Source organism: Streptomyces violascens (assembly GCF_014649955.1).
GTDB lineage: Bacteria > Actinomycetota > Actinomycetes > Streptomycetales > Streptomycetaceae > Streptomyces > Streptomyces violascens.
Genome location: NZ_BMUA01000013.1, coordinates 1 through 230288 on the forward strand (window position 1 = coordinate 1; position 230288 = coordinate 230288).

Annotated in this window: 181 protein-coding genes, 2 pseudogenes and 1 riboswitch; of the genes and pseudogenes, 117 read left to right on the top strand and 66 right to left on the bottom strand. The window is 70.6% G+C overall.

All coding sequences use genetic code 11. The annotated features are described in order from the left end of the window. From IE206_RS24015 to IE206_RS24055, 9 genes are all read left to right on the top strand, one after another. Positions 1-836 (top strand): acyl-CoA carboxylase subunit beta (locus IE206_RS24015; RefSeq protein ID WP_308433945.1); only part of this gene is annotated, 836 nt, incomplete at its 5' end. 109 nt (positions 837-945) lie between these two features. Beyond that, entirely contained in the window at positions 946-1128 is a 183-nt protein-coding gene (locus IE206_RS24020) for an acyl-CoA carboxylase subunit epsilon (protein WP_189965680.1), read from the top strand. 132 nt (positions 1129-1260) lie between these two features. Beyond that, positions 1261-2874, top strand: a complete 1614-nt coding sequence (locus IE206_RS24025; RefSeq protein ID WP_189965376.1) for a DUF4192 domain-containing protein — start codon at positions 1261-1263, stop codon at positions 2872-2874. A gap of 241 nt (positions 2875-3115) precedes the next feature. Beyond that, on the top strand, positions 3116-5146 hold the full coding sequence (locus IE206_RS24030) for a glycogen debranching N-terminal domain-containing protein (RefSeq protein WP_189965378.1): 2031 nt from the start codon (positions 3116-3118) through the stop codon (positions 5144-5146). 95 nt (positions 5147-5241) lie between these two features. Then, complete coding sequence (locus tag IE206_RS24035) at positions 5242-6006, top strand: NUDIX hydrolase (RefSeq protein ID WP_189965380.1); 765 nt, start codon at positions 5242-5244, stop codon at positions 6004-6006. A gap of 286 nt (positions 6007-6292) precedes the next feature. Beyond that, complete coding sequence (locus IE206_RS24040) at positions 6293-8026, top strand: ATP-binding cassette domain-containing protein (RefSeq protein WP_189965382.1); 1734 nt, start codon at positions 6293-6295, stop codon at positions 8024-8026. Positions 8027-8186: 160 nt separating this feature from the next. Then, positions 8187-9071: a FadR/GntR family transcriptional regulator gene (locus IE206_RS24045; protein WP_189965384.1), complete on the top strand. Its 885-nt coding sequence runs from the start codon at positions 8187-8189 to the stop codon at positions 9069-9071. A 321-nt stretch (positions 9072-9392) separates the two neighbouring features. Next, positions 9393-10946 (top strand): RNA polymerase sigma factor, encoded by a 1554-nt coding sequence (locus IE206_RS24050; protein WP_189965386.1) that lies wholly within the window; start codon positions 9393-9395, stop codon positions 10944-10946. Between the two features lie 131 nt (positions 10947-11077). After that, positions 11078-11890: a serine protease gene (locus IE206_RS24055; RefSeq protein ID WP_189965389.1), complete on the top strand. Its 813-nt coding sequence runs from the start codon at positions 11078-11080 to the stop codon at positions 11888-11890. Positions 11891-12001: 111 nt separating this feature from the next. On the opposite strand, the gene IE206_RS24060 is transcribed toward IE206_RS24055, so the two are convergent. Continuing rightward, positions 12002-12232 carry a DUF7455 domain-containing protein gene (locus IE206_RS24060; RefSeq protein WP_053725523.1) on the bottom strand — a complete coding sequence of 77 codons (231 nt, stop codon included), beginning with the start codon at positions 12230-12232 and terminating at the stop codon, positions 12002-12004. Positions 12233-12666: 434 nt separating this feature from the next. Between IE206_RS24060 and IE206_RS24065 the strand changes: the two genes are divergently transcribed. The 6 genes from IE206_RS24065 (at position 12667) to IE206_RS24090 (ending at position 19681) form a co-directional block, all read left to right on the top strand. Beyond that, positions 12667-14787 carry a DNA gyrase/topoisomerase IV subunit B gene (locus IE206_RS24065; protein ID WP_189965391.1) on the top strand — a complete coding sequence of 707 codons (2121 nt, stop codon included), beginning with the start codon at positions 12667-12669 and terminating at the stop codon, positions 14785-14787. 194 nt (positions 14788-14981) lie between these two features. Continuing rightward, complete coding sequence (locus tag IE206_RS24070) at positions 14982-15500, top strand: DUF1453 domain-containing protein (RefSeq protein ID WP_189965393.1); 519 nt, start codon at positions 14982-14984, stop codon at positions 15498-15500. Further along, positions 15497-16693, top strand: coding sequence for a sensor histidine kinase (locus IE206_RS24075; RefSeq protein ID WP_189965395.1), 1197 nt, complete (start codon positions 15497-15499; stop codon positions 16691-16693). Before IE206_RS24070 ends, IE206_RS24075 begins: the two co-directional genes overlap by 4 nt. Next, a complete protein-coding gene (locus IE206_RS24080; RefSeq protein WP_189965397.1) occupies positions 16690-17379 on the top strand; it encodes a response regulator transcription factor in 690 nt (229 codons plus the stop codon). The genes IE206_RS24075 and IE206_RS24080 overlap by 4 nt, the downstream gene beginning before the upstream one ends. A gap of 143 nt (positions 17380-17522) precedes the next feature. Next, positions 17523-18086, top strand: a complete 564-nt coding sequence (locus IE206_RS24085; protein WP_189965398.1) for a DUF485 domain-containing protein — start codon at positions 17523-17525, stop codon at positions 18084-18086. Next, positions 18083-19681: a monocarboxylic acid transporter gene (locus IE206_RS24090; protein ID WP_226599788.1), complete on the top strand. Its 1599-nt coding sequence runs from the start codon at positions 18083-18085 to the stop codon at positions 19679-19681. The genes IE206_RS24085 and IE206_RS24090 overlap by 4 nt, the downstream gene beginning before the upstream one ends. Before the next feature lie 62 nt (positions 19682-19743). Here the strand turns inward: IE206_RS24090 and IE206_RS24095 are convergent, their stop codons facing one another. Continuing rightward, positions 19744-20427, bottom strand: coding sequence for a response regulator (locus IE206_RS24095; protein ID WP_189965400.1), 684 nt, complete (start codon positions 20425-20427; stop codon positions 19744-19746). Between the two features lie 145 nt (positions 20428-20572). Here IE206_RS24095 and IE206_RS24100 point away from each other — a divergent pair, with 145 nt between their 5' ends. The 3 genes from IE206_RS24100 (at position 20573) to IE206_RS24110 (ending at position 23478) form a co-directional block, all read left to right on the top strand. Further along, positions 20573-21388: an ABC transporter ATP-binding protein gene (locus IE206_RS24100; RefSeq protein ID WP_189965402.1), complete on the top strand. Its 816-nt coding sequence runs from the start codon at positions 20573-20575 to the stop codon at positions 21386-21388. Further along, complete coding sequence (locus IE206_RS24105) at positions 21378-22238, top strand: ABC transporter permease (RefSeq protein ID WP_189965404.1); 861 nt, start codon at positions 21378-21380, stop codon at positions 22236-22238. The genes IE206_RS24100 and IE206_RS24105 overlap by 11 nt, the downstream gene beginning before the upstream one ends. Before the next feature lie 247 nt (positions 22239-22485). After that, positions 22486-23478 carry an ABC transporter substrate-binding protein gene (locus IE206_RS24110; protein WP_189965684.1) on the top strand — a complete coding sequence of 331 codons (993 nt, stop codon included), beginning with the start codon at positions 22486-22488 and terminating at the stop codon, positions 23476-23478. A gap of 64 nt (positions 23479-23542) precedes the next feature. On the opposite strand, the gene IE206_RS24115 is transcribed toward IE206_RS24110, so the two are convergent. The 4 genes from IE206_RS24115 to IE206_RS24130 form a co-directional block, all read right to left on the bottom strand. Next, positions 23543-24220, bottom strand: a complete 678-nt coding sequence (locus IE206_RS24115) for a response regulator (RefSeq protein ID WP_189965406.1) — start codon at positions 24218-24220, stop codon at positions 23543-23545. Next, positions 24217-25896 (bottom strand): sensor histidine kinase, encoded by a 1680-nt coding sequence (locus tag IE206_RS24120; protein ID WP_189965408.1) that lies wholly within the window; start codon positions 25894-25896, stop codon positions 24217-24219. Before IE206_RS24120 ends, IE206_RS24115 begins: the two co-directional genes overlap by 4 nt. A 221-nt stretch (positions 25897-26117) precedes the next feature. Beyond that, positions 26118-26894, bottom strand: a complete 777-nt coding sequence (locus IE206_RS24125; protein WP_189965410.1) for an alpha/beta fold hydrolase — start codon at positions 26892-26894, stop codon at positions 26118-26120. Positions 26895-26971: 77 nt separating this feature from the next. Next, positions 26972-28204 (bottom strand): citrate synthase, encoded by a 1233-nt coding sequence (locus IE206_RS24130; protein ID WP_189965412.1) that lies wholly within the window; start codon positions 28202-28204, stop codon positions 26972-26974. A 97-nt stretch (positions 28205-28301) separates the two neighbouring features. Between IE206_RS24130 and IE206_RS24135 the strand changes: the two genes are divergently transcribed. After that, positions 28302-29459, top strand: a complete 1158-nt coding sequence (locus IE206_RS24135) for a citrate synthase/methylcitrate synthase (RefSeq protein ID WP_189965414.1) — start codon at positions 28302-28304, stop codon at positions 29457-29459. Positions 29460-29469: 10 nt separating this feature from the next. Further along, positions 29470-30591: a CobW family GTP-binding protein gene (locus tag IE206_RS24140; protein WP_189965416.1), complete on the top strand. Its 1122-nt coding sequence runs from the start codon at positions 29470-29472 to the stop codon at positions 30589-30591. A gap of 108 nt (positions 30592-30699) precedes the next feature. On the opposite strand, the gene IE206_RS24145 is transcribed toward IE206_RS24140, so the two are convergent. Next, positions 30700-33162 carry a DNA gyrase/topoisomerase IV subunit A gene (locus IE206_RS24145; RefSeq protein WP_189965418.1) on the bottom strand — a complete coding sequence of 821 codons (2463 nt, stop codon included), beginning with the start codon at positions 33160-33162 and terminating at the stop codon, positions 30700-30702. Positions 33163-33370: 208 nt separating this feature from the next. Here IE206_RS24145 and IE206_RS24150 point away from each other — a divergent pair, with 208 nt between their 5' ends. From IE206_RS24150 to IE206_RS24165, 4 genes are all read left to right on the top strand, one after another. After that, on the top strand, positions 33371-34708 hold the full coding sequence (locus IE206_RS24150; RefSeq protein ID WP_189965686.1) for a M16 family metallopeptidase: 1338 nt from the start codon (positions 33371-33373) through the stop codon (positions 34706-34708). A 17-nt stretch (positions 34709-34725) separates the two neighbouring features. Beyond that, positions 34726-36090, top strand: coding sequence for a M16 family metallopeptidase (locus IE206_RS24155; RefSeq protein WP_189965688.1), 1365 nt, complete (start codon positions 34726-34728; stop codon positions 36088-36090). 234 nt (positions 36091-36324) lie between these two features. Beyond that, positions 36325-36484, top strand: a riboswitch (cyclic di-AMP (ydaO/yuaA leader). A 13-nt stretch (positions 36485-36497) separates the two neighbouring features. Beyond that, on the top strand, positions 36498-37265 hold the full coding sequence (locus IE206_RS24160; protein ID WP_189965420.1) for a M23 family metallopeptidase: 768 nt from the start codon (positions 36498-36500) through the stop codon (positions 37263-37265). A 209-nt stretch (positions 37266-37474) separates the two neighbouring features. Then, positions 37475-38152 carry a GntR family transcriptional regulator gene (locus IE206_RS24165; protein ID WP_189965422.1) on the top strand — a complete coding sequence of 226 codons (678 nt, stop codon included), beginning with the start codon at positions 37475-37477 and terminating at the stop codon, positions 38150-38152. A gap of 195 nt (positions 38153-38347) precedes the next feature. On the opposite strand, the gene IE206_RS24170 is transcribed toward IE206_RS24165, so the two are convergent. Then, complete coding sequence (locus IE206_RS24170) at positions 38348-38629, bottom strand: HPr family phosphocarrier protein (RefSeq protein ID WP_189965424.1); 282 nt, start codon at positions 38627-38629, stop codon at positions 38348-38350. A 152-nt stretch (positions 38630-38781) separates the two neighbouring features. Here IE206_RS24170 and IE206_RS24175 point away from each other — a divergent pair, with 152 nt between their 5' ends. The 4 genes from IE206_RS24175 to IE206_RS24190 are packed head-to-tail and all read left to right on the top strand — an operon-like array spanning position 38782 to position 44273. Continuing rightward, on the top strand, positions 38782-41760 hold the full coding sequence (locus IE206_RS24175; protein ID WP_189965426.1) for a bifunctional acetate--CoA ligase family protein/GNAT family N-acetyltransferase: 2979 nt from the start codon (positions 38782-38784) through the stop codon (positions 41758-41760). A 48-nt stretch (positions 41761-41808) separates the two neighbouring features. Beyond that, positions 41809-42396, top strand: a complete 588-nt coding sequence (locus IE206_RS24180; protein ID WP_053725537.1) for a DUF5998 family protein — start codon at positions 41809-41811, stop codon at positions 42394-42396. Continuing rightward, a complete protein-coding gene (locus tag IE206_RS24185; protein WP_189965428.1) occupies positions 42396-43583 on the top strand; it encodes an alkaline phosphatase family protein in 1188 nt (395 codons plus the stop codon). Before IE206_RS24180 ends, IE206_RS24185 begins: the two co-directional genes overlap by 1 nt. A 39-nt stretch (positions 43584-43622) precedes the next feature. Then, a complete protein-coding gene (locus IE206_RS24190; RefSeq protein ID WP_189965430.1) occupies positions 43623-44273 on the top strand; it encodes a thymidine kinase in 651 nt (216 codons plus the stop codon). 557 nt (positions 44274-44830) lie between these two features. Here IE206_RS24190 and IE206_RS24195 read toward each other — a convergent pair. Genes IE206_RS24195 through IE206_RS24205 form a run of 3 tightly spaced genes read right to left on the bottom strand, consistent with a single transcriptional unit; the run spans position 44831 to position 47309 of the window. Then, on the bottom strand, positions 44831-45112 hold the full coding sequence (locus tag IE206_RS24195; protein ID WP_189965432.1) for a hypothetical protein: 282 nt from the start codon (positions 45110-45112) through the stop codon (positions 44831-44833). Further along, positions 45109-45744, bottom strand: coding sequence for a sigma-70 family RNA polymerase sigma factor (locus IE206_RS24200; protein WP_226599785.1), 636 nt, complete (start codon positions 45742-45744; stop codon positions 45109-45111). Before IE206_RS24200 ends, IE206_RS24195 begins: the two co-directional genes overlap by 4 nt. 14 nt (positions 45745-45758) lie before the next feature. After that, positions 45759-47309, bottom strand: a complete 1551-nt coding sequence (locus IE206_RS24205; protein ID WP_189965434.1) for a sodium:solute symporter family protein — start codon at positions 47307-47309, stop codon at positions 45759-45761. Between the two features lie 215 nt (positions 47310-47524). Between IE206_RS24205 and IE206_RS24210 the strand changes: the two genes are divergently transcribed. The 17 genes from IE206_RS24210 (at position 47525) to IE206_RS24290 (ending at position 72616) form a co-directional block, all read left to right on the top strand. Then, a complete protein-coding gene (locus tag IE206_RS24210; protein WP_189965436.1) occupies positions 47525-48265 on the top strand; it encodes an SDR family NAD(P)-dependent oxidoreductase in 741 nt (246 codons plus the stop codon). Positions 48266-48748: 483 nt separating this feature from the next. After that, positions 48749-48937 (top strand): DUF3311 domain-containing protein, encoded by a 189-nt coding sequence (locus IE206_RS24215; RefSeq protein ID WP_226599783.1) that lies wholly within the window; start codon positions 48749-48751, stop codon positions 48935-48937. Between the two features lie 78 nt (positions 48938-49015). Then, positions 49016-50842 (top strand): non-ribosomal peptide synthetase, encoded by a 1827-nt coding sequence (locus IE206_RS24220; protein ID WP_189965440.1) that lies wholly within the window; start codon positions 49016-49018, stop codon positions 50840-50842. Positions 50843-50888: 46 nt separating this feature from the next. After that, positions 50889-55850: a non-ribosomal peptide synthetase gene (locus IE206_RS24225; protein ID WP_189965442.1), complete on the top strand. Its 4962-nt coding sequence runs from the start codon at positions 50889-50891 to the stop codon at positions 55848-55850. Continuing rightward, positions 55847-59305, top strand: a complete 3459-nt coding sequence (locus tag IE206_RS24230; RefSeq protein ID WP_189965444.1) for a beta-ketoacyl synthase N-terminal-like domain-containing protein — start codon at positions 55847-55849, stop codon at positions 59303-59305. Before IE206_RS24225 ends, IE206_RS24230 begins: the two co-directional genes overlap by 4 nt. Then, positions 59298-60863: an amino acid adenylation domain-containing protein gene (locus IE206_RS24235; RefSeq protein WP_189965446.1), complete on the top strand. Its 1566-nt coding sequence runs from the start codon at positions 59298-59300 to the stop codon at positions 60861-60863. The genes IE206_RS24230 and IE206_RS24235 overlap by 8 nt, the downstream gene beginning before the upstream one ends. 51 nt (positions 60864-60914) lie before the next feature. Next, positions 60915-62165, top strand: a complete 1251-nt coding sequence (locus IE206_RS24240; protein ID WP_189965448.1) for an MFS transporter — start codon at positions 60915-60917, stop codon at positions 62163-62165. Between the two features lie 45 nt (positions 62166-62210). Next, entirely contained in the window at positions 62211-63263 is a 1053-nt protein-coding gene (locus IE206_RS24245; protein WP_189965450.1) for a MupA/Atu3671 family FMN-dependent luciferase-like monooxygenase, read from the top strand. Beyond that, a complete protein-coding gene (locus IE206_RS24250; protein ID WP_189965452.1) occupies positions 63260-63823 on the top strand; it encodes a flavin reductase family protein in 564 nt (187 codons plus the stop codon). Before IE206_RS24245 ends, IE206_RS24250 begins: the two co-directional genes overlap by 4 nt. 32 nt (positions 63824-63855) lie before the next feature. Further along, positions 63856-64710 carry an ACP S-malonyltransferase gene (locus IE206_RS24255; RefSeq protein WP_189965454.1) on the top strand — a complete coding sequence of 285 codons (855 nt, stop codon included), beginning with the start codon at positions 63856-63858 and terminating at the stop codon, positions 64708-64710. A 55-nt stretch (positions 64711-64765) separates the two neighbouring features. Then, positions 64766-65566 (top strand): thioesterase II family protein, encoded by an 801-nt coding sequence (locus tag IE206_RS24260; RefSeq protein WP_189965456.1) that lies wholly within the window; start codon positions 64766-64768, stop codon positions 65564-65566. 348 nt (positions 65567-65914) lie between these two features. Next, a complete protein-coding gene (locus IE206_RS24265) occupies positions 65915-66934 on the top strand; it encodes an AfsA-related hotdog domain-containing protein (protein ID WP_189965458.1) in 1020 nt (339 codons plus the stop codon). Next, positions 66931-68022: a beta-ketoacyl-ACP synthase III gene (locus tag IE206_RS24270; RefSeq protein ID WP_189965460.1), complete on the top strand. Its 1092-nt coding sequence runs from the start codon at positions 66931-66933 to the stop codon at positions 68020-68022. The genes IE206_RS24265 and IE206_RS24270 overlap by 4 nt, the downstream gene beginning before the upstream one ends. A 139-nt stretch (positions 68023-68161) precedes the next feature. Then, on the top strand, positions 68162-68416 hold the full coding sequence (locus IE206_RS24275; RefSeq protein ID WP_189965462.1) for an acyl carrier protein: 255 nt from the start codon (positions 68162-68164) through the stop codon (positions 68414-68416). Beyond that, entirely contained in the window at positions 68416-69657 is a 1242-nt protein-coding gene (locus IE206_RS24280) for a beta-ketoacyl-[acyl-carrier-protein] synthase family protein (protein ID WP_189965464.1), read from the top strand. The genes IE206_RS24275 and IE206_RS24280 overlap by 1 nt, the downstream gene beginning before the upstream one ends. 17 nt (positions 69658-69674) lie before the next feature. Beyond that, positions 69675-71372: a 3-hydroxyacyl-CoA dehydrogenase family protein gene (locus IE206_RS24285; RefSeq protein ID WP_189965465.1), complete on the top strand. Its 1698-nt coding sequence runs from the start codon at positions 69675-69677 to the stop codon at positions 71370-71372. A gap of 32 nt (positions 71373-71404) precedes the next feature. Continuing rightward, a complete protein-coding gene (locus tag IE206_RS24290) occupies positions 71405-72616 on the top strand; it encodes an MFS transporter (RefSeq protein ID WP_189965467.1) in 1212 nt (403 codons plus the stop codon). Between the two features lie 257 nt (positions 72617-72873). On the opposite strand, the gene IE206_RS42575 is transcribed toward IE206_RS24290, so the two are convergent. Together IE206_RS42575 and IE206_RS24300 are read right to left on the bottom strand one after the other, a co-directional pair. Further along, the gene (locus tag IE206_RS42575) at positions 72874-73785 is read right to left on the bottom strand and encodes a helix-turn-helix domain-containing protein (RefSeq protein ID WP_226599780.1); all 912 of its coding nucleotides are present in this window, start codon (positions 73783-73785) and stop codon (positions 72874-72876) included. A gap of 113 nt (positions 73786-73898) precedes the next feature. Further along, entirely contained in the window at positions 73899-74672 is a 774-nt protein-coding gene (locus tag IE206_RS24300; protein ID WP_189965469.1) for a VOC family protein, read from the bottom strand. Positions 74673-74883: 211 nt separating this feature from the next. On the opposite strand from IE206_RS24300, the gene IE206_RS24305 reads away from it, so the two are divergent. Further along, complete coding sequence (locus tag IE206_RS24305; RefSeq protein ID WP_189965471.1) at positions 74884-75732, top strand: sulfurtransferase; 849 nt, start codon at positions 74884-74886, stop codon at positions 75730-75732. 140 nt (positions 75733-75872) lie between these two features. Here IE206_RS24305 and sepH read toward each other — a convergent pair whose 3' ends face one another. Further along, complete coding sequence (gene sepH, locus IE206_RS24310) at positions 75873-76916, bottom strand: septation protein SepH (protein WP_189965473.1); 1044 nt, start codon at positions 76914-76916, stop codon at positions 75873-75875. 499 nt (positions 76917-77415) lie between these two features. Here sepH and IE206_RS24315 point away from each other — a divergent pair, with 499 nt between their 5' ends. Then, positions 77416-78378, top strand: a complete 963-nt coding sequence (locus IE206_RS24315; protein WP_189965475.1) for a hypothetical protein — start codon at positions 77416-77418, stop codon at positions 78376-78378. A 4-nt stretch (positions 78379-78382) separates the two neighbouring features. Here IE206_RS24315 and IE206_RS24320 read toward each other — a convergent pair whose 3' ends face one another. Both IE206_RS24320 and IE206_RS24325 read right to left on the bottom strand, forming a co-directional pair. Beyond that, complete coding sequence (locus IE206_RS24320; protein WP_189965476.1) at positions 78383-79696, bottom strand: D-arabinono-1,4-lactone oxidase; 1314 nt, start codon at positions 79694-79696, stop codon at positions 78383-78385. Further along, positions 79662-80903 carry an MFS transporter gene (locus tag IE206_RS24325; RefSeq protein WP_189965478.1) on the bottom strand — a complete coding sequence of 414 codons (1242 nt, stop codon included), beginning with the start codon at positions 80901-80903 and terminating at the stop codon, positions 79662-79664. Before IE206_RS24325 ends, IE206_RS24320 begins: the two co-directional genes overlap by 35 nt. A 196-nt stretch (positions 80904-81099) precedes the next feature. On the opposite strand from IE206_RS24325, the gene IE206_RS24330 reads away from it, so the two are divergent. Continuing rightward, on the top strand, positions 81100-82257 hold the full coding sequence (locus IE206_RS24330; protein ID WP_189965480.1) for a ferrochelatase: 1158 nt from the start codon (positions 81100-81102) through the stop codon (positions 82255-82257). Positions 82258-82266: 9 nt separating this feature from the next. Continuing rightward, positions 82267-83067 (top strand): inositol monophosphatase family protein, encoded by an 801-nt coding sequence (locus IE206_RS24335; protein WP_189965482.1) that lies wholly within the window; start codon positions 82267-82269, stop codon positions 83065-83067. 76 nt (positions 83068-83143) lie between these two features. Here the strand turns inward: IE206_RS24335 and IE206_RS24340 are convergent, their stop codons facing one another. Then, the gene (locus IE206_RS24340; protein ID WP_189965484.1) at positions 83144-83314 is read right to left on the bottom strand and encodes a hypothetical protein; all 171 of its coding nucleotides are present in this window, start codon (positions 83312-83314) and stop codon (positions 83144-83146) included. Positions 83315-83659: 345 nt separating this feature from the next. Between IE206_RS24340 and IE206_RS24345 the strand changes: the two genes are divergently transcribed. The 4 genes from IE206_RS24345 to IE206_RS24360 all read left to right on the top strand — a co-directional run bounded on the left by IE206_RS24345 (position 83660) and on the right by IE206_RS24360 (position 87269). Beyond that, positions 83660-84313: a response regulator transcription factor gene (locus IE206_RS24345; protein ID WP_053725484.1), complete on the top strand. Its 654-nt coding sequence runs from the start codon at positions 83660-83662 to the stop codon at positions 84311-84313. A 5-nt stretch (positions 84314-84318) separates the two neighbouring features. Further along, a complete protein-coding gene (locus tag IE206_RS24350; RefSeq protein WP_189965486.1) occupies positions 84319-85557 on the top strand; it encodes a sensor histidine kinase in 1239 nt (412 codons plus the stop codon). A gap of 393 nt (positions 85558-85950) precedes the next feature. Continuing rightward, complete coding sequence (locus IE206_RS24355; protein WP_053725482.1) at positions 85951-86247, top strand: DUF4193 domain-containing protein; 297 nt, start codon at positions 85951-85953, stop codon at positions 86245-86247. Positions 86248-86258: 11 nt separating this feature from the next. Beyond that, positions 86259-87269, top strand: a complete 1011-nt coding sequence (locus IE206_RS24360) for a hypothetical protein (protein ID WP_189965488.1) — start codon at positions 86259-86261, stop codon at positions 87267-87269. Between the two features lie 10 nt (positions 87270-87279). Here the strand turns inward: IE206_RS24360 and IE206_RS24365 are convergent, their stop codons facing one another. Next, the gene (locus IE206_RS24365; protein WP_189965490.1) at positions 87280-87738 is read right to left on the bottom strand and encodes a DUF3093 domain-containing protein; all 459 of its coding nucleotides are present in this window, start codon (positions 87736-87738) and stop codon (positions 87280-87282) included. A 57-nt stretch (positions 87739-87795) separates the two neighbouring features. Between IE206_RS24365 and IE206_RS24370 the strand changes: the two genes are divergently transcribed. The 8 genes from IE206_RS24370 to IE206_RS24405 all read left to right on the top strand — a co-directional run bounded on the left by IE206_RS24370 (position 87796) and on the right by IE206_RS24405 (position 95338). After that, positions 87796-88380 (top strand): PaaI family thioesterase, encoded by a 585-nt coding sequence (locus IE206_RS24370; protein WP_189965492.1) that lies wholly within the window; start codon positions 87796-87798, stop codon positions 88378-88380. Further along, positions 88377-88910 carry a dUTP diphosphatase gene (gene dut, locus IE206_RS24375; RefSeq protein ID WP_189965494.1) on the top strand — a complete coding sequence of 178 codons (534 nt, stop codon included), beginning with the start codon at positions 88377-88379 and terminating at the stop codon, positions 88908-88910. Before IE206_RS24370 ends, dut begins: the two co-directional genes overlap by 4 nt. Position 88911: 1 nt before the next feature. Next, positions 88912-89685, top strand: coding sequence for a DUF3710 domain-containing protein (locus IE206_RS24380; RefSeq protein ID WP_189965497.1), 774 nt, complete (start codon positions 88912-88914; stop codon positions 89683-89685). 279 nt (positions 89686-89964) lie between these two features. Continuing rightward, positions 89965-90720: an ABC transporter ATP-binding protein gene (locus IE206_RS24385; protein WP_189965499.1), complete on the top strand. Its 756-nt coding sequence runs from the start codon at positions 89965-89967 to the stop codon at positions 90718-90720. Between the two features lie 128 nt (positions 90721-90848). Next, on the top strand, positions 90849-93392 hold the full coding sequence (locus IE206_RS24390; RefSeq protein ID WP_189965501.1) for a DUF4118 domain-containing protein: 2544 nt from the start codon (positions 90849-90851) through the stop codon (positions 93390-93392). A 43-nt stretch (positions 93393-93435) separates the two neighbouring features. Next, complete coding sequence (locus IE206_RS24395) at positions 93436-94128, top strand: response regulator (protein ID WP_189965503.1); 693 nt, start codon at positions 93436-93438, stop codon at positions 94126-94128. Between the two features lie 76 nt (positions 94129-94204). Continuing rightward, positions 94205-94603 carry an OB-fold nucleic acid binding domain-containing protein gene (locus IE206_RS24400; protein WP_078966308.1) on the top strand — a complete coding sequence of 133 codons (399 nt, stop codon included), beginning with the start codon at positions 94205-94207 and terminating at the stop codon, positions 94601-94603. Between the two features lie 3 nt (positions 94604-94606). Continuing rightward, positions 94607-95338, top strand: coding sequence for a DUF3159 domain-containing protein (locus IE206_RS24405; protein ID WP_189965505.1), 732 nt, complete (start codon positions 94607-94609; stop codon positions 95336-95338). A gap of 73 nt (positions 95339-95411) precedes the next feature. Here IE206_RS24405 and IE206_RS24410 read toward each other — a convergent pair whose 3' ends face one another. Together IE206_RS24410 and IE206_RS24415 are read right to left on the bottom strand one after the other, a co-directional pair. Next, the gene (locus tag IE206_RS24410; protein ID WP_189965507.1) at positions 95412-96080 is read right to left on the bottom strand and encodes a potassium channel family protein; all 669 of its coding nucleotides are present in this window, start codon (positions 96078-96080) and stop codon (positions 95412-95414) included. Then, on the bottom strand, positions 96080-96748 hold the full coding sequence (locus IE206_RS24415; protein WP_189965509.1) for a potassium channel family protein: 669 nt from the start codon (positions 96746-96748) through the stop codon (positions 96080-96082). Before IE206_RS24415 ends, IE206_RS24410 begins: the two co-directional genes overlap by 1 nt. 228 nt (positions 96749-96976) lie before the next feature. On the opposite strand from IE206_RS24415, the gene IE206_RS24420 reads away from it, so the two are divergent. Together IE206_RS24420 and IE206_RS24425 are read left to right on the top strand one after the other, a co-directional pair. Further along, a complete protein-coding gene (locus IE206_RS24420; RefSeq protein ID WP_189965511.1) occupies positions 96977-99022 on the top strand; it encodes an APC family permease in 2046 nt (681 codons plus the stop codon). 144 nt (positions 99023-99166) lie between these two features. After that, a complete protein-coding gene (locus IE206_RS24425) occupies positions 99167-100507 on the top strand; it encodes a class I SAM-dependent RNA methyltransferase (RefSeq protein WP_189965513.1) in 1341 nt (446 codons plus the stop codon). Between the two features lie 307 nt (positions 100508-100814). On the opposite strand, the gene IE206_RS24430 is transcribed toward IE206_RS24425, so the two are convergent. Further along, entirely contained in the window at positions 100815-101030 is a 216-nt protein-coding gene (locus IE206_RS24430; RefSeq protein WP_226599778.1) for a hypothetical protein, read from the bottom strand. Positions 101031-101208: 178 nt separating this feature from the next. Between IE206_RS24430 and IE206_RS24435 the strand changes: the two genes are divergently transcribed. From IE206_RS24435 to IE206_RS43605, 5 genes are all read left to right on the top strand, one after another. Then, entirely contained in the window at positions 101209-101694 is a 486-nt protein-coding gene (locus tag IE206_RS24435) for a hypothetical protein (protein WP_189965515.1), read from the top strand. Positions 101695-102803: 1109 nt separating this feature from the next. Then, a complete protein-coding gene (locus tag IE206_RS24440; protein ID WP_189965517.1) occupies positions 102804-103661 on the top strand; it encodes a sigma-70 RNA polymerase sigma factor region 4 domain-containing protein in 858 nt (285 codons plus the stop codon). 114 nt (positions 103662-103775) lie between these two features. Beyond that, positions 103776-104465: a hypothetical protein gene (locus IE206_RS24445; protein WP_189965519.1), complete on the top strand. Its 690-nt coding sequence runs from the start codon at positions 103776-103778 to the stop codon at positions 104463-104465. A 1-nt stretch (position 104466) separates the two neighbouring features. Then, positions 104467-104781 (top strand): helix-turn-helix domain-containing protein, encoded by a 315-nt coding sequence (locus IE206_RS24450; RefSeq protein ID WP_308433946.1) that lies wholly within the window; start codon positions 104467-104469, stop codon positions 104779-104781. 588 nt (positions 104782-105369) lie between these two features. After that, positions 105370-105789, top strand: a complete 420-nt coding sequence (locus IE206_RS43605) for a DUF6907 domain-containing protein (protein WP_373300977.1) — start codon at positions 105370-105372, stop codon at positions 105787-105789. Here the strand turns inward: IE206_RS43605 and IE206_RS24460 are convergent. From IE206_RS24460 to pglW, 7 genes and pseudogenes are all read right to left on the bottom strand, one after another. Further along, positions 105757-107105 (bottom strand): annotated as a pseudogene (locus IE206_RS24460) (IS30 family transposase). The gene IE206_RS43605 and the pseudogene IE206_RS24460 sit on opposite strands and share 33 nt — an antisense overlap. Positions 107106-108290: 1185 nt before the next feature. Further along, positions 108291-110423: a DEAD/DEAH box helicase gene (locus IE206_RS24465; RefSeq protein ID WP_189965523.1), complete on the bottom strand. Its 2133-nt coding sequence runs from the start codon at positions 110421-110423 to the stop codon at positions 108291-108293. Continuing rightward, positions 110420-111748: a BREX system ATP-binding protein BrxD gene (gene brxD / locus IE206_RS24470; RefSeq protein WP_189965525.1), complete on the bottom strand. Its 1329-nt coding sequence runs from the start codon at positions 111746-111748 to the stop codon at positions 110420-110422. The genes IE206_RS24465 and brxD overlap by 4 nt, the downstream gene beginning before the upstream one ends. After that, positions 111745-114507 carry a BREX-2 system phosphatase PglZ gene (gene pglZ / locus IE206_RS24475; RefSeq protein ID WP_226599775.1) on the bottom strand — a complete coding sequence of 921 codons (2763 nt, stop codon included), beginning with the start codon at positions 114505-114507 and terminating at the stop codon, positions 111745-111747. The genes brxD and pglZ overlap by 4 nt, the downstream gene beginning before the upstream one ends. 11 nt (positions 114508-114518) lie before the next feature. Further along, entirely contained in the window at positions 114519-118418 is a 3900-nt protein-coding gene (locus IE206_RS24480) for a DUF6079 family protein (protein WP_189965530.1), read from the bottom strand. Further along, positions 118411-122131 (bottom strand): annotated as a pseudogene (gene pglX / locus IE206_RS24485) (BREX-2 system adenine-specific DNA-methyltransferase PglX). The gene IE206_RS24480 and the pseudogene pglX overlap by 8 nt, the downstream one beginning before the upstream one ends. Further along, positions 122128-126564: a BREX system serine/threonine kinase PglW gene (gene pglW, locus IE206_RS24490; RefSeq protein WP_189965532.1), complete on the bottom strand. Its 4437-nt coding sequence runs from the start codon at positions 126562-126564 to the stop codon at positions 122128-122130. The pseudogene pglX and the gene pglW overlap by 4 nt, the downstream one beginning before the upstream one ends. Positions 126565-126854: 290 nt before the next feature. On the opposite strand from pglW, the gene IE206_RS24495 reads away from it, so the two are divergent. Beyond that, positions 126855-127826 (top strand): hypothetical protein, encoded by a 972-nt coding sequence (locus tag IE206_RS24495; protein WP_189965534.1) that lies wholly within the window; start codon positions 126855-126857, stop codon positions 127824-127826. Positions 127827-127857: 31 nt separating this feature from the next. Further along, positions 127858-128400 (top strand): hypothetical protein, encoded by a 543-nt coding sequence (locus IE206_RS24500; RefSeq protein WP_226599773.1) that lies wholly within the window; start codon positions 127858-127860, stop codon positions 128398-128400. 127 nt (positions 128401-128527) lie between these two features. On the opposite strand, the gene IE206_RS42585 is transcribed toward IE206_RS24500, so the two are convergent. Next, entirely contained in the window at positions 128528-128656 is a 129-nt protein-coding gene (locus IE206_RS42585; RefSeq protein WP_226599771.1) for a DUF6408 family protein, read from the bottom strand. Positions 128657-129028: 372 nt separating this feature from the next. Between IE206_RS42585 and IE206_RS24505 the strand changes: the two genes are divergently transcribed. Beyond that, positions 129029-130957 (top strand): DNA/RNA helicase domain-containing protein, encoded by a 1929-nt coding sequence (locus IE206_RS24505; RefSeq protein ID WP_189965535.1) that lies wholly within the window; start codon positions 129029-129031, stop codon positions 130955-130957. 629 nt (positions 130958-131586) lie between these two features. Here IE206_RS24505 and IE206_RS24510 read toward each other — a convergent pair. Together IE206_RS24510 and IE206_RS24515 are read right to left on the bottom strand one after the other, a co-directional pair. After that, a complete protein-coding gene (locus tag IE206_RS24510) occupies positions 131587-131985 on the bottom strand; it encodes a type II toxin-antitoxin system VapC family toxin (protein ID WP_189965537.1) in 399 nt (132 codons plus the stop codon). Then, the gene (locus IE206_RS24515; RefSeq protein WP_189965540.1) at positions 131982-132269 is read right to left on the bottom strand and encodes a hypothetical protein; all 288 of its coding nucleotides are present in this window, start codon (positions 132267-132269) and stop codon (positions 131982-131984) included. Before IE206_RS24515 ends, IE206_RS24510 begins: the two co-directional genes overlap by 4 nt. A gap of 602 nt (positions 132270-132871) precedes the next feature. Between IE206_RS24515 and IE206_RS24520 the strand changes: the two genes are divergently transcribed. Together IE206_RS24520 and IE206_RS24525 are read left to right on the top strand one after the other, a co-directional pair. Then, positions 132872-133090, top strand: a complete 219-nt coding sequence (locus IE206_RS24520) for a DUF397 domain-containing protein (protein WP_189965542.1) — start codon at positions 132872-132874, stop codon at positions 133088-133090. A gap of 166 nt (positions 133091-133256) precedes the next feature. Further along, positions 133257-134132 (top strand): helix-turn-helix domain-containing protein, encoded by an 876-nt coding sequence (locus tag IE206_RS24525; protein WP_189965544.1) that lies wholly within the window; start codon positions 133257-133259, stop codon positions 134130-134132. A gap of 30 nt (positions 134133-134162) precedes the next feature. Here the strand turns inward: IE206_RS24525 and IE206_RS24530 are convergent, their stop codons facing one another. The 5 genes from IE206_RS24530 to IE206_RS24550 form a co-directional block, all read right to left on the bottom strand. After that, on the bottom strand, positions 134163-134969 hold the full coding sequence (locus tag IE206_RS24530; RefSeq protein WP_226599769.1) for an SAM-dependent methyltransferase: 807 nt from the start codon (positions 134967-134969) through the stop codon (positions 134163-134165). A 2074-nt stretch (positions 134970-137043) separates the two neighbouring features. Then, positions 137044-137943 carry a LysR family transcriptional regulator gene (locus IE206_RS24535; protein WP_189965546.1) on the bottom strand — a complete coding sequence of 300 codons (900 nt, stop codon included), beginning with the start codon at positions 137941-137943 and terminating at the stop codon, positions 137044-137046. 37 nt (positions 137944-137980) lie between these two features. Next, on the bottom strand, positions 137981-139210 hold the full coding sequence (locus tag IE206_RS24540) for an MFS transporter (protein WP_189965549.1): 1230 nt from the start codon (positions 139208-139210) through the stop codon (positions 137981-137983). A gap of 302 nt (positions 139211-139512) precedes the next feature. Then, complete coding sequence (locus tag IE206_RS24545) at positions 139513-140355, bottom strand: class I SAM-dependent methyltransferase (RefSeq protein ID WP_189965697.1); 843 nt, start codon at positions 140353-140355, stop codon at positions 139513-139515. Between the two features lie 129 nt (positions 140356-140484). Further along, positions 140485-141072: a helix-turn-helix domain-containing protein gene (locus IE206_RS24550; protein WP_189965551.1), complete on the bottom strand. Its 588-nt coding sequence runs from the start codon at positions 141070-141072 to the stop codon at positions 140485-140487. 235 nt (positions 141073-141307) lie between these two features. Between IE206_RS24550 and IE206_RS24555 the strand changes: the two genes are divergently transcribed. Further along, complete coding sequence (locus tag IE206_RS24555) at positions 141308-142726, top strand: M14 family zinc carboxypeptidase (protein ID WP_189965553.1); 1419 nt, start codon at positions 141308-141310, stop codon at positions 142724-142726. 51 nt (positions 142727-142777) lie between these two features. Here the strand turns inward: IE206_RS24555 and katG are convergent, their stop codons facing one another. Further along, a complete protein-coding gene (gene katG / locus IE206_RS24560; RefSeq protein ID WP_189965556.1) occupies positions 142778-145009 on the bottom strand; it encodes a catalase/peroxidase HPI in 2232 nt (743 codons plus the stop codon). 353 nt (positions 145010-145362) lie between these two features. On the opposite strand from katG, the gene IE206_RS24565 reads away from it, so the two are divergent. The 5 genes from IE206_RS24565 to IE206_RS24585 all read left to right on the top strand — a co-directional run bounded on the left by IE206_RS24565 (position 145363) and on the right by IE206_RS24585 (position 148630). Further along, complete coding sequence (locus tag IE206_RS24565; RefSeq protein ID WP_189965558.1) at positions 145363-145776, top strand: Fur family transcriptional regulator; 414 nt, start codon at positions 145363-145365, stop codon at positions 145774-145776. A gap of 179 nt (positions 145777-145955) precedes the next feature. Next, entirely contained in the window at positions 145956-146345 is a 390-nt protein-coding gene (locus tag IE206_RS24570) for a cell division protein SepF (protein ID WP_053730371.1), read from the top strand. A gap of 124 nt (positions 146346-146469) precedes the next feature. Then, the gene (locus IE206_RS24575) at positions 146470-147636 is read left to right on the top strand and encodes an AAA family ATPase (protein WP_189965560.1); all 1167 of its coding nucleotides are present in this window, start codon (positions 146470-146472) and stop codon (positions 147634-147636) included. Further along, on the top strand, positions 147633-148013 hold the full coding sequence (locus IE206_RS24580; protein WP_189965562.1) for a nucleotide pyrophosphohydrolase: 381 nt from the start codon (positions 147633-147635) through the stop codon (positions 148011-148013). Before IE206_RS24575 ends, IE206_RS24580 begins: the two co-directional genes overlap by 4 nt. Positions 148014-148138: 125 nt before the next feature. Beyond that, positions 148139-148630: a DUF6099 family protein gene (locus IE206_RS24585; protein ID WP_189965564.1), complete on the top strand. Its 492-nt coding sequence runs from the start codon at positions 148139-148141 to the stop codon at positions 148628-148630. A gap of 133 nt (positions 148631-148763) precedes the next feature. Here the strand turns inward: IE206_RS24585 and IE206_RS24590 are convergent, their stop codons facing one another. Then, positions 148764-149009 carry a hypothetical protein gene (locus tag IE206_RS24590; RefSeq protein WP_189965713.1) on the bottom strand — a complete coding sequence of 82 codons (246 nt, stop codon included), beginning with the start codon at positions 149007-149009 and terminating at the stop codon, positions 148764-148766. A 247-nt stretch (positions 149010-149256) separates the two neighbouring features. Here IE206_RS24590 and IE206_RS24595 point away from each other — a divergent pair, with 247 nt between their 5' ends. The 5 genes from IE206_RS24595 to IE206_RS24615 all read left to right on the top strand — a co-directional run bounded on the left by IE206_RS24595 (position 149257) and on the right by IE206_RS24615 (position 155319). Beyond that, a complete protein-coding gene (locus IE206_RS24595) occupies positions 149257-150186 on the top strand; it encodes an LLM class F420-dependent oxidoreductase (RefSeq protein ID WP_189965565.1) in 930 nt (309 codons plus the stop codon). A gap of 2 nt (positions 150187-150188) precedes the next feature. Further along, a complete protein-coding gene (mmuM, locus tag IE206_RS24600) occupies positions 150189-151160 on the top strand; it encodes a homocysteine S-methyltransferase (RefSeq protein WP_189965567.1) in 972 nt (323 codons plus the stop codon). A gap of 230 nt (positions 151161-151390) precedes the next feature. After that, positions 151391-152623 carry an arginine deiminase gene (locus IE206_RS24605; protein ID WP_189965569.1) on the top strand — a complete coding sequence of 411 codons (1233 nt, stop codon included), beginning with the start codon at positions 151391-151393 and terminating at the stop codon, positions 152621-152623. Between the two features lie 84 nt (positions 152624-152707). Then, a complete protein-coding gene (gene argF / locus IE206_RS24610) occupies positions 152708-153733 on the top strand; it encodes an ornithine carbamoyltransferase (RefSeq protein ID WP_189965571.1) in 1026 nt (341 codons plus the stop codon). Positions 153734-153876: 143 nt separating this feature from the next. Beyond that, positions 153877-155319, top strand: a complete 1443-nt coding sequence (locus IE206_RS24615) for an amino acid permease (protein ID WP_189965573.1) — start codon at positions 153877-153879, stop codon at positions 155317-155319. On the opposite strand, the gene IE206_RS24620 is transcribed toward IE206_RS24615, so the two are convergent. Continuing rightward, positions 155294-155734, bottom strand: coding sequence for an ATP-binding protein (locus IE206_RS24620; protein ID WP_189965575.1), 441 nt, complete (start codon positions 155732-155734; stop codon positions 155294-155296). The genes IE206_RS24615 and IE206_RS24620 overlap by 26 nt on opposite strands. A gap of 304 nt (positions 155735-156038) precedes the next feature. Between IE206_RS24620 and IE206_RS24625 the strand changes: the two genes are divergently transcribed. The 3 genes from IE206_RS24625 (at position 156039) to IE206_RS24635 (ending at position 159811) form a co-directional block, all read left to right on the top strand. Next, entirely contained in the window at positions 156039-156866 is an 828-nt protein-coding gene (locus IE206_RS24625) for an enoyl-CoA hydratase family protein (RefSeq protein ID WP_189965577.1), read from the top strand. Positions 156867-156868: 2 nt separating this feature from the next. Next, positions 156869-159166 carry a bifunctional salicylyl-CoA 5-hydroxylase/oxidoreductase gene (locus IE206_RS24630; RefSeq protein ID WP_189965699.1) on the top strand — a complete coding sequence of 766 codons (2298 nt, stop codon included), beginning with the start codon at positions 156869-156871 and terminating at the stop codon, positions 159164-159166. A 189-nt stretch (positions 159167-159355) separates the two neighbouring features. Then, positions 159356-159811: a tellurite resistance TerB family protein gene (locus IE206_RS24635; RefSeq protein ID WP_189965579.1), complete on the top strand. Its 456-nt coding sequence runs from the start codon at positions 159356-159358 to the stop codon at positions 159809-159811. Between the two features lie 110 nt (positions 159812-159921). Here IE206_RS24635 and IE206_RS24640 read toward each other — a convergent pair whose 3' ends face one another. Genes IE206_RS24640 through IE206_RS24655 form a run of 4 tightly spaced genes read right to left on the bottom strand, consistent with a single transcriptional unit; the run spans position 159922 to position 163759 of the window. Further along, on the bottom strand, positions 159922-160884 hold the full coding sequence (locus IE206_RS24640; protein WP_189965581.1) for a M56 family metallopeptidase: 963 nt from the start codon (positions 160882-160884) through the stop codon (positions 159922-159924). Positions 160885-160888: 4 nt separating this feature from the next. After that, entirely contained in the window at positions 160889-161248 is a 360-nt protein-coding gene (locus IE206_RS24645) for a BlaI/MecI/CopY family transcriptional regulator (RefSeq protein WP_373300978.1), read from the bottom strand. A gap of 8 nt (positions 161249-161256) precedes the next feature. Beyond that, a complete protein-coding gene (locus IE206_RS24650) occupies positions 161257-162138 on the bottom strand; it encodes a PaaX family transcriptional regulator (protein ID WP_189965586.1) in 882 nt (293 codons plus the stop codon). A 4-nt stretch (positions 162139-162142) separates the two neighbouring features. Continuing rightward, a complete protein-coding gene (locus IE206_RS24655; protein WP_189965588.1) occupies positions 162143-163759 on the bottom strand; it encodes an AMP-binding protein in 1617 nt (538 codons plus the stop codon). 132 nt (positions 163760-163891) lie between these two features. Between IE206_RS24655 and IE206_RS24660 the strand changes: the two genes are divergently transcribed. Together IE206_RS24660 and IE206_RS24665 are read left to right on the top strand one after the other, a co-directional pair. Continuing rightward, complete coding sequence (locus IE206_RS24660; RefSeq protein ID WP_189965590.1) at positions 163892-165001, top strand: acyl-CoA dehydrogenase family protein; 1110 nt, start codon at positions 163892-163894, stop codon at positions 164999-165001. Beyond that, the gene (locus IE206_RS24665) at positions 164998-165396 is read left to right on the top strand and encodes a RidA family protein (RefSeq protein WP_189965592.1); all 399 of its coding nucleotides are present in this window, start codon (positions 164998-165000) and stop codon (positions 165394-165396) included. The genes IE206_RS24660 and IE206_RS24665 overlap by 4 nt, the downstream gene beginning before the upstream one ends. 12 nt (positions 165397-165408) lie before the next feature. On the opposite strand, the gene IE206_RS24670 is transcribed toward IE206_RS24665, so the two are convergent. After that, positions 165409-166779, bottom strand: coding sequence for an aminopeptidase P family protein (locus IE206_RS24670; RefSeq protein WP_189965594.1), 1371 nt, complete (start codon positions 166777-166779; stop codon positions 165409-165411). Between the two features lie 264 nt (positions 166780-167043). Between IE206_RS24670 and IE206_RS24675 the strand changes: the two genes are divergently transcribed. The 4 genes from IE206_RS24675 to IE206_RS24690 are packed head-to-tail and all read left to right on the top strand — an operon-like array spanning position 167044 to position 170663. Beyond that, a complete protein-coding gene (locus IE206_RS24675; RefSeq protein WP_189965596.1) occupies positions 167044-167952 on the top strand; it encodes a dihydrodipicolinate synthase family protein in 909 nt (302 codons plus the stop codon). 20 nt (positions 167953-167972) lie between these two features. Further along, the gene (locus tag IE206_RS24680; RefSeq protein ID WP_189965598.1) at positions 167973-168974 is read left to right on the top strand and encodes a proline racemase family protein; all 1002 of its coding nucleotides are present in this window, start codon (positions 167973-167975) and stop codon (positions 168972-168974) included. Then, entirely contained in the window at positions 168971-169951 is a 981-nt protein-coding gene (locus IE206_RS24685) for an ornithine cyclodeaminase family protein (RefSeq protein WP_226599768.1), read from the top strand. Before IE206_RS24680 ends, IE206_RS24685 begins: the two co-directional genes overlap by 4 nt. A gap of 40 nt (positions 169952-169991) precedes the next feature. After that, complete coding sequence (locus tag IE206_RS24690) at positions 169992-170663, top strand: GntR family transcriptional regulator (RefSeq protein WP_189965600.1); 672 nt, start codon at positions 169992-169994, stop codon at positions 170661-170663. 54 nt (positions 170664-170717) lie between these two features. On the opposite strand, the gene IE206_RS24695 is transcribed toward IE206_RS24690, so the two are convergent. After that, the gene (locus tag IE206_RS24695) at positions 170718-172244 is read right to left on the bottom strand and encodes a helix-turn-helix domain-containing protein (RefSeq protein WP_189965602.1); all 1527 of its coding nucleotides are present in this window, start codon (positions 172242-172244) and stop codon (positions 170718-170720) included. Between the two features lie 437 nt (positions 172245-172681). On the opposite strand from IE206_RS24695, the gene acnA reads away from it, so the two are divergent. Beyond that, complete coding sequence (acnA, locus tag IE206_RS24700; RefSeq protein WP_308433947.1) at positions 172682-175396, top strand: aconitate hydratase AcnA; 2715 nt, start codon at positions 172682-172684, stop codon at positions 175394-175396. 76 nt (positions 175397-175472) lie between these two features. Here the strand turns inward: acnA and IE206_RS24705 are convergent, their stop codons facing one another. The 3 genes from IE206_RS24705 to IE206_RS24715 form a co-directional block, all read right to left on the bottom strand. After that, positions 175473-176420 carry an FG-GAP repeat domain-containing protein gene (locus tag IE206_RS24705; protein ID WP_189965606.1) on the bottom strand — a complete coding sequence of 316 codons (948 nt, stop codon included), beginning with the start codon at positions 176418-176420 and terminating at the stop codon, positions 175473-175475. 195 nt (positions 176421-176615) lie between these two features. After that, positions 176616-177563 (bottom strand): FG-GAP repeat domain-containing protein, encoded by a 948-nt coding sequence (locus tag IE206_RS24710; RefSeq protein ID WP_226599767.1) that lies wholly within the window; start codon positions 177561-177563, stop codon positions 176616-176618. Between the two features lie 93 nt (positions 177564-177656). Continuing rightward, on the bottom strand, positions 177657-181493 hold the full coding sequence (locus IE206_RS24715) for a GH92 family glycosyl hydrolase (RefSeq protein ID WP_189965610.1): 3837 nt from the start codon (positions 181491-181493) through the stop codon (positions 177657-177659). 485 nt (positions 181494-181978) lie between these two features. On the opposite strand from IE206_RS24715, the gene ngcE reads away from it, so the two are divergent. The 10 genes from ngcE (at position 181979) to IE206_RS24765 (ending at position 195581) form a co-directional block, all read left to right on the top strand. Beyond that, a complete protein-coding gene (gene ngcE, locus IE206_RS24720; protein ID WP_189965612.1) occupies positions 181979-183403 on the top strand; it encodes an N-acetylglucosamine/diacetylchitobiose ABC transporter substrate-binding protein in 1425 nt (474 codons plus the stop codon). A gap of 45 nt (positions 183404-183448) precedes the next feature. Beyond that, on the top strand, positions 183449-184375 hold the full coding sequence (locus tag IE206_RS24725) for a carbohydrate ABC transporter permease (protein WP_189965614.1): 927 nt from the start codon (positions 183449-183451) through the stop codon (positions 184373-184375). Positions 184376-184385: 10 nt separating this feature from the next. Further along, positions 184386-185297, top strand: a complete 912-nt coding sequence (locus tag IE206_RS24730) for a carbohydrate ABC transporter permease (protein WP_189965615.1) — start codon at positions 184386-184388, stop codon at positions 185295-185297. A 227-nt stretch (positions 185298-185524) separates the two neighbouring features. Next, positions 185525-186724 carry an ROK family transcriptional regulator gene (locus IE206_RS24735; protein WP_189965617.1) on the top strand — a complete coding sequence of 400 codons (1200 nt, stop codon included), beginning with the start codon at positions 185525-185527 and terminating at the stop codon, positions 186722-186724. Positions 186725-186857: 133 nt separating this feature from the next. Then, the gene (locus tag IE206_RS24740; protein WP_189965703.1) at positions 186858-187961 is read left to right on the top strand and encodes an ABC transporter substrate-binding protein; all 1104 of its coding nucleotides are present in this window, start codon (positions 186858-186860) and stop codon (positions 187959-187961) included. Between the two features lie 216 nt (positions 187962-188177). Then, entirely contained in the window at positions 188178-188966 is a 789-nt protein-coding gene (locus IE206_RS24745) for an ATP-binding cassette domain-containing protein (protein WP_189965619.1), read from the top strand. Further along, positions 188963-190267 (top strand): sugar ABC transporter permease, encoded by a 1305-nt coding sequence (locus IE206_RS24750; protein WP_189965621.1) that lies wholly within the window; start codon positions 188963-188965, stop codon positions 190265-190267. The genes IE206_RS24745 and IE206_RS24750 overlap by 4 nt, the downstream gene beginning before the upstream one ends. Before the next feature lie 177 nt (positions 190268-190444). Beyond that, entirely contained in the window at positions 190445-192370 is a 1926-nt protein-coding gene (dxs, locus tag IE206_RS24755; protein ID WP_189965623.1) for a 1-deoxy-D-xylulose-5-phosphate synthase, read from the top strand. 195 nt (positions 192371-192565) lie between these two features. After that, complete coding sequence (locus IE206_RS24760) at positions 192566-194014, top strand: amino acid permease (RefSeq protein ID WP_189965705.1); 1449 nt, start codon at positions 192566-192568, stop codon at positions 194012-194014. A gap of 415 nt (positions 194015-194429) precedes the next feature. Further along, on the top strand, positions 194430-195581 hold the full coding sequence (locus IE206_RS24765; protein ID WP_189965626.1) for a PLL family lectin: 1152 nt from the start codon (positions 194430-194432) through the stop codon (positions 195579-195581). A 155-nt stretch (positions 195582-195736) separates the two neighbouring features. Here IE206_RS24765 and IE206_RS24770 read toward each other — a convergent pair whose 3' ends face one another. From IE206_RS24770 to IE206_RS24795, 6 genes are all read right to left on the bottom strand, one after another. Next, the gene (locus IE206_RS24770; protein ID WP_189965627.1) at positions 195737-197869 is read right to left on the bottom strand and encodes a 3-hydroxyacyl-CoA dehydrogenase NAD-binding domain-containing protein; all 2133 of its coding nucleotides are present in this window, start codon (positions 197867-197869) and stop codon (positions 195737-195739) included. Further along, positions 197866-199092, bottom strand: coding sequence for a thiolase family protein (locus tag IE206_RS24775; RefSeq protein ID WP_189965629.1), 1227 nt, complete (start codon positions 199090-199092; stop codon positions 197866-197868). The genes IE206_RS24770 and IE206_RS24775 overlap by 4 nt, the downstream gene beginning before the upstream one ends. Positions 199093-199408: 316 nt before the next feature. Continuing rightward, the gene (locus IE206_RS24780) at positions 199409-203020 is read right to left on the bottom strand and encodes a beta-galactosidase (protein ID WP_189965631.1); all 3612 of its coding nucleotides are present in this window, start codon (positions 203018-203020) and stop codon (positions 199409-199411) included. Positions 203021-203168: 148 nt separating this feature from the next. Then, positions 203169-204452 carry an HRDC domain-containing protein gene (locus tag IE206_RS24785; RefSeq protein WP_189965633.1) on the bottom strand — a complete coding sequence of 428 codons (1284 nt, stop codon included), beginning with the start codon at positions 204450-204452 and terminating at the stop codon, positions 203169-203171. 78 nt (positions 204453-204530) lie between these two features. Further along, a complete protein-coding gene (locus IE206_RS24790; protein WP_053729434.1) occupies positions 204531-205193 on the bottom strand; it encodes a helix-turn-helix transcriptional regulator in 663 nt (220 codons plus the stop codon). A 281-nt stretch (positions 205194-205474) separates the two neighbouring features. Continuing rightward, the gene (locus IE206_RS24795; protein WP_189965635.1) at positions 205475-206128 is read right to left on the bottom strand and encodes a DUF3000 domain-containing protein; all 654 of its coding nucleotides are present in this window, start codon (positions 206126-206128) and stop codon (positions 205475-205477) included. Positions 206129-206219: 91 nt separating this feature from the next. On the opposite strand from IE206_RS24795, the gene hemE reads away from it, so the two are divergent. Further along, the gene (gene hemE, locus IE206_RS24800; protein WP_189965637.1) at positions 206220-207287 is read left to right on the top strand and encodes a uroporphyrinogen decarboxylase; all 1068 of its coding nucleotides are present in this window, start codon (positions 206220-206222) and stop codon (positions 207285-207287) included. Positions 207288-207290: 3 nt separating this feature from the next. On the opposite strand, the gene IE206_RS24805 is transcribed toward hemE, so the two are convergent. Beyond that, positions 207291-208667 carry an FAD-dependent oxidoreductase gene (locus IE206_RS24805; RefSeq protein ID WP_189965639.1) on the bottom strand — a complete coding sequence of 459 codons (1377 nt, stop codon included), beginning with the start codon at positions 208665-208667 and terminating at the stop codon, positions 207291-207293. 206 nt (positions 208668-208873) lie between these two features. On the opposite strand from IE206_RS24805, the gene hemG reads away from it, so the two are divergent. Together hemG and hemQ are read left to right on the top strand one after the other, a co-directional pair. After that, positions 208874-210277 carry a protoporphyrinogen oxidase gene (hemG, locus tag IE206_RS24810; RefSeq protein WP_189965641.1) on the top strand — a complete coding sequence of 468 codons (1404 nt, stop codon included), beginning with the start codon at positions 208874-208876 and terminating at the stop codon, positions 210275-210277. Between the two features lie 31 nt (positions 210278-210308). Continuing rightward, positions 210309-211025, top strand: a complete 717-nt coding sequence (gene hemQ / locus IE206_RS24815; RefSeq protein ID WP_189965643.1) for a hydrogen peroxide-dependent heme synthase — start codon at positions 210309-210311, stop codon at positions 211023-211025. A 63-nt stretch (positions 211026-211088) separates the two neighbouring features. On the opposite strand, the gene IE206_RS24820 is transcribed toward hemQ, so the two are convergent. From IE206_RS24820 to IE206_RS24840, 5 genes are all read right to left on the bottom strand, one after another. Further along, positions 211089-212687, bottom strand: coding sequence for an alpha/beta hydrolase (locus tag IE206_RS24820; RefSeq protein ID WP_189965645.1), 1599 nt, complete (start codon positions 212685-212687; stop codon positions 211089-211091). Between the two features lie 107 nt (positions 212688-212794). Next, positions 212795-213553 (bottom strand): TIGR04222 domain-containing membrane protein, encoded by a 759-nt coding sequence (locus IE206_RS24825; RefSeq protein ID WP_189965647.1) that lies wholly within the window; start codon positions 213551-213553, stop codon positions 212795-212797. 81 nt (positions 213554-213634) lie between these two features. Continuing rightward, entirely contained in the window at positions 213635-214414 is a 780-nt protein-coding gene (locus IE206_RS24830) for a DUF4142 domain-containing protein (RefSeq protein WP_189965649.1), read from the bottom strand. Between the two features lie 163 nt (positions 214415-214577). Next, positions 214578-215858 carry an MbnB/TglH/ChrH family RiPP precursor modification enzyme gene (locus tag IE206_RS24835; protein WP_189965651.1) on the bottom strand — a complete coding sequence of 427 codons (1281 nt, stop codon included), beginning with the start codon at positions 215856-215858 and terminating at the stop codon, positions 214578-214580. An 84-nt stretch (positions 215859-215942) separates the two neighbouring features. Continuing rightward, positions 215943-216548, bottom strand: a complete 606-nt coding sequence (locus tag IE206_RS24840) for a DUF4142 domain-containing protein (protein ID WP_189965707.1) — start codon at positions 216546-216548, stop codon at positions 215943-215945. A gap of 357 nt (positions 216549-216905) precedes the next feature. Between IE206_RS24840 and IE206_RS24845 the strand changes: the two genes are divergently transcribed. After that, a complete protein-coding gene (locus IE206_RS24845) occupies positions 216906-218138 on the top strand; it encodes a lipase (protein WP_229853217.1) in 1233 nt (410 codons plus the stop codon). A gap of 18 nt (positions 218139-218156) precedes the next feature. Here the strand turns inward: IE206_RS24845 and IE206_RS24850 are convergent, their stop codons facing one another. Continuing rightward, positions 218157-218885 (bottom strand): peptidyl-tRNA hydrolase, encoded by a 729-nt coding sequence (locus IE206_RS24850; protein WP_226599765.1) that lies wholly within the window; start codon positions 218883-218885, stop codon positions 218157-218159. A gap of 70 nt (positions 218886-218955) precedes the next feature. Here IE206_RS24850 and IE206_RS24855 point away from each other — a divergent pair, with 70 nt between their 5' ends. Genes IE206_RS24855 through IE206_RS24870 form a run of 4 tightly spaced genes read left to right on the top strand, consistent with a single transcriptional unit; the run spans position 218956 to position 221487 of the window. After that, a complete protein-coding gene (locus tag IE206_RS24855) occupies positions 218956-219633 on the top strand; it encodes an AIM24 family protein (RefSeq protein WP_189965655.1) in 678 nt (225 codons plus the stop codon). 23 nt (positions 219634-219656) lie between these two features. Beyond that, entirely contained in the window at positions 219657-220589 is a 933-nt protein-coding gene (locus tag IE206_RS24860; protein ID WP_189965656.1) for an ATP-binding cassette domain-containing protein, read from the top strand. Further along, positions 220586-221254, top strand: a complete 669-nt coding sequence (locus IE206_RS24865; protein ID WP_189965658.1) for an ABC transporter — start codon at positions 220586-220588, stop codon at positions 221252-221254. The genes IE206_RS24860 and IE206_RS24865 overlap by 4 nt, the downstream gene beginning before the upstream one ends. 32 nt (positions 221255-221286) lie before the next feature. After that, on the top strand, positions 221287-221487 hold the full coding sequence (locus IE206_RS24870) for a hypothetical protein (RefSeq protein ID WP_189965659.1): 201 nt from the start codon (positions 221287-221289) through the stop codon (positions 221485-221487). A 14-nt stretch (positions 221488-221501) separates the two neighbouring features. Here the strand turns inward: IE206_RS24870 and IE206_RS24875 are convergent, their stop codons facing one another. Further along, positions 221502-222353: a polysaccharide deacetylase family protein gene (locus IE206_RS24875; RefSeq protein ID WP_226599764.1), complete on the bottom strand. Its 852-nt coding sequence runs from the start codon at positions 222351-222353 to the stop codon at positions 221502-221504. A 245-nt stretch (positions 222354-222598) separates the two neighbouring features. Between IE206_RS24875 and IE206_RS24880 the strand changes: the two genes are divergently transcribed. After that, positions 222599-223351, top strand: a complete 753-nt coding sequence (locus IE206_RS24880; RefSeq protein WP_189965664.1) for a hypothetical protein — start codon at positions 222599-222601, stop codon at positions 223349-223351. Positions 223352-223492: 141 nt separating this feature from the next. Here the strand turns inward: IE206_RS24880 and IE206_RS24885 are convergent, their stop codons facing one another. Together IE206_RS24885 and zapE are read right to left on the bottom strand one after the other, a co-directional pair. Continuing rightward, positions 223493-223918, bottom strand: a complete 426-nt coding sequence (locus IE206_RS24885; protein ID WP_189965666.1) for an OsmC family protein — start codon at positions 223916-223918, stop codon at positions 223493-223495. 66 nt (positions 223919-223984) lie between these two features. Next, positions 223985-225091: a cell division protein ZapE gene (gene zapE, locus IE206_RS24890; protein ID WP_189965668.1), complete on the bottom strand. Its 1107-nt coding sequence runs from the start codon at positions 225089-225091 to the stop codon at positions 223985-223987. On the opposite strand from zapE, the gene IE206_RS24895 reads away from it, so the two are divergent. The 4 genes from IE206_RS24895 to msrB all read left to right on the top strand — a co-directional run bounded on the left by IE206_RS24895 (position 225090) and on the right by msrB (position 228399). Further along, positions 225090-225863, top strand: a complete 774-nt coding sequence (locus tag IE206_RS24895; RefSeq protein WP_189965670.1) for a pyrimidine reductase family protein — start codon at positions 225090-225092, stop codon at positions 225861-225863. The two genes, zapE and IE206_RS24895, sit on opposite strands and share 2 nt — an antisense overlap. A gap of 153 nt (positions 225864-226016) precedes the next feature. After that, on the top strand, positions 226017-226484 hold the full coding sequence (locus IE206_RS24900) for an indole-3-glycerol phosphate synthase (RefSeq protein ID WP_189965672.1): 468 nt from the start codon (positions 226017-226019) through the stop codon (positions 226482-226484). 99 nt (positions 226485-226583) lie between these two features. Further along, positions 226584-227978 (top strand): UDP-N-acetylmuramate--L-alanine ligase, encoded by a 1395-nt coding sequence (gene murC, locus IE206_RS24905; protein WP_189965674.1) that lies wholly within the window; start codon positions 226584-226586, stop codon positions 227976-227978. Between the two features lie 19 nt (positions 227979-227997). Next, entirely contained in the window at positions 227998-228399 is a 402-nt protein-coding gene (gene msrB, locus IE206_RS24910; protein WP_189965676.1) for a peptide-methionine (R)-S-oxide reductase MsrB, read from the top strand. Between the two features lie 58 nt (positions 228400-228457). On the opposite strand, the gene IE206_RS24915 is transcribed toward msrB, so the two are convergent. Together IE206_RS24915 and IE206_RS24920 are read right to left on the bottom strand one after the other, a co-directional pair. Further along, positions 228458-228832, bottom strand: a complete 375-nt coding sequence (locus IE206_RS24915; RefSeq protein ID WP_189965678.1) for a chorismate mutase — start codon at positions 228830-228832, stop codon at positions 228458-228460. Positions 228833-228989: 157 nt separating this feature from the next. Further along, positions 228990-229724, bottom strand: a complete 735-nt coding sequence (locus tag IE206_RS24920) for a 4'-phosphopantetheinyl transferase family protein (protein WP_226599763.1) — start codon at positions 229722-229724, stop codon at positions 228990-228992. Positions 229725-230288 lie beyond the last annotated feature (564 nt).

The window sequence follows — 230288 nt, forward strand, 5'->3', positions numbered from 1 at the left end:
AGGTGCGGTATCTGATCTCGATGCTGCCGTCGAACAACCGGGAGAACCCGCCGGTCCACACCTGTGACGACCCGGCCGACCGCCGCTCCGAGGCTCTCCTGGACCTGGTGCCCGCCGACGGGAACCGCCCGTATGACATGCACAAGGTGATCGAGGAGCTCGTCGACGACGGGGACTTCCTGGAGGTCCATGAGCGGTGGGCGCGGAACATCATCTGCGCGCTGGCCCGGCTGGACGGCCAGGTCGTGGGCATCGTCGCCAACCAGCCGCAGTCCCTGGCCGGTGTCCTGGACATCGAGGCCTCGGAGAAGGCGGCCCGGTTTGTGCAGATGTGCGACGCGTTCAACATCCCGATCGTGACGCTGCTCGATGTTCCCGGGTTCCTGCCGGGTGTCTCGCAGGAGCACGGCGGCATCATCCGCCACGGCGCGAAGCTCCTGTACGCGTACTGCAATGCCACGGTGCCGCGGATTTCGCTGATCCTGCGCAAGGCGTACGGCGGTGCGTACATCGTCATGGACTCGCAGTCCATCGGTGCCGACCTGACCTACGCGTGGCCGACGAACGAGATCGCGGTGATGGGTGCGGAGGGTGCGGCGAATGTGATCTTCCGTCGTCAGATTGCGGATGCCGATGATTCGGAGGCGATGCGGGCGCGGATGGTCAAGGAGTACAAGGCCGAGCTGATGCATCCGTATTACGCGGCCGAGCGGGGTCTGGTCGATGACGTCATCGATCCGACCGAGACCCGGGCCGTTCTGATCGCCTCGCTGGCGATGCTCAAGACCAAGCACGCCGACCTGCCGTCCCGCAAACACGGCAACCCCCCTCAGTAGAAAGGGAGTTCAAGCTGTGAGTGCCAATTCTGTCGCACCGGATGGCGTCGTGCGCGATGAGGCCGTACGCGATGAGGTAGTACGCGGTGGAGCCGTACGCGGTGAAGTCGTGCGCAACACCGTCGTACGCATAGAACGGGGTGAGGCCGGTCCCGAGGAACTCGCCGCCATCACTGCGGTGCTCCTGGCCCGCGCCGCCGCCCAGGCCAACTCCCCGGCCGCCAGGCGCGTCCGCTCCAGGGCGGGATGGCGGACCCCGGGTCACTGCGCGCCCCACTCCTGGCAGGGCTGAACTCGGCCTGCGGCAGCGGTGGTTGGGCCGCCCGCTTGGGGTCGCGCCATTTGTATGACCAGCGCCTTCGCCCTGTGGACAAGGTTATCCACAGGGGTGGTGGGAGATCCGCGATCGCGAAACCCTCAAGTCATGCGAGACACAAGCGAATCCCACGAATCCGAATCACATGACCCCGACTCCCGCGCGGCTGAATCCTGCGGGTGCGAGTCCTGGGGGCCCGAGCCCTCCGAGCCCCAGGAGCCGTACGCCGCCGGCGCCCGCGCTTCCGAATCCCGCGGCTCGTCGGGGGAGCCGCGGATCACCCTGCGCGGACCGGCCGAACTGGCCGACGCGCTGCCGTACTTGATGGGCTTCCATCCGACCGACTCGGCCGTGCTGGTCGCGCTGCACGGCGAGAGCGGGCGGTTCGGCGGCCGGGTCAGGGTGGGGCTGCCCGCTTCGCCGCAGGAGTGGTCCGACATCGCCGGCCAGCTCGCCGACTGCCTGATCACGGGGAGCGAGCGGCGCGGACCCCGGCCCGACGGAATCGTCGTCTTCCTCTGCCAGGACCCGTCGTCGGGCGGCAGCGGACGCGAAGTGATGGAAAGGCTGCGGCCGTTGGCCCAACGCCTCCGCATCGCGTGCGGGGGCCTCGACGTCCCCGTACTCGAAGCGCTCTGCATTTCCGACGGCCGTTACTGGTCGTACTGCTGCCCGGACGCCCGGTGCTGCCCACCGGAGGGCACTGTGCTCGCTCTGCCGGGCACCTCCGTCATGGCGGCCGCGGCCACCTACGCGGGCATCCAAGTGCGGGGATCCCTGAGGGAGATGGAGGAGCGGCTCGCGCCGTGGCGGACCGGGGCGGCAGCCGACCAGGAACGGGCGCTGGACGCCGCGGCCGCCGAGATGTTCCCCCGCATCCTGAGCGAGGGCGACCGGCGCACCGTGGCCGACGAGACGCTCGACCTCGCGGCCCGGCTCATGCGACGGATCGCGGAGGCACCCGCCCCGGCCCGCGGCACGGACGTCCTCCCGGCAGGCGGCAGGGGAGCGGGCACCCTGCTCCTCGGCAAGAACGCGTCGGACGACCTGGACGACGGGCTCATCGCCCACGACGAGGCGGCGGCGGTGATCCTCGGCCTCCAGGACCGCACGACGCGGGACTGGGCCGCGGAGTGGATGGAGGGGGCGGAAGCCGGGCCCGCCCTGCGCCTGTGGCGGGCGCTGGCCCGCCGCTGCGTCGGCCCGTACGGCGACCATGCCGCCGCGCTGCTCGCCCTGGCGGGCTGGGTCTCCTGGTCGACCGGCGACGACCCGAACGCCCGGGTGGCGTTCAGCCTCGCCCTGAAGGCCGACCCCGACTACCGCTTCGCCCAACTGCTCCACCGGGCCTGCAACGGGGGCCTTGACCCGGAAGAGCTGCGCGTCTGTCTGCGCGAGGAACGCGCCGCGAGGCTGGCGGAGCCGGATGCCGCCGTGGAGATGAACGCTGCCGACCCGGCCGAGCGCGCTGCGGAGCCGACCGGGCCGGAGGACTCGGTCGCGCCCACCCCCAAAGGCGCCGGGGAATCCGCGGACCCGCTCGCGCGCCGGACGCCCCGCCCCAAGGCGCGGCGCAAGTCCGCACCGGCCGCGCGAAGGAGCGCCAACTCACCACGCCAGACGGGTAGTTCGGGGCATCCGGAGCCTGCCCGCCCATATCCGGAGAAGACGCGTGACCGGGTGCGCCGCCGGGGCGGGGAGCGGGTGAATCGGGAGGGGTGAAAGGCGGCGTCGGCCGCTCGGTCCGCAGGTGCGGGGCCGGGGCGATCGAAGGAGGCCGGGCGACGGGGGAGGCGCGGGGCATCCGGACCCGGGTTGCGCGGCGGAGCGATCCGTCCGTGACCCGGTCGAGGCTCGCGGCGTTCACCCGAGTGGCGGCGTGGCACCGGGCACCGCGCCGCACGGGTGGCAGCTTCCGCCCCCCTCCACCGTCGGCGCCCGGAGCGCTCAGAAAAGGGTACGTATGGTGTTCACCGCCCCTCCCCGTACCGGCACCGGGAGCACGCCGGGGCCGGTCCTGCCGAGAGCCGCCGGGCCGCTCGGCGAGCTGCCCGCCGTGCACGCGGCCGTGATCTGTGTGGCCCTGCCCGGCCTCGCGGTGTCGCCGGAGCACGGACAGCTGACCGGGCAGGGCCTCGAAGGCTTCTACCAGCACGGCCGACGGCTCCTCTCCCGCTGCCAGTTGAGGGTGGCGGGCCGGGACCCGATCGCCGTGCAGGGCAGGGCGATATCGGCCGACCGCGCCCGTTTCCTCGCGGTGGTCCGCACCGCGGCGGACGGCGGGCCCGACCCGGAGATCACCGTCGAACGCCTCCGCCACGCGGACGGAACCGAGCGCATCACCCTGAGCAGCTCGGCGGCCCGGCCGCTGCGGCTGCCGGTGGAGATCGCGCTCGGCACCGATCTGGCGGAGCTGGGCGTGGTCGCCGCGGGCCGCGCCGGCCCCGAACTGCCCGCAAGCGTCCACGACTCGGGCATGCGCTGGACCTCCGGCGGCGCCCACTCGGCGGTGACCGCCCAGCCTCCGCCGACCGACGCGCTCGCCTCCGCCGGGGTGCTGCGCTGGGCCGTGGAACTGCCTCCGGGCGGCTCGTGCACGATCCGGCTGAACATCAGGACCGGCCGGCCGGTGCGCCCGCCCGGTCATGCCGCGAGCCCGCTGCCCTCGCCCCAGGACGCCAGGGCCGAGGGCGACGACCCGCGCGTCGCGGCGCTGCTCCACCACAGCATCGACGATCTGCGGGCCCTCCTGATCCGAGACCCGGCCCGCCCGGCCGACCTGTACGCGGCGGCCGGAGTCCCCTGGCGGTGCGGGGCCGCGCCGGCGGAGGCGCTCTGGGCGGCCCGGATGGCGCTGCCGCTGTCCACCCGGCTCGCGGCAGCCACCCTCCGCACGCTCGCCAGGACTCAACTCGGCGGGGGTGGAACGGAGTTGGGCCGCATTCCGGGCCCGTTCAGGGACGCGGGCCCCTACCTTCCGCCCGGCTGTACGGGGGTGGAAGCCACCCTGGCCTTCCCGGTGGTGCTCGCGGAGGCGCGGCGCTGGGGACTGCCCGAGCCGGAGGTGACCGAGCTGCTGCCCGCCGCCGAGCGCTGCCTGCACTGGCTGGCCGCCGCCCTGGACGACAACGGCTACCTCGCCGAGACCGGCCCCGGGGCCGCCGGATTCGTACGCGCCGAGACCCAGGCCCACGTCCACCGGGCCGCGCTGCTAGGCGCGGAACTGCTGACGGAGTGCGGCCGTCCCGGCGCCGATGCCTGGCTCGCGCGGGCCGGGGCGCTCAGGGACAGGTTCCGGGCGGAGTTCTGGCTGGACGACCTCGGCGGCGGCCGTCCCGCCGCCGCCCGCACCGCCGACGGGCGACCGGTCCCGCTGCTCGGCGCGGGCGCCGCCCACCTGCTGGACACCGGACTGCTGGGCGGCGGCCGCCCCGCCCCCGGGCTGCTCGACAAGGTGCAGACCGAACAGCTGGCCCGGCTGCTCGGCGGCCCCGCGATGGACTCGGGGTGGGGGCTGCGCGGGCTCGCTGCCAAGGAGCCCGGGTACAACCCGTTCGGGCACCGGGCCGGGGCGGTGCGCGTCCACGAGAGCGCCGTCGCCGTCGCGGGCCTGGCGGCCGCCGGCTACGAGAAGGAGGCCGCCGCCCTGCTGCGGGGCGTCCTGGCCGCCTCGGAATCCTTCGGCCACCGGCTGCCCGAGATGTACGCGGGGGAGCAGCGCACCGCCGGCAGCGTGCCCGTGCCGCATCCGGCGGCCTGTCGTCCGGCGGCGGTGGCGGCCGCGGCAGGCATCCAGCTGCTCACCACCCTGGCCGGGATCCGCCCGGACGCCCCGGCCGGATCGGTCGCGCTCGACCCGATGCGGTCGGCCCCGCTGGGGGCGGTCCGGCTCGCGGGCCTGAGCGTCGCGGGGGAGCGGTTCACCGTACGGATCAGCAGGCTCGGGGTCGGCATGGTCGAGCAGGCCGCCGAATGGCTCCAGTTGGGAGGCTGAGCGGGATGAGCGCCGCGGGAGGCGCGCGGGGAGAAGAAGTGCAGGAGGGTGTCGAGGGGAGTGTTTATCGTCAGGCAGACGACTATGATCGCGGCATGTCGCCCTACGACCCGTCGGCCTTTCCGCCCTTCGCCGTGACCGTCGACCTGGTCGTGCTGACCGTGCGCCGTCACGCGCTCTGCGCGCTCGTGGTGCGCCGCGGGGAGCCACCGTTCCAGGGGCGCTGGGCGCTGCCCGGCGGATTCGTCCGCGACGACGAGGACCTCTCCACCGCGGCGGCCAGGGAACTCGGCGAGGAAACGGGGCTGTGTGCCTCCGACCCGTCGGCCCCGGCCCTCGCCAATGGCGCCCACCTCGAACAGCTCGCCACCTACGGCGACCCCCGGCGCGACCCCCGCATGCGGGTGGTCAGCGTGGCCCATCTCGCCCTCGCGCCCGACCTGCCCGCACCGCGCGCGGGCGGCGACGCGCACAGCGCGCGCTGGGCCCCTGTGGAGGACCTGCTGGGTCAGGAAGGCGGCTTCGGCCGTGACGGAGAGCAGCCCGCGCCGCTCGCCTTCGACCACGCCCAGATCCTGGCGGACGGGGTGGAGCGGGCCCGGTCGAAGATCGAGTACTCCTCGCTGGCCACCGCCTTCTGCCCGGCCGAGTTCACCGTCGGCGAGCTGCGCCGGGTGTACGAGGCGGTGTGGGGCGTGGCTCTGGACCCGCGCAACTTCCATCGCAAGGTGACCGGCACCCCGGGCTTCCTGGTCCCGGCCGGCGGCACCACGACCCGGCAGGGCGGCCGCCCCGCCCAGCTCTTCCGGGCCGGCGGCGCGACGCTGCTCAACCCGCCGATGCTGCGTCCCGAGGTCTGAGGCCGACCCGCGGGGACACAAGGACCGGGAGATCCGGCATGGTCCGCGCCGGCCCCGGTGCCGAGCCGGCTCCCAGGAGCAGAGGCGCCCCGAGGCCGTCCCCGGCATCCGGTGCGGGGGGCCGGTCCGGGTCGGCAGGCGTTCGCTCGTCCCGCCGTGGCCTCCAAAGGCCTGACATCCGGGGCCACATCGCCCCGACCCTGCGCAAAAAGTCCGAAATGTCGCGTTATCTTGCTGCGGTACCCCGGCCTGCCGCCGAGCGGTCTCATCTACCGCGGGAGAAACGATGCTCCAGGCAATCGGACTCACCAGTGCCCCCCGCCGAGACCTTCCGCCCGCCGTCGACGACCTCACCTTCGAAGCGAGACCCGGGCAGCTCACGGCCCTCCTCGGCGCCCCGGGTTCGGGGCGGACCACGGCGTTGCGTCTGATGCTCGAACTCGAACCGGGCCGGGGCGTGACCTACTTCCGCGGCCGCCCCCTGCACGAAATCGCCCACCCCGCCCGCGAAGTGGGCACCCTCCTCGGCGATGTGCCCGGCCACCCCGTACGCACCACCAGGGGGCAGCTCAAGCTTATGTGCACCGTCGCGGGTGTCCCGGTGTCGCGCGCCGACGAGATGCTCGAAGTCGTCGGCCTCTCCGGTCTCGCCGACCAGCGCCTGGGCACCCTCTCGCTCGGCATGGACCGCCGTCTCGGCCTCGCCGCCGCCCTCCTCGGCGACCCGCACACCCTCATCCTCGACGAACCCGCCGAGGGGCTCTCCCCCCGCGAGAACGCCTGGCTCTACGGACTCCTGCGCGGCCACGCCGACCACGGCGGCACCGTCCTGTGCACCTTCGCCGACCCCAAGGAGGCGGCCCGGGTCGCCGACCGGGTCGTCACCATCGACGGCGGCCGCCTCGTCGCCGACCAGTGCGCCACCGAGTTCGCCCGCACCCGGCTGCGGCCCCGCGTCGCCGTCGCCACCCCGCACGCCGCCCGCCTCGGCGCCCTGGTCAGCCGGGAGGCGCGCGCCGCTCAGCGCTCCGTCGAGGTGGTCGCCGAGGACGGCAACCGCCTGTCCGTGTACGGCAGCAGTTGCGCGGAGGTCGGGGAGACGGCCTTCCGCAACGGCGTGCTGCTCCACCGGCTCGCCGACGAGGTCGGTGACGCCGGCCCGAGCGTCACCGTCCCACCCCAGGAACGCCCCGGACCGCCCCGGGGTTCCCACCCCCTGCCCATCACCCGCAGGCCCGCCCGCACCCCGCTGCGCCCCCTGCGCTACGAACTGCGCAGGCTCCTCGGCGTGAGGACAACGTTCCTGCTGGCGGCGGGCGTTCTGGCGCTGTCGGCCGTCCTGTCCGTGCTGCTCGCCAGGGCCGGGCACGCCCCGCTGCCGCGGCTCCTCGCGGCCTGGCCCGGCCTGCTTCCGCTGCCGCCCGCCGCGCTCGGCGCGGGCCTGTTCGGCGCGCTCGCCTTCGGCGACGAGTACCGCTACCCGGCGCTCGCCGCCGACCGGGGCACCGTCCCGCGCCGGCTCGGCCTGCTCGGCGCCAAACTCGCCGTGACCGCCGCGGTGGCCCTCCTGCTCGCCGCACTCGCGGCCGCGGTCGACTACCAGATGCTGCGCCTGGTGTACGGCGGCGCCATGGCAGGGCCGCCGCACGCGTGGCACGAATGGGTTGCGCCGGGCGCCAGTTGGGCCGCTCTCACGGTCGGCTGCGCCTGGGCCGGGCTGCTGGCCGCCGGGATCTTCCGGGCCACCGTCGCGGGTCTCGCCGCGGTCCTCGCCGTGCCCGTCGTCGTCGTACCGCTCCTGAAGAAGGCTGTCGACGGGCACACGGTGCGTTCCGCCGCCGGGCTTCCCGACCGGCTGCGCGACCTGGCCTGGGTGCGGTGGCCGCATGCCCTCGACCACTGGCTCATCGTCGTCCTGCACCTGGTCGCCGAGCCGGTCGGAGCCGCGCTCGCGTTGTCGCTCACCGTCCTGATCTGCGCATATCTGGTCACCGGCCTGCGTGCCAGGGCCCGTTGGTGAGGGGCCGGGGACCAGAGAGCGAGCATCTGCCCAGAACTCCCTTGGGAATGCCCGCTTCTTTCCGATAAAGCGTCAATTGCGGGGCGGGCGGTGATCACCCTTTCGTGTGCTTTTCACCAAAGACCTCAAGGGGCGCCGCGGTCCCGCCGACAAAGGGTGCATGAGCACCCTTGCGCACACCATGATGACCGCCCGCACCGCCGACGCCGGCCTCTCGGCCCCGGGCGAACTCGACCGCTACCCCTACGGGGAGGCGCGCCCCTCCGACCGGATCGGCACCCCCTCCTGGGACAGCGGCGACGCGGAACTCGGCCGGGTCGGCCGACGCGCGGCGGGCAGCCGCGGCCGCGGCCTGCACGGTCAACTCGTCCAGCAGCTCGGCCAGATGATCGTCTCAGGCGACCTCGGCGCGGACCGCCCGCTCGTTCCCGAGGAGATCGGCCAGCGGTTCGAGGTCTCCCGCACGGTCGTCCGCGAGTCCCTGCGCGTGCTCGAGGCCAAGGGCCTGGTCAGCGCCCGGCCCAACGTCGGCACCCGGGTCCGGCCGGTCAGCGACTGGAACCTGCTGGACCCCGACATCATCGAGTGGCGCGCCTTCGGCCCCCAGCGCGACGACCAGCGCCGCGAGCTCGCCGAGCTGCGCTGGACCATCGAGCCGCTCGCTGCCCGCCTGGCCGCGGGCCACGGCCGCGAGGACATCCAGCAGCGCCTCGGCGACATGGTGGAGATCATGGGCCACGCGCTCGCCCAGGGGGACGCGATCACCTTCTCGCGGGCCGACGCCGAGTTCCATTCCCTACTGATCCAGCTCGCCGGTAACCGGATGCTGGAGCATCTCTCCGGCATCGTCTCGGCCGCGCTCCAGGTCTCCGGCTCCCCGGTCACCGGCTGTGACCGCCCCTCGGACGGCTCCCTCGCGCACCATGGGCGGATCGTGGACGCCCTCGCCAACGGCGACCCGCTGGCGGCCGAGACGGCCGTACGTCAACTGCTCACCGTCCACCCGGAGGTGGAGCGGGTCGTCCCCGCACCGCGCGAGCACTGACCGGAACCCCGCCGGACCTGCTGTGCCGCCGGATCCTGGAGGGGGTCCGGCGCACTCAATTACGGGGTATATGCCCCTTGTGACCCCTTGGTCGCCTTTGGAGTGTGACTCGGGCCACGAAGATTGCGCGTAACACTCCTCGGAACCATGCGATGACTTAAGAGGTAACAGCCGAGGAGGGAATACAGCGGCCATGCGTGGCGCTGTGCAGCTCCGAGGTTCAGCCCGCGCCCCCGGCACATTCCCAGCCGGTGGTCGTCGGCTCCGGCCCGATCCTGGGCGGGGCCGGAAGCCGTTTTCCATCGTTTCGAGAGGTTGTTCGTGTCGGCCAGCACATCCCGTACGCTCCCGCCGGAGATCGCCGAGTCCGAGTCTGTGATGGCGCTCATCGAGCGAGGAAAGGCTGATGGACAGATCGCCGGCGATGACGTGCGTCGGGCCTTCGAAGCCGACCAGATTCCGCCGACCCAGTGGAAGAATGTTCTGCGCAGCCTCAACCAGATCCTCGAGGAAGAGGGTGTGACGCTGATGGTCAGTGCCGCGGAATCACCGAAGCGCACACGCAAGAGCGTCGCAGCGAAGAGCCCGGCGAAGCGCACCGCCACCAAGACGGTCGCGGCCAAGACGACCGTGACCACCACCAGGACCGTCGCCGCCTCCGCGGCCCCGGCCGAGACCGTGGACGTGTCGGCCGACGAGGCCGAGGACGCCCCCAAGAAGGCTGTCGCCAAGAAGGCGGCCGTCAAGAAGACCGTCGCGAAGAAGGCGGTGGCCAAGAAGACCGCGGCGAAGAAGACCGCCGCCAAGAAGGGCGACGACGAAGAGGCCGTCGAGGGCGACGAGCTCCTCGAGGACGCCGCGCCCGGCAAGGGTGACGACGAGGAGCCCGAGGGCGAGAGCAAGGGCTTCGTCCTGTCCGACGAGGACGAGGACGACGCTCCCGCCCAGCAGGTCGCGGTCGCCGGAGCCACCGCCGACCCGGTCAAGGACTACCTGAAGCAGATCGGCAAGGTCCCGCTCCTCAACGCAGAGCAGGAGGTCGAGCTCGCCAAGCGCATCGAGGCCGGCCTGTTCGCCGAGGACAAGCTGGCGAACGCCGACAAGCTGGCGCCGAAGCTCAAGCGCGAGCTGGAGATCATCGCCGAGGACGGCCGCCGCGCCAAGAACCACCTCCTGGAGGCCAACCTCCGCCTGGTGGTCTCGCTGGCCAAGCGCTACACCGGCCGCGGCATGCTCTTCCTGGACCTCATCCAGGAGGGCAACCTCGGTCTGATCCGCGCGGTCGAGAAGTTCGACTACACCAAGGGCTACAAGTTCTCCACGTACGCCACCTGGTGGATTCGTCAGGCGATCACCCGCGCCATGGCAGACCAGGCCCGCACCATCCGTATCCCGGTGCACATGGTCGAGGTCATCAACAAGCTCGCGCGCGTCCAGCGCCAGATGCTCCAGGACCTGGGCCGCGAGCCCACCCCGGAGGAGCTGGCCAAGGAGCTCGACATGACCCCTGAGAAGGTCATCGAGGTCCAGAAGTACGGCCGCGAGCCCATCTCGCTGCACACCCCCCTCGGTGAGGACGGCGACAGCGAGTTCGGTGACCTCATCGAGGACTCCGAAGCGGTCGTCCCGGCCGACGCGGTCAGCTTCACGCTCCTCCAGGAGCAGCTGCACTCGGTGCTCGACACGCTCTCCGAGCGTGAGGCGGGCGTGGTCTCCATGCGCTTCGGCCTCACCGACGGCCAGCCGAAGACGCTGGACGAGATCGGCAAGGTCTACGGCGTGACCCGTGAGCGGATCCGCCAGATCGAGTCCAAGACCATGTCGAAGCTGCGCCACCCGTCGCGTTCGCAGGTCCTGCGCGACTACCTCGACTAGGTCGCGGTCGTACGTCGTCGAGGGCCCGGTCTCCTTGGGGAGGCCGGGCCCTCGGGCGTATCCGCGGGTGCGGTGCACGGCTCTCTGAATGACGCTGAGTGTGCCTGTGTCACCGAGAGTCAGGAGACCCCATGCGCCGCTGCATCACCCGAGCCGTGACAGGGGCAGCCGCCCTTGTGGTCACCGCACTGGGAGCGCCGCCGCCCGCGGCCGCCGACGAGGTCGTCATCGGTGGGCAGAAGGTCCAGATCTCGGACAGCCCCTGGGTGGTGGCGCTGTCCAGCCGTGACCGGTTCGGAGGTACGAGGGCGGGCCAGTTCTGCGGGGGAGCGGTGATCTCGCCCACCACGGTCCTGACGGCCGCGCACTGCCTGCGCCACGACGTCCTGGGCGTGGACGTGTCCCAGGTGCGGGACCTCAAAGTGATCGCCGGCCGCACCGAGCTGCGTTCGAGCGTCGGCCAGGAGATCCCGGTGAGCGCCACGTGGGTCAACCCGGGCTACGACGCGGGGACCAACGCGGGCGACATGGCGGTGCTGACTCTGGCCACCCCGCTGCCCGCCTCATATGTGATCGCCACGGCCCCGGCGGGCGACGCGGGGTACACGGCGGGCACGCGGGCCACGGTCTACGGCTGGGGCGACACGACGGGCGGCGGCAGGTACCCGACGGCGCTGCGCGCGGCGGCCGTCACGGTGCTGCCGGACGCGGCCTGTGAGCGCGCCTACCCGCCGAACTCCGACGGGACGTACGAGGCGTCCACCATGCTGTGCGCAGGCGATCCCAGGGGTGGCCACGACGCCTGCCAGGGCGACAGCGGTGGGCCGCTGGTGGCCCAGGGCCGGCTCATCGGCCTGGTCTCCTGGGGCAACGGCTGCGGGCGGGCCGACAGCCCCGGGGTGTACACGCGGGTGTCGGCCGTGACGAGGCCCGGCACGGCCTGAGTGGACGGGAGAGCCATCCGGACATGAGAACGGGCGGTCGCTCCCCCTGCACGGGGAGCGACCGCCCGTCGCCGGTCCTGGACCGGCCCTGGCTCGTCGTGATGCGAGGTCTCAGCGATCCTCGTCGCCTGCGGACTCGGGCACCGCCGTGAGGCGGTCCGTCTCGTCCTGTATGTCAGCGGCGATCTTCTTCAGTTCCGGCTCGAACTTACGTCCGTGATGAGCGCAGAAGAGCAGCTCGCCGCCGCTGGTCAGGACTACGCGAAGGTAGGCCTGTGCGCCGCAGCGGTCGCAACGGTCGGCGGCCGTCAGGGGGCTCGCGGGGGTCAGAACAGTAGTCACGTCGCCTCTTCTCTAGCTCGACGAGCTGTCGTACCAGGGTCAACATCCAACCAGGCCGAAAACGTTCCCGCTCGTGGCTTTTCCTCGAAAGTTCTTGGTCAAGGTGGCTGTCTGCTGCCGGTTGGCGGCGAATGAGCCGTATTGCGGAGCTTTACGGGTTTCGCGTTGCTTGTCTCGTTTGGCCCTCCCGGCGGGGTTGCCGGTTGTTCATGAGGACGTGCCCGGAGCCTAAATGGTTCATGCCTGAATGGGAACGTGATATCCGCGTCACCCCCACGAGGGATCGAACATGTTTGCGACACTGGACTAGCATGAGGATTCGCGAGGGTGGCGTTACAACGGCTCTACCAGGCCTCGGTACCCTCTGACCGGCGACCGACGCCGACCCCTTACCCACCAGGGGCGCGATTGAAATTCAGCGAGGAGCGAACTGCGTGACCGCCGAGACGTCCGTTCCGTCCACTGCGCTGCTGAGCGGGGCAGACCGCGACGGCTCCAACTACACCGCTCGGCATCTGCTCGTACTCGAAGGCCTCGAAGCGGTCCGCAAGCGACCCGGCATGTACATCGGGTCCACGGACAGCCGCGGTCTGATGCACTGCCTCTGGGAAATCATCGACAACTCCGTCGACGAGGCCCTGGGCGGCTACTGCGACCACATCGAAGTGATCCTGCACGACGACGCCTCCGTGGAGGTGCGTGACAACGGGCGGGGCATCCCTGTCGACGTCGAGCCCAAGACCGGGCTCTCGGGCGTCGAGGTCGTCATGACCAAGCTGCACGCCGGTGGAAAGTTCGGCGGCGGCTCCTACGCCGCGTCCGGCGGCCTGCACGGCGTGGGCGCCTCCGTGGTGAACGCGCTCTCGGCCCGCCTCGACGTCGAGGTCGACCGCAACAGCGCCACGCACGCGATCAGCTTCCGGCGCGGAGTGCCCGGCATCTTCACCGAGCAGGGCCCGGACTCCCCCTTCGACCCGGGCAACGGGCTGCTCAAGGGCAAGCGCGTGCCCAAGAACCGCACGGGCACGCGGGTGCGCTACTGGGCGGACCGCCAGATCTTCCTCAAGGACGCCAAGCTCTCCCTGGACACGCTCTACCAGCGGGCCCGCCAGACGGCGTTCCTGGTGCCGGGCCTGACCATCGTCGTACGCGATGAGCGCGGTCTGGACGGCGAGGGCAAGACCGAGGAGACGTTCCGCTTCGACGGCGGGATCAGCGAGTTCTGCGAGTACCTGGCCCAGGACAAGGGCGTCAACGACGTGCTGCGCCTCACCGGCCAGGGCACCTTCAAGGAGACCGTGCCGGTCCTCGACGACCGCGGCCACATGACGCCCACCGAGGTCACCCGGGAACTGGGCGTGGACATCGCGCTGCGCTGGGGCACCGGGTACGACACCAACCTCAAGTCGTTCGTGAACATCATCGCCACCCCCAAGGGCGGCACTCACGTCACCGGCTTCGAGCGCTCCGTCACCAAGACCGTCAACGAGGTGCTCCGCTCAGCCAAGATGCTGCGGGTCGCCGAGGACGACGTCGTCAAGGACGACGCCCTGGAGGGGCTCACCGCGGTCGTCACCGTCCGGCTCGCGGAGCCGCAGTTCGAGGGCCAGACCAAGGAGGTCCTGGGTACGTCCGCGGCCAACCGGATCGTCGCCAATGTGGTCGCCAAGGAGCTCAAGGAGTTCCTCACCTCGACCAAGCGCGACGCGAAGGCGCAGGCCAGGGCCGTCCTCGACAAGATCGTCGCGGCCGCCCGCACCCGCATCGCGGCCCGCCAGCACAAGGAGGCGCAGCGCCGCAAGACGGCTCTCGAGTCGTCCTCGCTGCCGGCCAAGCTGGCCGACTGCCGCAGCGACGACGTGGAGCGCAGCGAGCTGTTCATCGTCGAGGGGGACTCGGCTCTCGGCACCGCCAAGCTCGCGCGGAACTCCGAGTTCCAGGCGCTGCTGCCGATCCGCGGCAAGATCCTCAACGTTCAGAAGGCGTCGGTCTCCGACATGCTGAAGAACGCGGAGTGCGGCGCGATCATCCAGGTCATAGGGGCGGGCTCGGGCCGGACCTTCGACATCGACGCGGCGCGGTACGGCAAGATCGTGCTGCTCGTCGACGCCGATGTCGACGGCGCGCACATCCGGATCCTGCTGCTGACCCTCTTCCAGCGCTACATGCGCCCGATGGTCGAGGCGGGCCGGGTCTTCGCCGCGGTGCCGCCGCTGCACCGGATCGAGCTGGTCCAGCCCAAGAAGGGCCAGGACAAGTACGTCTACACGTACTCGGACAACGAGCTGCGCACCACGCTGCTCGAGTTCCAGCGCAAGGGCGTCCGCTACAAGGACACCATCCAGCGCTACAAGGGCCTCGGCGAGATGGATGCCGACCAGCTGGCGGAGACCACGATGGACCCGCGGTTCCGCACCCTGCGCCGGATCAACATCGGCGACCTGGAGGCCTCCGAGCAGGTCTTCGACCTGCTGATGGGTAACGAGGTGGCGCCGCGCAAGGAGTTCATCACCAGCTCCGCGGCCACGCTGGACCGCTCGCGCATCGACGCGTGATCCCGGCCCGACGAACGCCGGTCCGGGGTTTTCCCGGGCCGGCGTTCGCCGTCTCCACCCGTGGGTGGAGACGGAACATCCACCTGCGGTCCACCCCTGATCCGATGCCTCTGACCAGGCCGTTTCCGTAACTTCGTAGACGTACGGAGACTCCGGCTCCCGGCGTCTCGTCTTCTCGTAGTCCGGAGGCTCCGATGTCCGCGCTCTTCAACGTGCTCGTGGCGGTCGCGGTGGTGGCGCTGATCCTCGTCCGCCAGTTCAAGCCGCAGCAGCTGGGCGGCGACGGGAGGAAGTGGTGGATCATTCCCGCCGTCCTGGTGTTCTTCGCGGTGAAGAACGGCGGGCTCGTCGACCAGCACCACCGAGCCGGCTCGATCGCCCTGCTCGGGGCCGAGCTCGTGACCGGCGTGCTCATGGGCGTCGGCTGGGCCTGGACCTCGAAGATATGGACCGAGCCGGACGGCACGGTGTGGTCCCGCGGCACCAAGGCCACCGCCGGGATCTGGGTCCTGGGCATCGCCCTGCGCGTGGGGCTCGCGGGGCTCGGCGCGCTGGCCGGGATCCACATGGGCACCGGTGCCCTCCTGGCCGCGCTGGCCGCCTCCCTGCTCGTCCGCGGCGCCCTCCTGATGTGGCGGGCCCGCCCGGCCCTCGCGTCGTACGGTGTTGCTGCCGCAAGCCCCGCCCAGCAGGTGTGGAAGGACCGCGTGTGACCCTGGAGACCTGGCTCAGCTGGCCTTCGCGGGAAGCGCTCTCCCGTGAGGGCCTGCCCCGTGCCAGACGCAATCTCGCCCGGGGCATCAGGGCCGTGGTGTTCGGCGGGCTGCTCTGGTCCACGTTCAGCAGCAAGGAGGGCCCAGGGAACGGGGCGTGGGCCTGGGTGGCGGGCGTGGCCCTCGTCCTTGGCTCCGTGCTGCTGGCCCGCGTGTTCTTCCGGTTCACCCTGGAGCACCGGCTCTGGCCCTCGCTGGCCACGCTCCTGCTGGTGATGGGAGCCGCGGCCGGTGCCAGGGCGGCGGGCTGGCCGGTGCTCGCGCTGGTTCTGTGGTGCGGCTGCGCGGTGACCGCCCTTGAACGACTGCCCCTGGGCGCCGCCGTGCCGTGCACCGTGGTGGCACTGGCCGCGTACTGCCTGGTCAACAACGACAACTGGCTGACCACGGCGGTGACCGCGGCCGGGCTCGGGCTCGCCGGATATGTGCTGCGCCTCGATGCCGAGGCCCGGGGCAACGCCCAGCGGCTGCTCGCCCAGGAGCGGGCCGCGCGGGCCGCCGAGGCGCGGTCCGCCGCGCTGGGCGAGCGGGCCAGGATCGCCCGCGAGATCCACGACGTACTGGCGCACAGCCTCTCCGCGCAGCTGGTGCACCTGGAGGCGGCGCGGCTGCTGATCGAGCGGGAGCCGCCCGGGGAGTTCCGGGAGAAGATCCTCGAACGGGTGGTGGCCGCCCGGGGCATGGCGAGGGAGGGCCTGGCCGAGACCCGCCAGGCACTTTCCGCGCTGCGCGGCGAGATGACCCCCGTGGAGGACTTTCTGCAGACCCTGATCGAGGGATCGGGAGCCGGGACCGGGCTCGCCCCGGGGGCCGGGGTGCAGGTGAAGGGGGAGCGCAGGCCGCTGCCGGCGGAGGCCTCGCAGGCCGTGCGCAGAGTGGCACAGGAGGCCCTGACGAATGTGCGCAAGCACGCGCCGGGCGCGGTCGTCGCCGTACGGCTGGAATATCTGCGGGACGAAGTGGCCCTGGAAGTACGGGACTCGGGCGGGCGCAAGCGGGCGGAGGAGCTCGCTGTCAGTGGTTCCGGATACGGTCTGCTGGGGATGAGGGAACGCGCCGAACTGCTCGGCGGGACCTTGGAGGCCGGGCCGGAGGAGGAGGGCTTCGTGGTGAGACTGAGGGTGCCCGCATGACCGGGAGCGGGCCCGGGGCACGGGGGACGATCAGGGTGGTCGTGGCCGACGACCAGTCCGTGGTGCGTGAGGGCATCGTGATGCTGCTCGGTCTGCTGCCGGGCATCGAGGTCGTCGGATCGGCGCGGGACGGAGAGGAGGCGGTCGCCCTCACGGCCGAACTGGCTCCGGACATCGTCCTGATGGACCTGCGCATGCCGCGCTGCGACGGGGTCGAGGCGACCCGCCGCATCCGGGCCGGGCATCCCGGCACCGAGGTGGTGATCCTGACGACGTACGCGGACGACGACTCGCTCTTCCCGGCCCTGCAGGCGGGAGCGCGGGGCTATCTCACCAAGGACGCCGGGGGCGAGGAGATCGTCAAGTCGATAGAGGACGTGCTGGCCGGGCAGGCCGGGCTCGCCCCCGCCGTGCAGCGCCGCCTCCTGGAACGGGTGACCGCGCCGCCGCCGGTCCCCGCCGCACCGGCCGAGCTGCCCGACGGGCTCACCGTGCGTGAGGGCGAAGTGCTGGGGCTGGTCGCCGAGGGGATGTCGAACCCCGAGATCTCGCGGGCCCTGCACATCTCGACGGCCACCGTGAAGACGCACATCAACAACATCTTCGGCAAGACCGGGGTGCGCGACCGGGTGCAGGCCATGCGGTACGCCTACCTGCACGGCCTCGCCCAGCCGCCGCGCGGCTAGTGGGTTGCCCCGAGGTGGCTCCCTCACCAAGCTCCATCACCTAATGGAGTGAAGCGGGGGCATAGGAGAGCTCAGGGCCCGCCCCCTCTGCCCATCCTTGGGCCACGCGGCCGAACGGGGCCGTGGGCAAGGAGAGTTGTGCGGTGGACGAGCAGGAAGGGCGTGATCCCGCGGCGGCGCGGATCGACGACCCCTGGTATGACGCCCTCGCCTCCGGGTGGGGCGAACTGGACGGCGAGACGGTCCCCGCGACCGTGCCCGCACAGCACGACGGCGACGGCGAGGAACGGCTCAGCCCGGCCGAGATCTATCTCGAAGTGCACCGCAGCGCAGCCTTCCAGGAGGTGCGCCGCCGCTATCGCCGCTTCGTCGTCCCGGCCGTCCTTGCCTTCTTCGCCTGGTACCTCGCCTATGTGATCGCCGCGGTCGGCGCCCCCGGCCTCATGGCCCGCCCGGTGGCCGGCGCGGTGAATGTGGCGATGGTCGCGGGGCTTGCCCAGTTCCTCACCACCTTCCTGCTGACCTGGGCGTACGCGCGCCATGCGCGGCTGCGCCGGGACCGGGCCGCGCTGGAGCTGCGCTGGGTCGTGTTCGAGCAGAACCAGCAGAACAACCCACCGCGCGACGGGCCGAACCCGCAGGCAGAACAGGGCCGCGGGTCCCGGTGGATCGGCGGACAGGGAACGACACGGGAGACCAACAGGTGATCGTCGGCGGGGACCATCAGATTCTGGCACTGCTGCTCTTCAGCGCGTTCGTGGCGGCGACGCTCGCCATCACCACCTGGGTGAGCCGCAACCGGCGTGGCTCGGCCGAGGAGTTCTACACCGGCGGGCGCCTCTTCTCGCCCATGGAGAATGGTTTTGCCATCGCGGGCGACTACATGTCGGCCGCCTCCTTCCTCGGCATCTCCGGACTCATCGCGCTCTTCGGCTACGACGGAATGCTGTACTCCGTGGGCTTCCTCGTCGCCTGGCTCGTGGTGCTGCTCCTGGTCGCCGAACTGGTCCGCAACTGCGGCCGGTTCACCCTGGCCGACGTGGTCGCGGCCCGGATGAGCGAGCGCCCGGTGAGGATCGCGGCGGGAACTTCTTCGGTCACCGTGTCCGTTCTCTATCTGGTGGCGCAGATGGTCGGCGCGGGGAGCCTGGTCGCCCTGCTGCTCGGCGGCACCGGCGATGCCGCGCGGAGCTGGACGGTCATCGGGGTCGGCGCCCTGATGGTGGTCTATGTGTCGCTCGGCGGGATGCGGGCCACCACCTGGATCCAGATCGTGAAGGCCGTCCTGCTCATGGCCGGCACGATCACCCTCACCGTGCTGGTGCTGCTGCGCTTCCACGGCGACATCAATCTGCTGCTGAACTCGGCGGCCGAACACAGCGGCCACGGAAAGGAGTTCCTCTCACCCGGCCTGAAGTACGGCGGTGACTGGACGGCGCGATGCGACTTCATCAGCCTGGGGCTCGCCCTGGTCCTCGGCACGGCCGGGCTGCCGCACATCCTCGCGCGCTTCTACACCGTGCCGACCGCTCGGGCCGCGCGCCGTTCGGTCGTCTGGTCCATCGGCCTCATCGGCGGCTTCTACCTGATGACGATCGTGCTCGGCTTCGGCGCGGCCGCGCTGGTCGGCTCGGCCGAGGTCAAGGCGTCGAATCCCGCCGGGAACACGGCCGTTGCGCTGCTCGCCTACAATCTGGGCGGTGGTGCCGGTTCCACAGGCGGAACGGTTCTCTTCGCCGTGGTCGCCGCCGTCGCCTTCGCCACCATCCTCGCCGTGGTCGCGGGCATCACCCTCGCCTCCTCGGCGTCCGTCGCCCACGACCTGTACGCCTCGCTCCGGCGCCGGCATGCCAAGCAGCGCAGCGAGGTGGCGGTCGCCCGGGTCGCGGCGGTGGGGATCGGGGCGGTGGCCATCGCCCTCGGCCTCCTCGCCCGGGACCTCAACGTGGCCTTCCTGGTCGGCCTGGCCTTCGCGGTGGCCGCCTCAGCGAACCTTCCCGTGCTGCTGTATTCCCTGTTCTGGCGGAACTTCACGACGCGGGGGGCCGTGTGGTCGGTGTACGGGGGCCTGATCCCGGCGCTGGTCCTGGTGATGGTCTCGCCCGTGGTCTCCGGCAGCCCCGAATCCCTCTTCCCCGGCGTGGACTTCCAGTTCTTCCCGCTGCAGAACCCGGGGCTCGTCTCCATCCCGCTGGGATTCCTCGCGGGCTGGCTCGGCACGGTGACCTCCGGCGACATGCCGGACGAGGCGAAGAACGCGGAGACGGAGGTACGAGCTCTGACGGGGGCGGGCGCCGTGTAGCACTCGCCCCCGCTCGGGTTCCGAACCGAGTCAACTCCGTTCAGATCCCTGGCGGTTGAGTCTCACACGGCCCATGCGTACCGATGTTCCGGGCGGCCCGTCTCTCCGTACCGCAGGGTCAGGCGGAGGCGGCCGGACTGTTCCAGGAGGCGGAGATAGCGCTGGGCCGTGGAGCGGCTCAGGCCGGTCCGGTCGGCGACCTCGTGGGCGGAGAGCGGGTGGTCCGCGGTGTGCAGGACGTCGCGGATGAGCTCCGCGGTCGGTACCGAGTGGCGGGTGGGCAGCCCGGTGCGCAGGGCCGCGAAGATCCGGTCGACCTGCTCCTGGTCCTGGGCCGCGGGACCGTCGCCGGCTGTCCCCGCCGCCCGCTCCACCGTGCGCCGCAAGGTCGCGTACGAGTCGAGCTTGGCCCGGAGCCCGGCGAACGTGAACGGCTTGACCAGATAGTGCAGCGCGCCGTGGCGCATCGCGGCCTGGACGGTGGCCACGTCGCTCGCCGACGTCACCATGATCACGTCGGTGTGGTGGCCCTGCTGACGCATCCGGCGGACCAGGCTGAGCCCGGTCTCGTCGGGCAGGAAGTGGTCGAGCAGGACGAGATCGATCCGGCGGCGTTCCAGCGTGGCGAGGGCCTGGGCGGCGCTGTGCGCACGCGCCGCGACCCGGAACCCGGGAACCTTCCCGACGTAGGCCGCGTTGATCTCAGCGACACGGAAGTCGTCGTCCACGACCAGGACGTCGATCAAGACGCTCTCCTCCTCCATGCCCGTGCTTCGAACCCCGCAGTTGTATCGCGCGCAAAACGAGCACAACAGGGGTTTGCGAGCAGAAGTGTGTCTTGAGACCACAAGGCTGACGCCGTGGCTCGGGCCGCATCTACGGTCCCGCTCCATGAACACAGACACCAGCCCCGCCATCGAGCTGAGGGGCGCCGGCAAGGCGTTCCGTACGCCGTCGGGGACGCTGCACACCGCCGTGCGGGAGCTCGATCTGACCGTGGGGCAGGGCGAGTTCGTGGCCGTCGTCGGCCCCACCGGCTGCGGGAAGTCGACCACGCTGACCCTGGTCAGCGGTCTGGAGGAGCCCACCGATGGAGAGGTCCTGGTGGCCGGGGAGCCGGTGGAGGGCATCGGCGACAAGGTCGGCTTCGTCTTCCAGCAGGACGCCGTCTTCCCCTGGCGCACCGTGCTCTCCAACGTCATGGCGGGCCCGCGCTTTCGCGGCGTAGCGAAGGCCGAGGCGAAGGAGATGGCGCGGGCCTGGCTGGCCAGGGTCGGCCTCTCGGCGTTCGAGGACCGCTATCCGCACCAGCTCTCGGGCGGCCAGCGCAAGCGCGTCGCGCTGGCCGCGACCTTCGTCAACGACCCCCGGATCCTGCTGATGGACGAGCCGTTCTCGGCCCTCGACGTGCAGACCAGGGCCCTGATGTCGGACGAACTCCTCGACCTGTGGTCCGGCACCGGAGCCTCCGTCGTGTTCGTCACGCACGACCTGGAGGAGTCCATCGCGCTCGCCGACCGGGTCGTCGTGATGACAGCGGGCCCGGCCACCGTGAAGCGGATCTTCGACATAGACCTGCCGCGCCCGCGCAAGGTCGAGTCGGTGCGCCTGGAACCCCGGTTCATCGAGATCTACCGGGAGATCTGGGAATCGCTCGGCGAAGAGGTCCGCATCACCCGCGAGCGGGGTGCCGCCGATGTCGCCTGACACCGTCGCCGCCCCCGGGGTCAAGCCCGGCACCCGCGCCCGGGCCCGCGCCCGGGCCGCCCGCAACCGCCGGCTCCTCGTGCACGGCAGCCGCGTCCTGCTCCTGGTGGTGGTCGTCGCGCTCTGGGAGATCCTGGCCCGCGCCGAGGTCATCGACCCGTTCAACTTCTCGATGCCGTCGGCGATTTGGGACCAGATCCGCGAGTGGGCCGTGCACGGCACCGCACAGGGATCGCTGTGGGAACAGATCTGGTACACCCTCTACGAGGCGCTGCTCGGCTGGGTCCTCGGGGTCACGGCGGGTGTCGTGCTCGGCATCACGCTGGGCCGGATCCGCTTCCTCGCCGATGTCCTCGGCCCGTACATCAAGGTGCTCAACGCCATCCCGCGCATCGTGCTCGCGCCGGTCTTCCTGATCTGGTTCGGCCTCGGACCGGCCTCGAAGGTGGCGTCCGCCGTCGTGCTCGTCTTCTTCCCGGTGTTCTTCAACGCCTTCCAGGGGGCGCGCGAGGTCGACCGGAACCTGGTGAACAACGCCCGCATCCTCGGCGCGAGCAACCGCCGGGTCACCCTCCAGGTGGTGATTCCCTCCGCCACCTCCTGGATCTTCACCAGCCTCCACGTCAGTTTCGGCTTCGCGCTGATCGGCGCGATCGTCGGCGAGTACATCGGCGCGACCAAGGGGCTCGGCCTCCTCGTAGCCGCCTCGCAGGGGACGTTCAACGCCGCGGGGGTGTACGCGGCGATGGCCATCCTCGCCGTCGTGGCGCTGCTCACCGAGGGGCTGCTCACCTTCGCCGAACGACGGCTGTTCCGCTGGCGCCCGGCCGAGGCGGGCACCGAGCGCTGACCGGCCCGAGCGCCAACAGGCCCGAGGGCCGACCGGCGCCGGGCGCCGACGGGCCTCCGCGCGCTCGCCCCATTCCCGTACGTACGCGAACATTGATCACAGGGACGTGATGATCATGCCGAGCAATCCCAACACCTTTATGGACGCTGCCAGTTCAAACACGCCTCTTTCCCGGCGGCCCGCCACCCACGACCCGCGCAGGGCCCCCTCGGCCGTCCTGGCCGGAGGGCTGTGTGTCGCTCTGCTGATGACGCTCTCCGGGTGCGGTGGCGACTCCGCCTCGGATGACAGGAGTGCGTCGGGCCAGGCCAAGGTCAAGGTGATGGTCGGCGGACTCGACAAGGTCATCTATCTGCCGGCGATGCTGACCCAGCAGCTCGGCTACTTCAAGGCCGAGGGCCTGAACGTGGAGCTGCTGACCGAGCCCGCCGGGGTGCAGGCCGAGACCGCGCTGATCTCCGGCGACGTCCAGGGGGCCGTCGGCTTCTACGACCACACGCTGGATCTCCAGGTCAAGGGCAAGAAGGTGGAGTCCGTGGTGCAGTTCTCGCATGCGCCCGGCGAGGTGGAGGTGGTCTCCAACCAGGCCGCGGGCAGCATCGGTTCGCCCAAGGACTTCAAGGGGAAGAAGCTCGGCGTTACTGGGCTCGGTTCCTCGACGGACTTCCTCACCAAGTACCTCGCCGTGCGGGACGGAGTGAAGACGAGCGAGTTCACGCCCGTCGCGGTGGGCGCGGGGCAGACGTTCATCGCCGCCCTGAAGCAGGGTTCCATCCAGGGCGGCATGACCACCGACCCGACGGTCGCCACCCTCGTCGACCAGAAGCTGGGCAAGGTCCTGATCGACATGCGCACGCCCGAAGGCTCCCAGCAGGCGCTCGGCGGCCCCTACCCGTCGTCCAGTCTGTACATGAACACTCAGTGGGTGAACGGGCACAAGCAGACGGTGCAGAAGCTGGTCAACGCGCTGGTGAGGACGCTGCGCTGGATGTCCGCGCACAGCGCCGACGAGATCGCGGCGAAGATGCCCGCGGACTACGCGCAGGGCGGCAAGGCCCTTTACGCGCAGTCGATCAAGAGCACGCTGCCGATGTTCACCAAGGACGGCGTCATGCCCGAGAACGGGCCGGAAACGGTCGAGAGGGTGCTCAAGGCGTTCAATCCCAACCTCAAGTCCGCCAAGGTCGATCTGTCCCAGACCTTCACGACGGAGTTCGTGAAGAAGGCCCCGCAGAGCTGAACCCGCAACAGCCAAGCCCGCAACAACCAACCCCGTAGGGCGGAAACCCCCTCTCCGGGGTGCCTTACAGCGACGCCGCCCACTCGTAGCGGTGCTCGGGGCGGCCGGTCTCGCCGTAGCGCAGACCGAGTCGCACCCGGCCCGCCCGCTCCAGGAGTTTCAGATAGCGCTGGGCCGTCTGGCGGCTCACCCCGGCCCGCTCCGCGATCTCCTGCGCAGAGAGCGGGCCCTCGGCTTCCTTCAGCACCCTGCGCAACAGGTCGGCGGTGGTGGGGGAGTGTCCCTTGGGGAGGTCGGGCTCGGCGGGGACGGACAGCGCGCCGAAGATCCGGTCCACCTCCGCCTGTTCGGCCTCGCCGCCGCCGTCGAGGGTGCGGCGCAGCACGGCGTATGCCTCCAGTTTGGTGCGGAGCCCCGCGAAGTTGAACGGCTTGACCAGGTACTGGAGGGCGCCCTGGCGCATCGCCGCCTGCACCGTGGCGACGTCGCGGGCCGCCGTCACCATGATCACATCCGTGTGGTGGCCGAGCCGGCGCAGCTCTCGTACGAACGCGAGCCCGTTCTCGTCCGGCAGATAGTGGTCGAGCAGCACCAGGTCGACCGGTTGCTCGACGATCCGGGCGAGCGCCTCGGCGGCCGAATGCGCCTGGCCGACCACCCGGAATCCGGGAACTTTCGCGGTGTACGCGGCATTGATGTCGGCGACCCGGGGATCGTCGTCCACGACCAGTACGTCGATCATCGCGCCTCCTCCGCGGCCTCGCGCCGATGCCGGTCATCGGTGAGCTCCTGCTCCAGGGCCTCGCTGAGCGCGTCCGGCAGCACGACGGTGAACTCGGCCCCGCCGTCCGGGCCCGCGCCGACCCGGGCGCTGCCGCCCATCCGTTCCGCGAACCGGCCGACCAGCGCGAGACCGAGCCCCCGCTTGCCGTGGGCGGGCGGCTCCTTGGTCGTCCAGCCCTCGGTGAAGACCAGCTCGCGGTGCTCGGCGGGGATGCCGGGCCCGTTGTCGCGGACCCGCAGGACGACGGTGCGGCCCTCGGCGCGCAGCTCCACCTCGACCGCGGCACCGGGCGACCCGGCCGTCGCGTCCAGCGCGTTGTCGAGCAGGTTGCCGGTGACCGTGACCAGGCCGCGCGGATCGACGAGCCGGTCCGGCAGCGAGGTGGCGGGGGACAGGCTCAGGGCCACCGCGCGTTCGGCGGCGACCGTCGCCTTGCCGACCAGGACCGCGGCGAGCAGCGGGTCCCTGACCTTCTCGGTGACCTGCTCCGCGGTGGCCCGGTGCACTCCGACGACCTCGGTGATGAACTCGACGGCCTCCTCGTACAGCTCCAGTTCGAGCAGGCCGAGCAGGGTGTGCAGCCGGTTGGCGTGCTCGTGGTCCTGGGCGCGCAGGGCGTCGATCAGGCCACGCGTCGAGTCGAGCTCGCGGCCCAGGCGCTCCAGCTCGGTGCGGTCGCGGAGGGTGGCGACGGCGCCCCCGTCGTCGGTCGGCATCCGGTTGGCGACGAGAACGCGGTGACCGCGCACGGTCAGCAGGTCGGTGCCCTCGACCCGGCCGGTCAGCACATCGGTCGTACGCCCGGCACCGAGCACCTCGTCCAGGGCCCGGCCCCCGGCCTCGGGACCGACGCCGAGGAGGCGCTGTGCCTCGTCGTTGAGCAGCCGGATCCGGCCGTCGCCATCGAGCGCGACCACGCCTTCGCGGATGGAGTGCAGCATGGCCTCGCGCTCCGCAAGCAGCCCCGAAATATCGGAGAAGGCCAGGTCACGGGTCTGCTTGTGGATGCGTCGGGCGATCAGATACGCGGCGAGTGCGCCCACGGCGAGCGCGCCGCCCGCGTAGGCGAGCAGGCCCGGGATCGCATTGAGGAGCCGCGCCCGGACGCTGTCGTACTCGATGCCGACCGAGACGGCGCCGACGATCCGGCCGCCGGCGTCCCGCAGTGGCACCTTGCCCCGGGCCGAGCGGCCCAGGGTGCCGCTGTCGATCTCCATGACGTCGCGGCCCGCGAGGGCGTCGGTCGGGTCGGTGGAGACGACCCGGCCGATCTCACCGGGGTCGGTGTGCGACCAGCGCACCCCGCGGGTGTCCATGATCACCACGTATTCGGCCCCGGTCGCCCGCCTGATGCGCTCCGCGTCCGCCTGTACCGGTCCCTGGGCGGACGGCCGCGAGGCGAGCAGGTCGTCGGCGACCTGCGGCTGGGCGGCCGTGGTCGCGGCGATGGCGAGCGCGCGCCGCATGGCCTGGTCGTCGAGCTGGGCGCTGAGCGGGGCCAGGAAGAGCCCGGTCGCGAGCACGGCGACCCCGGCGGCGATGGCCAGCTGCATGAGCAGCACCTGGGAGAACACGCGCCGCGGCCAGCCGAGCCGCCGTCGGCGCGGGGTGGTCCTGGTGGGCGGGGCGGTCATGCACAGGCACGTTAGACGGCCCGGGGCACATCCCGAAATCCCCGTGTGATCACGCGGCGTCCGCCCGCCCCGCTGCCCGCCCGTTGACCCCGGCCCCGCCGAGGGCCGCCCGGTCCAGAGGTCGCACACTCCGGCCCGCGCCGCGGCCGGAGCCGCCGACGAGTCGGCCGCCCGCCCGGTTCAGCGAAAGCGAGGCGTACGGCTCCTGATCACCCGGGGGCTCAGATGGCGCTGTCGTACAGCTCCAGGGTCAGCTGGGCCACCCGGTCCGGCTCCCGCAGCGACGGGAAGTGGTCGCTCCCGGAAAGGCGGACCAGGCGGCAGCCCGGGATGCGGGCGGCCATCTCCTCGTTGCACCGGACCACCTCGGTCTGGTCGAGCTCGCCGAGGGCCAGCAGGCACGGCGCCGTGATCTCGCCGAGCCGGTCGAAGGCGCCCGCGTCCGGGACCTGGCGGCCCAGATTGCTGAACCACCCCGGGATCGCCGCACGCGCCTGCGCGGCGACCTCGGGGTCGTCGCCCGTTCCGGCCGCTCCCCAGGTGCGCAGGGTGAGGGCCACCAGGCCCTCCATGTCGCCCTTCTGCGCCAACTCGCCGATCTCCGCGAGAAGTTCGGGGGATTCGAGGTCGGGGGCGCCGGTGACGCCGGGGCAGAACAGGGCGAGCCCGGCCACCCGCGTGGGGGCGTCAAGGGCGAGGCTCAGCGCGGTCGCGCCGCCCATGCTGGACCCGACGAGCACGGCCCGCTCCACCTCGAAGTGGTCGAGCACCGCGAGGAGATCGGCGGACAGGGAGTACTGCGCGGTGGGTGCGGGGGAGCGCCCGAATCCCCGTGCGTCGTACCGGATCACGCGGCGGCGCCCGGTGAGCCCCGGCATGACCGGGTCCCAGACGCCGGAGGCCGCGACCCCCGGGTGCAGCAGCACCAGCGGCGGACCCTCGCCGCCGGTGTCCTCGGCCCAGACCTCGCCGTCCTTGACCGGCACTGTGAGTTCCATGGGGCGAGTCTGACGGTACGTTCCGGCCGGGCCAAGTAGGCCTGGAGACAGGCGAGTTCAGGCCGTGCGGAATCCGGTCAGGCGGGCAGCGGGCGGGGCGGGCGGGGCCCGGTGTAATAGCCGCTCGGGCGCATCCGGAGCGGGCGTTCCGCGTACTCCTCCAGGGCGTGGGCGATCCAGCCGGCCGTGCGGGCCACCGCGAACACCGTCTCGCCGGCCTCGGCGGGCATGCCGAACGCCACGCTCATGACGGCCAGCGCCAGATCGACATTGGCGTGCAGCGCGGTGTGCCGGGCCGTCGTGTCGACCACGTCGCGCGCCGCGGCCAGGGCGTCGGAGGCCTGCGGGATCGCTTCGAGGAGCGCGAACAGGGCCCGGGCGCGCGGGTCCTCGCCCGGATAGAGCCGGTGGCCGAGCCCGGGCACGCGCCGCCCCGAGCGCAGATGGTCGGCGACGACCGGGGCCGCGCTCCCGCGTTCGAGCACCTCGGTCAGGGTGCGGTGCGCGAGCCCGCTCGCGGCGCCGTGCAGCGGCCCCTCCAGGGCGCCGAGCCCCGCCGAGACGACGGCGTACGGATGCGCACGGGCCGAGGCGGCGACCCGGGCGGCGAGCGTGGAGGCGGCCAGGTCGTGGTCGATGAGCAGCGCAAGGGCCGTGTCCAGCAGGCGGATTGACTGCTCGTCAGGGAGCTGAGGGGTGAGGCGCTGCCACAGCTGCCAGGCCGTCCGGCCCTCGCCGCGATGCCGCTCGCCAGCCGTCGGCAGCGCGCCGACCAGGGTGGGGATCAGCATGCGGCCGCAGCCGAGCACCGCCGTGGGGTCGAGGTCGAAGCGCAGCGGGTCGGCCGCCGAGACCGCGACCGCCGCACCGCGCAGCCGGTCCATGGTGCTGCTGTGCACGGGCAGCGCGCCGACCGCGAGCCGGGCCGCGTCCAGGAACGGCTGCGGCGCGGTGAACCGGGGGCCGTGCGTCAGCTCCCCGGTCCACACCCACTCCGCGACCTCCTCGAAGCCGTACGTGGTGGCGAGCTCGACGGCGTCGACGCCGCGGAAGTAGTAGCGGTCCTTGTCGATCAGAGTGATGCCGGTGCGGAACGTGAAGTCGCCGCCCGGAGCGCCCGTGCCCGGCTCGCGGCGGCCGCTGCGCCGGGCCAGCGCGTCGACCTCCTTCGCGTCGAAGGTCGAGCCCCGGCCACCCGGGGCGCGCTCACTGCTCAGCTGCCCGCGGCTGACGTACGCGTAGACCGTCTCGGGCTTCACGCCGAGCCGCTCCGCCGCCTCGCGGGTGGTGAGCCGTGCCTGATCACTCATGGGGTCACCGTATCCATATTGATTCAATCAACATTGACAGCTTCAGAGTCAATCATAGACAGTCAAGTCAAGATGAAGAACTGAAGGAGGCAGCCACATGGCCAGCACCATCACCGCCCCCGCCGCGGTACCCCGCGGGCTCGCGGGCGTCGTCGTCACGGACACCGAACTCGGGGACGTCCGCGGTCGCGAGGGCTTCTACCACTACCGCCAGTACTCGGCTGTCGAGCTCGCCCAGAGCCGCAGCTTCGAGGACGTCTGGCACCTGATGTTCCACGGCGAGCTGCCCGATGCCGCGGCCCGCGCCGCCTTCACCGCCCGCACCGCCGCGCTGCGCCACCTGCCCGACGGCGTACGCGAGGCGCTGCCCGGCATCGCCCGCACCGGAGCCCTGTCGGGACCGCTCGCCGGGCTGCGCACCGCGCTCTCCCTGCTCGGCGCGGCCAAGGGCTTCCGGCCGGTGTACGACCTGGACGCGGCGCAGCGCGCCGAGGACGCACTCGCCGCCTGCGCCGCCGTGCCCACCCTGCTGACCGCCCTGCACCGGCTCGGCCAGGGACTCGAACCGGTCGAGCCCCGCGACGACCTGCCGTACGCCGCCAACTACCTCTACATGCTGACCGGTTCGCAGGCCGAGCCCGAGCGGGTGCGCGCCGTCGAGCAGTACCTCATCTCCACCATCGACCACGGCTTCAACGCCTCCACCTTCACCGCCCGCGTCGTCGCCTCCACCGGGGCCGACGTCGCGGCGAGCCTGGTCGCCGCGGTCGGCGCGCTCTCCGGGCCGCTGCACGGCGGCGCCCCCAGCCGCGCCCTCGACACCCTGGACGCGATCGGCACCCCCGACCGCATCGACGGCTGGATCCGCGAACGCGTCCTGGCCGGCGACCGGATCATGGGCTTCGGGCACCCCGTCTACCGCACCGAGGACCCCCGCTCGCGCATGCTGCGCGGGATCGCGGAGGGCTTCGGCGGGCCGCTCGTCGCATTCGCCGTCGAGGTGGAGCGCCAGGTCGAGGCGATCCTGGCCGAGCTCAAGCCGGGCCGCGAGCTGCACACCAACGTGGAGTTCTACGCCGGGGTGGTCATGGAGCTGTGCGGGCTGCCGCGCGAGATGTTCACGCCCACCTTCTGTGCGGCCCGGGTGGTCGGCTGGAGCGCCAATATCCTGGAGCAGTCGGCGGACTCGAAGATCATTCGCCCGGCGGCCCGCTACGTGGGCCCGCCCCCGCCGCAGCCCGTACCCGCAGTCTGAAAGGCCCCAGGTGAACAGCCCGAGCAAGCAGATCCCCGTCATCGTCCTCGCGGGCTTCCTCGGCTCGGGCAAGACCACCCTGCTCAACCATCTGCTCAGGGCCTGCCGCGGCACCCGCATCGGAGCCATCGTCAACGACTTCGGCTCCATCGAGATCGACGCCATGACGGTGGCGGGCCAGCTCGGCGACTCCACCGTCTCGCTCGGCAACGGCTGCCTGTGCTGCGCCGTGGACGCGAGCGAGCTCGACCTCTACCTGGACAAGCTGACCCGGCCCGCCGCCCGTCTCGACGTCATCGTCATCGAGGCGAGCGGTCTCGCCGAACCCCAGGAACTCGTCAAGATGCTGCTCGCCAGCGAGAACCCGCGGATCGTGTACGGGGGCCTGGTCGAGGTCGTCGACGCGGCGGAGTACGACGCCACGCGTGAGAAGCACCCCGAGATCGAGCGGCATCTGAGCGTCGCCGACCTGGTGGTGCTCAACAAGACGGACCGGGTCGGCGAGGCGGACCTGGCCCGGCTGCGCACCGCGCTCGCGGGGGCGGCCGCGGTGGTCGAGTCCGCGTACGGCCGGGTGGACCCGGAGCTCTTCTTCGACCGCAGGCCCCTGACCGAGCGCGTCGGCCAGCTCGCCTTCGACGACCTCCTCGACGACGTGTCCGGGGAGGGGAGCTGCGGCGAGGACGGCCACGACCACAGCGCCTGCACCGGCGGCCACGCGCATCCCCATCTGCACGCCGGATACGAATCCGTGGCCTTCACCTCGGAGGTGCCGATCGACCCGCGCCGCCTGATGGCCTTCCTCGACACCCGGCCCGAGGGCCTCTACCGCATCAAGGGATTCGTCGACTTCGGCGCCGCCGACACCCGCAACCGGTACAGCCTGCACGCGGTCGGGCGGTTCCTGCGGTTCTACCCCGAGCCGTGGGAGCGCGAGCAGGAGCGCCGTACCGAGCTCGTCCTCATCGGCGCCGGCATCGACGCGGCCGCCCTGGACAAGCAGCTCGCCGGGTGCGTGGTGGCGGACCCGGGGGAGACCCCGCCCGAGCATGCGATGTGGGGCGTTCTGCGGTACGTGCCGGAGCCTGAGCCGGAGCCCCGGGAACCGGAAGGAGCTGGGGAGTTCGATTGACTCCCCAGCCCCTTGCGGCTGAGCACTCCGCCGGAAGCAGGAGGTGGAGCGCTTTGCCTGCGGGCCGGTGGTGGCTGGTCGCGCCCCTCCCGGGGCGCTCGCCCCGCGTTACGACGCCGGGCCCGCCAGGACCGTCACCGGGGAGGGCAGCGGCGTGCCCGAGCCGTCGCGGCGCGGGTCCAGCTCCGGGAGCTGTGCCGGAGCGCCGTTGGCCTGGGCCGCGCGGGCCGGGGCCGGGCCCGCCCAGGCGAGCACCAGCTTGTCCTCGCCCTTCAGGAACCGCTGACAGCGCACCCCGCCGGTGGCCCGGCCCTTGCGCGGGTACTGGTCGAACGGCGTCAGCTTCGCGGACACCGCCGTGTCGCCGAGCAGGGTGGCTCCCGAGCCCGCCACCGAGAACACCACCGCGTCCTCGGCCGGGTCGACCGCCGTGAACGAGATGACCTTGGCGCCGTCGGTCAGCTTGATGCCGGCCATGCCGCCCGCGGGCCGCCCCTGGGGACGCACCTGACTCGCCTGGTAGCGCAGCAGCTGGGCGTCGTCGGTGATGAAGACCAGGTCCTCCTCGCCGGTGCGCAGCTCGGCCGCGCCCACGATCCGGTCACCGTCCTTGAGGGTGATGACCTCCAACTCGTCCTTGTTCGCCGGGTAGTCGGGCACCACCCGCTTGACGACGCCCTGCTCGGTGCCGATCGCGAGACCGGGCGAGGACTCGTCGAGCGTGGTGAGGCACACCACCGTCTCGTCCGGCTCCAAGGAGGACAGGAACTCCGAGATCGGGGCGCCGCCCGACAGGTTCGGCGCGGACGCCGTGTCCGGGAGCTGCGGCAGGTCGATGACCGCGAGCCGCAACAGCCGCCCGCTGGACGTCACCACGCCCACATCGCCCCGCTGGGTGGCGGGCACCGCCGAGACGATCACGTCGTGCTTGACGCGCTTGTCGTCCTCACCGGCCACGAACCGGTCGCCGGTGGCAGTGCGGGCCAGCAGGCCCGTGGAGGAGAGCAGCACCCGGCACGGGTCGTCCGCGACCTCGAGGGCGACGGCCGCGACCGGGGCGCCCGCCGACTCCAGGAGCACGGTGCGCCGGTCGGTGCTGAACTTCTTGGCCACCGCGGCCAGTTCGGCCGAGACCAGCTTGCGCAGCTCGTTGTCCGAGTCCAGGATCCCGGTCAGCTCGTCGATCTCGCCGGTCAGCCGGTCGCGCTCGCTCTCCAGCTCGATCCGGTCGAACCTGGTGAGCCGGCGCAGCGGCGTGTCCAGGATGTACTGCGTCTGGATCTCGCTCAGCGAGAAGCGCTCGATGAGGCGCTCCTTGGCCTGCGCCGAGTTGTCACTCGACCGGATGATCCTGATGACCTCGTCGATGTCGACCAGGGCCACAAGGAGCCCCTCGACCAGGTGCAGCCGGTCGCGCCGCTTGGTGCGGCGGAACTCGCTGCGGCGCCGTACGACATCGAAGCGGTGGTCGAGGTAGACCTCCAGGAGCTCCTTGAGACCCAGGGTGAGCGGCTGGCCGTCGACCAGCGCCACGTTGTTGATGCCGAAGGACTCCTCCATCGGCGTCAGCTTGTAGAGCTGCTCCAGGACGGCCTCCGGGACGAAGCCGTTCTTGATCTCGATGACCAGACGCAGGCCGTGCGAACGGTCCGTGAGGTCCTTCACATCGGCGATGCCCTGGAGCTTCTTCGAGCCGACCAGGTCCTTGATCTTGGAGATCACCTTCTCCGGGCCGACCGTGAACGGCAGCTCGGTGACGACCAGGCCCTTGCGGCGCGCCGTGACGTTCTCCACCGACGCCGTCGCGCGGATCTTGAAAGTGCCGCGGCCCGACTCGTACGCGTCCTTGATGCCGCCCAGGCCCACGATCCGCCCGCCGGTCGGCAGGTCGGGACCCGGCACGAAGCGCATCAGCGCCTCCAGGTCCGCGTCCGGGTGCCGGATCAGATGGCGGGCGGCGGCGATGACCTCGCCCAGGTTGTGCGGCGGCATGTTGGTCGCCATGCCGACCGCGATCCCGGACGAGCCGTTGACCAGCAGGTTCGGATACGCGGCCGGCAGAGCGACCGGCTCCTGCTCCTGGCCGTCGTAGTTCGACGCGAAGTCGACGGTGTCCTCGTCGATGGACTCCGTCATCAGCGACGTGGCGTCCGCCATCTTGCACTCGGTGTAGCGCATGGCGGCCGGCGGGTCGTCGTTGCCGAGCGAGCCGAAGTTGCCGTGCCCGTTCACCAGCGGAAGGCGCATCGAGAACGGCTGCGCCATGCGCACCAGGGCGTCGTAGATCGAGGCGTCGCCGTGCGGGTGCAGCTTGCCCATCACCTCGCCGACGACGCGGGCGCACTTCACATAGCCCCGGTCGGGGCGCAGGCCCATCTCGTTCATCTGGTAGACGATGCGGCGCTGGACGGGCTTCATGCCGTCCCGGGCGTCCGGCAGGGCCCGCGAGTAGATCACGGAGTACGCGTACTCGAGGAAGGAGCCCTGCATCTCGTCGACGACGTCGATGTCGAGGATCCGCTCCTCGAAGTCGTCGGGCGGCGGCGGGGTCTTCGTGCTGCGGCGGGCCATCGCGGCTGCTGCTCCTTCACGTACCGGATTCGGGTCTGATGCCGACCATTGTGGACCGTCCCACTGACAACGCCGACCGCGACCCGGGAACTTCGCCAGGTGCCCGCGCGCTTGCATACAGTGGCAGGACTTCTTCACTTGAGGACTTTCCCCGCCAGTACTTCACCTCGCGGTACTGCACATCGGATTCGAAGGGACGTACATGCCCATGGGTCATACGGCCACAGCGCAGGCCGGCTCCGGCGGTCTGACAGCTACTGAGCACCGACTGGCCAACGGCCTGCGCGTGGTGCTCTCCGAGGACCACCTGACCCCGGTCGCCGCGGTGTGCCTCTGGTACGACGTGGGCTCGCGTCACGAGGTCAAGGGCCGCACCGGCCTAGCCCACCTCTTCGAGCACCTCATGTTCCAGGGCTCCCACCAGGTCCACGGCAACGGCCACTTCGAGCTGGTGCAGGGGGCCGGCGGCTCGCTCAACGGCACCACCAGTTTCGAGCGCACCAACTATTTCGAGACCATGCCCGCCCACCAGGTGGAGCTCGCGCTCTGGCTGGAGGCCGACCGCATGGGCTCGCTGCTCGCAGCCCTCGACGAGCAGTCGATGGAGAACCAGCGCGACGTCGTCAAGAACGAGCGCCGCCAGCGCTACGACAACGTGCCCTACGGCACCGCCTTCGAGAAGCTGACCGCCCTCGCCTACCCGGAGGGCCACCCCTACCACCACACGCCGATCGGCTCGATGGCCGACCTGGACGCGGCGACCCTCGAAGACGCCCGGAACTTCTTCCGTACGTACTACGCGCCCAACAACGCGGTGATCGCGGTGGTCGGCGACATCGACCCCGAGCAGACGCTGGCCTGGATCGAGAAGTACTTCGGCTCCATCCCCACCCACGACGGCAAGCAGCCGCCGCGCGACGGCGCGCTGCCCGACACCATGGGCGGGCAGCTGCGCGAGGTCGTCGAGGAGGACGTCCCGGCGCGCGCCCTGATGGCCGCCTACCGGCTGCCCCACGACGGCACCCGCGAGTCGGACGCCGCGGACCTCGCGCTGACCGTCCTCGGCGGCGGCGAGTCCTCCCGGCTGCACAACCGCCTGGTCCGCCGGGACCAGACCGCCGTCGCGGCCGGGTTCGGCCTGCTGCGGCTCGCCGGCGCCCCCTCGCTCGGCTGGCTGGACGTCAAGACGTCGGCCGGCGTCGAGGTCCCCGACATCGAGGCCGCGGTCGACGAGGAGCTCGCCCGGTTCGCCGAGGAGGGCCCGACCGAGGAGGAGATGGAGCGCGCCCAGGCCCAGTTGGAGCGCGAGTGGCTCGACCGGCTGGGCACCGTGGCCGGCCGCGCCGACGAACTGTGCCGGTACGCCGTGCTGTTCGGCGACCCGCAGCTCGCCCTGACCGCCGTCGACCGCGTTCTGGACATCACCGCGGAAGAGGTCAAGGCGGTCGCCGCCGCGACGCTGCGCCCCGACAACCGGGCCGTCCTGGTGTACGAGCCCACCGGGGCACCCGAGGCAGGCAACGAAGAGGAAGAGGCGGGCCAGTGACGGACGCTGTCGTGACCATGGAGTTCCACCCGCAGCCGGCCGCCGGCACCGCCACGCCGTGGGCCTTCCCGGCCCCCGAGCGCGGCACGCTCGCCAACGGCCTGACCGTGCTGCGCTGCCACCGCCCGGGCCAGCAGGTCGTCGCCGTGGAGATCTTCCTCGCGGCCCCGCTGGACGCCGAGCCCGAGGGCCTCGACGGCGTCGCCACGATCATGGCGCGCGCCCTGACCGAGGGCACCGACAAGCACTCGGCCGAGGAGTTCGCCGCCGAGCTGGAGCGGTGCGGCGCCACCATCGACGCGCACGCCGACCACCCCGGCGTCCGGGTCTCCCTCGAAGTGCCCGTCTCCCGGCTGCCCAAGGCGCTCTCCCTGCTCGCCGAGGCGCTGAGGGCCCCCGCGTTCGCCGACTCCGAGGTCGAGCGGCTCGTACGCAACCGGCTGGACGAGATCCCGCACGAGCAGGCCAACCCGTCCCGGCGGGCCGCCAAGCAGCTCTCCAAGGAGCTGTTCCCGGCCTCCGCGCGCATGTCCCGGCCCCGCCAGGGCACCGAGGAGACCGTCGCCGCCATCGACGCGGCGGCGGTGCGCGCCTTCTACGAGGCGTACGTGCGCCCCGCGACGACCGTCACCGTCGTCGTCGGCGACCTGTCGGGCACCGACCTCGACGCGATCCTCGCGGACACCCTGGGCGACTGGACGGGCAACACGGCCGAGCCGCGCCCCATGCCGCCGATCACCGCCGACGACACCGGCCGGGTCGTCATCGTGGACCGCCCCGGCGCCGTCCAGACCCAGCTGCTCATCGGCCGCATCGGCGCCGACCGGCACGACCGGGTCTGGCCGGCCCAGGTCCTCGGCACGTACTGCCTGGGCGGCACCCTCACCTCGCGCCTGGACCGCGTGCTGCGCGAGGAGAAGGGCTACACCTACGGGGTTCGCGCGTTCGGCCAGGTGCTGCGCTCGGGGCCGGACGGCGGCGCGGCCATGCTCGCCATCAGCGGCTCGGTCGACACCCCGCACACCGGCCCGGCCCTCGACGACCTGTGGAAGGTGCTGCGCACGCTGGCCGCCGAAGGCCTCACGGACGCCGAGCGCGAGACGGCCGTGCAGAACCTGGTGGGCGTCGCACCGCTCAAGTACGAGACCGCGGCGGCCGTCGCGGGGACGCTGGCCGACCAGGTCGAGCAGCACCTCCCGGACGACTACCAGGCGCAGTTGTACGCGCAGCTCGCCGAGACCGGCACTGTGGAGGCGACGGCGGCCGTCGTCAACGCCTTCCCGGCCGACCGGCTCGTCACGGTCCTCGTGGGCGACGCGGCACAGATCGAGGAGCCCGTCAGGGCGCTCGGAATCGGTGAAGTCACCGTCGTACCAAGCTGATTGAGACACCGTCCGGGCCGGCCGAGGCAGGCGGACGACGGAGGGGCACGGGACCCCGGTGGCGGATGTGCCACCGGGGTCCTCCCATGTCGGCTCAATGTCCGATTTGTAAGGGAGGTTGCCTGTCTGTCATGTGGCGTGCGCTACAAAAACCGGTGTCTGTTTGGTGATTGAAAGATCAGCCGTCTAGCGTCGGTCCGGCTGTCCGTCACCACCCGTCGCAGCCGCGGCACCGGACAGTGATCGCCGAGTCCCCGAAGGCGCGAGCCTGGGGAGCCGGGGACCCACTCAGTCCCTGGGGTGAATCGGACGCCTCCGCCCGCGGAGGAGCCCGTAGGAGACCTTCCTGCTCCGAACCCGTCAGCTAACCCGGTAGGCGAGATGGAAGGAAAGGACACCGCCACTCCATGGCGTTCACCCGTGCCACCGGGAAGCATCGCGCGCCCAGCCGTATGACGCGCCGCAGCGCGAACATCGCGGGCATCGCAACCCTCGCCACCGCCGGAGTCGTAGGCACCCTCGCCTCCCCGGCCATGGCGGCCCCCAGCACCACCACGGTCGACACCGGCCTCACCCAGGCCATCGTCATCGGCGACAGCATCGCCGACCAGGTGGGCGCCCAGGCCGACGCGCAGAAGCAGGCCGCCGCGAAGGCCAAGGCGCAGGCCGAGGCCGAGGCCGCCGCCAAGGCGAAGGCCGAGCAGCGGGCCAAGGAGGCACGCGAGGCCAAGGAGCGCGCCGCGCGCGAGGCCGAGCGCAAGCGCCTCAACACCTTCGTGGCCCCCATATCCGACAGTTATGTGTCCACCGGCTACAAGACCGGCGGATCGCTGTGGTCCTCCGGCAGCCACACCGGCATCGACTTCCATGCGGGGATCGGCACTCCGGTGCACGCCGTCGGTCTGGGCACCGTCGTCGAGGCCGGCAACGGCGGCGCGTACGGCAACAACGTCGTGATCAAGATGCACGACGGCACGTACACCCAGTACGGCCACCTCTCGGAGATCCAGGTCTCCGTCGGCCAGTCCGTCGAGCCGGGCCAGCAGATCGCCCTGTCGGGCAACACCGGCAACACCACCGGCCCGCACCTCCACTTCGAGGCCCGCACCGGCCCGGACTACGGCTCGGACATCGACCCGATCGCCTACCTGCGCTCGCACGGCGTCACCGTCTGAGACATCCGAGGCGTACGAGACGTCCAAGGCGTCCGAAGCGCCCGCGCGCACTCCGAAGGCCCCCGGCATGCTGCCGGGGGCCTTCGCCCTTGGCCAAAAGATATCCATTGGTTCCGGCCCGTCACGGGGAATTAACAAGACCTGCCATAGAGTCGCCGAACAGGCGTTGCGCGATCGCGTTTCGCAGGGATTGAGGCGGAGGTTCGGCCATGCGTATTCCGGCGCATTCGGTATGCACGGCAATCCGCGACGACATCGTGTCGGGTGTTTTCGAGCGGGGCAGCCGGCTCACCGAGGAAGTCCTCGCACGCCGTTACGGAGTCTCGCGCGTCCCGGTCCGAGAGGCGCTGCGCACCCTGGAGTCCGAGGGGTTCGTCACCACTCGAAGGCATGCCGGCGCCTGCGTGGCCGAGCCCACCGAGATCGAGGCCGCCGACCTCCTCGAACTGCGGCTGCTCCTTGAGCCGTTGGCCGCGGCCCGCGCCGCCGGGCGCCGCAGCGAGGCCCATCTCAAGGTGCTGCGTGGCCTGGTGAGGCTGGGGCAGGACCGGGCCAGGCGCGGCCAGGGCGAGGACCTGCGCTCGCTGGGGGGCTGGTTCCACGAGACGCTCGCCCAGGCCTCCGCGAGCCCCGGACTGATCGCGCTGCTCACGCAGTTGAGGCACAAGGTCGCCTGGATGTACGCGGTCGAGGTGCCGGCCCGCCCGGCCGAGGCCTGGGCCGAACTCGGCGCGATCACCGACGCGGTGGCCCGCGGCGACGCCGAACGCGCCCGCTCGCTCACCGCCCTGCACGCCGAGCGATCATTTTCCGCCCATCGGCTGCGCGGGCCCGCACCCGTGAGAACTTCGCAACATCCCGTAAACACCGCGAGCGCCCGCACTTAACAGCGCGGCCGTATACAAAGAAAGGTCATAAGGGCCGCCGCATTGCGCTGCCCGGAATTGGTTTTCCCGCGCATCGCATTCCCCTGGGTATCCGATTCTCCGCGCACGCCCGTGGCGAGGGAAAACAAAAGGACCGCCGGGCCCGAATTCGGGATCAGCGGTCCTTCGGTGTGACGCGGTGTCGCGCCGACCGGGTCAGACGGTCTCGGGGAGCTCCTCGAGACCCTCGGCGACCAGCTTGGCCAGCCGGTCGAGAGCGACGTCCGCGCCCTCGGCGTCGGAGGACAGGACGATCTCCTCGCCGCCCTGCGCACCCAGACCGAGCACCGCGAGCATGGACGCGGCGTTGACCGGGTTGCCGTCGGCCTTGGCGATCGTCATGGGGACTCCGGCAGCCGTGGCGGCACGGACGAAGATGGACGCGGGGCGGGCGTGCAGGCCCTCGGCCCAGCCGACGTTGACGCGGCGCTCAGCCATGGTGTTGCCCTTCGAAATCTCTGACGGTTGTCTAGACCAGTCTCTCATGTGGTGCGCGGTGCTCGTACCGACCTTAGGCCCCAGTGTGGCGCCGATCGGCCCTTGCCGCCCTGCCCCGCCCCGTACGGCCCCGCGACCCGTACGCTTTCGGTATGACGACGGCGTCCGACCCCGCGTACCCGGCCCACTGGGAGGCCGACGTGGTGCTCCGTGACGGCGGCACCGCGCGCATCAGGCCCATCACCACCGAGGACGCCGAGCGGCTCGTCTCCTTCTACGAGCTGGTCTCGGACGAGTCGAAGTACTACCGCTTCTTCGCCCCCTACCCCCGGCTCTCCGCGAAGGACGTCCACCGCTTCACCCATCACGACTACGTCGACCGGGTCGGCCTGGCCGCAACCGTCGGCGGCGAGTTCATCGCGACCGTCCGCTACGACCGCATCAATGCCCAGGGCCGCCCTGCCTCCGCCCCCGCCGACGAGGCCGAGGTCGCCTTCCTCGTCCAGGACGCGCACCAGGGCCGGGGCGTCGCCTCCACGCTGCTCGAACACATCGCGGCGGTCGCCCGTGAGCGGGGCATCCGGCGGTTCGCGGCCGAGGTGCTGCCCGCCAACAACAAGATGATCAAGGTGTTCACGGACGCCGGCTATCAGCAGAAGCGGTCCTTCGAGGACGGTTCGGTCCACCTCACCCTCGATCTGGAACCCACCGCCGAGTCGCTCGCCGTGCAGCGCGCCCGCGAACACCGCGCCGAGTCGAGATCCGTGCAGCGCCTCCTCGCGCCCGGCTCTGTCGCGGTCGTCGGCACCGGCCGCGCGCCCGGCGGCGTCGGCCGCACGGTCCTGCGCAACCTCCTGGGCGCCGGATTCACCGGACGTACGTACGCCGTGAACGGGGCGCTCGGCCCGGAGCAGCGCGAGCTCGACGGCGTCCCCGCCTTTCCCTCCGTCGCCGCGATCGGCGAGCCGGTCGACCTGGCGATCGTCGCGGTGCCCGCCGAACGCGTGCCGGAAGCGGTCGCCGACTGCGGGGAGCACGGCGTCCAGAGCCTCGTCGTCCTCGCCGCCGACTACGCGGAGAGCGGCCCGGACGGAAGGGAGCGCCAGCGCGCCCTGGTCCGCCAGGCCCGCTCGTACGGGATGCGGCTGATCGGCCCCAACGCGTTCGGGATCATCAACACCGCGGCCGGGGTGCGGCTGAACGCCTCGCTGGCCCCCGAGCCGCCGGCCGCGGGCCGGATCGGCCTGTTCACCCAGTCCGGCGCGATCGGCATCGCCCTCCTGTCGGGCCTCTACCGGCGCGGCGCGGGCCTGTCCACGTTCATCTCCTCCGGCAACCGCGCGGACCTCTCCGGCAACGACTTCCTCCAGTACTGGTACGAGGACCCCGCCACCGATGTGGTGCTGCTCTACCTCGAATCCATCGGGAACCCGAGGAAGTTCACCCGGCTCGCCCGCCGCACGGCCGCCGCGAAGCCCGTCGTCGTGGTCAAGGGCGCCCGGCACAGCGGTACGACCCCGCCGGGCCACGCCGTGCCGGTGACCCGGGTGCCGGACGCCACGGTCTCGGCGCTGCTGCGCCAGGCGGGCGTCATCCTGGTCGGCACGGTCACCGAACTCGTGGACGCGGGCCTGCTGCTCGCGGGCCAGCCGCTGCCCGCCGGCCCGCGCGTCGCGATCCTCGGCAACTCCGAATCGCTCGGCCTGTTGACGTACGACGCCTGCCTGACCGAGGGCCTGCGCCCGCTGAGGCCCCTCGACCTGACGACGGGGGCGACCCCGGCCGACTTCCGCGCGGCCCTGGCGGCGGCCCTCGCCGACGATGCCTGCGACGCGGTCGTGGTGACGGCGATCCCGTGGGTCGGCGAGAACGGAGCGATGGAATCCGGCGACGGCCAGGTCCTGGCCGACGCCCTGCGCGAGGCGGCCGCGGCGGCGCCGGCGAAGCCGGTGGCGGTGGTCCATGTGGAGATCGGCGGCCTGGCGGAGGCGCTGTCGGCGGCGGCCCGCACGGTGAACAGGGGCACACCCCGGACTCCGGGCAGCTCGCCGACCCCGGACCGCTCCCCGGCAGATCCCGTGCTGCCCGGCACCGGTCTAGCCCCGGCGGATCCAGTTCCGCCCGGCACGAATTCAGCCCCTGGAGGTCCCCCCTGGACGAAGTCCTCGGGGGAGTTCGAGGAGCGGGGGTCCGGGGGCAGCGCCCCCAGCACTCCCACCGGCGCAAAGCCGAACAACGACCTCCCCGCCCGGGGCGAGGCGGCCCGGATCCCCGCCTACCCCGCCGCGGAGCGAGCCGTCCGGGCACTGGCCGAGGCCGTCCGCTACGCCCGCTGGCGGCGCGAGGCGGCGGACCCCGGCAAGGTGGGGGAGTACGACGACATCGACGAACCGGGCGCGGCCGCGCTGATCGACCGCCTCCTGGGCCCCGCCCCGGACCCCCGCGGCACGACCCTGGCCGCGCCGGACGCCGAGGAGCTGCTCGGCCGGTACGGCATCCCCGTGCGCCCGACGCTGCCCGCACCCGACCCGGACCGTGCGGTCGAGGCCGCCCGCCGCCTCGGCTACCCCGTGGCCCTGAAGACCACCGCCCCGCATCTGCGCCACCGCCCCGACCTCGGCGGCGTACGCCTGGATCTGGCGGACGAGCACCAACTCGCGCGCGCATACGCCGAGTTGACGGCCGCCCTCGGCAAGCCGGAGGAGCTGGGGCCCGTCGTGCAGGCCATGGTCCCGCGCGGGGTGGACACCGTCGTGCGCGCCTCGATCGACTCGGCGGTCGGCGCGGTGCTGTCCTTCGGACTCGCGGGCGCCGCCTCCGAGCTGCTCGGTGACACCGCTCACCGGCTGATTCCGGCCACCGACCGCGACGCCGCCGAGCTGCTGCGGTCCATCCGGACGGCGCCGCTCCTGTTCGGCTGGCGGGGTTCGGCGCCCGTCGACACCGCGGCGCTCGAAGAGCTGCTGCTGCGGGTGTCGCGGCTGGTCGACGACCATCCCGAGGTGGTCGCGGTGGGTCTGGAGCCCGTCATCGTCGCCCAGCACGGCCTGTCGGTGCTCGGCGCGACGGTCCGCCTCGCGCCCGCCCCGCCCCGCACGGACCTCGGTCCCAGGCGCCTGCCCAGCTACTGAGAGCTCTGAGGGGCCGTCCGCCCCGTGCGGCAGCTTAAGATGGACCCCATGGCGAAGACCGGTACGACGACCCAGGGGCTCCGCGCGGCGATCGAGCGCAGCGGCTACTACCCGGCCCTCGTGGCCGAGGCGGTGGAGGCCGCGGTCGGCGGGGAGCCGATCGCGTCGTACCTGGTGCACCAGGAGACCACGTTCGACGCCAACGAGGTACGCCGCCATGTGACGGTCCTCGTGCTCACGGACAACCGTTTCATCGTCAGCCACACCGACGAGCAGAACGCCGACACCAGCTCCCCGACGCCGTACGCGACCACCTCCACGGAGTCCGTGAAGCTCGGCCGGATCTCGTCGGTCGTGGTGAGCCGCGTCGTGGCCAACCCCGAGTCGTACACGCCCGGCACCCTGCCCCGCGAGGTCGTCCTGACCATCGGCTGGGGCGCGGTCGCCCGGATCGACCTGGAGCCCGCCGCCTGCGGCGACCCCAACTGCGACGCCGACCACGGCTACACCGGCAACTCCACCGCCGACGACCTGAGCCTCAGGGTCAGCGAGGCCGGTGACGGCCCGGACACGGTGCGCCAGACGCTGGCCTTCGCCCAGGCGCTGTCCGAGGCGACCGCGGCGACCGGCCGCTGATGGCGCAGCCCGCCTGGCAGGACGTCGAACCCCTCGCCCTCGACACCGCACCCGTCCCCGAGTACGGCACCGGATCGCTCGCCGATCTGCTGCCCACCCTCGTGGCGGGCCAGGGCGTACCCGGATTCGAGCAGCGGATCGCGGAGCTCACCCCCGCCGACCGCAACTGCGTCTTCCTGATCGACGGCCTCGGCTGGGAGCAGATCAAGGCCCACCCGGACGAGGCCCCGTATCTGCACTCCCTGCTCGGCACCTCGCGCGGCGGCACCGGCCGGCCCATAACCGCCGGGTTCCCCGCCACCACCGCGACCTCGCTCGCCTCGGTCGGCACGGGCCTGGCCCCCGGCGAGCACGGCCTGCCCGGCTACACCGCGCGCAACCCCGACAGCGGCGAGCTGATGAACCAGCTCCGCTGGAAGCCGTGGACCGACCCGCACGCCTGGCAGCCGTACCCCACCGTCTTCCAGCTCGCCGACCAGGAGGGCGTGCACACCGCACAGGTGTCCTCGCCGGACTTCGAGCACACTCCGCTCACCAAGATCGCGCTCAGCGGCGGCAGCTTCCGCGGCCGGCTCTCCGGCGAGGAGCGCATGGACCTCGCGGCGGACCAACTCGCCGCCGGGGACCGGTCGTTGGTCTACACGTACTACTCCGAGGTCGACGGCAAGGGCCACCGCTTCGGCGTCGACTCGGACGCCTGGCGCGGCCAGCTGATGTACGTCGACCGGCTGGCCCAGCGCCTGGCCGAACAGCTTCCGCCGCGCGCGGCCCTGTACATCACCGCCGACCACGGCATGATCGACATCCCCTTCGACGAGCAGTCCCGCATCGACTTCGACGAGGACTGGGAGCTGCGCGCGGGCGTCGCCCTGCTCGGCGGCGAGGGCCGGGCCCGCCATGTGTACGCCGTGCCGGGCGCCGCCTCGGACGTGCTGACCTGCTGGCGCGAGGTGCTCGGGGAGCAGTTCTGGGTCGCGAGCCGCGACGAGGCGATCGCGGCGGGCTGGTTCGGCCCGCACATCGACGAGCGGGTCTACGGGCGGATCGGCGACGTGGTCGCCGCGGCCCACGACGACGTCGTCATCACCGCCTCGCGGCGAGAGCCCCACGAGTCCCTCATGGTCGGCAACCACGGCTCGATGACCCCGGTGGAACAGCTCGTACCGCTCCTCGAAGTACGCTCGTAACCACCCTCCCCCACCGATCTGAAAGGCCGTCACCTTCCCATGCCCGAGCTGGTGTTCTTCTCCGGAACGATGGACTGCGGAAAGAGCACCCTCGCTCTTCAGATCGAGCACAACCGCTCCGCTCGCGGCCTCCAGGGCATGATCTTCACCCGCGACGACCGGGCGGGCGCGGGCAAGCTGTCGTCCCGGCTCGGCCTGGTGACCGACGCGGTCGAGGCCGCCGACGGCTTCGACTTCTACGCCTACCTCGTCGCCCACCTCTCCAAGGGCGGCCGCTGCGACTACGTCATCGCGGACGAGGCCCAGTTCCTCGCGCCCGAGCAGATCGACCAGCTCGCCCGGGTCGTCGACGACCTCGAACTCGACGTCTTCGCCTTCGGCATCACCACCGACTTCCGCTCCAAGCTGTTCCCCGGCTCGCAGCGCCTCGTCGAACTCGCCGACCGGGTCGAGGTGCTCCAGGTCGAGGCGCTGTGCTGGTGCGGCGCCCGCGCCACCCACAACGCCCGCACGATCGGCGGCCAGATGGTCGTCGAGGGCGCCCAGGTGGTCGTCGGCGACGTCAACCAGTCGCAGGACGAGATCGGCTACGAGGTCCTGTGCCGACGCCACCACCGCCGCCGCATGACAAGCGCCTCGGCCCGAGCGGCGGCCCTGTCCCCGGACGTGCTGCCTGTCGCGGCGCCCTGAACGGGCGTCGACGTCGCCCGCGGTTTCAGAGACGTCCCGACGAGGGGGCCCTGCCGAGTGCCGTCACCGCTAGGGCCGCGACGGCGAGTCCGCCGCCCAGCCACATTACCGCGGTGACCCCGGCGCCGTCCGCGGCCGGCCCTCCGGCCGGCGCGCCCAGGGCGATCGCCCCGTTGAAGACGCCGACGAACAGCGAGGACGCGGCTTCGCGCTTCTCGGGAGCCGAAGCCAGCAGTCAGGTCTGAGTGCTGGCCTGACACCCCAGGGCCTTCCCGTGCCGGCCGGATCCGGCGTCAACACGCTCCAGGAAGGGCTGAGTCTGGTGGCGGCCGACCGCGGCGCCATGCTGCTGTGCCGGTCCACGGCCGACTGCCACGGGCGCCGCGACTCCCTCACGTTCGTCCCGGTGCAGGGCCTGCCCGACTCCGAGCTGGGCCTCGTCCGCCGTCGCCTGCGGCCCTCCGCGCAGGCGGAAGCCCCTTCGCGCTGGCGGTCGGTGAGGCGACGGGAACGGCTGCCTGGCGACGGGTGCCGCGCGGCTCTTCCCGCAGCGGGATCTACCGGCCGAGCGGCCGGGAGCCGTCGCCCGTCGTGCCGGGGGCGCCGTTGTAGAAGATGACGTGGTTGTCCGGCGAGGCTCCCGAGAGTTCCAGCAGGCCGATGGTGCACACGGCGCCGACGATCAGGAACACCAGCAGGGCGACGACGCATCTGCGGCGGTATTCGCGGCGGCGCCAACGGGCCTGCTCCTTGCGGTAGGACTGGCGGGATTCGTCGGGCACGGCGGAGGCGACGTTGTCGAGTGTGTCCCGCAGCAGCTCCTCCATGCGCGCACTCACCGGACACTCCCCGTCATCGTTTCCGTCAGCTTGGCCATTCCGCGAGCGGTGTGTGACTTCACCGCACCGACGGATATCTTCATCGTGTCGGCGACCTCGGTCTCCTTGAGGTCGAGCCAGTACTTCAGGACGATCGTCTGGCGCTGGCGCGCGGTGAGACCGCGCAGCGCTTCTATCAGGGCCCGCTGGTCGTCGTTGAGCAGTACCTGTTGTTCCGCCGAGCGGACCTGTTCGTCGAGTTCCTGGTAGCTGTGCCGGCGGGCGACGCGAATGCGGCGAATGCGCATGCGGGTCAGATTGCAGACAATGGACCGGAGATATCCGATCGCGGCGCCGGGTGTCTTCAATTTCGCCCAGCGGCAGTGGAGTTGGTAGAAGGCCTCGGACACGACGTCCTCGGCCTCCTGGTCCGCGCCGAGCAGCACCGCCAGCCTGAGCAGCTGGGCGTAGTACTGGTCGAAGAGGTGGGCGATGGCCACTTCACGGTCGGCGTCGCGCAGGTCGAGGGTGATTCCCGGGCCGGCTCCCGGTGGCACTCCCGTCGCCTCGGGGCCGGGTGCGGCGGAGGGGCCGGGCGGGCGTACGGGGGCGGGGCGGGACGGTCCGGGGTGTCTCGGCAGGAACGGTTTCACGACGGGGTCCTCACTCACTCGACGACGAAGGCGTACTTGGAGCCGCGCCGTTCCCAGGCGGCTCCGCCGGCGATGCTGTCGTGACCCCGTGGGACGCCGAGCGGGCCGAGGAGGGGGGTCAGCACCGCGGCGGTGACGAGGTTGACCGCGAGGGCGGCCATCGCCACATAGACCGGGGCGTGGAAGGGGCCGATTCCGAGGTCGACGACGGAGGAGAATCCGTGCAGCCCCGCCAGGGCGGTTCCCAGGACCATGCCCGCCGCCCAGCCGATGAACAGGGCGCGCTGGTGGAACCACTGGGTGAAGAGGGACAGCGCGACGGCGGGCAGGGTCTGCAGGATCCAGATGCCGCCGAGCAGATGGAGGTTGATGGTGTCCTGGGGCTGCAGCAGCAGCGCGAAGGCGACCGCCCCGGCCATGATGGCCAGCGACGCCCCGCGCGCGACGCGGACTTCGTGCTTGGGCGTGGCCGTGGGGTTCAGGTACTCGCTGTAGACGTTGCGGACGAGCAGCATCGCCATGCTCATCGCCATGACGACCGCCGGGAGCAGGCCGCCCACGGCGAGAGCCCCGAACAGCACTCCGGCCAGCCAGTCCGGAGCCAGCGTGCGGACCAGCATCGGTACCGCCAACTCGGCGTGGCCGGAGGGGGTGTGGCCCCCCGATGCGAGGGCGGCGACGCCCAGAAAGGCGGAGAGGCCCAGGGACAGGCTCCAGGCGGGGAGGAAGTTCGTGGCGGCGCGCAGGGTGTTCCCACTCCGGCTGGCCAGGGACACCAGCAGGACCTGTGGATACATCAGCTGGGCGAGGGCGGAACCGAGGGCGAGCGTGGCGTACGCGGTGAAGCCCTGCGGCGGCACGCCGATGGTCAGGCCGTCGGTCGCGATGCGATGGTCGGCCAGCGCGAAGACCCGTCCGGGCGGGCCGAGTTCGGTGACGGCCAGGGTGACGAGGACGGCCACCATGGCGCCGATGAGCAGTGCTTTGACCACCGACATCCGTGCGCACGCACGCAGCCCCCCGGGGTGGGTCACCAGGGCGAACAGGGCGAAGAGCAGAGCGAGTGCCGCGCCGCCCGCCAGGCTGGTGGGGGCGATGCCCATGGAGCGCAACACCGCTGTCATGCCCACCACTTGAAGGGCCAGGTAGGGCATGGTCGCCAGGATGCCGGTCAGGGCGACGGCCAGGGCCAGCGGCTGCGATCCGTGCCGCGCGCGGACGTAGTCGGCCCCGGTGATCAGGCCGTGGCGCGCGGCGATGTCCCGCAGCCGGGGGAGCAGCACCATGATGAGCGGCGAGAGCAGCATGGTGTACACGAGGGAGTAGAGCGCCAGGCCGCCGGTGCCGAACATCAGCCCCGGTACCGCGATGTAGGTGTAGGCCGTGTAGACGGTGCCGCCCAGGAGCAGGCTCGTGGACGCGGTGCCGAGCCCTCGGCCGGCGAGGGCCCAGCGGGCCGGGTGCGGAAGTTCGTCGCGCGGTGCCCCGCGCGCTCCGGCGAGGGCCGCACCACCTGTGATGAGTGCGAACCCGACCGCGATGGCCCCGTTGATGATGCCCCCCAAGCTCCGGGAGCGCGTGCCCGTCCGCGGCTGCCGGACCGGCTCGGCCGCTGGAACGGGATGATGACGCCCTACCCTGAATTCCACAATGCGGAAAGTGAATTCCACTTGGTGGTACCCTACGGATCACGTCGCGGGGGCGTCAAGGCCCTTTCCCATGCGGACGGGTTGGCTCGGAACATCCCGCTTGTCCCCGCTTTCGACCTGTGGAGGTATTCGTGAACGAGGCTCGTGTCGCGCTGATAACCGGCTCGTCATCGGGAATTGGTGCCGCGGTGGCCCGCCGTATGGCCGAGGCCGGAATGTGCGTGGTCATCAACTCGACGACCTCCGTCAAGGCCGGCGAAGAGCTGGCCGCCGAACTGCCCCGGGCCATCTATGTGCAGGGCGATGTCTCCGACCCGGCGGATGCGCGGCGCCTGGTCGGGGCGACCGTCGAGGAGTTCGGCCGGCTCGACGTCCTGGTGAACAACGCCGGGCTCACCCGGTTCATCCCGCTCGACGACGTCGAGGCGGTCGACGATTCGGTCTGGCGGGAGATCTTCGACGTCAACGTCATCGGAACCTGGCACATGATGAAGGCGGCCCAGCCGCACCTCAAGGCCACCGGATCCGGCTCGATCGTCAACATCTCGTCCGTCTCGGGCGGCCGGGCCATGGGCAGCTCGATCCCGTACGCCGTGAGCAAGGCGGCCGTCGACCACCTCACCCGGCTGTGCGGCGCGACGTTCGGTCCCGAGATCCGGGTGAACGCGGTGGCGCCCGGGCTCGTGGACACGCCGTGGTACGACGAGGCTCCCGAGGTGTGGGAGGGCTCGCGGGACTGGATCACCGCCAACACCCCGCTGCGCAGGGTCGGCTCGCCCGAGGACGTCGCCGAGGCGGTCTTCGGCCTCGCGCATGCCGCGTACACCACCGGGTCCGTGCTGACGGTGGACGGCGGACGGCATCTGGTCTGAGGCCAATTCGCGACAAAGGGCCGGTCCTTGGCGGGGACCGGCCCTTTTGTCTGCCCGGCGACGGGCGACGTGACGCACGCCACTTCGAAAAGCCGGCCGGTGACGTAAACCCAACCGGGAACTCGCGCAACTAACACTCGGAAGCTTCGGCGGGAGTGCAAGGGGGCAATCCCGCCGCGGTGTTTCGGGGGAATCCGCGGGCCCGTCGTGGCATCGCGACACCCCCTTTCACCGTACTGGCCGCCGACGGCCCGATTTCCGCCATCTGGAAAGCGAACCTCCGCACGGAAGAGACAGAACTCTTTCGCTGCCGCGAGGTCGCTTTGGGCAGCCAGAAACTTCACCGGCACTCCGGAAAGGAGAACACGACATGACCCTTCGCCTTCCGGGACGCCGTCCGTTTTCCCCGGGCGCCGGATCAATCCACTGGGAGAAGCAGTTGTGGTGGCGAGGCGAAGATCCGGAGAGAGACGACGCAAGTCCTTGGGGCCCCGGGCCTGGGGCCTCCTGCTCGTCGTGCCGATCGCGGCTCCCGCTCTGGTTATCGTCGTCCGCCCCGACCGGCCGCGGCTGTGCGGAATCCCGTTGTTCTACTGGCTCCACCTGGCCTGCTGCCTGCTGAGCGTCGCCGTCACCACGGTGGTCAACCACCGGATCAGAAAAGCCCGTTGAGCCGCGCTCCCGGGACCCGCGCCGCGCTCACCGCGCCCCCGGACACCACGAACAGACTTCGAGCAGAGGAATTCATCCATGGGTACGTATCCGCGAGCCGGCTCGCCGAAGGGCGAGCGGCACGGTGTCCACCGCATCGTCGCCGAGCGGGTGGCGCAGTGTCCCGAGGCCTGCGCGGTCCGGGATCCGGCCGGGGCCTCGCTCACTTACCGAGAACTGTGGCTGCGCGCCGGGTGGATGGCTTCCGCGCTGGCGGCGCGCGGGGTGCGCCCGGGGGACCCCGTCGCGGTCGACCTCGACCGCGGAGTGGACCTCGTGGTGGCCCTGCTCGGCATCGCGCGGGCCGGAGCCGCGTATCTGCCGCTCGACGCGCACGCCCCGGCGGAACGGGTGACGGGGATCCTCCAGGGAGCCGGCGTCCGCGTCGCGGTCGTCGCCGAGGGGGACGACCGGCGGCAGCGGCGCCTTCAGAACGCTCCGGCGGTGACGCGCCTCGCAGTGCCGGGCGGCGACCCGGGCCACGAGCCGGTGCCGGACGTCGCGGTGGACGAGGAGGCGCCGCTGTACATCGGCTACACCTCGGGATCCACCGGCGTGCCCAAGGGCGTCGTCGTGCCGCACCGGGGTGTACGCCGCCTCGTCACCGGGGCCACCTACTGCACCATCGAGCCGGGCGACCGGGTCGGCCACATCGCCAACCCGGCGTTCGACGCGACCACCTTCGAGGTCTGGGGCGCGCTGACCGCCGGGGCCACCCTTGTCGTCCTGCCCTCCGTGGCCGATCTCGCCCTTGAGCGCTGGACCGCCCTCGTGCGTGACGAGGGCATCACCACCCTGCTGCTGACCACCTCGCTGTTCCATCTGGTGGCCCGGGCGCGGCCGGACGCGCTCGGCACGCTGCGCACCCTGCTCGTCGGGGGCGAGCAGTTGGAGATCTCCGCGGTCCGCCGGGTGCTGGCCGCGGCCCCGCCCGAGCGGCTCGTCAACGCCTACGGTCCGACCGAGGCGACGGTGATCGCCGCCTCCTTCGACTGCACCGAGGAGTCGCTGGCGGGGCGGGAGCGCATGCCGGTCGGCCGGGCGATCCAGGAGACACGGATTCACGTCCTGGACGAGGACCTGCGGCCCGTGGAGCCCGGCGCGACCGGTGAACTCTGCGTCGCAGGCCCGGGCGTGGCCATCGGCTACCTGGGGCTGCCGGAGCGGACCGCGCGGTCCTTCGTGCCGGAGCCCGGCACCGGCGAGCCCATGTACCGCACGGGAGACCTGGCCAGGCTGCTGCCGGACGGTGAACTGGAGATCGTGGGCCGCGCCGACCGGCAGGTGAAACTGCGCGGTTTCCGGATCGAGCTGGAGGAGATCGAGCGCGCGGCGGTCGCGACCGGCCACACCGAGGCGGCTTTCGTCGCGAAGACCGGCGAAGGCCCCGACGCGCGGCTCGTCGCCGCCTGCCTCGCCTCGTCCGCCCCGCCGAAGGAGACGGCCCGCCGGCTCGGCTCGGACCTGGCGTCGGCGCTGCCCGCCTACATGCTCCCCAGCCGCTGGACGGTCCTCGGCACGCTGCCGCTCACCAGCACGGGCAAGGCGGACCGGCGGCGGATCGAGGAACTGCTCGACCTTGGCCCGGAGCCGGCCGGCGCGGGCGGGGCGGAAGCGGGCCCGGACCTCGGCGACCCGCTCCTGAACGTACTCGCCGGCGTCTGGGCCGAACTCCTCGGCACGCGCGCGATCGGGCCCGGCGACGACTTCATCTCGCTCGGCGGCAACTCGATCCTGGCGACCCAGGCGGCCTCCCGGATCGGCGAACTGCTCTCGGTCGACATCGAGCCCGCAGATCTTCTGCTCGCCCCCGACCTCGGCGAACTCGCCCGGCAGCTGGGCCGGTCGGAGGTGGCGCTGCCGTGACGCGCCGCCATCTCCGACACCTCGACCTCCCCGGAAGGAAAGCATGATGGCGAAGCCGCCGACGCCGCCCCTGAGCCGCCGGGCAGCCTCCGTCGCGCCGCTGTCGTACGCCCAGGAACGCCTCTGGTTCATCGACGCCGCCGCGCCCGGTTCGGCCGTCTACAACGTCCCCCTGCTGACCCGGTGGAACGAACCGGTCGACATCGAGGCGCTCACCCGGGCGCTGACCGCCGTCGTCGCCCGCCACGAGGTCCTGCGCACCACCTACGGGCTGCGCGACGGCCGCCCCGTCCAGTACGTCGGCGAACCCGTACCGGTGCCGCTGGAGGTGATCCCCGGCGCGCTGCGCGACGACGAGGAGCTCGCCCCGCACGCCCGCGCGCCCTTCGACCTGACGACGGCCCCGCCGCTGCGCTGCGTGGTGTGGCAGGGCGGCGCGGACGGCGACGCCATGCTCCTGGTGGTGCACCACATCGCGGTCGACGGATGGTCGCTGACCGCGCTGTACGAGGACCTGGCGGAGGCCTACGAACAGGCGCTGTCCGGCGCCGTGCCCCGCCTCGCGGAACTGGACGTGCAGTACGCGGACTTCGCCGCATGGGACCGCGAGGTGGGCGGGCATCCGGACATGGCCGAACGGCTCGACGCCCGGCTCGCGGAGATCCTGTCGGTGCCCGGCGACCTCGCGCTCGGGCCCTGCCCGCCGCGCCGCGCCCTCCCCGAGGGGGAGCGGCGCGGCAGGCAGCACACGTTCCGACTCCCGCCCCAACTGGTCGCAGCGACAAAGGAGTTGGCGGCACAACTGCGGGCCACCGACTTCGTCGTGCTGTTCGCGGCGTTCCAGGCCGTGGTGCAGCGCTGGACCGGTCACGAGGAGTTCCTGCTCGGCACGGTCGCCGCCAATCGCCCGCACCCCTGCGTCGAGCAGCTCGTCGGCTTCTTCGTGAACACCGTTCCGCTGCGCTGCCGGCTCGACGCGCGGTGGTCCTTCGAGCGGCTGTGCCACGAGGTCAGGGGCGAGTCGTTCCGTGCCCTGTCCCATCAGCGGCTGCCCTTCGACCAGTTGACGGCACGGGCGGCCGCCGACCGCTCCCGCCCGCAGGGACCGCTGGTCGGCGTCGGGTTCGTCCTGCAGAACATGCCCGCGCCGCGGCTCGGGGACCGCCCCCGGTGGACCGCGCCGCGACTGCTGCCCACCGGGACCGCCAAACAGGACCTGACGCTGGTCCTGGAGTACGACGGCGACGGGATCCTCGCCACCGTCGAATACGACATCGACCGGTACACCGAGGAGCGGGCCCGCGCGGTGTCCGGGCACTTCCAGGTCCTGCTCGCCGCGGCCGTCGCGGACCCTCGGGCACCGCTGTACCGCCTCCCCCTCACCCGGCCCGCCGAGGGGTGGCCGCGGCCCGGAGTCCTCTTCGGCGAGGAGCGGGACCTCGTGGGGGAGTACCGAGAACGTCTGGCCACAGCCGAACAGGGGGGACCGGGCATGACCGATCTGACGGTTCATCAGGGAGCGCGGTCCGTGCTCGACCTGCTGGACGCGCGCATCGCCTCGATGGAGGGCGCCGCCACCGCGGTGACCTGCGCGGGCACCGAGCTGTCCTGGCGCGGACTCGACCGCTGGGCGTGGGCGGTGGCCCACCGGCTGCGCACGCACGGAGCCGGGACGGGCACGCTCGTACCCGTCCTGTGCGCACGCGGCGGAGCACTGGTGGCCGGCTGGCTGGGCACGCTGCGCTCCGGCGCCGCCTATGTGCCGCTGGCGATGGACACCCCGGCCGCCCGCATCGAGTTCATCCTCCGGGAGACGGGCGCGTCCGTGGCCCTCGTCGACGAGGCGGGCGCGGAACTGCTGCGCGGACTCGACACCCCGGTCAAGCCGGTCCGCCTGGAGGAGGTCCGCGCGTTCGGCGACGACGCCCCGGCGGTCCCGGTCCGTCCGGCGGGCGACGACGTCGCCGTGGTGATCTACACCTCGGGAACCACGGGCCGGCCCAAGGGCGTGCTGGTCCCGCACCGGGGGCTGCTCAACACCGGGCTGTGGTGGGCGGACGACGCGCGCCTCACCACCGGGGACCGGCTGTTGCTGACCGCGGGCACCGCGTTCGACCCGGCGGCCTTCAACGTCTTCGAGGCGCTCCTGGCGGGAGCCCGGCTGATCGTCGCCGACGACGTCGAGCGGCGCGACCCCGCAGCCCTCCTGCGCCTCACCCGCGGACCGCACGGGGCGACGGTCGCGGGCTCGCTCACGCCGAGCCTGCTGCACGCCATGCTGGAGGCCGATCCCGGCGGCGCGTCAAGCCTGCGGGTGGTCTACTGCGGCGGCGAGGCGCTGCCGCGCCGGCTGGCCGCCGAGTGCGCGCGCCGCTGGGACACCGAGGTGCGCAATGTGTACGGCCCCACCGAGGCCTCCTGCAACAGCACCTTCGCCGCGGTCGCCCCCGACGACGAGCGCGCCCCCGCCATCGGCCGCCCGCTCCCCAACACCCGTGCCTACGTGCTCGGTCCGCACGGCGAGGAACTCCCGGCCCAGGTTCCCGGCGAGCTGTACGTCGCCGGAGCGGGCGTCGCACTCGGGTACCTCGACCAGCCGGAGCGCACCGCGGCGGCCTTCCTCCCCGACCCGTACCCGCACGAGCCGGGCGCCCTGATGTACCGCACCGGTGACCGGGTGTCGCTCCGGCCGGACGGGCAGCTGGAGTACCTCGGCCGGGCCGACGACCAGGTGAAGATCCTGGGCAACCGGATCGAGCCGAACGAGGTGCGCAGGCTCCTGGAGGAGAACCCCGCCATCGCCGCGGCGGCCGTCCACGCCACCGGTACTCCTCAACGCCTCGTCGCCTACGTGGAGGCGGCGGCCGGCGCGGAGCCGGGCACCCACGACGACGTCGTCCGCCCGCTGCTGCGCTGGCTGCCCGCCGCCGTGCTGCCCTCCGAGGTGTACGCGGTCCCGGCCATGCCGCGCACCAGCAACGACAAGGTCGACTTCGCGGCACTGGCGGACCTGCGGGCGACGCCCCTCGCCCGCGGTGAGCGGCGCAGGACGTCGCTGACCGCGGAGCAGCGACGAGCGGCCCGCCTCATGGCGGACACCCTGGCCGAGGCCGACCGGGGGGCCGGGGCACTGGACCCCGAGGAGATCGGACCGGACGCCGACTTCTTCACGCTGGGCGGCCATTCGCTGCTCGCCGTCCGCATGCTGGCGGCCGCGGAGCGCGAGTGGGGCAGGACCGTTCCGCTGCGCGGCTTCCTCGCCGATCCCACGGTGTCGGGCCTGGCCCGCTTCCTGGCCGCCGACGACGGGGCTCGGACGGCCCCGGGCGCGGCCCGTGCCCCGGAATCCCCCGACGGGCGCTACCCGGCCACGCCGGTGCAGCAGCGGCTCTGGTTCCTCGACCGGCTTGCGGCGCTGCGCGCCGCTTACCTCGCGCCGAGCCTGGTCGAGATCGAGGGCCCGGTGGACCACGCGCTGCTGCGCGAGGCCTTCGCCACGGTCCTGGCCCGCCATCCGGGTCTGCGCTCCCGATTCGCGCTCGACGCCCGGGCCCGCAAGGTCTTCTACCGGACCGACGGCCCCGCGCCCGAGGTCGCTCTCGTCGACGGTTCGCGCTGGACCGGGCAGCGCCTGGAGGAACATCTCGCCGAGGTGTGCTGGGCGCCCTTCGACCTCGCCGCCCAGGCCCCCGCCCGGGGCGAGGTGATCGCCCTGGCGGACGACCGGACGCTGCTGTTCTACGGGGTGCACCACATCGTCACCGACGGCTGGTCGCTCGGCATCGTCATGGACCAACTCGCCGAGCAGTACCGGGCGTCGGCCGACGGCCGCCCACGGGCTGCGGCACCCGCCCCGCACCCCGCGGACCTGGTGACCGGGCCCCCGTCCGACGGGGCGGTTGCGGGACTGCTGGCCGGGCTGCGCGGTGCGCCGACCGACGTCGGCCTTCCCTACGACCGTCCCCGGCCGGCGATCCAGTCCATCGACGCGGACACCCGCGAGACCCGGCTGCCCGCCGAACTCGGCGACAGGGTGCGGGAGATCGGCGCCGAGCTGGGCTGCACGACCTTCATGACCGCGACCGCCCTGCTCGCCGTGGTCCTGGCCCGGCGGGGGAGCCAGCGGGACTTCCTGTTCACCTTCCCGTGGGCGGGCCGTGACGGCGCCGGAGCCGCGGACACGGTCGGCATGTTCGTGAACACGCTGCTCGTGCGCGCCGACCTGACCGACGACCCTGACTGGCGCACCCTCCTGAACCGGATCCGGCGCTCCGCCATGGCGGCCTACCGCCACGCGGACGCCCCGTTCGACGCGGTCGCCGCCGAACTGCACCCCGGCCGCGACCTCAGCCGCCCGGCGGTGACCCCGGTGTACGTCAACGCGACGGACGAGCCCGCGCGGGCGCCGCACCTCGGAGCCGGCCTCACCACGCGGTACCGGGTGCCGCCGGCGCTCAAGCTCAAGTACGAACTGGAGCTGACCGCCACCGGCGGACCCGACGGCCTGGTTCTCTCCCTCGCCTACTCCACCGCGCTCTTCGACGCCACCACCGTCGAGGCGCTGCTCGACGAACTGACCTCTGCCGCCACCGATCTCGCCACCGATCTGGAGTCCCCTGTGCTCACCGACACCCAGCCCCACTCGCCCGCAGCGACCCCCGCCCCGGCCCTCGACCGCACCGCCATGACCGACCGGGTCGCCGCGGCCTGGCGCGAAGTGCTGGACGTGGACACCGTCCCGTACGACGCCAACTTCTTCGACGTGGGCGGGGATTCGCTGCTGCTCATCGTGCTGCTCGACACGCTGTCCGGGCTGACCGACCGCGAGCTGGAGGCGGCCGACCTCTTCCAGCACAGCACCGTCGAGGCACAGGCCGACCTGCTCGCCGCGGGCGGTCCCGGGGCCCCGGCGGCCGCGCCCGCCGAGGAGCAGGGCCCGGGCCGCGGCCACGGCCGGCTGCTCGGGCGGTCCCGGCGCGGCGCGAGCGCCCCGGAGAGCACCGCGTGAACAACGACACCGCGATAGCCGTCATCGGCATCGGATGCCGCTTCCCGGACGCCCGGGGCCCCCAGGAGTTCTGGCGCAACATCACCGAAGGCAGGGTCTCCTTCCGCGACCTCGACCCGGAACGGCTGCGCGCCGCCGGGCTGAGCGACGAGGTCCTCGACGACCCGGCCTATGTGAAGACCGCGGCGACCCTGCCGGGCGCCGAGGACTTCGCCGCCGAGTTCTTCGGCTACTCCCCGGCCGAGGCCGAGGCCACCGACCCGCAGCAGCGCCTCTTCCTGGAGGTGTGCTGGGAAGCCCTGGAGTCGGCGGGCCACCTGCCCACCGGCGACCCGCTGATCACCGGCGTGTTCGCCGGTGCCAGCGCCAGCACCTACATGACGGCGCTCACGGTGGCCCGCGCGCGCAGCGAAGGCGTCCTCGCCGCGGCGGACGACGTGGCGCTGCACCTGGGCGGCCTGTCGGACTTCCTGTCGTCCCGCGTGGCGTACAAGCTCGGCCTGCGCGGCCCGTCCATCGGGGTCCAGACGGCCTGCTCCTCGTCGCTCACCGCGGTCCACTACGCCGTGCTCAGCCTGCTGTCCGGCGAGTGCGACCTGGCTCTCGCGGGCGGCGCGGCCGTCAACGAACCGATGCTCGGCTACCGCCACCACGCGGGCGCCCTCGCCTCCCAGGACGGCTACTGCCGCCCCTTCGACGCCCGCTCCACGGGTACGTCCTTCAGCTCGGGCGTCGGCGCGGTCGTGCTGCGCCGCCTGTCCGACGCGCTCGCCGACGGCGACCCGGTGCTCGCCGTCGTGCACGGCTCGGCGGTCGGCAACGACGGCTCAAGCCGCTCGGGGTTCACCGCCCCGAGCCCCTCGGGCCTCGCCGACGTGGTGGCCGCCGCACTCGACGTCGCCGGGATCAGCGGCGACCGGCTGCGGTACGTCGAGGCACACGGATCGGGCACCCCGCTCGGTGACCAGATCGAACTGCGCGGTCTGACCGAGGGCACGCGGTCCGCCGACGGCCGCACCGGCTACTGCGGCCTCGGGTCGGTCAAGGCCAACATCGGGCACTGCGGACCGGCGGCCGGAGTCGCCGGACTCATCAAGGCCGTGCACGTGGCCCGCACCGGTGAGCTGCCGCCGCACCCCCTCTTCGAGCGCCCGCGCAGCCCCGGTGTGCTCGCCGACAGCCCGTTCCGCATCTCCGCCGAGCCCGGGCACATCGCGGAGGACGGCCGCTACGTCCTGGTCAACTCGATGGGCCTGGGCGGGACCAACGCGACGGTGGTGGTCGGGCCGCCGCCGGAGCCCACCCGGCCCGGCGCCGCGCACCGCGAGACCGTGCGCCTCGTGCTCTCGGCCCGCACCGACGACGAGCTGGAGAAGCTGTCGGCGGACCTGGCCGAGGAACTGGAGCGGGGCGCGCCGGCCGTCGGCGACGTCGCCCACACGCTGCGGGTCGGCCGCCGCTCCTTCGCCCGGCGCCGCGTGGTGTCCGCGCCGGCCGGCGAGCTCGCCGAGGCACTGCGCCGGCCCGCGCCCGCGACGCCCGCGGCCGTGCGGGGAGTTCGCCTGGTGCTGCCGGAGGGCGGCCGGGTGTCCGAGGCCCTGATGACCCGGCTCGGCGCGGCCTTCCGCGGGCGCGCCGAGGTCGTGACGGGCCCGGCGCACGAGGCGTCCGCCGACCGCTTCCCGATCCTGCTCGGCGAGGGCGAGGCAGGCGAGGGCCGGTTCGTGCTCCCGCTGGACGGGCTCGACGAGAACGGTGGCCAGGCACTCGCGGACCGTCTGGACGAGGCCGTCACCGCTGCCTGGCTGCACGGAGTCGACGTGGACTGGCCCGAGCGGACGGCGAGCAGCGGGCGCCGGGTGGTACTGCCCGCCTACCCGTTCAGCCGCAAGCGCTACTGGGCATTGGACCGGCTGCCGCCCATCGCCCGCCCGGACACCCCGGCGCACGAGGGCCCCGCCACCGCGGCGCCGGAACCCGCCCCGGTACAGGACGTGGACGCCCAACTCCTCTCGATGTGGCGGGAGTCGACCGGCGTCGAAACCCTGGGAGCCGACGACGAGTTCGGCGCGCTCGGTGGGGACTCGCTCACCGCCATGCGCATCGAGGCCGCGGTCCAGCGCCGCTACGGCGTGTCCGTCAACGTCTACCGGGCCGGCGGCGGCCAGGCCACCGTCCGCAGAATGGCCGAGATCGTCCGGGGGCTGACGCAGTCCCCGGGCCCCGCGGCGGCCCCCGGCCCCGAGCGCGGCGCCACGGCGGCTGAGGCGAGCGAAGCGGACCTGATCGACGCCGATCTGGTCCTCCCGCTCACGCCGCCCGGCGCGGCAACCCGCGCCCGGGGCACCGACACGCTGTTCACCGGCGGCGCCGGACCCCTCGACGCCTGCCTCCTCGGCGCGCTGCTGAGGACGACCGAGGGCCGCGTGTACGTCGTCCTCGACGAGCCGGACGAGGAGAGCGGCCGCCGCCACCTTCGTACGGCCGCCGCGGCCCTCGGCCTCCCCGAACCGGACGCCGACCGGGTCCCGCTCGTCCTCGGTTCCCCGGCCGACCTCGGCAAGCTGTGCGCGCAGTACCGCGACGGCGAACTGGCCGCCAGGGTCGGCCGGGTGGTGCACGCCACGCCGCGGCCCGGCGGCACGGCCTCCTACCAGGAGCTGCGGGCGACGACCGTGCTGCCGCTCGCCGATCTCCTCGGCTGGATGCGCGAGCACGGGATCGACGACTTCACCTGCCTCTCCACGCTGGCCGCCTGCGGCTCCGCGCTCGGCGGGGACGACACCGTTCCCGAGGACCGCGCCCAGCCGCTCGACCCCGAGCGCGCCGGATCCGCCGTGGCCGCCTGGGTGATCGAGCGGCTCCTTGAGCGCGCCGAAGCGGACGGCATGCGGGTGCGGGTCTTCCGCACCGGCCTGCTGCTCGGCGCCGCCACCGGAGCCTGCGACCCGGACGACCCGCTGTGGCACCTGCTCGCCAGCGGCCTGGCCGTGGGCCGGCACCCCCTGGACGAGCAGGCCTTCGCGGTGTCGCCGGTGGACCTGGTGGCCCGCTCGGTCGCCGAACTCATGGACGCACCGGGATCGGTGGGCCGCGCCTACCACCTGGTGAGCCCGGACCCGGTGACCGTGCGCGAACTCTTCGCCCTGCTCGGCGAGGCCGGCTGGCCGACCGAGGGCGTGCCCGTACGGCAGTGGCAGCGCGCGGTGGCACTGCGCGCGCTGGACCGGGAGAACCCCGTCCTGTCGCCGCTGGCCCCGCGCCTGCTCGCCGCCGCCGGCGCGGGCCACGGCCGTCCGGAGGCCAAGGCCTGGCAGCCCTGGCTCGACCGCAACGGCGCCGACCCCGCGCCGACCGGGCCGCTGCTGCGCGCCGCGCTCACCTCCGCCGCGGCACGCCACCCGGAATTCGCCGAACTCCTCGACCCGCTCCTGCGCAAGGACCACGATGACTGACCGCACCCTCCACGAATGGTTCGCCCGTTCCGCCGCCCGCTTCCCCGACGCGACAGCGCTGGAGCTCCACGACCGCAGCCTCACCTACGGGGAACTCGACGCCTGCGCGACAGCGCTGGCCGAGCGGATCCTGCTGGCCCGCGGCAGCGCGCCGCGCCGGGTCGCGCTGCTCGCGTCACGGAGCCTGACGGCCTTCGCCGGCTATCTGGCCGCGCAGCGCCTGGGGGCGACGGTGACACCGCTCAACCCGGGCTATCCGGCGGAGCGCAACCGTTCCGTGTACGACCTGGCCGACGCCGAGACGCTGATCGTGGACGAGGCGGGAGCGCCCCAACTCCCGCATTTCGAGCTCGGACCGGAGCACACGCGGCTCCTGCTCACCGATGCCGAGGTCGCCGGTGGGGACGCCGGCGCACCGGCCGCGCTGCCGGAGTACCGCACCACGCCGGGCGACATCGCCTATGTGCTGTTCACCTCCGGCTCCACGGGCCGCCCCAAGGGCGTGCCGGTCAGGCACAAAAACCTGTCCGCCTACATCGCCCACAACATCGCCCGGTTCGAGGTCGGCCCGGGGTGCCGGGTGTCCCACACCTTCGACCTCACCTTCGACCCCTCGGTCTTCGACCTCTTCGTGACCTGGGGCGGCGGCGGCACGCTCGTGGTGCCGCGGCGCAGCGACCTGCTCACGCCGGTGGACTACCTGGTCGAGCGCGGCATCACCCACTGGTTCTCGGTGCCCTCCCTCGTGTCGGTGGCGGCGGGACTCGGCAACCTGCCGGCCGGGCTCGTCACCGCACTGCGGTACGGAATCTTCATCGGCGAGCAGTTGACGTACCGTCAGGCCGAGGCCTGGCAGGCGGTGGCTCCCGGCGCGGTGATCGAGAACGTCTACGGACCCACCGAACTCACCGTCGCCTGCACCGAGTTCAGGCTCCCGCGGGACCCCGGACAGTGGCCCGCGACGTCGAACGGCACCGTTCCGATCGGCCCCGTCTACGGCTTCCTGGACCACCTGATCCTCGACGAGGAAGGCCGCCCGGCGGCCGAGGGCGAGCTGTGCGTGCGCGGTTCGCAGCGCTTCGACGGATACCTGGACCCGGCCGACGACCGGGGCCGCTTCCTCTCCTTCGACGGCGAGCGGGCCACGGCGTACGACGGCACGGGCGGGGTGCGCGCCGAGCACTACTACCGCACCGGCGACCGGGTCCGGCACGAGAAGGGCGACCTGGTCCACCTGGGCCGGCTCGACAACCAGGTCAAGGTGCGCGGCTACCGCATCGAACTCGGCGAGATCGAGGCGGCGATGCGCCGGCACCCGGCGATGACCGAGGCGGTCGTGCTCGCGGTGCCGCGCGCCGAGGAGACCGAACTCATCGCCTTCTACACGGGTGAGAAGCTCACGGCCACCGACGCGATGCTCTGGCTGCGCAAGCGCATCCCGGTCCACATGGTGCCGCGCCGCTTCACGTATCTGACGGAGCTGCCGCTCAACCCCAACGGAAAGATCGACCGCCCCGCGCTGCGGCGCCGGTTCACCGAGGCAGCTTCCGTTTCCTGACCCGCGCGGTCCCCGGCCGCCGGCCGGACACCAAGGAGAAGTGCACCACCGATGTCGATACTTCACGACCTCAAGCCACCGCCGGGCATCGTCAGGATCCTGGCGGTCAGCAACCTGGGCCGGACCGTGGCCAACGGCTTCCTGCTCTCCGTCAGCGTCCTGTACTTCATCCGGTCCGTCGGCGTTCCGGCGGACCGGGTGGGCATCGGGCTGACCGTCTCGGCGGTCCTCGCGATGCTGGTCAGCATTCCGGCCGGCCAGGTGTCGGACCGGCTCGGCGCCCGCCGGACCTCCATCGTCTCGGGCGTCGCGCAGGGCGTGCTGGTCTGCGGATACGCCCTCGTCGGCGGGTTCGCCGGCTTCCTGGTGATCGTGAGCCTGGCCGCGATGGCCGACTCGGCGAGCGCGGTCGCGCGCGGCGCCCTGATCGCGGAGGCGCTGCCGTCGAACGAGCGGGTCAAGGCCCGGGCCTACCTGCAGTCGGTCAACAACGTCGGCCTGTCCGGCGGCACCCTGCTCGGCGGCGTCGCCCTGGCCGCCGACTCCCGCGCCCTCTACGCCGGCATGCTGCTCGGCGCAGGCGTGCTGTTCCTCGGCGCCGGACTGACCTGCCTGGCCCTGCCCGCCGCGGACTTGGGCCGGGCACCCGAGGACCACCGGGCCCGGCACGTCCTGCGGGACGTCCCGTATCTGACGGTCTCCGTACTCAACGCCGTCCTGGTGCTCGGCACCGACGCGCTCCTCACCGCCGCGCTGCCCATCTGGATCGCCGACCGGACAAACGCCCCGGTCTCCGTCTACGCGGCGATCATGTTCCTCAACACCGCGATGTGCGTGCTGTTCCAGGTGCGGCTGAGCCGGGGCGCGGAGGACGTGGCGGGCGGCGCCCGAGCCATGCGCAGGTCGGGCGGGGTGCTCGCGGTCAGCTGCGGGATCTTCGCGCTCTCGGCCGGCCAGCCCGCGTGGGTGGCGGTCGTCTGCCTGCTCTTCGGGGCGCTGGTCCAGGTGATCGGCGAGATGCTGCACTCCGCGGGCTCCTGGGCGCTCAGCTACGAACTCGCCCCCGCGCACGCCCACGGCCAGTACCAGGGCCTGTTCGGGCTCACCCAGCGGGTGGGCTCGGCGATCACGCCGATGCTGACCACCGCGGTGCTCATCGGCTGGGGCCGGCCGGGCTGGCTGCTCTTCGCGGGCATCCTGCTGGCCGGCGGTCTCACGACGCCGTCCGTCGCGCGCTGGGCGGAGCGCACCCGCGCGTCGGCCACGCCGCCCCGGGCCGCGGACGAGCCCGTCGCCGCCTGACGCGCTCGCCCCCTTTCATCCCAACCACCCGGCAGAGAGACTCAGATGGACTTCAGCCTGTTCTACTTCGGGGACGACGGCGGTGACGCGGCCTCCGGCAGCGCGTACGACCTCGTCCTCAAGGGCGCCCGCTTCGCGGACGAGAACGACTTCACCGCGGTCTGGACCCCGGAACGCCACTTCCACCCCTTCGGCGGGCTCTACCCGAACCCGGCGGTCACCGGAGCCGCGATCGCCGCGGCGACCAGCCGCGTGAGCATCCGCGCGGGCAGCGTCGTCGCGCCGCTGCACCATCCGCTGCGGATCGCCGAGGAGTGGTCCGTCGTCGACAACATCTCCGGCGGCCGGGTCGGCCTCGCCTTCGCCTCCGGCTGGCACGCCGTCGACTTCGCGCTCCGCCCCGAGTCGTACGCGGACCGCCGCCAGGTCATGTTCGACACCGTGGAGCAGGTGCGCGCACTGTGGCGCGGCGAACAGCTGACCGTGCGGGACGGCATCGGCGAGGAGCAGCGGGTACGGATCTACCCGGAGCCGGTGCAGCGCCGGCTGCCGCTGTGGATCACCAGCGCGGGCGGAGTGGAGACCTTCCGCAACGCCGGGGCGGCCGGCGCCGGAATCCTCACCCACCTCCTCGGCCAGGACCTCGACGAACTCGCCACCAAGATCGCCGCCTACCGCGAGGCGGTCGCCGCACGCCCGGACGCCGACGGCTGGCCCGGACACGTCGTCCTCATGGTGCACACGTTCCTGGGCGAGGACGACGACGCCGTCAGGGAGCTGGTCCGGGCGCCGCTGTGCGGATACCTGCGCGGCTCCCTCGGCCTGCTCCTCGGCTCCCAGACCGGCGGCGCCCGGCGGATCGACCCGGCCAAGCTCCGCGAGAAGGACGTGGACTTCCTGGTCGACCGGGCCTTCGACCGCTATTACGACGACGGCGGGCTCCTTGGCACGGTGCCCAAGGCCGCGCGCATCGTCGAGCGGCTGGCGGGCCTCGGCGTGGACGAGACCGCCTGCCTCATCGACTTCGGCCTGCCCGTCAAGACGGTGCTCGACGGTCTGGAACACCTCAACGAGCTGCGGAAGCTGAGTGCCCGATGAGTACTGGCCTGGACACGGCACCGAGGGCGGCCGCCCCGTCGGACGAGGCGGCACGGCGGAGCTTCAGGCGGGCGGCCGGCCGGTTCCCCACCGGGGTCACGGTGATCACCACCGTGCTCGACGGCGAACCGCACGGGACGACCGTCAACGCCTTCGCCACCGCCTCGATGGACCCCTTGATGATCCTGGTGGCGCTGGGGCGCCGCTCGCGGCTGCGCGAGCAGATCCTGCGCAGCGGACGCTTCGCGGCCACGGTCCTGGCCGCCCACCAGGAGCGGGACGCCCGCTGGTTCGCGGACTCCGCACGGCCTGCCGGGGCCGAAGGCTTCTCCGGCCGGCCGTGGCGCCCGGCCGCGCACTCGGGCGCGCCCGTGCTCCTCGACGGAGTCGCCTCCTTCGACTGCTCGCTGGCCGCGACCTGTCCGGCGGGCGACCACACCGTGCTGATCGGCCGGGTCGAGGCCTTCGAGGAGCTCTCGCAGGAGCCGGCGCTGCTCTTCAGCGACAGCCGCCTGGTGGCCTGTCCCGCGCAGACACCGGACCGTACGGAAACGGCCTAGCAGGCCCCGAGCGAGCAAGGATCACCCTTCACATGACACGCGTCCTGATGTTCCCCGGCCAGGGGTCCCAATTCGTCGGAATGGGACGGGAGTTGTTCGCCCGCTTCCCCGAGCTGGAGCAGGAGGCGGACGACGTCCTCGGCTACTCCGTGCGGGAGCTGTGCCTCACGGACCCGGAGGGCCGGCTGGGCCGGACCGAGTACACCCAGCCGGCCGTGTACACCGTCAACGCCCTCGGTCACCGGGCGGCGCTGGCCGAACACGGCCTGCCCGACGTGGCGATCGGGCACAGCCTGGGGGAGTACAACGCGCTGGAGGCGGCGGGGGTGTTCGGGTTCGGCGACGGTCTGCGGCTGGTCGCCGCGCGGGCCCGCGCCATGGCGCGCGTCGCCGACGGCGGCATGGCCGCCGTGGTGGGCCTGGGCGACGCCGTGCTCCGCCTGGTGCTGCGCAGGGAGGGCTTCGCCGACGTCGCGGCGGCCAACTTCAACACCTGGGACCAGACGGTGATCGCGGGACCGGTGGCCGATCTGGACCGGGCCGCCCCGGTGCTGCTCGCGGCGGGTGCCCGGACGGTGCGGCGCCTGGATGTCAGCGGGCCCTTCCACACCCGCCACATGGCCCCCGCGGTCGCGGAGTTCGCCCCGGTGCTGCGGGCGGTGGCCCTGGGGGCACCCCGGTTCCCGGTGATCTCCAACCGGCACGCGCGGCCCTACCCGGACGCCGGCATCGACGGCGTACTGCTCGAACAGATCGACCACCCGGTGCTGTGGCGGCAGACCGTCGAGGGGCTCCTCGGTGAGGGCGCCGCATTCCGCGAGGCCGGGGACAGCACGGTCCTGACCCGCATGCTGCGCGCCACCCGGCGGGAGCTCGCCGCGGCCTGAGCCGGGCCGGCAACCGCAGCGGACGTCCCCCTACCCATCCAGACGAGGAACCGCCATGACACAGCCCACCCCCACCGACACCGCGGCGCGCAGCAGCGCCGTCGTCCGGCCCAGGCCGGTGGCCGACCCCGCACTGCGGGTCTTCCTGCTGCACCACGCGGCGGGTTCGCATCTCGTGTTCAACGACTGGACCGAGCACTTCCCGGCGGACTGGGAGGTCTGCCTGCTGGAGGCGCCGGGCCGGGGGCAGCTCGGCCATGTGCCCCCGTACCGCGATGCCCGGGGGCTCGCCGGCCATCTCCTGGAAGCGGTCACGGACCTCCTGGACCGCCCGTTCGTGCTGTTCGGGCACAGCATGGGGGCGCTGATCGCCTACGAGATGGCCGCCCAACTGGCCGACCGCGGACTGCCGGAGCCGGTCTGGCTGGGTGTCTCGGCGTGCGAGGCCCCCTACGACGCCGGTCCCGGTGACGGCCGGCCGCTGCACCTGCTGCCCGACGCCCAACTGCGCGCGGCGCTGGGGCGGATGGGCGGCATGCTGCCTGCGGTCCTGGCCGACGACGACCTCTGGGCGCTGTTCGAGAGCCGGGTGCGCGCCGACTTCAGCGTCGTCGAGACGTGGGAGCCGCGCGCCGGGCGGCCGGACGTACGGGTCCCGCTCTCGCTCTTCGGCGGCGACCGGGACCAAGTGGTCCCCCTGGACCAGCTGGAGGCCTGGGCGGACGGGGCCGAGCAGTTCGCCGGTCAACACCTCTACCCCGGGGGGCACTTCTACTTCGAGGGCCGGGCGGACGCGGTCGTCGCGCAGGTGGTCGAGGACGTCCGTACGGCGCTGGGGTGGCCGGTGTCCCGCTGAGAACACCGCTCACAGAGCTCCATGAACCACACGGGTGCGTGTGGTTCATGGAGCTTTTGTATTTCCTGTCCGGTATCTCTGGCGAGAGCGCGGAGCGGTTACGTCAACTCGGTAAAAAGCAGGGAAAGTTCGGCGAATGTGCCTTGCGTTGCACGGGTGGAACAGGGTTGACGGTCGCGTTGGCGTAATGCCATGATCGTCATACGCGAAAGGAAAGTTCCGCATTGCGGAACCGGCCGGAGCGGATACTGGGGAAGGCGACCTTCCTTTCAGGGTGCTCCGTGGCTGCGCGACGATCTGTCCAAACCCTCTTCATCTGTGGGCGATTGGTGTAGGAAATTGCAATTCATGGCCTCTGTGGAGGACTGCGTCGGCGCCGGTGACCTGCCCATGCTTGATCGCTGGGCACTCCCGGAAATCTTCCTCACCGGTGTGCGGAAGATGGACGAACAGGAATATCTGGCAACGGCCGGGGCGCCGAAGGCGCATGCGTACTTCACGGATCATCAGACCGAAACAATCGATCCGCTTTTCCTTCTCGAATGCTGCCGTCAGGCCGGCCCCTACGGTGGCCGTGAATTCATCGGAATCGACCCGGACGGCAAGTTCCTGCTGCATTCGTGCTCGTTCCGGCTGCCCGGTCTCGCGTCCTCGGCCGTGGCACCGGGAGAACTCCCGGGCGAACTCCCGGCCGAAATCACCCTCGCCGTCGACGCCGGAGGCCGCCCGCATTCCCGGGCCCGCGCGCGCAAGGTCTCGTACGCCTTCGACCTGACAATTCCGGGCGGGCATCTGGGCACGGCGCGCATGGAGGTGCGCCATGTCTCGCACGAGCTCTACGACACCCTGCGCGGGCGGCGGGGCGCGGCCGCGGCACGTCCCCTCGCGGCCGCGGCACCCGTCGCGCCGCACCTCGTCGGCCGCACGCGGGCCTCGAACGTCGTCCTGGCGGACGTCGTGGTCGACGCGGGGCGGGACGAGGCGCGGGCCGCACTGCGGCTGCCGACGGACAACTCCAGCCTGTTCGGCCCGAGTTACGACCATGTGCCCGCCATGGTCCTGATCGAGGCGGCCCGTCAGCTCTGCCTCGGTGCCTCCGCCCGGATCTCCGGCGCCGCCGCCGCGGAGCGCACCATGCTCGTCGCGGCCGACTTCTCCTTCCACCGTTTCGTCGAACTCGACGCCCCGGTCGCGGTGCGACTCGCCGCCGACACCCGCGCCGATGGCCACGGCATGACCGCGGCGCTGCCCGAACTCCACTCCTACCGGGTCGAGTTCGAACAGGGCGGAGAGATCGCCGCGGCGGGGCGCACCTGGACCACATCCGTCAGAACGGCCGCACTGGCCGGGGGAAGGGAGATGCCGTGAGCCGCGCCGCGGTCCTGTGCGGACTCGGTGGCTGGGTACCCGCCAAGGCGGTCGCCAACAGCACCCTGGCCGAGCAGCTCGACACCACCGACGAATGGATCCGCACCCGCACGGGCATCCGGCAGCGGTTCGTGATCGACCCGGGGCAGGCCACCTCGGACCTGGCGGTCGAAGCCGGCCGCAGGGCACTGGAGTCGGCCCGCCGCACCCGTGAACACGGCGGTGCGGACGGCGGGCCCGCGCCGGATGTGGATCTGGTCGTCCTCGCGACCAGCACCCCCGACCACCCCTGCCCGGCCACCGCGCCCGTGGTGGCGCACCGGCTCGGTCTCGCCCCGGTCGCGGCCTTCGACGTGGGCGCGGTCTGCACGGGCTTCGTCTACGCCCTGGCCACCGCGGCCTCGATGGTCACCGCGGGCCTCGCACGGCGCGCACTCGTCATCGGCGCGGACACCTTCTCCACCATCCTCGACCCGGCCGACCGCACCACGCGCGCCATCTTCGGTGACGGCGCCGGAGCGGTGGTGCTCCGCGCCGGCCGCCCGGACGAGCCGGGCGCACTGCTCGGCTTCGACCTCGGCAGCGACGGCGGCGGCGAGGAGCTGATCACCGTACGTGCCGGAGGCTCCCGGCAGCGTTCCACCGGGGCACCGGCCCCCGAGGGCGACGAGTGGTTCTCCATGCGGGGGCGAGAGGTGTTCACCCAGGCCGTCCTCTGCATGAGCAGGTCCGCCGAGGCGCTGCTCGACGGCATCGGCTGGCGCGGTGAGGAGCTGGACCGGATGGTGGCCCATCAGGCCAACGTCCGCATTCTGCGGGCGGTCGGCGAGCAACTGGGCCTCGCCGAGGACCGGCTCGTGGTCAACCTGGACCGGGTGGGCAACACCGTGGCGGGATCCATCCCGCTCGCCCTCGCGGACGCGGCGGCCTCCGGCGGTCTGCGGCCGGGCCAGCGCGTGCTGCTCACGGGCTTCGGCGGCGGCCTCACCTGGGGATCGGCGGCCCTTCGCTGGCCCGAGCTCCACGTCGAACCGGTGCCGGGACTGGAGGGCGACGAGCCCGCCGCCGCGCCGGACACCCACCCGTGAGGACGACTGCGCGCACCACGGGGCCCGCCACAGGGCCCACCCCTGCGCGCACCACTGGGCGCGCGACCTCACCCACGACCTCACCCATGACCAAGACCGACAGCAGCCGGGCCGTGACCCGGCGGACAAGGACGACGACATGACCAGCCCCACCTCCTTCGACCTCAAGGCCCGCCTGGTCGCGATCCTGGGCGAGAAGTTCGGGCTCCCCGAGGACGAGGTCCTCTCCGGCGCCACCTTCGACGAGCTCGACATCGACTCGCTCGTCCTCGTCGAACTGAGCCTGATCCTGCGCAAGGAACTCGGGGTCGATCTGGCCGAAGGCGACCTGGACTCCTCCTTCCGTATCGACGACGCCGTGGCGGCCGTGGAAGCGAAGCGGGCGATGGTGTGATGCCCGGGTCCAGTGCGCGGGCCGAGCGGACCGTCACGATCAGCGGCATCGGTCTGGTCACCCCGGCGGGCATCGGGGTCGAGGCCAACTGGGAGCGCATCCGCTCCGGCGTCTCCGCCGCGGCCACCGACCCCGAACTCGCGGGCCTGGCCGTCGACTTCTCGTGCCGGGTGCCGGGCTTCGACGCCAACGCCCTGCTGGGCCGGCGCACCGCCTGGCGGCTCGACCGGTTCGTCCAGCTGGCCATCGTGGCCGCGCGGCAGGCCGTCGCCGACGCGGGCCTGGACCGGGAGACCTGGGACAGCACGCGCGTCGGCGTGGTCATCGGCAACTCCCTGGGCGGCACCGCCACGGTCGAGGCGCAACACCGCACGTACTACGGCGGAGCGCCCGACGAGGTGTCCGCGCTCATGATCCCCATGGCCATGGTCAACATGGTCGCCGGATACGTCGCCATGGACCTTCGCGTCCACGGCCCCAGCCTCGTCACGGCGACGGCCTGCGCCTCGGGTGCCTCCGCCCTCGGTGTCGCGCGGGACTGGCTGGCCGGCGGGGTGTGCGACATCGTCGTCGCGGGCGGTACGGAGTCCGCCATCAGCCCGGCGACGCTCACCGGCCTCTCCCGGATGGGCGCCCTGTCCGCCCGCCGGGACGACCCCGCCGCCGCGTCGCGTCCGTTCGCCGCCGACCGGGACGGATTCGTCGCCGCCGAGGGCGCCGGAGTGCTGGTGCTCGAACGGGCCCGCGACGCGGCTGCCCGAGGGGCCCGCGGCTATGCGCACCTCGTCGGGTTCGGCGCCTCCTCCGACGCCCACCACGCCACCGCCCCGGACCCGGACGGAACCGGGGTGACCCGCGCGCTGCGCACGGCCCTCGCCGACGCGGGCGTGGCCCCCGACGAGGTCGACCACGTCAACGCCCACGGCACGTCGACGCCGATGAACGACCTGACCGAGGCCCGCGCCCTGCACCGGGTCTTCGGCTCCCGGCCGGCCGTGACCTCGACGAAGGGCGTCACCGGACACACCCTCGCCGCGGCCGGCGCCGTGGAGGCGGCCTATACGGCACTGGCCCTGCGCCACGGCGTGGTCCCGCCGACCGCGAACGTGCGGACGCTGGACCCCGAGATCGCGGTGGACGTCGTCACAGGCGAGGCGCGCACCAAGCCGCTCCGGGTCGCGGTCAGCACCTCGCTCGGCTTCGGCGGCCACAACGCGGCGCTGGTCCTCACGGCCGCCTGACAGAAGGGAAGAACCACATGACAACGGGGGACATCGCCACGGCCGCGGTCGTCGGACTCGGCGGCGCCGGAGCGGAGTTGGCCCGCCGGCTGTCCGCGGCGGGCGTGCCCACCGTCGGCGTCGAGGCGGACGCGGCGGCCGCCGAGCGCAGCCGCGGACGGCTCGCCGGGACGGACGTGCGGGTCACGCACGACCTCCGGGAGGCCGGCGCCGTGGACGTGGTCATCGAGGCGGTGCCCGAGACCGGGTCCGCCAAGCGGGCCGTGCTCGCCGGCATCGCCCGGCACGCCCGGCCCGATGCCCTGGTCGTCACGACGGCGCTCACCGCCACGGCCGCCGAACTCGCGGGCGCGGGACGGCCGGACCTCCTCGCGCTGCGCTTCCTGGACGCCGAGCGCCTCACCGCCGTCGAGCTGGCAGCGGCACCGGGCGCCACGAACCGGAGCGCGACGGCATTGGGCGACCTGCTCCAGCGGACCGGGCTGAAGGTCCACCAGGTCCCCGACCGGCCCGGATCCATCGCGCCGGCCCTGGTGTTCGGCATCCTCAACCAGGCCGCCTGGATGCACCACGAAGGCCGTGCCGGCACCGAGGAACTGGAGACGGCGCTGCGGCTCGGCTGCGGCTGGCGCCAAGGACCGCTGCGGATCCTGGACGGCATCGGCCTGGACACCGCGAAGGACGTCCTCGACGGGCTGCACCGTCGCCTCGGCCCGCGCTTCGAGCCCGCCCCGGTGCTCGGCCGGCTGATCGGGCGCGGCGACCTCGGCAGGAAGTCGGGGCGCGGATTCCACGACTACCGGACGGGAGCGGTCGCCCAGCAGCCGGTCCGGCCCGGGCCCTCCTCGCCGCCGGCCGCCCCGGGCACGGTCGCCGTCGTCGGATCCGGCACCATGGCCACCGGCATCGCCGAGGTGTTCCTGCGGGCCGGCTACCGCACCGTGCTGGTGGCCCGTACGGAAACGAAAGCCGCAGCGGCGGCCGAGGCGGTCGAACTCGCCCTGCTGGGCACAGCGCCGGCGCCCGGGGAGACGCGCGGCACTCTGACCGGCACCGCGGACCGCTCCGTGCTCGCCCGGGCCGACCTCGTGGTCGAAGCGGTGATCGAGGACCGCGACGTCAAACGCGGACTCTTCGCCGAACTGGGCGCGGTGTGCAAGCCTCAGGCGGTCCTCGCGACCACCACCTCCAGCCTACCGGTGCGCGACTGCGCCGAGGCGTCCGGCCGTCCCGGCGACGTCGTGGGCCTGCACTTCTTCAACCCGGCCCCGATGATGCCGCTGGTGGAGGTGGTACGGAGCGAGCGCACCGGCGAACGGGCGCTGGCCACGGCCCACGACGTCGTGCGGCGGCTCGGAAAGACCGGCGTGGAATGCGCCGACCGCACCGGCTTCCTCGTCAACTACCTGCTCTTCCCCTATCTGAACGACGCGCTCGCGCTGCTGCACCACGACGTGGTTGGCCCACAGCTCCTCGACGGGGTGGCGAAGTCCGTCGGCGGCCAGCCGATCGGCCCCACACGTCTCCTCGACACCGTCGGCGCGGATGTCGCGCTCGCCGTGCAGCGCCGCCTCCACGAGGACTACGGGCGGGCGGAGTTCGCGCCGCCGCCCCTGCTGGAAGAGCTGGTCACCACCGGCCACCTCGGCCGCAAGTGCGGGTGGAAGGGAGTACGGGCCTACCTCGCCGCCCGAGAACTCGACGCCGTCGCATGATCCGCGGGACAACGCCGAAAGAGACGGAGCCCATGACCACCGACCATGTCCGCCCCGCGGCCGAAGCCGCCGCCCCGCCGCCCCGGCCCGCCGCGGCCTGGACCGTCACCTATCTGCTGTTCGTCGTGATGCTCAACGGCACCCTTCCCACCCCGGTCTACTCCCTCTACGCGCAGAAACTGGGTCTGACGCCCCTCGTCATCGCCCTGGTCTTCGCCGCGTACGCGGGAGGAATCCTCGTCGTGCTGCTCCTCTTCGGAGGGCTGTCGGACCAGATAGGGCGCCGCGCGGCCATCGCTCCGGCGCTGGCCCTGACCGTACTGAGCTGCCTGACGTTCGCGGTCCTTCCCACCCTGCCGGGGATCGTGGCGGGGCGGGTCCTCTCGGGCCTGTCGGTCGGGCTGACCATGGGCGCGGCGACCGCTTATCTGGGCGAGCTGCACCTGAACCGGGCGAAGGCCGCCCTGATCTCCTCGGTGACCGGCATGGTCGGACTGGGCTGCGGCCCGCTGCTCTCCGGGGCCCTCGTCCAGTACGTTCCCCACCCGCTGGTCACGCCCTACCTGGTGCTCGCGGCGATGGCGCTGCCCGGTCTGCTGCTCGTCCGGCTGCCGGAGACGGTGTCCCGGGGACGGCTGAGCATCCGGCCGCAACGCCTGGGCATCCCGGCGGACATGCGCTCGCTGTTCACCGCCGCGGCCGCCGCCGCCTTCTGCTCGCTCGCCGTGCTCGGTCTGCTCTCCGCGCTCACGAGCCGCTTCCTGGCCGAGGGGCTGCGCGTCACCAGTCCGGTGACCGTCGGGGTCGTGGTCCTCTGCGCCTTCGGTTCGGCCGGCCTCGCCCAGCTCGCCACGGTCCGCCTCGCCCCGCACACCAGCGCCGTCGCGGGCATGGTGGCCGTGCCCCTCGGGCTCGTTCTCATCGTGGCGGCCCTGCCCGCCTCCTCGCTGGGCATGTTCCTGCTGGGCTCCGCGCTGAGCGGCGCCGGCGGCGGCGCGGCCTTCAAGGCGGGGCTCGCGCTGGTGACCCGGCACGCGCCGCCCGGCCGGACGAGCGAGGTCGTGTCCGCCTACTTCGTGGGCGCCTATCTGGGGATGGCGGTACCGGCGATCGGCGTCGGACTCCTGGTGACCGTCACGTCGCTGACCACCTCGGCGGCCGTCTTCGCCGCGGTCGTCACCGTGCTGGCCGCGGTGAGCATCACCGCCACCGCCTCCACCCGGCCCGGGCGGAACCCGCTGTAGCTCGTGTTCGGCGGGCGTCCGGCGCTCGGCACGGAAGTGTTCGGCAACGGTTCGCCCGAACACCACGACCACCGAAGCCCAGGTACTCCCTGGGTTGTCGCCGCCACCGCGGACGGCTCCCTTCAAGGAGGACACCATGAAGAAGATCGTCGTGCGCAAGACCGGTTCCATCCGCCCGACCGCGCCGGACGCACTACAACATCGTCGCCTTCCGACCGACACGCTCCAGCGACGTGTGCGCAGCGGGGCCCGCGCCTTCACCAAGGGGCGCGGGCCCCGTCCCAGTCCCGTACACCTACCGGGAGGCGTCCCGTGCTCCTCGACAGTCCGGTCTCCTTCGACTTCCTGCTCGCCCACGCCCGCCGCTCACCCTCGCGTTCGACCGAAGCAAACGCGGCCTCCGCCACCGAGCAGGAGTTCCTGGCACTGCTCGTGCGGCGCGCCGACCCGAGCGTTCCGAGGGTCGCGGTCGCGGGAGACGACCGACCACTGACCACCGAACTGGCCGATGCCGTAAGGAAGTTCACCGATACCGTCCCGGTGACACCAGCCCTCGGCGCCCTCCGCTCGATGCCCGCGGCTACGTCTGGTCGGACTGCACCAGCGACGAGCCCGAGGCGTACGCGGATTGTCGCGCGCTCTCCGACGCGGTACGGGCCGCGCTGCACGACGAGCGCGCCGCCGAACTGGAGGCCCGCCCCGACCGCGGCCTGCTGCTCGGCGCGATACCGGGCCACCGCGAGCGGGGCGCCGACCCGTACGGCGTGGGCCGTCGGGCCCTGCGCGCCGCCCTCGAACTCTGCATGGCGATCGGCTACTCGGAGGCGACCGCCGACCTCGGCATGCGCGGCCGCGCCCTCTGCGACCCGGACGCCGACGCCCAGGACTGCTGCCACTTCACAGCCAAGGCCGCGAGCGCCCTGGTGCCGCTGGGCCGCCTGGAGGAGGCGTCGCCCTCTACCGGGAACTGCGCCGCCGAGCCGGAACATCCTCGGGCCCATCCGGTACTGGCCCTGCTGTTGTCGCTCCACCGCGCCGAGATCCGCCAGCTGCTGGAGCAGCCGGTGGGCGGTGGCCTTCGGCGGTCCGCTCTCCGCGGCGAGCCGGGTCACGCCAGCCTGGCCGAGCCGTTCCACAGCGGCGAGGGGCGCGAAGGTGCCTTCCAGCACGCTGCGGGCCCCCGAGTGTCCTGCATCCCCCGTCTGGTGTACGCCACGGTGGACCGCGTGCGTGCCCCGGCTCGGTCAGCCGCAACTCACGTACGGGACAAGGGAGTTGGGGTTCATCCGTTCGATCGTACGAGGGTGAACACCGCCCCCTCGGGGTCGGCGACCGTGGACAGGCGTCCGCTCGCGCCCTCGTGCGGTTGCTGAAGGACGTGCCCGCCCAGATCGGTGACCCGCACGGAGGCCTCGTCGACGTCGGCGACCTCGAAGTACGTCATCCAGTGCGCGCCCTTGTCGCGCGGCAGGGCGTTGCCCACGCCGTGCAGCGAGGCGACCGGGCAGCCCTCCAGATGGAGCGTCACATAGTCGAAGTCGGCCGACACGACGGCCTCCACGTCGTAGCCGAACAGCGCCTGGTAGAACTTGCCGACCGTCGAGGTCTCGCGCGTGACCAGCTCGTTCCAGGCGGGGGTGCCGGGCGCGCCCGCGACGGCGGAGCCGACGTGCGCACCGGCCTGCCAGACGCCGAACACCGCGCCCGCCGGGTCCGAGGCGATCGCCATCCGGCCCGCGTCCCCCGCGTCCAGCGGGCCGACGCCGACGGTGCCGCCGCAGTGCCGGATCGTCTCGGCCGTCGCGTCCGCGTCGTTGGTCGCCAGATAGGTGGTCCAGGCGATCGGCAGATGTCGGTCGGGCGGCAGCTGGCCGATTCCTGCGACCTCCTTGCCGTCGAGCAGCGCGCGGACGTACGGGCCGAGCTGGTTCGGCCCCGGCCGGAACTCCCAGCCGAACAGTGCCCCGTAGAACTCCTGGGTCTCGGCCAGACCGTGCACCATGAGACTTACCCAGCAAGGCGTGCCAGGTGTGCGCCGGGTCTCCGACTGGGTCATCGTCACTCTCTCCTCGACCGTCGCCAAACTGCTGCTCGGTGGTGCGGTTCGGGAACCCGCGCACCCGGGCCGATGCTTCCACCACCAGCGCCGCAGCGCGCCCCGGCCGCGCCGCTTTTGGCGCGTTCCCGCAGGAGGATGCCCGTTTTGGGGCTGCTCATCCTTTTCCTGAGCGTTACGTTCCCGGTGGACTCTGCGCAAGGATGAGTCCATGAATGCCATCATCTCCGCACCCGAACTCGCGGCCGAGACGGCCGGGCCGCGACCGCCGGTACTGCTCGACATCCGCTGGCAGCTGAGTCTGGCGAAGGCGGCCGGCGCACCCGCGTTCGACGGCCGGGCCGAGTACGAGGCAGGACACCTGCCCGGCGCGGTGTTCGTCGACCTCGACGCGGAACTGGCGGGTCCGCCGGGACCGGGAGGCCGCCACCCGCTGCCGGACGTGGCCGAATTCGGTCGGGTCATGCGCCGGGCGGGCGTGTCGGCCGGGACGCCTGTCGTCGTGTACGACGGAGGACAGGGCTGGGCCGCCGCCCGCGCCTGGTGGCTGCTGCGCTGGACGGGCCACCAGAACGTCCGCGTCCTGGACGGCGGCCTGGCCGCCTGGACGGGCGAGCTCTCCACCGAGATCCCCGCCCCCGCCGAGGGCGACTTCAGGCCGGAGCCGGGCGCCGTCAAGCTCCTGGACGCGGACGCGGCGGCGGCCCTTGCCCGCTCCGGACTGCTGCTCGACGCCCGTGCGGGGGAGCGGTACCGCGGCGAGGTGGAGCCCATCGACCGGGTCGGCGGACACATCCCGGGCGCCCACTCGGCGCCCACCACCGAGAACGTGGGCCCGGACGGCCGCTTCCTGCCCGCCGACGAACTGGCCGCCCGCTTCAAGTCCCTGGGCGCCTCGGGCACCGAGGTGGGCGTGTACTGCGGCTCCGGAGTCTCGGGCGCCCACGAGGTCCTGGCCCTGGCGGTGGCGGGCATCCCGGCGGCGCTGTACGCGGGTTCATGGTCGGAGTGGTCGTCGGACGAGTCCCGCCCGGTAGCAACGGGCCCGGACCCGCAGTAGGGGGCAGGCAGGGCAAGGGCCCGCACACAGGGTGCGGGCCCGCGCGTTCAGGGCCGCGGGGAACTGCGCGACCAGCCCACGACGGCCCGCAGTCGAACAACCGGCGTCCGAGGCCGCGCCCAGCAGAACGCCCAGTTCGGCTAGTCCTGCTTCTTCCTGCGCGTCCCGAACACGATCTCGTCCCAGCTGGGGACAGCCGCCCGCCGCCCGGGCCGCACCCCGTCCGCCTCGGCCTGCCGATCGGTGGTCCCGGTGAGCCGGTCCCGATGACCGGCCACCGTGCGCGGCATCAGCACATCCGCGTAGGCGGAACCCGCACCCGCCGAAGCGGCCGGCGCGGGCGGCTCCTCGACCTCCGGCTCGGCGGCCGGCTCGGTCTCGGGCGGCTCGGGCGGAGCCGTCGGACGCTCGGGCACGACCATGTCGCCGCGGAAGCTCGGCACGGCTTCGAGCAGACTGGTCAGCGAGTCGCTCTCGTCCGCCACCGGCTCGGGCGGCGGCGTCGGACGCTCCAACTGGCGGTCCAGGGCGCGGTCCAGAGGCCGGTCCCGGGGCAGCCGGGCGATCCGGGGCACGAACGGGAAGCTCGGTTCGGGAACCGCGGTGATGGTGTCGTCGGACTCGCCGATGAGTGAGCGGGCCTCGTCGTCGACGGCCTGCACGAGCCGGCGCGGCGGGTCGTAGGTCCAGCTCGCGGAGTGCGGCTCGCCCGCGACCAGGTACACGAGCAGGACTTCCCAGGTGCCGTCGTCGCGGCGCCAGGAGTCCCACTGGACGCTGTCCTTGTCGGCGCCGCGAAGCAGCAGCCGCTCCTGGACGGCCTCGCCGAGCTGGGGACCGGTGTTCTCGCCCGGACGCCGCACGGGAGTCTTCCGCGCCCGCTCCGCCATGAAGGCGCGCTCGGCGAGGACGGGGCCCTCGAAACGGCGTACGCGGTCGACCGGAATGCCGGCGAGCTGGGCGACCTCCTCGGCGGAGGCACCGGCTCGTATACGCGCCTGGATGTCGCGCGGGCGGAGATGGCTCTCCACCTCGATCTCGATCTGTCCGAGGCGGGCTCGGTCGTTGCGCACAGCGGCCCGGAGCCGCTCGTCGATCGGAAGCGTGTACTCCGTGCTGTCCGCAGCCTTGAGCACCAGTCGTGTGCCGTCGTTGGAGACGGCCACGACACGCAGTTCGGGCATGGGGACCTCCCGGGTGGTGCCTGCCGACGTCACGTGCGTCGCTGCTTCCGCTAGTCGAGTGTGGCCTGCCCGGGTGCAGCCTGCCACAACATTGCCGAGTTGCCCGGCGTGTCGGGCATGGGCCCTGGAACGCCGTTATGGCACGGTTACCTTTTCGCAACGCAGAGTGACCGGGCTGGTCACTCTGTGCAGCAGGCGTCCGTGCGGTGCCGCGGCGCCGCCGGTTCGAGTGCCGCGTTCGGCCCCCTCCCGTAAGTCCCGGATACCCGTGTGGGACCCGGGGCCCAGGGCTCGCCACAGTACTCCATTCGGGCCACCGGGGTGGACCGGCGCGCCGCCGAAGTTCTCGCGGGGTACGGGAGTTGGACCCGTTGTAAAGCCTTGGCGAGTGATCCGTACGTGTCCTGCTTCACACAATCCTCGGAAACGGAACTATTCCTTTCGCTCAAATGTCCTTTCTCTGTGCAAGACGGACCAGAAGGGCGAACAGAGGCTGGCAATGGGTGACAAGCCGGACACCGGAACCGAAGAGAAGAAGCGCATCGACCTGAGCGTGCCTCAAGTCGCGGGCAGCGCGCTCGCCGCGGTCACCGCCGCGGTGCTCGCCTCGCAAATGGGCGTGTACGGCACGTTCGTCGGCGCCGGTGTCGTGAGCGTGGTCGCCACCTGCGGGGGTACCGTCTTCCAGCACTTCTTCAAGCGGACCGGCGAACAGCTGCGCGAGGTCACCGTTCAGGCCAAGGCCGGCTCGCGCCAGGTGCCCGTGGTCTCCCCGTACAAGGGGGCGCAGGACGAGACCACGGTCCTGCCGCAGGCCGACGTGGACCGCACCCAGCTGCTGAAGTCGCTCGACGGGACGACGATGCTGCCGCAGGCCGACGCCGACCGCACCCAGCTGCTCAAGTCCGTCGACGAGACCCGGCTGTTGTCGTCCGCGGCCCGCCCCGCCAAGCAGTTCAACGAGGCGACTGTCCACGGCACCCGGCTGCGCGGATGGAAGCGGCCGTTGCTCGCGGCGGCCGTGGTCTTCGGCGTGTCGATGGGCGGCATCACCGTGTACGAAGTGATCTCCGGCGGTGAGGTCGGCGGCAACGGCACCGGGACCACGCTCTCGTCCGTGCTCACCGGCGGCTCCAAGAAGCGGGAGAAGCCGTCCGCGCCTTCGGACACCGGCGACGACCACAAGCACGCGCCCGGCACCGGCGGTTCACCGACGCCGGGCACCGGCGGCAGCGGCACGACCGGAGAAGGCTCGTCGACGACCGGTCCCTCGCCGGTGCCTTCCCCCTCCAAGTCCACGGATGCGGGCTCGGGTTCGGGGTCCGGATCCGGTTCCGGCTCGGGCGGTACGACGCCGACCCCGACGCCCACGCCGTCCACGTCCCAGAGCTCCGGATCGGGGAGCGGCCCCGACAGCCGGGCCACCCCGGACACGAAGTCCGGCGGCAGCCCCACCCCGTAGCACCTCACTCGCCGAGCACGCGCCGCAGATAGGCGTTGCCGAAGCGGCGCTCCGGGTCGAGCCGGTCGCGCAGCGCGGTGAACTCGGCGAAGCGTGGGTAGACCTCCGCGAAGTAGGCCGCGTCGCGCGTGTGCACCTTGCCCCAGTGCGGCCGGCCCGCGTGCGCGGTCATGATCCGCTCGACCGCGGTGAAGTACGTCTGGTACGGGGTGCCCTTGTACATGTGCACGGCTATGTAGGCGGTCTCGCGCCCCGACGCCGTGGAGAGCGCGATGTCGTCGGCGGGTGCGGTGCGGACCTCCACCGGGAAGCTGATCCGCAGCGGCGAGCGCTCCACCAGGGCCTTCACTTCACGCAGCGCCCCGACCACGGCCTCGCGCGGCAGGGCGTACTCCATCTCCACGAACCGCACCCGGCGCGGGCTTGTGAAGACCTTGTACGGAATGTCGGTGTACGTGCGGGCGGACAGCGCCCGGCTGGAGACCTTGGCGATCGACGGGATCGTCGCGGGCACGGCCCTGCCGAGTGAACACACCACCTGGAAGAGCCCGTTGGACATGAACTCGTCCTCGATCCAGCCGCTGAGCTTTCCGGGCGGGGCGGCGGGGCCCACGCTGCGGTTGTTGCGCTTGGTGTTGCAGTTGCCGGTGTGCGGGAACCAGTAGAACTCGAAGTGCTCGTTCTCCGCGAAGAGCGCGTCGAACTCGCCGGTGACCTTGTCGAAGGGCATCGGCTCCTCGCGGGCCGTGAGCAGGAAGACCGGCTCCACGGCGAAGGTGATCGCGGTGACGACGCCGAGCGCGCCGAGCCCGATCCTGGCTGCCGCGAAGATCTCGGGATTCTCCTTCTCGGAGCAGGTCAGGAGCGAGCCGTCCGCCGTGACCAGCTCAACTGCCTTGATCTGGGCGGCGATTGAGGCCGAGTCCCGCCCGGTGCCGTGCGTTCCGGTGCTCGTCGCACCCGCCACCGTCTGCTCCATGATGTCGCCCATGTTCGTGAGCGACAGGCCCTCCCTGGCGAGCGCCGCGTTCAGCCGCCTCAAGGGGGTGCCGGCCTCCACCGTGACGGTCATCGCGGCGCGGTCGATCTCGCGGATGCCGGTCAGCAGGTCGGGACGTATCAGCACGCCGTCGGTGGCGGCGGCCGCGGTGAAGGAGTGGCCGGTGCCGACCGCCTTCACCGTCAGACCGTCCTCGGCGGCCCGGCGCACGGCCTCGGCGAGTTCGGCCGCGGAGGCCGGGGAGACTTCCCTCGCCGGGCGCGCGGTGATGTTCCCCGCCCAGTTACGCCAGGTGCTGCTGCCGTTCGCTCCGCTCATCTGCTTCGAGCCCCTCCCGATGCGTCACCGGCCTGCGAAGCCGGCGGTACCCCAGGAACGCCACCACCGCCGCGAGCGTTCCCGACACGCCGGACACCAGGTACCCCGCCTGCGCTCCCGCCGCGTCCACCACCCAACCTGCGGCGGAGGAGCCGAGGGCCACACCGACCGCGAGCCCGGTACTGGTCCAGGTCATGCCCTCGGTGAGCTTGCTGCGCGGTACGTGCTGTTCGACGAGGGCCATCGTCGTCACCATCGTCGGTGCGATGGACAGGCCCGCGACAAAGAGCGCCACGGCAAGGAACGGCAGGTTCCCGGCCAGTTGGAGCGGGATCATACTCACCGCCATCGCACAGACACCCACCAGCCATCTGCTCGACGCCGCACCCTTGAGGCGCAGCAGCCCGAACACGGCTCCCGCGAGGCAGGATCCGAGCGCGTACACGGCGAGCACCACACTCGCCAGCGCCTTGTGGCCCTGCTCGTCGGCGAAGGCCACGGTGACCACGTCGACCGAGCCGAAGACGGCGCCGGTGGCGACGAACGTGGCGACCAGGACCCGGAGTCCGCGCGAGCCGAGCGCGGAGCGGCCGCCGTGTTGCTCGTGCGGATGCGGTACGGGTTCGGTGGCGCGCTGGGCGGTCAGCGTGAAGACGCCGGCCACCAGGAAGCAGGCGGCGATCAGCGGGCCCGCCTCGGCGAACCAGGCGGTGGAGAGCCCGATGGACAGGATCGGCCCGAGGATGAAGCACAGCTCGTCGACGATCGACTCCCACGAGTACGCCGTGTGCAGGTTCTGGGCGTCGCCGCGGTAGATCGCGGCCCAGCGGGCCCGCACCATCGAGCCGACGCTCGGCACGCAGCCGGCGCCCGCCGCGAAGACGAACAGCGTCCAGTCCGGGGCGCCCTGCTGGGCGCAGAGCAGGAGCCCGGCGACGGCGGCCACCGCGACCAGGGTGGCCGGGCGCAGCACCCGCCGCTGGCCGTGCCGGTCCACGAGCCGGGATATCTGGGGGCCGACCACGGCGGCCGACATGGCGAGCGTCGCCGAGAGCGCCCCCGCCAGGCCGTAGCGGCCGGTCAGCTGGGACACCATGGTCACGATGCCGATGCCCATCATCGACAGCGGCATCCGCCCGAGGAGGCCGGCGGCGGAGAACCCCTTGGTGCCGGGGGCGGCGAATATCGCGCGGTAGGGACTGGGCAACGGGGGCTCCGGGATCCGGCGTGACGCGTGTAATTAATTCCTAAAGCTTACGACGCTGAAGTCGACGCGCGCACCGTCTTTTCCGACCGGCGCCCTCCGGAATTCGCCGCCTCGCGTTCCCTCGAAGGTCCCCGGCACTCCCGGCATTCTCCGGCTCGGTTCAGCCGCTGTCAGAGGCGGATGGCAGGATCGAGTCATGTCCGAACTGCGCGATCCAGCTCCCGGAGCGGCCGCGGCCGCCGCCCCGTACGACGCCCTGCTGCTGCTCTCCTTCGGCGGCCCCGAAGGCCCCGACGACGTGGTCCCGTTCCTGGAGAACGTGACGCGCGGCCGCGGCATCCCCAAGGAGCGGCTCAAGGAGGTGGGGCAGCACTACTTCCTGTTCGGCGGGGTGAGCCCCATCAACGAGCAGAACCGCGCGCTGCTCGACGCGCTGCGCAAGGACTTCGCCGAGAACAGCCTGCACCTGCCGGTGTACTGGGGCAACCGGAACTGGGCGCCCTACCTCACCGACACCCTGCGCGAGATGGTCGCCGACGGCCGCCGCCGCATCGCGGTCCTCACCACCAGCGCGTACGCCTCGTACTCGGGCTGCCGGCAGTACCGCGAGAACCTCGCGGAGGCGCTCGCGACGCTGGAGGCCGAGGGGCTCGCCGTGCCGCGGGTGGACAAGCTGCGGCACTACTTCAACCACCCCGGCTTCGTCCGCCCCATGATCGACGGCGTCCTGAAGTCGCTCGCCGAGCTGCCCGAGGACGTCCGCGCGGGCGCCCACCTCGCCTTCACCACGCACTCCATCCCCACGGCCGCCGCCGACACCTCGGGGCCCGTCGAGGAGCACGGCGACGGCGGCGCCTACGTCCGCGAGCACCTCGACGTGGCGGGGATCATCGCCGACGCGGTGCAGGTCGAGACCGGCGTCGAGCGGCCCTGGCAGCTCGTCTACCAGTCCCGCTCCGGCGCCCCGCACATCCCCTGGCTCGAACCCGACATCTGCGACCACCTGGAGAGTCTGCACGGCGAGGGCGCCCCGGCCGTCGTCATGGTCCCCATCGGCTTCGTCTCCGACCACATGGAGGTCCTGTACGACCTCGACACGGAGGCCACCGCCAAGGCCGCCGAGCTCGGCCTGCCCGTGGCCCGCTCCGCGACCGTCGGCGCCGATCCGCGCTTCGCCGCGGCCGTGCGCGAGCTCGTCGTCGAGCGGGCCGTCACCGAGCGCGGGCTGCCCGCCGAGCGCTGTGCCCTCGGCGCACTCGGCCCCTCGCACGACCTCTGCGCGGTCGGCTGCTGCCCGGCCGCCCGCGGTGGCGCCAAGCCCGCGGCCGCCGGCGCCGACAGTCCGTACGCGTAAGGAGCACCGATGACCGACCCTCTGCACCGCGAACTGCTCGGCCTCGCCCTGGAAGCCGCCCGGCGGGCCGGCGAGCTGCTGCGCGACGGCCGCCCGGCCGACCTCGCCGTCGCCGCCACCAAGTCCAGCCCCATCGACGTGGTGACCGAGATGGACATCGCCGCCGAGAAGCTGATCACCGGCTACCTCTCCGAGCACCGCCCGCACGACGGCTTCCTCGGCGAGGAGGGTGCCTCCAGCGAGGGCACCAGCGGCATCCGCTGGGTCATCGACCCGCTCGACGGAACCGTCAACTACCTTTATGGGCTGCCCACTTGGGCCGTCTCCATCGCCGCCGAACAGGACGGTGAGCGGGTCGCGGGCGTGGTCGCCGCCCCGATGCGCGGCGAGACCTACCACGCCGTGCTCGGCGGCGGGGCCTTCGAGGGCGATCGCCCGCTGCGCTGCCGCCCGCCGGCCCCGCTGTCCCAGTCCCTGGTGGGGACGGGCTTCGCCTACGTCCAGTCCGTACGCGCCCACCAGGCCGAGGTGGCCCAGCAGCTGATCCCGCGGTTCCGCGACATCCGCCGCGGCGGTTCGGCGGCGATCGACCTGTGCGACGTGGCGGCCGGCCGGCTCGACGCGTACTACGAGCGCGGCCTCAACCCCTGGGACCTGGCGGCCGGCGACCTGATCGCCCGCGAGGCGGGCGCGCTCACCGGCGGCCGCCCCGGCACACCCCCGTCCCGCGAGCTGGCGATCGCCGCGTCCCCGGACCTCTTCGGCCCGCTCCAGTCGCTCCTGGAGGAGTACGGGGCCTGGCACGACTGAGCGCCCCGTCGCGGCCCCCGGGCATGACGAAACCCCGGCGCCGTCCCGTGGCGCCGGGGTTTCCTGGTGGGTGGGGTCAGAGCGCTGCGGCTACCTCGACGCCGTGCTCGGCGGCCAGACGACGCAGGTCGTCCAGCTCGGCCTGCTCGACGTCGGCGAGGAAGTCGTCGCCGGTTTCGCGTGCCCGTGTGAGGTCGGTTTCCGTGGTCCTGATGCGCTGCAGAAGTCCTGCGGTGAAAGCGTCCATGGTGCGCCCCCTCGTCGTGGGTCGGTGGCACGGGGGTGTGCCGACGGTGGGTCGCGACCACGACATGAGGATGTGGCATGCCACATACAGGGCGTGATCGCGGGGTGTGCAGTCGTCCTCCCCAAGCCCACTCTCAAAGAAACCTCAACTGCCGCGCCAATCCTGTCCATTCCCGCGGCACTCACCCCGTCCGGCCGAAAGCCGCAGGTGGCGGGCGGGCTCCGGTCCGGCACCGTCTTACCGCCGGTTTATGGGCGTAAGGGGCAGGATGGAAGCGCACAGTCACTGGTTCAGTGCAGAGATTTGCCCGCGAACGACGCGGGTCCCTAGGGAAGGAAATGCGCCGTGCGCGTACTCGTCGTCGAGGACGAGCAGCTGCTCGCCGATGCGGTGGCCACCGGACTGCGCCGGGAGGCCATGGCCGTCGACGTCGTGTACGACGGCGCCGCGGCCCTGGAGCGCATCGGTGTGAACGATTACGACGTGGTCGTGCTCGACCGGGACCTCCCGCTCGTCCACGGCGACGACGTCTGCCGCAAGATCGTCGAGCTGGGCATGCCCACGCGTGTCCTGATGCTGACGGCCGCCGGAGACGTCAGCGACCGCGTCGAGGGCCTGGAGATCGGCGCGGACGACTATCTGCCCAAGCCCTTCGCCTTCACCGAGCTGACCGCCCGCGTGCGCGCCCTTGGCCGGCGCACCACCGTGCCGCTGCCGCCCATCCTGGAGCGGGCAGGCATCAAGCTGGACCCCAACCGCCGCGAGGTCTTCCGCGAGGGCCGGGAGATCCAGCTCGCGCCCAAGGAATTCGCGGTCCTGGAGGTCCTCATGCGCAGCGAAGGCGCGGTCGTCTCGGCCGAGCAGCTCCTGGAGAAGGCCTGGGACGAGAACACCGACCCGTTCACCAACGTCGTGCGGGTCACCGTCATGACGCTGCGCCGCAAGCTCGGCGAGCCCCCGGTGATCGTCACCGTGCCGGGCTCGGGTTACCGGATCTGACGACGATGGCCGCCACTCCCGCGCCGCCGACGGCGCCTCCGAAGCCCACCTGGGCCCCGAAGTCCGCCGAGCCGCCCTTCCCGTGGCTCAGGCCCACCATCCGCATACGCCTCACGCTGCTCTACGGCGGCATGTTCATGATCGCGGGGATACTGCTCCTCTCGATCATCTACCTGCTGGCCGCCCAGGCCCTGCACGCGGGAAGCACCCCGTTCAAGATCGTGGACGGCCAGAACATCGTGGTCTCCAGCGGCAGCTGCCAGCTCCCGGAGCGGGGCACCCCCGGGGCCTTCAACGACGCCATCAGCGCCTGCATGGCCGCCCAGCGCCAGCACGCCCTCGACAACCTCCTGAGCCGCTCCCTGCTCGCCCTCGTGGGCCTCAGCGTCATCGCGTTCGCCTTCGGGTACGCGATGGCCGGCCGCGTCCTGTCACCGCTCGGCCGGATCACCCGGACCGCCCGCAGGGTGGCGGGTACGGACCTGAGCCGGCGGATCGAGCTGGACGGCCCCGACGACGAGCTCAAGGAGCTCTCCGACACCTTCGACGAGATGCTGGACCGCCTGGAGCGGGCCTTCACCGCGCAGCAGCGGTTCGTCGCGAACGCCTCGCACGAGCTGCGCACCCCGCTCGCGATCAACCGCACGCTGCTCGAAGTGCACCTCTCCGACCCCGGCGCCCCGGTGGAGCTCCAGCAGCTCGGCAAGACGCTGCTCGCCACCAACGAGCGCAGCGAGCAGCTGGTGGAGGGCCTGCTGCTGCTCGCCCGCAGTGACAACGAGATCATCGACCGCAAGCCGGTCGACCTCGCCGAGGTCGCCTCCCGCGCCATCGACCAGGCCAGGGCCGAGGCCGATGCCAAGGGCGTGGAGGTCCGCGGCGAGCGCGGCCTCGCGGTCGTCCAGGGCAACGGCGTCCTCCTGGAGCGCATCGCCCTGAACCTGGTGCAGAACGCCGTCCGGTACAACATCCCCGAAGGCGGCTGGGTCGAGGTGGTCACCGAGCTCAAGGACGGTCACGCGACGCTCCTTGTGACCAACACCGGGCCGGTGGTTCCGGCGTACGAGATCGACAACATCTTCGAGCCGTTCAGGCGGCTGCGCACCGAGCGCACCGGCAGCGACAAGGGCGTCGGCCTCGGCCTGTCCATCGCCCGGTCGGTCGCGAGGGCTCACGGAGGCCGTATCATCGCGGAGCCCCGCGAAGGCGGCGGCCTCGTGATGCGTGTCACCCTGCCGGTCTGAGACGCTGCTCGAAGCCGTTTTGACAGTTCGCTTTGCGCGGAATTTTCGGGACCTGTTCCTGTGAGTTTCGTGTGTGATCAGTCACAAAGGTAAACATCCGGCCACCTACTCTCCGTGATCGTCGAATCCGCTGGAATCCCGGGAAAAGTCCGGGTTTCCAGGGGGTGAGATCACGGGAAGTACACGGGGTGGCGCTGGTGAAGTGCGACATTAGGACCGTGTACGGTCCCGATCGCCATCCAAGACGATCACTCTTGAGGAGTGCGGTTGGGTGTCGATTGAGTAACAGACCTTGATGTGAGGCAAAATCTCCGCCTCAGGTCGGGCACAAGTCCGGCCTCTCACGCGTTACGTGCGCTGAGACACCGCAACCACCCAGAGGGGGAGAGCGACATGGCAACGGACTACGACACCCCACGCAAGACCGACGACGACGTCGATTCCGACAGCCTTGAAGAGCTGAAGGCCCGGCGCAACGACAAGTCCACCTCGACTGTCGACGTCGACGAGTACGAGGCCGCCGAAGGCATGGAACTGCCGGGCGCGGACCTGTCCAACGAAGAGCTCGCCGTGCGCGTCCTGCCCAAGCAGGCCGACGAGTTCACCTGCATGAGCTGCTTCCTCGTGCACCACCGCAGCCAGCTGGCCCGGGAGAAGAACGGCCAGCCGATCTGCCGCGACTGCGACTGAGCAGGCCGGCTGTGGCAGGCGCGAAACCGCCCCGGAAGCGACCGTTCCGGAGGAAGGGTGCCCCGGGTTCCACCGAGGCACCACAGGGCGGCACAGGCCCGGCAGGAGGCGTGGAAGACCCCGCCGAGCCGGTCCGCCTCCCTGCGGGGAGCGCTGCCGACGGTGCACGTGACGCCGAGCGGGGCCACCAGGCCTCGCTCGAAGCAGCCGTCACGGCACCGGACACGGAGCACAAGGCGGGGCCCGCGGCCGGGGCCCGACGCCTGGACGCCCTGCGCAAGGGCGCTCTCGACAAGGGCGTTCCCGCCCTGAGGAAGAGCGTTCCGGTGCTCAAGAAGGGCGTACGCAAGGGCGGCGAGGGCGTAAAGGCCTCGCTCGGCCACCTTGCCGACCGGATTATCGAAGTCGCCCCCCGCATTCCCGTGCGGGACCTGGCGACCCTGCGCGCCCATTTCCCGGGTCTCGGCCCGGAGCAGATCGCCGACAAACTGATCGCGGGCGCCGCCAACGGCACCTCCACGGTCGGCGCGGGAATCGGCGCGGCCGCGATGCTGCCCGTACCGCCCGCGATGCCCGCCGAGCTGGCCGCGGAGATCACCGGCGTCGCCGCCATCGAGCTGAAGCTCATCGCCGAGCTGCACGAGGTCTACGGAATGCGGCCGCCCGGCACGCTCAAGGAGCGTTCCATGGCCTATCTGACGTCGTGGACCGAGGAGCGCGGCATCGACGTCACCAAGCCGACGTCGCTCAATTTCGCGCTCGGCGGCCAGATGAAGCGCGAGCTGCGCCAGCAGATCATGAAGCGCATGGTCCGCAATCTGCCGAACCTGACGCCGTTCATGGTCGGCGCGGCCGTCGGCGCCGTGATGAACCGGCGGGACACCAAGAAGCTCGCCGGGCACATCCGCAAGGACCTGCGCGAGCGCCAGGTGCCCTGGGACGCGCTGCCCGAGCTGCCCGCCCTGGAGCAGCCGGACAACCCGCTGCCGCAGGGGAAGACCCCCAGGGAGCTCGGCCGCTGAAGGGCGGGCCTCAGGCGGTGCGGACCGCGTCGATCGCCGCCTTCAGGGCCTCGGGGTCCCGGGTCGAGAGATAGGCGTACGGAGTCGGGTCCGCCGGGTCCGTGATCTCCACCTTCACCGCAGTCGGGATGTAGGCCCGCAGCAGCATGAACGCGCGCGGATCGGCCTTGTGCAGCCGCCAGGCCCGCGCCTCCTCGGCGTCCAGGATCTCGGGCTCGCCCAGCGCCTTCGTCGGGATCCGGGCCTCGCCGGCGACCAGGGTGTCCGGGAGCACCCGGATCCGCACCGACCCGTACGAACTCACCACGACCCAGGACGCCGCGGTGCCGCCGACGAAGCCGGCCAGCATCGGCAGGGTGCCCACCGGCAGCAGCATCAGCGCGCACGCGACGCCGACGAGGACGGAGATGAACCACCACGAACGGGGCGCGGTGAGGCGTTCTGCGTACTGCGGGGCATTGGGCTGCATGAAAGCTAGCTTGGCACGGCGCGACCTGCGCCTTGACCGCGGGTAAGGTCTGCGGCTGTGACTGCTACATCTGCGTCCCTGACGCCCCCGGCCGACGCCATAGCGCCGGTGCGGCACCCCGAGGCGCCCGCGCCGGGCGAGCTCCTCGGTGCGCACTACGGGCACTGCTTCGGCTGCGGAGACGGACAGCCCCACGGACTGCACCTGGCCGCCCGCGCCGAAGAGGGCGTGCGGGTCACCGCCGAGTTCACCGTGCGCGAAGCCCACCAGGGCGCCCCGGGCCTCGCCCACGGCGGGGTGCTCGCCACGGCGCTCGACGAGACGCTCGGCTCGCTGAACTGGCTGCTGCGGGTGATCGCGGTGACCGGCCGCCTGGAGACGGACTTCGCCCGCCCCGTGCCGGTCGGCACGGTGCTGCACCTCGAGGCCGAGGTCACCGCCGTGGCCGGCCGCAAGATCTACTCCCGGGCCACCGGCCGCATCGGCGGCCCCGGGGGGCCCGTGGCGGTCCGTGCCCAGGCCCTCTTCATCGAGGTGAAGGTGGACCACTTCATCGACAACGGACGCCCGGCCGAGATCCAGGCCGCCATGTCCGACCCCGACCAGGTCAGGCGCGCCCGCGCCTTCGAGGTGAACCCGTGACCCGTGAACCCGTAGATGTCCTCATCCGCCGTGTCGACCCGGAGGTGCCGATCCCGGCGTACGGGCACCCGGGCGACGCCGGAGCCGATCTGGTGACCACCGAGGCCGCCGAACTCGCCCCCGGCGAGCGGGCGGTCCTGGCGACCGGCGTCTCGATCGCGCTGCCCGACGGGTACGCGGCCTTCGTGCACCCCCGCTCGGGGCTAGCCGCCCGCTGCGGTGTCGCCCTGGTGAATGCCCCGGGGACGGTGGATGCCGGGTACCGTGGGGAGATCAAGGTGATCGTGGTCAACCTCGACCCTCGCGAGAGCGTTCGGTTCGAGCGTTTCGACCGCATTGCCCAACTGGTCGTCCAGCAGGTCGAGAAGGTGCGCTTCCACGAGGTGGCGGAGCTTCCCGGCTCGGCGCGGGCCGAGGGGGGCTTCGGGTCCACCGGCGGTCATTCCGCCGTGGACGGTTCGGCCGCCAGTGGCGGCACTACGGGTGGGAATCGATACGCTTCGGTCGTATCCGACCGGGAAGGACAGTGACGTGTTCGGACGTCGCAAGAAGAGCGGTAACGCCGAGGACTCGGCGGGCGAGGCCGAGCAGGCTGTCGAGGGCACCGCGTCCGACGGGACCGACGCCGACGGAGCAGGCGAGGTGCGCAGGGTGAACCTGCCGCCCGCGCCCCGTCCGGACGGGCCGTGGGACCTCGCCGAGGTCACCGAGCCCGGCGAGGGCCGGGTGGACCTCGGCGGACTCTTCGTCCCCGGGGTCGAGGGCATGGAGCTGCGGGTCGAGGTCGCGGGCGACGCGATCGTGGCGGCCACGGTCGTGCTGAACGACAGCGCGGTCCAGCTGCAGGCCTTCGCGGCCCCGAAGAAGGAAGGCATCTGGGGCGAGGTCCGCGAGGAGATCGCCTCCGGCATCACCCAGCAGGGCGGCATCATCGACGAGGTCGAGGGCCCGCTGGGCTGGGAGCTGCGCGCGCAGGTCCCCGTGCAGCTGCCCGACGGCACGGGCGGTGTCCAGCTGGTCCGCTTCGTGGGCGTGGACGGCCCCCGCTGGTTCCTGCGCGGTGTCATCTCCGGCCAGGGCGCGGTGCAGCCGCAGGCCGCCGGGCTGCTCGAGACGATCTTCCGGGACACCGTGGTGGTGCGCGGCGAGGGCCCGATGGCGCCCCGCGACCCGATCGTCCTGAAGCTCCCCAACGACGCGCAGATGGTGCCCGACGGCGTGCAGCAGGAGGACCAGGAGGGCTCGCGCTTCTCCGGCGGCATGGGCCAGCTCCAGCGCGGCCCGGAGATCAGCGAGATCCGCTGACCCCGCAGCCGTACCGCACACAGAGGTGCCCGATGGGCCGCACTCCCGGACAGGGGGCGCGGCCCACCGGCGTGTCCGGGAGCGGCGCCTTGACCGTCAACGCGGGGTCCGCGGGCGGCACTTGAGGGACCGGCCGGCTCCGGCCGCCGCCCGGTTGCCCGCGAGACCCCCGTTCGCCCAGGCAATCCGGGCAGATCACCTGCGATCCATTGCCCGGCCGGGTGCAACCTGCACATACTGGCGCCCGGTCGCGCACACGTACGTACGGGGGAGTCGGGCATGACGCAGAGCACCAGCGCACAGGGCGGCGGGACGGCCGTCGCGGGGGAGCGGCCCACCGGGCCGATGGTCCGGGTCGACAACCTCCACCGCTCGTACGGGAGCGGCGCCGCCGCCGTGCACGCGCTGCGCGGGATCTCCTTCGAGGTGCCGCGCGGCGAGCTCGTCGCCCTCAAGGGGCGCTCCGGCTCCGGCAAGACCACCCTGCTCAACCTCCTCGGCGGCCTCGACCAGCCCGACGAGGGCGCCATCACGGTCGACGGCACCGACGTCGTGGGCCTGGGCGAACAGGACCTTCTGGAGCTGCGCCGCGACCGGATCGGCTTCATCTTCCAGTCCTTCGGTCTCATCCCCATCCTCAGCGCCGCCGAGAACGTGGGCGTCCCGATGCGGCTCAAGAAGGCCGACCCGCGCGAGCGCGAGGAACGCGTCGCCCTGCTGCTCTCCCTCGTCGGCCTCGGCGACCATGCCAAGCAGCGCCCCGGCGAGCTCTCCGGAGGCCAGCAGCAGCGCGTCGCCATCGCCCGCGCGCTCGCCAACCGTCCGGCCCTGCTGATCGCCGACGAGCCCACCGGGCAGCTCGACGCCGACACCGGCCTCGCGGTGATGGAGCTGATCCGCGCCGTGGTCCGCAGCGAGGGCGTCACCGCCCTGGTCGCCACCCACGACAGCCAGCTCCTCGGCCTCGCCGACCGGGTGCTGGAACTGAACGACGGGGAGCTCGTCGACCACGGCCCCCAGCCGAACCGCAGGTGAGCACCGGGGTGGGGCATCAGAATCGCGTCAATACGCGGCCCCCGCCCTACCCCCACCCCATTTGCCGGAATTGTTGGCCGTAAGGTCGACGCAGCGTACGCAGCTGAATTCTGAAAGACAATGGGGCCATGGCACGCGGCAAGCTTCGGATCTACCTCGGCGCGGCACCGGGCGTCGGCAAGACCTACGCGATGCTGTCCGAGGCCCACCGCCGGGTGGAGCGCGGCACGGACTGCGTCGTCGCGTTCGTCGAGCACCACGGCCGGCCGCGCACCGAGGTGATGCTCCACGGCCTGGAGCAGATCCAGCGGCGCGAGATCGAGTACCGCGGAGGCGCCTTCACGGAGATGGACGTCGACGCCGTCCTGGAGCGCGGGCCCGCCGTCGCCCTGGTGGACGAACTGGCCCACACCAATGTGCCGGGCGCCCGCAACACCAAGCGCTGGCAGGACGTCGAGGAACTGCTCGCGGCCGGGATCGACGTCGTGTCCACCGTCAACATCCAGCACCTGGAATCCCTCGGCGACGTCGTCGAGTCGATCACCGGCGTTCGCCAACGCGAGACCGTGCCGGACGAGGTGGTGCGCCGGGCCGACCAGATCGAGCTCGTCGACATGTCGCCCCAGGCGCTGCGCCGCCGCATGGCGCACGGCAACATCTACCAGTCCGACAAGGTCGACGCGGCCCTGTCCAACTACTTCCGGCCCGGCAACCTCACCGCACTGCGCGAACTCGCGCTGCTGTGGGTCGCCGACCGGGTCGACGAATACCTCCAGCAGTACCGCGGCGAACACGACATCAAGTCCACCTGGCAGGCCCGCGAGCGCATCGTCGTCGGCCTCACCGGCGGACCCGAGGGCCGCACCCTCATCCGCCGCGCCGCCCGGATGGCCGCCAAGGGCTCCGGCAGCGAGATCCTCGCGGTGTACGTGGCCAGGAGCGACGGCCTCACCTCGGCCTCGCCCAAGGAACTCGCCGTCCAGCGCACCCTCGTCGAGGACCTCGGCGGCAGCTTCCACCACGTCATAGGCGACGACATCCCGGCCTCGCTGCTCGCCTTCGCGCGCGGCGTCAACGCCACCCAGATCGTCCTCGGCTCCAGCCGCCGCAAGGCCTGGCAGTACATCCTCGGCCCCGGCGTCGGGCAGACCGTGGCCCGCGACTCGGGGCCCGACCTCGACGTCCACATCGTCACCCACGAAGAGGTCGCCAAGGGCCGCGGCCTGCCCGTGGCGCGCGGCGCCCGGCTCGGGCGGGCCCGCATCGTGTGGGGCTGGGCGGCCGGCGTGATCGGCCCCGCCCTGCTGACCGTCCTGCTCACCAATGTCGACGCGGACCTCGGGCTCGCCAACGACATGCTGATGTTCCTCACGCTGACGGTGGCCGCGGCCCTGCTCGGCGGGCTCCTCCCGGCGCTCGCCTCGGCCGCGTTCGGCTCGTTCCTCCTGAACTACTACTTCACGCCGCCCATCCACAAGATCACGATCGCCGATCCCAAGAACATCGTCGCCATCGTGATCTTCGTCCTGGTGGCCGTGTCGGTGGCCTCCGTCGTCGACGTCGCCGCCCGCCGCACCCATCAGGCCGCCCGCCTGCGCGCCGAGTCCGAGATCCTCTCGTTCCTGGCGGGCAGCGTGCTGCGCGGCGAGACCAGCCTGGACGCCCTGCTTGAGCGGGTCCGCGAGACCTTCGCCATGGAGTCGGTCGCCCTCCTGGAGCGCGTGAGCGACGTCGAGCCCTGGACGCGCGCGGGCAGCGTCGGACCGCACCCGGTGGCCCGGCCCGAGGACGCCGATGTCGACATGCCGGTCGGCGACCACATGGCGCTCGCCCTGTCCGGACGGGTGCTGCCCGCCGAGGACCGCCGTGTGCTCGGCGCGTTCGCCGCGCAGGCCGCCGTGGTCCTGGACCGTCAGCGCCTGGTGGGGGAGGCCGAGGAGGCGCGCAAGCTCGCCGAGGGCAACCGCATCCGCACCGCGCTGCTCGCCGCCGTCAGCCACGATCTGCGCACTCCGCTCGCCTCCATCAAGGCAGCAGTGACGTCCCTGCGCTCCGACGACGTCGAATGGTCCGAACAGGACCGCGCCGAGCTCCTCGAAGGCATCGAGGACGGCGCAGACCGCCTCGACCACCTCGTCGGCAACCTCCTCGACATGTCCCGGCTCCAGACCGGCACCGTCACCCCGCTCATCCGCGAGATCGACCTCGACGAGGTGGTGCCCATGGCGCTCGGCGGCGTCCCCGAGGACAGCGTCGTCCTCGACATCCCCGAAACCCTGCCCATGGTCGAGGTCGACCCCGGCCTCCTGGAGCGGGCCGTCGCCAACATCGTCGAGAACGCCGTCAAGTACAGCCCACTCGACAGCCCCGTCACCGTCGCCGCCAGCGGCCTGGCCGAGCGCGTCGAGATACGGGTCACCGACCGCGGGCCCGGCGTCCCCGATGCCGCCAAGGACCGCATCTTCGCGCCCTTCCAGCGCTACGGCGACGCCCCGCGCGGCGCCGGGGTCGGACTCGGCCTCGCCGTCGCCCGGGGCTTCGCCGAAGCCATGGGCGGCACCCTCGCCGCCGAGGACACCCCCGGCGGCGGCCTCACCATGGTCCTCACCGTGCGTGCCGCCCCCGGCCCGGGCCGCGCCCCCGCCGACCTCTCCGCCCGGGTCACCTCGTGAACCGAACCGCTCAGCCAGTACACGCAGAAGGCAGGTATCCCAGATGACCCGGGTGCTCGTGGTCGAGGACGAGCCGCAGATCGTGCGCGCGCTTGTGATCAACCTCAAGGCACGGAAGTACGAGGTGGACGCGGCCCCCGACGGCGCGAGTGCCCTCCAGCTCGCCGCCGCCCGCCACCCCGACGTGGTCGTGCTCGACCTCGGCCTGCCCGACATGGACGGCGTCGAGGTCATCCGGGGCCTGCGCGGCTGGACCCGGGTCCCGATCCTGGTGCTGTCCGCCCGCCACACCTCCGACGAGAAGGTCGAGGCGCTCGACGCGGGCGCCGACGACTACGTCACCAAGCCCTTCGGCATGGACGAACTGCTGGCCCGCCTGCGCGCCGCCGTACGCCGCGCCGAGCCGGTCGGCGGCGCGGACGGCGCCGACGACGTGGTGGTCGTCGAGACCGAGGGCTTCACCGTCGACCTGGCCGCCAAGAAGGTCAACCGGGACGGCCGCGACGTACGCCTGACGCCGACCGAGTGGCATCTGCTCGAAGTCCTCGTGCGCAACACCGGCCGCCTGGTCAGCCAGAAGCAGCTGCTCCAGGAGGTCTGGGGGCCCTCCTACGGCACCGAGACCAACTATCTGCGGGTCTACATGGCGCAGCTGCGCCGCAAGCTGGAGCTCGACCCCTCGCACCCCCGCCACTTCATCACCGAGCCGGGCATGGGCTACCGCTTCGAACGCTGACCGCCCGGGCGGTGCCGAATCGATGCTGACCACACGCTTTGATCCCGTGGGGGTGTCCCCCCGGTACGCTTTCTGTATGAGTGCTGACCTTCGTACCGAGAAGCCCGCGGGGCGCTTCCGCCGGATGCTCGACCGGCTGTCCACCTCGCAGGAGGACCTGCACTCCGCGGAACTGCAGGAGGACACGCAGGCCACGGGGTGCACCCGCATCTCCGAGTGCAGTGACCGCCAGATAGTGAAGGTGACTGGTACCTTGCGGACCGTCACCCTGCGTCCGCGGGCGGGCGTGCCGGCGCTGGAGGCCGAGCTCTTCGACGGCACCGCCCCACTGGACGTGGTGTGGCTGGGACGGCGCTCGATCGTGGGCATCGAGCCGGGCCGCAAGCTCATCGCTTCGGGCCGGATCTCCATGAGCCACGGCCGGCGGGTCCTGTTCAACCCCAAATACGAACTCCGACCGCTCGGACAGGAGTAGCCGGTGACGTCAGTCGACAAGCCGACCACCGCCCCCACGCCCACTCAGCCCGCCGACGACGCGAAAGCAGTGACCGAGGCCGCGCTCTTCGAGGCCTTCGGCGGCGTGCGCGGCATGGTGGAGACGGTCCTGCCGGGACTGCTCTTCGTCACGATCTTCACGGTCAACAAGGACCTGCACACCTCGGCGATCGCCGCCCTCGCGGTGTCGCTGCTGCTCGTCGTGGTCCGCCTGGTCCGCAAGGACACCATGAAGCACGCCTTCAGCGGCGTCTTCGGCGTGGCCTTCGGCGTGGTCTTCGCGATGATGACGGGCAACGCCAAGGACTTCTACCTGCCGGGCATGCTCTACACGCTCGGCCTGGCGCTCGCGTACATCGTGACCACCCTGTGCGGAGTGCCGCTGATCGGGCTGATCCTCGGCCCGGTCTTCAAGGAGAACCTGTCCTGGCGCACCCGCAACCCGGGCCGCAAGACGGCGTACGCGAAGGCGAGCTGGGCCTGGGGGCTCATCCTGCTCGCCAAGTGCGCGATCCTCTTCCCGCTGTACTGGTGGGCCAACACCTCGCAGCTCGGCTGGGTCCTGATCGCCCTGAAGATCCCGCCGTTCCTGCTCGCGGTCTGGCTCACCTGGGTCTTCCTCGCGAAGGCCCCGGCGCCGATCGACGTCTTCGCCGAGATGGAGGCGGAGGAAGCGGCCGAGAAGGCCCGCAAGGCCGCGGCCGGCGAGGCGTAACCCTTTTCGGCAAAGGAAGGGCCCGGAACCGATACGGTTCCGGGCCCTTCCCCTACGTACTCGAAGCGGGGAATCAGTCCTCGCGGCGGACCGACAGCAGGTCCTCCAACTGCTCCTCGCGGGCCTGGGCGGCCACGAACAACAGCTCGTCGCCCGCCTCCAGGGTCTCCTCTTGGCTCGGCGTGAGCACCCTCGTACCCCGGATGATCGTGACGAGCGAGGTGTCCTCCGGCCAGGCCACGTCCCCGACCTGTGTGCCGGCGATCGCCGACTCCGGCGGCAGCGTCAGCTCGACCAGGTTGGCGTCGCCGTGGCTGAAGCGCAGCAGGCGTACGAGATCGCCGACGCTCACCGCCTCCTCGACCAGCGCCGACATCAGACGCGGCGTCGAGACGGCGACGTCCACGCCCCACGACTCGTTGAACAGCCACTCGTTCTTCGGGTTGTTAACCCGGGCCACCACCCGCGGCACCCCGTACTCGGTCTTCGCGAGCAGCGAGACGACCAGGTTCACCTTGTCGTCACCGGTGGCCGCGATGACCACGTTGCAGCGCTGCAGCGCCGCCTCGTCGAGCGAGGTGATCTCGCAGGCGTCCGCGAGCAGCCACTCCGCCAGCGGCACCCGCTCCACCGAGATGGCGGTGGGCGCCTTGTCGACGAGGAGCACCTCGTGCCCGTTCTCCAGGAGCTCGCCCGCGATGGAACGGCCCACCGCGCCGGCCCCGGCAATCGCAACCCGCATCAGTGACCGCCCTCCTCGGGACCCTGGGCGAACGCCGCCTCGACCTTTTCGACCTCGTCGGTACGCATCATGACGTGCACCAGGTCGCCTTCCTGCAGCACCGTCTGGGACGTCGGAAGCACCGCTTCGCCCAGCCGGGTGAGGAACGCGACACGGACGCCGGTCTCCTCCTGCAGCTTGCTGATCTTGTGACCGATCCAGGCCGTCGAGGTGTGCACCTCGGCCAGCTGCACGCCACCGCTCGGGTCGCGCCACAACGGCTCCGCGCCGGACGGCAGCAGCCGCCGCAGCATCTGGTCGGCGGTCCAGCTGACCGTCGCGACCGTCGGAATGCCGAGCCGCTGGTAGACCTCGGCACGGCGCGGGTCGTAGATCCGCGCCGCCACGTTCTCGATGCCGAACATCTCGCGCGCCACCCGGGCCGCGATGATGTTGGAGTTGTCACCGCTGGACACCGCGGCGAACGCCCCGGCCTCCTCGATGCCCGCCTCGCGCAGGGTGTCCTGGTCGAAGCCGACGCCGGTGACCCGGCGCCCGCCGAAGCCCGAACCCAGCCGACGGAAGGCCGTGGGGTCCTGATCGATCACCGCGACCGTGTGCCCCTGCTGTTCCAGGGTCTGCGCGAGAGCGGCTCCCACTCGCCCGCAGCCCATGATGACGATGTGCACGTCCCCTTACCCCGCACTCCTGGTCGCCCCGATGACCTGCGCAAACACCCTGCTCACTACTTCCTTCTCGGCTAGCCGGGCAACAGCGTGGCAACAAAAATCCACGTTGCCGCCTGATGAGCTTATGCGGCCCGCCCGGCGATGCACTCACTCAGTGCCCCCATCACGCAAACCCGTCGACGGGAGCCGGGTGGGCCTTATTAAGACAGAGCGCTTACGATCCTCTGCGTGTCCAAACTGACCGACGTGCCCAAACGGATCCTGATCGGCCGGGCGCTGCGCAGCGACAAGCTGGGAGAAACGCTCCTCCCCAAGCGCATCGCACTCCCCGTCTTTGCCTCCGACCCGCTCTCGTCCGTTGCGTACGCCCCCGGAGAAGTACTCCTGGTGCTTTCCGTGGCGGGTGTGTCGGCGTACCACTTCAGCCCCTGGATCGCGGTCGCGGTCGTGGTGCTGATGTTCACCGTGGTCGCCTCCTACCGGCAGAACGTGCACGCCTACCCGAGCGGCGGCGGCGACTACGAGGTCGCCACCACCAACCTCGGTCCCAAGGCCGGACTCACCGTCGCCTCAGCCCTGCTGGTCGACTACGTGCTGACGGTGGCCGTCTCGATCGCCTCCGGCATCGAGAACCTCGGCTCCGCGATCCCCTTCGTCGTCGAGCACAAGGTGCTGTGCGCCGTCGCCGTGATCGTGCTGCTCACCCTGATGAACCTGCGCGGCGTGAAGGAGTCGGGCAAGCTCTTCGCGATCCCGACGTACGTCTTCGTCGCCGGCGTCTTCATCATGATCGCCTGGGGGGCGTACCGGGGCCTGGTCATGGGCGACACCATGAAGGCACCGACCGCCGACTACACGGTCCGGGCCGAGCACCAGGGCCTGGCCGGCTTCGCCCTCGTCTTCCTGCTCCTGCGCGCCTTCTCCTCCGGCTGCGCAGCCCTCACCGGCGTCGAGGCCATCAGCAACGGCGTGCCCGCCTTCCGCAAGCCCAAGTCGAAGAACGCCGCCAGCACCCTGGCCCTGATGGGCGCCCTGGCCGTCACCATGTTCTGCGGCATCATCGCGCTGGCCATGAGCACCCACGTACGGATGGCCGAGAAGCCCGGCGAGGACCTGCTGCACAACGGCACCCCGCTCGGCTCCGGATACGTCCAGAACCCGGTGATCTCCCAGGTGGCCGAGGCCGTCTTCGGCAACGGCAGCTTCCTGTTCATCGTGCTCGCCGCGGCCACCGCCCTCGTCCTGTTCCTCGCCGCGAACACCGCCTACAACGGCTTCCCGCTGCTCGGCTCGATCCTCGCCCAGGACCGCTACCTGCCCCGCCAGCTGCACACCCGCGGCGACCGCCTCGCGTTCTCCAACGGCATCGTGCTGCTCGCCGGCGCGGCCGTCCTGCTCGTGGTGATCTACGGGGCGGACTCGACCCGGCTGATCCAGCTGTACATCGTCGGCGTCTTCGTGTCGTTCACGCTCAGCCAGACCGGCATGGTCCGGCACTGGAACCGCCACCTGGCCACCGAGCGGGACCCGGCCAAGCGCCGCCGCATGATCCGCTCGCGCGCGATCAACGCGTTCGGCGCGTTCTTCACCGGCCTGGTGCTCGTGGTCGTCCTCGCGACGAAGTTCACCCACGGCGCCTGGGTCGCGCTGCTCGGCATGGTGATCTTCTACGGAACGATGACCGCGATCCGCAAGCACTACGACCGGGTCTCCGAGGAGATCGCGGCCCCCGACGAGCCCAGCGACGACAGCGTGCGGCCCTCGCGCGTGCACTCGATCGTCCTGGTCTCCAAGGTCCACCGCCCCACCCTGCGCGCCCTCGCCTACGCCAAGCTGATGCGCTCCGACCAGCTGGAAGCGCTGTCGATCTCGGTCGACCCGGCCGAGACGAAGGCCCTCAAGGAGGAGTGGGAGCGGCGCGGCATCAACGTACCGCTCAAGATCCTCGACTCGCCCTACCGCGAGATCACCCGGCCGATCATCGAGTACGTCCGGGGCCTGCGCCGCGAGAGCCCGCGCGACGCGATCAGCGTGTTCATCCCCGAGTACGTGGTGGGCCACTGGTACGAGCACCTGCTGCACAACCAGAGCGCGCTGCGGCTCAAGGGCCGCCTCCTGTTCACCCCCGGCGTCATGGTGACCTCCGTCCCCTACCAGCTGGAGTCCTCCGAGGCCGCCAAGAAGCGCGCCCGCAGGCGGGCGGACTGGAACGCGCCGGGTTCGGTGCGACGGGGCCCGGTGTCCCGGCCCAAGGAGCCGAGCAACAAGAGCTGAGCCGAGCGGCGCCGGGCTCGACCCGAGCCGGGCGTGAGCCGAGCCGTGCCTGTGGCGGGCGGCCGGGCGACACCCACGTAGACTGGTGGGCTGTCCGCCCGGCCGCCCGCCGCTTTCCCCTCTTCCCCCTGGAGTCACCCACCCATGCAGCAGAACGCACCCGAGCCGTCGCTGTCGTCGCTGGTCGGGGAGGAGTACGAGGTCGAGGTCGGCCCCGTCGCACACGGCGGCCACTGCATCGCCCGCACTGCCGAGGGCCGCGTCCTGTTCGTACGCCACGCCCTGCCCGGCGAGAAGATCGTCGCCCGGGTCACCGAGGGCGAGGAGGATTCGCGCTTCCTGCGGGCGGACGCCGTCCAGATCCTGGAACCCTCCAAGGACCGGGTCGAGGCCCCCTGCCCCTTCGCCGGCCCCGGCAAGTGCGGCGGCTGCGACTGGCAGCACGCCAAGCCCGGTGCCCAGCGCCGCCTCAAGGGCGAGGTCATCGCCGAGCAGCTCCGCCGGCTCGCGGGCCTGACTCCCGAGGAGGCCGGCTGGGACGGCACGGTCGTTCCCGCCGAGGGCGACAAGCTGCCCGCGGGCCAGGTTCCGGCGTGGCGCACCCGCGTCCAGTACGCGATCGACGACGAGGGCCGCGCGGGCCTGCGCAAGCACCGCTCGCACGACGTGGAGCCGGTCGACCACTGCATGATCGCGGCGCCGGGCGTGACGGAGCTGGGCATCGAGAAGCGGGAGTGGCCGCAGCTGGCGTCGGTCGAGGCGATCGCGTCCTCGGGCTCGCACGACCGCCAGGTGGTCCTCACCCCGAACCCGGGCGGCCGCCTCCCCCTGGTCGAACTCGACAAGCCCGTCTCGGTCCTCCGCGTCGAGGAGAAGGACGGCGGAGTCCACCGGGTCCACGGCCGGGCCTTCGTCCGCGAGCGTGCGGACGGCCGCACCTACCGCGTCGGCATGGGCGGTTTCTGGCAGGTCCACCCGCAGGCCCCGGACACCCTGGTGAAGGCTGTGATGCAGGGCCTGATGCCGCGCAAGGGCGAGATGGCGCTCGACCTGTACTGCGGCGTCGGCCTGTTCGCGGGCGCGATCGCCGAGCGCGTCGGCGAGACCGGGGCGGTCCTCGGCATCGAGTCCTCCAAGCGAGCCGTCGAGGACGCCCGCCACAACCTGGCCGACCTGCCCCGGGTCCGCATCGAGCAGGGCAAGGTCGAGCAGGTCCTGCCCCGCACCAAGATCACCGAAGCGGACCTGATCGTCCTGGACCCGCCCCGCGCGGGCGCCGGCAAGCAGACGGTCAAGCACCTGGCAGCCCTGGGCGCCCGCCGCATCGCCTACGTGGCCTGCGACCCGGCAGCCCTGGCCCGCGACCTGGCGTACTTCGCGGAGGCGGGGTACAGGCCGCGGACGCTGCGGGCGTTCGATCTGTTTCCCATGACGCATCATGTGGAGTGTGTGGCGATTTTGGAGCCTGCCGAAAAGGGCATCTGACCTGCGGGTTCTCTGGTGTACATTATGCGCGTTGTGGGCGTTACGGGCGATATCTTGACGCTGAAATGACGCTCGTGACGCGTATTTGACGCTCGTTCTGATGGAGTGTCAGGTGGGTGTTCCTGCAGGTGGCGATGCGTTGGCTGTGTCTTGCGGGAGGCCCCGCTTTGCCATCTCTTGGTGAAAATCCGTGGGGCTTGGGTGGTGTTGGGACTCAGCAGGAGTGCGGTCCGTACGGGCTCCAGTGGCCGAGGAAGGGCTTGAGGTCGGCGCTGCTGGGCTTCGGCGGTGTGGGCAGCTTCGGTACCTATGCGGACTCGGTGAGGCGTTGGATGTGTGCGTCTGCGAAGGCGATCCACACCTCGATCTCGGTCTTTTCCTGGCCGGGTGACAGAGAGGCGGCATGGTCTCGTACGGCTGTGACGTACTCGGCCAGGCGCTTGGCTTGGTGCCAGGCTTCTGCCTGTTCTTCGAGGTGTCTGACGCGGTAGGCGTGGGTGTAGGCGGCGCCGGCTTCTTGCATGGCGGCTTGCCAGTGCTGCTCTCTTTGTTCGGCAGCCTCCTGGTCTGCACGGCGTTCGCGTTCTGCTGCATCGCCGCGGAGGGTGACTTCCTGGGCGATCTCGGCGAGTTGGTCTTCCAGCGGGCGGTTGGGGGCGTCGGCCCATTCCTCGGCGCGGTGCGGGGAGCCGCCGCTGAGGATGAAGCGCAGCCGGGATGCGCCTCCACGAGTATTTCTTGGCGTCGGCGAGTTCCTTGTCGGTGGGGATGTGCCCGCCGCGGTCCTGTTCCTGAAGGACGAGGAACCCAACTCTTTCGCCGTGAGCAGTGATGGTGAAATGCGGCGGTGCGCTCCGGCGCCGATGGGCTGGGGGAGCGCCTTGCGTCGGCCCGAGCGTCGCGACATGCCCCTGCGCTTCGACGGCGGTGATGAGTGCCTGGATGATGCGCAGGGCTCGCCCTTGGACAGATTTGGTAAGTCCCATGGGTTGGGGGCGCTTTTGGAGAGCGGCCACCAGGGTGTGGGGTCGGGTGAGTTTGGTCGGCAGGGGGAGCGGGGCGAGTACGGCGAGGCGCCAGGCTGGAATTTCGACGAGCTTGATCTCGTAGCCGCGGTGAGTTCTATATCCGTACAGCTCGTGTGTGCGGGGGGTCTTTCCGGACTTGCGGGCGGCGTTGACCCGTGATGCCCAATTCACTGCGTGCGGACCGGAGACGGTGGGCTTGGTGAGGCATCCGTTGTTGGTGGCCAATTCCTTGAGGAGTTCGTCCGTGTAGTCTGCCTGGGCCTTCGGCTTGGTCTTGGTGTGCGGTCGTGTTGGGATTCCGCCGGGCTCTGCAGGTGTTTTGTCGCTCTGTCCCACGGGGCAGGCGTCGCGCTCGACCAGGTACTGTCGCCCTTTGTCGGTCAGTCGCGCGCCCCAATAGTCACGGTGCTTGATGAATTTGATGAGCCCTCGGCTTTGCAGGGCTTGAGCGCTGATCTTGTAGGCGCTGTCTGTCCAGACTCCAATCGGGGCATCCCTTGTCTACCCAGTCGAGCACGGCCTGTTGACGTTCGTTGAGGTCCAGCTGCACTTGATGCCTCCAGTGGCTCCCCGTGAGTGCCGCCTACGAGACAATGCCCGCCGCATTCGCAGGTATCCCGGGGCCACACAAGGACGGAGTCCTGGGCGAGAGAGATCTGCTGCGCCGCATGGCCTGTCAACGGGCGAAGCGGCCGCAGCTGCGAGAGGCCACGGGAGGTGCGACGGCCATCGGCGCGGGGTTCGTGGTCGCCGCATAGGATCGAGCGGTCATGCGAAACTCTGTGCGGAGGCGTGAGCGTGGCAAACCTGGTGCGACAGCAGGCCATTGATGTTGAGGTCGCGTACCGCGGTTTCTGCTTTCAGGAGTCCGACGACGGTGCGGCGCCTGACCGATTTCCGACGGCTCTACGAGGGGGGAGCCTCAATCTGACGATGCGGCTCACGGACCCCTCCACGTGTAAGCGGGCAGGCCGCGTGATCGAGCGGGCACGCAAGGAGCGGCGTCAGTGGTACGTGGATGCCGACCGGATCAGTCGTGAGCAGGCGGCGCTACGGCTGCCACCACTCTCTTGAAGTGTTCCCTCATCGGTCTAACTCAGTTGGGGAATAGATCAGATGTAGTCGCGCTGCGAGTTAAGCGGGCAAGAATGGGAAAGTTCGGTCACTCATGTCCCTAATGGGCGGATAGGGCGGTCTTATGTAGTGGGGGTGATCACTGGGGGCGCCAGCCGCCCGGTGCCGTGAGGGAATCCGTAGGGAGTTGGGCGATGCCGCCTGCCGCGAACCGTTCACTGCTGGACACAGTCGAATCCGTCTTTCAAGCACTCGCTGCCGACCCGAATCCACTCACCCTTGACGGCGACCTATTCGGGCAAGACGTTCTGTCCAGGCCGGTTCCGGTAGACGAAGCGAGGTCACTGCTGCTCGAGTGCCCGGAAACGGACATGCGGGACGCCGTCTGGAGAGCGCTCGTCCACCGAGCTCGCAGTGGCACGGACCGGGACGCGTGGTTGCTCGCCGCAGTCGGAGTCATGCTGCCGGGGCTGCGCAGTATCAGCAGGAAGCAGGCAGGCGGGCCGCAGGTGGACCGCGGAGATCTGGACTCGGAGGCGGTCGCCGAGTTCTTGTCCGAGATGCACAAGGCCGACCCCATGGCCGACGGCCTGTCGAAGCGGCTGTGGTGGGCGGCTTTCCGAGGCGCATACCGTGCCCGTCGGCACGACCTGGACGCCGTTCGGCATCTCGCGTCGGATCTCGGCGAGAGTATCCCCTCGGTACTGCGTTCCCCCAGTCACCCAGATCTCGCGCTGGCCAGGCTGTGTGAGGAGAAGGTCATCAGCCAAGCGGAAGGGGACCTCATCGGCCGAACCCGAATCGAAGGCGAACCGCTTGCAGCCGCTGCGCGGCGACTCGGCATCAGTTACGAGGCGTGCAGTAAGCGGCGCGGCCGCGCGGAACGCCGAGTCCTGGAGTACCTGACCCGACGTGAATCGGATCCGGTTCCGCCCGGCGCAACCGACTCCACTCGATCCTTCGCGCTGCGGAGCATCCGGCAGGGGGATCCGAGTATGAGAAGGAACGGGAACGGAACCGAAGCCTTCGGCGCAAGCTCTGTCGCAGCGTAAGGGAGAGGGGCCCCTATGCCATGGGCAGGTGAATGGGCACCGCTGGATTCGGTCGAGGCAGCGTTCCGAGCCATTGAATCCAGGTCGACAGCCTTCTCGCTTGATGTAGGCGGCATGAACATCGAGCACGAATTCCCGGGAGGAAAGGCCCCGTTGAGGGACCTCCGGAAGCGGCTTCTGGACAGAGGGACGTCCTACGCGGTCAGGGAAGACGTGTGGAAGGAGCTTGTCTTCCGGGCGCAGAGCCAGGGAGGGGACTGGCCCCTCGCTGCGGTGTGGATGATGGCGCCGGGACTGCGCGGAGCGGCGGCCCGAGTGGTGAGAGGAGGCGGGCTGCCCTTTCCGGACGTGGAGGCCGAAGTGATCGAGGGCTTCCTCAAGGAACTCAAGTCGATCGATGTCGATGCGCGCGGGGTGGCATCGCGGTTGTGGTGGGCCGGCTACCGGGCCGGCTTGCGTGCCCGGGCGACGTACACCGGCATGCTGCGAGCGGTTCCGCTTCCCGAGCCCTGGGCGTTGCACGCCCAGCGCCCGACTTCGGGGCACCCGGACTTCGTACTGGACCGGGCAGTGCGTGCCGGAGCTGTCACCGCCGACGAAGCCGAGCTGATCGGCCGTACCCGGATGGAGAACGAGGGGCTGGCGGACGCCGCGCGTCGCCTCGGCATCGGATATACCGCGTGCCGCATCCGGCGCGCGGTCGCCGAAGAACGCCTTGCTCGCTACCTGGTGGTCCCAGGAGCCGATGCCGGTTCGAATCGCCCTTCAAGCCCGACGCTCGCGGAATTGGCAGAGGCGGCCTGACATGAAACACAAGAACGAAGCCCCGCGGACCATGCTGTCCGAACCTGCGCAGGGAGGCATCGATGCGTCATCAGAGCACGTGGCTCAGAAAGAAACCACCACACAGGGAATCACCGTGCGGGAACTGCTTGCTCTGCCGGCCGTGGTGGATCTGCGCATGGCCGCCAAGGTGCTGCACATGGGCAGGAGCAAGGCGTACGAACTGGCCCAGCATGGCAGGTTCCCGTGCCCGCTGCTGAGGATCGGCACCACCTACCGCGTTCCCACCGCGCACCTGATCAGACTGGTGGGGCTGTCTGACCCCGAGGGTCTTTGAGGTGAGCATCCTTGACCAATTCCGGGGCGTCAGATGGGCGCCCCGGCATGGCTGGAGGTCCGACCGCGAGGTCGTCCTCGCCGTCAGAGCGGTCATCACCGAATACCTGGGCGGCGAAGCAGAGGACATTCTCCCTTCGGACGGCTTTGTCCCGGACGCTCTCGGAGCGGTGGTGGCGGCTCCCAGCAGGAACGGAACACCCAGGCCCTTCGTGGCAGTCAGGGCGGAACTACCGGTCGGCCTGCGAGCCGATCTCTGGGCATTCGGCACAGCTCTGGCAGTCGGGCTGGTCGGCAGTCGTGCTGAGTCCGGTGCTGGAGGGCTGCTGCTGGTCGGCCGTGAGCGCCATCTCGTCAGCGGACCGGGATGGGGACTTGCAGCCGCACTGATCGTCCAGCGGTTGGGCAGGCGGCCGGGAGACTGTGACTTTCGTGTGTACAGGAACATGGCCGATCTGGCGGACCCGCTACGGCGGGCAGCATGAGCGACCCTCCGCAGCCTGTCCTGAACATACCCCCAGAGGGTATTCTGCGTGAAATGCCGAAGAGGCCGGGCCGGGCCGACGGCCTTTGCGGAAAGGGAGCTGGCATGTCGCGGAAGGAAACGGGACTGCATGGCTCACGCCGATGTCCACCCTGGTGCGTCGAGGACTGTGGCCCGGTCCGTAGCGGCGCGCACTCGGGCGCTCCGGTGGGCTTGGAGGTGCCAGGGGAGCAGGACGGACGGTCCTCCCCGCCGATGCTCACGGCGCACATCGCCTGGCTGCATGAGGATGAGGACGGTGCTGAAGGCCGGAAACCGGAAGTCTGGGTGTTCTCCGACAGCGGCAGCGCCGAGCTGAGCCTTGAGCAGTTTGACGACCATATCCGGGATGTGGAGAGCCACGCGCTGCGGCTGCGTGCGCTGCGGACCCGGTACGCCACGGCCCTTGCGGGAGTGGAGGTGGCGATGGTGACAGACAAATCCAGGGTGAGTTCAACCGGTCGTTGCAACACTGGGCTGTTGTAGCGAGCGTAGCTGTTCCTCGAAGACTTCGGCCGGTGTCCGCCAACAGAGGACCTTGCGGGGCCGGTTGTTGATCGCCGTGGCGACCACTTCGAGGTCCTCGGCGGACCATCGGGACGGTCGGTCCCCTTCGGGAAGTACTGGCGCAGCAGCCCGTTGGTGTTCTCATTTGTCGGTCGTTGCCAGGGCGAGTGCGGATCGGCGAAGAACACCTTGGTCCTGGTATCGAAAGCGAACTGGGCATGGCCGGAGAGTTCCTTTCCCCGGTCCCAGGTGAGGGTCTTGCGTAGCTGCTCGGGCAGCTGCGTCATCGATGTGGTGAGCGCCGCGTTCATCGCGATCGCGCCATAGCCCCCGAGCGAGGTGCCGTTTTTCACCGGCGGGTTCTCGCTCGAGCCTTCGAGCCGAGGCAGGTGCACCAGGAGCGTGGAGCGGCTGCTGCGCTCGACCAGCGTGCCGATCGCGGAGCGGCCCGTCCCGATGATCAAGTCACCTTCCCAGTGTCCGGGGACCGCGCGGTCCCCAGCCTCGGCGGGGCGTTCGCTGAGGACGACGTCCGCGGTGACATGCCCTTGCGGCTTGTTCTGCGACCGCGCACGGGGAGTCCGTAGTGCCCGGCCGGTGCGCAGACACGTGACCAGCTCCCGCTTGAGCGCACCACGGCCCTCGATGAACAGCGCCTGGTAGATCGCTTCGTGGCTGATGCGCATGGACTCATCATCGGGGAAATCGACATGAAGCCGGCGCGAGATCTGCTCCGGGCTCCATGCCGTCGCCCATCTTCGGTCCTGCCGGTGCAGTTTGTTCAGCCCCTTCCACGCGGGCGTCTTGGGCCCGGTGACGATCGTGCCGTCGGGGCGGCGGACACTGCCGGCGAGCCGCTCCTGTACGTATTCACGCAACCTGTCGTTGCCTGCGAGCTTGGCCGCCTTCGGGCGCTTCGCGGCCTGCTGTGCCTTCCACTGAGCGACCGTGGCCCGGTATTCCTGCTTCCCGCTGCGGGTAGCGGCGTCGCGGCGCAACTCGCGCGAGACCGTCCCCGGGGCACGTCCGATCGCGCGGGCGATCTCTCGCACGCCCTTGTCCTGGGCGCGCAGAATCGCGATCTCCTCGCGCTCCTCAAAGGCCAGGTAGCGGCCGGTGGGCTCGTCCAGAGAGATCGGCGGCATGCCGCCAGCGTGACGGAACCACCGAGAACCGACCGGCCACGACACACCGACCGCCAGCGACGCCTCAGCCGTCGTCACACCCGTGGCGATCAGCCGCCAGAACTGCCGCTGAACCACCCGCGACGGATCAGGCCGGCCAGGCGAGCGCATCGCCGGCCTCAGCGCCCGGTCAGCACGCCACTGCCGCCGTAGTCCCTCGGGCGCATCGCCGGTCTTCCTGCCCCAGTCCCGCGTAGCGATCTTGAACACCTCCGAAATCAAGGTGTTGCGACGACCGATTGAATCCACCCCTGCAGGGTGCCGGCCGTGAGGGAGACGGAGATGCCGCTGCTGGGCCCGTCGCCGGGGAGGAAGTCGGTGTCATCGTCATCCATAACACGAGTATGGCATTTCAAATGCCATATGGCGACACCCTTGCTGCGCCTCTGCCCGCGCCCCTGCGATGGCCGACCGGAGAGTGTGACGTCTGCGCCGGATGAGCCATGCGTCAAGAGACCGCACGTAGCGCCCATAACGCACATCGACCCTGGCTCGAATTGCTCCCGGCGTGCGCCTGAACTGCCGATTCCTTTCACGCGTTTTCGTTTCACATGTTTTTGGTGACCCGCCATGTGGAGTGCGTGGCGATCCTGGAGCCTGCGTGACCTGCTGTTTCGTCGAGTGTGTGTTACGTGCGTAGTGGGCGTTACGGGCGATATCTTGACGCATATTCGACGCATGTGAGGCCCTTCTGACGCACGTTTGACGCGCGTTCTGATGGAGCACCAGGCGGCCGTTCACGCAGGTGACGATGCGTCGGGCGTGGTCTGCCGGGGTTCCTTCTTTGCTGTCGCTTGATGAAATCCCGTGGGTTGTGGCCCACTTTGGGGCTCAGTAGGCGTGGGAGCCGTAGGGGCTCCAGTAGCCAAGGAAGGGCTCGAGGTCGCCGCCGCGGGGCTTCGGTGGGGCGGGCGGCTGGCAGACTTGGTGAGACTTTGAGGCGGGCGTCTGCGAACGCGAGCCACGCCTCGATCTCGGTCCTTTCTTGCCGGGCGGCAGTGATGTGGCGTGGTCGCGTACTGCTGTGAGGTATTCGGTCAGGCGCTTGGCCTGGTGCCAGGCGCCTGCCTGTTCGTCGAGGTGTTGGACGCGATAGGCGTGGGCGTATGCGGTACGGGCTTCGTGCATGGCGGCTTCCCAACGCCGCTGCTCCTCGCGGGCTTGCCGGTCTGCGCGGCGTTTGCATTCGGCGGCTTCACCACGCAGGCCGACTTCCTGCGCGATTTCGGCGAGATGGTCTTCCCCAACGCCGAAGCCCTCGAACTCCTCACCACCCGGGCCTGCCCTTGGAGGCGCTCAATCGCCCGCGGACACGAACCTCGAGGTTTCTTTGAGTGCAGCCGATGCGCCATCCAGATCCGCGAGACGGGCGGCGAGTGTGGCCTCTGCAAGCCGTTGAGGGAGCGCGGCGCTGAACTTGAGCCCATGGATAGCGCGAGAGTCGACGGCGGGGAGGCAGAGCTGACCTATTGCCGCGGCCTTGGCTCGATTCCACTCGTCCAGAGTCAAGTCTTCGCGGAGCCGGATGTACGTGTCTGTAGGGCGCTGGAGAGGATCGGCAATGCTCGAGAGTGTGGCAGCCAGGGTGACGTTGGCCCGATAGCCGGCCCAGGTCCACCAGCGCACGTTCGTGTCCCGACCGCCACGGGTAACAACTGTCCCGGCCGGGTGTACCGTCTCCGCACCGTTGTCGCGAGCCTGAGCGAGGGCGGCTTCAGCACGACGGGTCAGAATGACTGGTGGATCGGTGCCGAGCAGGATCTCCCGGGCGGAGCGGGTCAGCTCGTACGAGGCGGAACGGCCGGAGCCGACCCCGCCCCACCGTGCCTTGCCGCCGCCCTCGACCAGTTCGACGAAGCACCGCCGCCGGGACCAGTCGATGTACGTCACCTTCCAGCTCCGTCCGGCGAGGAGTAGCCGCCTAGGTCCGGCAACTTCCTCCGTCAGCAGTGCCGGGTTGGTGGTGCCGATCTCGTTGCGGCCCGCCAGCACAGTGAACTCCGGCGGGGCAGTGAAGACCGCGGTGAGATCCATGAAGTGCCGGTACCCGAAGCGGCGTTCGGCCTCAGGGCCGATGAACAGCATTCCGCTGTCCCGCTCCAGGAACCCCTCGTCGATCAGATGGCGCACGATGGGTTCGGCGGAGGGACCGAAGGGGCCGAGCCCGCCCCACCACTCCTGCCAGAGTCGGTCTCCGACCCGATGTTCCTGCAGGCAGAGAGCCAGCACTTGCTGGGCAACGATGTGCCGGGGTTCCGGTGGGGCCGCTACCGGCTCGACCCAGCCACGTGACCACAGCAAAAGCAGGGCTGCTGCGCCGAGCAAACCGCCCTCGCTGGTCGCAAGGAAAAGGCAATTACGAGTGGAACCCGAGCGCCGGCCGGTACGACCGAGCCGCTGGAGGAAGGAGGCCACGGTGCCGGGTGCGTCAATCTGGACGACGCGATCCAAGTCACCCACGTCGATGCCGAGTTCCAATGTGCTGGTGGAGACGATCACACAGTCTCGCGCGTCGGCGAACGCCTCTTCCGCCCGCCTCCGCTCATCCATTGAAAGAGACGCATGCGAGAGGAATGTGGTCACACCCTTGGCGCGCAGGCTCTCGCCGAGCATTTCGACCTGCCGACGCGATTCGCAGAACACCAGCCGCTTCTCCCCGTGATGCAGGGAGGTGATCACTGTCGCCGCATTCTCCAGGGACCCCACGTAATCGAGCTGGATATCGCCGGGTGGCGGCAGGGCTGGATTCTCCTCGCGCAGATGCGGGGCAACAACGCAAGCCGCGCGTTTATCGCGCCCTGAGCCCTGCAACCAGGCGAGCAACTGGTCAGGATTGCCCACCGTCGCGGAGAGCCCGACCCGCTGTACTGACCGACCGACGACTCGTTCGAGTCGCTCGAGCACGGCCAGCAGATGCCAGCCCCGGTCATCACCGGCGAAGGCATGCACCTCGTCGACGACGATGGTCCGCAGCCCAGAGAAGAAGGCGCGATGGTCGACATTGGCGCTGACCAGCATCGCCTCCAGCGATTCTGGCGTAGTCAGCAGGATGTCCGGCCGATCCCGCAGGATCCGCTTGCGTCGTGGCTGCGAGACATCCCCGTGCCACAGCGCCGTGGTCCGGCCCAGCCATGAGGTGTAAGTCTCCAGACGGGGCAGGAGGTTATTGAGCAGTGCTTTGAGTGGGCATACGTAGAGGACTGACGTCCCTGTCCAGTTCTCCGCAGCCATCCTGGACAACAGAGGGAAGGACGCCGCCTCGGTCTTGCCGCCCGCCGTCGGTGCCAGAAGTACTGCATCCGCACCGTCCAGCAGCGGTTCGATTGCCTCTTCTTGGAGCGGGCGAAGACCAGGCCAGCCAAGGGTGTTGACGATGTGGTGTACGACCCCGGGGTGCAGCCGGTCCAGCGGTTCGGGTGCACCTGTCATGGCAGCTCCAGCTCGATCTCGTCGGCGCTGTCCGCCGCGGCGTTGCGCTCGATTTCGCTCAGCTCGTCGCTGCTGACGGTCAGCGCATAGTGCTTGCGCGGGTCGAAGTCGTCAAACTCGTCCACCCGGTCCAATACGTCTGCGACGAGTTTGCGCAGAAAGAGCCTCGGTGCGATGCCGGCCCGCCCGCCGAGCCTTCCCGTCATGGCAGTGGCCAACTCCGCCACGTACGTGTCGTCGACAAGGGCGGCGATACGCTCAGGATTCCGGGCCGATCCCACATACAAGTCGCGTACAGCACGGCCCAGTTCGCCCAGCCGCTGGAGATCGAAACCGGTAAGTCGAAGCTGGACCGCCCGCGGTGAGTCGAAGCGCGGATCGGTGGAGAAGTCGGTTGCCAGCCGCTGGGCCAGCGGAGGCAGGCGTTGAACCCCCTGCTGTCCGTCGTAAAAGGCGGGTGTGCCGGTGATGACCAGAAAGAGCCCGGGAAAGCGGCCCGCGTCGATTTCATCAAGGAGCTGTCGTAGGGCGTTGAGACCCTTCTCTCGCACGTCTCCCCGCACTCGTTGCAAGGTCTCGATCTCATCTAGGACCAGCAGGAGACCGGGATGCCCACAGTCCTTCAGGACGGTGAGCAGCCCCTGAAGGAAGCCCAGTGCCGCGAAGTGGTCGAGATCTCCGCGCACCCCTGCAGTACGGCGCGCGGAGGCGGCGACCGACTTCTGGCCGCCTAACCAGGCGATGACGGCTTCGGCGGTGGCCGCGTCCCCGCCCAGCGTGGCTTTGCGGTAGCCGCGCAGGGCGGCGGAGAAAGCGGGAGTGGTCTGGGCGACGCCACGGAGTCGCTCCTCCAGCAGCGCTTCGACTGCAGACTCCAACGCCTCGCTTTCCTCAGCGAGTTCGGGTTGAGTCTCGGTCACTTCCTCTTCGAGGGTGTAGAACCAGCCATCGACCACCGAGCGCAGGGCGCTGGCAGGCTCGGTCGCTGTGGTCAGCCGCTCGGTGAGCCGTCGGTAGACAGTTTCCAGCTTGTGCAGGGGTGTCTCTGTCTCCGAGATCTGAATCTCCGCGGTGGCGAGCCCAGCGCGCTTCGCCCGTTCGGCGAGCCAGCGGGCGAAGAAGGTCTTGCCGGATCCGTACTCGCCGCGAATGGCATGGAACGCCGCACTGCCCGTCGCGATCGTGGCGATCCGCTCGTCCAACGCAGGCGCGAAACGGTCCAACCCGACAGCGAAGAGGTCGAGACCCGACTGCGGCACGGTCCCGCGCCGCAGCGCGTCGATGACCTCGCGGCGGCGGGTCGCGCTGACGGATGCGCCGCTCATGCGTTCTCCCTGGGCAGTTCGAACTGCTCGCGCAGTGTGTCGCGGTTGAGCCGGACCCGGGTCCGGGAGTCGATCAGGCTGATGACTTCGTAGCCCTCGATGTTCAGCAGCCGGGTCAGCACAGTGACGAAGCCCTCCGGGCGGGTGTTGGTGCGGCCCCCCGAAGCGACGGCGGCTCCAGCGACTGCTGCGAGTGAGAGCGTGCCGCCTGATGCGTCGAGCGCATCGATGACAGCGGCCACCACCTTGCGATCGGGGACCTTGCGCACGAACTTCCCCTGATGCTCGTAGAGCTTGGTTTCCACGACCTGACGGCCGAGCGTGACCGGGGGCAGCGGCTCGACGGGTGCGGGCCTGGTCGGGGGCGTTTCGACTGCGTCGTCGGCGAGGCGCTCACCCTCCTGGGGCCGTGCCTTCGGCTTTGCGGGCGGCGCCTTCCGCGCGGGCTTCGTGGTGGTTCGGGTCTTCAGCGATGCCGGGGCGACCTGCGCTTCCCACCATGGTGGCTGGACTGACTCTCGCGGTAGTTCGGCCCATCCGTCGGGTGCGAGGTCGATCGACGGAGTCAGGACCAGTACCGGCACCGTCATCTCGGCGAGTGCGGCGCCGCCGCGATAGCCGGCCTTGCGTGGGGTGTAGCGGATCTCTTCCGACCAGGGGGCAATTACCCGCCCGCTGTTTTCCAGCACGCGGGGGCCTGACAGCGCGACCTCTCCCTCACCGGCAGCCGTCCCCGTACGCCAGCGGGCCGACTCCACCCCTTCGGCGGTCACTGGTCCTGCGTCGGGCCTCGTCCGGTCCAGTACGTGTCCGTGATCGGACACCAGTACCACTGGACGCCCTTGACCTCGCGCGGAGTTGAGCAGTTCGGTGAGGTACTTCACGCGGTTCACCGACCAGTCGGTCAGCGAGCCCTGCTGCCCGTGGTCGAGGCTGTCGTCGATGGTGTTGAGCACGACACCGACCACGGCATCGGATGCGATGGCCTCGACCAGCCGCTGGTCGAGCAACTGTCCCGCGGGACCGGCGATCTCGCTCTTGTGGAACAGAGCAGCCGCACGCCGGTGCTGCTTCCAGAAATCGACGAATCCCTCCTTCTCCACACTCTGCCCGCCCGATACCGGGCGTCCGCATAGCAAGGTGGCCCGGTTGACGACAGTCACCGACGGGATCATGGCGACCGCAGCAGCCCGCCGCCCGTCGCCGGACAGCTCGCTCCACCGGCCCGCACCGGTCAACTCTTCACCGAGTTGCGCCGCGACCGCACTGCTCATCCCGTCCAGTACAAGGACCAGCGGCGGCCGCTTCGCCGCCAGCTTCACTGCGATCTTCTCCAGAACGTCCTCGATGAGCAGCGTCCCACTGGGCTGCGCCGTACTGGCGTGCTGCGCCCATGGCTCGAGCTCGGCCGCGAAGGCTTCGTCGAGCGTCGCCCGTCGCTGCCGCGCCGCGTCGTGCACAGTACGGTATGCATGAACCAGAACGGGCTCGGCGTCGGCGTCTCCCACCCACAGCTGTGCCAGTGCCCGGTCCACCCACCCCCAGTCGGCTACATGTGCGTGCACAGCCTGGTCGACCGAGGACACCACCGGCTTCGGCGCGTCCAGCCAGTGCTTCAGCCGTACGGCCATGCGCGCCAGCTCGATCCGCTTCGCATAGAGAACAGCGGCAAGGTGATGTTCTCGTACGTGTTCCCAGGCAGTCTGAGCTGCTTGAGGCTCCTGGGCCAACGTCTCGGCCAGCCGACGCAGCCGTGCCTGGAAACCTGAGGGGAGGAAAGGATTGTCGGCGAGCGCAGCAGACAGATGGGCCTCCGCGGCCAGCTGATCGGCCTGGCGCAGTACGTCGAGAACCCGCTGCCGTGCCTCCTCGCTCTGCGCCCCCCGTCCCGTCGCCTCACCGATCCATCGGATGAGTGTGCCCTCCACTGCCCTCGCATAGGCGCGCAGTTCGGACGGGCGTGAACCCATGCCGAAGACGGAGCCCAGAGCGACGGCCGCCTCGGCCGACGCAGCACCCCCGTTCATGACCGAGGCAAGCACACCCAACGCAGTGGCCTCGGTGCCGCGGCCGTTGAGCGCGAGCCGCAGGAGCACTGGCGCGGCCTCGCCTGCGTTCTGCGCCAGCCACTCGGCGATGCCCTGCTGTTCGGCTTCCGGCAACGCCGCGAAACGCTGTGGCCCGCCGGGCGTGCGGGACCAGGCCAGCAGAGCATCGACATCCACCGACGCCTCGCCCTCGAAGACGCCCTCGAGCCCGAGCCGTACTCCGACGAGGGCACGCATCGCCGCGTCCAGGGTGAGCACGGCCCCACGCTGGGGCCAGCCGCCGTCCGGCTCGGCAGCGATCAGTGCACTGGGCAACCAGAGCCATGGATCGCGCCGCATACGAGGGTCGAGGTCGGCGGCGCCGAAAAGCTGCTTGACGATGTCGGCCTCGTCGACAGCGATGATCTGCGAGCGCACCATCTCGCCCACCAGATCGAGACTGATCCGATCACCGGACACATCGGTGGTGACCACCAGCAGGTCCGAACCCTCGGTACTCAGATGAGCCTGCCAGGCATCGGTGATGCCGAGCACCGAAGTGGTGTGTGCGACCCGGACCTTGCGGCGTTCACCTTCGCCGGCCGGCACGGTGAACTCCTGTGGCCCGCCCACCACGTACTTACCGTGCACCAGTACCAGCCGTCGACCCTTGGTATGGGCCAGCCGTGTGGTCAGAAGTCCGGTGATGACCCGCTGGTCGAGCTCGGGCACCGTGGCTCCCATCAGCACTCGCCGCCCTGCGCTTGCATGTCCTCGCCCTGGTCGGCGTGGGGTACCCGCCAGTGGATTTCGATCTCGACCCCAGGGTGTGCGGCCGCGTAGTCTCGGATCTCGTCCTGTATCGCGCTGAGGGCCTGACCGAGCGCGGTCTCCAGCGCAGTCGTGGGCCCAGCCGAGACCCGATGCGTACGGCGAGGGGCAACCGGAGCGACCGGGATACTGGGCGTCGGCTTCGGCTGTTCGAACGATTCGACGTCTTTGTTGTCTGTCTCGGCAGGTGGCGAAACCACCACCGGCTCCACAGGCGAGGGCGGCGTGGGCGCGACGGGCGCCACTACGCTGCGGCGCGCTGCCTCGTTGATCATCGACACGGCCTGACTGCGCGCACTGCGCAGCACCGGGGCGAGCTCGGTGTCGAACTCGTCGGCTGCCGCCGTCTCCGAGATTTCGTCGAGCAACAACTTGGACCGATCAGCGAGATCATCCCCGCGCTCGGTGTACTGCCGAAGACTCTCGATGAGGTCCCAGTCGGTGCTCTCCAGAGCGTCCAGCACGCGCTGTGCCGAGGACATGGTCTTGGCCAACACGACATCAGTGCTCGCATACGTTGCCGCGGCAAGGTCACGGGCAAGCGGAGTCGGCTCGGGGTTCTGCTTGATCCGAGCCAGCAGGTCGGCCGCGTCGCGTACCGACTGCTCGCGTGTGCTGAGGGCCTCGCCACTGATGCCGAGGGCGGTTCTGAACCGGGTCAGCGCCCGCCGCAACCCGTTGACAGCGGGCTCTCGCTCCGCCGCTTTCGCGTGAACGTCTGCGGCGAGTGCGTTGACGTTCCGGGCGAACAGCATCTGCGGGACACTCGTGCCGAACAGTGCCGCGGCCCGGGTGTGTGCCGCCGTGAACTCGTCCTCGCTGGGTCGCTCCTGGGCCCGCAGTACCCAGCCGGGGCCGATCTGGTCCAGCGCAGGGGCCTCTTCCGCCTGCCCGTTGTAGATCCAGGAGCGGTCCGAGAGCAGTGCGTATGTGGCGATCACCAGGTTTGAGACCAGCTTATCGAGGCCCGTCCAGCCGAGCTCGGCGATCCAGACGCGGATGTCCTCGACCGAGAAGTCGCCCTTGGCCCCGCGCTTGCCGGCCTGCTGGTCGATGTGACGGCGCCAGTCCGTGGATACGTTCAGTGGTCCGTCATGCACCTCACCCAGCTCCAGCGCGTGCACGATCCGCGCCACGTCTGCGATGTCACCGCTGTCGACCACGACCCGGCGTGAGCCATCGTCCATGGCCTTGACGATCCAGCCGTATGCCTTCTTGAACTTTGCGGCAGTGACCGGCTTGCGACTCTCCTGACGGTCGAAGTTCGGGTGCTTGGGATACAGCGTGTCCAGCAACCCGTCGGCGAGCTTCAGAAGGTTGTACTCGAAGACGCCGCCCCCCTGGAGCTGCGGAGTGTGCCCGGCGTACAACGAGTGGACGTGCTTACCCTCGGTCACCTGGGCGCCGAGGTCGGACTCGTTGGCCTTGGCGATTCCGTACGCCTGGTGCAATACCTGGCCCAGCTGCGAGACGAGCGTCTCGCGCTGCGCCTCCAACTGATGCCTGACCCGCACCTGGTCGTCGGACGACAGGTGGGTTGCGAAGTCCTTCAACCGGTCCCTGCCGAGCAGGTAATTGATCTTCAGGAGCCGGCCGAGCTGGGTGCCTCGTTGGGCGGAGAGGAAAGACGGCAGCCAGACGATGGTTGCCGCATCGGGCTTCTCCCGCTGCAGGCGGAAGACCCGGTTCTCGTCCGCGCTGGGCCGGCCGTCTTCATTTTCGTCGAAGGGGTAGTCGATGATGAACCGTATCCGGTCCTGCGAGGACGGCTCGAACTGCGCGTCGGGCAGGATCTGGGGATCGCTCACGTTCTCGAAGACGAATTCGACCATGCGCCGCGTACCGTGCCAGACGATCTCGCGATCGGCAACGAAGCCACCGTTGTCGACGACGCCCAGCTCTCGCCACAGCCATTCCTGCACCCACCGCTTGCGGGCGCCGTGCGTGTCCTTCTCGCCGACACTGTCCAGGATCGGCTCAACGTCCAGATCGGACAGATGCAGCGTGAAGACCGGGTCCGCGTCGTTGCCGTTACTGCGCAGTTCACCGGGGAACTCCGCCTGGAGCTCCTGCATCCGCTTGACCACGATCCGGTCCTCCTGCCCGGTGCGGGAGCGGATCGATCCGTGGTTCAGGGCGGCGAGGCGCGGCCCGGTGAGGCGAGTGAGAGCAGGCACCTCGGGCGCGAGGTAGGCGAGCAGCATTGTCTTGATGAAGCGGTCGTCGGCCTTGTACTTGGCGTCGTCCGCCGAACCGTACTTCTGGAGGAGGTGGTCCTTGACCTTGCCATGGAAGCGAGTTGCAGCGTCGGCCTCGCTGCGCAGCCGGTCAGTGAACGCCTCGCCCATTCCCTCGGCCAGCACGTCCCACAGGTCACCCAGCGGGATCAGCTCACCGACCTTCATGTCCTCGCGCCGCTTGTAGAGCATCTGCTGGAGCAGCTTGAGACCGGTGCGCTCGCGCTGGAGCGCACCGGAGAGCGCGACCAGGACATTGAGGAGGACGGGCGAGACCGGGTACAACGCCTTGAAGTCGGCCCAGTCCGCGTGGGTGGCGCCGTTGGCGTCGAGCAGCACGTCCCGCACCGACTGGTTGGACGTCTCGACCCGGGCGAAGGCGGCTTCGAGCGCAGCCTTGGCGGCGTCGTCCTTCGGCTTGAGGACCCGCTCCTTGATGATCTCCGGGAGGTTGCGGTCCTCCAGGCTGATCGGGTCGATGCGGCCCGCCAGGTACTTGACCTGCTGTTCCAGGTTCTTGGCGTCAGCGCCGACCGCGTCCGAGCCGATCAGCTCGGAGAGGTCGCGCTGGCGGGAGATGAACGAGATGACCGGCAGGGCGCGACCACCCGTACCTGACTCGATCAGTTTGACGAGCTTGTTCACCTCGTCATTGACGAAGGTCCGCTCACGCAGATGTGCCTGGAGCCAGAGGATCAGCTCGTCGAGGAAGAGGATCAGCCCGTCGTAGCCGAGTGACTTGGCGTGCTGGCTGATGATGTCGAGACCGTTTTCGAGCGGCAGAAAGGCGTTTTTCGCACCGATTGCACTGAGCGAGTACGAGGAGTACGGGCCGGAAATCAGCGCGGAAGCCAGCCAGTTGCGAACCTTCTCGCCGGGGGCAGCGGCGAAGGCATGGTCGAGGAGCGCTGACGTCCAGACCTCCGGTACCTCCTTGATGTCCAGGTCCATCAGGTCGTCTTCGTCATCGGCGACCTCCTGTGGAGTGGTGCTCGTCTCCTTCGGCAGCGAGGGGTTGCCGAGCCAGCGGATGAACTCGGTGTCATCGGAGAAGAACTCCCGCTGCCGGCGGGCATCGTCGAACATCGCATCCGCCCGATAGACCGGCGGTACGGGCGCGTCCGCGTGCAAGCGCTGAACTGTGCGGACATATCCACCGAGGATCGCCGAATCGAGATCGGTCGCACCGACCAGGTGGAACGGGACCATCAGGAACTTCCGGTCCCGCAGCCACGCGTCATGGTCCGCGATGATCGGCTGGAGTGTTGGCTTGGTGCGAGCGGCTGGGTCGTTGGAGAGGATCGCGTGCAGCACGGTCATGAAGTGGCTCTTACCGGAGCCGAACGAACCGTGCAGATACGCGGCGTCGGAAGAACCCGCGCGTACGGAAGCCTCGACGATCTTGAGCGCCTTGCGGAGCGACTGCTCCAGCTGCGGGGTGACCACGTACTCACGTACGCGCTCGGCGGTCGCATCGAAGCCGCCGGACAGCTCGACCTTGAAGGACCCGGCAAGCACGGACTCCGGCAGGTCGAGTACGTCCCGGAGGTAGAGGTCGCCGTTGCCGCTACTCATCGTCTTCCGCCGCCTTCTTCTTGGCCGTCTTTGTCGTTGTCGTCGCCTTGCGCGACCGGGTCTTCTTCGTCGGACGCCATGCTGTGAGTGCTGCAGGGATGAGCTGTTCGCGCGCCAACTCGCCGTCCAGGAAGCTCTGGAACTCCTCTGCAGCGGACTCCTCGCCCCACTCGTCGTCCACCTCGCCGAACCACTGCCGCAGCCACGGCATCAGCTCGTTGATCCCGGCGAGCAGCGGTACGAGTTGTTCGCCGGACCAGTCCTGCTGCTTGCGGCGTTCGGTGACGATGTTCAGCAGGGCTGTGGCCTGATCACGCTGGTCCCAGCCGGCCCAGCCGAGGAGAAGCGTCGGGTCGGAGCCGGGACTCGCGTCCGGGTAGGAGATGAACCGCTCCTTGGGCACGTCCAACTTCCCGCGATTCGACCAGTAGGACTGCTTCAGGAAGTCCGCGGAGGTGTACTTCGGGGGGACGGGGATGTCGAGGCGTTCGCCAGTCCGGTCCTCCTCGCGCTGCTGCTCCCAGACGTCCTCCCACTGCGCGCGCTTGCGCAGGCCGGTGTCCTTGTAGCGGTACGCGGCGAGGTACGGGACGTGCTCGGCGTCGACCACGTCCTGGAGGACTTGGGTGAGGGAGAGGTTCGGCTTGCCGAGGTGGGCGGCGTAGAGGGAGGCGGTGTTGAGGATTGCCTTGGCGTCGGCCCGCTTCTCGAGCTCGTCGGCGAGCTGCCCGACGGTGAGGGTGCGGGGCTGCTCGAAGTCGTTCAGAACGTGGAACCAGAGGGACTTGTCCTCGCACTTGTCGAGCAACCAAGTACGAAGGGCGGCCTTCTCCCGCTTCTCCCAGGGTTCGGTCGCCCAACGCCGCTTGCACTCGGGGCGCTCGATGAGGGCGATGTCGCGACGGGAGGCGATGGTGTCGATGCGGGCCTGGACGATGTCCCGGTACCACTCGGGCCAGTGGGCGGGGACCTCGGTGACGGGGGTGGAGCCGTGGCGGTCGAACCAGGCGGTCTCGATCTCCCCGGCGGCCTGCTTGCGGGCAAGAACGATCTCGAACGCTCGCTCGCCGAGCTTCACTTCGGGGATGATCGTGGGCTCGGGAGAGGGGGCGGTGAGACGGCCCTTCTCGGCGTCGGTGAGCAGCCCGTAGGAGTGGTAGACCTCCCAGTCAAGCTCCTCTTGGAGCGCGATCATGCGCTGGCGAGTCCGCGCCCTCTTCGCGGGCGGCGTCGAGGCGGGCGCGGGTGGGGGGTTCGTCTGCGGCGCAGACGGCGTAGGGCTCGTGGGTGGCGAGTTTCTGGGCGAGGGTGTCAAGGGCGCGGCCGAGGGAAAGTGGGAGCTGAACGGGGAGGGGGAATTCCTGGAGCTTGGTCCCGGTGAACTCGTAAAAGCGCTCCCACATCTCAGTTTTGATACCGGACTGGTAGCCTTCGTTGCCCTTGTTGTGGCATACCTGCTTGAGCCAGAAGCATGCGGCGGATGAGTTGAGTACCGCCATCAATTCCAAGTGTTCGCTCTCGCTACTGCCTTCTGGCAGCTTGATCACTGGCGCGTGACGGTTGTGTAGCCGGTGATCTTTGCTGAGAACAAAGTGGTTGTGTGTGGACACGCAGGCGAAGGTGATGAGCAGGGGGGAAGCGGTTCGGGGCCAAGAGAGCATTGTGTGCTCGTGCCAAGACATGCCGCGTTGCTCTCGGGTTTTCCCGAAAGCTAAGCCATTTCTGAGACCCGTTCTGTAAGGCCAGAATAACTGATTGTCCTGAAGTGAGTTGTCCGCTGCCTTATCCTTGTACGGCCACAAGGCCACTGATGAGGATGCGCGCCAATCGCGCACGCCATCACCAGTTGTGAACGACTTATATGGAGCATTAAGTTGCTTCCAGGTCGGTGGTACTTCGTTGGCCACGTATACATCATCGTCGCCCAGCACAACGTGGAAGCCGATAGTTCCACCGATCCTGCGGCCCAGTGTTGCGGGCATCTTTTCGAGAGCCGCCACGACACCTCCAGCGCCACCGCCGGAGAGACTCCAAGGGTAGGAAGAGAAGTTATCTCTTCCGGCCTCAGTGACACTGATCCACTCGGACTCGCTTCCGGGCCTGTGTAGCTGGCCCACGATTGCTTTCCACACGAGTCCTTCTGCGGCATCCTTCGGTTGAGATGGCTCGCCCCGTACCCCTAGCGCTGCTCGAATCCGCTCGTCAGGCCGTGGTACGTAATTCCGCCCCACCAGAATCACAGCCGGTGTCCCGTGGCCAGGAATATAAGCCCCCGACGTATCGATAATGTGTGTCAGGTGAACCTTCAGTCGGAAGAATTCCTCGATCAGCTTCTTGCCGAACTCCCGTTTCATGAAGGAGTTCGCAGTGATCTGCCCGACGAATCCCGCGTCTCGATCCGACCCCGACGTCCGCACCGCAAGCTGAAACAGCCGCTCAGCGAACGGCACCGACAACGCGTACTTACCTGAGCATGACTCGTACACCCGGTAATTAAGGTTCTCCTGCTTATCCTTGACCGTGATGTACGGCGGATTTCCCACGACCACGTGATACGTGTCGCGCGTCATAAGGTCGCAACGCTCCGCGTACTCGCCGATGTCCTCGGGCCGATAGAAGAAGGTTTCGAGGGTCTCCCCCGACAGGGAGAACATGGCCTCCGACTCCCGCCTTGGTGCACCGCGGCCATGGATCAGGGAATCGCCCACCGCCACGTTGATCGGGAATCCGGGCGCGGTATCAAGCCGCCTAGCCCCCGCAGCCTTCAGTGCAGCGATCAACAGCCGGAACCGAGCGATCGACACCGCAAAGGGGTTCTTGTCGCAGCCGTGCACCGCGTTCAGGGCCCGCCGGATCAGCGTCCAGTCGTCTGCACTCTTGTCCTCATCCCGCCACTTCGCCAACAGCCGCTCGAAGAGCCCCAGCAGGAAGTGCCCCGATCCGCACGCCGGGTCGATGGTACGCAGCCCCGCCGGGAGTTCCCGGTCGACGCCGTGCCCGTCGCGGATTTTGACGACCGGCTCCAGGCCGAACTCCTCCACCGCCGGCTCCAGCGTCAAGTCGAGGATGAACTCCTCCACGAACACCGGGGTCTGGAGCAGCGCGTACGTCTTCCGGGCGTGCTCGCTCAGGTCCTGGTACAGGTCACCCAGGAAGCGCGTGTCCAAGTCGTCGTCCACGAACGAGTGGATGAGCTCACCGTCGGAATCAACCCGCCGCCAGAACTTCAGAAGCGCTGTCGCCGCCTCGTACGAAGGAGCGATCTCCCACAAAGGGTTGTGCCTGCGGTCGAACAGACCCGCCACCGTCGGGTTGGTCCCCGCCAAGTGCTCGAACGCCGCAACGATCCAGTCGCGGTCGTTCTTCTCCGGTTTCGCCGCGAAGAACGCTGCATCGTGGTCCTCCGCGTCCTTCAGGCGCTCCCCGACACCCGCCAACCACGCACGCTCGATCAGTCCGTTGTCCTCGCAGAACCGCACGAAGACGCAACCGAGCACCCACGCCGCCGCGACCTGCGTAACCCGCTCATCGCGCCACGACTCGTACGTCGCCGCCGTACGGTCCGCCGCATACGCCCGTGTGTACTCGCCCGTGAGTCGGTCCCGGTACTCCTCCACAGACTCGCTCCGTGCCCGCAGGTCGTCCTCCAGGAGCGTGACCTGCTTGCGGAGGTCCTTCAGCAGGCCGTCCTGACCACCATTGCGCGCGCTCACAGCCCAAAACCCTCTCGATGTGCAGCTAAGTTCTTGAGGAAGTCCTCGGTCAGTACAACGCGTTCTGCGTCGCCACCGGTTACCTCCACTGTGCGCCCGTCCAACTGCGGTGCCCCCTGCGGGTTGTGCGACGGCGTGAGCAGCCACAACCCGTGCGGTCGCCCACCAGGCTTGCGGGCCTCGTGCTGCAGCTTCACCAGCAGCTCGTGCCCGCCCGCCTCGTAGTAGTGGGCGAGGAGCCCTGCAGTGTGAATGAACAACACAGCCCCGGACTCCTGAGAGGCTGCGCCCGCCAGTCGGGCGGCGACCCTCGGCCACACCCGGACCACGAACGATCGCAACCCACCTGGAAGGTCACTGTTCCTCGTGTACCGGGTGTCCGCACCCAGCACCTTCGACCAGTCCGTGCCGTGCTCGCCCGCCAGTGCCCGGAACTCCTCCAGGAAGACTCGCGCCAAGTTCACCGGAACTACCGGGAACGCCTCCGCGATCGCGTCCGCAACCGAGCCGGCCTCACCCCGCAACCGCTTGACGTGCACGTTCAGAGCGAGAAACCCGCCCTCCCGTACCGCGGAGTCCAGCTTCGCGGCGAGCAACGCCGACGGCTCACGCCCCCCGGCGGCACCGGCCACCAGTGCGCGAGAGGCCCTCGTCACCGTTCCCGTCGAGGTGGGCCAGCTGCTGCTGCCCACCGCTGACACCGGCACCGGGGGTTTGAAGCGCGCCTCCGCCGTCTCGTACGTCAGCGGGAACCCGGCCTTCTTCAGCGCGTCCTCGACCTCGACGTATGTGGGCTTGCCCATCGCCATCTCGGGGAAGCGGGAACGCAATCGGGAGAGCAGCCCCTCCAAGCTGATGCCTACCTCGCGCCGCACACCCGCCGCAGCCTGCGAGATCTGCAGCGCACGCCACAGCTCCAGCGCCCGCGGATACAGCTCAAGCCGGGGCGAGGCAGCCGCGTCCACAGAAGTTGCTGCGGCCAGCGTGACCAGTCGGGCGTCCGGCAGCGGGTTCATGCCTTCGGGTATGCGCACCGCCCGTAGGTCGCGGAGTGCACCGGACCGGTCCGGCAGGGGATCGGCGGTGGCGATCTTCTCCGCTGCTTCGCCCAGCTCTATGGCGTAAGCAGCGAGCTCATCGGACGTCGGGTCGTCGGAGCCGTCCAGCGATTCCAAGGCCACGATCAGCCGCCCCCGTCGCCGCATCTGTGCGAGCCGGGGCTCGTGATCCTCATCGCGCCCGGTGAGGAGTGTCTCGGCAGCTACGGCTGCCCGTACGACGGCGAGCGCGGCGGCCTCCGCGCCCTCCGATGTTTCGCTCTCGGAGCCATGGCGCGCGGCCAGCACCCGGGCCAGCTCGCGGGCGATCATCACGCGGCCCGCGTCCCGGACGGCGTCCACCAACTCACCGCGCAGGATGTTCATCCAACCCGCGTCGGCCCACTCCGTAATTGCAGAGCTGAGGTGCTTCGAGACAGTGAACTCGGAGACCTTCACGGTCTCTGCGACCTGACGGTTGGTGGGCCAGGAGCCTAACTCCGCCTTGCCGTCGAGTCCGAGCCAGGCCGCGACGACCTGCGGCCGCTTGTTGTCCTTGCGGCCCGGTGGCACCGGGTTGAGGAGCGCGGCCAAGTGCTCCACGTCCTGCCGGGCCTCGTGCTCGGCACCGAGCTTGTCGTCCGCCGCCAGAGGCACCACGGGCCGCACTGGAGCAGCCGCGGCCTTGGGCTTCTTGGGGCGCAGCGCAGCCGTCCACTGGCGGTGCCGGCGATTGAGCTCCTTCTTGACCACCGCGCCGATACCGCGTTTGCCGCGGAAGCGAGCCGAGGGGACGTCCAGCAACTCGCCGACCGTCACCGCGCCGAGTTCCTCGGCCACCGCGGCCGCCCGCTCGGTCAGCCCCGCGTCCCTCAGTGTCGTGCCGAGCTTTGCCTTCTGCGCGTACAGGTCCCGGATGTCGTCGTCGGAGAGGCCCTCATGCCGGCCTGCGCCGCCCAGCAGCGAGACCGGATCCGATGCGGGTGGCGGTTGGGTGCGATCGGCCTCGGTGAAGATGGCACGCCAGGCGTCCCGCATCTGCCGCAGCGACTCGAACCGGCGGTTCGCTTCACGGTGCAGCGCCCGCTCGAAGAACTTCTCGAGTCCTGGCGCCAGGACGGCCACGAAGGCGTCCGTGGCGAGGGCGGGGAGGTCGTCCTTGAGGGCCGTTTGCGGGTCGTCTGTGCCGTTGCCCCACATGGGGCGCTCGGCGGCGGCCATTTCATGCAGAACGACCGCGGCGGCGTACCGCTCCGCGTCGTCGTCGTAGACAGGGCGCCGGGCATCCCCGAGGAAGGGATCGAGATAGCCGCGCGTGCCGGCCTTGATGTCGCGGTCGGAAACATTGGCCAGGGAGAAGTCGAAGAGCATCAACTGCTGCTGACCGTCGTCCCGGACCTTGATCCCGAGGTTGTCGGGCTTGAGGTCGCGGTGGCGCAGGCCCCTGGCCGCGAGGTCGTCGAGGGCGGTGAACAGGTCCTCGCCGAAGGACGCCAATTCCTCGTAACCCAGCTGCCCGTAACTGGCCAGCCGTTGGCCGAGGGTTTCAGGGCCGGCGTACTCCAAGGCGAGGACGGTCCGGCCGCCGATCGTGCGTGGGCCTTCGTGCAGCTTGACGATGCGGCCGCTGCTGATTTGCTGGAGGGCTGCCGCCTCCGAGACCAGGCGCTCGTTCTTCTCCGCGTCCAGCGCAACCTTGAGTACCCGCTCCTCCTCCACGCGGCGACCGCGCTCGTCCTCGGTGACGCGCGTCACGTACAGCGCCCGGGCTGTTGCACCCGAGCCGAGCACCCGCTCGACGGTCCAGTCCCCGTCGACAGCCTGGCCGGGGGTGGCGGTGAGCGGGTCTGCCTCAACGGCGACTGCTTGTGCGGCGCTGGCCTGCTCAACATCGTCGAGCTGTCTGAGAAAGGCGTCCGCAGAGTCGAGGCGATCGTCCACGGACGCGCGGGTCGCGGCGTACACCAGCTCGTCGAGACCGGCGTCCATGGCGTCGCTGACCGCGTACAGGTGAAGTCCGCCGTCGGCAGTGAGGCGCGCCTTCAGGGCGGTACGGGTTTCGGCAGGCGGCATACCGGTCAGGATGTGGTGTGCCACGGCTCCGAGACCGAAGACATCGAGATCCACCGGGTCCGGATAGTCGGCGTCGGTCTCGGGCGCGAGGTAGCACTGGGCGGCGTCCTCGATGTGCTCCCCAGTGAAGGAGCTCTCGCCGAGCGAGCGCAGTGAAGTGGTGTCGAAATCGCGGGCTGATGCCTGCCAGTCGATGATCCGCAGGACGGGATCGCTTCCGTTCTCGCGGGCGCTGACGTACACCGAACGGGCTGCGAGCGCACGGTGGTAGAGCGAGCGGCGATGGGCGTAGCGGACGGCCTCGGCGAGCTGGCGCACCATGTCGCGGCGTACGGCTTCGGACAACTTCGGGCCGTGCACAGCAAGGTAGTTGTCCAACCGTAGATCGCTCTCCCGGTGGCGGAAGAGGATCGCCGGGCCTCCCTGGTGCTGGCGGAACGCGACAGCCTGGGAGATGCCGCGGTGCGCGATGCCCTGGAGCACCTGGTACTCGCGCTCGGCAGCGCGGGTGGCGGAGCGCCGCTTCTCCTCGCTCGCCTGCTGCTCCACGAGATAGACCCGGACCCGACCCTCCTCGTGGATCATCTCCTTGCGCTTGGCGAGCCGGTCCTCCCAGGTGGGCCCTGCGTCCAGAGGGCGGGAGGAGAGCCTCCAGCCGTCGCCGAAGTCGAGGTGGGAGGTGGATGCCCGCACGCCGATCTTCTTCATCAGCTCGGGCAGATGCCGTGCGAAGGCGTCTTCCTTGATCCGCCAGCTCTCTCGCTCCGGCGGCAGGTTGAGGAAGTCGTCCCAGATGCCCGGAAGGCCGCTCTGGGCGCCGTCACGTCCGTACACGTGAGTGCGCTGCACCGTGTCCAACTCGCTCTGCAGCAGAGGGTCGGACAGGAACACGATCGGGTCGATCCGGGGAACGCGGATGCTCGGGTAGAGATCGTTGGCCGCCTGCTGGAGGCGCGATTTCAGTTCTTTGGACTTGAGATCGGTGAGGTGCAGGGGGTTGCGTACCGTACGGACCTGGTCGTCGGGGGTGTGGAAGCTCCAGGTATCCCCGCTGTTGACGACGCGGCCGGGATGCCCCTTCAACTCGACCAGATAGAGGCCACGGGGTGTGGCGATGAACAGGTCGCACTCGTTGATGCGGCCGCTCATGGCGGTGAAGGAGAACGTTGCCCAGGCGTAGTGCGGAGCCGTGGCCGGCATCCGCTGCTTGATGTAGTCGAGAGCAGCCTGCTCCCAGGGGAAGGGGGACGGCCGGGTCTGGTACCAGCGCTTCGGCTGATGCTGGCCGGGCTTGGGTGTCGCCTGACCTCCTGCTGCCGCCACCGCCGTTCACCGCACCTTTCCGCTAGCGGACTCGCCTGACGCCGACGCGGTCCGCGTCGGTGGTCATGGTATGGGGCGAATCCCAACTTCCTAAGATCGTCAGACTGCTGACATCTTGCCAGGTGAGAGGCGGTACCGCAGGAGCCAGGGAGAAACCCGGCGAGGGTGTGGGGAGGAGGTGAGCGCGGATGGTGTTATCAGGCCATTCTGTGGATGCTGTGCCGTATGCCACAGCGAGTTCACTTACGATCATGTAAGAACGCGGGAGCCTGAGAGCGGGGGAGGCGGGCGTGGCCCGGACGGTGCGCAAGCGAACGGTCTTCTTTTTCGAAGTCGTGGAGGCTAAGCGTGGTCAGCCGCGCATGGAGCACCAGGACTGGCGGAGCTTCCTCGACCGGGTTGCGGCCTCGGAGTCGTCCGAGCGCGTGGTTCGCAGTGCGGACGATCAGCTGGTCGGGGTGATCGACTCGGCAGTCCCTGTTGATCATCTGCAACTCGCCAAGATCACTGGCGAGGTGCCGCACCAGCTTGACCGGAGCAACGGAACGATCGAGGCGCTTCAGGTTGCGGCAGGCAAGGATGTCGTCCATGTGACGACGATCTGCTTCCTTCCGTACGCCAACATCATCGGGGTCCTGCCCGGTGGCTTCTCGGCGCCGCGGGTGAGTGCCATCACCAAGTGGCTGAACGGAGTTGGCCTGCCCTGGGGTGAGGTGGTGCTCAAGCCGGTCATCCACGCACGAGCTCGAGAGAAGCTCAACCGCATCGAGGCGGTCACCGAGTTCACCGTGCAGTTGGAAGGGGCTCCGGCGGATACTGTCAGTGCCCTGAGTGCCAATGGCGGCCTTGCTGATTCGCTGCGGAGCTTCGGGCAGCGCCATCCCGACACCTCCGTCACGCTCTCGCTGAAGGTTCCTCAGCGTGGCAGCAGGCTCTCCGCTATGCGCAGGAACCGGGCCGCGACCGAACTGCGCACCGACGTACTCCAGTTCATGCCAGATCTGGATGAATGGGTGGACGAGTCTGGAGTGATCCGGTCCGTGACCGGCAGGGTCGCAGTCCGGGACCCGCACCGTCAGTCTCTTGAGTACGAGCCGCTCGACTTCCTCGCCCACCGCATCACGGCCCAGTGCGATGTCCCGCTCGCTTTCACCGACGGACGGTCAGTCGATCTGCGGTACGCCGTCGACGAGATCTTTGCGGCCGCTCGTACACATGAGCAGGCGCTCCAGGAAGCATGTCAGTATCGGCCGCTAGCTTGAGCAGCAGTTCAGAGCTGAGGTTGGGGGCGACGTGCTGAATTGGCTGTTGCGGCGCTGGGTGGGTCGACCAGCGGTGGATCTGATGCTCGCAGGCGTGGTGGTCGGCCTGCACATGGCGGCTGTACGGATCACGGGCGCGGGCGATGTGCTGGGCTGGCCCGGCAGGGAGCAGAGGATCGCGGTCTATACGACGACGGCGACCGTCGTCGCGATCATCGGCAGCTTCATCACTGCGGCCGTGACCCTGTATGCCGCGGCCACAGGTCCCCGCATGCGGGAGTTGCGCACGCACCCTCGACAGGGGCCGGAATTCCGGCGGAATTGGATGAGCATTCTCAGTGCGACACTGGTGATCTCCGGGCTGTGCCTGCTTGCTGTAGTCCTCGACACTACGGGGCGTGATCCGGGCGGAGTGCACTGGCTGGCCGAGGGCGCGGCAGCCCTGGGTGTGGCGCGTGCGGTGCGGTTGGTGTGGCTATTCGGCAAGGTGATCATCGGCAATGACCTCGACCTCGGCGACAGCCGGGATTCGGCGTTGCCGCCCCCGGAACCGGTGCGGCAGCCGGAGATGTGAGCGGGACTCGGGGGTCAGCTTGCGGGCTGGTGCCGCCGGGGGGCTTGGAGGCGTTGGCAGTGTCGGCCCCGAACTTGGGCTGATTGGCATTGGGTGGCGGGCTCTCCGGGCCCGCCACCAGCCTGCTTCAGAACAGCAGGTGCGCTACCGCCGCCAGCGTTGCCAGCACAAGACTGGAGATGACCCCGGCGGAGATGTCGATCAGAACCTTGCGGAACCAGATGCGACGCGTGGACTTGCACTCGACAGGGTTCATGCGAAACCACTCCACAGCTGTGAGTCGGAATGGTAGGGACGTCCTACCGGGCATCCGCTGCTCGCTGCACGCGATGAGTGTCAGCGACCACCACGGCTCATGGCTGGTGCGTGGGTTACATGAACTTGTGTGTGCTCTCCGGGAAGGCCCGCAGCGCAGCTGCACTTTAGCGGAGTGAAGCGGTGCGTAGCCACTGGATTCGCCATGCGCTCCGTCATGTTGCTCTTCGGCGGCTTCCGGAGCCTGATGGCCATCGCTCGTTGGTGCCGTTGACTGTCGAAATGATCGCGCACCCCTTCGGTATCGCCAGGCGCATGTCAAGGTACGGTGACTGCTGGATCAAGCAGTCGAGGGCGGGGTGGGCAGGCGGTCATGGCGGGTGGGGGCAAGTGGTCGGACCTGGAGGCGTTTTGGCCAGCCGAGGAGATGGTGCGGAACCCGGATCGCGTGGTTCCTGAGATCACTAAGTGCTACGAACTTGCTCATCCCAAGGGGAAGCAACCCTCGATCGGGGAGGTTGAATCGTGGAGGGAAAGCGTCTACGAGGTTGCTACGGCCCTGACCAACCTTGGGCTCGGGCAGGTCTACATCTTCGTGGAGTACCGAGTCCACGAGAAGATGAGCCCCATCGATGTAGTCCTCGCCGGCACCCACCCCGAAGGTGGGCACAGCTACGCCGCAATCGAGCTGAAGCAATGGCGCACGGTCCTGCATCCCGATCCGTCCAAAGCGACGGACGGTCTCTGTATCTCGTGCCGGAACGCCGCTGGGACTCTCTGTGATGAGTGCGCCCTCGGTTGTGTCTATATGCCTGACTACGGTCGTCACAAGAAGCATCCTGCGGTGCAAGTGAAGGAAAACCTGAACTCGCTGCGGATTCACCACAGCATGTTCGACGATCGCTACGTGCACCTCGCAGGCGCCGCGTATCTGCACAACCTCAAGGACCCCAAGTCGCAGTGGATCAGCAGGATCAAGCCGGCGCCAGGCGTCCCGACGTTTACTGCCCGCCAGCCCGCGGATCTCCGCGCATTCTTGCAGGCCCACTTCCTGCCGGTCGCGGACGCATCGGCAGCCCAGGCGCTGCTCGATCGGCGCCGCTCGGCTGCGCTCCTGACATCGGAAGTTGGAGCGATCGTCAACGGCCACACGCAGTTCAGCCTGGTTGAGAAGCAGCTTGAAGCCGTGAATAGCGTGATGGACGCCCTCCGCTCGCCGTCGCCTGGCGCGAAGAAGGTGTTCGTGGTCAGTGGCCGAGCGGGCACCGGGAAGTCCCTTATTGCGCTGACCCTGCTGGGGCAGGCGCTCCAGGAGGAGTATGGCGCAAAGTTCGTTTCGGGAGGTATCGCGTCCCGGGAGAACTTCAAGCGTGGTGCCAGGGGAAAGGGAAAGGCGTTTCCGACGCTGAACAAGGTCGCCGACGATGTGGCAGCCAACGAGCTCGATCTGTTGTTGTGCGACGAAGCGCACCGGCTTACCGAGCGCCCGCAGACCGGTTCTTTTGCCATGCGACGCGGTGAGACCTCTGTCTCGGTGATCGTGACCCGCGCCAGGGTGCCTGTCTTCTTTGTCGACGGTGACCAACGTCTGTTCGCCGAGGAGATCTGGTCTGAGCAGGAACTCATTGATGCGATCTATGAGTTGAGGGCAGAGGTCGTACCGATCAGGCTCGACAGGGCTTATCGAGCCGTAGGGAGTTCGACCTATGACGTATGGGTGAAACGTTTCCTCGCTGGTGATCCTGTGCCGTGGCATGCCGATGACGACCAAGAGCCGGAACCCTTCGAGCTGTACTACACGGACAGCGCCGCCCGTATGGAGAAGTTCCTGCAGTCCAAGCTGGATGCCGAATTGAGTGCCCGGATGAGCGCAGGAATATGCTGGGACTGGACCGACGACACAGGCACGGCACCGGACGTTGCGCCGGAGAAGGGTTGGGCCCGGCCGTGGAATGCCGGCGATAACCACCGCACTCCCGGAGTGCCGAAGCGCCGATTCTGGGCTACGGACCCCGGAGGCTTCGGTCAGATCGGCTGTGTCCACACCGCACAGGGCCTGGAGTACGAGTGGGGCGGAGTGATCATGGGGGCCGATTTCACCTGGGCTGGGGACGCATGGGTGGTGGATCGTGAGCATGTGCGCAGCAAGGCTCGTCGGGTCTCCTCTGACAAGGACTTGCTAGAGCGGATTCGTAATGCTTACGGAGTTCTGATGACTCGCTCGATTCGTGGCACGGTGCTGTACTCCGTGGACCCGAACACCAGGCAACTCTTCGCCGACCTCGGGGTTCCGAAGCTGTGACCGAAGTATCCAGCCACCGGGGGACACTTCGACCATGCCTGACCGGCGAGCTCTGTACCAAGGTCACGCTGACGAGACCTACGTGCCTACCTACCTGTCATGAATGCTTCGGACCTGCTCAGTAGGACGAGGCCGTCGCCGGAGCGGCGCCGGGGGGCAGGGTGGCGGTGAAGCTGCCCTGGGGGATGGGGAGCCGATGTTGACGTAGGCGCGGTCAGCCGGTAGGTGGTACAGACGCCCACGTAGATGGGTTCGTCGGTGTCGGTGAGGGAGTGGATCCAGCCGCGTACCGTGATGTCCGTCCAGGTCGGGGAAGTTCGTGTCGATTCGGCCGCGTCTGCGCTTTCCCTCGCGCTGGTTCATCGGCTCATTGGCCTGGCTGAGCGAGTGGGCCACGATCGTGCGGTAGAGCAGATAGCCGGGGCGTACCTGCAGCCGCCAGCATGGTTCGTTGTCGAGGGTGATGCGTGCCGTGTACTCGTAGAACTCCCTTATTGGGGGTCGACTCGGGCCGGGCCGAAGTCGGGCTCGGCCAGTTCGTCGAGGGAGGTGACGATGCCGATGTCCGGGGCGTCGGGTGTGTAGTGGCCGCCGAGCGCGCCTGCCATGTCCCGGATGGCTCTGACTTGTCAGACCTTCTCGGTCGCGACCCGGGCATGGCCGGTGGTGAGCATGGAGATGTCCTCGACGTCCGAGGTCAGGATGGTGACCCGGCCATGCTGGGTGAGGGCTGTGGCACAGAGCATGGCGTCGATGGCGTACATGTGGCCGTGCAGTCCTGCCGTACGTAACAGGGTGGCGGCCGACTGGGCGATGGACTGGGTGACTGGTTCGACTCGCAGCCGGGACAGGGTCCATCTCAATGCGGCGTCATTGATCCTGGGGTGAATCACCTCGACGAGTACAGCGGCCGAAGTGATGACCGGCAGGTCGGCGTCTCGGGCGGCGGTGAGCCACTCGTGGACCTCGCGGTCGCGCTGAACGGCCTTGGCCAGGCCCTCGCTGTCGAGGACGAGGGCGCCGCTCATGCGGCCGCCCCGGCACCGGAAGAGGAGACAGTCCCGGTGAGCCTGGCCCGCTTGGCAGCCACGACCTCCGGATCGGGGGGGCCGTTGACCTTGTCGAAGTCGGCGATCAACTCGTCCAAGTTGTCCCGCTCGATCTGCCGCTGCGCGGCCTTCTCCAGATAGGCGGATACACCGCGCTTGCCGACCCGCTCGCGAATAGCCTGCAGGGTGCCGGCGGTGAGTGAGACGGAGATCCCACTACTCGGTCCGTCGCCGGGCAAGAAGTCGGTGTCGTCGTCAGCCATGATACGAGTATGGCATTTATAATGCCATAAGGCGACCCCTTGGGGTGGGGAGTGCGTCAAGAGATCGCACGTAGTGCCCATGGAGCACGCAGTGCACATCGACTCCGGGTGTCGAGCCGTCCCTGACCTGCGTTTTCTTCCGCATGTTTTGATTCGCGTCATTCCGATGACCCATCATGTGGAGTGTGTGGCGACCTTGGAGCCGATCGCCAAGGACGCCTGACCTGCGGCTTCGTTGCGTGCGCGTTGGTGCGCACAGTGGGTGTTGCGGCCGAAATCCTGTTGCTGGAATGAGGCCGTGACGCACATCTGGCGCTCCTCCTGACAGCCGCCCAACGCAGTCGCGACGTGTCCCCAACTCTCCTGAGCCGCAGGCGAGTTGGGCCTATACGGCATTCAGGGCGACCGGTCAAGATTGACGCGCGTTCGGGTCGAGCACACTTTCGGGGGACTGTCGGCTCTGCTGCTCGGCGCTAGCCTTTTTCGCACGCCGCCCTTCGCTGTTCTTGCATCTGGGAATTGGTGTGCTCTGAATGTGGGAGGGGTGCAGGGCTTCGGTGTGCGGGCGGTGGGTCCGAACGTAGAGCGAAAGAGGTGCTCGGATGCAGGTGGCAAACGGTGTGGCCGCGAACGAGATTCCCGGTGCGGTGTGGGTGAAGAGTCATGCCAGCGCGGCTGGGAACTGCGTTGAGATCGCCCGCTTGCAAGACGGTGCGGCGGTGCGCAACTCACGGTTTCCCGACGGGCCGGCTCTGATTTTCACGGAGGCCGAGATGAGGGCGTTCGTGGCGGGGGCCCGGGCCGGGGACTTCGGGTTCTGATTCCGCGAGTGAACAGGGGCTAGGCCAAGGCTGGTTCTGGCGGACGTGCGGACCTCGGGCTGGGATACTGCGGATCGTGGACCAGAGATGGGGAGGGCGTATGTCCGCCAGTCGCCGGGCGCGGGCGTCGGACGCCGCACGGTCCGGCTCGTGGGGGGACACTGACGTGAGTCGTGATGCCGCCGCGAGACTCCTGGGTACGTTCCTCAGGGATCTGCGGACGCAGCGAGGGCTGTCGCTGGCGGTGGTGGCGCCGGAGATCCGGGGCTCCGTCTCGAAGCTGAGCCGGGTGGAGCGAGGCGAGAGCCCGCCCAAGGAACAGGACGTGTGGGAGCTGGCCCGCTACTACGGGGCGTCGGCGGCCGACGAGGAGGAGATCCACGCTCTGCTGCGCCAGGTCCGCCAGAACTCGCGGGGCAAGCAATTCTCCGATGTGACGCCCCAGTTCCTGCGGCGACTCATCGAGCTGGAGAAGTCGGCGTTCCGGATCAAGACGTACGAGAACCATGTGGTGCCCGGGCTCCTGCAGACCCCGGAGTATGCCGCCGCGGTCATCGAGCAGGCGCTGCCGGAGGCGGACGACTTGATGATCAGGCGTCTGGTCCAGGCACGCAAGGACCGGTGGTCGCTGTTCGACGCACCGCAGCGCCCCGAGGTGGTGGCGATCCTGGACGAAGGGGTGTTGCGCCGTGCTGTCGGCGGGGCGCAGGTGATGCTGGGCCAGTTGCGCAGCCTGCGTAAGAGGGCCGACGAGGCCACGGAGCACACCAGCATCCGGATCATCCCGTTCGACCAGGGCATCAGCAGTGCGGTGAGTTTCCCGCTGACCCACCTGACGTTCAAGGACAACGGGCCGTCCGAGATGGTGTACCTGGAGCTGCTCGACTCGGCGAACTATGTGACCGAGACCAACCGGCTTGCCCAGTACCGGTCGGTCATGGACCGCCTGGAGCAGACGGCGCTGTACCGGCGGGAAAGCATCGCGTTGTTGGACCGGATGATCGGCAAGTTCGAGCAGCGCCTGTCCGCGTCCGGGGAGTAGCAGCGGAGCACGGACAGCGGCTTGGGTGTCTCAGGCGTTGCCGAGTCGGCCGACGCCACCCCACTCGACCCAGTCCTCGCCCGAGCGGGGCACGACCTGGCTGTCCGGACGCCAGGTGGTGACGTCGCACAGGCCCGGCGTGAGGATGGTCAAGCCGTCGAAGTAGCCGCGCACATCCTTCTTCTCTCGGACGCGGCCCCAGTTGTCGTGCGTGACCTTGCTCATGAGGGCGGTGACGCGATTGCGGACGTCGGCCCGGTCGCTGACGAGCTGACAGATCACCAGGAAGCTCCCTGGCGCGAGCTTCGCCTTGACGCGGTCCAGCATCGGCTGGACGTCGTCGTCCTTGAGACAGTGGGCCACGGAGACGAAGAGCGCCGCTGTGGGCTTGTCCTGCTGAAAGCCCGCCGCGTGGGCGGCGTCGAAGATCGCGTCGGTGTCGCGCATGTCCATGTCGAGCACGGTGACCCGGTCGTTCTGGTCGAGCCGGGAGCGGCCGTGTGCCAGGACCAAGGGGTCGTTGTCCACGTACACGATCTTGGAGCTGTCGTCCACGCGCTGAGCGACTTCATGGACGTTGTCCTGGGTGGGCAGGCCGGACCCGTGGTCGATGAACTGCCGGATGCCCTCTTCCTGCGCCAGGATGCGTACCACTCGACGCAGGAAAGCCCGGTTGTTGAGCGCGAGGGCCTTGCTGCTCGGCGCGATGGCGAGGAGGTCGTCGCAGGCGGCGCGGTCACTGGCGTAGTTGTCGACGCCCCCGAGCAGCCAGTCGTACATGCGGGCCACACTGGGGGTTTCGGTGTCGATGACGTCAGAAATGGGGTTTCTCCTCACGTCTCAGCTGCCCCTGAGGCGTCCTGTCCGGAGCGCTGCGGGATGGAAATTCCCATGGTAGAGGCCGTGTTGACGGCCCATAAGCTCTGAACCGGCCCCCCTCGCCCCAGGGGAGTGACGGAGGGAAAGGTGTGCGAATTTGTGCGCGGCGCGGGGGAAACACCGGAACGTCAGTCGGCGCACCACGAGCACGGGGGCATCATTGCCGCGCGGCTCTCCCGGCCGAGGCGGCGTCGGCCAGGCTGATGCCTCCCGCGGGGAAATGGCCGGGGGCAGTGCTGAAGGACATCCGAAGGGTGTCCCGGGCGGGCCTGAGGCGCAACGGGGCCGCGCCGAGCGCGGTGGCCAGAGCGGCCACGCCCGGCCAGTCCGGGACGTGGACTCCGTCGAGGACCGCCTGAACCGTTTCTGCGGACAGGCCCGTACGGCTCTCCAGGACAGCGGGCGAGGGCCGGCCGCAGCCGGTTGAAGACCGCGCAGAGCGGCAGCCGGCCGACCAGCGGCTGCGGCCACCGATTCCCAGGGGCACGGGCCTGCCTGGACGGCCTCTTCCCAGAGCAGCCTGACATCCTGCGGCCGCCCGCCCAGAAGCGACACCCAGTCGCTCACCGTCGCCCAGTTCGGCGCCCCTTGCGTGTCGGCGGCTTCGCGGAGCACGGCGTCCGCGAGAGCCGGCTCGGCTGCTGCGGCCAGGGCATGAAGTGCCTTTTCCAGGGCGGAAGCTGGGGGATAGGGGTCGGTGTCTGGCCTCGGCTCGGCTCGTGTCGGTACGGGGCAGAGGCATCCGCTCGCTGGACTGTCCTTCGTCGTGAGCCAGGGGCAGCCCGATCCGCGCCCGGCTCCACCTGCGCGGCCGGCGCGTCCCGGCTTTCTCCAGACGCCGACCGCTGGCGCAGCACGTACCGACAAACCCCTCCGCCGCCCCATCCAGTCGGCCGACCAGTGCCAGGAGGTGGTCCAGAGGCAGTCCCTGCTCGGCTCCGTCCACCAGCTCGGCGACGCGCTGGTGCAGCCGTTCGCCCGCCACGGCAGGCGTGGTCGGCGCAGCCTCGCGCAGGGCCGCCACCCTGCGGTCTCGGCGCTGTTGCGCCTTCCGGCGGCACCGCGTGCCGCAGTACAGACGCCTGCGGCCCGGACCGGTGCGCTGCGCAAAGGGCCGCTCGCAGAAGAGGCGGCATGCCAACTCGCCAATGTCCGCCGCTCGTTCTCCACTCCGAGCCCTGTCCGATGCCAACTGGCCATTCGATGGCATGTGTTGGGGGCGTACCGACGGCGGCACGCCCCCAACACGGGCCGATCAGACGCCGCGAACGAAGACGCGCCGCACGGGGAGGCGACGCGCGGAGTAGCAGTGCACGGTGACACCACCGGACAGTGCCGCGCTCACCAACTGCTGCAACGCAGAAGCCGAGTCATGCATGCTCCCCGTGCAGAGACAGGTGGTGATCACGACGATGATCACCACCACTCCGGCACGCGGTGACAGTGAAGAGGTTTGCCGTAAGCCCGACTGCGGGATACTGAGCCGGGATGCCGCGCAGTTCTCCAACGCGCCGCGGTTTCCTCGGTTGATCACGAGGGGTACTTCCCTTCTGGTTCATCGGTGGTCCCGGGCGTTCCAGCGCCCGGGACCTCTTCCGTGTCGCCGGCGGACCGGCGGCAGCTGAATGTAACCGTCCCGGGCCCCTCCCTTGCGGGCGTTCGCAGAAGACACCTCGCACGTCTCCCTCATGCAAAAGAAGAGGGCGCCATCGGCGTCAAGGCGGCGCGCCTGATGTCACACCATTGGTCACATGAAATGTGAATCACATTGGCGTGAAAGAAGGCTGCGAATGGCTCGATCCATCCAGTTTTCGCGATGAAGTGTTCCCTGAACGGTCAAGCGGGAAAGGGAAGATCACTCTCCGGTCTCCTCCTGTCCCTGCATCCTGCTTCGAAAATCACCCGCAGGGGTGTACACGCAATCTTTGAACAGGCCTGGGGGCGTGGTTTCCCACGGGTGTATGCAACAAAATGCACCGCCGTGCTGTTACCCGGATGCAAAGACACCGCCTCATCCGCGGCACCCCGCGCTCTAAGCGTCCGCCGAAGCCCTCCGGTTCCGGCCCCGTACGAAGGCGGACCGCTCGGCCGGCCGGTCCTCGCGCAGGGCGCGGCCGAACGTCGCGGCGTAGGGGTGCGGGTTGGTGCGCGGGTAGGCGTAGGTGAGGACCGCGGGCGGGGCGCCCGTGAGCGGCAGGTACAGGATGTCCGGGTCCGGGTGCTGTGCGGCCACCGACACCGGGAGCACGCCGACCCCGCGCCGGGCGGCGACGGCGTGCAGGTACTCCTCGATGTTGGAGGTTTCCGCGCCGATCTCGGGAGTGGCGTCGGCCGGCCAGTCCTGCGCGGTGAGCGTGCCGCTGACGGTGTTGACGATGATGCAACGGCGCCCCAGATCACGCCAGGTGACCCGGTCGCGCACCGCAAGGGTGGAGGTCCGGGCGACCGCCGCGATGTTCGGCTCCCGCAGGATTTCGGTGGTGACCAGGCGCGGATCGCGGACGGCGCCCCACACCAGGGCCGCATCGACGCAGCCCTCGCGCAGTCCGGCCGTACGGTCGTCGCGGCGTACGGGCTGCACGAGGACGAGGTGCCGCTCCTCCAGCGTGGCCTGCGCCCGGCGGCCGCGCTGGAGGGGGTAGCCCCACGCGTAGCCCAGTCGCAGCGAGGACGGCGGCTCGGCAGGCCGGAGGGCCGTTTCCAGCTGGGGCAGCAGGACTTGGAGATCGGCCCGCAGGCGCTGCCCCTCCGCGGTGAGCCGGGGGTGGCGGGTGCTGCGGTCCACCAAGGCCCGGCCCAGTACCGCCTCCAGGCGCTGGATGTGCCGGCTCAGCGTGGGCTGGGAGATACCGAGACGGTCTGCGGCCCAGGTGAAGTGCTGCTCCTCGGCCAGGGCCAGAAAGCATTGCAGGTGACGCAGCCCGATATCCATGCACACGATGCTAGCCAACTCCGGTCATTTTCCCAGGTCAGGGTGTTGCGATGGCGTTCTCTCCGCGCCGCGGGGCACCACGTACCACGGTCAGGTGCAGCACGAGGGCGAGCACGGTGAGCGCGCCCGTGTAGTACGGGAGTGTGGCCGCGGCGGTGCCGAGGCCCAGTACGAGGCCGCCCAGTGCCGACCCGATGGCGCTGCCGAGGTAGACGGCGGAACCGTTCAGGGAGACGGCGACCGTGGCCTGTTCGGGCTGGACCGCGATGAGCTGGTGCTGCTGAGGCACTTGCAGGGCCCAGCCGGCCGCGCCCCAGACAACGAGCGGGACGACCGTCAGGGCCGCTGCGGCATGAGCGGCGGCGGGCAGCGCGAACTGACCGGCCACGACGAGGACCAGGATCCAACTGACCGCGGCGAAGGGACGCTTGGTCCGGTCCACGACGCGGCCGATGAGGAGGCTGCCGACGATGCCGCCCGCGCCCCACGCCCACATGGCCCAGACCGTCTGGTCGGTGTGCGCGGCGTCGAGCAGGAACTCGGCGAGGTAGGTGTACAGACCGAGGCTTGCGATACCGCCGAGCAGAGAGACGGACACGATGCCCGCCACCCGGCCGCTCGCGAGGGCGCCGAGCCGCCGGCCCAGCGGCGGTGGAGGACTCACCTCGATCCTCGGCAGCCGCACGATGCCGATCAGCGCGATCACGCCCAGCGCGGTGATCAGCCACAGCGTGCCGCGCCACCCGATGTGCGAGGCGAGGAGCATGCCGACGGGGACGCCGATGACGGTGCCGATGCTCAGCCCGCCCATGACCGTGGCGAGCGCGCGGCCACGCCGTTCCGGGGTGGTCAGGCCCGCTGCCGTGGCGGCGGCTATCGGCGAGTACACGCCGGCGCCGATGCCCGCCACCGCGCGGGCGAACAGGAGGACCGGCAGCGTGGTCGCGAGCGCGGTCAGCGCGTTGCCGATCGTGAAGACCCCCAGCGCCACGCCGAGCAGCACTTTCACCGACCGCTTGGCGAGCAGGGTGGCGAACACCGGACCGCCCAGCGCGTAGCAGAGCGTGAAGACGGTGACCATCTGCCCGGCCGACGACGCCGAGATGTCCAGATCCTTGGACACGCGAGGCAGCAGTCCGGCCATCACATAGGCGTCCACGCCCAGCGCGAACGTGCCCAGCGCGAGGAGCGGGATGAATCTGCCGCGACCGTCGTGCGCCTTCGCAGTCGTTGTCGTTGTTGTCGTTGTTGTCTGTGTGGCGCTCATCCGAGGCGCTCCAAGTCCGTTTTGGTGCCGACCTGCCGGCCTTCGGGGGGTCGGCCCGGCCGACAGGGCCGGTCAACTGGGCTTCCCTTCCACCTGGTTGAGCGGCCACCGAAGCCGTACGGACCCCCGATCGCCCGATTACACAAAGCCGGTATCCCTCCCGCAAACCGGTCTCGTGCATCTCTGATGCAGGCTCTGCATGCCCGCAGGTCATCGCAGCGAGAGGCGCCCCTGAGATGCCGGTCACACGCGCCCGCCCGGCCCGTTGCGGGGCGCCTGACCTGCGGCTCTTCGGACGGGCATCAGGCGCGGCGCGCCGCCCAGACCGTACGTTCCGTGCGTACCGCGAGGTCGGCGCGGCGCAGGATGCTGTGCGGGCCGTCGGCGGCGAGCAGCCGGTCGAGCGCGGTGAGGTCCTCGGCCGGCAGGGCCTGTGCGACGGTGCCGCGCATGCGCTGAAGGCCGCGGAGGGCGTAGCGGCCGATCGCCTCGTGGCGGGAGCCGTCGAGGTGCACCGTGATCGTGCGTGTCTCTTCGACGGTGAACCCGGCGTCGGTCAGCCCGGGGCCCCAGTCGGCGCCGCAGTGCGGCACGTGCTCAGCGTGGTGCTGGTCGCTCGCGGCGTGGATGCGCTCCTCAAGGCCGGGCCGCTCCTCGGGACCCCCCTCGGGCAGGAAGCGAGGGAAGCCGACCGGCTCGACGACGGCGAAAAGACCACCGGGCGCGAGCAGTTCATGGACCTTGCGCAGCGTGCGGGCCGGGTCGGCCATGTGGTGCATCGAGGCCGACGCCCAGACGAGTTCGGGCGTGCCGAGGTCGGGCCAGGCCGCGTCGAGATCGGCCTGCACCGTACGCACCCGGTCGTCCACGCCGCTCGCCTCGGCCTTCTCGCGCAGGCGCCGCAGGTGGTCGGCCGAGGAGTCCACGGCGGCCACCTCGGCTTCGGGGAAGCGGGCGAGGAGTGCGAAGGTGCCGGCCCCCGTGCCGCAGCCCAGGTCCACGATGTGAAGCGGGCCGGACTTCAGGGGCAACGATGCCGTGATGGACGCGGTGTGCTCGGCGAGCACCTCCGCGTCCAGGTCGAGAATCTCCGCCTGGCCGGTGCTGTCCGTTTCGTGCTGGTGGTCAGTGCTGGATGCGGGGATGCGTGGGTCATGTCGTCGACGCTGGGGCCCTCTTGCGCGTACGGCACGACATCTCCCGGGATGCGCAAGGTGATGCCCTGCCGGGTTGCCGAATGCGCAAATACCGCAGAGGGCCGGTCGTCGGCGGCCTCAGGCCCGGCCTTTGTCGCCACCGCCGTCCGGACGCTGGTGGCTGCGGCGGGCGTCGCGGTCGAAGATGCCCAGGACTTCGCACGGCCCGCCCTCGGCACCGATGGCGTGCGGCAGCATCGTGGGGAACTCGGCGGCCTGGTGGGTCTCGATACGGAAGCGGCGGTTGCCCAGGAGAAGCAGCGCGGTGCCGGACAGGACGACGAGCCATTCGCGGCCGGGGTGGGCGCGCATGCGCGAGGGGCTGGCCGGGGGCGGCTCGGTCAGGCGCTGGCGGATGACGGTCATGCCGGGGTCCGCCTTGACGGGCCAGCGCATCTGGCCGCGGGCGGAGTCGATCACCGGGCTGGAGACGACGTCGTCGGCGGCGGTCTCGACCAGCTGATCGAGCGTCGTGTCCAGAGCGCGGGCCAGCGTGACGAGACTGTCGAGCGCGAGCCGGCGCTGCCCGTTCTCGATCCGGCTGAGCGTGGACTGACTGAGCCCGGCCCGCCCGGCCAACTCCTCCAGCGACCAGCCCCGCGCCAGGCGCAGAGCACGGATCCGCTTGCGTACGAGGCTGTCGAGATCGCCGTCACTTTGCGTCATGGGCAGCACGGTATGCCGTGGCCGCATGAGGTGCTCGCTGCCGATCCCCGCAAGCCCTCACCCGAATGCCCCCCCCGGCATCACCCACATCCCCCGCCACCCAGGCGCGAGCCCGCAGGCAGCCATAGCCTCGCGGCACAAGGCTCAAGGCGACGGCTCGGGGCGCCCGCGAAGCCCGCCACCGTGCTTCCTCGTCGGCTCCGCGCGCCCCCGTACCCCCACGGAAGGCCCGCTCATGTCCGACAGACGGCTCGCGCTCATGGCCGCCGTAGGCCTCGTTCTGGCTGCCGCCGCGCTTCCCCCGGCGGCCACGGCCGACACCCCCGGCCCGCATGCCGACACCCTCGTCACCTACCGCGTACCGATCCGGCACACCCAGGACGCGCATACTCTCGCCGCCGCCGGGTTCGACCTCCTGGAGCGGCGGGAGGGCAACGACCTGTTCGTCCTCGGTGATCCAACGACCGCCGCCTCCCTGCAGCAGATCGGGTTCAGCGCGACCGCCGTCGGGACTCAGCCGCGGCCGACCCCCAACACCGTCCGGCCCGCCGTGGGCGACACCTACCACGGCGGTTACCGCACCGTCGACGGGAGCTACGCCCACCTCGACCAAGTGGCCGTCCAGCACCCGGATTTGGCCACCGTCGTCACGTACGGGCAGTCCTGGCGGAAGAAGCAGGACAGCGCCAAAGGCCGCGATCTCAAGGCCGTCTGCGTCACCAAGATGCAGCCGGGGGACTGCGCACTCGTCCCGAACTCCACGAAGCCCCGCTTCTTCCTCATGGGGCAGATCCACGCCCGCGAGATCACCACCGGCGAGGTCGCCCTGCGGTGGATCGACGAGCTGACGACCCGGTACGGCAAGGACGCCGACATCACCAAGCTGATGGACACCACCGAGATGTGGGTCGTGCCCCTCGCCAACCCGGACGGCGTCGACATCGTCGCCTCCGGCGGCGACAACCCCGTACTCCACCGCAAGAACGCCAACGACTCGCACGGCAAGACCTGCGGCCACAGCGGCCAGATCGGCATCGACCTCAACCGCAACGCCGGCACCCACTGGGGCGGCCTGGGCACCTCGCAGAAGCCCTGCGGCCAGGAGTACCTCGGCCCGGCCGCAGACTCAGAGCCGGAGAACGCCGCCCTGGAGGGCCTGTTCCGGCAGCTGTACCCGGCCGTGCGCACCGGCACCGAGAACGACGCCCCCGCGCCGGCCGAGGCCCGGGGCATGATGATCAGCCTTCACGGCGACGCGAACATGGTGCTGCTGCCCTGGGGGTTCGACCACACCGCGCACACCGGCAGCGACTCCGCCCTGCGCGCCCTGGCCACCGAGATGGGCTCGCTCACTGGGTACAAGTCCGGGCAGGCCGGCGAGATCCTGTACGACGCGTCCGGCGGCACCGACGACTGGACCTTCGACAAGCTCGGCCTCGCCAGCTTCACCATCGAGGTCGGCGACAGCGACGGCCGCGGCTGCGACGGATTCACCCCGCCCTACTCCTGCCAGGACACCTACTTCTGGCCAAAAATGAAACCCGTCCTCCTCTACGCCGCCCAGCACGCGGCGGCGCCGTACCGGACCACCGCCGCCGTCAGTGAGGCCGATGCGCCGGAGGCCGCCGCACCCGCGCCGGCCGGGGAGATCTGACCCGCGGAAACGGTCCAGGCCGGCTCGATCGGGCCGGCCTGGACCCAGGGATCAGACGAGGTCGAACCGGTCCAGGTTCATGACCTTGGTCCACGCCGCGACGAAGTCCTTCACGAACTTCTCCTTCGCGTCGTCGCTCGCGTACACCTCCGCGATCGCGCGCAGCTCCGAGTTGGAGCCGAAGACCAGGTCGGCGCGGGTGCCCGTCCACCGGACGCGACCCGTGGCGCTGTCACTGCCCTCGAAGGTGTTCTGGTCCGCGGACGTCGCCTTCCACGTCGTCCCCAGGTCGAGCAGGTTGACGAAGAAGTCGTTGGTGAGCGTCCCCGGCCTGTCCGTGAACACACCGTGCGAGGACTGCTGGTGGTTGGCGCCGAGCACGCGCAGACCGCCCACGAGGACGGTGAGCTCGGGGGCGCTCAGGGTCAGCAGGTTCGCCTTGTCGAGCAGCAGGTACTCGGCCGGCAGGCGGTTGCCCTTGCCCAGGTAGTTGCGGAACCCGTCGGCCGTCGGCTCAAGGGCCGAGAACGACTCCACGTCCGTCTGCTCCTGCGAGGCGTCCACCCGGCCCGCCGCGAACGGGACCTCGACGGCGACGCCGCCGTCCCTGGCAGCCTTCTCCACACCCGCGGCGCCTGCCAGCACGATCAGGTCGGCGAGCGAGATCTGCTTGCCGCCGGACTGCGCCGCATTGAAGGACGTACGGACTCCTTCGAGGGTGCGCAGAACCGTCGCCAGCTCGTCGGGCTCGTTCACCTCCCAGCCGCTCTGCGGCTGCAGGCGGATGCGCGCGCCGTTGGCGCCGCCGCGCTTGTCACTGCCGCGGAAGGACGAGGCGGCCGCCCACGCCGTCGACACGAGCTGCGACACCGTAAGGCCCGAGGCGAGGACCTTCTCCTTGAGGGAGGCGATGTCCGCCGCGTCGACGAGCTCGTACGAGCGCGCCGGCAGCGGGTCCTGCCACAGCAGCTCCTCGGAGGGGACCTCCGGGCCGAGGTAGCGCACGACGGGGCCCATGTCGCGGTGGGTCAGCTTGAACCAGGCGCGGGCGAAGGCGTCCGCGAACGCCGCCGGGTCCGCCAGGAAGCGCCGCGAGATCTGCTCGTACGCCGGGTCGAAGCGGAGCGACAGGTCGGTCGTCAGCATCGTCGGGGCGTGCTTCTTCGACGCGTCGAAGGCGTCCGGCACGGTGTCCGCGCCGGCGCCGTCCTTCGGCCGCCACTGGTGGGCGCCCGCGGGGCTCTTGAACAGCTCCCACTCGTAGCCGAAGAGGATCTCGAAGAAGCTGTTGTCCCAGGCGGTCGGCGTGTTCGTCCAGATGCCCTCGAGACCACTGGTGATCGCGTCGGCGCCCACGCCGGTGCCGTGGCTGCTCTTCCAGCCGAGGCCCTGCTGCTCCATGGGAGCGGCCTCGGGGTCGTTGCCGACGGCGTCCGCCGGGCCCGCGCCGTGGGTCTTGCCGAAGGTGTGGCCGCCCGCGATCAGGGCGACGGTCTCCTCGTCGTTCATCGCCATCCGGCGGAACGTCTCGCGGATGTCCCGCGCCGCGGAGATGGGGTCCGGGTTGCCGTTGGGGCCCTCCGGGTTGACGTAGATGAGGCCCATCTGGACCGCGCCGAGCGGGTTCTCCAGCTCACGGTCGCCGGTGTAGCGCTCGTCGTCGAGCCAGTTGGTCTCGGGGCCCCAGTACACGTCCTCGTCCGGCTCCCAGACATCTGCGCGGCCGCCGCCGAAGCCGAAGGTCTTGAAGCCCATCGTCTCCAGGGCCACATTGCCGGTCAGGACCATGAGGTCGGCCCAGGACAGGCTCTTGCCGTACTTCTTCTTCACCGGCCACAGCAGGCGGCGGGCCTTGTCGAGGCTCGCGTTGTCCGGCCAGCTGTTGAGCGGAGCGAACCGCTGCTGGCCGGCTCCCGCGCCGCCGCGGCCGTCGCTGATGCGGTACGTGCCCGCGCTGTGCCACGCCATACGGATCATGAGCGGGCCGTAGTTGCCGAAGTCGGCCGGCCACCAGTCCTGCGAGGTCGTGAGCAGCTCCGCGATGTCCCGCTTCACGGCCGGGAGGTCGAGGGCGTTGAACGCCGCCGCGTAGTCGAACTCCTCGCCGAGGGGGTTCGCCACGGCCGGGTTCTTCGCGAGGATCTTCAGGTTCAGCCGTTCCGGCCACCACTGGCGGTTTCCGCCGCCCTGCGTCGGGTGCGGTGCGCGCTCGTGCGCGACCGGGCAGCCGCCTGTGCCCTCCGTCTTGGCGTCGGTGACGATTGCATCGGGGTTCTCGGACATGGCAATCCTTCTTCACTCGGTGGATCACAGTGCTCAGGAACTGCGGGCGGTGAAACGACCGGGGCACGGGCACCGGCTTGACGGCCTCGGCCTTGTTGCGTTGTGAAGCCGGGGCCTGCGGACGGGGACCGGGTCGGGGCCCTCGCCGCGAGGGTCTGGGGGACACGGCCGTTGCGGGTGGGACGGAAGTCTTCCTGTCCCTAGGCTATCGGCGGCATCGATCCTACGATGGACCAAATCCAAGTCAAGAAGTACACCAAACCCATATTCCATCGGAACGCGGCCGCTCCCTGGCTGGCACACTGCGCGTGTTCCACCGAATCCCGACCCCTGACGTGGACAGGTGAAACGGTATGAGTGACCTGCTCGAACGGCTCCGAGGGCGCGGCTGGCGGATGACGTCCCAGCGGCGCGTCGTCGCGGAGATCCTGGACGCTGGCGACCACGTCCATCTGACGGCCGACGAAGTGCACGTCCAGGCCGCCGAGCGACTGCCCGAGATCTCCCGCGCGACCGTCTACAACACCCTGGGCGAGCTGGTCTCCCTCGGCGAGGTCCTGGAGGTCTCCACCGACGGCCGCGCCAAGCGCTACGACCCCAACGCCCACCACCCCCACCAGCACCTCGTGTGCTCCAACTGCGGCACCATCCGCGACGTCCACCCCACCGGCGACCCACTGGCCGACCTCCCGGACGACGAACGCTTCGGCTTCACCCTGTCCCGCGCCGAAATCACCTACCGCGGACTGTGCCCGTCCTGCTCCTAGACACGATCCCGCTCGGCCGCTCATAGGGACGCGCGTACGCGTGCCACCCCATGAGACGAGTCGTAGCCCATGAGATGAGTCATAGCCGACACCTCTTGGGCCGTGTCGAAGTTGGGCTGAACGGGTGAGCGGCGTCATCATGGCCGGATGCAGATACAGCACGTGGGCGAGGTGGTCCGGTGAGCAGGTACGACGTCACCGACGAACAGTGGGAGGGGCTCGCCCAGGTCGTTCCGCTGCGCGGCCGCAACGAATGGCCGTCCAGAGTCGACCACCAGACCATCCCCGGCGACTACGCGACCGTCGAACAACGGCGCTTCGTCGTCCTCAGGGTGCAGATCTTCGCGGACGCCCGCGAAGTCGCCGAATACCTCATCGCACAGATCCCCGTCCTCCTCGACCTGACGGGCGCCGACCCCGAAGTCGCCAAGCGGATCCTCGACTTCAGCACCGGCGTCGTCTTCGGCCTGGGCAGCGGAATGCACCGCGTCGACCGCAACGTCTTCCTGCTCGCCCCGGCCGGCACCGAAGTGGAAGGCATCGCCGCGGCGGCCGTCCCGCACCCCTGACCCACCCCCACGCCCCACCGCCCCGCCCCAGGACCGTCCCGCAGCGCTGTGCCGTCCCTCATTAGTAGGAAGGTCACCGAGGCGGAACGGTTCGTCAGTTTTACGGCTGCGTACGGTCCCAGCCATGACCACGACGAACACCAACAGTGACCGGACCGGCCGCCCCGATCGACCCACCGTCACCGAACTCAGGCTGTCCTCCTTCCGGGCACACCGAGGTGCGGCCATCCCGCTCGGCCCGCTCACCCTGGTCACCGGGCCGAGCGGCAGCGGCAAGACCAGCGTCCTCGAAGCATTCGAAGCCCTCGCCAGACTCGGCTCGGGCGCATCGCTGGGATCCGTGTTCCGCGACCCCGCGGGATGCGTGCCCGAACGCGCCGACGCCGACGCCCAGGGCCGCCGCGGCTTCCGCATCGGCTGCACCGTGGACGGACCCGCCGGACCCGTCCGCCTCGACCTCGCGATCCAGGCCGAACCGGAACTCCGCGTCGTCGGCGAACGTTTGACCAGCGAAGGACAGATCCTCCTCAGCACCGCACTGCGCGACCCGAGCCGCTCCACCGTCCAGGCGGCCTGGCACACCGCGGGCGCGGTCCCCGTCACCCGCGCACCGCTTCCCGACGACCGGCTCGGCACCGCGCTGCTGCCGCTGCGCGTCGCGGGCAAGACAGAAGGACAACTGCGCGTCCTGGCCGCCGCCGAACAAGTCGTCGTCGCCCTGCGCTCGGTGTTCGCCTGCGACCCCCAGCCCCAGCGCATGCGCGAACCCGTCGTCCCCGCCCAGGGAAGCGGTGCGGGACGATTGAGGCGCGGCTGCGACAACCTCGCCGAAGTCCTCTTCCGCACCCGCACCGAATGCGGCATCCGCCACGGCCGCCTCGTCACCGCGGCCCGTGCGGGCTGCGCCGGCCCCGTCACAGGCCTCACCACCGAGCAGCTCGCCGACGGCACGTTACGAGCCGTCCTCGCCCGCGGCGCGACCCGGCACGCCACCCCCGTCGGCCGGCTCGGCGAAGGCGAACTCCGCTACCTGGCCCTCGCCCTCGTCCTGCTCACCGGACCCGGCGTCCTCGCCGTCGACCCCGTCGCCGAAGTACCCCCGGCCATGCAGACGCTCGCCGTCCTCGCCGACGGACTCGACCGCGCACTCGACCCCCGCCAGAGCCGCGAACTCATCGCGCTGGCCGCCGAGATGTGCGCCCGCGGCCACATTCGGCTGCTCGCCGCCGTCGGGGACGGAGCGGGGGCCCGCGAGGCCCACGGGGCGACGGTGGTAGACCTGGAACCGTGAACCAACTCGACGTACCGGCCCTGCAGCGCAGGCTCGCCGCCTTCGCCGCCGCCCGCGACTGGCAGCCGTACCACACCCCGAAAAACCTCGCCGCGGCCCTCAGCGTCGAGGCCTCCGAACTGCTCGAAATCTTCCAGTGGCTCACCCCCGAGCAGTCGGACCGGGTGATGACCGACCCGGACAGGGCCCACCGCGTCACCGACGAGGTCGCCGACGTCCTCGCCTACCTCCTCCAGCTCTGCGAGGTGCTCGGCATCGACGCGTTGGCCGCCCTCTCCGCCAAGATCGACCGCAATGAACTCCGCTTCCCCGTACCGGAAACACCGAAGCACCCGAACAACTCGCCGACAGACACGGAGAGTCACTCATCCGAGTGACCGAGATACTCACAATCGGCTTGCTGTGCACAGATTTCCGATTTCCTCTGGCTTTCCGAGCCACTCACGCTCACGCTAGGTAGTGGACGCGAAGCTCGGGTCCATCGCACGAACGGGGAAATCGGATGGATGCGGTACGGCTCGTCAAACTCAGCCAACACACCCTGGCCCAGAGCAGGGCAGTGCTCGACATCGTCGGCGAGGCCTGGCAGGCACAAGCCCTCGCCCAGGCGATCGGCGGCCACCTCGCGGCCACCGGCCCGCCGGAACTGAGGGGCGAAGCCCGCGGCCTCAGCGAAGCCGGCGGCCGGGGCTGCGCCGTCCTCGACCACCCCGGCATGCGCCGCGGCGGCATCCGGGCCGCCCAACTGACCGAAGTGGCCGATGCCGCAGGCGCGTTGACATCCCTGGGCGCCCTGCTCGGCGACGTCTCGATGGCCCTCGTCTCCGTGGCCTGCGCCACCGACGAGGAGGGCCTGTACTGGCAGTGCATAGAGGCCATTGACGCCGCCGACGAATCGAGCGACCGCATCCGCGGAATGCTGCGCCGGCTCGCCTTGCGAGAGCAGGAGAGATCGGGCGAAGTGCTGAGAGACACGGCCACGGGGCCGCCGTGAGGGGGGCGGGGGACGGGGAGCGGGGCTCTGCGCGCTCTGGCACGTTCTGCCGCTGCCGCTGCCGCTGCCGCTGCCACCGTTGCCGTGGCCGTGGCCGGACGACCGCCCCCCAGGGTTTACCCGGCCCCGACTGTCAGCGGTTCTCGCGGTCCTCGTGCTGTTCGCGCTCCTCGTTCCCGTACGCCTGCTGCGCCTCGCCCGGGCCGTCGGCGGGCGGCGTGCGGTCGGTGGTGGACTGGAGGTCCGCGTCGAGCTGCGTCAGATCGGCATTCAGCGCCGCCATCAGCTCTTCCATCTGCTGGAGCAGCCCCTTCGGCGCACCCTTCCGTTCGGCGGCGGGCTGCGGCCCGGTCTCTTCGGGCACGGCTTCCTCGGACATGGCGGCCTCCTCGGCCCAAGCCCTCCCGCAGGGCGGACAGGGCGGAGAATCGCTCGACGCACCACAGGGCCGCCGACACGCGGGCCGGGCGGTCCGGCTCCCCCCGAGCCAACGACTGGTTGACGCCAACGTCACTGGTCAGAAGGGGCGCGAGCGGGCGGCTCGACGAATGTTCACCCGACCGAGCTGCCGTGGGGCGAGTGGCGGAGGCGAGGTTGACGGCGGCCCAACGGTGCAGGATGGAGGTATGGATCTTCGCATCTTCACCGAGCCCCAGCAGGGCGCCGGCTACGACACTCTCCTGACCGTCGCCAAGGCCACCGAAGACCTCGGCTTCGACGCCTTCTTCCGCTCCGACCACTACCTCCGGATGGGGTCCGCCGACGGACTCCCGGGCCCGACCGACGCCTGGATCACCCTGGCCGGACTCGCCCGCGAGACCAAGCGGATCCGGCTCGGCACCCTGATGACCGCCGGCACCTTCCGGCTGCCGGGCGTCCTCGCCATCCAGGTCGCCCAGGTCGACCAGATGTCGGGCGGCCGGGTCGAACTCGGCCTGGGCGCCGGATGGTTCGAGGACGAGCACAAGGCGTACGGCATCCCGTTCCCGAAGGAGAAATTCGCCAGGCTGGAGGAACAGCTGGCCATCGTCACCGGACTCTGGTCCACCGAAGTGGGCCACACCTTCGACTACCACGGCACCTACTACCAGCTCAGTGACTCGCCCGCGCTGCCCAAGCCCGCGCAGGCCAAGGTGCCCGTCCTGATCGGCGGGCACGGGGCGACCCGCACGCCGCGGCTCGCCGCCCAGTACGCCGACGAATTCAACATCCCGTTCGCCTCCATCGAGGACAGCGAGCGGCAGTTCACCAGGGTGAAGGCGGCCGCCGAGGCCGCCGGACGCAGGGCGGACGACCTCGTGTACTCCAACGCGCTGGTCGTCTGCGTGGGCAAGGACGACGCAGAGGTGGCCCGCCGGGCCGCCGCGATCGGACGGGAGGTGGAGGAACTCAAGGCCAACGGACTCGCGGGCTCGCCCGCCGAAGTCGTCGAGAAGATCGGCAAGTACGAGGCGACCGGCTCGTCCCGCATCTACCTCCAGCTGCTCGATCTCGACGACCTCGATCAGCTCGAACTGATCTCCTCGCGGGTGCTGCCGCAGCTGACCGGAGCCTGACCGTGCGGCCCGCCCGGACACTCGCCGCGGCCCTCGCGCAGGGACCGGTCGTCCTCGACGGCGGCCTCTCCAACCAACTGGAGGCCCAGGGCTGCGACTTGAGCGACGAGCTGTGGTCGGCCCGGCTGCTCGCCGACGACCCGCGGCAGATCCAGGCCGCGCACACGGCGTACGTACGGGCGGGCGCCCAGGTCGTGACCACCGCCAGCTACCAGGCCACGTTCGAAGGCTTCGCCCGCCGAGGGCTGAGCCGTAGCGAGGCCGGGCGACTGCTGGCGGAGAGTGTGCAACTGGCGCGTGGAGCTGGGGAGTTGGACGGGGGCGGGGAGGGGTGGGTGGGGAGGGGGAGGGGGGAGGCCCCCCGAAGCCCTGCCCAGCCCCCCGAATTCTGGGTAGCCGCCTCCATCGGACCCTACGGCGCGTTCCTCGCCGACGGCAGCGAGTACCGCGGGCGTTACGGGCTGAGCGTGCGCGAGCTGGAGCGGTTCCACCGGCCGCGGATCGAGACGCTGGCGGCGGCGGAGCCCGATGTCCTCGCGCTGGAGACGGTCCCGGATGCGGACGAGGCGGAGGCGCTGCTGAGGGCGGTCGACAGGTGCGGCGTGCCGGTGTGGCTTTCGTACAGCATCGCGGGCGGGCGCACTCGGGCCGGTCAGGATCTGGCCGCGGCGTTCGGTCTTGCGGCGGGCCATGACCAGGTGATCGCGGTCGGGGTGAACTGCTGCACCCCTGCCGATGCCGACCGGGCGGTGCCGCTCGCGGCGTCGGTCACGGGCAAGCCGGTGGTGGTCTATCCGAACAGCGGCGAGCGCTGGGACGCGGAGCGGCGCGGCTGGGCGGGCGGCACGACGTTCGACGCGGGGCGGGTGGGGGACTGGGTGGCGTCCGGGGCGCGGCTCGTCGGCGGCTGCTGCCGGGTCGGGCCGACGGAGATCGCGGAGCTGGCGGCCCGGGTGCGGGGTTGGTCGGCGTGAGGAACGGGCAGTCCCGCCGCTGTAGGCGTGGTGGGTGCAGGTGCGGTACCGGCTCCCGCTGGGGACGTCGTGGGAGGCGTCCGGCCGGAGCACGCCGAGCGGGCTGATGACGAGCCCGCCTCGTCATCAAGCCTTCCGCGAGCCGCCCGAGCCGACCCCCTTACCCCGCCCCGGCCCGGCGCCTGGCGCTTCGCCGGGTGAGTGGCCCCGCCGCGGGACAGGATGGGGGCATGGGATTTCATGTCGATTCCGAGACCGGGCGGCTGCGCCGCGTCATACTCCACCGGCCAGACCTCGAGCTGAAGCGCCTTACGCCCAGCAACAAGGACGCGCTGCTCTTCGACGACGTTCTGTGGGTGCGCCGGGCCAGACAGGAGCACGACGGTTTCGCGGACGTGCTCCGCGACCGGGGCGTCCAGGTGCATCTCTTCGGTGATCTGCTGCGCGAGTCGCTGGAGATCCCGGCGGCCCGCGCGCTCGTCCTGGACCGGGTCTTCGACGAGAAGGAGTACGGGCCGCTCGCGACCGGGCATCTGCGGGCGGCCTTCGGTGAACTGCCCGCCGCCGACCTCGCGGAGGCGCTGGTCGGCGGGATGACCAAGCGGGAGTTCCTGGAGGGGCATCCGGAGCCGACGTCGGTGCGTTTCCACGCGATGGATCTGGACGACTTCCTGCTCGGCCCGCTGCCGAACCACCTCTTCACGCGCGACACCTCGGCCTGGATCTACGACGGCGTCTCGATCAACGCGATGCGCTGGCCGGCCCGGCAGCGCGAGACCGTCCACTTCGAGGTGATCTACCGCCATCACCCGCTGTTCACGGGCCCCGAGGCGGGCCCGTTCAACATCTGGTCGCGGGGCCAGAGCGACTACCCGTCCACCATCGAGGGCGGTGACGTCCTGGTGATCGGAAACGGCGCCGTGCTGATCGGAATGAGCGAGCGGACCACCCCGCAGGCCGTGGAGATGCTGGCCCGCGGCCTGTTCGCGGCGGGCTCGGCCCGGACCATCGTGGCGCTCGACATGCCGAAGCGGCGGGCGTTCATGCACCTCGACACGGTGATGACGATGGTCGACGGAGAAACCTTCACTCAGTACGCGGGCCTGGGCATGCTCCGCTCGTACACGATCGAGCCGGGCGCGGGCGAGCAGGAACTCAAGGTCACCGACCATCCTCCGGAGCACATGCACCGCGCGATCGCGGCGGCGCTCGGCCTCGACCGGATCCGGGTGCTCACCGCCACCCAGGACGTGCACTCCGCGGAGCGCGAGCAGTGGGACGACGGCTGCAATGTGCTCGCGGTCGAGCCGGGCGTGGTCGTGGCGTACGAGCGCAATGTCACCACCAACACGCATCTGCGCAAGGAGGGAATCGAGGTGATCGAGATCCGGGGCAGTGAGCTGGGGCGGGGGAGGGGAGGCCCGCGCTGCATGAGCTGTCCCGTCGAACGCGATGCCGTATAGTGATGCGCTCTTACGTATATACTTCCAGTGTTGCATCCCGTTCATGGCCCAGCCGTCCCCCTACCCGCCCCAGGAGCAGCCACCATGGCGACAGATCTCGCAGGCCGCCACTTCCTCAAGGAGCTGGACTTCACGGCCGAGGAGTTCCTCGGGCTCGTCGCGCTCGCCGCCGAACTCAAGGCCGCCAAGAGGGCGGGCACCGAGGTCCAGCGGCTGCGCGGCCGCAATGTCGCGCTGATCTTCGAGAAGTCCTCGACCCGCACCCGCTGCGCCTTCGAGGTGGCTGCCGCCGACCAGGGTGCGTCGACGACGTACATCGACCCGGCCGGTTCGCACATCGGCAAGAAGGAGTCCGCGCGCGACACCGCCCGCGTCCTTGGCCGGATGTTCGACGCGATCGAGTTCCGGGGCGATGCGCAGGAGACCGTCGAGACCCTCGCCGCGAATGCCGGCGTGCCTGTCTACAACGGTCTGACCGACGACTGGCACCCGACCCAGATGCTCGCCGACGTCCTCACCGTCACCGAGCACAGCGACAAGCCGCTGGGCGAGGTCGCTTTCGCCTATCTGGGTGACGCCCGCTTCAACATGGGCAATTCCTACCTGGTCACCGGCGCGCTGCTCGGCATGGACGTCCGCATCGTGGCGCCCAGGGCGTACTGGCCGGCCGAGGAGATCGTCGCGCAGGCCCGCGAGGCGGCCGGGGCGAGCGGCGCCCGGATCACCCTCACGGAGTCCGTCGAGGAGGGCGTCGCCGGTGCGGACTTCGTGGCCACCGACGTGTGGGTGTCGATGGGCGAGCCCAAGGAGATCTGGGCCGAGCGCATCAAGGCCCTCGCGCCGTACGCCGTGACCATGGACGTGCTGCGCGCCACCGGCAATCCGCGCGTCAAGTTCCTGCACTGTCTGCCCGCCTTCCACGACCTCGGCACCCAGGTCGGCCGCGACATCCACGAGCAGTACGGCCTGACCGAACTCGAAGTCACCGACGAGGTCTTCGAGTCGCCCCACTCGGTCGTCTTCGACGAGGCCGAGAACCGGATGCACACCATCAAGGCGGTCATGGTCGCCACGCTGGGGGACCGGCAGGGAATCAAGGGCGCCGAATAGGAATGCGCCCGATTGGGTGAACATGCGCCGGGGTGGCTACTATGTCGCTTCTTGGTGGGGTCCGAGCTCGCACGCTCGGGCCCCGCTTTCTTTTGTGCGGCCCCTGCCAGGCCGTTGTGCAGACCTGAAATGAGAACCACCCCATGCGGCGCCCCCACCTCGCCCCCCGCCCTTCCCCCGCACTGCGCATCAAACCGCCGCGCCGGCTGATCGCCGAATCCGGCGCCGACCTCGAAGGACACGGCCTGCGCCGCACCATGGGGCTCTTCCAGCTCGTGTGCTTCGGCGTCGGCGCCGTCGTGGGCACCGGCATCTTCGTCGGGCTCTCCGACAGCGTCGCCAAGGCGGGCCCCGCCGTGGTCCTCTCCTTCGTGCTCGCCGCGGTGACCTGCGTCTTCACCGCGTTCTCCTTCGCCGAGCTCGGCGGCGCGATCCCGGTTTCCGGCTCGTCGTACTCCTTCGCGTACGCGACGCTCGGCGAGCGCACCGCGTTCCTGGTCGGCTGGTGCCTGCTGCTCGAGTACGGCGTCTCGGTGTCCGCGGTCGCCGTCGGCTGGAGCCAGTACCTCAACGAGCTCCTCAGCAGCCTCGTCGGGTGGCAGCTGCCGGCCGCGCTCTCCGCGGGGCCCGGCGACGGCGGGGTGATCAACCTGCCGGCCATCGTGGTCATCCTGCTCGCCGCGACACTCCTGGTGCGCGGCGTCAGGGAGAGCGCGCGGGCCACCGCCGCAATGGCCGTGCTCAAGATCGGGATCCTGCTGCTGTTCCTCGCGATCGCGTTCACCGCGTTCAAGGCGGGCAACCTCTCGCCGTTCGCGACGCACGGCGCCGGCGGGGTCACCGCGGGCGCCTCGCTGGCCTTCTTCTCGTACATCGGGTTCGACGCGATCACCACGGCCGGTGAGGAAGTGAGGAATCCGCGCAAGAACGTGCCGATAGCAATCATGATCTGCATCGGTCTGGTCACGCTGCTCTACTGTGCGGTCGCCGTGGCCGCGATCGGCGGGCTCGGCGCGGATGCGGTCGGCGACAAGCCCGCCGCGCTCTCGCTGATCGTCAACCACGTCACCCACTCGACGTTCGGCGGCGGCGTCATCGCGTTCGGCGCGGTCGTCGCCATCGCGTCCGTCGTGCTCGCCGTGATGTACGGGCAGACCCGCATCCTGATGTCGATGTCCCGCGACGGCCTCGTCCCGCGGGTCTTCGAGCGGGTCTCGGCGAAGACCGCGACGCCGGTGGCCAACACCTGGATCGTCGCGCTGGTCTTCGCGGTCCCGGCGGCGTTCGCCTCCCTGGACGCGGTGGTCAACCTGACCACGATCGGCACCCTCGCCGTCATGGCCGTCGTCAACATCGCCGTCATCGCGCTGCGCCGCAGCGAGCCGGACCTGAAGCGCTCGTTCCGGGTGCCGCTGTACCCGGTCAGCCCGATCCTGGGCGTCGGCTTCTGCCTCTATCTGATGTACGGGACCGGCTGGGCGACCTGGGTGCAGTTCGCCGTGTTCCTGCTGGCCGGCGCGCTGGTGTACGCCTTCTACGGGCGCAGCCGCTCGCGCCTGGTCAGCTCCGACGACCCGGCAGCGTGAACCAGACCGCCTTGCCGTGCGCGGTGGGGCGGTGTCCGCAGGCCGAACTCAGCGTGCGGATGAGCAGCAGGCCGCGGCCGTGCTCCTGCCACGGGTCCGGGTGGCCGTCCGTCCCCGGCGCACAGAGATCGCCGGGCGGCAGCGGCGAGCCGTCGTGCACCTCGACCTGACAGCCGGATGCGAGCAGCTCCACCACCAGCTCGATCGGCGCCTCGCCCACGGTGTGCTCGACGGCGTTGGCGACGAGCTCCGCGGTGAGCAGCTCGGCCGTGTCGCTGTCGGCGGGCGCGTCGATGTCCGCGAGCGCGGTACGCACCAGGGCGCGGGCGATCGGCACGGCGGCCGTGGTGCGGGGGAGCGCTATGCGCCACGCGGACGGCGTGGCGTCGCGGTCGGGGCCGGAGGGCTCGGGCACGGCGGAATGTTCCGTTCGGGGTGCGGGGCGTTGTCGGGTCTGCAGGAGGGCGTTGCGCCGCCTGGCGACGCCGGGGCGCGAGGGGTCGTCCTGCTTTCAACCTTACGAAGCCGAGGTGCGGCCCGGTAGGGGACCCCGGCCGGTGCGGCCGGGCCGTGGGGCATCGGCGCGAAGGACCTTGGCCTCTGGCCCCGCTCGCAGGCGTATCGCGTAGTCGTGACGACAGTCACACATGAGTGATACCTTCGTCGGGCAGGCAGAAGAGGTGGCGGCACCTGCCGTCCCGCCGAAGGAGGCCGCCCGGATGAGCCCCTTTCCCAGCTCCGCATCGCCCACCGAAAACTGGCGCCATCTGCGGCTCACGGTGGCCGACGGGGTCGCGACCGTCACCCTGGCCCGGCCGGAGAAACTCAACGCGCTGACCTTCGGCGCCTACGCGGACCTGCGCGACCTGCTCGCCGAGCTGTCCAGGGAGCGCTCCGTGCGCGCCCTGGTCCTGGCCGGCGAAGGGCGCGGCTTCTGCTCGGGCGGCGACGTCGACGACATCATCGGCGCCACCCTGTCGATGAACACCGCCGAGCTCCTCGACTTCAACCGCATGACCGGCCAGGTCGTCCGGGCGATCCGCGAATGCCCCTTCCCGGTGATCGCCGCGCTGCACGGCGTCGCGGCCGGCGCGGGCGCGGTACTCGCACTGGCCGCCGACTTCCGCATCGCCGACCCCTCCGCGCGGTTCGCCTTCCTCTTCACCAAGGTGGGCCTGTCGGGCGGCGACATGGGCGCGGCCTATCTGCTGCCCCGCGTCGTCGGCCTCGGCCACGCCACCCGGCTGCTCATGCTGGGCGATCCCGTACGCGCCACGGAGGCCGAACGGATCGGCCTGATCAGCGAGTTGACCGACGAGGGCCGCGCGGACGAACGTGCCGCGGAGCTCGCCCGCCGCCTTGCCGACGGCCCCGCCCTCGCCTACGCACAGACCAAGGCGCTGCTCACCGCGGAGCTCGACATGCCGCTCGCGGCCGCCGTGGAAATGGACGCGGCGACCCAGGCCCTGCTGATGAACGGCGAGGACTACGCCGAATTCCACGCGGCCTTCAGCGAGAAGCGGGCCCCGAAGTGGCAGGGACGTTAGCGATGCCCGCCGCGCACACCGAGGGCTCCCCCCTGCGGATCGCCGTCATCGGCGGCGGCCCCGGCGGGCTCTACGCCGCGGCCCTGCTCAAACGCCTCGGCCCCGACCGCGAGATCACCCTGTGGGAGCGCAACGCCCCCGACGACACCTTCGGCTTCGGCGTCGTGCTCTCGGACGAGACCCTCGGCGGGATCGAGCACGCCGACCCGGCCGTCTACCGGGCGCTGCGCGCCGAGTTCGTCCGGTGGGACGACATCGACATCGTGCACCGGGGGCGCACCCTCACCTCCGGCGGGCACGGCTTCGCAGCCCTTGGACGGCGCAGGCTCCTGGAGATCCTGCACGAGCGCTGCAAAGCCCTCGGCGTCGAGCTGCGCTTCCGCACCGAGGCGCCGCCCGCCGCCGAACTCGCCACCGCCTACGACCTGGTGGTCGCCGCGGACGGGGTGCACAGCCTCACCCGCGAGGCGCACGCCGACCACTTCGCGCCGCGCATCACGACACACCGCTGCCGCTATATCTGGCTCGCCGCCGACTTCGCCTTCGACGCCTTCCGCTTCGAGATCGCCGAGGCCGAACACGGCGTGATGCAGTTGCACGGCTACCCCTACTCCGCCGGCTCCTCCACCGTCATCGTCGAAATGCGCGAAGAGGTGTGGGCGGCCGCCGGATTCGACACGCTAGACGAAGGCGCCTCGGCCGACTACTGCGCCAAGATCTTCACCGACGCCCTCGGCGGACGGCCGCTGCGCGGCAACAACTCCTCATGGACCGCCTTCCGGACCGTCGTCAACAAGCGCTGGTCGCACGGCAACACGGTGCTCCTGGGTGATGCCGCGCACACCGCCCACTTCTCCATCGGCTCCGGCACCAAGCTCGCCGTCGAGGACGCCCTGGCCCTTGCCGCGTGCATCGAGGAGCAGCCCGACCTGCCCGCGGCCCTCGGCGCGTACGAGAGCGAGCGCCGGCCCGTCGTCGAGTCGACGCAGCGTGCGGCCGCCGCCAGCCTGCGCTGGTTCGAGGAGGTCGAGCGCTATCTCGACCAGCCCGCCCGGCAGTTCGCCTTCAACCTCCTCACCCGCAGCCGCCGCGTCACCCACGACAACCTGCGGCTGCGCGACCCCGGTTTCACCGACACCGTCGAGCGGGAATTCGGCTGCCCGCCGGGCACCCCGCCCATGTTCACCCCCTTCCGGCTGCGCGGCCTCCAACTGAAGAACCGTGTGGTCGTCTCGCCCATGGACATGTACTCCGCCGTGGACGGCGTCCCCGGCGACTTCCACCTCGTCCACCTCGGCGCCCGCGCGCTCGGCGGCGCGGGCCTGGTCATGACCGAGATGGTGTGCGTCAGCCCCGAAGGCCGCATCACCCCCGGCTGCGCCGGCCTCTACACCCCCGAACAGGCCGCGGCCTGGCGGCGGATCGCCGACTTCGTCCACCAGCAGGCGCCCGGTACCGCCTTCGGCGTCCAGCTCGGCCACTCCGGGCGCAAGGGCTCGACCAAGCTGATGTGGGACGGCATGGACGAGCCGCTCGACACCGGCAACTGGCCGGTCGCCGCCGCCTCCCCGCTCCCGTACCGGCCGGGCGTCAACCAGGTCCCGCACGCGCTGGGCCGCGCGGGGCTCACCGAGATCCGCGAACAGTTCTCGGCCGCTGCCCGGCGGGCCGCCACCTGCGGATTCGACCTCCTCGAACTGCACTGCGCACACGGCTACCTGCTCTCCGGATTCCTCTCCCCTCTCACCAACCAACGGACCGACGGCTACGGCGGTTCCCTCGCCGGCCGGCTCCGCTTCCCCCTCGAAGTGTTCGACGCGGTGCGCGCCGGCTGGCCCGCCGACAAGCCCATGACGGTCCGCATCTCCGCCACCGACTGGGCCGAGGGCGGCACCACCGCCGACGACGCGGTCGAGATCGCGCGGGCCTTCGCCGCGCACGGCGCCGACGCCATCGACGTCTCCACCGGCCAGGTCGTCCCCGATGAACGCCCCGAATACGGGCGCTCCTACCAGACCCCGTACGCCGACCGGATCCGCAACGCACTCGGCATCCCGGTCGTCGCGGTCGGCGCCATCTCGTCCTGGGACGACGTCAACTCCCTGCTGCTGGCGGGCCGCGCCGACCTGTGCGCACTGGCCCGCCCGCACCTGTACGACCCCCACTGGACGCTGCACGCCGCGGCCGAGCAGGGCTATGCGGGCCCCGGAGCGAGCTGGCCGCCGCCCTATCGCGCGGGCAGCCGCAAGCCGCCGACCGGCCGTACGGACGCCCCGAGGCCACGGCTCAGCCTGAACTGACGCACCCGCAGGTACGGGCCGGAACTGACGCACCCGCAGGTACGGGCCCGGGCGGGGCCCCTGCGGGAACGCCCGGCCCGGCCGCCGCACGCCCGCGCCGAAAACACTCAGGAACCCCGGGAACCATTCACGAAGCCCGTCAGTTTCTACATTGCTGTAGAAGTTTGACGACATGCATGGAGAAGCACCATGGCCCTCTGGGACCGCCTCAAGGAATCCGCCACGACGATGCAGACGCAGCTCGTGGCCAAGAAGAACGACCTGAAGAGCGGCGCCTTCCGCGACGCGAGCATGGCGATGTGCGCCCTGGTCGCCGCAGCCGACGGCTCCATCGACGCGTCCGAGCGGCGCCGGGTGGCCCAGCTCATCGCATCCAACGAGGTGTTGCAGAACTTCCCGGCCGCCGATCTGCAGCGCCGATTCGACGACGGGCTCGACAAGCTGGCCGCCGACTTCGACTTCGGCAAGGTGGGCCTGCTGCAGGAGGTCGCCAAGGCGAAGAAGAAGCCCGCCGAGGCGCGCGCCGTCATCCAGATAGGCATCGTCATCGGCGGTGCGGACGGCGACTTCGACAAGACCGAGCAGGCCGTCGTCCGCGAGGCCTGCTATGCGCTCGGGTTGTCGCCGGTCGAGTTCGACCTGTAGCCGTCGCCGCGGGCGGGGAGCCGCTCGCGAGCCGGGGCGCGGGGCCGTGGTTACGCCCTCGGGATGGCTCGTCAGCGGTACCGCGCCCGCGCCTTCTCCGGGCGGCCCGGCTACAACGCCGAAGTCGCGCCCCGCAGAACCGTGACCAGAACCAGCGTCGCGTTCGCCGAGGACAGGGCCGAGGCCGCCGCGCCCGCCGTGGCGGTCCACAGGGCGAGCCCCGCTGCCGTGCCCGCGGGCGGCCAGGCGCGAGCCGGCGGCACCGGCCGCAGCAGCGCTGCCACCCTGCGCGGCACGGGCCCCGGCGCCGGCCCGGCCGCGAAGGCGGGCAGCGGCGGCACCCCGCGCAGGCCGCGGCCCGGGCCGGAGGCCAGCGCCGCCTTGCCGATGGCGCGCGCCACCACCCTGCGGTCGCCCACCGCACGGGCCGCGTCCTCGTCCGCCCAGCGTTCCGCCGTGAAGGCCACAGCCGAGCGCAGCGGGCGCAGGAACGGATTGGCGCGCGCGGCAAGACCGGCCACCAGGAGGAACCGATGGTGACGGCCCGTCAGATGGGCTTCCTCGTGGGCGATCAGGGCCTCGCGCTCGCGGGCGTCGAGGAGGTCCAGCATCCCGCTGGACACCACGACGCGCCCACGCCCGCGAGGCCCGCCGGGCAGTGCGTACGCATAAGGCCGCTCGTCCGGCAGTACGGCCCGCCGGGACGGCGGCAGTCCGGTCAGCGCACGGGCGGCCCCGGCCCGCACCCGACCATGGCGCCACAGGAGGTGACCGCAGGCCAGGGCAACGGCGGCCAGCACCAGGAGCGCGGCCTGCCCGACCGCCTCGTCGTACGGCACCACCGCCCGGACCTCCGGATCGGCCCAGGCGTCCGGCAGCGGATTGCCGGGCAACTGCGCGGTTCCGGCCACCATGAGAAGGAGGAGGCACAGCGTGCTGCACACCGCGAGCACCCCGCCCACCAGAGACAGGACCCGCGTCGCCGTGCGCGGATGCAGCCGTGGACCCGCGAGCCGGGCGATCGGCCAGGCGGTCAGCGGCAGCACGAGCGGCAGGACGACGAACACACCCACCGGATCAGTCCCCGGCCCCGCCGAGCAGTTCGCGCAGCAGCTGTTCGTCGTCCGGCGAGAGGTCGGTGACGAAGCTGGCGAGCACCGCTCCCCGGTCCCGCTCGGCGTCGAGCACCTTGCGCATCCGGCGGGCCGCGAGCCCCGCCTCGTCGGCCGGAATCCACACGAAGGAGCGGCCCGCGCGCTCGCGGGCCACCGCCTGCTTGGTGTGCAGCCGGGTCAGGATCGTCACGACGGTCGTATAGGCGAGCGGCTCGCCGAGCCACTCCTGCACCCAGCCCGCGGTCACCGGACCCGGCGCCTCCCGCAGCGCCGCGAGCACCCGCGCCTCCAGCTCCCCCTGCCCCCGGCGGGGGCGCCTCATCTGCTCCGTCACGTCGTCATCGTACGAGGCGGCCGCGGCCCCCGGCCCGGCAGCGCACCCCGTACGAACGCGGCGCCCGGCTCTCGGAGCAGCTCATGAAGTCGGCCGAACACCTCGGCGGAGCGCCCGCCCGGCCAGCCGCCGGGCAGGAGTTCGGCGGGCAGCCCCGGGTCGGCGTACGGCAGCCGGCGCCAGGAGTCGAGCGCGAGGAGGTAGTCGCGGTAGGCGGCCTCGGCGCCGGAGCCGGCATCGGTGGGGGCGCCGGGCCGGGTGTGGGCCCGCGACTCCCAGGTGCGCAGGACCGGTTCGTGCCGGTCGAGGAAGTCCTCGTGCTGCTTGGCGATGGCCGGCAGGTCCCACCAGCGGGCGACGGCCTCCGCGGTGGGCGCGAAACCGAGGTGCTCGCCCCTGAACAGGTCGACGTACGGGGCGAGCTGGAGGCGTTCCAGGGTGTGCCGGGTCTCGTCGTACAGCCGGGCCGGAGCGAGCCACACGCCCGGCGCGGCCGTGCCGAAGCCGAGGCCTGCCAGGCGCGAGCGCAGTACGTGCCGCTTGCTGCGCTCCGACTCGGGGACGGAGAACACCGCGAGCACCCAGCCGTCCGAGGCCTGCGGAGAGGGGTGGGCGTAGATGCGCCGGTCGCCGTCGTCCAGGAGCTGGCGTGCGCCGGCCGACAGGGCGTAGCCGGCCGTGCCCGCGGCGGTGGGCTGCGCCACGAGCAGCCCGCGCCGTTTGAGCCGGGACACCGACGAGCGCACGGAGGGCGCGTCGACACCGACCGCCGCGAGCAGCCGGATCAGTTCGGCGACCGCGAGGGAGCCGGAGGTTTCGCGCCCGTAGGCGCCGTACAGAGTCACGATCAACGATCGGGGAGTGTGCAGCTCGGCCACGTGATCACTCTAGTTCCCGCAGCCGGAAGCGCTGGAGCTTGCCGGTGGGCGTGCGCGGGAGCGCGTCCAGGAAGACGATCTCGCGCGGGCACTTGTACGGGACGAGCTCGGCCTTCACGAAGTCGCGCAGCAGGGCGACCGTGCCCTCGTCGCGGGCCGCCCCCGGCCGCAGCACGCAGTATGCGACGACGACATGGCCGCGCCGTTCGTCGGGGCGTCCCACCACCGCGGCCTCCGTGACGTCGGGGTGGCGCAGGAGCGCGTCCTCGACCTCGGGGCCCGCGATGTTGAACCCGGCCGAGATGATCATGTCGTCGGCGCGGGCCACATACCGGAACCAGCCGTCGCTCTCGCGCACATAGGTGTCGCCGGTGACGTTCCAGCCGTCTCGTACGTACTCGCGCTGCCTCTCGTCCGCGAGGTAGCGGCAGCCGACCGGGCCGCGCACGGAGAGCAGCCCGGGCTCGCCGTCGGGGACGGGCTGCCCCTGCCCGTCGACGATGCGGGCCTGCCAGCCGGGCACGGGCCGGCCGGTGGTGCCGGGCCGGATGTCCTCGTCCGCAGCGGAGATGAAGATGTGGAGGAGTTCGGTGGCGCCGATGCCGTTGATGATGCGCAGCCCGGTGCGCTGCTCCCAGGCCCGCCAGGTCGCCGCCGGAAGGTTCTCGCCGGCCGAGACGCAGCGCCGCAGTGCGCCGAGGTCGTGGGCGTCGAGTTCCTCCAGCATGGTCCGGTACGCGGTCGGCGCGGTGAACAGGACCGAGACGCGGTGCTCGGCGAGGGCGGGCAACAGTTGGCGCGGGCCCGCCTGTTCGAGCAGCAGGGCCGAGGCGCCGGCCCGCAGCGGGAAGATCACCAGGCCGCCGAGCCCGAAGGTGAAGCCGAGCGGCGGGCTGCCCGCGAACACGTCGTCGGGGGTCGGCTTCAGGATGTGCCGGGCGAACGTGTCGGCTATGGCGAGCACATCGCGGTGGAAGTGCATACAGCCCTTGGGGCGTCCGGTCGTGCCCGAGGTGAAGGCGATCAGGGCGACATCGTCCGCCGAGGTGTCCACCGCGGTGAACCGCCCGGTCGGCGCCCGCTTGACCAGGTTCAGCAGATCGCCGGGCCCGTCACCCCCGTACGCCGTGATGCGCAGGCCCGGCACCTCGGCCTGCTCCAGATCGGCCAGGACGCGGGCGTCGCACAGTGCGTGGCTGATCCGCGCGATGGAGCACATCACGCCCAGTTCGTGGGCGCGCTGCTGGGCCAGTACGGTGACGGCGACCGCGCCCGCCTTCATCACCGCGAGCCAGCACGCGGCCAGCCACGGTGTGGTCGGCCCGCGAAGCAGCACCCGGTTCCCGGGCACCACGCCGAGCTCGCCGGTCAGGACGTGGGCGATCCGGTCGACGCGGTCGCGCAGCTCCCGGTACGTCCAGACCTCGCCGTGGCCGGTGCGGAAGACGGGGCGGTCCGGGCCGAAGCGCTCGATGGTGGCGTCGAGGAGTTCGGCACCACAGTTGAGCCGCTCGGGGTAGTGCGGCCCCGGCGGGCCGAGGACCAGGTCCGGCCACTGGTCGGTGGGCGGCAGATGGTCGCGGGGAAAGGTGTCGGCGTGCGCTGAGTTCTTCAGCTCCATACGGGATCGCCCCCTTGTCGCCTCTGGAGCGTATCGTTTGGATGACGACAGTCAACAGTTCGCGATAGGGCGTTCCCTGTCGTGGTCGGAGCCGAGTGGGACAGTCGGAACCCGAGTGGGAAAGGGGTGGCCATGCCCGGATTCGCGCTGGAGCCGGACCAGCTGGAATGGTGCGGGGAACTGCGGGTGCTCGCCGGGGCGCGGCTGCGCCCCCTTGCGGACAAGGGTGAGCCAGGCCGGGTCAACCGGCCACTCGTCGAGGCGCTCGGCGAGCACGGGCTGCTCGCCCGGCTCTTCGGATCCGGCGCGCTCGATCTGTGCCTGATGCGCGAATCGCTGGCGTACGCGTGCACCGAGGCGGAGACCGCGCTCGCCCTCCAGGGCCTCGGCGCGCACCCGGTCGCCGCGTACGGGACGGCCGCGCAGCGGGGGCGCTGGCTGCCCGAGGTGACGGCGGGCCGCGCGGTCGCGGCCTTCGCGCTGAGCGAGCCGGGCGCGGGCTCGGACGCGGCCGCGCTCAGCCTCAACGCCGCCGAGAGCAACGGGAGTTGGCGCCTCACCGGTGAGAAGTGCTGGATCTCCAACGCCCCCGAGGCCGACTTCTACACCGTCTTCGCCCGTACGACCGCCGGCGCCGGGGCGCGCGGAGTGACGGCCTTCCTGGTGCCCGCCGACCGGCCGGGGCTGACCGGTGCCGCGCTCGACATGCTCTCCCCGCATGCCATCGGCAGCCTCGACTTCGACGGCGTACCCGTGAGTGCCGACGATGTCCTGGGCGAGGTGGACCAGGGCTTCCGGGTCGCGATGAACACGCTCAATCTGTTCCGGCCGAGCGTCGGGGCGTTCGCCGTCGGCATGGCGCAGGCGGCGCTCGATGCGACGCTCGCGCACACCGCCCGGCGCACCGCGTTCGGCGGCCCGCTGGGGGACCTCCAGGCCGTCGCCCACCGGGTCGCCGACATGGCGACGCGGACCGAGGCGGCCCGGCTCCTGGTGTACGCGGCGGCCGCCGCCCACGACCGGGGCGACGCGGGCATCGCGCGCGGCTCCGCCATGGCGAAGCTGTTCGCCACCGAGACCGCGCAGTACGTCGTCGACGCGGCGGTCCAGCTCCACGGCGCCCGCGCGCTGCAACGCGGGCACCTGCTCGAACACCTCTACCGTGAGGTCCGCGCACCCCGCATCTACGAGGGGGCGAGCGAAGTGCAGCGCACGATCATCGCGAAGGAGCTGTACCGGTGAGCCTCGACCGAGTGAACCCCGGCGCGCTGTCTCCGGCGACGGGGTTCAGCCACGCCGTCGTCGCGACGGGGTCGCGCGTTGTCTTCCTCGCCGGGCAGACCGCGCTCGACGCCGACGGCAAGGTGGTGGGGGCCACCCTGCCCGAGCAGTTCCGCACCGCGCTGACCAACCTCCTCGCGGCGCTGGCTGCGGCGGGGGGTTCGCCGGGGGACCTTGCGCGGGTCACCGTGTACGCGACCGATGTCGCGGCCTACCGGGAGCAGGCGCGCGAACTGGGGTCCATCTGGCGGGAGTTGGCGGGGCGTGACTATCCGGCGATGGCGGTGATCGGGGCCGTTCGGCTGTGGGACGCGGAGGCCCTGGTCGAGCTGGACGGGTTCGCGGTCCTGGAGTAACCCCACCCGGAGTCACCCCTCAAGCAGCTCACCCATCCACTCCTCCACCCCCGCCACCGACCTCGGCAGGGCGTTCGACATCAAGTGCGCGCCATGCTCGGTGACGACCAGGTCGTCCTCGATGCGGACGCCTATGCCGCGCAGTTCGGGCGGCAGGGTCTCGTCGTCCGGCTGGAGGTAGAGGCCGGGCTCCACCGTGAGGACCTGGCCCGCCTCCAGAACGCCGTCCAGGTAGGTCTCGCCGCGGGCCTTCGCGCAGTCGTGGACGTCCAGGCCCAGCATGTGCCCGCTGCCGCACAGCGTGTAGCGGCGGTGCAGCTCGCCCGAGGCGCTCTTCAGGACGCCCCACTCCGCGAGGCCCTCCGCGATCACCCCCATCGCGGCCCGGTGGAAGTCGCGGAAGGCGGCGCCCGGCCGCAGCGCCGCGATGCCCGCGTCCTGCGCGGCCAGGACGAGTTCGTACACCTGGCGCTGGACGGGGGAGAAGCGGCCCGACAGCGGCAGGGTGCGGGTGATGTCGGCGGTGTACAGCGTGTCGGTCTCCACGCCCGCGTCGAGCAGCAGCAGCTCCTGGGCGTCGAGGCGTCCGTCGTTGCGGATCCAGTGCAGTACGCAGGCGTGCGCCCCGGACGCGGCGATCGTCTCGTACCCCGTGCCGTTGCCCTCGGCGCGGGCCCGCGTGCCGAAGACGCCTTCGAGCAGCCGCTCGCCGCGCGGGTGGGCCAGCGCTCGCGGCAGGGAGCGTACGACGTCCTCGAAGCCGGCGGTGGTGTGGTCGACGGCGAGCTGGAGCTGGGCCACCTCCCAGGCATCCTTGACCAGCCTCAACTCGGAGAGCGCGGTGGCCAGTTCCGGGTCCGTGGCGGCGTTGCGGCCGGGGGCCGCGGCGTCCAGCTCGTCCACGTGGACGCAGCGGATGCCCGTCAGGCGTTCGGTCTCGGCGAGGTCGGGGCGGCGGCCCACCCAGAACTCGCCGTACCTGCGGTCGCGGTAGAACTCGTCGTCGCCGTCGGCGCGCGGCGAGCGGGGCCGCAGGTAGAGCACCGCCTCGTGCCGGGACCCGGACGGCTCCAGGACCAGGACGTGTCCGGGCTGGTCCTCGCCGGTGAGGCCGGTCAGCCAGGCGTACGCGCTGTGCGGGCGGAAGCGGTGGTCGCAGTCGTTGGTGCGGACCTTCAACTCCCCGGCGGGCACGATCAGCCGCTCGCCCGGGAAGCGGGCCGCAAGCCGCGCCCGGCGGCCCGGCATGACGTCGAATCCGGGCACCCGGGCGTCCCGGGGCAGCGGAGTCGGGGCCCAGCCGCCGCTCATGAACGCGGCGAGTTCAGGGCCGATGGGAAGGTCGTGGCTGCCGGTGTTGAGGCGTGCGGGGCGCTCGGCCATCGGGTCTCCCGGGGTGAGGGGACGGGCAGGGGTGAGTGCGCCGGAGTGCATGAACGAAGGGGTGCATGGGCGCACAGTGCAATTTCACATTACTATGTCACAGCTCACAAGCCATCCCGTGGGCTTCCTGGAGCGCATTCAAGGGCGTGCGCACGTGCCGTGCGGGGGCGATTGGGTCCGGCCGGATCGGGACTTGGTCCGGACCCTTGTGGGCGCCCGCCATCCATCAGTAAAATGTCACACACCACACTAGGGAGTTCGACCATGACGTCTGCAGCACCCCAGCGCATCCGGCCCTGGCACGGAATCCTCGTCGCGACCGCGCTTCCCCTGCGCTCCGACCTTTCCGTCGACTTCACCTCCTATGCCCAGCACGTGCGCTGGCTCATCGACAGCGGCAGCGACGGTGTCGTGCCGAACGGCTCGCTCGGCGAATACCAGACCCTCTCCGACGAGGAGCGCTCGCGCGTCGTGCACACCGCCGTCGAGGCGGCGGGCGACGGCGACCGCGTCATGGTGGGCGTCGCCGCGTACGGCAGCACCGAATCCCGCCGCTGGGCGGAGCAGGCCGCCGAGGCCGGCGCGGGCTCCGTGCTGCTGCTCCCGCCCAACGCCTACCGCGCCGACGAGCGCTCGGTGCGCGCCCACTACGCCGAGGTCGCCAAGGCGGGCCTGCCCGTCGTCGCCTACAACAACCCGTACGACACCAAGGTCGACCTGACGCCCGCGCTGCTCGCCCAGCTGTACGCCGACGGCAGCATCGTCGCCGTCAAGGAGTTCAGCGGCGATGTGCGCAGGGCCTACGAGATCGCCGAACTCGCCCCGGAACTCGACCTGTTGGCGGGCGCCGACGACGTCCTGCTCGAACTCGCCCTGGCCGGAGCGGTCGGCTGGATCGCCGGCTACCCCAACGCGCTGCCCGCCGCCTGCGCCGAGCTCTACCACGCGGCCGTCGCGGGCGACCTCGCCACCGCCCGTCCCCTCTACCGTGCGCTGCACCCCCTGCTGCGCTGGGACTCCAAGACCGAGTTCATCCAGGCCATCAAGCTCTCCATGGACCTGGCAGGGCGTCCCGGCGGACCCGTTCGGCCGCCCCGCCAGCCGCTCACCGCCGAACAGGACGCCATGGTGCGCGCCGCCACCGAGAAGGCGCTCGCCGAAGGCCACAAGTAGCCCTGAAGGGAGGCGAATCCATGCGGACCCGACACGTCTACCACGCCGTCGACTCGCACACCGAAGGCATGCCGACCCGCGTCATCACCGGCGGGCTCGGCGTCATTCCCGGCGCCACCATGGCCGAGCGGCGCCTGCACTTCATGGAGCACCTCGACCACATCCGTACGCTTCTGATGTACGAGCCGCGCGGCCACGCGTCGATGAGCGGAGCGATCCTCCAGCCGCCGACCCGGCCCGACGCGGACTACGGCGTCCTCTACATCGAGGTCTCCGGCCTGCTTCCGATGTGCGGACACGGCACGATCGGCGTGGCCACGGTGCTGGTGGAGACCGGAATGGTCCCGGTCACCGAGCCCGTCACCACGGTGCGCCTGGACACCCCGGCCGGCCTGGTGAGCGTGGACGTGCGGGTCGAGGACGGCGAGGCCCGCTCCGTCACGCTGACCAACGTCCCCGCGTTCTGCCTCGCGCTCGACCGCAAGGTGCAGGTCCCGGGCCTCGGCACGGTCACCTACGACCTGGCGTACGGCGGCAACTTCTACGCCTTCGTCGAACTCGAAGAGCTCGGCCTGCCCTTCGCGCGGGACCACAAGGACGCGCTGCTCGCCGCCGGGCTCGACATCATGGCCGCCATCAACACCTCGGACCGGCCGGTGCACCCCGAGAACCCGGAAATCGCCGGAGTGAAGCACGTCTACCTGGCCGCCCCCGGCTCCGACGCGACGCGCTCACGCCACGCCATGGCGATCCACCCCGGCTGGTTCGACCGCTCGCCGTGCGGCACCGGGACGTCCGCGCGGATGGCCCAACTGCACGCGCGCGGCGAACTCCCGCTCCACCGCGACTTCACCAACGAGTCTTTCATCGGTACGGAGTTCACCGGCCGTCTGGTCGGCGAGACCAGTGTGGGAGGGCTCCCCGCGGTCGTGCCGACGGTCACCGGCCGGGCCTGGATCACCGGCACCGCCCAGTACTTCCTCGACCCGTCCGACCCGTTCCCGGAGGGCTTCCTGCTGTGATCCACCTCGGCGCGGACGACCTCGCGGCGCTGCTCACCCCGGCAGCGGCGACCGAAGCCCTGGCCACGGCCCTGCGCGAGGGCCTCGACCCGGAGCGGTGCCCGGCCCGGTCCAACGTCCCCGTTCCGGCGGGGGAGTTGCTCATCATGCCGGCCGCTTCCGCCACGTACGCCGGCGTGAAGATCGCGGGGGTCGCGCCCGCCAACCCGGGTCGCGGCCTGCCCCGCATCACCGGCAGCTTCCTCCTCCTCGACGGGCCGACGCTGCTGCCCCTCGCCCTGCTCGACGCGGCCGCGCTGACCACGGTGCGCACCGCGGCCGTCTCGGCCCTCGCGATCGACGCGCTCGCCGAACCGGACGCGGCCCGCCTGGTCCTGTTCGGCGCGGGCCCCCAGGCGTACGCCCATCTCGAATCAGCCCTGAACACAAGGGAGTTGACCCATGTGACGGTTGTGTCGCGGACGGGCGAGGCGGCCGAACGACTGGTGACGTACGCCCGCGAACTCGGTCTGGAGGCCCGCCCCGGCGACCCCTCGGACGTATCGGTCGCCGATCTCGTCATCTGCTGCACCACCGCCCACGAGCCGCTCTTCGACGGCAGCCGCATCCCCGCCCACGCCACGGTCGTCGCGGTCGGCTCGCACCAGCCCGCGGTACGCGAGACGGACTCGGAGCTGGTGCGCCGCTCCTCGGTCTGGGTGGAGGCCCGCACGGTCGCCCTGCGCGAGGCGGGCGATCTGCTGATCCCGCTGTCCGAGGGCGTGATCGGCGAGGGCCACATCGCGGGGACTTTGGCTGATCTGGTGCGGGGCAAAACCAAGCCGCCCGGGGACCGCCCGCGCTTCTTCAAGAGCGTGGGCATGGCCTGGGAGGATTTGGCGGTGGCGGCGGCCGTGCACCGGGCGTCAACTCCCGTGCGGGCAGTGCCGGTTGGGGCGGAAGTGCGCGGGCTCGAACCGCCCGACGGGGGAAGGTGAGATTGTACGCTGAGCCTCCGCGGATCACGGAGGACGCGCCATGGGCGACCTGAAACAGCGCCATCTCATCGTCGCCCAGGAACGCCTGCGCGACCAGGTCGCCCACGCCCTGCGCGCGGCCCTGGTCGCGGGCGAGCTGCGTCCCGGCACCATCTACTCCGCCCCCGGCCTCGCCGCCGACTTCGGGATCTCCGCGACGCCGGTGCGCGAGGCCATGCTCGACCTGGCCCGCGAAGGCCTGGTCGAGCCGGTACGCAACAAGGGCTTCCGGATCACCGAGGTCAGCGAGCGCGACCTGGACCAGTACACCGAACTGCGCGCGCTCATCGAGGTGCCGACCGTCGGGCGCGTCACCGACACCGCGAGTACGGAGCAGCTGGAGGCGCTGCGGCCGGTGGCCGAGGAGATAGTGGACCGAGCCCGCGCCCACGACCTGATCGGCTACCTCGACGCCGACCGGCGCTTCCATCTTCGGCTGCTCGGCCTCGCGGGCAACGAACGCCTCGTCGAAACAGTCGGCGACCTGCGCAAACGATCCCGCCTCTACGGGCTCACCCGGCTCGACGAGCGCGGCGAACTCGTCTCCTCCGCCCAGGAACACGTAGAGCTCCTGGACCTCGTGCTGTCCGGCGACCGCCCGGCCGCCGAGGCCTGCATGGCCCGCCATCTGGGCCACGTACGGTCGTTGTGGGCCCGGGACGAGAACGGGTAGGAGCGAGACAGAGGGCGGGCCCGTGAACATGGCCCGCCCCCGATCCCCGACTCCCTAGATGTCCCGGAAGATCTCGATCTGCGCGCCCACCGAGTTGAGCCGCTCGGCCAAGTCCTCGTAGCCGCGGTTGATGACGTACACGTTGCGCAGTACGGACGTGCCTTCCGCCGCCATCATGGCGAGCAGCACGACCACGGCCGGGCGCAGTGCCGGGGGGCACATCATTTCTGCGGCGCGCCAGCGGGTGGGGCCCTCCACCAGGACCCGGTGCGGGTCGAGGAGCTGGAGGCGGCCGCCGAGCCGGTTGAGGTCCGTGAGGTAGATCGCGCGGTTGTCGTAGACCCAGTCGTGGATGAGCGTCTGGCCCTGGGCCACCGCCGCGATCGCCGCGAAGAACGGCACGTTGTCGATGTTGAGGCCGGGGAACGGCATCGGGTGGATCTTGTCGATCGGCGCCTCCAGCTTGGAGGGGCGCACGGTGAGGTCGATCAGCCGGGTGCGCCCGTTGTCGGCGGCGTACTCGGCGGTGCGGTCGTGGTCGAGGCCCATCTCTTCGAGAACGGCGAGCTCGATCTCCAGGAACTCGACCGGGACCCGACGGATCGTCAGCTCGGACTCGGTGACGACGGCCGCGGCCAGCAGGCTCATCGCCTCGACCGGGTCCTCGGAGGGCGAGTAGTCGACGTCGACGTCGATGTCGGCCATGCCGTGCACGGTCAGCGTGGTGGTGCCGATGCCCTCGACCCGTACGCCGAGCGCCTCCAGGAAGAAGCACAGGTCCTGGACCATGTAGTTGGAGGAGGCGTTGCGGATGACGGTGACGCCGTCGTTGCGGGCGGCCGCGAGCAGCGCGTTCTCGGTGACGGTGTCGCCGCGCTCCGTCAGCACGATCGGGCGGTCGGGCGCGGTGCGTTCCACCACGGCGTGGTAGATCCCCTCGGTGGCCGTGATGTCCAGGCCGAACCGGCGCAGCGCGATCATGTGCGGCTCGATGGTGCGGGTGCCGAGGTCGCAGCCGCCGGCGTACGGAAGGCGGAAGTGGTCCATGCGGTGCAGCAGCGGGCCGAGGAACATGATGATGGAGCGGGTCCGGCGGGCGGCGTCCGCGTCCATCGCGTCGAGGTCGAGCGAGGCCGGCGGCACGATCTCCAGGTCGGTTCCGTCGTTGATCCAACGGGTGCGCACACCGATGGAGTTGAGGACTTCGAGGAGCCGGTAGACCTCTTCGATGCGGGCCACCCGGCGCAGCACGGTGCGGCCCTTGTTGAGCAGGGAGCCGCAGAGCAGCGCGACACAGGCGTTCTTGCTCGTCTTGACGTCGATCGAGCCGGAGAGGCGGCGGCCGCCGACGACGCGGAGGTGCATGGGGCCCGAGTACCCGAGCGAGACGATTTCACTGTCGAGCGCTTCACCGATGCGCGCGATCATCTCAAGGCTGATGTTCTGGTTCCCGCGCTCGATGCGGTTCACGGCGCTCTGGCTGGTGCCCAGAGCCTCGGCCAACTGCGTCTGCGTCCAACCCCGGTGCTGCCGGGCGTCACGGATGAGCTTGCCGATGCGTACGAGGTAGTCGTCTGCCATAGGGGCAGGTTATCTCAGATATGAGATGCCGCTCGCGCTGGGGTGGGCCAACGGGGTGAGGAACCGTCAATTCCGATACTGCAATCCCTGCGCGTGGGCGGCAAGCGGAAGGGGTCTGTCCGGGGTGGGGTGTTTGTGTGCGGGTCGGCCGTGTCGTACGCCATGCGTGTGGAACCCGAAGTCGCGTGTCCGTGTATCGCGAGGTCGAGGGTGTGACGGGGTCGGGTGCCGACACCTCGGCGCCTGAATGGCCTCGCCCGCGCATGACCTACCGGCGGCCATGTACTAGAGTTATCTCGACATCGAGATATCTACCGAGGCGCACCGCAGCCGACGCTCGGTAAGGGTTACCTAACTTAGCCTTACCTTAGCGGATCGACAACACGTCGTGGCGGCAGGATTGTGGTGGAACGCGCACATATATGAAGGAGACTGTCGTGTCGGCGAACAGCTTCGACGCCCGCAGCACGCTGCGCGTGGGCGACGAGTCGTACGAGATCTTCAAGCTGGACAAGGTCGAGGGCTCCGCGCGCCTCCCTTACAGCCTGAAGGTTCTCCTGGAGAACCTGCTCCGCACCGAGGACGGCGCGAACATCACCGCCGACCACATCCGGTCGCTCGGCAACTGGGACTCCCAGGCCCAGCCCAGCGAGGAGATCCAGTTCACGCCGGCCCGCGTGATCATGCAGGACTTCACCGGTGTGCCCTGTGTCGTGGACCTCGCCACCATGCGTGAGGCCGTCAAGGAGCTCGGCGGCGACCCGGCGAAGGTCAACCCGCTCTCCCCGGCCGAGCTGGTCATCGACCACTCCGTCATCGCCGACAAGTTCGGCACCAAGGACGCGTTCTCGCAGAACGTGGAGCTGGAGTACGGCCGCAACAAGGAGCGCTACCAGTTCCTGCGCTGGGGCCAGACGGCCTTCGACGACTTCAAGGTCGTCCCGCCGGGCACCGGCATCGTCCACCAGGTCAACATCGAGCACCTGGCTCGCACGGTCATGGTCCGTAACGGCCAGGCCTACCCCGACACTCTGGTCGGCACCGACTCGCACACCACGATGGTCAACGGCCTCGGCGTGCTCGGCTGGGGCGTCGGCGGCATCGAGGCCGAGGCCGCGATGCTGGGCCAGCCGGTCTCGATGCTCATCCCGCGCGTCGTCGGCTTCAAGCTGACCGGCGAGCTGAACCCGGGCACCACCGCCACCGACCTGGTGCTGACCATCACCGAGATGCTGCGCAAGCACGGCGTGGTCGGCAAGTTCGTCGAGTTCTACGGCGAGGGTGTGGCCGCCACGTCGCTGGCCAACCGCGCCACCATCGGCAACATGTCGCCGGAGTTCGGCTCCACCGCCGCGATCTTCCCGATCGACGACGAGACGCTGAAGTACCTGCGCCTGACCGGCCGCGACGCCCAGCAGGTCGCCCTCGTCGAGGCGTACGCCAAGGAGCAGGGCCTCTGGCTGGACCCGGCCGCCGAGCCCGACTTCTCCGAGAAGCTGGAGCTCGACCTCGCCACGGTCGTCCCCTCCATCGCCGGCCCGAAGCGTCCCCAGGACCGCATCGTGCTCGCGAACGCCGCCCAGCAGTTCGCCCTCGACGTGCGCAACTACGTCGAGGACGACGACGAGGCGGGCAAGGAGTCCTTCCCGGCCTCCGACGCCCCGGCCTCCGCCAACGGCGTGCCGAGCCGCCCGACGCTGGTCACCCTGGCCGACGGCTCCTCGTTCGAGATCGACCACGGCGCCGTCACCGTCGCCGCGATCACCTCGTGCACCAACACCTCGAACCCGTACGTCATGGTCGCCGCGGCCCTCGTCGCGAAGAAGGCCGTCGACAAGGGCCTGACCCGCAAGCCGTGGGTCAAGACCACCCTTGCCCCGGGCTCGAAGGTCGTCACCGACTACTTCGACAAGGCCGGCCTCACCCCGTACCTCGACAAGATGGGCTTCAACCTCGTCGGGTACGGCTGCACCACCTGCATCGGCAACTCCGGTCCGCTGGACGAGGAGATCTCGAAGGCGATCAACGAGCACGACCTCGCGGTCACCTCGGTGCTCTCCGGCAACCGCAACTTCGAGGGCCGGATCAACCCCGACGTCAAGATGAACTACCTGGCGTCCCCGCCGCTGGTCGTCGCGTACGCCATCGCCGGTTCGATGAAGGTCGACATCACCACCGAGGCGATCGGCACCGACACCGAGGGCAACCCGGTCTTCCTCAAGGACATCTGGCCCACCGAGGCCGAGGTCAACGACGTCGTGGCCAACGCCATCGGCGAGGACATGTTCAACAAGTCCTACCAGGACGTCTTCGCGGGTGACGCGCAGTGGCAGTCGCTGCCGATCCCGACCGGCAACACCTTCGAGTGGGACGCCGAGTCGACCTACGTCCGTAAGCCCCCCTACTTCGAGGGCATGACGATGGAGACCACCCCGGTCTCCGACATCGCCGGCGCCCGCGTCCTGGCGAAGCTGGGCGACTCGGTCACCACCGACCACATCTCCCCGGCCGGTGCGATCAAGGCCGACACCCCGGCCGGCAAGTACCTCACGGAGCACGGCGTCGAGCGCCGCGACTTCAACTCCTACGGCTCGCGCCGAGGCAACCACGAGGTCATGATTCGCGGCACCTTCGCGAACATCCGCCTGCGCAACCAGATCGCGCCGGGCACCGAGGGCGGCTTCACCCGCGACTTCACCGTCGACGGCGCCCCGGTCTCCTTCATCTACGACGCCTCGCAGAACTACCAGGCCGCCGGCATCCCGCTGGTCATCCTGGCGGGCAAGGAGTACGGCTCGGGCTCGTCCCGCGACTGGGCCGCCAAGGGCACCGCGCTGCTCGGCGTCAAGGCCGTCATCGCCGAGTCGTACGAGCGCATCCACCGCTCGAACCTCATCGGCATGGGCGTCCTGCCGCTCCAGTTCCCGGAGGGCGCGACCGCCGCCTCGCTCGGCCTGACCGGCGAGGAGACCTTCTCCTTCACCGGCGTGACCGTCCTGAACGACGGCAGCACCCCGCGCACGGTCAAGGTCACCACCGACACGGGCGTCGAGTTCGACGCGGTCGTCCGCATCGACACCCCCGGTGAGGCGGACTACTACCGCAACGGCGGCATCATGCAGTACGTGCTGCGGAACCTGATCCGCAACTAAGCACCCAACGAGCAAGGCCCGCACCCCGGTTGGGGGTGCGGGCCTTACTTGTGCGCTGGGTTCTGGACCAGATGGGTCAGAACATCAGGCGCATGCCGTTCCAGCCGGTGCCGACCTTGACGCGGTCCTTGAAGGGGGCGCCGTTGGTGGTGCCGGTGCCGGAGTAGAACCACAGACCGCCGGAGGCGTCGCGGCCCACGAGGTCGGCCTGACCGTCGTTGTCGAGGTCGCCGATGCCGACGAGGGTGTTGTAGGTGTTCCAGCCGCCGCCGAGCTTGACGCGGTTGCCGAAGGGGGCGGCCCAGTTGCCGGTGCCCGGGTAGAGCCAGCCGGTGCCGGCGTTGTCGACGGCGATGATGTCGGCCTTGCCGTCACCGTTCATGTCGCCACGACCGGCGATCTTGGTCATCGCGCCCCAGCCGGCACCGAGCTTGACGGGGTTGGTGAACGAGCCGTCGCCCTTGGCCGTGTAGAGCCACAGCACGCCGCCCTTGTCACGGGCGAGCAGGTCGTCGTTCGGGGCGCCGCCGAGGTCGCCCGGCGTGAAGACGCGGTCGTAGGTGTTCCAGCCCGCGCCGAGGTCCCGGGTGCCGGTGTCGTAGTTCTTGTAGATGAGGTGACCGTCGGTCGACTTCACGTAGAAGCCGTCGGCCCGGCCGTCCTTGTCGTTGTCGTACTGGGTGGCCTCGGAAATGCTTGTCCAGCCGTACGTGTTGAACCAGCGCTCGCCGAAGCCCCCCTGGCCGTTCGACGGGTAGTTGTACAGGAAGCCGTCGCCGTCGACCGCCATGAGCTCGAAGCTCTCGTTGGTCGCCCCGAACCCGGAGGCGTACGGCGCGGACCGCTGCTGGTCCTTGGCCTTCGGCTTGACGTGCTGGCGGGCCTCGGCGGCCGCGTCCTTGGCGGAGGCGGCACCGTCGGCGACGGCGGTGCCCGCGGTGGTGGCGACGAGCGCTGCGGCGATGGCGGCGACGACTGCGCGAGAAGCGGTCCGCCCGTGCTTACGGCCAGTGAAAAGGGCCACGTGTTACTCCAACATGCAAAAAGCGAAAGACACACATCTGGTCAAGATGCGGCGAGTGCCCTTTAGGCTCTCTTTACTGGATCTTCGCATAGGGCATACCTGGTCCTCGCATCCGGGGGTGACTTGTCCGCACATACGGGACAAGGCCCGTACTCCGCGGGGGAGTACGGGCCTTGTCCGGGTACTGCCGGTGGATCAGAACATCAGGCGCATGCCGTTCCAGCCGGTGCCGACCTTGACGCGGTCCTTGAAGGGCGAGCCGGCGGTGGTGCCGGTGCCCGGGTAGAACCACAGGTCGCCGGAGGCGTCGCGGCCGACGAGGTCGACCTTGCCGTCGAAGTCCAGGTCACCGAGGCCGACGAGCTTGTTGTACGTGTTCCAGCCCGCGCCGAGCTTGACGCGGTTGCCGAACGGGGCGGCCCAGTTGCCCGTGCCCGGGTACAGCCAGGCGACGCCCGAGTTGTCGACGGCGACGATGTCGGCCTTGCCGTCACCGTTCATGTCGCCACGACCGGCGATCTTGGTCATGGCGCCCCAGCCGGCACCCAGCTTGACGCGGGGGGCGAAGGAGCCGTCGGCGTTGGCGGTGTAGAGCCACAGAACGCCGGCCTTGTCGCGGGCGATCAGGTCGTCGGCCGGAGCCCCGCCCAGGTCGCCCGCGGAGAAGACGAGGTTGTAGGCGTCCCAGCCCGCGCCCAGGTCCTTCGGGGTGCCGTCCACGCTGTCGTAGACCAGGTGGCCGTTGGTGTACAGCTCGTAGAAGGCGTCGAAGGCGCCGTCCTTGTTGTTGTCCACCTTGGTGACCTGGCTGAACTTGCTGTAGTCGCCCAGGGCGACGCGCTCGCCGAAGCCGCCCGTACCGTTCGGCGGGTAGAGGTAGGCCTGGCCCGAGCCGTCCGCCGCGATCAGCGGGAACGTTTCGGCAGTCGGGGTCTCGCCCGCCGCGAAGGAGCTGTTGGCCGACGAGCCGGACTGCTTGGCCTTGGCGGTCTTCTGCGCCGACTGGGCCGTCTTCGCCGCGCTGGACGGCGTGCTGTCCGCGGAAGCCGCGCCCGCGGTCGTGCCGACGAGGGCGGCGGCGATCGCCGCGACGGCGATGCGGGACAGGGCGCGACCGCCCTTACGGCCGGAAAGTATGGCCACGTATTTCTCCATGTCGAGGAAGAGACGCGCTGCGCCTGATCGAGGTGCAACGCGAGATCTTCTGGATCCTTTCACGCGATCTTTGCGTGTCAACTAGTTTGCGGACGCTGTGAGTAGCTCTATTTCGGCTAGCGAAGCGGGCGTTGTAGGGACGATTCGGTAATGGGCGTAGGAACCGGGTGAATGGATGGAGAACGCCCGGGTCTGCCGGTCCCAGGTGAAGGATTCTCCGGACCGCCTATCCAACTCTGTCCATTTCGTTCCGTCTTGTGATCCTTCGAGAACCCAAGCGGACGGTGCCTTTCCGGCTGTGGCCGAGGTCAGCGTGTACTGAGTGGCCTTCGTGGCCTTGCTCACGGGGAGGTCCGTCGGCCCGATTTCGGCCGATGTCGCCGAGGAGTTGTCGAACAGCGGACCGGAGCCGGTGATCACGTCGGTCGGCGGGGCCGGCACCTTGTCGTCCTTGGTGATGGAGACCGGCGCCGCGTTCTTGCCGGTGCCCCACGACGAGGGGTGCGCGCCCATGGTGAAGTCGAGAGTGCCGCCGCGCGCGAGCAGGTCGTGCGGGAGCGCCGTCGAGTTCCACGGCTTCCCGTCGACCTTCAGGGACTGCACGTACACGTTCCGCTCGCTGTTCCTCGGCGCCTTCACGACCAGGTCGCGGCCGTTCTCCAGATGGACGGTCGCCTTCGTGAACAGGGGCGAGCCGATCGCGTACTCGCCGCTGCCCATCACCAGCGGGTAGAAGCCGAGCGCCGAGAACACGTACCAGGCCGACTGCTCGCCATTGTCCTCGTCGCCGTGGTAGCCCTGCCCGATCTCGCTGCCGTTGTACAGGCGCCGCAGCACCTCTCGGATCTTCTTCTGCGCCTTGGAGGGCTGACCGGCTGCGTCGTACATGTACGTCACGTGGTGCGCGACCTGGTTGGAGTGGCCGTACTGGCCCATCCGCACGTCCCGCGCCTCGGTCATCTCGTGGATGACGCTGCCGTACGAACCGGCGAACTCGGGAGCGGCGGTCTCCGGCGTCGAGAAGTAGGCGTCCAGCTTCTTCGCGAGGCCCGCCTGGCCGCCGTACAGGTTGGCCAGGCCCCGCGAGTCCTGCGGGGCGGTGAAGGCATAGCCCCAGCCGTTGGTCTCGGTGTAGTCGTAGCCCCACACGCGCGGGTCGAACTTGGCGCTGTCCACGCGCCACTGCCCGTTCGCGTCCTTGCCCTGGAAGAAGCCGGCCTTGGTGTCGAAGAGCTTCACGTAGTTCTGGGCGCGGCCCATGAAGTACGCCGACTCCTCCTGGTAGCGGGGCTTCTTCGTCTTCGCGTACAGCGCCTGGCCCATCTTCGCGAGGCCGTAGTCGTTCACATAGCCCTCCATCGACCAGGACAGGCCCTCGGGCGTGGAGGTCGGGGCGTAGCCGAGGAAGGGGGAGGTGTCCATGCCCTTGCGGCCCACCCCGGAGGAGGGCGGTGCGACGGTGGCGTTCTTCAGGGCTGCCTCGTACGCCGCCTCGGCGTCGAACTTCACGCCCTTCACATAGGCGTCCGCGAAGGCCACGTCCGAACTCGTGCCGGTCATCAGGTCCGCGTAGCCGGGCGAGGACCAGCGCGAGATCCAGCCGCCGTCCTTGTACTGCTGCACGAAGCCGTCGACCATCGCGCCGGCCTTCTTCGGGGTGAGGAGGGAGTAGGCGGGCCAGGTCGTCCGGTAGGTGTCCCAGAATCCGTTGTTGACGTACACCGTGCCGTCGACGACCTTCGAGCCGGTGTGCGTGGGGGTGTCCTCGCCGGTCTTCGGCGAGAAGGGGCTGGCGTACCGGTTCTCCGAACCGACCTTCTCGAAGCCGGAGTTGGGGTACAGGTAGAGGCGGTAGAGCGAGGAGTACAGGGTGGTCAGCTGGTCTTGCGAGGCGCCCTCGACCTCGATGCGGCCCAGAATGTCGTCCCAGGCCTGCCGCGCCCGGTCCTTGATCTTGTCGAAGCCGGCTTTCGCGGGGATCTCGGCGGCCAGGTTGGCCTTCGCCTGGTCCACACTGATGAGTGACGTCGCCAGGCGCAGGGTCACCGTGCGGTTCTTGCCGGGGTTGAAGCGCGCGTAGCCGGTGACGTCGGCGCCCCCGCCGCCCGGCAGCTTGCCGCTCGCGGTCACGGGCGTGTCGAAGACGCCGTACACGAAGAGCCGTCCGGCGCCCGTGGACAGGCCGCTCTTCACGTCCGAGTAGCCGGTGAAGGAACGCGTCGCCGGGTCGAGGGTGAGGCCGCCCTGGTTGGTGACGTTGTCCAGGATCAGGCTCGCGTCGCCACCGGGATAGGTGAACCGCATCATCGCCGCGTGGTCGGTCGGCGTGATCTCGGTCCTGAGGCCGTTCTCGAAGGTCACGCCGTAGTAGTACGGCTTCGCCGTCTCGTTCTCGTGCTTGAACGGCAGCGCGCGGGCGGTCCGGGAGGCGTCGGGGGTGCCTGCCGCTGCCGACGGCATCACCTGGAAGGTCTGCCGGTCGCCCATCCACGGGCTCGGCTCGTGGCTGGCGCTGAAGGCCTGCAAGGTGGGCAGGTTGTCGGCGTTGTTGCGCCGCGCGTAGTCGTACAGCCAGTCCTGCGATCCGGCGTTGGTGACCGGGGTCCAGAAGTTGAAGCCATTGGGTACCGCGGTCGCGGGGAGGTTGTTGCCGCGCGAGAACGAGCCGCTCGAATTGGTGCCGCGGGTGGTCAGCGCGTAGTCCGAGAGGTGCGCGAGCGGCTTCTCGGGCTGCTTCGGCGCGATCGAGAGGTCGTCGATCCAGCCCTGGAACTTGGCGGGCCCCTTGGGGGAGTCGTACGCCACCAGGATCCGGTCCACCGTCCGGCCGGCGGCGACCGTGCCGATCACCGAGGACACCTGGTTCCACTGGTTGACGTAGAGCGTCTTGGCGGCGCCCTGGCCCTGCGGGCTGAGCAGCCCGCCGTGCGAGTCGAGTGCCTTGAGGTCACTCAGATAGGTGCCGTCGGTGAAGGCGAGGTCCACGGACACGTTGGTGGCCGGGTAGTTGAGGTCGGTCTCCGTCATCGACGGGAAGATCTTGTAGTCGAGCTCGGTGTCCCGCCCGACGGGGAGGTCGACGTCGAAGACCTTGTTGTAGGAGTAGGCCCGGCCGTCCGCCTTGTGGGTGCCCGCGTAGCGCAGCGCCCGCTTCCCGGTGAAGCCCGCGTTGGCCTTGGCGGTGGGGGACCCGCCGGGGCCCCGGTCCGGCATGGTGCGCATGTCCGGCGGGATCGGCGTGCTGGTGTCGCCGTCGGAGAACTGGACGTCGGCGAGCTGGGTGATGGGGGCGCCGCCGTTGGCCGTGATCTCCAGGCGGTAGTGCGCGTACGCCGTGGTGTTCGCGACGTCGTACGTCCTGGTCTGGAAGCGGTCCTTGAAGCTCTCGCCGGTGCGGCTGTCCAGGGTCTTCCAGTCCTTGCCGTCCGCCGAGCCCTTCAGGGTCCAGTCCTTGGGATCCCGCTCGGGGGCGTCGTTGGCGGACGTCAACGCGTAGGTGACCGTCTTCACCGGTTCGGACAGATCGAATTCGAGCCAAGCCGTGGGCTGGAAGGCCAGCCATTTCGTGCTGGGCTGTCCGTCGACCAGGTTCTCCTTCACCTCGCCGCCGTCGCTGTTCTCGGCGCTGGCCCGGACGTCGGTGACCTTGTCCGTCACATTGCCCGGTATGCCGCTGGTGAAGCCGCCGTCGACGCCCGAGGCCCGCGGGTGCCCCGCGCGGTCCGTATCGACGCTGTTGGTCCAGTCCGGCTGGGGCTGTCCCGTTTCGAACGAGGTGCTGAACCGGCCGCCGTTCTGCGGCGGTTGGGCGGTCGCGGACGGCGCCCCGACGGCGGACTGCGCCGTCACTACGAGCAGGAACGAGGCCGCCACCAGGGCGGCCGCCGGTCCTCGTCGGTACCGGGATCTGGGCAGCATGCGGGCCCTTTCCTTCGGCGCAAGCCGGTCTCGTCCGGCATGTGCGAGGTGGACAACGTTGTCAGAGTGGAAACGCAGGATCCAGTAGCGCGGCAAGTGCAGGTTGGTGTCAAGGGCGTTGGGAAGGAATGGATGGCCTGAATCATCAGGAGCAATGCGGACGTCAAGGTGTGTAATGCGCGTCAAAAGGAGCAGCCTCATCCACATTGGTACGGACCAATGGATATATCCGCGAGGTCTCAACTCGGGAAAGACTGTCGGCCAACCCTGCTTTCGATCTTGCTCAGTTGACGGGAAGTGGACTATACCTGTCGGCGTCCGGGCAACCCGCTGAACGCGGGCGGGGGAACCGCGTGCGGGCCGGTCGGCCCGGGACCGGGCAGCCTCCGCGATGGATGTACGGCATCACTCACGCTTCAACTGTTCGCGGGCGTCGGCGGATTCCGCTGCACCGCATGAGTCCTGGAGAAGGCGAGGACTTGAGCATGGGATCCGAGATCAACCGCCGTGACGCACTCAAGCGAGCCATGGCAATCGGCCTGCTGGCCGTGCCGGCGACGTCACTGCTGAGCGCGTGTGCCAGTTCCGACGGCGGTGACAGCACCAAGAAGCCGAGCTCCCAGGGCACCAAGTCGGCGGACAATCCGCTCGGCGTCAACAAGGGCACCGCCCTTGAGGCGTTCGTCTTCAAGGGCGGATTCGGCGACGACTACATCAAGTCAGCCGAGGCCGACTACAACGCCAAGTACGGCATCACCATCAAGCACACCGGAACGCAGGCCATCGGCCCCAAGCTCCAGCCGCGTTTCGCGAGCAGCACCCCGCCGGACTTCATGGACAACTCCGGCGCCGACAGCCTCGACACCGCAGCCCTCGCCAAGACCGGCAAACTCCAGGACCTCACCCCGCTCCTGGACGCGCCGACCATCGACGACCCGTCGAAGAAGGTCCGCGACGTATTGATCGCCGGCACCGTCGAGCAGGGCCAGTTCGGGACCAAGGAGATGTACGCGTTCAACTACGCGTTCACCGTCTACGGCACCTTCTACTCCAACAAGCTGTTCAAGGAGAAGGGCTGGACGTATCCGCAGACCTTCTCGGACATGCTGGCGCTCTGCAAGAAGATCAAGGCCGCGGGCATCGCCCCCTTCACGTACCCGGGCAAGTACCCCTACTACGTGCACTTCGATCTGCTGCACCAGATCGGCAAGGTCGGCGGCAAGGAAGCGCTCAACGCGATCGACAACCTCGACGACGGCGCCTTCAAGACCGACGCGGTCAAGGAAGTCGTCACGTACTACGAGGAGCTGGCCGGCCAGGGCTACTTCCTGCAGGGCTCCGAGGGCATGACCCACATCCAGATGCAGACCGCCTGGACGCAGGGCCGCGCCGCGATGGTGGCCGACGGCTCCTGGGTGGAGAACGAGGCGGCGCCCACCATGCCGAAGGACTTCGACCTCGCGGTCGGCTCCCTCATCGGCTCGGGCCCCGGCGACAAGCTGCCCTTCGGCGCCCTGTACGCGGCGGCCGGCGAGCCGTTCATCGTCGCCAAGGACGGCAAGAACCCGACCGGCGGCATGGAACTCCTGCGCATCATGCTCAGCAAGAAGCAGACCACCAATTTCACCAACGCCATCAAGTCGCTGACCTGCGTCCAGGGCGCCGCCGACGGGATGACCCTCACCCCGGGCCTGACCTCGGCGAACGCCGCTCTGAAGGCGGCCGGGTCGAATGTGCTCAACTCCCGGCTGCAGGACTGGTACAAGAAGCTCAACAACGAGACCCTCGGCAACCTGACGCTCGACCTGCTCAGCGGCAAGATCAAGGCGGCCGAGTGGATGGACAAGGCCCAGAAGGCGTCGGACGACACCAAGAAGGACTCCTCCGTCCCGAAGTTCAAGCACCTCTGACGAGGCCGCTTACCACTACTGGCTGAGACGAGAGCGACCGGCGACATGCGACACGGCAAGTACCGGTTCATCATCGGATTCCTGGCAATTCCCCTGGCGCTCTACGGGGTCCTCGTGATCTCGCCGTTCCTCCAGGACTTCCAGATTTCGATGACGAGCTGGAGCGGACTGACCCCCGAGAAGAACTTCATCGGTCTGGACAACTATCAGAAGCTGATCCACAACGACCTCTTCTGGAAGGCGTTGTGGCACAACGTCCTTCTGCTCCTCTTCGTGCCGGTCGTCACGTTGGCTTTCGGTCTCTTCTTCGCCTTCATGCTGAATGTCGGCGGCCGTCGCAGAGGTTCTGCGGGGGTCGCCGGCGTGCGGGGCTCAGGCCTCTACAAGGTGATCTTCTTCTTCCCGCAGGTTCTCTCGATCACGATCATCGCGATCCTGTGGCAGCAGATCTACAACCCCGATCCCCAGAACGGGATGCTCAACTCCCTTTTGGCGGACATCGGTCTGAGTTCGCTCCAGCAGTCCTGGCTCGGCGATTCCAATATCGCGCTGATCTGCATCATGGTCGTGATGGTGTGGGCGAACGTCGGCTTCTACGTCGTCCTGTTCTCCGCCGGAATGGCCTCCATTCCGGGCGAGATCTACGAGGCGGCCCTCCTGGACGGCGCCTCCCGGGTCAAGACGTTCTTCCGGATCACCCTGCCGCTGCTGCGGGACACCGTCGCCACCGCCTGGGTCTACATGGGCATCATCGCCATGGACGCCTTCATCTACGTACAGCTGATGTCCGTGAATGTCGGCGGTCCCGACGAATCCACCGACGTGGTCCCGCTGCTCCTCTACAAGACGGCGTTCCGGGACAACAGCCAGTACGGAATGGCCGCGGCCATGGGTGTCGCGATGCTCATCGTGACCCTGGTGTTCGCCGTTCTCAGCATGCGTCTTTCGCGCCGCGAGCGCATCGAATTCTAGGGATGGCGCGATGACGACCGAAACGATGAAGACGGCCGGCGAGCAGTCGTCCGCGCCCGCCGCCAGCGCCGCCCGCTGGAAGTGGCGCAGCAGCGAGGGAGGCGTGCTCAACGCCTTCTCCCACGTGTTCCTCCTGGTCTGGGCGCTCATGGTGGGCGTGCCCCTGCTGTGGGCGCTGTGGAGCTCGTTCAAGACCTCCGGCGACATCCTGACCCACCCCTGGTCGCTGCCCAGCGAGTTCCACTTCGACAACTGGTCGCGGGCCTGGAGCAAGGCCAACATCGGGCAGTACTTCCTCAACACCGCGTTCGTGGTGGGCCTTTCGACCTTCGGGACGATGCTGCTCGGCTCCATGGCGGCCTATGTGCTGGCCCGGTTCGAGTTCCCCGGCAACAGGTTCATCTACTTCCTGTTCGTCGGGGGCATGGCCTTCCCCGTGGTGATGGTGCTCGTACCGCTCTTCTTCGTCACGAAGAACCTGGGCATCCTGAACACGCTGCCCGGGCTCGTCCTGATCTACATCGCGTACTCGCTGCCGTTCACGGTGTTCTTCATGACGGCGTTCTTCCGGACGCTGCCGACCACGGTCGCCGAGGCCGCGTTGATCGACGGGGCCTCGCACACCCGCACGTTCTTCCAGATCATGCTGCCGATGGCCAAGCCCGGCATCATCAGCATCGGCATCTTCAACGTGCTCGGCCAGTGGAACCAGTACCTGCTGCCCCTGGTGCTCAACCAGGGCGACACCAAGAACTGGGTGCTCACCCAGGGCCTCGCGGACCTGGCCGTGCAGCAGGGCTACCAGGGCGACTGGGGAGCGCTCTTCGCGGGGCTCTCGATCGCGATGCTGCCCGTGCTCGCCGTCTACATCGTCTTCCAGAAGCAGGTCCAGGCGGGCCTGACGGCGGGAGCGCTCAAGTAGGCGAACCGTAGCTCCACCCTCTTTCCCCGACCGCCCGTGGGCCCCGTGCCCGCGGGCGGTCGCGCGTTTCCCCGCCCCGCTCCGCATCTGCTCAGGTCTTGACGGGAGACCACCCAGAAGGCTGAGCTTAGAGTTCACATGTTGGAGAAAAGACGGGGCCTCATTGCTGCGGCTCCGTGCGGGGACGGCCGTCGTGCCGTCCGCCTACGGCGGGAGTGGATGAGTCGATGGAGACTCCGGGGTCGCAGACGTCACTGCACCGGGCCAACCTTGAGCGGGTCGTACGCGCCGTGCGGATGGCGGGCTCGCTCACCCAGGCCGAGATCGCCAGGACGACCGGCCTCTCCGCGGCCACGGTCTCCAACATCGTCCGCGAGCTGAAGGACGGCGGGACCGTCGAGGTCACCCCCACCTCGGCCGGCGGCCGCCGGGCCCGCAGCGTCTCGCTCAGCGGCTCGGCCGGCATCGTCATCGGCGTCGATTTCGGCCATACGCACCTGAGGGTGGCGGTCGGCAACCTGGCCCACCAGGTGCTCGCCGAGGAGTCCGAGCCGCTGGACGTCGACGCCTCCTCGGCGCAGGGCTTCGGCCGGGCGGAAGAGCTGGTCAAGCGGCTGATCGCGGCCACCGGCATCGGCCAGGACAAGGTCATCGGCGTCGGCCTCGGCGTGCCCGGCCCCATCGACGTGGAGTCCGGCACGCTCGGCTCCACCTCGATCCTGCCGGGCTGGACCGGCATCAACCCCAGCGAGGAGCTCTCGGGGCGCCTCGGCGTGCCGGTGTACGTCGACAACGACGCCAACCTGGGCGCGCTCGGCGAGCTGGTCTGGGGCGGCGGGCGCGGGGTGCGCGACCTGGCGTACATCAAGGTCGCGAGCGGTGTCGGCGCCGGTCTGGTGATAGACGGGCAGATCTACCGGGGCCCCGGCGGCACCGCGGGCGAGATCGGGCACATCACCCTGGACGAGTCGGGCCCGGTCTGCCGCTGCGGCAACCGGGGCTGCCTGGAGACCTTCACCGCGGCCCGCTATGTGCTCCCCCTGCTGCAATCCAGCCACGGGGCGGACCTGACCATGGAGCGTGTGGTCCAGTTGGCCCGCGAGGGCGACCCGGGCTGCCGCCGTGTCATCGCCGACGTCGGACGCCACATCGGCAGCGGCGTCGCCAACCTCTGCAACCTCCTGAACCCCAGCCGGGTCGTCCTCGGCGGCGACCTCGCGGAGGCCGGGGAGCTCGTTCTCGGGCCCATCAGGGACTCCGTGTCGCGGTACGCGATCCCCAGCGCCGCACGGCAGTTGTCGGTTCTTCCGGGGGCCCTCGGCGGCCGCGCGGAAGTCCTCGGCGCGCTCGCCCTCGTACTCAGCGAAATGGGGGATTCGACCCTGTTGGACAGTGCACTCCCCGCCTCGGCGCCTGCCTTCACTTAGATAACGGATGGCACCGTTGTCATCTCGTTAAGGATTTACTCCTTGACGGTGGGCTTAACGCCGAGTTGACTTCCAGCCACCTCGGCCGCAACGTCGCGGCCTCGTCAGGGAGGTTTCTGAAGTGAACACGAACATGCGTCGTGCCGCTGTAGCCGTTGCCGCCACCGCGATGGCCGTCTCGCTCGCCGCCTGTGGCAGTGCCAAGGAGTCCGGCGGCGGCACCAAGTCGTCCGGCGGCTCCAAGAAGGGCGACGACCTCAAGATCGGCCTGCTGCTCCCCGAGAACCAGACCGCGCGCTACGAGAAGTTCGACAAGCCGCTGATCGAGGCCAAGGTCAAGGAGCTGACCAACGGCAAGGGCCAGATCGTCTACGCGAACGCCAAGCAGGACGCGACGACCCAGAACCAGCAGGCCGACACGATGATCACCAACAAGGTGGACGCGCTCATCGTGGACGCGGTCGACTCCAAGGCCATCGCGGGCTCGGTCAAGAAGGCCAAGGAGGCCGGCATCCCGGTCGTCGCCTTCGACCGCCTCGCCGAGGGCCCCATCGACTCCTACGTGTCCTTCGACAACGAGGAAGTCGGCCACGTGCAGGGCAAGGCCCTCCTCCAGGCCCTGGGCGACAAGGCCAAGTCCGGCGACATCGTCATGATGAACGGCGCCGTCACCGACCCGAACGCCGCGCTCTTCAAGAAGGGCGCCCACGCCGAGCTCGACGGCAAGGTGAACATCGGGAAGGAGTACGACACCAAGGAGTGGAAGCCCGAGAACGCCAACTCCAACATGGAGGCCGCGCTCTCCGCCCTCGGCAAGGACAAGGTCATCGGCGTCTACTCCGCCAACGACGGCATGGCCGGCGGCATCATCACCGCCCTCAAGGCGGCCGGCCTCGCCAAGCTCCCGCCGGTCACCGGCCAGGACGCCGAGCTCGCGGGTGTGCAGCGGATCATCTCGGGCGAGCAGTACATGAGCGTCTACAAGTCCTACCCGCAGGAGGACGCCATCGCCGCCGAGATGGCGGTCAAGCTCGCCAAGGGCCAGGACCTCGGCTCCCTGGGCGCGAAGAAGGTCGACTCGCCGACCACCAAGGCCGTCCCGTCCACGATCGTCCCGGTCGTCTCGCTGACCAAGGACAACATCAACGACACCGTCATCAAGGACAAGATCTACACGATCGCCGACATCTGCACGGCCAACTACAAGGCCGCCTGCGACGCGCTCGGCCTCAAGTAGGTCCCCCGCCAAGTCCCTTTCCGTCCCTTTCGCACAAGGGACTTGAGCACTCCGAAGCTCCTCCGGCGCCCCGTGCCCGCCTTTCAGCCCCCGCTGCGGCGCGGGCGCCGGACGGAACGTTTCCCCCTCTCTGTGTCTCTTCTGTTCTCTTCTGCTCGACCTCCGCGCCCCCACCCCTTGGGGCGCGGCATCCCCGCCGGTCAGGCGGCGAAGGAGATGGTTCACGTGTCCGCTACGCCCGTGTTGGCGTTGCGCGGGGTCTCCAAGCGGTTCGGTGCCGTTCAGGCGCTCACCGACGTAGAGCTTGAGGTCCACGCCGGTGAAGTGGTCGCCCTGGTGGGCGACAACGGCGCCGGAAAGTCCACGCTGGTCAAGACGATCGCCGGCGTGCACCCCATCGATGACGGCGTCATCGAGTGGGAGGGCAAGGCCGTCCAGATCGGCAAGCCGCACGACGCCCAGAGCCTCGGCATCGCGACCGTCTACCAGGACCTCGCGCTGTGCGACAACATCGACGTCGTCGGCAACCTCTACCTCGGACGCGAGCTGAAGAAGCGCGGCGTCCTCGACGAGGTCGAGATGGAGCGCCGCTCGCGCGAGCTGCTCACCACGCTGTCGATCCGCATCCCGAGCGTGCGCATCCCGATCGCCTCGCTCTCCGGCGGTCAGCGCCAGACCGTGGCCATCGCCCGCTCGATGCTCGGCGAGCCCAAGCTCGTCATCCTCGACGAGCCGACCGCGGCGCTCGGCGTCGAGCAGACCGCGCAGGTCCTCGACCTCGTGGAGCGGCTGCGCGAGCGCGGCCACGCGGTCGTCCTCATCAGCCACAACATGGCCGATGTGAAGGCCGTCGCCGACAAGGTCGCGGTGCTCCGGCTCGGCCGGAACAACGGTGTCTTCGATGTGAAGACCACCTCGCAGGAAGAGATCATCTCCGCCATCACCGGAGCCACGGACAACGCCGTGACCCGCCGTGCGGCGCGCAACGCGGAGGCTCAGAAGTGAACACCGACAAGACCTCCCCGACCGACCTCGGCAAGCCGCACGCGGCTCCCGTGGACGCGCCGCCCGCGGCGGATGCGGCGTCCACCGTCGTCGACCCCCGACTCCTCGTGCGCGAGCAGGGCCTCACCGGCTACATCGGCGAGTTCAAGCGCAAGGTGCGGGCCGGTGACCTGGGCGCGCTGCCCGTCATCGTCGGCCTGGTCATCATCTGCATCGTCTTCCAGAGCCTGAACTCGAACTTCCTCACCGCGGGCAACCTCTCGGACATCTCCGTCGCCATGGTCGGCACGGGCATGATCGCGGTGGGGATCGTCTTCGTGCTGCTGCTCGGCGAGATCGACCTGTCGGTCGGCTCGGTCAGCGGTGTGGCGGGCGCGTCCTTCGCGGTGCTGAGCATCCTGCACGGCGTGCCCGAGTGGCTGGCGCTGCTGCTGGCCATCCTCTCGGGTACGGTCGCGGGCGCCATCCACGGCTTCATCTTCGCGAGGATCGGCGTCCCCGCCTTCGCCGTCACGCTGGCCGGTCTGCTGTTCTGGAACGGCTTCATGCTGAAGATCCTGGGCGAGAACGGCACGATCAACACCAACGGCTCCGGTGTCTTCTACAACCTGTCGAACTACTTCTTCAGCGATGTCGCGGTGGCCTACGGCGCCGCAGTGGTGGCCGTCGCCGTGTACTTCCTGTCCGCGTTCTTCGACAGCCGCCGCCGTGAGGCCGCGGGCGTCCCGTCGCGGCCGCTCAACGAGATCGTGCTCCGCACGGCGCTGCTCGCCGTGGTGGCCTTCGCGGCGGCCTACATGTTCAACCAGTACAAGGGCCTGCCGCTGGCCGTGGTGATCTTCCTCGCGGTGCTGATCGTCACCGACTTCGTGCTCCGCCGCACCTCGTACGGCCGAAAGATCTTCGCGCTCGGCGGCAGCGTCGAGGCCTCCCGCCGGGCCGGCATCAACATCGTCCTGGTCCGCACCTCGGTCTTCGCGATCTCCGGCACCTTCGCGGCCGTCGGCGGCCTCTTCATCGCGTCCAAGATCAGCGCGGCCAACCAGGGCGCGGGCAGCGGCGAGCTCCTGATGAACGCCATCGCGGCGGCCGTCATCGGCGGCACCAGCCTGTTCGGCGGCCGCGGCCGCACCTGGAACGCGCTCCTCGGTGTGCTGGTGATCGTCTCGATCCAGTACGGCCTCGCCCTCGAAGGCGTCGCTGCGGCCGTCCAGCAGATGATCACCGGCGGTGTGCTCCTGATCACCGTGATCATCGACGCCGTCACCCGCAAGACCCAGAAGTCCGCGGGCCGCGCCTGACCTGCCCGCTTGCCGATGTGCCCGGTGCCCCTGAGGTGCCGGGCACGTCTGCGCGCGGCGGAGCCCGTCAGCCGCACGGGTGACACAGAACGCACCGCCCCGCGACCGCGGCCCCGGGCGGAACATTAGACTCAACGGATCGGCATGCTCGACCAGCACGGATGCAAGGAGGCACGGGTGCCGCTGCTTACCCGTATCAGGGGACCGCGCGATCTTGACCGGCTCAGCCCGGAGCAGCTCGACCAGCTGGCGGCAGAGATCCGGACCTTCCTGGTGGACGCGGTCTCCAAGACCGGCGGACACCTCGGTCCGAACCTCGGTGTGGTGGAACTGACCATCGCACTGCACCGCGTTTTCGAATCCCCCAGGGACAAGGTCCTCTGGGACACCGGACACCAGAGTTACGTCCACAAGCTGCTCACCGGGCGGCAGGACTTCTCGAAGCTGAAGATGAAGGGCGGCCTGTCCGGATACCCGGCGCGCGCCGAGTCGGAGCACGACTTCATCGAGAACAGCCACGCCTCCACGGTCCTCGGCTGGGCCGACGGCCTCGCCAAGGCGAACGAGGTGCTGAAGAAGGACGACCACGTGGTGGCCGTCATCGGCGACGGTGCCCTGACCGGCGGCATGGCCTGGGAGGCGCTGAACAACATCGCCGCCGCCAAGGACCGCCCCCTGGTGATCGTGGTCAACGACAACGAGCGCTCGTACGCGCCGACCATCGGCGGCCTCGCCAACCACCTGGCGACCCTGCGCACCACCGACGGCTACGAGCGCTTCCTGGCCAAGGGCAAGGACCTCCTGGAGCGCACCCCGGTCGTCGGCAAGCCGCTGTACGAGACGCTGCACGGCGCCAAGAAGGGCCTCAAGGACTTCATCGCCCCGCAGGGCATGTTCGAGGACCTGGGCCTCAAGTACGTCGGCCCCATCGACGGGCACGACATCGACGCCCTGGAGTCGGCCCTGCAGCGCGCCAAGCGCTTCGGCGGCCCGGTCATCGTGCACTGCCTCACCGAGAAGGGCCGCGGCTACCAGCCGGCGCTCGCCGACGAGGCCGACCGCTTCCACGCCGTCGGCAAGATCCACCCCGACACCGGCCTGCCCGTGTCGACCTCCGGCCTCGACTGGACCTCCGTGTTCGGCGAGGAGATGGTCAAGCTCGGCAAGGAGCGCGAGGACATCGTCGCGATCACCGCGGCCATGCTCCAGCCGGTCGGCCTCGACAAGTTCGCCAAGGCCTTCCCGGAGCGCGTCTACGACGTCGGCATCGCCGAGCAGCACGCCGCGGTCTCTGCCGCGGGCCTGGCCACCGGCGGCCTGCACCCGGTCTTCGCGGTGTACGCCACGTTCCTCAACCGCGCCTTCGACCAGGTCCTCATGGACGTCGCCCTGCACAAGTGCGGCGTGACCTTCGTGCTCGACCGGGCCGGTGTCACCGGCACCGACGGCGCCTCGCACAACGGCATGTGGGACATGTCGATCCTCCAGGTCGTGCCCGACCTCAGGATCGCGGCCCCGCGCGACGCCGACCAGGTACGGGCCCAGCTGCGCGAGGCCGTCGAGGTCGAGGACGCCCCGACCGTGGTGCGCTTCTCCAAGGGCGCGGTCGGCCCCGCCGTCAAGGCCGTCGGCCGCATCGGCGGCATGGACGTACTGCGTCGGCCCGCCGACACCGTCGTGCGCCCGGACGTGCTCCTGGTCTCCGTCGGCGCGCTCGCGCCGATGTGCCTGGAGATCGCCGACCTGCTCGATGCCCAGGGCATCTCGACGACCGTGGTCGACCCGCGCTGGGTCAAGCCGGTCGACGAGGCCATGGCGCCGCTCGCCGAGCAGCACCGCGTCGTCGTCACCGTCGAGGACAACAGCCGCGCGGGCGGCGTCGGTTCGGCGGTCAGCCAGGCGCTGCGCGACGCCGGCGTGGACGTGCCGCTGCGGGACTTCGGCATTCCGCCCCGCTTCCTCGACCACGCCTCGCGCGGCGAGGTCATGGCGGAGATCGGCCTGACCGCACCGGACATCGCACGTCAGGTCACCGGTCTCGTCTCGAAGCTGGACGGCCGGTTCGAGGAGAGCCGGGCCGCCGCGGAGCCCGCCCGCGACTGATGATGTGACCGTTCGGTCAACGGGCCGGACCGATCTCCCTGTACGGGTGATCGGTCCGGCCCGTTCGCGTGAATAAAGCGCTCAGCCCGGTACCCGTACCGCCACTCCTCCCGATCATGGCGAGGACGTTGAGCTAGCGGAGGTGCACGGGTGGCCAGTACCGGTCTGTTCCGGACCAAATCGATCGAGCAGTCCATGCAGGACACAGAGGAGCCAGAACACGCACTCAAAAAGTCCCTGTCCGCTCTCGACCTCACCGTTTTCGGGGTCGGAGTCATCATCGGCACCGGCATCTTCGTCCTCACGGGCAAGGTCGCCAAGGAGAACGCCGGGCCCGCGGTCTCGCTCGCGTTCGTGGTGGCGGGCGTCGTCTGCGCGCTGGCCGCCCTGTGCTACGCCGAGTTCGCCTCGACGGTGCCGGTGGCCGGATCCGCGTACACCTTCTCCTACGCCTCGCTCGGCGAGCTGCCCGCGTGGATCATCGGCTGGGACCTGGTGCTCGAATTCGCCCTCGGGACCGCGGTGGTGGCGGTCGGCTGGTCCGGCTACGTCCGCTCGCTGCTCGACAACGCGGGCTGGCACCTGCCCGCGTCGCTCGGCGGCCGTGACGGCGCCCACGGGTTCGGCTTCGACATCCTGGCGGCCGCCCTCGTCCTGGTGCTCACCGCCATCCTCGTGCTCGGCATGAAGCTGTCGGCCCGGGTCACCTCGGTCGTCGTCGCCGTCAAGGTGACGGTCGTCCTCATCGTGATCGTCGCGGGCGCGTTCTTCATCAAGTCCGGCAACTACTCGCCGTTCATCCCCACCGCGCAGCCGCAGACCGCGGGCGGCAACCTCAAGGCCCCGCTCATCGAGCTGATGTCCGGCTACGCCCCCACCAACTTCGGCGTGATGGGCATCTTCACCGCCGCCTCGGTCGTGTTCTTCGCCTTCATCGGCTTCGACGTCGTGGCGACCGCCGCCGAGGAGACCAGGAACCCGCAGCGGGACATGCCCCGAGGCATCCTCGGCTCCCTCCTGATCTGCACGATCCTGTACGTGGCCGTCTCCATCGTCGTCACCGGCATGCAGCACTACAGCCAGCTCTCGGTGGACGCGCCGCTCGCCGACGCCTTCAAGGCCACCGGCCATCCGTTCTTCGCGGGCGTCATCAGCTTCGGCGCCGCGGTCGGTCTGACCACGGTGTGCATGATCCTGCTGCTCGGCCAGACCCGGGTGTTCTTCGCGATGAGCCGGGACGGGCTGCTGCCGCGGTTCTTCTCCCACGTCCACCCGCGCTTCCGCACCCCGCACCGGCCGACCATCCTGCTCGGCGTGATCATCGCGATCGTCGCGGGCTTCACCAGCCTCAGCGAGCTCGCCGAACTGGTCAACATCGGCACCCTGTTCGCCTTCGTCGTCGTCGCGATCGGCGTCGTCATCCTGCGCCACACCCGCCCCGACCTGCCCCGCGCCTTCCGCACCCCGCTGGTGCCCTGGGTGCCCGCGGCCGCGGTGGCCGCCTCGCTGTGGCTGATGCTCAACCTGCCCGCCGAGACCTGGATCCGGTTCGGCGTCTGGATGGCGATCGGCGTCGTCATCTACTTCGGCTACGGCCGCAGGCACAGCCGGATCGAAGCCCGTGTCGGACGCGACGCCCAGTAGCCCGCTTCGCACGCAACTCCCGTTGAGCGGAGCCCGATTCCGCCGCGGCCCCGTATGTCCCTCCTGAACAGGGCATACGGGGCCGCACAGGGTGGCACGCCGTTCATGCTGCCCTTCACGGCGGCGGCCCTGCGGTGCGCGGACCGCGGCCGGCGGACCCGGGCCGGCCCGGCGGGCATCCGCAGACGTACTGTTCGCCCGCCGCGGCCCGGCTGAACTTCACCCGACCGGGTGAACGACAGCGAGCGGAACCCCGCCCGCCACCCCCGAGTCGGGTGTCGAAAAGCCGCACGTCGGGACGGAAATACCGGGGGAAAACCGGGGCCCATACCAGTGTTATGGTCGGCAGAAAGTCGCTGTTTTGCTGGACCCGGACGCGTCGCGCGGATCCGGTGGGGAAAGGTGGTCGTGGACCATGGCACTGAGGTCTCGACAGACATCGGGCGGGGAGCCCGCCAGGTCCGGCGGCATCGTCACCGCGCCGACCCGCGCCACCCCGGTCGTGGAGACCGAGGACGGCCGCCCCACCGTCACCGGCTGGCTCCGGCTCGGCAAGGACGGCCGGCTCTCCGCGTACGCGCCCGCCACCGGCGGCGTGGCCCGCTGGACCGAGTCGCGGCCGGGCGGCGCCTGGACGGGCCCCGACCTGGTCGCCCCGGGCAAAGGCCTCCAGTCGCACCTCTCGATCGCGCAGGGCGCCGACGGCTATGTGCACATGACGGCGCTGCGGCACACCCCCATGGAGGACGGCGGCACCTGGGCCGAGCTCGTCCACGCCATCCAGTACCAGACGGGCCGCCCGGTCAAGAACTGGGCCGTGGTCGGCTCCCCGTATCCGCGCCGGGACTGGGAGAAGGGCCTCAAGATGGGCCACCCCTCGGTGGGCGTGGACTCGGCGGGCAACGCCCAGATCGTGGTGCGCAACGCCTTCGGCGGGGTCTCCGCGCGCGGCCAGGAGCCGTCGGGCAAGTGGGCGGGCTGGGCCGACCTCAACGGAAACGGGGCCGACCGCTCGATATCGGTCGTGGCGGGCGAGGCTGGCCGGATGGTCATCCACGCGCCGTCCAACACCGGCATCATGCGCTTCGAACGGGCCGACGCGAAGGCCTCCTTCGTGGAGATCGACAAGCTGGCCGCCGACCCCGAGACCGGCACCATCACCGGCCTGGTCACCTCGGAGGGCGGCCGCATCACCTTCTTCCTGCGCGACGCCAAGTCCGGCGAGCTGCGCGCCTGGCGCGGTGACGGCCCCGCCACGCCGCTCGGCGGCCGGGGTTCGGGCCCGGTCGCGCTGCTCCGCAAGGAGATCGACGGTGTCGACTGCACGGTGCTGGCCCAGCGCGACCGCGACGGCCGTCCCGCGATAGCGGCCTACCCCAGCGAGCAGGAGGACGCTGGGGTCACCTGGACGCCGACCGGCGAAGTCTGCGCGGGCGCCCCGGCGTTGGCGCTGGACGCCGACGGCCGGATCGTCCTCGGCGTGTTCACCCCGGACGGCGGCCTGCGCATCACCCGCCAGCGCACGGACGAGCCGGGCCTGGCCCTGGAGGCCTGGCAGCAGGTCTGACGCACACCGCACCGCACGGAGAGGCCCGGGACCGGATCACCGGTCCCGGGCCTTTCATGCAGGGATGACATACCGTCAACAGCCTTGCCCGGGCCGGGACTTGGGAACGGCAGAGGCCCCGCACCGAAGTGCGGGGCCTCTGCTGTGGGGCCGTGTTACGCGGGGACGCTCGCGATGCCCTGCGCCAGGAACTTCTTGCCGTTGACGCGCTCAGAGACGCCTTCGCGGTCCAGGTACGGCGTGATGCCGCCCAGGTGGAAGGGCCAGCCGGCGCCCGTGATCAGGCAGAGGTCGATGTCCTGGGCCTCGGCGACGACGCCCTCGTCCAGCATCAGACCGATCTCCTGCGCCACCGCGTCCAGGACGCGGTCCCGGGTCTGCTCCTCGGTCAGGGCGACATCGCCCTGCTTGAGGAGCGCGGCGACCTCCGGGTCCAGCTCCGGCTTGCCGGAGTCGTACACGTAGAAGCCGCGCTTGCCGGCCTTCACGACCGCGGCCAGGTTCTCCGAGACCGTGAAGCGGTCCGGGAAGGCGCGGTTGAGGGTCTCGGACACGTGCAGACCGATGGCCGGGCCGACCAGCTCCAGGAGGACCAGCGGCGACATCGGCAGACCGAGCGGCTCGACGGCCTTCTCGGCGACGGCGACCGGGGTGCCCTCGTCGATGACGTTCTGGATCTCGCCCATGAAGCGGGTCAGGATGCGGTTGACGACGAACGCCGGGGCGTCCTTCACCAGGACCGCGGTCTTCTTCAGCTTGCGCGCGACGCCGAAGGCCGTGGCCAGCGAGACGTCGTCGGTCTGCTCGCCGCGGACGATCTCCAGGAGCGGCAGGATCGCGACCGGGTTGAAGAAGTGGAAGCCGACGACCCGCTCGGGGTGCTTCAGCTTCGACGCCATCTCGGTGACCGAGAGCGAGGAGGTGTTGGTGGCGAGGATCGCGTGCGCCGGGGCGACCGCCTCGACCTCCGCGAACACCTGCTGCTTGACGCCGATCTCCTCGAAGACGGCCTCGATGATGAAGTCGGCGTCCGAGAAGCCCTCGGCCTTGTCGAGGACACCGGAGACCAGGCCCTTGAGACGGTTGGCCTTGTCCTGGTTGATCCGGGACTTCGAGAGCAGCTTGTCGATCTCGGCGTGGACGTAGCCCACGCCCTTGTCGACGCGCTCCTGGTCGATGTCGGTCAGGACGACCGGCACCTCCAGGCGGCGCAGGAACAGCAGGGCGAGCTGCGAGGCCATCAGGCCCGCACCCACGACGCCGACCTTGGTGACCGGGCGCGCCAGGTTCTTGTCCGGGGCGCCGGCCGGGCGCTTGGCGCGCTTCTGGACCAGGTTGAACGCGTAGATGCCGGACCGCAGTTCGCCACCCATGATCAGGTCGGCGAGCGCGGTGTCCTCGGCGTCGAAGCCGGCCTGGAGGTCGCCGTCCTTGGACGCCGCGATGATGTCGAGGGCGCGGTAGGCGGCCGGGGCGGCGCCGTGCACCTTCGAGTCGGCGATGAAGCGGCCCTTGGCGACGGCCTGGTCCCAGGCCTCGCCGCGGTCGACCTCGGGGCGCTCGACCGTGACGTCGCCCTTCAGGACGTTCGCGGTCCAGATGAGGGACTGCTCCAGGAAGTCGGCACCCTCGAAGAGGGCGTCGGCGATGCCGAGTTCGAAGACCTGCTTGCCCTTGAGCTGGCGGTTCTGGTTCAGCGAGTTCTCGATGATGACCGAGACGGCCTTGTCGGCGCCGATCAGGTTGGGGAGCAGCGTGCAGCCGCCCCAGCCCGGGACGAGGCCGAGGAAGACCTCGGGCAGCGAGAACGCGGGCAGCGCCTTGGAGACGGTGCGGTAGGTGCAGTGCAGACCGACCTCGACACCGCCGCCCATCGCGGCACCGTTGTAGTAGGCGAAGGTCGGCACGGCCAGCGCGGCCAGGCGCTTGAAGACCTCGTGGCCGCTCTTGCCGATGGCCAGGGCGTCCTCGTGGCGCTTAAGGATCTCGACGCCCTTGAGGTCGGCGCCGACCGCGAAGATGAACGGCTTGCCCGTGACACCGGCGCCGACGATGGCGCCCTCGGCGGCCTCCTTCTCGACCTGGTCGATGGCGGCGTTGAGGTTCGCCAGCGAGCCCGGTCCGAAGGTGGTCGGCTTGGTGTGGTCGAAGCCGTTGTCGAGCGTGATGAGGGCGAACCTGCCCGCCCCGTACGGCAGTTCCAGGTGACGGACGTGCGCGGACGTCACGACCTCGTCGGGGAACAGCTCGGCCGCGCCCTTGAGAAGCTCAGCGGTGGTGGTGCTCACTTGCTGCCTCCGGCGTCCTTGTGGTGCGGGTTCTCCCAGATGACCGTGGCGCCCATGCCGAAGCCGACGCACATGGTGGTGAGGCCGTAGCGGACCTCCGGCTGCTCCTCGAACTGCCGGGCCAGCTGCGTCATCAGGCGTACGCCGGAGGAGGCGAGCGGGTGACCGTAGGCGATGGCGCCGCCGTACTGGTTGACGCGCGCGTCGTCGTCGGCGATGCCGTAGTGGTCCAGGAACGCGAGGACCTGGACGGCGAACGCCTCGTTGATCTCGAAGAGGTTGATGTCCTCGATCGACAGCCCCGCCTTGGCGAGGGCCTTCTCGGTCGCCGGGATCGGGCCGTAGCCCATGACCTCCGGCTCGACGCCGGCGAAGGCGTACGAGACGAGGCGCATCTTCACGGGGAGGTTGTTCTCCCGCGCGAACTCCTCGGACGCGATGATCGACGCGGTGGCGCCGTCGTTGAGGCCGGCCGCGTTGCCCGCGGTGACGTTGCCGTGCACACGGAACGGCGTCTTGAGGCCCGCGAGGCTCTCCAGGGTGGTGCCCGGACGCATCGGCTCGTCGGCGGTGACGAGACCCCAGCCGGTCTCGCCCACCTCGGCGTTGGTGTTGCGCACCGAGATCGGCACGAGGTCCTGCTGGATCTTGCCGTCGGCGTACGCCTTGGCGGCCTTCTCCTGCGAGCGGACCGCGTACTCGTCGGCGCGCAGCTTGGTGATCTGCGGGTAGCGGTCGTGCAGGTTCTCGGCGGTCATGCCCATGAAGAGGGCGGACTCGTCGACCAGCTTCTCGCTGACGAACCGCGGGTTCGGGTCGACGCCCTCGCCCATGGGGTGGCGGCCCATGTGCTCGACGCCACCGGCGATCACGGCGTCGTACGCGCCGAACGCGATCGAGCCGGCGACCGAGGTCACGGCGGTCAGGGCGCCCGCGCACATGCGGTCGATGGAGTAGCCGGGCACGGACTGCGGGAGGCCCGCGAGGATGCCGGCGGTACGGCCCAGGGTCAGGCCCTGGTCGCCGATCTGCGTGGTCGCGGCGATGGCGACCTCGTCGATCTTCGCGGGGTCGAGGGCCGGGTTGCGGCGCAGCAGCTCCCGGATCGCCTTGACGACCAGATCGTCGGCCCGGGTCTCGTGGTAGATGCCCTTCGGGCCCGCCTTGCCGAACGGGGTGCGGACGCCGTCGACGAAGACGACGTCCCTGACGGTACGAGGCACGATGGCTCTCCTCCAGGGTGCGGGGTGGCACTGCACTGCTGCGCACGCGACTGAGCGCGCGCTCACCCCGCCCATGCTACTTACGAGTAACCCCGCTGCCCACCCTTGGGGGCGGGAGCGGCGAACGTCACACCCCGGGTGGCCCCCGGGGGCCCGTGCGGCTGCGGGCCCCCGGCCCTTCCTGGGGCTGCGCCCCAGACTCCGTATCGCGCCTGAAGGGCGCTCGTCCTCAAACGCCGGACGGGCTGGGGATGCATCCCGACGGGGTGGACCCTCCCCCCGGAGGGTCCACCCCGGCAGGGGCGGGGTGGGGCTACTACCCGCAGGTCAGCGTCGCCCCCGCCCAGTCCCCGTGGTCCAGCCCGTTCCCGTCACCCCCGTCGGTCACGACCAGGTCGACCACCTGCGCGCCCGACACGTCCGCGGCCAGCGGGACCGCGGCCCCCCGCCCCCGCAGCACCCCCGTCGCAGCCACCGCACGCCCGTCCGCCAGGACGGAGAAGGCCACCGAACCGCCCCCGCCCGTCTCGTCGTCCACCCCCACCGACGCCGTGAACCGCGAGCACGCCCCGCCGAGGAACACCCTCACGTCCCCGGCCGCGTGCACCCCGAGCCCCTTCGCGTACGGCACGCCCGCGATGGACATCGGGCGTCCGTCGCCCGCCGCGTCCTCCCCGTTGGAGGTGTTGCGCTCCACCGGCCCCCATCCGTTCGTCGCGGTGAAGTCGAGATCCGCGACGTCGTGCGCCCCGGCCCCCGGCGAAGGGGGCGGCGAGGCCACGCCCGCCGCCGCGGAGGCCGTGCCGCCCCGGTACCGCGCCGCCGCCGAGAGCACCGCCGACCAGGGCCCCGAACCACTCGCCGCCGTCACCTTCCAGGCGCGCGTCACCGTGCGCCCGGCCGGCACGTCCCCCAGCGCCTGGGTGAGCGGCGCGGAGGCCGTCCATCCGTCGGGCAGCCGCACGGTGAGCGAGGCGTCCCGCGCCGCCGTCCGGCGCGGCGTGAAGGACGCCGTCACCTCGCCCGCCGCACCCCGCCCGATCGTGTCCGGCGCCGAGATCCGTACATCCGCGCCTGCCCGGGGATCGCGGTTCGTCGCTGCCGACCAGCCCGGCGAGGCGATGTCCCCGTACCGCAGCGGCGTCGTGTGGTTCCCGTACGCGTCCAGGGTCACCTTCCCGAGCCCGTCGCCGCCCGCGTCCTCGCCGATCACCGCGATGGCGACCGTGTTGTGGCCGTGGGTGCGCAGCATGCCGGGCTGCACCGGGAACGACTTCTGCGGCCCGAGGGCGTTCACGTACAGGCCGGTCATCCAGCCGTTGACGTACACGAGCGCCCGGTAGTGCTTCGCCTTGTCGTCCGAGATCGTCAGGCCGAGCGGTACGTCCTGGCCCTGTGGCAGGTCCAGGTCGAAGGCGGCGCGGTACCAGGAGACCCCGGCGGCGCCGGAGCGCGTGTCAGGCAGGGAGGTGGAAGGCCAGCCGCCGTCCGGGTAGCCGGGCAGGTGCATGCCCTGGCGTTCGCCGTACAGGCCACCGGTGTTGAGCCCGCCGCGCACCGGATCGACGAGGTCCTCGCCGCCGAGCGCGCCCTGCAGGCGCCACCCGATCTGCTTCGCCGAGCCCACGAGCCGCACCGACGTCAGCCCGCGCGGCTGCTTGTGGCTGTCGTCGGCCGACCAGTCCTGCTCGTGCGCCATGTCGGCCGCGAGCACCGCGAGGACGTTGTCCTTGCCCGCCTTCAGGACCCCGCCCGGCACCGCGAACAGATGCGTCGCATCCGCGGAGCTGCCCAGATAGGTGCCGTTGAGCCACGCCAGGTACGCGCCGCCCTTGCCCGTGGTGGCGTCGACCTGGATGCCCGACTCCGTGCCGGCGGCCGCGAAGTGGCCCCGGTACCAGATCGACCCGGCGTGGAAGCCGTAGTCGTCCGCCGAGAGCACCGGCTTGTCGGCGGCCCGCCACGCCGCGTCGTCGAACCCGGGCTCCGCCTCCGGAGTCTCGCGCTGGACCTTCCAGCTGCCCAGCGCCGGAAGGGAGGCCGGCTTCGGCCCGGCGAGCGCGCTCCCCGTCGTGTCGAGCGCGCCCGGCGCGGGTCGCCCGTTCCAGCTCACCGACGTCGCGGGCGCACCGGTCAGGACGTGCAGCGAGGCCGCCTTGTCGGTGTCCCCGGTGAGCTTCAGTACGCCCCTGTCGTACGAGGCGGTCCTCAGGAGCTCCGGACCGCTCGCCAGGACCGGCCCCTGCGGGGTGTCGAGCCGCCAGTACGTGTCGGCTGTCGCGTCGTCAGCAAGCAGTAGGAGCAAGGGAGTTGAACCGTTCGACGGGGTGATGAGGACCTGCGCCAGGCCGTCGTGTCTGTAGTTGAGGCGCAGGTCGCCGGTCGCCGCGTCCCACGTCTGCCCGACCTGCCCGCTCAGCACCTTCACGCCGGGCCGCGCCGCATACCGCAGCACGCTCTCGCCGTCCTGACCGTGCCGTCCGTACAGCAGCGCGACGTCCCGCGCGCCGAACGTCCCGTGCGTCATGAGCTCGGACGTCGAGTACGTCAGTCGCTGGTGGTCCATCGCGTAGTCGGAGACGAGGAGCTTCGAGTCGCGGCCGTCGACCGTCAGCGCCGTGCCGGGCTCCTGCGGCACCGACGCGTACCCGCCGAGCGCCAGATGCGTGGTGTCCTTCGCCTTGTTGTTGACGTCCTTGTGCCGCACGACGGTGATCGTGGTGCCGTCGTCGGGGTTGCGCCGGTCGCGGCGCAGCACCGAGGCGTTGTCGGGCGCGCTCGCCGTCGCGCTCTGCGTCTTAGTCAGCGGCGCCACCGACTGCACCAGGTACCCGAGCCGCTTGTCGACCAGGTACTTCTCGCTGAGCTGGCGGTCCTCGCGGATCGGCGCGCCGTAGTCGTACGAGCTGTAGACCGCGCCGGGTGAGGGCAGCCAGCCCCAGGAGGTGCCGCCGTAGGCCATGTAGAAGTTCTGCATCGTGGCGCCCGAGGCGATGTTGTTCTCGTAGGCGGCCTTCTCGAAGTCGCCGTCGGTGAGGCGGCGGCACTTGTCGAAGCCGGGGCCGCCCCACGGGTCGAAGGAGCCGCCCTGGAATTCGGCCAGAAACAGCGGTTCGTCACTCGATTTCGCACCGGACAGATCGGGCAGCCCGTGCCAGGTGTCGGGGCTGGAGCAGTTGAAGCCCTGCGGGTAGGAGTCGTGCCCGTCGATGTCGAGTTCCTTGGCGAACACGCCGTTGTGGTTGCCCGTCAGCGGCACGGTGATGCCGTCCGCGTGCGCCTTGTCGACCAGGTGCCGGATGTAGGCGTGGCCGTCGGGGGTGTCCTGGTAGTACTCGTTCTCCACCTGGTAGGCGATGACCGTGCCGGTGCCGTTGGTCAGCTGGTGGCGGGCCAGGACCGGGTCGATCCTGGAGAGCCATTCGTCGGCGGCGGCCAGATAGTCGGGCGCCGTGGTGCGGGCCTTGCCCTTCTGGGTGACCAGCCAGCCGGGGAAGCCGCCGCCGTCGGTCTCGGCGTTGATGTACGGGCCGGGGCGGGCGATGACGTAGATCCCCACCTCGCGCGCGATGTCGAGCAGCTTGTCGACGTCCCGGACGCCCGTGAAGTCGTAGACGCCGGGCTTCGGGGAGTGGAAGTCCCAGTCGAAGTAGATGGAGGCCGCGTTGAAGCCGCCCGCCTTCATCTTCTGCAGGACGTCGCGCCACGCGTCGGGGCTGGGCAGCCGCCAGTAGTGGAACTCGCCGGACCAGATGGAGAGCGGCTTGCCGTCGATGGTGAGGGCGTGGTCGTCGTGGCCGACGGTGTGGGCGGCGGCGGGCGCCGTCGGGCGGGCCTGTGCGGCGGGCGCGGTGGCGGTGAGGCCGGCGGCGCCCAGGGCGAGCACGGTGGTGACCGCGAGAGCCGCCGCGCGTAATGGCGTGCGCATGTCATTCCTTCCGTGGTGCGGTGCACTGAAAGAATCTGATGCGGCGCACAGCCTAAAGCTGTTCGAGGCTGTTGGATACGGTCCGGTCTTGGGGAATTCTGGGCCCGCAGCGCCATGGAGGTGCCGCGGGCCCGACCCGTTCAGCCGGTCAGGACTTGGCCGGGGTGTCCGTCAGCGCCGCCGAGAGCAGCGGCGTGACCTGCTCGATCTGCCAGCGCCTGGCACCGTAGGAGGCCAGCGCCTCGGCGACGGCGGCCTCGGAGCGGTCACCCGGCGGCTCCCAGCAGACCCTGCGCACGGTGTCCGGGGTGATCAGGTTCTCCTGCGGCATGTTCAGCCGCTCGGCGAGCTCCGAGACGGCGGTGCGGGCCGCCGAGAGCCGGGCCGCCGCGGCCGGGTCCTTGTCCGCCCAGGAACGTGGCGGGGGCGGGCCCTGCAACGGCTGGCCGGGCTGTGGAAGTTCGGCCTCCGTCAGCGCCTTCGCCCGGTCGACGGCGGCCTGCCACTGCTCCAGCTGACGCCGGCCCATCCGGTGCCCGAAGCCGGGCAGAGCGGTCAGCGCGTTCACGTGTGCGGGCAGCGCGAGCGAGGCCTCGATGATCGCGGAGTCGCTCAGCACCTTGCCCGGCGAGACGTCACGGCGCTGCGCCACCTTGTCCCGGGCGTTCCACAGCTCGCGCACGGCGGCCATCTGCCGGCGCCTGCGCACCTTGTGCATGCCGGAGGTGCGGCGCCAGGGGTCCTTGCGGGGCGGCGCGGGCGGTGCGGAGGCGATCGCGTCGAACTCCTCGCGGGCCCACTCCAGCTTGCCCTGCCGGTCGAGCTCCTTCTCCAGCGCGTCGCGCAGATCGACCAGGAGCTCCACGTCCAGGGCGGCGTAGCGCAGCCAGGGCTCGGGGAGCGGACGGGTCGACCAGTCGACCGCCGAGTGGCCCTTCTCCAGGGCGTACCCGAGCACGCTCTCGACCATCGCCCCGAGGCCCACACGCGGGAAGCCCGCGAGCCGCCCGGCGAGCTCGGTGTCGAAGATCCGGGAGGGCACCATGCCTATTTCGCGCAGGCACGGCAGGTCCTGGGTCGCGGCGTGCAGGATCCACTCGGTGTCCGAAAGTGCCTCCCCGAGGGCGGAGAGATCCGGACATCCGACGGGGTCGACGAGCGCGGTGCCCGCGCCCTCCCGGCGGATCTGCACGAGGTAGGCGCGCTGCCCGTAGCGGTAGCCGGACGCGCGCTCGGCGTCCACGGCGACGGGGCCGGTGCCCGCCGCGAAGGCGGCGACCACTTCGGCCAGTGCTTCATCGGTGGCAACGACAGGCGGAATGCCCTCTCGGGGCTCCAGCAAGGGAATCGGCGCCTTGTCGACGTCGTCCGGGGGAGCGCCCCCGGTGGTTCGCAGTGCTGTCTCTGCTGCGGTCTTATGGGCGTCGGTCACCTGTCAAGGGTATCTGTGTATGCACGGCGCCCGTCGACGGAACGTTCCGTCGACGGGCGCGCGAGGGTCGTAAACCAGTCAGTGGATGATTCCGGTACGCAGCGCGACGGCCACCATGCCGGCGCGGTCACCCGTGCCGAGCTTGCGTGCGATCCGGGCGAGATGGGACTTGACGGTCAGAGCGGACAGCCCCATGGAGACGCCGATCGCCTTGTTCGACTGGCCCTCCGCAACCAGCCGGAGCACCTCGACCTCGCGGCCGGAGAGCTCGCGGTAGCCGCCCGGGTGACTCGGGGCACCCGGGGGGCGGCGGTGCATGCGGGCGGCCGCGGCGCCGATGGGGGCGGCGCCGGGGCGGCCGGGGTGTCCGACGTTGGTACGGGTGCCGGTGACGACGTAGCCCTTCACACCGCCCGCGAGGGCATTGCGTACGGCACCGATGTCGTCGGCAGCGGACAGGGCCAGGCCGTTGGGCCAGCCCGCGGCTCGGGTCTCGGACAGCAGGGTCAGCCCGGAACCGTCGGGCAGGTGGACGTCGGCAACGCAGATGTCGCGCGGGTTGCCGACGCGGGGACGGGCCTCCGCGATGGACGACGCCTCGATGACGTCACGTACTCCGAGCGCCCACAGGTGTCGGGTGACGGTGGAGCGGACTCGGGGGTCGGCAACGACGACCATGGCCGTCGGCTTGTTCGGGCGGTAGGCGACCAGGCTTGCGGGCTGCTCAAGAAGAACGGACACCAGGCCTCCTGGAAAGGTGCGGGACGTAGCCGGCTCGGGGATGAAGCCGGGGCGAACCGTGCAGTTAGGGTCACAAACCTCTTCGGCACCAAACCCCTCGGCCTTTAGAGAATGATCACGATTTGGTGAGAAACATTTAGGGCAATTCGGACACGTGCTCGATCGTCGAGTAATCGGCGGGGCGCGCGGACCCGCACGGGGGGCCGCGGAAACGGCCTGTGCCCCACCAGAGGCGGGGCGCAGGCCGTCACGAAGGAAGAAAGGGATACCTGGGGTGCGCGTCAGCGCGGGTCGCGGCGCTGCGGCAGGGTGACGACACCGCTGCCCGCCTCGGTCGGACCCGACACCGGCGGCAGGCCCGCGATCTGGCACAGCAGATCGCACCAGGCCGCGAGGTGGCCCGCCGTGTCCGGCACCCCGCCCAGGCCCTCGCGCGGCGTCCACGACGCCCGGATCTCGATCTGGGTGGCCGGAAGGCGCTCCGCGAGCCCGCCGAAGTAGTGCGAGCCGGCCCGTGTGACCGTGCCGCTCGCCTCCCCGTACGAGAGTCCGCGCGCCTCCAGGGCGCCGGTCAGCCACGACCAGCAGACCTCGGGCAGCAGCGGATCGGCCGCCATCTCCGGCTCCAGTTCGGCCCGTACGAGCGTGACCAGGCGGAAGGTGCCCTGCCAGGCATCGTGCCCGGTGGGGTCGTGCAGCAGGACGAGCCGGCCGTCGGCCAGGTCGTCCTCGCCCTCGACGACCGCCGCCTCCAGGGCGTAGGCGTACGGGGCCAGGCGCTGTGGCGGGCGGGTCTCGTCCACCTCGATCTCGGGGCGCAGTCGCGCCGTCCGCAGTGCGTCGACGGCCTGACGGAAGGAGATCGGAACGGTGGTCCCGTCCGCGGCTTCCCTGCCGTCAGCGCCATCCGAAGTTCGTCCCTGAGCGGCAGCCATGCGGGGAAGACTAGGCGGAACGGGCGCCCGGCGCCGGTAGGGACACCCGGCCCGGGGCAGCGGCTTGCCGCCACATGCGAAGATTCTGGGCGTGAGCGCCAACGACCGCCCTGTGGGCCAGCCGAACAGCAAGACGCACGACTCCGCGTTCCTCAAGGCGTGCAGGCGGGAAGCCGTCCCGCACACGCCGGTCTGGTTCATGCGCCAGGCGGGCCGGTCGCTGCCGGAGTACCTGAAGGTGCGCGAGGGCATTCCCATGCTGGAGTCGTGCATGCGGCCCGACCTGGTCACCGAGATCACGCTCCAGCCGGTGCGCCGTCACAAGGTCGACGCGGCCATCTACTTCAGCGACATCGTGGTCCCGCTCAAGGCCATCGGCATCGACCTGGACATCAAGCCGGGCGTCGGCCCCGTCGTCGCCGACCCGATCCGCACCCGGGCCGACCTGGCGCGGCTGCGCGACCTGACGCCCGAGGACGTCCACTACGTCACCGAGGCCATCGGCATGCTGACCGGCGAGCTCGGCGCCACGCCGCTCATCGGCTTCGCGGGCGCCCCGTTCACACTGGCCAGCTACCTCGTGGAGGGCGGCCCGTCCCGCAACCACGAGAACACCAAGGCCATGATGTACGGCGACCCGGAGCTCTGGGCCGACCTGCTCGACCGCCTCGCCGAGATCACCGCAGCCTTCCTCAAGGTGCAGATCGAGGCGGGCGCCTCCGCGGTCCAGCTCTTCGACTCCTGGGTGGGCGCGCTCGCCCCCGCCGACTACCGGCGCTCGATCCTGCCCGCCTCGGCGAAGGTCTTCGACGCGGTCGCCCCCTACAACGTCCCCCGCATCCACTTCGGCGTCGGCACGGGCGAACTGCTCGGCCTCATGGGCGAGGCCGGCGCGGACGTCGTCGGCGTCGACTGGCGCGTCCCGCTCGACGAGGCGGCCCGCCGGGTCGGCCCCGGCAAGGCGCTCCAGGGCAATCTCGACCCGGCGGTCCTGTTCGCCCCGACCGCGGCCGTCGAGGCGAAGACCCGCGAGGTCCTGGACGCGGCCGCGGGCCTGGAGGGCCACGTCTTCAACCTCGGCCACGGCGTGCTCCCGTCGATGGACCCGGACGCGCTGACCCGCCTGGTCGCCCACGTCCACGAGCAGACGGCGCGCTAAGCGCTACCCGGCGGCGCGCACGGCCGACACCGCCTTGCGTGCCGCCACCAGGACCGGGTCCCACACCGACGAGAACGGCGGGGCGTACCCGAGGTCCAGGGCCGTCATCTGATCCACCGTCATGCGGGCGGTCAGGGCGACCGCCGCGATGTCGATCCGCTTGGCCGCACCCGCGCCGCCCACGATCTGGGCGCCGAGCAGCCGCCCCGTGCGCCGCTCGGCCAGCAGCTTCACCGTCATCGGGGCCGCGCCCGGGTAGTACCCGGCGGTGTTGGTCGACTCGATGGTGGCCGTGACGTACTGGAGGCCCTCCTCCCGCGCCTCCCTCTCCAGGAGCCCGGTGCGGGCGATCTCCGTCTCGCAGACCTTGGTGACGGCCGTGCCGACCACCCCCGGGAACGTGCCGTACCCGCCGCCCACGTTGGAGCCGATGACCTGGCCCTGCTTGTTGGCGTGCGTGCCGAGCGCGATGTGGCGGTGCCGGCCCGACACCAGGTCGAGCACCTCGACGCAGTCGCCGCCCGCCCAGATGTTCTCGTGCCCGCGCACCCGCATCGACGTGTCCGTACGCAGCGCGCCGGCGACGCCGAGCGGGAGACCGGCCGCACGGGCGAGCTCGGTGCGGGGCGTGACGCCCAGGCCCAGCACCACCACGTCCGCCGGATGCTCGGCGGACTCCGTCGCCACCGCGCGCACCCGCCCCGACCCGGCGGTGAGCACCTTGGTGACCTCGGCGTTCGTGACCACCCGGATCCCGGAGCGCTCCATCGCCCGGGTGACGCGCCGGCCCATGTCCGGGTCGAGCGAGTGCATGGGCTCGGGGCCGCGGGTGAGCAGCGCCACCTCGAAGCCCCGGGCGAGCATCGCCTCCGCCATCTCGATGCCGATGTAGCCGCCGCCGACCACCACCGCGCGCCGCTCCCCGGCCGCCTCCAGGCTGTCGAGCAGGGCCCGCCCGTCGTCGATGGTGTGCACCCCGTGCACCCCCGGAGCGTCGATCCCCGGCAGCGCGGGCCGCACCGGCCGCGCCCCCGTCGCGATGACGAGCTTGTCGTACGAGGTCCACTCCTCGGCCCCGGACGTGAGCTCGCGGGACCGCACCCGGCGGCCCTCCACATCGAGCTCCGTCACCTCCGTACGCATCCGCAGATCGATCCCGCGGGCCCGGTGCTCCTCGGGCGTGCGGGCGATCAGGTCGTCGTGCTCCGGCACGTCGCCGCCCACCCAGTACGGGATCCCGCACGCGGAGTACGAGGTGAAGCCCGAGCGCTCGAAGGCGACGATCTCCAGCTCCTCGGGGCCCTTCAGCCTGCGGGCCTGCGAGGCGGCTGACATGCCCGCCGCGTCACCGCCGATGACCACCAGTCGCTCCGCCGCCATGGGGGTTGCCTCCGCTCGTGAGCCGCTCCGGATCCGCCTTCTCCTGGTCAAGATACGTACCGGGGGAGCGCGGAATTCCCCGCCCGGCCGGTGGCCTCCCGTGCGTTGGTCCCGCGGACCGGTCAACTCGCCTCTGCGGGAAGGGAGTTGATCAAGGAGCCGGGACTCGTTTCGGGTCGTCGTTCGCGGTCTGAGACAGTGGAGGCATGGACAACGCCGCCACCCGTGCCCCGCACATCGTCGTCGTCGGAGGCGGGATCTCCGGACTCGCCGCCGCCCACCGGCTGCTCGGGGCCGGTGCCCGGGTGACCGTGCTCGAAGGCAGCGCGGTCCTCGGCGGCAAGCTGCTGGCCGGGGAGATCGCGGGCGCGCCCGTCGACCTCGGCGCCGAGTCGATGCTGGCCCGCCGCCCCGAAGGCGTCGACCTGGCCCGCGCGGTCGGCCTCGGCGACCGGCTCCAGGCGCCCGCCACCGCGGCCGCCTCCATCTGGACCCGGGGCGCGCTGCGGCCGATGCCCAAGGGGCATGTCATGGGCGTCCCCGCGCAGCCCGGCACCCTGCACGACATCCTCTCCGCCGAGGGCCTGGCCCGCGTCGAGCAGGACCGTGAACTCGCCCCGACCGAGGTCGGCGAGGACATCGGCGTCGGCGAGTTCGTCGCCAAGCGGGTCGGCCGCGAGGTCGTCGACCGCCTGGTGGAGCCGCTGCTCGGCGGCGTGTACGCGGGCGACGCCTACAAGATCTCCCTGCGGGCCGCGGTCCCCCAGCTCTTCGAGGCGGCCCGCACCCACGACTCGCTGCTCGACGGCGTCCGGGACATCCAGGCGAAGGCCGCCGCACAGCAGCAGACCGGCCCGGTCTTCGCGGGCCTCGACGGCGGCCTCGGCACCCTGCCCGGCGCGGTCGCCGACGCCGTGCGCGCCCAGGGCGGCGAGATCCGTACCGAGACCCCCGTCCTGGGCCTCGCCCGGACCGCCGACGGCTGGCAGATCCGTACCGACACGGAACTCCTCGCGGCCGACGGAGTGATCCTTTCCACTCCCGCCTGGTCCGCCTCCGCGCTGCTCGCCGCCGAGTCGCCGGTCGCGGCCGCCGAGCTCTCCGAGGTCGAGTACGCCTCGATGGTCCTGGTCACGCTCGCCTTCCGGCGCGCCGATCTGGCCGGGTTGGAGGAGCGCTCCGGGTTCCTGGTGCCGCCGGTGGACGGCCGCACCATCAAGGCCTCCACCTTCTCCTCGTACAAGTGGCAGTGGGTGAAGGAGCGCGGCTCGGACCTGTTCGTGCTGCGTACCTCGATCGGGCGCTACGGCGAGGAGCAGCACCTGGACTGGGACGACCCCGATCTCGTGGACGTCTCGCTCGGCGACCTCGGCGAGGCCGTCGGCCTGTCCGCCCGGCCCGTCGCGACCGAGGTGACCCGCTGGATCGGCGGGCTTCCGCAGTACCCGGTGGGCCATCTCGCCAAGGTCGCCCGCATCCGGGCCGAGGTCGCCAAGCTGCCCGGACTGCGGGTCTGCGGCGCCGCGTACGACGGTGTCGGCATCCCGGCGTGCGTCGCGAGCGCCCGGCGCGCCGCGGACGAGATCATCGCCACGTCGACCCTGGCGTAGAACACCCAGAGTGACGCGGGACAATAGCCACATGAGTGCTGCTCCGGAAAAGATTCCCAACGCGGGGAAGAAGGCGAAGGACCTCAATGAGGTCATCCGCTACACCCTGTGGTCTGTCTTCAAGCTGCGCGACGTACTCCCCGAGGACCGGTCGGGTTACGCCGACGAGGTCCAGGAGCTGTTCGACCAGCTCGCCGCCAAGGACATCACCGTCCGCGGCACCTACGACCTGTCGGGTCTGCGCGCGGACGCCGACATCATGATCTGGTGGCACGCGGAGACCTCCGACGAGCTCCAGAGCGCCTACAACCTGTTCCGCCGCACCAAGCTGGGCCGTGCGCTGGAGCCGGTGTGGTCGAACATGGCGCTGCACCGGCCCGCCGAGTTCAACAAGGCGCACATCCCGGCGTTCCTCGCCGACGAGCACGCCCGCGACTACGTGTCGGTCTACCCCTTCGTGCGCAGCTACGACTGGTACCTGCTGCCCGACGAGGACCGCCGCCGCATGCTCGCCGACCACGGCAAGATGGCGCGGGGCTTCCCCGACGTGCGGGCCAACACGGTCGCCTCGTTCTCGCTCGGCGACTACGAGTGGCTGCTCGCCTTCGAGGCCGACGAACTGCACCGCATCGTCGACCTGATGCGCCACCTGCGCGCCTCCGAGGCCCGCATGCACGTCCGCGAGGAAGTCCCGTTCTACACGGGCCGGCGCAAGAGCGTCGCCGACCTGGTGGCGGGCCTCGCCTAGCAAGACCAGGTGAGCCGGGTCCGCGCCACGCGAGCGGACCCGGCTCACCCCTGACCCGGAAGATCAGAGAGTGGGCATCACATGCCCCGGCCTGCCGGCTGCCCGCTCGTCCAGCGACACCGGGTTCGGCTCCGGGTGCGGCGCGCACGATGCGCGCCGCACCGGCGTCCGACCGTTCAGCAGATAGTCCTCCACATAGCCGTTGATGCAGGAGTTCGCGCCGCCCGCGATGCCGTGCGTACCGGCGTCCTTCTCCGTGACGAGTACGGAGCCCGGCAGCCGCCGCTGGAGTTCCAGCGCCCCGTGGTACGGCGTCGCCGCGTCCCGCTCGGCCGCCAGGATCAGCGTCGACGGCAGCTCCCCCTCCTTGGCCCCCACCTCCATCGGCGTCTGCTGCGGGGTCGTCCAGAAGGCGCACGGCAGGTTCATCCACGCGTTGTCCCACGTCTCGAACGGCGCGACCGTCGCGAGCTTGCTGTTGTCGCGGTCCCACGTCTCGAAGTCCTTCGGCCACGCCGCGTCGTTGCACAGGACGGCCGTGTACACGGCGTTGCCGTTCTCGTCGTCGCGCGCCGTCTCCGGCTTGGGCGCGGCCTGTTCGATCAGTGGCTTCGGATCGCCCTTGAGGTACTCCGACAGGGCGGTGGCCCGGCTCGACCAGTAGTCGTCGTAGTACCCGGCCTTGAGGATCGCGGCCTGCAACTGCGCGGGTCCCACGATGCCGCCGGCCGGCTCGCGGGTCAGCTTGGCCCGCACCTTCTCGTAGCTCTCAAGGACCTCGTCGGCCGTGACACCCAGGTGGTAGACCGCGTCGTGCTTGGCGACCCAGGTGCGGAAGTCCTTCCAGCGGCTCTCGAAGGCCAGCGACTGGTCGAGGTTGTTGCGGTACCAGATCTGCTGGGGATCCGGGTCGACCACCGAGTCGAAGACCATCCGGCGGATGTGGCTGGGGAACAGTGTCGCGTACAACGCCCCGAAGTAGGTGCCGTACGAGGCGCCCATGAAGGTCAGCTTCTTCTCGCCGAGCGCGGCCCGCAGCACGTCCAGGTCACGCGCGTTGTTGATGCTGGTGTAGTACGGCAGCGCCGCCCCGGCGTTGCGCGCACAGCCCTGGGCGTACGCCTGGGCCTGCGCGATCCGTTCCTTCTTGTACGACTCCGAGGGGTGCGAGGGCGACTCGGTCGGGGCCTTGGTGAAGTCGGCCGGGTCCTGGCAGGACAGCGGCGCCGAGCGGGCCACCCCGCGCGGGGCGTAGCCGACGAGGTCGTACGCCGCGGCGATCCGCTTCCAGCCGGCGAGCTGGGCGACCATCGGGAAGTACATGCTGGAGGCGCCCGGCCCGCCCGGGTTGAACACCAGGGCGCCCTGTCGCTGGTCGCGTTTGCCCCTGGCCCTGACCCGGCTGACGGTGAGCTTGATCTGACGGCCCGTCGGCTGGGCGTAGTCGAGCGGGACCTCGACGGTGCCGCACTGCACCGAGCCGGGCAGCGACTCGACCTGCGGGCAGCGGCCGAAGGTGATCGGCGCCGCGGCCGCGCGCTGGGCGGCCGCGGCCACGCCCCGGGCCTCGGCGGTCAGCCGGTCGGCGCTGCCCGCGGGCGCGGCGACGAGGGAGGAAAGAACGAGGGAACCCAGGGTTCCGTACAGCGCTACAGCTCTCATCGCCGGTGCATTCCCTTTCGTGCTGCGGTACTACAGAAGTACATATGGTTCGAAAGGGAATACTTCGCCGGGGGTGAAGTAAAGCAGCGGGGCCGCTGAGGGGTCCGTCATTGACCCCGATGCGCGAAGCGACCGCTCGTCAGGGCGCTGCGCAGTCGGGGATCGTCGACCGCGCGCAGACCGTGCACCGCGACCGCCGTGAGCGGATCGCCCGCCGGGTCGAGCCCGCCGAGCAGGCGCCGACCGTCGGGCGAGGCCCAGCGGGTGTACGGATGGATCTCGACGCGGGCGATGACGAGGCAGCCGAGCGTCAGAACGAGGGGGAGCGCGAACCAGGCGGCGATCTCGCCCCGCCCGGTGTCCCCTTCGCCCGGCATGAGCAGCGCACTGACGGCGAGCACGGTGATCAGCAGGGTGGCGCTGCGCACCGCGCGCACCGAGGAGCTGACCCCGCGGCGCACGGCGTCGGGGACGGCGAGCCCGGCTCCGGCGAGCCGGTCGGCGAGCGAGCGCACCGCGTCGGCCGCGGCCGCGCCGGACCGTATCGCCGCTATCCGCTCCTGGCCGCCCGGGCCGATCGCGGTGAGGACGGACCGCTCCAGGTCGTCGCGTGCCTCGGGGTCGACGACGGTGGCCCAGCCGGTGTGCGCGAGCAGCAGCCGGCGGGCGCGGTGCATGGAGACCAGGGTCAGGTCGGCGACCCGGTAGGGGCCGCCCGCCAGGAACGCGGCCTCGTAACAGGACAGGCCCTGGTCCCCGTCCGGCCGCGGTTGGGGTCGGGCCGCGGCCACGGCCGCGAGACACAGGCGGCCGCAGGACAACCCGGCCGCGACGATCGCCGGCAGAAGGAAAAGGACCCAGAACATGGCCGAGTTGTATGCGAAGTTGACGCCTCACCGCCACACCCTGTCCACAATTTGGGCGTCGGTTCTCGCTCAATCGCTTCGTCACGGAGTGTGGGAGGCGGGCTCGGGGGACGCCTCGTCCTTGGGGCGGGAGGCGGCCGGCGGCAGCGGGAAGGACGGTGACGCGCTGTCGGACGGCGGGGGCGTGAGGGGGACCGGGCTCGTCGGGGTGGCCCCGGGCGTGGGCGGCGGCGGACCGGTGGGGCTCGCGGTCGCGGCGCCCCGCGCGAGCGCGTCGAAGTCGACGAACCCGGTGGCCTCCAGCATCTTGATGTGGTCGAGGACGGTCGTGTTCGCATCGTCGGCGAGCGAGCGCACCAGCGTGTTGCGGGTGTTGGCCCGGATCTGCGCGACCAGGGCGAACACCTTGCCGTGGGCGGCGCGCAGGAGGTTGGCGAAGTCCCGCTCGTAGGCGATGCCGGTGTCCGCCGTCAACTGGCGCAGCCAGCCCTGCTGCTGGGCGTTGGGCTGGTCGGGCAGTTCCATGCCCAGGTCGGCCGCGACCTCGCGGACCCGGGCGTCCAGGAAGGCGTGCCCGTCGACGAGGTGCTGCCCCGCCGCCTTGACCGCGGCGCTGGGATCCCGCTCGATGGCCTGCTGGCCGGCCGGTCCCTCCCAGAGCCCGGCGAGCCGCACCCGCACCACGAAGTCGCGGTCGGCGGCGGACAGCGGACCCCAGCGGGTCCCCACCGTACCGGCGTTGAGATCGGCGAGCGGCGTGCCGGAGCGGTCGGCGTACGACCAGAGGGGGAAGAGCAGCGCGAGCAGGGTCGCCGCGAGGGCGATGACGACGAGCCCGGTACCGGACAACAAGCGACGCATGGGTGCCTCCTGGTGCGGTGCCGCACGGTAGTGCGGGTGCCGCTGATCCCGGAGGCGGTTTCGTGAAATAGGTGGCCGGATGGTGTGGGGGTCGTCACGTGGTACGGGAGTTCCGGTCGGCTTCCTTGCGTGCGGGGTACGTTAACGGGTTGGGCTCCCCGGATCAGGCCGCCCGGGTCAGCGTGCGAAGGAGCCGGGCCGCCCGGCCCGGCGGCCTGGCGCCGGCCCGCTCCTTCCACCAGCGGGCGAGCGCGCGGCGGGCCTCCGCGTCGGCGGGCGGCCGGGCGTCGAGCAGGAAGCGCGCGAAGTTCAGGGCGTCCTGTCGGTAACCGCCCCGCATCGGCCGGGCTTTGGCGTACGCGGCGAACGCCTCCCGGTAACCGTCCCCGAGGATCTCCGGCAGCTCGGGCGCCACCTTGGCCACCACATCGGCCCGCTTGGCCGCGAGCGCCCGGGCCTGCACCCGAAGGCGCGGCCCGTCGAACCCGGCGGGCGCGGGCGTACCCGCCGTGAGCGAGGAGAGCAGGGCGGTCTGGGCGAGGGCGAGCCGCTCGCGCGACCGGCCGACGTCTTCGGGGGCGCTGGGGGTCCCCGGTTCCGCGGGGGAGGGGACGGGAGGCTTCGCGGCCCGCAGGGTGACCCGGATCGCGTCGAGCTCACCGGCCAGCTCCTCCGCGGGCGGAAACGCCTCGTCCCGCTCCAGGAGCACGCCGGGCGGGGTCACCCGCGAGGCCAGTTCGGCCAGGACGTCGAGGACCTCCCGGGGCACGGGGTGGGCGTGGGTGTCGTGCCACACGCCGTCGCGCTCGACGCCGCCCGCGACATGGACGTAGGCGATCGCCTCCAGGGGCAGCTCGTCGAGGACCTTCGCGGGGTCCTCGCCGCGGTTCACCCGGTTCGTGTGGAGGTTGGCGACGTCGATGAGCAGCCCGACGCCAGTGCGCTCGACGAGCTCCGACAGGAACTGACCCTCCGTCAACTCCTCGCCGGGCCAGTCGATCAGGGCCGCGATGTTCTCCAGGGCGAGCGGCACGGGCAGTGCGTCCTGGGCGATGCGGACGTTCTCGCACAGGACGCGCAGGGCGTCCCGGGTGCGCGGTACCGGCAGGAGGTGGCCCGCCTCCAGCGACGGCGAGGCGGTCAGGGCGCCGCCCGCGCGCACGAACGCGATGTGCTCGCTGACGAGCGGAGAGCCGAGCGCCTCGGCCCGGGCCGCCAGATCGGCGAGGCGGCCCGCGTCCGGCGGCTCGGCGCCGCCGAGACCGAGCGAGACCCCGTGCGGCACGACGGTGACGCCGCGCTCGCGCAGGCGCAGCAGCGAGTCGGGGAGGTGGCCGGGGCAGAGGTTCTCCGCGACCGCCTCGACCCAGTCGATGCCGTCGAGCCCCTCCACCGCCCGAGCGATCTCAGGCCGCCAGCCGATGCCGATGCCCAAATGCTTCATGGACAGGTCATGGCCCGGTGCCCCGCCGCCGAATCCCGCGCGGGGCACGTTCAGAGCTTGATTTGAGGTTGCCGGCCTCGGTGATCAGCTGGGGGTGGCCAGCGCGTCGAAGTCCACCAGGCCGGTGGCCTCCAGCATCGTCATGTGGTCGAGCACGGTGTTGTTGGCGTCGGTGGCCAGGTCCCGTACGAGGGAGTTCCGGGTGGTCGTGCGGACCTGGGCGACCAGGGCGAACACCTTGCCGTGGGCGGCGCGCAGGAGGTTGGCGAAGTCCCGCTCGTAGGCGGTGCCGGTGTCCGCCGTCAGCTGGCGCAGCCAGCCCTGCTGCTGCGCGTTGGGCTGACTGGGCAGCTCGATGCCGAGCTTGGACGCGACGTCGAGATCGTGCTGGTTCAGCGCCGCGTGCCCCATGACGAGATGGTCCCCGGCCGCCTTGATCGCCGCGCTGGGCGCCCGCTGCTGCGCCTGCTGCCCGGCCGGCCCCTCCCAGAGCCCGGCGAGCCGCACCTTGATGACGAACTCCCGGTCGGTCGCGGACAGCGGACCCCAAGGGGTCGGCGTGGACGCGGAGTCGAGGCTGGCCTGCGGGGTTCCGCCCCGGTCCGCGTACGACCAGACAGGAAAGGCGAGCGCGCCGAGCGTGGCCACGAGCACCGCGATGAGCAGCCCTGTGCCGTTGACGCGACGCAGGGCAAAACGACCCGAACGAACTATTCCACGCGACAAGGTGCCTCCCGGGGACGGCCAGTTGAGAGCGCGAGCGCTGCTCGGCGGTACCGGGGGATACGGATGGGGCGGATGTTGCGTTCAGGGGGCGGAAGGAGCAATTCAGCGACCGGTATGCGGCGGGAGGGAGGTTCCCGGCGGGGGACGGCCCCCATGGGGCATCGGGGGACTGCACCAGTGCATGGACCGCGGTGACCCACGAGTCTGAACAGGCCTTGTTTCGGACCCAGTTGGAGGACTCCCGTGGGAATCTGCGCTTCACCCTCACCATCCCCGTCGTCGCGCACCGCCCGCCGCTACCGGGCGGCTCGCCGGGCAGGCGTGTCCGTCCTGTGCTGCGGTCTGCTGCTCGGCGGACCGGTCGTGGCCGGGGCTGCCGCGGCGCCGTCCGCCCACACCCGGACGGGACAGGAGTCGCACGGCCGGGGCACGCCGGTCTCCGCCGAGAAGCTGTACACGCTCGACTCCGCGCAGGCGGTGGCCGCCGAACTGCGAGGCGCCGGGTTCGACGACGGGGCGGTCCGGCACGGAGTGGTCGCCTACCGCCTCGTCTACCGGACGGTCGATCCGGAGGGGCGGCCCACCACCGCGAGCGGACTGCTCGTGCTGCCGTTGCACAGCGAACGCCGGCTGCGGGCGGTCTCCTTCACGCACGGCACCGGCGTCCACAAGAACGACTCCCCGTCCATGAGCCGGGGGAGTTTCGTGTCCGCGCCGGTGATCGCACACGCGTCGGCGGGGGCCGCGGGCGTGGCGCCCGACTATCTCGGGATGGGCAAGGGCCCCGGCCCGCATCCCTGGATGGACATCGACTCCGAGACCACGGCCTCCCTGGACATGCTGAGAGCGGCCCGCACCTTCGCGCCGCGTACCGGGCACGTACTGGAGCGCCCGGTCCAGGTCACGGGATTCTCCCAGGGCGCCTCGGCGGCCCTGGCGCTCGGCCGGGCCCTTCGGGCGGGAGAGGACCGGTGGTTCCGGCTGGGCGCGCTGGCACCCGTCAGCGGCGCCTACGACTTCGGCGGCACCGAGCTGTCCGCGCTGCTCGCGGGCCGCCTCGATGCCAAGTCCGGTGTGCTGTACGCGGCTTACACCCTGGTGGCCTTCAACCGGCTCCACCACGTCTACGAACAACCCGGGGAGGTCTTCCGTGCCCCGTACGACGGCACCGTAGAGGCACTCTTCGACGGCGCGCACACCGGGGAGCAGCTGATGCGCGGCACCCCCGCCACGCTGGGCGAGCTGCTGACCCCGCGCGGCCGGGAGCTGCTCGCGCATCCGACGGGACCCCTGGCGGCGGCGCTGCGCACGACCGACGCCGTCTGCACCGACTGGACGCCCCGCACGCCGGCCAGGCTCTACCTGGCGACCGGGGACGAACAGGCCGCCACCGCCAACACCACGCGATGCCGCAAGGCGCTGCTCAGGAACGGCGCGGACGTCCCGGTCGTCGATGTCGGCCCGGTCGACTACCACGGTTCCCGTCACCTGGGATCGAATGTCGCGGCCACGGCGGACATCGTCCGCTGGTTCCGGCAGTTGCGCGAGAAGTGACCGACAGGAGGGCGAACGTCAGCCGGCGCGCAGGGCCGGGTGGTCCGCGACGACCGTGCACGAGCCGGGGGCGATCTCCGTGAACCCCGCGTCGCGGACCACCGGGAGGCCGCTGAGCGTCAGTTCGCGCCATGCGGCCGGGTCCGCGGTGCGTACCGAGAGGGGGAAGCCGGCCTCGCGCCAGGCCTTGCGGTCCGCGTCCGACAGCTCCCACCAGGCGAGTTGGGCGCCGTGCCCGGCCTGCGCCATGGCCTTGCCCGCGGACATGCCGAGGTCCGGGTTGAGCCAGAGGACCGGTGCGAGCGGATCGGGGGCGTCCGGATCCGCCGGGTCGTCCAGGTCCGTCCCCGACACCTGGAGCTTGGCCAGCTCCTTGGGCCAGCCGTCCAGCGGCACAGGCGGGAAGACGCGTACCTCCGCCGCCTTCCCGGTCACCGTGATGCCCGGCAGCGCCGAGGCCTTGCGCCACTCCGCGCCGCGGGCCCGCCGCACCACCTTGCGGATCCGCGCGTCCTGCCAGTCGCGCATGAGCTGCGCCCACTCGCCCTCGTCGTCGCCCTCGCCCAGCGACCGCTCGTCGGAGAGCATCACGAGCACCGCGCGGGCCGCCGTCTCCAGCGCGTCGGTACGCGCCGGGGGCCCGGCCTTCTCGATGCGTACGACCAGCGGCAGCACGAACTGCGGCGCCTCGTCGCGCGGGGACTCGTGGTGAAAGGGGCTGTCGGAAGGGGTGTCCTGAGTGCTCACTCCACCAGTCTGCCAGCCGCCGAACCGGTGATTCTTGGCGGAATGAATTGTTCCGGGACAGGATGCGCGCATGAAGAGCGACCTTTTTGCCAAAGAGAACATGGCCCAGCCGGCGACCGTCGCCGGAATGACGCTGGAGAACGCCAAGTCGATCAAGTACGCCGTCAACGGCGAGATGCTCGCGCGCCAGGGCGCGATGATCGCCTACCGCGGCACCCTCCAGTTCGAGCGGCGCGGCCAGGGCATCGGCGGCATGCTCAAGCGCGCGGTGACCGGCGAGGGCCTGCCCCTGATGTCGGTCAGCGGCCAGGGCGAGGCCTGGTTCGCGCACGAGGCGCAGAACTGTTTCATCGTCGACATAGAGCAGGGCGACGCCCTCACGATCAACGGCCGCAACGTGCTGTGCTTCGACGCCTCGCTCAGCTACGAGATCAAGACGGTCAAGGGCTCCGGCATCGCCGGCGGCGGCCTCTTCAACAGCGTCTTCAGCGGCCACGGCCGGCTCGGCCTGGTCTGCGAGGGCAACCCGCTGGTCATCCCGGTCTCCCCGCAGTTGCCGGTCTACGTCGACACGGACGCGGTGGTCGGCTGGAGCGCCAACCTCCAGACCTCCCTGCACCGTTCGCAGTCCATCGGCTCGATGCTGCGCGGCGGCTCCGGCGAAGCCGTCCAGCTGATGCTCCAGGGCGAGGGCTACGTCATCGTCCGGCCGAGCGAGGCGACTCCGCAGAAGGCGCAGCAGCACTGAGCACCGCACGCGCACTGCGGGGCGTGGGCCGTCGGTACTCCATCGGCGGCCCCTGGGTCCTGCGCGGCATCGACCTGGACCTGCCCGGGGGAGCGCTGGTCCGGGTGGAAGGCGTCAACGGCACCGGAAAATCAACCCTGTTGAGGCTCCTCGCTGGCATCGACGCGCCGACCGAGGGCCGCGTCACCGGCCGACCGCGCACCGCGTACGTCCCCGAACGCTTCCCGGCGGCGCTGCCCTTCACGGCCCTCGGCTATCTCACGCACCTCGGCCGCATCCACGGTCTGCCGCGCCGGACGGCGAAGGAGCGGGCGGGACAGTGGCTGGAGCGGTTCGGCGCGGCCGCGCACGCGGGCACCCCGCTCGCCGAACTCTCCAAGGGCACCAGCCAGAAGGTCGCCGTGGCCCAGGCACTGCTCGCCGAACCCGCACTCCTCGTCCTGGACGAGGCATGGACCGGCCTCGACACCGAGGCCCGCACCGAACTCGACCGCGCGGTGCACGAACGCGTGGCGGCGGGCGCGACGGTCGTCTTCGTCGACCACGACCCGAAACGACTGTCCGGCGGGGAGGACGCGCGGTACGCGGTGGTGGGGGCGGGCCTGAAGCGCGTGCCGCTGAATGATGTGGGCCTGAGCAGTGTGGGCCCGGACCGTGTGGCGCCGGGCCGTGTGGGCCCGAGCCATGTGGGACCGGACCATGTCGTGCCGAGCTGTATGGCCCCCATCCATGTGGCCCCCATCCATGTGGCCCCGACCCATGGGGCCGAGACCCTCCTCGTCGACATAGTCGGAAGCGCCCCGCTCCCGGCCCGACTACCCGGTGCCCCCGAGGAGTTGGAGGCTCCCGACGGCATCCGCACCCTGCGTGTGGCCGCCGCCCACTCCGACGACCTGCTGCGGGCATTGCTCGCGGCCCGTCCGCCCTGGCACATCCAAGGAGTGCGTAGCCAGTGATCCCGCTCGTCCGCTACCAGAGTGCGCTGCTCCTGCGTTCCCAGCGCTGGCTGGGTCCGGTCCTGCTGTACGCGGCCTTCATGGGTATCGGCGTGCGGGCGGGGGAGCCGGTGCTCGACTCCCTGGGGTACGCGGCGGCCGGGCTGCTCCCGGTCGCGGCCTGGCTCGTGCGGATCTGCGTCACCCAGGAGCCGGAGGCCGCCCGCACCTGCGCCGCCGCGGCGGCGGGCCCGGCCCGGGTCCACCTCGCGACCCTGCTTGCGGCGACGGGCTCGGCGGCTCTGCTCGGCCTCGCGAGCACGGCGTACGTCGCCGCCGTGAGCGACCCCATGAGCGGGGACCACAAGGTCGCGGTGCCGCTGGGTTCCGCGACCCTGGCGGGGCTGATCGCCACCGGGGTCTGTGTGCTGACCGGCGTCGTGGTCGGCGCGCTCGGCAGCCGTCCGGTGCTGCACGGGAGAGGCTGGTCCCTCTCGCTCACCGCACTGGCCGCACTGCTCGCCCTGGTGCTCTCGCCATCGCCCGCGCAGTACGCGGTGTTCGGCCTGGTCAGCGGCTCGCGGACCGGCGTCGTACACCTCGCGGTGCTGCCGCTCGCCGCCGCGATCGTCCTCGCGGGAGCGGCCGCCGCCGGGGTCTGCGCGCTCAGCTCGCGACGCCGCTGAGCCCGCCCCCGTACCCGATTAGGCTCGACGGCATGGACGAGACGCAGGATCCCGAGACGTACTGCCAGGGCGGGCCCGTCGCTGCGGCCGCCACGCCCGGCCCGGTGGACGGCCCCTTCGCCGAGTGCGTGCTGTGCCGCCGGCCGACCGAGTACCCGGAGTCGACCAGGGGCAGCACGCTGTGCCCGGTCTGCGAGTGGCAGGAGGCCCAGCGCACGGCCTGCTCCGGCTGACCCGTGGCCGAGACTCAGTGGTGCGTGGCGCTGCGGATCAGGTCGGAGACCTTCACGAAGCGGTAGCCCCGCTTGCGCAGCTCCGGCACGATGCGCTGGATCGCCGCGTCGGTGACCGGCGCCGCGCTGCGCGTGCAGTGCATGACCACGAGCGAACCCGGCTGCACCCCGGCCAGCACCTGCTCGGCCACCGCGTTCGCGTCCTTGGCGAAGGCGTCCCCGCTCACCACGTCCCACTGGACGGCGGTCATCTTCAGCGGGGCCAGCGTGCGCAGCACCTCGTCGTCGTAGCAGCCACCGGGGAAGCGGAAGTACGGTACGGCGTTCTGCACTCCGGCCTTCTTGAACTGGGCCGCCGCCTTCTCCACGTCGGCCCGCCTGCGGTTCTTCTCGACCACGGGCAGCCCGTAGCAGTCGGCCTTGAACGCGTAGTGGCTGTAGGAGTGGTTGCCGATCTCGAAGTTGGGGTCGGTTCCGATGGCGCGGGCCTCGGCCGGATACTCCTTGGCCCACCGCCCGGTCATGAACACCGTGGCCGGCACCTTCAGCCGCTTCAGGTCGGCGATGAGCTCGGGGTTGTCGAAGTGCTCGCCGCCCGCCGCGCGCGGACCCTGGTCGGACGTCATGTCCGCGTCGAAGGTCAGCGCGACGACCTTCTCGCCCTGGGGGTTCTTGGGCGCCCGCTCGAAGACCGGGGTGATCCCGCCGGGGCCGGGCGCCAGGGTGGGAGGACTCTTGGGCGCGCCCGCGGCCGCCGAGGCCGAGGGAGCCGCCTCGTGCGGGGCCGGCGCGGGGTCGGAGCCGCAGCCCGCGAGCGAGGCACCGAGCAGGGCAATCGCGAGCAGCTTTCGTACAGTAATGGTCACAAACGGAAAGTATCCGATCGTATCGACCCATTTGTTCGCGCCGCTCCCGCAGCCCCGGAGATTCCGGCCAATGCCGTACAGCGGTACTTCTGAAGGCCCGCCGCCCCCGTCCGCCGCAGGGCCCCGGCCCCCACCCCGCAACGCGACCGATCCGCCCCGGCGGACTACGCTCGTTGCATACGGATCACACGCCCGAACAGGCCCCTTCGCAGGCAAGGCGCGGTTCAAGGCCCCAGGGAGGCGACGTGTCCGGATACCGTACGGCCGCATGCTCGGCGGCTCTCTGCGCGGCGGCCCTGCTCCCCCTCGCGGGCGCGGCCACCGCTCACGCCGACGACACCGGTTCCCTCACCGCCGACCAGATCTTCCAGCGCTCCCACGAAGCCCTGCGCGGCGCGAAATCCCTGCACATCACGGCCAGGGGCGACCTGCGCGCACCCGGCTCCCCGACCTCCTTCGACCTCACGCTCGACCGGTCCGGGAACTGCCGCGGTTCGGTGAGCCTCGGCCCGCAGGGCTCGGTCGAGATCGTGAAACGGGGCGCGGACGTGTGGATGAAGCCGGACGCGGCGTTCTGGAGCAACGAGGTGCCGGGTGGCGGCAGCGCGCTGGCCTCGCTCGTCGGCAACCGGTATCTGAAGGGCACCACCAACGACCCGGTCCTGCGGGACACGACCGGCGTGTGCGACCTCGACACCTTCCAGAAGTACCTCGACGCCTCCGCCAAGATGCCGGCCACCGGCCTCACCAAGGGCAGGCCGGCCACGGTCGACGGCACCGCGGTCATCCCCGTCACGGCCACCGAGCAGGGCCGCACCTACACGCTCGACGTCGCGGCGACCGGCAAGCCCTACCCCGTGCGGATCACCGTCGCCCAGGGCAGCGCCGCGCCCGATGCGACCGTACGCTTCGACGGATTCGACCAGCCGGTACCGGCCGCGACCCCGTCCCCCGCCGAGACCGTCGACATCTCGGGCCTGATGAGCCGCACGTCCTGAACTCCGGCGGGACATTCACCCATCCGTGCGGGGACGCGCGGCGGCTCGCGGAGCCCGTGCCCCGTCCCGGCCACCGCGCGTCCCCTCCGGTCCGGGTACGTTCCCTCGATCGAGGGAGGGAACGTACGGCCGGCGGCAGCCTCAGGCGAGCTCGGCGGTGAGCGTGATGGTGGTCCCCGAAAGGGCCTGGCTCACCGGGCAGTTCTTCTTGGCGTCCTCGGCGGCCGCCTGGAAGCCCTCCTCGTCGAGGCCGGGGACCTCGCCGCGCACGGTGAGGTGGATGCCGGTGATGCCCTCGCCGGGCTGGAAGGTGACGTCGGCCTTGGTCTCCAGGCGGGTGGGCGGGGTGCCCGCGCCGGTCAGACCGTGCGAAAGCGCCATCGAGAAGCAGCTGGAGTGGGCGCCCGCGATGAGCTCCTCCGGGCTGGTCTTGCCGTTGGCCTGCTCGGCGCGGGACGGCCAGGAGACAGCCTGGGACGCGATGCCCGAGGAGTCGAACGTGACGGTGCCGGAGCCCTTGATGAGCTCGCCTTCCCAGACCGTGTGCGCCGTGCGCGTGGTGGCCATGGTGATTCCCTTCTGTGGCCGAGGGGACCACGGACGGATGCAGCTTCGGCCCCCTCGGCCCCAAACCTACTGCGCCACAAGGCCCTTCGCGTCGCGGGCGAGCGCGGTCAGGCGGGAGATCGCCCGGAAGTACTTCTTGCGGTAGCCGCCGTTCAGCATCTCGTCACTGAACAGCCGGTCGAAGGGCTCGCCCGAGGCGAGCACCGGCACCTCGCGGTCGTACAGCCGGTCGGCGAGCACCACAAGGCGCAGCGCGGTCGACTGGTCGGGCACCGGCCGCACGTCGGTCAGGCACACCGCGCGCACCCCGTCCGTCAGCGCGCCGTACCGGCTGGGGTGGACGCGCGAGAGGTGGTCGAGCAGCTGCGGGAAGTCGTCGAGTGCCGCGCCCTCGGTGGCGTACGCCGCCTTGGTGACCTGCTCGTCGGAGTACGGGGCAGGGGCCTCGGGCAGCCCCCGGTGGCGGTAGTCCTCGCCGTCGATCCTCAGCGGGCGGAAGTGCGCCGAGAGGCCCTGGATCTCGCGCAGGAAGTCCACGGCCGCGAACCGGCCCTCGCCGAGCTTGCCGGGCAGCGTGTTGGACGTCGCGGCGAGCGCCACACCGTTGTCGACGAGCTTGCGGAGCAGTGAGGACACGAGCACGGTGTCGCCCGGGTCGTCGAGCTCGAACTCGTCGATGCAGAGCAGCCGGTGGCCGCTCAGCGTCTGCACCGTCTGCTGGAAGCCGAGGGCGCCCACCAGGTTCGTCAGCTCGACGAACGTGCCGAAGGCCTTGAGCGCGGGCTCGGCCGGAGTGGCGTGCCACAGCGAGGCGAGCAGATGGGTCTTGCCGACGCCGTATCCGCCGTCGAGATACACCCCGCGCGGCCCGGTCACGGCGGCCGGCTTCTTCGCGAACCAGCGGCGCCTGGCGCCGACGGCGTGCGCCCCGCCGAGCCCCGCGGCGAAGGACGACAGGACCGTGACCGCCTCGCTCTGGCTCGGCTGGTTCGGGTCCGGTACGTACGTCTCGAAGCGGACCGAGTCGAACCGCGGCGGCGGCACCATCTCGGCGACCAGACGATCGGCGGGGACATGCGGCGCGCGGGCGCAGAGCGACACCGGGGCCGCTTCGGTTATGGGGCTGGTCGACACAGTCCCTAACTGTAAGGGCCGTGCCAGACTGCACGGCATGCGACAACTGTTCCCTGTGACCGACCAGACACCGGACGCCGAGCAGGCAGAAAGCGCACAGTGGTCGCTCGACCGGCTGGCCGACGCCTACGCCTATCCCCGTACGGACGGCCCCTGGCTGCGGGCCAACATGGTGTCCTCGCTGGACGGCGCGGGCCAGCACGAAGGCCGCTCACAGCCGCTGTCCTCCGACACCGACATGCGCATCTTCGGCACCCTGAGGGCGCTCGCGGACGCGGTGGTGGTGGGTGCGGAAACGGTACGCCTGGAGGGGTACCGGCCGGCCCGGGCGCGCGCCGAGTTCGCCGAGCGCCGCAAGGCGGCCGGGCAGGGCCCCGCACCCGTGATCGCCGTGGTCACCGCCAGCCTCGACCTCGACTTCTCGCTGCCCCTGTTCACCGCGCCGCTCGTCCCGACCCTGATCCTGACCGGGGCGGCCGCCGACCCCGACCGGGTCCGGGCGGCCGAGCGGGCGGGCGCCGAGGTGGTGGTCGCGGGCGACGGCCCCGGCGTCGAGCCCGAGTGGGCCGTGCAGGCCCTGGCCGACCGCGGCCTGCTGCGGCTGCTCACCGAGGGCGGACCGCGGCTGCTCGGCCAGTTCGTGGCCGCCGGGGTGCTCGACGAGCTGTGCCTGACGGTGTCCCCGACGCTGACCGCCGGCGACGCGCAGCGCATCGCCGGAGGGCCCGCGGTGAAGGTCCCCCAGCGGTTCACGCCGACGTCCGTCCTGGAGGACGCCGGGTTCCTCTACACGCGTTACCGTCGAATCTGACAATCGGTGGAATTCGCCGTTCCGGTTAGCTCACGCTGGGCACACTTACTCACGCAGACCCCGTGCGGGCACGGGGAAGGATGGTTTCCGCAGGGGCCGTACCCGCCAGTCAGCGGTGGCGGCGGCCATGGAGAAAATAGAAGGGCGCCTGTCGTGTTCACGAGCGTATTGATGATCGAGAAGCCCCTGACCTCCGTCGACGTGGAATTCGTCACCACCCTGCACGGGGACGAGCCGGTTTCCTTCGTCGTGCTCATGCAGCCGAGGGGTGACCAGGACCGGCTCCTGCGCGCCATCGACGACGTGGCCCTCGGCGAACTCGACGAAGCCGTCCACGAGGGGGACGAACCGGAGGGCTCCGCCGCGCAGGGCCCCGCCGAACTGGCGCTCCAGCGCTCGGTGCAGTCGCTGCGGGACGCCGGAAGCAAGGCCGTGGGGCATGTGGTCGACGACCATCCCCTGGACAAGCTGAAGGGCGTGGTCGACGAGGTCAACGCCGACGAGGTCATCGTCCTGACGGCGCCGCACTACGTGGAGGAGTTCTTCCACCGGGACTGGGCATCGCGGGCCCGCCACAAGGTCGGCGTCCCCGTCCTGAAGCTTTTCGCCCACAGCGAGTAGCCCCGCGCGGCCCCCGTCCGGAGCCGTGTCGCGGCCGGAGCCCCCACAGGAATTAGGGTGGGGGCTCCTTCTGTACGTCGCACCCCGGGAGAGAATCGCATGGCATCCGCCATTCCCACCGCCATGGAACGGCCGCACTTCATCGGCATCGGCGGTGCCGGCATGTCGGGCATCGCGAAGATCCTGGCCCAGCGCGGGGCCGAGGTCGCGGGCAGCGACGCGAAGGAGTCCGCCACCGCCGAAGCGCTGCGGGCGCTCGGCGCGACCGTGCACATCGGCCACGCGGCCGAGCACCTCGCCGCCGACGCCACCTGCGTGGTCGTCTCCAGCGCGATTCGCGCCGACAACCCCGAGCTGGCCCGAGCCGCCGAGCTGTCCGTGCCCGTCGTGCACCGCTCCGACGCGCTCGCCTCGCTCATGGGCGGCCTGCGCGCCATCGCCGTGGCGGGCACCCACGGCAAGACGACCACCACCTCGATGCTGGCCGTCGCCCTGACCGAGCTGGGCCTGGACCCCTCGTACGCGATCGGCGGCGACCTCGAAGGGCCCGGCACCAACGCCCGGCACGGCGAGGGCGACATCTTCGTGGCCGAGGCGGACGAGAGCGACCGCAGCTTCCAGAAGTACGACCCCGAGGTCGCCATCGTCCTCAACGTCGAGCTCGACCACCACGCCAACTACGCCTCGATGGACGAGATCTACGACTCCTTCGAGACCTTCGTCGGCAAGGTCAGGCCCGGCGGCACCCTGGTCATCGCCGCCGACCAGCCCGGCGCGGTGGAACTCACGAAGCGCGTCCGCGACCTGTCCTCGCTCAACGTCGTCACGTACGGGGAGTCGGAGACGGCGGACGTACGCGTCCACAAGGTCACCCCGCGCGGCCTCACCTCCGAGGTGACCGTCCTCCTGAACGGCAAGTTCCTGACCTTCACGGTCTCGGTCCCCGGCCGCCACTACGCCCACAACGCGGTGGCCGCGCTCGCCGCGGGCGTCGCGCTCGGCATCCCGGCGCACAACCTGGCCTCCGCGCTCGGCAAGTACACCGGCGTCAAGCGCCGCCTCCAGCTCAAGGGCGAGGCCAAGGGCGTCCAGGTCATCGACTCCTACGCACACCACCCGACCGAGATGACCGCCGACCTGGAGGCGATGCGGGGCGCGGCATCCGACGCGCGCCTCCTGGTGGTCTTCCAGCCCCACCTGTTCTCGCGCACCCAGGAGCTCGGCAAGGAGATGGGCGAGGCCCTGGCGCTGGCCGACCTCTCCGTCGTCCTCGACATCTACCCGGCCCGCGAGGACCCGGTCCCCGGCGTCACCAGCGCGCTGATCATCGAGGCGGCCGAGGCGGCGGGTGCCACGGTGACCGCCGTGCACGACAAGTCGACCGTCCCGGACGTCGTCGCGGGAATGGCAGCCCCCGGAGATCTCGTTCTCACCATGGGCGCGGGCGACGTGACGGACCTCGGCCCGGCCATCCTGGCCCGCCTGTCGAACTGATCCGACGAGGAGCACCCCCATGTCGTACGACGTCGAGAAGCCGGACGAGCAGTGGCGCGCGGAGCTGACGCCCGCCGAATACCAGGTGCTGCGCCAGGCCGGCACGGAGCCCGCCTTCGTCGGTGAGTACACCGACACCAAGACGGAGGGCGTGTACTCCTGCCGTGCCTGCGGGGCCGAGCTCTTCACCTCCGGAGAGAAGTTCGAGTCGCACTGCGGCTGGCCGAGCTTCTTCGACCCGAAGGACACCGACGCGGTCGAGCTCATCGAGGACCGCACCCACGGCATGGTCCGCACCGAGGTCCGCTGCGCCCGCTGTGGCTCCCACCTGGGCCACGTCTTCGAGGGCGAGGGCTACCCGACCCCGACGGACCAGCGGTACTGCATCAACAGCATCTCGCTGCGGCTGACCGAGAAGTAGGGCTGGAGCAGGTAAGGGGCCGGGACGGACACAGAGTCTGTCCCGGCCCCTTCGCTTTCTACCCGCTCACCTTGACGGTGCCCCGGCAGATTTCGAGGATCTTCATCGCGATGGCGCTTCCGGGGCGCCCGAACCGGTCGGCGTACCGCTTGATGATGACGTTCTCGCGGCTGAACTCGGTACGCCGCCCGCCCGCGGCGATCCGGACCTCCTGGACGGCCTCGGACAGTTCGCGGCGGCGCTCCAGGAGGCCGAGGATCTCGGCGTCGAGCACGTCGATGGAGCTTCTGAGCTCCGCGATGGCGGCTTCCGTGGTGGCCTTGTCACCGGTCGGCAGTGTCTGCAGGGTCATGGTGCTCTCCTCGTGGGGCAGGGCAGTTGACGTGCTGGACGGTCGGCCTGGCGCGGATCCCGGTACGGGAAGGTCAGTCATGGACGGCGGCGGACGAGGGGTCGTTTTCCATGCCCCAACACCTATCAAGTGATGGCGTGCTGGTCGGATGAACTCGCCGGAAAAACAGGACAGTTCAGCACCTGAACCCCTGTGCCAGGAGGTCCTCCTGAGGCGGCGGGGCTGCTGGTGGCGCCGCTCAGGCGTGCTCGTGGAGGCGGACGTCGAGGTGACCGCCGTCGGCTTCCGCGGGTACGGATATGGCTGCGGCCCAGGTGCCGGGCACGGCGAGGTCCATCACCGTCCAGGATTCGGGCGTGCCCGGCACCCCGGCGGCCACGACGGCCGGGCCGGAGCTCTCCGGCCGGGTTTCGACGGCGGACAGATCGGTGGTGATCCCTACGCCCACCGCCTTGAGCACGGCCTCCTTACGCGTCCAGCAACGCAGGAAGGCCTGCGTGCGGGCATCTCCTCCGGGAGCGCCGAGCACGACCCGGCGCTCGGACTCGGTCAGCGTGGTCGGCGCGAGCTCCTCGATCGGGAATTCCCGTACGACCTCGACGTCCACCCCCACCGGGACGCGGGCCACGGCGAGCATGCCGCAGCCGTCGGTGTGCGAAATGCTGATCCATAGAGGGGAGTCCGGGTGCAGCACGGCGGGCGGCCCGTGCAGCGGATCACCGCACCCCGGGCACGGCCTGCGGCCGAGGCCTATCTCTGCGGGCGGCACATCGAGGAGCTCCGAGAGGATCCGCCGGCTCGCGGCGCGCCCGGCGACGTATCCCACCGCCGTCCTTACGTGCACGAACCGTGCGGCGCGGTCGCGCTCGTCCTTGCTGAGCAGGGCCAGGTCGGCCGGGGCGATGGGGCCGTCTCCGGTACGCCACCACCAGGCGTGCGCGACGGCGGTGTCGGGTTCGAGGATCAAGGTCACGGAGGAACGCTACAGCCCCCGGGTTGCGCCGTGTTGACCCCCGAAGTTGACGCGGGCCCGGCAGGGCCGTAAGGTCCTTCGAGTTGCCACGGAGCCGGAACGGTTCCGCAGCAACCGTCCGCCGCAGATTCTGCGGCACCCAACTCAGCACGATCTCCCGCCCGGGGTGAATTCGGCATGCCGAATTCTATTTCCGGTCGGACCGGAAGGCTCGATTATGAATCGGCCGGGGAAATCAGCTAGAGTTCGGGACGTCGGAACGGCCCAAAAGCCGGGAAGGCAAACCCCAGTCTCGACGGGGAATCGGACACGAAAGAGTCTGATAGAGTCGGGAACACGAAATACCGAAGGGAAGCGCCCGGAGGAAAGCCCGAGAGGGTGAGTACGAAGGAAGCGTCCGTTCCTTGAGAACTCAACAGCGTGCCAAAAGTCAACGCCAGATTGACAACCCTGTCTCCACTTCGGTGGGACGAGGTTCCTTTGAAAAGTCCTGCCGGTCCTTGTGGCGGGTAGGCAACAACACAGCGAGGACGCTGTGGACGGGCCGCCTTATTCCGGTGGTTC

Bases quoted from the DNA above. Each gene is read 5' to 3' on its own strand.
- IE206_RS24025 (WP_189965376.1), top strand. From the start codon at position 1,261: ATGCGAGACACAAGCGAATCCCACGAATCCGAATCACATGACCCCGAC.
- IE206_RS24030 (WP_189965378.1), top strand. From the start codon at position 3,116: ATGGTGTTCACCGCCCCTCCCCGTACCGGCACCGGGAGCACGCCGGGG.
- IE206_RS24035 (WP_189965380.1), top strand. From the start codon at position 5,242: ATGTCGCCCTACGACCCGTCGGCCTTTCCGCCCTTCGCCGTGACCGTC.
- IE206_RS24040 (WP_189965382.1), top strand. From the start codon at position 6,293: ATGCTCCAGGCAATCGGACTCACCAGTGCCCCCCGCCGAGACCTTCCG.
- IE206_RS24045 (WP_189965384.1), top strand. From the start codon at position 8,187: ATGAGCACCCTTGCGCACACCATGATGACCGCCCGCACCGCCGACGCC.
- IE206_RS24055 (WP_189965389.1), top strand. From the start codon at position 11,078: ATGCGCCGCTGCATCACCCGAGCCGTGACAGGGGCAGCCGCCCTTGTG.
- IE206_RS24070 (WP_189965393.1), top strand. From the start codon at position 14,982: ATGTCCGCGCTCTTCAACGTGCTCGTGGCGGTCGCGGTGGTGGCGCTG.
- IE206_RS24080 (WP_189965397.1), top strand. From the start codon at position 16,690: ATGACCGGGAGCGGGCCCGGGGCACGGGGGACGATCAGGGTGGTCGTG.
- IE206_RS24100 (WP_189965402.1), top strand. From the start codon at position 20,573: ATGAACACAGACACCAGCCCCGCCATCGAGCTGAGGGGCGCCGGCAAG.
- IE206_RS24105 (WP_189965404.1), top strand. From the start codon at position 21,378: ATGTCGCCTGACACCGTCGCCGCCCCCGGGGTCAAGCCCGGCACCCGC.
- IE206_RS24110 (WP_189965684.1), top strand. From the start codon at position 22,486: ATGACGCTCTCCGGGTGCGGTGGCGACTCCGCCTCGGATGACAGGAGT.
- IE206_RS24115 (WP_189965406.1), bottom strand. From the start codon at position 24,220: ATGATCGACGTACTGGTCGTGGACGACGATCCCCGGGTCGCCGACATC.
- IE206_RS24120 (WP_189965408.1), bottom strand. From the start codon at position 25,896: ATGACCGCCCCGCCCACCAGGACCACCCCGCGCCGACGGCGGCTCGGC.
- IE206_RS24125 (WP_189965410.1), bottom strand. From the start codon at position 26,894: ATGGAACTCACAGTGCCGGTCAAGGACGGCGAGGTCTGGGCCGAGGAC.
- IE206_RS24130 (WP_189965412.1), bottom strand. From the start codon at position 28,204: ATGAGTGATCAGGCACGGCTCACCACCCGCGAGGCGGCGGAGCGGCTC.
- IE206_RS24135 (WP_189965414.1), top strand. From the start codon at position 28,302: ATGGCCAGCACCATCACCGCCCCCGCCGCGGTACCCCGCGGGCTCGCG.
- IE206_RS24145 (WP_189965418.1), bottom strand. From the start codon at position 33,162: ATGGCCCGCCGCAGCACGAAGACCCCGCCGCCGCCCGACGACTTCGAG.
- IE206_RS24150 (WP_189965686.1), top strand. From the start codon at position 33,371: ATGGGTCATACGGCCACAGCGCAGGCCGGCTCCGGCGGTCTGACAGCT.
- IE206_RS24155 (WP_189965688.1), top strand. From the start codon at position 34,726: ATGGAGTTCCACCCGCAGCCGGCCGCCGGCACCGCCACGCCGTGGGCC.
- IE206_RS24160 (WP_189965420.1), top strand. From the start codon at position 36,498: ATGGCGTTCACCCGTGCCACCGGGAAGCATCGCGCGCCCAGCCGTATG.
- IE206_RS24165 (WP_189965422.1), top strand. From the start codon at position 37,475: ATGCGTATTCCGGCGCATTCGGTATGCACGGCAATCCGCGACGACATC.
- IE206_RS24170 (WP_189965424.1), bottom strand. From the start codon at position 38,629: ATGGCTGAGCGCCGCGTCAACGTCGGCTGGGCCGAGGGCCTGCACGCC.
- IE206_RS24175 (WP_189965426.1), top strand. From the start codon at position 38,782: ATGACGACGGCGTCCGACCCCGCGTACCCGGCCCACTGGGAGGCCGAC.
- IE206_RS24180 (WP_053725537.1), top strand. From the start codon at position 41,809: ATGGCGAAGACCGGTACGACGACCCAGGGGCTCCGCGCGGCGATCGAG.
- IE206_RS24185 (WP_189965428.1), top strand. From the start codon at position 42,396: ATGGCGCAGCCCGCCTGGCAGGACGTCGAACCCCTCGCCCTCGACACC.
- IE206_RS24190 (WP_189965430.1), top strand. From the start codon at position 43,623: ATGCCCGAGCTGGTGTTCTTCTCCGGAACGATGGACTGCGGAAAGAGC.
- IE206_RS24220 (WP_189965440.1), top strand. From the start codon at position 49,016: ATGGGTACGTATCCGCGAGCCGGCTCGCCGAAGGGCGAGCGGCACGGT.
- IE206_RS24225 (WP_189965442.1), top strand. From the start codon at position 50,889: ATGGCGAAGCCGCCGACGCCGCCCCTGAGCCGCCGGGCAGCCTCCGTC.
- IE206_RS24235 (WP_189965446.1), top strand. From the start codon at position 59,298: ATGACTGACCGCACCCTCCACGAATGGTTCGCCCGTTCCGCCGCCCGC.
- IE206_RS24240 (WP_189965448.1), top strand. From the start codon at position 60,915: ATGTCGATACTTCACGACCTCAAGCCACCGCCGGGCATCGTCAGGATC.
- IE206_RS24245 (WP_189965450.1), top strand. From the start codon at position 62,211: ATGGACTTCAGCCTGTTCTACTTCGGGGACGACGGCGGTGACGCGGCC.
- IE206_RS24250 (WP_189965452.1), top strand. From the start codon at position 63,260: ATGAGTACTGGCCTGGACACGGCACCGAGGGCGGCCGCCCCGTCGGAC.
- IE206_RS24255 (WP_189965454.1), top strand. From the start codon at position 63,856: ATGACACGCGTCCTGATGTTCCCCGGCCAGGGGTCCCAATTCGTCGGA.
- IE206_RS24260 (WP_189965456.1), top strand. From the start codon at position 64,766: ATGACACAGCCCACCCCCACCGACACCGCGGCGCGCAGCAGCGCCGTC.
- IE206_RS24265 (WP_189965458.1), top strand. From the start codon at position 65,915: ATGGCCTCTGTGGAGGACTGCGTCGGCGCCGGTGACCTGCCCATGCTT.
- IE206_RS24275 (WP_189965462.1), top strand. From the start codon at position 68,162: ATGACCAGCCCCACCTCCTTCGACCTCAAGGCCCGCCTGGTCGCGATC.
- IE206_RS24280 (WP_189965464.1), top strand. From the start codon at position 68,416: ATGCCCGGGTCCAGTGCGCGGGCCGAGCGGACCGTCACGATCAGCGGC.
- IE206_RS24285 (WP_189965465.1), top strand. From the start codon at position 69,675: ATGACAACGGGGGACATCGCCACGGCCGCGGTCGTCGGACTCGGCGGC.
- IE206_RS24290 (WP_189965467.1), top strand. From the start codon at position 71,405: ATGACCACCGACCATGTCCGCCCCGCGGCCGAAGCCGCCGCCCCGCCG.
- IE206_RS24300 (WP_189965469.1), bottom strand. From the start codon at position 74,672: ATGACCCAGTCGGAGACCCGGCGCACACCTGGCACGCCTTGCTGGGTA.
- IE206_RS24305 (WP_189965471.1), top strand. From the start codon at position 74,884: ATGAATGCCATCATCTCCGCACCCGAACTCGCGGCCGAGACGGCCGGG.
- sepH (WP_189965473.1), bottom strand. From the start codon at position 76,916: ATGCCCGAACTGCGTGTCGTGGCCGTCTCCAACGACGGCACACGACTG.
- IE206_RS24315 (WP_189965475.1), top strand. From the start codon at position 77,416: ATGGGTGACAAGCCGGACACCGGAACCGAAGAGAAGAAGCGCATCGAC.
- IE206_RS24320 (WP_189965476.1), bottom strand. From the start codon at position 79,696: ATGAGCGGAGCGAACGGCAGCAGCACCTGGCGTAACTGGGCGGGGAAC.
- IE206_RS24330 (WP_189965480.1), top strand. From the start codon at position 81,100: ATGTCCGAACTGCGCGATCCAGCTCCCGGAGCGGCCGCGGCCGCCGCC.
- IE206_RS24335 (WP_189965482.1), top strand. From the start codon at position 82,267: ATGACCGACCCTCTGCACCGCGAACTGCTCGGCCTCGCCCTGGAAGCC.
- IE206_RS24340 (WP_189965484.1), bottom strand. From the start codon at position 83,314: ATGGACGCTTTCACCGCAGGACTTCTGCAGCGCATCAGGACCACGGAA.
- IE206_RS24350 (WP_189965486.1), top strand. From the start codon at position 84,319: ATGGCCGCCACTCCCGCGCCGCCGACGGCGCCTCCGAAGCCCACCTGG.
- IE206_RS24355 (WP_053725482.1), top strand. From the start codon at position 85,951: ATGGCAACGGACTACGACACCCCACGCAAGACCGACGACGACGTCGAT.
- IE206_RS24365 (WP_189965490.1), bottom strand. From the start codon at position 87,738: ATGCAGCCCAATGCCCCGCAGTACGCAGAACGCCTCACCGCGCCCCGT.
- IE206_RS24385 (WP_189965499.1), top strand. From the start codon at position 89,965: ATGACGCAGAGCACCAGCGCACAGGGCGGCGGGACGGCCGTCGCGGGG.
- IE206_RS24390 (WP_189965501.1), top strand. From the start codon at position 90,849: ATGGCACGCGGCAAGCTTCGGATCTACCTCGGCGCGGCACCGGGCGTC.
- IE206_RS24395 (WP_189965503.1), top strand. From the start codon at position 93,436: ATGACCCGGGTGCTCGTGGTCGAGGACGAGCCGCAGATCGTGCGCGCG.
- IE206_RS24400 (WP_078966308.1), top strand. From the start codon at position 94,205: ATGAGTGCTGACCTTCGTACCGAGAAGCCCGCGGGGCGCTTCCGCCGG.
- IE206_RS24410 (WP_189965507.1), bottom strand. From the start codon at position 96,080: ATGCGGGTTGCGATTGCCGGGGCCGGCGCGGTGGGCCGTTCCATCGCG.
- IE206_RS24425 (WP_189965513.1), top strand. From the start codon at position 99,167: ATGCAGCAGAACGCACCCGAGCCGTCGCTGTCGTCGCTGGTCGGGGAG.
- IE206_RS24430 (WP_226599778.1), bottom strand. From the start codon at position 101,030: ATGCAAGAAGCCGGCGCCGCCTACACCCACGCCTACCGCGTCAGACAC.
- IE206_RS24435 (WP_189965515.1), top strand. From the start codon at position 101,209: ATGAAGCGCAGCCGGGATGCGCCTCCACGAGTATTTCTTGGCGTCGGC.
- IE206_RS24440 (WP_189965517.1), top strand. From the start codon at position 102,804: ATGCCGCCTGCCGCGAACCGTTCACTGCTGGACACAGTCGAATCCGTC.
- IE206_RS24445 (WP_189965519.1), top strand. From the start codon at position 103,776: ATGAACATCGAGCACGAATTCCCGGGAGGAAAGGCCCCGTTGAGGGAC.
- IE206_RS24450 (WP_308433946.1), top strand. From the start codon at position 104,467: ATGAAACACAAGAACGAAGCCCCGCGGACCATGCTGTCCGAACCTGCG.
- IE206_RS43605 (WP_373300977.1), top strand. From the start codon at position 105,370: ATGTCGCGGAAGGAAACGGGACTGCATGGCTCACGCCGATGTCCACCC.
- IE206_RS24465 (WP_189965523.1), bottom strand. From the start codon at position 110,423: ATGACAGGTGCACCCGAACCGCTGGACCGGCTGCACCCCGGGGTCGTA.
- brxD (WP_189965525.1), bottom strand. From the start codon at position 111,748: ATGAGCGGCGCATCCGTCAGCGCGACCCGCCGCCGCGAGGTCATCGAC.
- IE206_RS24480 (WP_189965530.1), bottom strand. From the start codon at position 118,418: ATGAGTAGCGGCAACGGCGACCTCTACCTCCGGGACGTACTCGACCTG.
- IE206_RS42585 (WP_226599771.1), bottom strand. From the start codon at position 128,656: ATGAACCCTGTCGAGTGCAAGTCCACGCGTCGCATCTGGTTCCGCAAG.
- IE206_RS24505 (WP_189965535.1), top strand. From the start codon at position 129,029: ATGGCGGGTGGGGGCAAGTGGTCGGACCTGGAGGCGTTTTGGCCAGCC.
- IE206_RS24510 (WP_189965537.1), bottom strand. From the start codon at position 131,985: ATGAGCGGCGCCCTCGTCCTCGACAGCGAGGGCCTGGCCAAGGCCGTT.
- IE206_RS24515 (WP_189965540.1), bottom strand. From the start codon at position 132,269: ATGGCTGACGACGACACCGACTTCTTGCCCGGCGACGGACCGAGTAGT.
- IE206_RS24520 (WP_189965542.1), top strand. From the start codon at position 132,872: ATGCAGGTGGCAAACGGTGTGGCCGCGAACGAGATTCCCGGTGCGGTG.
- IE206_RS24535 (WP_189965546.1), bottom strand. From the start codon at position 137,943: ATGGATATCGGGCTGCGTCACCTGCAATGCTTTCTGGCCCTGGCCGAG.
- IE206_RS24540 (WP_189965549.1), bottom strand. From the start codon at position 139,210: ATGAGCGCCACACAGACAACAACGACAACAACGACAACGACTGCGAAG.
- IE206_RS24550 (WP_189965551.1), bottom strand. From the start codon at position 141,072: ATGACGCAAAGTGACGGCGATCTCGACAGCCTCGTACGCAAGCGGATC.
- IE206_RS24555 (WP_189965553.1), top strand. From the start codon at position 141,308: ATGTCCGACAGACGGCTCGCGCTCATGGCCGCCGTAGGCCTCGTTCTG.
- katG (WP_189965556.1), bottom strand. From the start codon at position 145,009: ATGTCCGAGAACCCCGATGCAATCGTCACCGACGCCAAGACGGAGGGC.
- IE206_RS24565 (WP_189965558.1), top strand. From the start codon at position 145,363: ATGAGTGACCTGCTCGAACGGCTCCGAGGGCGCGGCTGGCGGATGACG.
- IE206_RS24575 (WP_189965560.1), top strand. From the start codon at position 146,470: ATGACCACGACGAACACCAACAGTGACCGGACCGGCCGCCCCGATCGA.
- IE206_RS24585 (WP_189965564.1), top strand. From the start codon at position 148,139: ATGGATGCGGTACGGCTCGTCAAACTCAGCCAACACACCCTGGCCCAG.
- IE206_RS24590 (WP_189965713.1), bottom strand. From the start codon at position 149,009: ATGTCCGAGGAAGCCGTGCCCGAAGAGACCGGGCCGCAGCCCGCCGCC.
- IE206_RS24595 (WP_189965565.1), top strand. From the start codon at position 149,257: ATGGATCTTCGCATCTTCACCGAGCCCCAGCAGGGCGCCGGCTACGAC.
- IE206_RS24605 (WP_189965569.1), top strand. From the start codon at position 151,391: ATGGGATTTCATGTCGATTCCGAGACCGGGCGGCTGCGCCGCGTCATA.
- argF (WP_189965571.1), top strand. From the start codon at position 152,708: ATGGCGACAGATCTCGCAGGCCGCCACTTCCTCAAGGAGCTGGACTTC.
- IE206_RS24615 (WP_189965573.1), top strand. From the start codon at position 153,877: ATGCGGCGCCCCCACCTCGCCCCCCGCCCTTCCCCCGCACTGCGCATC.
- IE206_RS24625 (WP_189965577.1), top strand. From the start codon at position 156,039: ATGAGCCCCTTTCCCAGCTCCGCATCGCCCACCGAAAACTGGCGCCAT.
- IE206_RS24630 (WP_189965699.1), top strand. From the start codon at position 156,869: ATGCCCGCCGCGCACACCGAGGGCTCCCCCCTGCGGATCGCCGTCATC.
- IE206_RS24635 (WP_189965579.1), top strand. From the start codon at position 159,356: ATGGCCCTCTGGGACCGCCTCAAGGAATCCGCCACGACGATGCAGACG.
- IE206_RS24645 (WP_373300978.1), bottom strand. From the start codon at position 161,248: ATGAGGCGCCCCCGCCGGGGGCAGGGGGAGCTGGAGGCGCGGGTGCTC.
- IE206_RS24655 (WP_189965588.1), bottom strand. From the start codon at position 163,759: ATGGAGCTGAAGAACTCAGCGCACGCCGACACCTTTCCCCGCGACCAT.
- IE206_RS24660 (WP_189965590.1), top strand. From the start codon at position 163,892: ATGCCCGGATTCGCGCTGGAGCCGGACCAGCTGGAATGGTGCGGGGAA.
- IE206_RS24670 (WP_189965594.1), bottom strand. From the start codon at position 166,779: ATGGCCGAGCGCCCCGCACGCCTCAACACCGGCAGCCACGACCTTCCC.
- IE206_RS24675 (WP_189965596.1), top strand. From the start codon at position 167,044: ATGACGTCTGCAGCACCCCAGCGCATCCGGCCCTGGCACGGAATCCTC.
- IE206_RS24680 (WP_189965598.1), top strand. From the start codon at position 167,973: ATGCGGACCCGACACGTCTACCACGCCGTCGACTCGCACACCGAAGGC.
- IE206_RS24690 (WP_189965600.1), top strand. From the start codon at position 169,992: ATGGGCGACCTGAAACAGCGCCATCTCATCGTCGCCCAGGAACGCCTG.
- IE206_RS24695 (WP_189965602.1), bottom strand. From the start codon at position 172,244: ATGGCAGACGACTACCTCGTACGCATCGGCAAGCTCATCCGTGACGCC.
- IE206_RS24715 (WP_189965610.1), bottom strand. From the start codon at position 181,493: ATGCTGCCCAGATCCCGGTACCGACGAGGACCGGCGGCCGCCCTGGTG.
- ngcE (WP_189965612.1), top strand. From the start codon at position 181,979: ATGGGATCCGAGATCAACCGCCGTGACGCACTCAAGCGAGCCATGGCA.
- IE206_RS24725 (WP_189965614.1), top strand. From the start codon at position 183,449: ATGCGACACGGCAAGTACCGGTTCATCATCGGATTCCTGGCAATTCCC.
- IE206_RS24730 (WP_189965615.1), top strand. From the start codon at position 184,386: ATGACGACCGAAACGATGAAGACGGCCGGCGAGCAGTCGTCCGCGCCC.
- IE206_RS24735 (WP_189965617.1), top strand. From the start codon at position 185,525: ATGGAGACTCCGGGGTCGCAGACGTCACTGCACCGGGCCAACCTTGAG.
- IE206_RS24740 (WP_189965703.1), top strand. From the start codon at position 186,858: ATGCGTCGTGCCGCTGTAGCCGTTGCCGCCACCGCGATGGCCGTCTCG.
- IE206_RS24745 (WP_189965619.1), top strand. From the start codon at position 188,178: ATGGTTCACGTGTCCGCTACGCCCGTGTTGGCGTTGCGCGGGGTCTCC.
- IE206_RS24760 (WP_189965705.1), top strand. From the start codon at position 192,566: ATGCAGGACACAGAGGAGCCAGAACACGCACTCAAAAAGTCCCTGTCC.
- IE206_RS24765 (WP_189965626.1), top strand. From the start codon at position 194,430: ATGGCACTGAGGTCTCGACAGACATCGGGCGGGGAGCCCGCCAGGTCC.
- IE206_RS24780 (WP_189965631.1), bottom strand. From the start codon at position 203,020: ATGCGCACGCCATTACGCGCGGCGGCTCTCGCGGTCACCACCGTGCTC.
- IE206_RS24795 (WP_189965635.1), bottom strand. From the start codon at position 206,128: ATGGCTGCCGCTCAGGGACGAACTTCGGATGGCGCTGACGGCAGGGAA.
- IE206_RS24805 (WP_189965639.1), bottom strand. From the start codon at position 208,667: ATGGCGGCGGAGCGACTGGTGGTCATCGGCGGTGACGCGGCGGGCATG.
- hemG (WP_189965641.1), top strand. From the start codon at position 208,874: ATGGACAACGCCGCCACCCGTGCCCCGCACATCGTCGTCGTCGGAGGC.
- hemQ (WP_189965643.1), top strand. From the start codon at position 210,309: ATGAGTGCTGCTCCGGAAAAGATTCCCAACGCGGGGAAGAAGGCGAAG.
- IE206_RS24820 (WP_189965645.1), bottom strand. From the start codon at position 212,687: ATGAGAGCTGTAGCGCTGTACGGAACCCTGGGTTCCCTCGTTCTTTCC.
- IE206_RS24825 (WP_189965647.1), bottom strand. From the start codon at position 213,553: ATGTTCTGGGTCCTTTTCCTTCTGCCGGCGATCGTCGCGGCCGGGTTG.
- IE206_RS24830 (WP_189965649.1), bottom strand. From the start codon at position 214,414: ATGCGTCGCTTGTTGTCCGGTACCGGGCTCGTCGTCATCGCCCTCGCG.
- IE206_RS24835 (WP_189965651.1), bottom strand. From the start codon at position 215,858: ATGAAGCATTTGGGCATCGGCATCGGCTGGCGGCCTGAGATCGCTCGG.
- IE206_RS24855 (WP_189965655.1), top strand. From the start codon at position 218,956: ATGAAGAGCGACCTTTTTGCCAAAGAGAACATGGCCCAGCCGGCGACC.
- IE206_RS24870 (WP_189965659.1), top strand. From the start codon at position 221,287: ATGGACGAGACGCAGGATCCCGAGACGTACTGCCAGGGCGGGCCCGTC.
- IE206_RS24885 (WP_189965666.1), bottom strand. From the start codon at position 223,918: ATGGCCACCACGCGCACGGCGCACACGGTCTGGGAAGGCGAGCTCATC.
- IE206_RS24895 (WP_189965670.1), top strand. From the start codon at position 225,090: ATGCGACAACTGTTCCCTGTGACCGACCAGACACCGGACGCCGAGCAG.
- zapE (WP_189965668.1), bottom strand. From the start codon at position 225,091: ATGCCGTGCAGTCTGGCACGGCCCTTACAGTTAGGGACTGTGTCGACC.
- murC (WP_189965674.1), top strand. From the start codon at position 226,584: ATGGCATCCGCCATTCCCACCGCCATGGAACGGCCGCACTTCATCGGC.
- msrB (WP_189965676.1), top strand. From the start codon at position 227,998: ATGTCGTACGACGTCGAGAAGCCGGACGAGCAGTGGCGCGCGGAGCTG.
- IE206_RS24915 (WP_189965678.1), bottom strand. From the start codon at position 228,832: ATGACTGACCTTCCCGTACCGGGATCCGCGCCAGGCCGACCGTCCAGC.